The 221,826-nt window shown below is 65.1% G+C and carries 233 protein-coding genes, 3 pseudogenes and 1 riboswitch (1 of these 237 only partly in view); of the genes and pseudogenes, 111 read left to right on the top strand and 125 right to left on the bottom strand.

All coding sequences use genetic code 11. The features are described from left to right. The 7 genes from AC24YW_RS15310 to AC24YW_RS15280 form a co-directional block, all read left to right on the top strand. On the top strand, positions 1–701 hold the 3' portion of the coding sequence (locus AC24YW_RS15310) for an ABC transporter permease (RefSeq protein WP_487483521.1). The gene continues 241 nt to the left of window position 1, outside the view; the window shows 701 of its 942 coding nt (coding positions 242–942); its start codon lies beyond the left edge, outside the window; the stop codon is at positions 699–701. Positions 702–719: 18 nt separating this feature from the next. Beyond that, positions 720–1,607, top strand: coding sequence for an ABC transporter permease (locus AC24YW_RS15305; RefSeq protein ID WP_487483520.1), 888 nt, complete (start codon positions 720–722; stop codon positions 1,605–1,607). Positions 1,608–1,740: 133 nt separating this feature from the next. Then, positions 1,741–3,390, top strand: coding sequence for an ABC transporter ATP-binding protein (locus AC24YW_RS15300; RefSeq protein ID WP_487483519.1), 1,650 nt, complete (start codon positions 1,741–1,743; stop codon positions 3,388–3,390). Between the two features lie 209 nt (positions 3,391–3,599). Beyond that, positions 3,600–5,105, top strand: coding sequence for a M81 family metallopeptidase (locus AC24YW_RS15295; RefSeq protein ID WP_487483518.1), 1,506 nt, complete (start codon positions 3,600–3,602; stop codon positions 5,103–5,105). 11 nt (positions 5,106–5,116) lie between these two features. Then, positions 5,117–6,289 carry a M20 aminoacylase family protein gene (locus AC24YW_RS15290; RefSeq protein ID WP_487483517.1) on the top strand — a complete coding sequence of 391 codons (1,173 nt, stop codon included), beginning with the start codon at positions 5,117–5,119 and terminating at the stop codon, positions 6,287–6,289. Then, positions 6,282–7,703 (top strand): amidase, encoded by a 1,422-nt coding sequence (locus AC24YW_RS15285; RefSeq protein ID WP_487483516.1) that lies wholly within the window; start codon positions 6,282–6,284, stop codon positions 7,701–7,703. Before AC24YW_RS15290 ends, AC24YW_RS15285 begins: the two co-directional genes overlap by 8 nt. A 288-nt stretch (positions 7,704–7,991) precedes the next feature. After that, positions 7,992–8,882 (top strand): crotonase/enoyl-CoA hydratase family protein, encoded by an 891-nt coding sequence (locus tag AC24YW_RS15280; protein ID WP_487483515.1) that lies wholly within the window; start codon positions 7,992–7,994, stop codon positions 8,880–8,882. A gap of 97 nt (positions 8,883–8,979) precedes the next feature. On the opposite strand, the gene AC24YW_RS15275 is transcribed toward AC24YW_RS15280, so the two are convergent. Together AC24YW_RS15275 and AC24YW_RS15270 are read right to left on the bottom strand one after the other, a co-directional pair. Continuing rightward, entirely contained in the window at positions 8,980–9,957 is a 978-nt protein-coding gene (locus AC24YW_RS15275) for an NADPH:quinone oxidoreductase family protein (RefSeq protein ID WP_487483514.1), read from the bottom strand. Beyond that, the gene (locus AC24YW_RS15270) at positions 9,957–10,565 is read right to left on the bottom strand and encodes a DsbA family protein (RefSeq protein WP_487483513.1); all 609 of its coding nucleotides are present in this window, start codon (positions 10,563–10,565) and stop codon (positions 9,957–9,959) included. The genes AC24YW_RS15275 and AC24YW_RS15270 overlap by 1 nt, the downstream gene beginning before the upstream one ends. Positions 10,566–10,801: 236 nt before the next feature. Between AC24YW_RS15270 and AC24YW_RS15265 the strand changes: the two genes are divergently transcribed. Further along, a complete protein-coding gene (locus AC24YW_RS15265) occupies positions 10,802–11,824 on the top strand; it encodes a methionine synthase (RefSeq protein ID WP_487483512.1) in 1,023 nt (340 codons plus the stop codon). 20 nt (positions 11,825–11,844) lie between these two features. Here the strand turns inward: AC24YW_RS15265 and AC24YW_RS15260 are convergent, their stop codons facing one another. The 4 genes from AC24YW_RS15260 to AC24YW_RS15245 form a co-directional block, all read right to left on the bottom strand. Continuing rightward, positions 11,845–12,030, bottom strand: coding sequence for a hypothetical protein (locus AC24YW_RS15260; RefSeq protein WP_487483511.1), 186 nt, complete (start codon positions 12,028–12,030; stop codon positions 11,845–11,847). Positions 12,031–12,236: 206 nt separating this feature from the next. Next, positions 12,237–12,899, bottom strand: a complete 663-nt coding sequence (locus AC24YW_RS15255) for a hypothetical protein (RefSeq protein ID WP_487483510.1) — start codon at positions 12,897–12,899, stop codon at positions 12,237–12,239. 24 nt (positions 12,900–12,923) lie between these two features. Continuing rightward, on the bottom strand, positions 12,924–13,451 hold the full coding sequence (gene gpt, locus AC24YW_RS15250; RefSeq protein ID WP_487483509.1) for a xanthine phosphoribosyltransferase: 528 nt from the start codon (positions 13,449–13,451) through the stop codon (positions 12,924–12,926). A gap of 35 nt (positions 13,452–13,486) precedes the next feature. After that, positions 13,487–14,224, bottom strand: a complete 738-nt coding sequence (locus AC24YW_RS15245) for a competence/damage-inducible protein A (protein WP_487483508.1) — start codon at positions 14,222–14,224, stop codon at positions 13,487–13,489. Positions 14,225–14,502: 278 nt separating this feature from the next. Here AC24YW_RS15245 and AC24YW_RS15240 point away from each other — a divergent pair, with 278 nt between their 5' ends. From AC24YW_RS15240 to AC24YW_RS15215, 6 genes are all read left to right on the top strand, one after another. Then, complete coding sequence (locus AC24YW_RS15240; protein ID WP_487483507.1) at positions 14,503–15,921, top strand: circularly permuted type 2 ATP-grasp protein; 1,419 nt, start codon at positions 14,503–14,505, stop codon at positions 15,919–15,921. Positions 15,922–15,925: 4 nt separating this feature from the next. Next, positions 15,926–16,870, top strand: coding sequence for an alpha-E domain-containing protein (locus AC24YW_RS15235; protein WP_036015356.1), 945 nt, complete (start codon positions 15,926–15,928; stop codon positions 16,868–16,870). 123 nt (positions 16,871–16,993) lie between these two features. Then, positions 16,994–17,842: a transglutaminase family protein gene (locus AC24YW_RS15230; RefSeq protein WP_487483506.1), complete on the top strand. Its 849-nt coding sequence runs from the start codon at positions 16,994–16,996 to the stop codon at positions 17,840–17,842. A gap of 67 nt (positions 17,843–17,909) precedes the next feature. Then, the gene (locus AC24YW_RS15225; RefSeq protein ID WP_487483505.1) at positions 17,910–18,317 is read left to right on the top strand and encodes a carboxymuconolactone decarboxylase family protein; all 408 of its coding nucleotides are present in this window, start codon (positions 17,910–17,912) and stop codon (positions 18,315–18,317) included. A 134-nt stretch (positions 18,318–18,451) separates the two neighbouring features. Continuing rightward, on the top strand, positions 18,452–19,210 hold the full coding sequence (locus AC24YW_RS15220) for a proteasome-type protease (protein WP_487483504.1): 759 nt from the start codon (positions 18,452–18,454) through the stop codon (positions 19,208–19,210). 26 nt (positions 19,211–19,236) lie between these two features. After that, positions 19,237–19,995, top strand: a complete 759-nt coding sequence (locus AC24YW_RS15215; RefSeq protein ID WP_172783042.1) for an SDR family oxidoreductase — start codon at positions 19,237–19,239, stop codon at positions 19,993–19,995. A 240-nt stretch (positions 19,996–20,235) separates the two neighbouring features. Here the strand turns inward: AC24YW_RS15215 and AC24YW_RS15210 are convergent, their stop codons facing one another. Further along, positions 20,236–21,474, bottom strand: coding sequence for an MFS transporter (locus tag AC24YW_RS15210; RefSeq protein WP_487483503.1), 1,239 nt, complete (start codon positions 21,472–21,474; stop codon positions 20,236–20,238). A 157-nt stretch (positions 21,475–21,631) separates the two neighbouring features. Between AC24YW_RS15210 and AC24YW_RS15205 the strand changes: the two genes are divergently transcribed. Beyond that, the gene (locus tag AC24YW_RS15205) at positions 21,632–22,882 is read left to right on the top strand and encodes a NupC/NupG family nucleoside CNT transporter (protein ID WP_487483502.1); all 1,251 of its coding nucleotides are present in this window, start codon (positions 21,632–21,634) and stop codon (positions 22,880–22,882) included. Positions 22,883–23,044: 162 nt separating this feature from the next. Here AC24YW_RS15205 and AC24YW_RS15200 read toward each other — a convergent pair whose 3' ends face one another. Further along, positions 23,045–24,379 (bottom strand): rhomboid family intramembrane serine protease, encoded by a 1,335-nt coding sequence (locus AC24YW_RS15200; RefSeq protein ID WP_487483501.1) that lies wholly within the window; start codon positions 24,377–24,379, stop codon positions 23,045–23,047. Between the two features lie 21 nt (positions 24,380–24,400). Beyond that, positions 24,401–24,928: a cupin domain-containing protein gene (locus AC24YW_RS15195; protein ID WP_487483500.1), complete on the bottom strand. Its 528-nt coding sequence runs from the start codon at positions 24,926–24,928 to the stop codon at positions 24,401–24,403. A gap of 416 nt (positions 24,929–25,344) precedes the next feature. Between AC24YW_RS15195 and AC24YW_RS15190 the strand changes: the two genes are divergently transcribed. Continuing rightward, positions 25,345–27,480, top strand: a complete 2,136-nt coding sequence (locus AC24YW_RS15190) for an O-linked N-acetylglucosamine transferase, SPINDLY family protein (RefSeq protein WP_487483499.1) — start codon at positions 25,345–25,347, stop codon at positions 27,478–27,480. A gap of 115 nt (positions 27,481–27,595) precedes the next feature. Here AC24YW_RS15190 and AC24YW_RS15185 read toward each other — a convergent pair whose 3' ends face one another. Further along, complete coding sequence (locus AC24YW_RS15185) at positions 27,596–27,883, bottom strand: usg protein (protein WP_036046235.1); 288 nt, start codon at positions 27,881–27,883, stop codon at positions 27,596–27,598. Between the two features lie 378 nt (positions 27,884–28,261). On the opposite strand from AC24YW_RS15185, the gene AC24YW_RS15180 reads away from it, so the two are divergent. Both AC24YW_RS15180 and groL read left to right on the top strand, forming a co-directional pair. Next, entirely contained in the window at positions 28,262–28,576 is a 315-nt protein-coding gene (locus tag AC24YW_RS15180; RefSeq protein ID WP_025037205.1) for a co-chaperone GroES, read from the top strand. A gap of 46 nt (positions 28,577–28,622) precedes the next feature. Continuing rightward, positions 28,623–30,263: a chaperonin GroEL gene (gene groL / locus AC24YW_RS15175; RefSeq protein ID WP_057029537.1), complete on the top strand. Its 1,641-nt coding sequence runs from the start codon at positions 28,623–28,625 to the stop codon at positions 30,261–30,263. A gap of 118 nt (positions 30,264–30,381) precedes the next feature. On the opposite strand, the gene lepB is transcribed toward groL, so the two are convergent. From lepB to AC24YW_RS15135, 8 genes are all read right to left on the bottom strand, one after another. Continuing rightward, positions 30,382–31,128, bottom strand: a complete 747-nt coding sequence (gene lepB, locus AC24YW_RS15170) for a signal peptidase I (RefSeq protein ID WP_487483498.1) — start codon at positions 31,126–31,128, stop codon at positions 30,382–30,384. Positions 31,129–31,410: 282 nt separating this feature from the next. Further along, a complete protein-coding gene (locus AC24YW_RS15165; RefSeq protein WP_487483497.1) occupies positions 31,411–32,847 on the bottom strand; it encodes an NAD-dependent succinate-semialdehyde dehydrogenase in 1,437 nt (478 codons plus the stop codon). A gap of 32 nt (positions 32,848–32,879) precedes the next feature. Then, complete coding sequence (locus tag AC24YW_RS15160; protein ID WP_487483496.1) at positions 32,880–33,539, bottom strand: ATP-binding cassette domain-containing protein; 660 nt, start codon at positions 33,537–33,539, stop codon at positions 32,880–32,882. A gap of 1 nt (position 33,540) precedes the next feature. Beyond that, a complete protein-coding gene (locus tag AC24YW_RS15155) occupies positions 33,541–34,242 on the bottom strand; it encodes an ABC transporter ATP-binding protein (RefSeq protein WP_487483495.1) in 702 nt (233 codons plus the stop codon). Further along, on the bottom strand, positions 34,239–34,982 hold the full coding sequence (locus AC24YW_RS15150; protein WP_487483494.1) for an ABC transporter ATP-binding protein: 744 nt from the start codon (positions 34,980–34,982) through the stop codon (positions 34,239–34,241). The genes AC24YW_RS15155 and AC24YW_RS15150 overlap by 4 nt, the downstream gene beginning before the upstream one ends. Next, a complete protein-coding gene (locus AC24YW_RS15145; RefSeq protein ID WP_487483493.1) occupies positions 34,979–36,022 on the bottom strand; it encodes a branched-chain amino acid ABC transporter permease in 1,044 nt (347 codons plus the stop codon). The genes AC24YW_RS15150 and AC24YW_RS15145 overlap by 4 nt, the downstream gene beginning before the upstream one ends. Positions 36,023–36,025: 3 nt before the next feature. Beyond that, on the bottom strand, positions 36,026–36,946 hold the full coding sequence (locus tag AC24YW_RS15140) for a branched-chain amino acid ABC transporter permease (RefSeq protein ID WP_487483492.1): 921 nt from the start codon (positions 36,944–36,946) through the stop codon (positions 36,026–36,028). A 90-nt stretch (positions 36,947–37,036) separates the two neighbouring features. After that, a complete protein-coding gene (locus AC24YW_RS15135) occupies positions 37,037–38,281 on the bottom strand; it encodes an ABC transporter substrate-binding protein (protein WP_487483491.1) in 1,245 nt (414 codons plus the stop codon). Between the two features lie 185 nt (positions 38,282–38,466). Between AC24YW_RS15135 and AC24YW_RS15130 the strand changes: the two genes are divergently transcribed. Together AC24YW_RS15130 and AC24YW_RS15125 are read left to right on the top strand one after the other, a co-directional pair. Continuing rightward, on the top strand, positions 38,467–39,300 hold the full coding sequence (locus AC24YW_RS15130) for a MurR/RpiR family transcriptional regulator (RefSeq protein ID WP_487483490.1): 834 nt from the start codon (positions 38,467–38,469) through the stop codon (positions 39,298–39,300). Positions 39,301–39,321: 21 nt separating this feature from the next. Beyond that, positions 39,322–40,146: an SDR family NAD(P)-dependent oxidoreductase gene (locus AC24YW_RS15125; protein WP_487483489.1), complete on the top strand. Its 825-nt coding sequence runs from the start codon at positions 39,322–39,324 to the stop codon at positions 40,144–40,146. A 64-nt stretch (positions 40,147–40,210) separates the two neighbouring features. Here AC24YW_RS15125 and AC24YW_RS15120 read toward each other — a convergent pair whose 3' ends face one another. Further along, positions 40,211–41,290 (bottom strand): DUF2778 domain-containing protein, encoded by a 1,080-nt coding sequence (locus tag AC24YW_RS15120; protein WP_487483802.1) that lies wholly within the window; start codon positions 41,288–41,290, stop codon positions 40,211–40,213. A gap of 665 nt (positions 41,291–41,955) precedes the next feature. On the opposite strand from AC24YW_RS15120, the gene AC24YW_RS15115 reads away from it, so the two are divergent. Together AC24YW_RS15115 and AC24YW_RS15110 are read left to right on the top strand one after the other, a co-directional pair. After that, the gene (locus AC24YW_RS15115; protein WP_487483488.1) at positions 41,956–42,480 is read left to right on the top strand and encodes a FecR domain-containing protein; all 525 of its coding nucleotides are present in this window, start codon (positions 41,956–41,958) and stop codon (positions 42,478–42,480) included. Between the two features lie 56 nt (positions 42,481–42,536). Continuing rightward, on the top strand, positions 42,537–44,426 hold the full coding sequence (locus AC24YW_RS15110; RefSeq protein ID WP_487483487.1) for a CHASE2 domain-containing protein: 1,890 nt from the start codon (positions 42,537–42,539) through the stop codon (positions 44,424–44,426). 4 nt (positions 44,427–44,430) lie between these two features. Here the strand turns inward: AC24YW_RS15110 and AC24YW_RS15105 are convergent, their stop codons facing one another. The 4 genes from AC24YW_RS15105 to AC24YW_RS15090 form a co-directional block, all read right to left on the bottom strand. Continuing rightward, on the bottom strand, positions 44,431–45,930 hold the full coding sequence (locus AC24YW_RS15105; protein WP_487483486.1) for a glycosyltransferase family 39 protein: 1,500 nt from the start codon (positions 45,928–45,930) through the stop codon (positions 44,431–44,433). A gap of 6 nt (positions 45,931–45,936) precedes the next feature. Next, complete coding sequence (locus AC24YW_RS15100) at positions 45,937–47,064, bottom strand: glycosyltransferase family 2 protein (RefSeq protein WP_487483485.1); 1,128 nt, start codon at positions 47,062–47,064, stop codon at positions 45,937–45,939. 240 nt (positions 47,065–47,304) lie between these two features. Then, positions 47,305–47,508, bottom strand: coding sequence for a hypothetical protein (locus AC24YW_RS15095; RefSeq protein WP_036043631.1), 204 nt, complete (start codon positions 47,506–47,508; stop codon positions 47,305–47,307). A gap of 128 nt (positions 47,509–47,636) precedes the next feature. Next, positions 47,637–48,032, bottom strand: a complete 396-nt coding sequence (locus AC24YW_RS15090) for a hypothetical protein (protein ID WP_487483484.1) — start codon at positions 48,030–48,032, stop codon at positions 47,637–47,639. 98 nt (positions 48,033–48,130) lie between these two features. Between AC24YW_RS15090 and AC24YW_RS15085 the strand changes: the two genes are divergently transcribed. Together AC24YW_RS15085 and AC24YW_RS15080 are read left to right on the top strand one after the other, a co-directional pair. Further along, complete coding sequence (locus AC24YW_RS15085; RefSeq protein WP_487483483.1) at positions 48,131–48,967, top strand: DUF72 domain-containing protein; 837 nt, start codon at positions 48,131–48,133, stop codon at positions 48,965–48,967. Positions 48,968–48,974: 7 nt separating this feature from the next. Continuing rightward, on the top strand, positions 48,975–49,436 hold the full coding sequence (locus AC24YW_RS15080; RefSeq protein ID WP_487483482.1) for a DUF488 domain-containing protein: 462 nt from the start codon (positions 48,975–48,977) through the stop codon (positions 49,434–49,436). 116 nt (positions 49,437–49,552) lie between these two features. Here the strand turns inward: AC24YW_RS15080 and AC24YW_RS15075 are convergent, their stop codons facing one another. The 7 genes from AC24YW_RS15075 to AC24YW_RS15045 form a co-directional block, all read right to left on the bottom strand. Further along, positions 49,553–50,467, bottom strand: a complete 915-nt coding sequence (locus AC24YW_RS15075; RefSeq protein WP_487483481.1) for a PhzF family phenazine biosynthesis protein — start codon at positions 50,465–50,467, stop codon at positions 49,553–49,555. A 197-nt stretch (positions 50,468–50,664) separates the two neighbouring features. After that, a complete protein-coding gene (locus AC24YW_RS15070; protein WP_487483480.1) occupies positions 50,665–50,880 on the bottom strand; it encodes a hypothetical protein in 216 nt (71 codons plus the stop codon). A 145-nt stretch (positions 50,881–51,025) separates the two neighbouring features. Further along, positions 51,026–52,333, bottom strand: a complete 1,308-nt coding sequence (locus AC24YW_RS15065) for an adenylate/guanylate cyclase domain-containing protein (RefSeq protein ID WP_487483479.1) — start codon at positions 52,331–52,333, stop codon at positions 51,026–51,028. 129 nt (positions 52,334–52,462) lie between these two features. Beyond that, the gene (locus AC24YW_RS15060; RefSeq protein ID WP_487483478.1) at positions 52,463–53,626 is read right to left on the bottom strand and encodes an ABC transporter permease; all 1,164 of its coding nucleotides are present in this window, start codon (positions 53,624–53,626) and stop codon (positions 52,463–52,465) included. Continuing rightward, on the bottom strand, positions 53,623–54,555 hold the full coding sequence (locus AC24YW_RS15055) for an ABC transporter ATP-binding protein (protein WP_487483477.1): 933 nt from the start codon (positions 54,553–54,555) through the stop codon (positions 53,623–53,625). The genes AC24YW_RS15060 and AC24YW_RS15055 overlap by 4 nt, the downstream gene beginning before the upstream one ends. Beyond that, the gene (locus tag AC24YW_RS15050) at positions 54,552–55,340 is read right to left on the bottom strand and encodes an HlyD family secretion protein (protein ID WP_487483476.1); all 789 of its coding nucleotides are present in this window, start codon (positions 55,338–55,340) and stop codon (positions 54,552–54,554) included. Before AC24YW_RS15050 ends, AC24YW_RS15055 begins: the two co-directional genes overlap by 4 nt. Next, positions 55,337–56,032 carry a TetR/AcrR family transcriptional regulator gene (locus tag AC24YW_RS15045; protein ID WP_487483475.1) on the bottom strand — a complete coding sequence of 232 codons (696 nt, stop codon included), beginning with the start codon at positions 56,030–56,032 and terminating at the stop codon, positions 55,337–55,339. The genes AC24YW_RS15050 and AC24YW_RS15045 overlap by 4 nt, the downstream gene beginning before the upstream one ends. Before the next feature lie 98 nt (positions 56,033–56,130). Here AC24YW_RS15045 and AC24YW_RS15040 point away from each other — a divergent pair, with 98 nt between their 5' ends. The 3 genes from AC24YW_RS15040 to AC24YW_RS15030 are packed head-to-tail and all read left to right on the top strand — an operon-like array spanning position 56,131 to position 57,353. Beyond that, the gene (locus AC24YW_RS15040; RefSeq protein WP_487483474.1) at positions 56,131–56,466 is read left to right on the top strand and encodes an ArsR/SmtB family transcription factor; all 336 of its coding nucleotides are present in this window, start codon (positions 56,131–56,133) and stop codon (positions 56,464–56,466) included. Beyond that, entirely contained in the window at positions 56,463–56,924 is a 462-nt protein-coding gene (locus tag AC24YW_RS15035; RefSeq protein ID WP_487483473.1) for an SRPBCC family protein, read from the top strand. The genes AC24YW_RS15040 and AC24YW_RS15035 overlap by 4 nt, the downstream gene beginning before the upstream one ends. Before the next feature lie 15 nt (positions 56,925–56,939). After that, entirely contained in the window at positions 56,940–57,353 is a 414-nt protein-coding gene (locus AC24YW_RS15030) for a GFA family protein (RefSeq protein WP_487483472.1), read from the top strand. Between the two features lie 4 nt (positions 57,354–57,357). On the opposite strand, the gene adhP is transcribed toward AC24YW_RS15030, so the two are convergent. The 3 genes from adhP to AC24YW_RS15015 all read right to left on the bottom strand — a co-directional run bounded on the left by adhP (position 57,358) and on the right by AC24YW_RS15015 (position 59,391). Then, positions 57,358–58,383, bottom strand: coding sequence for an alcohol dehydrogenase AdhP (gene adhP, locus AC24YW_RS15025; protein ID WP_487483471.1), 1,026 nt, complete (start codon positions 58,381–58,383; stop codon positions 57,358–57,360). 141 nt (positions 58,384–58,524) lie between these two features. After that, complete coding sequence (locus AC24YW_RS15020) at positions 58,525–58,935, bottom strand: DUF2000 family protein (RefSeq protein WP_487483470.1); 411 nt, start codon at positions 58,933–58,935, stop codon at positions 58,525–58,527. Between the two features lie 66 nt (positions 58,936–59,001). Then, complete coding sequence (locus AC24YW_RS15015; RefSeq protein ID WP_487483469.1) at positions 59,002–59,391, bottom strand: DUF4189 domain-containing protein; 390 nt, start codon at positions 59,389–59,391, stop codon at positions 59,002–59,004. Positions 59,392–59,622: 231 nt separating this feature from the next. Here AC24YW_RS15015 and AC24YW_RS15010 point away from each other — a divergent pair, with 231 nt between their 5' ends. Beyond that, the gene (locus AC24YW_RS15010) at positions 59,623–60,066 is read left to right on the top strand and encodes an avidin/streptavidin family protein (protein WP_487483468.1); all 444 of its coding nucleotides are present in this window, start codon (positions 59,623–59,625) and stop codon (positions 60,064–60,066) included. Positions 60,067–60,115: 49 nt separating this feature from the next. Here AC24YW_RS15010 and AC24YW_RS15005 read toward each other — a convergent pair whose 3' ends face one another. The 8 genes from AC24YW_RS15005 to AC24YW_RS14970 form a co-directional block, all read right to left on the bottom strand. Next, a complete protein-coding gene (locus tag AC24YW_RS15005) occupies positions 60,116–61,720 on the bottom strand; it encodes an NTP transferase domain-containing protein (protein WP_487483467.1) in 1,605 nt (534 codons plus the stop codon). Further along, positions 61,717–62,418: an XdhC family protein gene (locus AC24YW_RS15000; protein ID WP_487483466.1), complete on the bottom strand. Its 702-nt coding sequence runs from the start codon at positions 62,416–62,418 to the stop codon at positions 61,717–61,719. The genes AC24YW_RS15005 and AC24YW_RS15000 overlap by 4 nt, the downstream gene beginning before the upstream one ends. A gap of 2 nt (positions 62,419–62,420) precedes the next feature. Continuing rightward, on the bottom strand, positions 62,421–62,744 hold the full coding sequence (locus AC24YW_RS14995; protein ID WP_487483465.1) for an XdhC family protein: 324 nt from the start codon (positions 62,742–62,744) through the stop codon (positions 62,421–62,423). 10 nt (positions 62,745–62,754) lie between these two features. Beyond that, positions 62,755–63,957 (bottom strand): vWA domain-containing protein, encoded by a 1,203-nt coding sequence (locus AC24YW_RS14990; protein ID WP_487483464.1) that lies wholly within the window; start codon positions 63,955–63,957, stop codon positions 62,755–62,757. Positions 63,958–64,102: 145 nt separating this feature from the next. Then, positions 64,103–65,026 (bottom strand): AAA family ATPase, encoded by a 924-nt coding sequence (locus AC24YW_RS14985; RefSeq protein WP_036027789.1) that lies wholly within the window; start codon positions 65,024–65,026, stop codon positions 64,103–64,105. Between the two features lie 62 nt (positions 65,027–65,088). After that, positions 65,089–65,895 carry an FAD binding domain-containing protein gene (locus AC24YW_RS14980; RefSeq protein WP_487483463.1) on the bottom strand — a complete coding sequence of 269 codons (807 nt, stop codon included), beginning with the start codon at positions 65,893–65,895 and terminating at the stop codon, positions 65,089–65,091. 27 nt (positions 65,896–65,922) lie between these two features. Next, positions 65,923–66,408, bottom strand: coding sequence for a (2Fe-2S)-binding protein (locus AC24YW_RS14975; RefSeq protein ID WP_014494194.1), 486 nt, complete (start codon positions 66,406–66,408; stop codon positions 65,923–65,925). Positions 66,409–66,557: 149 nt separating this feature from the next. Then, the gene (locus AC24YW_RS14970) at positions 66,558–67,004 is read right to left on the bottom strand and encodes an SRPBCC family protein (RefSeq protein WP_487483462.1); all 447 of its coding nucleotides are present in this window, start codon (positions 67,002–67,004) and stop codon (positions 66,558–66,560) included. A 171-nt stretch (positions 67,005–67,175) separates the two neighbouring features. Between AC24YW_RS14970 and AC24YW_RS14965 the strand changes: the two genes are divergently transcribed. The 3 genes from AC24YW_RS14965 (at position 67,176) to AC24YW_RS14955 (ending at position 69,908) form a co-directional block, all read left to right on the top strand. Next, positions 67,176–68,531 (top strand): 3-carboxy-cis,cis-muconate cycloisomerase, encoded by a 1,356-nt coding sequence (locus AC24YW_RS14965; RefSeq protein WP_487483461.1) that lies wholly within the window; start codon positions 67,176–67,178, stop codon positions 68,529–68,531. A gap of 97 nt (positions 68,532–68,628) precedes the next feature. After that, positions 68,629–69,411, top strand: coding sequence for a 3-oxoadipate enol-lactonase (pcaD, locus tag AC24YW_RS14960; protein ID WP_225124767.1), 783 nt, complete (start codon positions 68,629–68,631; stop codon positions 69,409–69,411). A 104-nt stretch (positions 69,412–69,515) separates the two neighbouring features. Further along, complete coding sequence (locus AC24YW_RS14955) at positions 69,516–69,908, top strand: carboxymuconolactone decarboxylase family protein (protein ID WP_026312440.1); 393 nt, start codon at positions 69,516–69,518, stop codon at positions 69,906–69,908. On the opposite strand, the gene AC24YW_RS14950 is transcribed toward AC24YW_RS14955, so the two are convergent. Further along, entirely contained in the window at positions 69,870–70,409 is a 540-nt protein-coding gene (locus AC24YW_RS14950; protein WP_487483460.1) for a hypothetical protein, read from the bottom strand. The genes AC24YW_RS14955 and AC24YW_RS14950 overlap by 39 nt on opposite strands. Before the next feature lie 311 nt (positions 70,410–70,720). Then, entirely contained in the window at positions 70,721–70,900 is a 180-nt protein-coding gene (locus AC24YW_RS14945) for a hypothetical protein (protein WP_487483459.1), read from the bottom strand. A gap of 260 nt (positions 70,901–71,160) precedes the next feature. Between AC24YW_RS14945 and AC24YW_RS14940 the strand changes: the two genes are divergently transcribed. The 5 genes from AC24YW_RS14940 (at position 71,161) to AC24YW_RS14920 (ending at position 76,245) form a co-directional block, all read left to right on the top strand. Continuing rightward, positions 71,161–72,078, top strand: coding sequence for an ABC transporter permease subunit (locus tag AC24YW_RS14940; RefSeq protein ID WP_487483458.1), 918 nt, complete (start codon positions 71,161–71,163; stop codon positions 72,076–72,078). Between the two features lie 12 nt (positions 72,079–72,090). Continuing rightward, positions 72,091–73,410 (top strand): high-affinity branched-chain amino acid ABC transporter permease LivM, encoded by a 1,320-nt coding sequence (gene livM, locus AC24YW_RS14935; protein WP_487483457.1) that lies wholly within the window; start codon positions 72,091–72,093, stop codon positions 73,408–73,410. Beyond that, positions 73,407–74,240 (top strand): ABC transporter ATP-binding protein, encoded by an 834-nt coding sequence (locus AC24YW_RS14930; protein ID WP_487483456.1) that lies wholly within the window; start codon positions 73,407–73,409, stop codon positions 74,238–74,240. Before livM ends, AC24YW_RS14930 begins: the two co-directional genes overlap by 4 nt. After that, complete coding sequence (locus AC24YW_RS14925) at positions 74,237–74,974, top strand: ABC transporter ATP-binding protein (protein WP_487483455.1); 738 nt, start codon at positions 74,237–74,239, stop codon at positions 74,972–74,974. Before AC24YW_RS14930 ends, AC24YW_RS14925 begins: the two co-directional genes overlap by 4 nt. Positions 74,975–75,126: 152 nt before the next feature. Continuing rightward, positions 75,127–76,245: a branched-chain amino acid ABC transporter substrate-binding protein gene (locus AC24YW_RS14920; protein WP_487483454.1), complete on the top strand. Its 1,119-nt coding sequence runs from the start codon at positions 75,127–75,129 to the stop codon at positions 76,243–76,245. A gap of 111 nt (positions 76,246–76,356) precedes the next feature. On the opposite strand, the gene AC24YW_RS14915 is transcribed toward AC24YW_RS14920, so the two are convergent. After that, positions 76,357–76,743, bottom strand: coding sequence for a response regulator (locus tag AC24YW_RS14915; protein ID WP_487483801.1), 387 nt, complete (start codon positions 76,741–76,743; stop codon positions 76,357–76,359). Between the two features lie 236 nt (positions 76,744–76,979). On the opposite strand from AC24YW_RS14915, the gene AC24YW_RS14910 reads away from it, so the two are divergent. The 3 genes from AC24YW_RS14910 to AC24YW_RS14900 all read left to right on the top strand — a co-directional run bounded on the left by AC24YW_RS14910 (position 76,980) and on the right by AC24YW_RS14900 (position 81,209). Continuing rightward, on the top strand, positions 76,980–79,793 hold the full coding sequence (locus AC24YW_RS14910) for a PAS domain S-box protein (RefSeq protein ID WP_487483453.1): 2,814 nt from the start codon (positions 76,980–76,982) through the stop codon (positions 79,791–79,793). Positions 79,794–79,848: 55 nt separating this feature from the next. Then, positions 79,849–80,847: a P1 family peptidase gene (locus tag AC24YW_RS14905; protein ID WP_487483452.1), complete on the top strand. Its 999-nt coding sequence runs from the start codon at positions 79,849–79,851 to the stop codon at positions 80,845–80,847. A 149-nt stretch (positions 80,848–80,996) separates the two neighbouring features. Next, entirely contained in the window at positions 80,997–81,209 is a 213-nt protein-coding gene (locus tag AC24YW_RS14900; protein WP_487483451.1) for a KTSC domain-containing protein, read from the top strand. A gap of 8 nt (positions 81,210–81,217) precedes the next feature. Here AC24YW_RS14900 and AC24YW_RS14895 read toward each other — a convergent pair whose 3' ends face one another. After that, positions 81,218–81,964: an EF-hand domain-containing protein gene (locus AC24YW_RS14895; RefSeq protein ID WP_487483450.1), complete on the bottom strand. Its 747-nt coding sequence runs from the start codon at positions 81,962–81,964 to the stop codon at positions 81,218–81,220. 256 nt (positions 81,965–82,220) lie between these two features. On the opposite strand from AC24YW_RS14895, the gene rpe reads away from it, so the two are divergent. The 5 genes from rpe to AC24YW_RS14870 all read left to right on the top strand — a co-directional run bounded on the left by rpe (position 82,221) and on the right by AC24YW_RS14870 (position 84,194). Beyond that, positions 82,221–82,922 (top strand): ribulose-phosphate 3-epimerase, encoded by a 702-nt coding sequence (rpe, locus tag AC24YW_RS14890; protein WP_487483449.1) that lies wholly within the window; start codon positions 82,221–82,223, stop codon positions 82,920–82,922. Between the two features lie 47 nt (positions 82,923–82,969). Next, entirely contained in the window at positions 82,970–83,569 is a 600-nt protein-coding gene (locus tag AC24YW_RS14885) for a hypothetical protein (protein WP_487483448.1), read from the top strand. A 90-nt stretch (positions 83,570–83,659) separates the two neighbouring features. Further along, entirely contained in the window at positions 83,660–83,800 is a 141-nt protein-coding gene (locus tag AC24YW_RS14880) for a hypothetical protein (RefSeq protein WP_487483447.1), read from the top strand. 4 nt (positions 83,801–83,804) lie between these two features. Next, positions 83,805–83,984 carry a hypothetical protein gene (locus tag AC24YW_RS14875; RefSeq protein ID WP_487483446.1) on the top strand — a complete coding sequence of 60 codons (180 nt, stop codon included), beginning with the start codon at positions 83,805–83,807 and terminating at the stop codon, positions 83,982–83,984. Between the two features lie 21 nt (positions 83,985–84,005). Beyond that, entirely contained in the window at positions 84,006–84,194 is a 189-nt protein-coding gene (locus AC24YW_RS14870) for a hypothetical protein (protein ID WP_036012880.1), read from the top strand. A 27-nt stretch (positions 84,195–84,221) separates the two neighbouring features. Here AC24YW_RS14870 and AC24YW_RS14865 read toward each other — a convergent pair whose 3' ends face one another. The 5 genes from AC24YW_RS14865 to AC24YW_RS14845 all read right to left on the bottom strand — a co-directional run bounded on the left by AC24YW_RS14865 (position 84,222) and on the right by AC24YW_RS14845 (position 88,571). Continuing rightward, a complete protein-coding gene (locus AC24YW_RS14865) occupies positions 84,222–85,655 on the bottom strand; it encodes a serine/threonine protein kinase (RefSeq protein WP_487483445.1) in 1,434 nt (477 codons plus the stop codon). Positions 85,656–85,661: 6 nt separating this feature from the next. Then, positions 85,662–86,402 carry a metallophosphoesterase family protein gene (locus AC24YW_RS14860; RefSeq protein ID WP_487483444.1) on the bottom strand — a complete coding sequence of 247 codons (741 nt, stop codon included), beginning with the start codon at positions 86,400–86,402 and terminating at the stop codon, positions 85,662–85,664. Between the two features lie 117 nt (positions 86,403–86,519). Continuing rightward, the gene (locus AC24YW_RS14855; protein WP_487483443.1) at positions 86,520–87,125 is read right to left on the bottom strand and encodes a hypothetical protein; all 606 of its coding nucleotides are present in this window, start codon (positions 87,123–87,125) and stop codon (positions 86,520–86,522) included. Next, positions 87,118–87,804, bottom strand: a complete 687-nt coding sequence (locus AC24YW_RS14850; protein WP_487483442.1) for a DUF2135 domain-containing protein — start codon at positions 87,802–87,804, stop codon at positions 87,118–87,120. Before AC24YW_RS14850 ends, AC24YW_RS14855 begins: the two co-directional genes overlap by 8 nt. After that, positions 87,801–88,571 carry a MotA/TolQ/ExbB proton channel family protein gene (locus tag AC24YW_RS14845; protein WP_487483441.1) on the bottom strand — a complete coding sequence of 257 codons (771 nt, stop codon included), beginning with the start codon at positions 88,569–88,571 and terminating at the stop codon, positions 87,801–87,803. The genes AC24YW_RS14850 and AC24YW_RS14845 overlap by 4 nt, the downstream gene beginning before the upstream one ends. A 199-nt stretch (positions 88,572–88,770) precedes the next feature. Between AC24YW_RS14845 and AC24YW_RS14840 the strand changes: the two genes are divergently transcribed. From AC24YW_RS14840 to AC24YW_RS14830, 3 genes are all read left to right on the top strand, one after another. Beyond that, the gene (locus tag AC24YW_RS14840; protein WP_487483440.1) at positions 88,771–90,141 is read left to right on the top strand and encodes a sensor histidine kinase; all 1,371 of its coding nucleotides are present in this window, start codon (positions 88,771–88,773) and stop codon (positions 90,139–90,141) included. 7 nt (positions 90,142–90,148) lie between these two features. Then, positions 90,149–90,802: a response regulator gene (locus AC24YW_RS14835; protein ID WP_487483439.1), complete on the top strand. Its 654-nt coding sequence runs from the start codon at positions 90,149–90,151 to the stop codon at positions 90,800–90,802. Positions 90,803–90,912: 110 nt separating this feature from the next. Next, positions 90,913–91,242 carry a hypothetical protein gene (locus AC24YW_RS14830; RefSeq protein WP_487483438.1) on the top strand — a complete coding sequence of 110 codons (330 nt, stop codon included), beginning with the start codon at positions 90,913–90,915 and terminating at the stop codon, positions 91,240–91,242. A gap of 34 nt (positions 91,243–91,276) precedes the next feature. Here the strand turns inward: AC24YW_RS14830 and AC24YW_RS14825 are convergent, their stop codons facing one another. Then, entirely contained in the window at positions 91,277–91,864 is a 588-nt protein-coding gene (locus tag AC24YW_RS14825; protein WP_487483437.1) for a TetR/AcrR family transcriptional regulator, read from the bottom strand. 560 nt (positions 91,865–92,424) lie between these two features. Between AC24YW_RS14825 and purB the strand changes: the two genes are divergently transcribed. Together purB and AC24YW_RS14815 are read left to right on the top strand one after the other, a co-directional pair. Next, on the top strand, positions 92,425–93,732 hold the full coding sequence (gene purB, locus AC24YW_RS14820) for an adenylosuccinate lyase (protein ID WP_487483436.1): 1,308 nt from the start codon (positions 92,425–92,427) through the stop codon (positions 93,730–93,732). 127 nt (positions 93,733–93,859) lie between these two features. Beyond that, a complete protein-coding gene (locus AC24YW_RS14815) occupies positions 93,860–95,029 on the top strand; it encodes a M20 aminoacylase family protein (RefSeq protein ID WP_487483435.1) in 1,170 nt (389 codons plus the stop codon). Between the two features lie 20 nt (positions 95,030–95,049). Here AC24YW_RS14815 and AC24YW_RS14810 read toward each other — a convergent pair whose 3' ends face one another. The 3 genes from AC24YW_RS14810 to AC24YW_RS14800 all read right to left on the bottom strand — a co-directional run bounded on the left by AC24YW_RS14810 (position 95,050) and on the right by AC24YW_RS14800 (position 98,288). Beyond that, a complete protein-coding gene (locus tag AC24YW_RS14810) occupies positions 95,050–96,957 on the bottom strand; it encodes an acyl-CoA synthetase (RefSeq protein WP_487483434.1) in 1,908 nt (635 codons plus the stop codon). Between the two features lie 169 nt (positions 96,958–97,126). Beyond that, a complete protein-coding gene (locus AC24YW_RS14805; RefSeq protein WP_487483433.1) occupies positions 97,127–97,948 on the bottom strand; it encodes a hypothetical protein in 822 nt (273 codons plus the stop codon). Between the two features lies 1 nt (position 97,949). Continuing rightward, entirely contained in the window at positions 97,950–98,288 is a 339-nt protein-coding gene (locus tag AC24YW_RS14800) for a hypothetical protein (protein WP_487483432.1), read from the bottom strand. A gap of 187 nt (positions 98,289–98,475) precedes the next feature. On the opposite strand from AC24YW_RS14800, the gene AC24YW_RS14795 reads away from it, so the two are divergent. Continuing rightward, positions 98,476–99,555: a SecDF P1 head subdomain-containing protein gene (locus tag AC24YW_RS14795; RefSeq protein ID WP_487483431.1), complete on the top strand. Its 1,080-nt coding sequence runs from the start codon at positions 98,476–98,478 to the stop codon at positions 99,553–99,555. Positions 99,556–99,783: 228 nt separating this feature from the next. After that, positions 99,784–100,590, top strand: a complete 807-nt coding sequence (locus AC24YW_RS14790; RefSeq protein ID WP_487483430.1) for a Crp/Fnr family transcriptional regulator — start codon at positions 99,784–99,786, stop codon at positions 100,588–100,590. A 10-nt stretch (positions 100,591–100,600) separates the two neighbouring features. On the opposite strand, the gene AC24YW_RS14785 is transcribed toward AC24YW_RS14790, so the two are convergent. Then, on the bottom strand, positions 100,601–101,242 hold the full coding sequence (locus AC24YW_RS14785) for a glutathione S-transferase family protein (RefSeq protein WP_487483429.1): 642 nt from the start codon (positions 101,240–101,242) through the stop codon (positions 100,601–100,603). 218 nt (positions 101,243–101,460) lie between these two features. Between AC24YW_RS14785 and murI the strand changes: the two genes are divergently transcribed. From murI to AC24YW_RS14750, 7 genes are all read left to right on the top strand, one after another. Continuing rightward, complete coding sequence (gene murI / locus AC24YW_RS14780; protein WP_487483428.1) at positions 101,461–102,258, top strand: glutamate racemase; 798 nt, start codon at positions 101,461–101,463, stop codon at positions 102,256–102,258. Positions 102,259–102,318: 60 nt separating this feature from the next. Continuing rightward, the gene (locus AC24YW_RS14775) at positions 102,319–103,092 is read left to right on the top strand and encodes an HpcH/HpaI aldolase family protein (RefSeq protein ID WP_487483427.1); all 774 of its coding nucleotides are present in this window, start codon (positions 102,319–102,321) and stop codon (positions 103,090–103,092) included. A gap of 220 nt (positions 103,093–103,312) precedes the next feature. Beyond that, the gene (locus AC24YW_RS14770) at positions 103,313–104,080 is read left to right on the top strand and encodes an acyltransferase (protein ID WP_487483426.1); all 768 of its coding nucleotides are present in this window, start codon (positions 103,313–103,315) and stop codon (positions 104,078–104,080) included. 223 nt (positions 104,081–104,303) lie between these two features. Continuing rightward, a complete protein-coding gene (gene rpsD, locus AC24YW_RS14765; protein WP_487483425.1) occupies positions 104,304–104,921 on the top strand; it encodes a 30S ribosomal protein S4 in 618 nt (205 codons plus the stop codon). Positions 104,922–104,991: 70 nt separating this feature from the next. Further along, positions 104,992–105,207, top strand: a complete 216-nt coding sequence (locus tag AC24YW_RS14760; protein ID WP_487483424.1) for a hypothetical protein — start codon at positions 104,992–104,994, stop codon at positions 105,205–105,207. Next, positions 105,185–105,496: a type II toxin-antitoxin system RelE/ParE family toxin gene (locus tag AC24YW_RS14755; RefSeq protein WP_487483423.1), complete on the top strand. Its 312-nt coding sequence runs from the start codon at positions 105,185–105,187 to the stop codon at positions 105,494–105,496. Before AC24YW_RS14760 ends, AC24YW_RS14755 begins: the two co-directional genes overlap by 23 nt. A 20-nt stretch (positions 105,497–105,516) precedes the next feature. Next, positions 105,517–106,584: a threonine aldolase family protein gene (locus tag AC24YW_RS14750; RefSeq protein ID WP_487483422.1), complete on the top strand. Its 1,068-nt coding sequence runs from the start codon at positions 105,517–105,519 to the stop codon at positions 106,582–106,584. Between the two features lie 63 nt (positions 106,585–106,647). Here the strand turns inward: AC24YW_RS14750 and AC24YW_RS14745 are convergent, their stop codons facing one another. The 4 genes and pseudogenes from AC24YW_RS14745 to grxD all read right to left on the bottom strand — a co-directional run bounded on the left by AC24YW_RS14745 (position 106,648) and on the right by grxD (position 110,122). Further along, complete coding sequence (locus AC24YW_RS14745; protein WP_487483421.1) at positions 106,648–107,928, bottom strand: serine hydrolase domain-containing protein; 1,281 nt, start codon at positions 107,926–107,928, stop codon at positions 106,648–106,650. Further along, positions 107,909–109,194, bottom strand: a pseudogene (locus AC24YW_RS14740) (serine hydrolase domain-containing protein). Before AC24YW_RS14740 ends, AC24YW_RS14745 begins: the two are co-directional and overlap by 20 nt. 43 nt (positions 109,195–109,237) lie before the next feature. Then, positions 109,238–109,792, bottom strand: a complete 555-nt coding sequence (locus AC24YW_RS14735) for an O-acetyl-ADP-ribose deacetylase (protein WP_487483420.1) — start codon at positions 109,790–109,792, stop codon at positions 109,238–109,240. 3 nt (positions 109,793–109,795) lie between these two features. Continuing rightward, positions 109,796–110,122 (bottom strand): Grx4 family monothiol glutaredoxin, encoded by a 327-nt coding sequence (grxD, locus tag AC24YW_RS14730; RefSeq protein WP_018647423.1) that lies wholly within the window; start codon positions 110,120–110,122, stop codon positions 109,796–109,798. Between the two features lie 239 nt (positions 110,123–110,361). Here grxD and egtB point away from each other — a divergent pair, with 239 nt between their 5' ends. Further along, positions 110,362–111,657, top strand: coding sequence for an ergothioneine biosynthesis protein EgtB (egtB, locus tag AC24YW_RS14725; RefSeq protein ID WP_487483419.1), 1,296 nt, complete (start codon positions 110,362–110,364; stop codon positions 111,655–111,657). A 48-nt stretch (positions 111,658–111,705) separates the two neighbouring features. Continuing rightward, positions 111,706–112,677, top strand: a complete 972-nt coding sequence (egtD, locus tag AC24YW_RS14720) for an L-histidine N(alpha)-methyltransferase (protein WP_487483418.1) — start codon at positions 111,706–111,708, stop codon at positions 112,675–112,677. A 9-nt stretch (positions 112,678–112,686) separates the two neighbouring features. Here egtD and AC24YW_RS14715 read toward each other — a convergent pair whose 3' ends face one another. Both AC24YW_RS14715 and AC24YW_RS14710 read right to left on the bottom strand, forming a co-directional pair. Continuing rightward, complete coding sequence (locus AC24YW_RS14715) at positions 112,687–113,880, bottom strand: low temperature requirement protein A (protein ID WP_487483417.1); 1,194 nt, start codon at positions 113,878–113,880, stop codon at positions 112,687–112,689. Positions 113,881–113,921: 41 nt separating this feature from the next. Beyond that, positions 113,922–114,158, bottom strand: a complete 237-nt coding sequence (locus tag AC24YW_RS14710) for a BolA family protein (protein ID WP_011088461.1) — start codon at positions 114,156–114,158, stop codon at positions 113,922–113,924. Positions 114,159–114,355: 197 nt separating this feature from the next. On the opposite strand from AC24YW_RS14710, the gene AC24YW_RS14705 reads away from it, so the two are divergent. Beyond that, complete coding sequence (locus AC24YW_RS14705; RefSeq protein WP_487483416.1) at positions 114,356–114,715, top strand: DUF427 domain-containing protein; 360 nt, start codon at positions 114,356–114,358, stop codon at positions 114,713–114,715. A gap of 95 nt (positions 114,716–114,810) precedes the next feature. On the opposite strand, the gene AC24YW_RS14700 is transcribed toward AC24YW_RS14705, so the two are convergent. Then, positions 114,811–114,984 carry a DUF1328 domain-containing protein gene (locus AC24YW_RS14700; protein WP_007612121.1) on the bottom strand — a complete coding sequence of 58 codons (174 nt, stop codon included), beginning with the start codon at positions 114,982–114,984 and terminating at the stop codon, positions 114,811–114,813. A 275-nt stretch (positions 114,985–115,259) separates the two neighbouring features. Between AC24YW_RS14700 and AC24YW_RS14695 the strand changes: the two genes are divergently transcribed. Beyond that, positions 115,260–116,447: an acyltransferase family protein gene (locus tag AC24YW_RS14695; protein ID WP_487483415.1), complete on the top strand. Its 1,188-nt coding sequence runs from the start codon at positions 115,260–115,262 to the stop codon at positions 116,445–116,447. 157 nt (positions 116,448–116,604) lie between these two features. Here the strand turns inward: AC24YW_RS14695 and purL are convergent, their stop codons facing one another. Then, positions 116,605–118,815 (bottom strand): phosphoribosylformylglycinamidine synthase subunit PurL, encoded by a 2,211-nt coding sequence (purL, locus tag AC24YW_RS14690; RefSeq protein WP_487483414.1) that lies wholly within the window; start codon positions 118,813–118,815, stop codon positions 116,605–116,607. Positions 118,816–119,002: 187 nt separating this feature from the next. Here purL and AC24YW_RS14685 point away from each other — a divergent pair, with 187 nt between their 5' ends. After that, positions 119,003–119,482 carry a PaaI family thioesterase gene (locus AC24YW_RS14685; RefSeq protein ID WP_487483413.1) on the top strand — a complete coding sequence of 160 codons (480 nt, stop codon included), beginning with the start codon at positions 119,003–119,005 and terminating at the stop codon, positions 119,480–119,482. Positions 119,483–119,558: 76 nt separating this feature from the next. Next, positions 119,559–120,524, top strand: a complete 966-nt coding sequence (locus AC24YW_RS14680; RefSeq protein WP_487483412.1) for a DMT family transporter — start codon at positions 119,559–119,561, stop codon at positions 120,522–120,524. A 13-nt stretch (positions 120,525–120,537) separates the two neighbouring features. Here AC24YW_RS14680 and AC24YW_RS14675 read toward each other — a convergent pair whose 3' ends face one another. The 3 genes from AC24YW_RS14675 to AC24YW_RS14665 form a co-directional block, all read right to left on the bottom strand. Continuing rightward, positions 120,538–120,963 (bottom strand): GFA family protein, encoded by a 426-nt coding sequence (locus tag AC24YW_RS14675; RefSeq protein WP_487483411.1) that lies wholly within the window; start codon positions 120,961–120,963, stop codon positions 120,538–120,540. A gap of 139 nt (positions 120,964–121,102) precedes the next feature. Then, positions 121,103–121,840, bottom strand: coding sequence for a tetratricopeptide repeat protein (locus AC24YW_RS14670; protein ID WP_487483410.1), 738 nt, complete (start codon positions 121,838–121,840; stop codon positions 121,103–121,105). A gap of 146 nt (positions 121,841–121,986) precedes the next feature. After that, complete coding sequence (locus AC24YW_RS14665; RefSeq protein ID WP_487483409.1) at positions 121,987–122,592, bottom strand: TetR/AcrR family transcriptional regulator; 606 nt, start codon at positions 122,590–122,592, stop codon at positions 121,987–121,989. 137 nt (positions 122,593–122,729) lie between these two features. Between AC24YW_RS14665 and AC24YW_RS14660 the strand changes: the two genes are divergently transcribed. Then, complete coding sequence (locus AC24YW_RS14660) at positions 122,730–123,128, top strand: RidA family protein (RefSeq protein WP_487483408.1); 399 nt, start codon at positions 122,730–122,732, stop codon at positions 123,126–123,128. 36 nt (positions 123,129–123,164) lie between these two features. Here the strand turns inward: AC24YW_RS14660 and AC24YW_RS14655 are convergent, their stop codons facing one another. Beyond that, the gene (locus tag AC24YW_RS14655; protein WP_487483800.1) at positions 123,165–124,151 is read right to left on the bottom strand and encodes a tripartite tricarboxylate transporter substrate binding protein BugD; all 987 of its coding nucleotides are present in this window, start codon (positions 124,149–124,151) and stop codon (positions 123,165–123,167) included. Further along, the gene (gene purQ, locus AC24YW_RS14650) at positions 124,151–124,852 is read right to left on the bottom strand and encodes a phosphoribosylformylglycinamidine synthase subunit PurQ (RefSeq protein ID WP_487483407.1); all 702 of its coding nucleotides are present in this window, start codon (positions 124,850–124,852) and stop codon (positions 124,151–124,153) included. The genes AC24YW_RS14655 and purQ overlap by 1 nt, the downstream gene beginning before the upstream one ends. A gap of 167 nt (positions 124,853–125,019) precedes the next feature. Here purQ and AC24YW_RS14645 point away from each other — a divergent pair, with 167 nt between their 5' ends. Then, positions 125,020–126,036, top strand: a complete 1,017-nt coding sequence (locus AC24YW_RS14645) for a magnesium and cobalt transport protein CorA (RefSeq protein WP_487483406.1) — start codon at positions 125,020–125,022, stop codon at positions 126,034–126,036. A 92-nt stretch (positions 126,037–126,128) separates the two neighbouring features. Here AC24YW_RS14645 and purS read toward each other — a convergent pair whose 3' ends face one another. Together purS and purC are read right to left on the bottom strand one after the other, a co-directional pair. Beyond that, complete coding sequence (gene purS, locus AC24YW_RS14640; RefSeq protein WP_014494125.1) at positions 126,129–126,368, bottom strand: phosphoribosylformylglycinamidine synthase subunit PurS; 240 nt, start codon at positions 126,366–126,368, stop codon at positions 126,129–126,131. Positions 126,369–126,383: 15 nt separating this feature from the next. Further along, positions 126,384–127,151: a phosphoribosylaminoimidazolesuccinocarboxamide synthase gene (gene purC / locus AC24YW_RS14635; RefSeq protein WP_172782948.1), complete on the bottom strand. Its 768-nt coding sequence runs from the start codon at positions 127,149–127,151 to the stop codon at positions 126,384–126,386. A gap of 320 nt (positions 127,152–127,471) precedes the next feature. Between purC and AC24YW_RS14630 the strand changes: the two genes are divergently transcribed. Continuing rightward, complete coding sequence (locus AC24YW_RS14630; protein WP_172782947.1) at positions 127,472–127,795, top strand: DUF1476 domain-containing protein; 324 nt, start codon at positions 127,472–127,474, stop codon at positions 127,793–127,795. A 119-nt stretch (positions 127,796–127,914) separates the two neighbouring features. On the opposite strand, the gene cynS is transcribed toward AC24YW_RS14630, so the two are convergent. From cynS to AC24YW_RS14610, 4 genes are all read right to left on the bottom strand, one after another. Next, positions 127,915–128,403, bottom strand: a complete 489-nt coding sequence (cynS, locus tag AC24YW_RS14625) for a cyanase (RefSeq protein WP_275514609.1) — start codon at positions 128,401–128,403, stop codon at positions 127,915–127,917. 15 nt (positions 128,404–128,418) lie between these two features. Beyond that, positions 128,419–129,342 (bottom strand): ABC transporter ATP-binding protein, encoded by a 924-nt coding sequence (locus AC24YW_RS14620; RefSeq protein WP_487483405.1) that lies wholly within the window; start codon positions 129,340–129,342, stop codon positions 128,419–128,421. 5 nt (positions 129,343–129,347) lie between these two features. After that, entirely contained in the window at positions 129,348–130,187 is an 840-nt protein-coding gene (gene ntrB / locus AC24YW_RS14615; protein WP_487483404.1) for a nitrate ABC transporter permease, read from the bottom strand. A 142-nt stretch (positions 130,188–130,329) separates the two neighbouring features. Beyond that, entirely contained in the window at positions 130,330–131,709 is a 1,380-nt protein-coding gene (locus AC24YW_RS14610; protein WP_487483403.1) for a CmpA/NrtA family ABC transporter substrate-binding protein, read from the bottom strand. 160 nt (positions 131,710–131,869) lie between these two features. Here AC24YW_RS14610 and AC24YW_RS14605 point away from each other — a divergent pair, with 160 nt between their 5' ends. Continuing rightward, positions 131,870–133,816: a sigma-54 interaction domain-containing protein gene (locus AC24YW_RS14605; protein WP_487483402.1), complete on the top strand. Its 1,947-nt coding sequence runs from the start codon at positions 131,870–131,872 to the stop codon at positions 133,814–133,816. A gap of 117 nt (positions 133,817–133,933) precedes the next feature. Here the strand turns inward: AC24YW_RS14605 and AC24YW_RS14600 are convergent, their stop codons facing one another. The 3 genes from AC24YW_RS14600 to AC24YW_RS14590 are packed head-to-tail and all read right to left on the bottom strand — an operon-like array spanning position 133,934 to position 136,543. Beyond that, complete coding sequence (locus tag AC24YW_RS14600; protein ID WP_487483401.1) at positions 133,934–134,812, bottom strand: sulfurtransferase; 879 nt, start codon at positions 134,810–134,812, stop codon at positions 133,934–133,936. Between the two features lie 41 nt (positions 134,813–134,853). After that, positions 134,854–135,966: an acyl-CoA dehydrogenase family protein gene (locus AC24YW_RS14595; protein WP_487483400.1), complete on the bottom strand. Its 1,113-nt coding sequence runs from the start codon at positions 135,964–135,966 to the stop codon at positions 134,854–134,856. Between the two features lie 34 nt (positions 135,967–136,000). Continuing rightward, a complete protein-coding gene (locus AC24YW_RS14590; protein ID WP_487483399.1) occupies positions 136,001–136,543 on the bottom strand; it encodes an OsmC family protein in 543 nt (180 codons plus the stop codon). Positions 136,544–136,790: 247 nt separating this feature from the next. On the opposite strand from AC24YW_RS14590, the gene AC24YW_RS14585 reads away from it, so the two are divergent. Next, positions 136,791–137,438, top strand: a complete 648-nt coding sequence (locus AC24YW_RS14585) for a TetR/AcrR family transcriptional regulator (RefSeq protein WP_487483398.1) — start codon at positions 136,791–136,793, stop codon at positions 137,436–137,438. Positions 137,439–137,634: 196 nt separating this feature from the next. On the opposite strand, the gene AC24YW_RS14580 is transcribed toward AC24YW_RS14585, so the two are convergent. After that, complete coding sequence (locus tag AC24YW_RS14580; RefSeq protein ID WP_487483397.1) at positions 137,635–139,074, bottom strand: DUF1254 domain-containing protein; 1,440 nt, start codon at positions 139,072–139,074, stop codon at positions 137,635–137,637. Positions 139,075–139,188: 114 nt separating this feature from the next. Then, positions 139,189–140,097, bottom strand: a complete 909-nt coding sequence (locus AC24YW_RS14575) for a LysR family transcriptional regulator (RefSeq protein ID WP_487483396.1) — start codon at positions 140,095–140,097, stop codon at positions 139,189–139,191. 101 nt (positions 140,098–140,198) lie between these two features. On the opposite strand from AC24YW_RS14575, the gene wrbA reads away from it, so the two are divergent. Next, complete coding sequence (wrbA, locus tag AC24YW_RS14570) at positions 140,199–140,825, top strand: NAD(P)H:quinone oxidoreductase (RefSeq protein ID WP_487483395.1); 627 nt, start codon at positions 140,199–140,201, stop codon at positions 140,823–140,825. After that, positions 140,825–142,024 carry an MFS transporter gene (locus AC24YW_RS14565; RefSeq protein ID WP_487483394.1) on the top strand — a complete coding sequence of 400 codons (1,200 nt, stop codon included), beginning with the start codon at positions 140,825–140,827 and terminating at the stop codon, positions 142,022–142,024. The genes wrbA and AC24YW_RS14565 overlap by 1 nt, the downstream gene beginning before the upstream one ends. Before the next feature lie 4 nt (positions 142,025–142,028). Here AC24YW_RS14565 and AC24YW_RS14560 read toward each other — a convergent pair whose 3' ends face one another. Next, entirely contained in the window at positions 142,029–143,222 is a 1,194-nt protein-coding gene (locus AC24YW_RS14560; RefSeq protein WP_487483393.1) for a TrmJ/YjtD family RNA methyltransferase, read from the bottom strand. Positions 143,223–143,562: 340 nt separating this feature from the next. Here AC24YW_RS14560 and AC24YW_RS14555 point away from each other — a divergent pair, with 340 nt between their 5' ends. Beyond that, positions 143,563–144,777 (top strand): NADP-dependent isocitrate dehydrogenase, encoded by a 1,215-nt coding sequence (locus tag AC24YW_RS14555; protein ID WP_260379893.1) that lies wholly within the window; start codon positions 143,563–143,565, stop codon positions 144,775–144,777. A gap of 98 nt (positions 144,778–144,875) precedes the next feature. Further along, positions 144,876–145,379 (top strand): DUF3455 domain-containing protein, encoded by a 504-nt coding sequence (locus AC24YW_RS14550; protein ID WP_487483392.1) that lies wholly within the window; start codon positions 144,876–144,878, stop codon positions 145,377–145,379. A gap of 4 nt (positions 145,380–145,383) precedes the next feature. Here the strand turns inward: AC24YW_RS14550 and AC24YW_RS14545 are convergent, their stop codons facing one another. Together AC24YW_RS14545 and alaS are read right to left on the bottom strand one after the other, a co-directional pair. Continuing rightward, a complete protein-coding gene (locus tag AC24YW_RS14545; protein WP_487483391.1) occupies positions 145,384–146,610 on the bottom strand; it encodes a cyclic nucleotide-gated ion channel in 1,227 nt (408 codons plus the stop codon). A gap of 7 nt (positions 146,611–146,617) precedes the next feature. Further along, positions 146,618–149,296 carry an alanine--tRNA ligase gene (gene alaS / locus AC24YW_RS14540; protein ID WP_487483390.1) on the bottom strand — a complete coding sequence of 893 codons (2,679 nt, stop codon included), beginning with the start codon at positions 149,294–149,296 and terminating at the stop codon, positions 146,618–146,620. Positions 149,297–149,606: 310 nt separating this feature from the next. Beyond that, positions 149,607–149,698, top strand: a riboswitch (glycine riboswitch). Positions 149,699–149,844: 146 nt separating this feature from the next. Here alaS and gcvT point away from each other — a divergent pair. The 3 genes from gcvT to gcvP all read left to right on the top strand — a co-directional run bounded on the left by gcvT (position 149,845) and on the right by gcvP (position 154,379). After that, a complete protein-coding gene (gene gcvT, locus AC24YW_RS14535; RefSeq protein WP_487483389.1) occupies positions 149,845–150,990 on the top strand; it encodes a glycine cleavage system aminomethyltransferase GcvT in 1,146 nt (381 codons plus the stop codon). A gap of 10 nt (positions 150,991–151,000) precedes the next feature. Continuing rightward, positions 151,001–151,369, top strand: coding sequence for a glycine cleavage system protein GcvH (gcvH, locus tag AC24YW_RS14530; protein WP_487483388.1), 369 nt, complete (start codon positions 151,001–151,003; stop codon positions 151,367–151,369). A gap of 142 nt (positions 151,370–151,511) precedes the next feature. Then, positions 151,512–154,379 carry an aminomethyl-transferring glycine dehydrogenase gene (gcvP, locus tag AC24YW_RS14525; RefSeq protein WP_487483799.1) on the top strand — a complete coding sequence of 956 codons (2,868 nt, stop codon included), beginning with the start codon at positions 151,512–151,514 and terminating at the stop codon, positions 154,377–154,379. Positions 154,380–154,512: 133 nt separating this feature from the next. Here gcvP and AC24YW_RS14520 read toward each other — a convergent pair whose 3' ends face one another. The 3 genes from AC24YW_RS14520 to recA all read right to left on the bottom strand — a co-directional run bounded on the left by AC24YW_RS14520 (position 154,513) and on the right by recA (position 156,697). After that, entirely contained in the window at positions 154,513–154,977 is a 465-nt protein-coding gene (locus tag AC24YW_RS14520) for a hypothetical protein (protein ID WP_487483387.1), read from the bottom strand. 51 nt (positions 154,978–155,028) lie between these two features. After that, positions 155,029–155,508: a hypothetical protein gene (locus AC24YW_RS14515; RefSeq protein ID WP_487483386.1), complete on the bottom strand. Its 480-nt coding sequence runs from the start codon at positions 155,506–155,508 to the stop codon at positions 155,029–155,031. 100 nt (positions 155,509–155,608) lie between these two features. Next, entirely contained in the window at positions 155,609–156,697 is a 1,089-nt protein-coding gene (gene recA, locus AC24YW_RS14510) for a recombinase RecA (RefSeq protein ID WP_487483385.1), read from the bottom strand. A 1,104-nt stretch (positions 156,698–157,801) separates the two neighbouring features. Between recA and AC24YW_RS14505 the strand changes: the two genes are divergently transcribed. Beyond that, complete coding sequence (locus tag AC24YW_RS14505) at positions 157,802–158,002, top strand: hypothetical protein (protein ID WP_487483384.1); 201 nt, start codon at positions 157,802–157,804, stop codon at positions 158,000–158,002. Between the two features lie 154 nt (positions 158,003–158,156). Next, positions 158,157–158,327 carry a hypothetical protein gene (locus AC24YW_RS14500; RefSeq protein WP_487483383.1) on the top strand — a complete coding sequence of 57 codons (171 nt, stop codon included), beginning with the start codon at positions 158,157–158,159 and terminating at the stop codon, positions 158,325–158,327. 580 nt (positions 158,328–158,907) lie between these two features. On the opposite strand, the gene AC24YW_RS14495 is transcribed toward AC24YW_RS14500, so the two are convergent. Beyond that, a complete protein-coding gene (locus AC24YW_RS14495) occupies positions 158,908–159,165 on the bottom strand; it encodes a DUF2798 domain-containing protein (protein WP_487483382.1) in 258 nt (85 codons plus the stop codon). A 239-nt stretch (positions 159,166–159,404) separates the two neighbouring features. Between AC24YW_RS14495 and AC24YW_RS14490 the strand changes: the two genes are divergently transcribed. Further along, positions 159,405–159,593 (top strand): hypothetical protein, encoded by a 189-nt coding sequence (locus tag AC24YW_RS14490; protein ID WP_487483381.1) that lies wholly within the window; start codon positions 159,405–159,407, stop codon positions 159,591–159,593. A 41-nt stretch (positions 159,594–159,634) separates the two neighbouring features. Here AC24YW_RS14490 and AC24YW_RS14485 read toward each other — a convergent pair whose 3' ends face one another. Together AC24YW_RS14485 and AC24YW_RS14480 are read right to left on the bottom strand one after the other, a co-directional pair. After that, positions 159,635–159,889, bottom strand: coding sequence for a hypothetical protein (locus AC24YW_RS14485; RefSeq protein ID WP_487483380.1), 255 nt, complete (start codon positions 159,887–159,889; stop codon positions 159,635–159,637). Between the two features lie 98 nt (positions 159,890–159,987). Beyond that, complete coding sequence (locus tag AC24YW_RS14480) at positions 159,988–160,284, bottom strand: hypothetical protein (protein WP_487483379.1); 297 nt, start codon at positions 160,282–160,284, stop codon at positions 159,988–159,990. Between the two features lie 364 nt (positions 160,285–160,648). On the opposite strand from AC24YW_RS14480, the gene AC24YW_RS14475 reads away from it, so the two are divergent. Beyond that, positions 160,649–161,113: a PaaI family thioesterase gene (locus AC24YW_RS14475; RefSeq protein WP_487483378.1), complete on the top strand. Its 465-nt coding sequence runs from the start codon at positions 160,649–160,651 to the stop codon at positions 161,111–161,113. 109 nt (positions 161,114–161,222) lie between these two features. On the opposite strand, the gene AC24YW_RS14470 is transcribed toward AC24YW_RS14475, so the two are convergent. Then, a complete protein-coding gene (locus AC24YW_RS14470) occupies positions 161,223–161,516 on the bottom strand; it encodes an HdeA family protein (RefSeq protein ID WP_487483377.1) in 294 nt (97 codons plus the stop codon). 184 nt (positions 161,517–161,700) lie between these two features. On the opposite strand from AC24YW_RS14470, the gene AC24YW_RS14465 reads away from it, so the two are divergent. The 3 genes from AC24YW_RS14465 to AC24YW_RS14455 all read left to right on the top strand — a co-directional run bounded on the left by AC24YW_RS14465 (position 161,701) and on the right by AC24YW_RS14455 (position 163,109). Beyond that, complete coding sequence (locus AC24YW_RS14465; protein WP_487483376.1) at positions 161,701–161,943, top strand: PilZ domain-containing protein; 243 nt, start codon at positions 161,701–161,703, stop codon at positions 161,941–161,943. Positions 161,944–162,276: 333 nt separating this feature from the next. Further along, positions 162,277–162,681, top strand: coding sequence for a hypothetical protein (locus AC24YW_RS14460; protein ID WP_487483375.1), 405 nt, complete (start codon positions 162,277–162,279; stop codon positions 162,679–162,681). A gap of 95 nt (positions 162,682–162,776) precedes the next feature. Then, a complete protein-coding gene (locus AC24YW_RS14455) occupies positions 162,777–163,109 on the top strand; it encodes a hypothetical protein (RefSeq protein WP_487483374.1) in 333 nt (110 codons plus the stop codon). Positions 163,110–163,164: 55 nt separating this feature from the next. On the opposite strand, the gene AC24YW_RS14450 is transcribed toward AC24YW_RS14455, so the two are convergent. After that, on the bottom strand, positions 163,165–163,632 hold the full coding sequence (locus AC24YW_RS14450) for a DUF6691 family protein (RefSeq protein WP_487483373.1): 468 nt from the start codon (positions 163,630–163,632) through the stop codon (positions 163,165–163,167). Between the two features lie 5 nt (positions 163,633–163,637). Continuing rightward, the gene (locus AC24YW_RS14445) at positions 163,638–164,066 is read right to left on the bottom strand and encodes a YeeE/YedE family protein (RefSeq protein ID WP_487483372.1); all 429 of its coding nucleotides are present in this window, start codon (positions 164,064–164,066) and stop codon (positions 163,638–163,640) included. A gap of 48 nt (positions 164,067–164,114) precedes the next feature. On the opposite strand from AC24YW_RS14445, the pseudogene AC24YW_RS14440 reads away from it, so the two are divergent. From AC24YW_RS14440 to AC24YW_RS14430, 3 genes and pseudogenes are all read left to right on the top strand, one after another. Beyond that, positions 164,115–164,303 (top strand): annotated as a pseudogene (locus tag AC24YW_RS14440) (ArsR/SmtB family transcription factor); the annotation flags it as partial. Next, positions 164,300–165,733: a cytochrome c oxidase accessory protein CcoG gene (gene ccoG, locus AC24YW_RS14435; RefSeq protein WP_487483371.1), complete on the top strand. Its 1,434-nt coding sequence runs from the start codon at positions 164,300–164,302 to the stop codon at positions 165,731–165,733. The pseudogene AC24YW_RS14440 and the gene ccoG, both read left to right, overlap by 4 nt. Positions 165,734–165,889: 156 nt before the next feature. Next, positions 165,890–167,059, top strand: a complete 1,170-nt coding sequence (locus AC24YW_RS14430; RefSeq protein WP_487483370.1) for a GNAT family N-acetyltransferase — start codon at positions 165,890–165,892, stop codon at positions 167,057–167,059. 2 nt (positions 167,060–167,061) lie between these two features. Here the strand turns inward: AC24YW_RS14430 and AC24YW_RS14425 are convergent, their stop codons facing one another. Genes AC24YW_RS14425 through AC24YW_RS14415 form a run of 3 tightly spaced genes read right to left on the bottom strand, consistent with a single transcriptional unit; the run spans position 167,062 to position 168,191 of the window. Beyond that, complete coding sequence (locus AC24YW_RS14425) at positions 167,062–167,334, bottom strand: type II toxin-antitoxin system HicA family toxin (RefSeq protein WP_487483369.1); 273 nt, start codon at positions 167,332–167,334, stop codon at positions 167,062–167,064. Beyond that, positions 167,265–167,468: a type II toxin-antitoxin system HicB family antitoxin gene (locus AC24YW_RS14420; protein ID WP_487483368.1), complete on the bottom strand. Its 204-nt coding sequence runs from the start codon at positions 167,466–167,468 to the stop codon at positions 167,265–167,267. Before AC24YW_RS14420 ends, AC24YW_RS14425 begins: the two co-directional genes overlap by 70 nt. Positions 167,469–167,525: 57 nt before the next feature. Beyond that, entirely contained in the window at positions 167,526–168,191 is a 666-nt protein-coding gene (locus AC24YW_RS14415; protein ID WP_487483367.1) for a DsbA family oxidoreductase, read from the bottom strand. Positions 168,192–168,360: 169 nt separating this feature from the next. On the opposite strand from AC24YW_RS14415, the gene AC24YW_RS14410 reads away from it, so the two are divergent. Beyond that, the gene (locus AC24YW_RS14410) at positions 168,361–169,161 is read left to right on the top strand and encodes a thioesterase family protein (RefSeq protein WP_487483366.1); all 801 of its coding nucleotides are present in this window, start codon (positions 168,361–168,363) and stop codon (positions 169,159–169,161) included. Here the strand turns inward: AC24YW_RS14410 and AC24YW_RS14405 are convergent. Then, on the bottom strand, positions 169,149–169,970 hold the full coding sequence (locus AC24YW_RS14405; RefSeq protein WP_487483365.1) for a helix-turn-helix domain-containing protein: 822 nt from the start codon (positions 169,968–169,970) through the stop codon (positions 169,149–169,151). The genes AC24YW_RS14410 and AC24YW_RS14405 overlap by 13 nt on opposite strands. Positions 169,971–170,010: 40 nt before the next feature. Further along, a complete protein-coding gene (locus tag AC24YW_RS14400) occupies positions 170,011–170,832 on the bottom strand; it encodes a helix-turn-helix domain-containing protein (RefSeq protein WP_487483364.1) in 822 nt (273 codons plus the stop codon). Positions 170,833–170,932: 100 nt separating this feature from the next. Here AC24YW_RS14400 and AC24YW_RS14395 point away from each other — a divergent pair, with 100 nt between their 5' ends. Next, on the top strand, positions 170,933–171,163 hold the full coding sequence (locus AC24YW_RS14395) for a hypothetical protein (RefSeq protein WP_487483363.1): 231 nt from the start codon (positions 170,933–170,935) through the stop codon (positions 171,161–171,163). A 33-nt stretch (positions 171,164–171,196) separates the two neighbouring features. After that, positions 171,197–171,595, top strand: a complete 399-nt coding sequence (locus tag AC24YW_RS14390; RefSeq protein ID WP_487483362.1) for a hypothetical protein — start codon at positions 171,197–171,199, stop codon at positions 171,593–171,595. A 955-nt stretch (positions 171,596–172,550) separates the two neighbouring features. Here the strand turns inward: AC24YW_RS14390 and AC24YW_RS14385 are convergent. Further along, positions 172,551–172,994, bottom strand: a complete 444-nt coding sequence (locus AC24YW_RS14385; RefSeq protein WP_487483361.1) for a hypothetical protein — start codon at positions 172,992–172,994, stop codon at positions 172,551–172,553. A gap of 505 nt (positions 172,995–173,499) precedes the next feature. Beyond that, positions 173,500–174,066, bottom strand: coding sequence for an SET domain-containing protein (locus AC24YW_RS14380; RefSeq protein WP_487483360.1), 567 nt, complete (start codon positions 174,064–174,066; stop codon positions 173,500–173,502). Between the two features lie 148 nt (positions 174,067–174,214). Here AC24YW_RS14380 and AC24YW_RS14375 point away from each other — a divergent pair, with 148 nt between their 5' ends. Further along, on the top strand, positions 174,215–174,820 hold the full coding sequence (locus AC24YW_RS14375) for a hypothetical protein (RefSeq protein WP_487483359.1): 606 nt from the start codon (positions 174,215–174,217) through the stop codon (positions 174,818–174,820). A gap of 10 nt (positions 174,821–174,830) precedes the next feature. On the opposite strand, the gene AC24YW_RS14370 is transcribed toward AC24YW_RS14375, so the two are convergent. After that, positions 174,831–175,562 (bottom strand): TetR/AcrR family transcriptional regulator, encoded by a 732-nt coding sequence (locus AC24YW_RS14370; RefSeq protein ID WP_487483358.1) that lies wholly within the window; start codon positions 175,560–175,562, stop codon positions 174,831–174,833. 105 nt (positions 175,563–175,667) lie between these two features. Here AC24YW_RS14370 and AC24YW_RS14365 point away from each other — a divergent pair, with 105 nt between their 5' ends. From AC24YW_RS14365 to AC24YW_RS14345, 5 genes are all read left to right on the top strand, one after another. Next, positions 175,668–177,065 (top strand): carotenoid oxygenase family protein, encoded by a 1,398-nt coding sequence (locus tag AC24YW_RS14365; RefSeq protein ID WP_487483357.1) that lies wholly within the window; start codon positions 175,668–175,670, stop codon positions 177,063–177,065. A 39-nt stretch (positions 177,066–177,104) separates the two neighbouring features. Next, positions 177,105–177,356: a hypothetical protein gene (locus tag AC24YW_RS14360; protein WP_487483356.1), complete on the top strand. Its 252-nt coding sequence runs from the start codon at positions 177,105–177,107 to the stop codon at positions 177,354–177,356. Between the two features lie 116 nt (positions 177,357–177,472). Continuing rightward, complete coding sequence (locus AC24YW_RS14355; RefSeq protein ID WP_487483355.1) at positions 177,473–178,027, top strand: inner membrane-spanning protein YciB; 555 nt, start codon at positions 177,473–177,475, stop codon at positions 178,025–178,027. A gap of 105 nt (positions 178,028–178,132) precedes the next feature. After that, on the top strand, positions 178,133–178,429 hold the full coding sequence (locus AC24YW_RS14350) for a hypothetical protein (RefSeq protein ID WP_036013050.1): 297 nt from the start codon (positions 178,133–178,135) through the stop codon (positions 178,427–178,429). A 13-nt stretch (positions 178,430–178,442) separates the two neighbouring features. Next, positions 178,443–179,363: an SH3 domain-containing protein gene (locus AC24YW_RS14345; RefSeq protein WP_487483354.1), complete on the top strand. Its 921-nt coding sequence runs from the start codon at positions 178,443–178,445 to the stop codon at positions 179,361–179,363. Positions 179,364–179,472: 109 nt separating this feature from the next. On the opposite strand, the gene AC24YW_RS14340 is transcribed toward AC24YW_RS14345, so the two are convergent. Then, positions 179,473–181,128, bottom strand: a complete 1,656-nt coding sequence (locus AC24YW_RS14340) for a fumarate hydratase (protein WP_487483353.1) — start codon at positions 181,126–181,128, stop codon at positions 179,473–179,475. Positions 181,129–181,324: 196 nt separating this feature from the next. Between AC24YW_RS14340 and AC24YW_RS14335 the strand changes: the two genes are divergently transcribed. The 4 genes and pseudogenes from AC24YW_RS14335 to AC24YW_RS14320 all read left to right on the top strand — a co-directional run bounded on the left by AC24YW_RS14335 (position 181,325) and on the right by AC24YW_RS14320 (position 183,557). Then, positions 181,325–181,636 (top strand): Kazal-type serine protease inhibitor family protein, encoded by a 312-nt coding sequence (locus AC24YW_RS14335; RefSeq protein WP_487483352.1) that lies wholly within the window; start codon positions 181,325–181,327, stop codon positions 181,634–181,636. A gap of 174 nt (positions 181,637–181,810) precedes the next feature. After that, positions 181,811–182,284, top strand: coding sequence for a hypothetical protein (locus tag AC24YW_RS14330; protein ID WP_487483351.1), 474 nt, complete (start codon positions 181,811–181,813; stop codon positions 182,282–182,284). 309 nt (positions 182,285–182,593) lie between these two features. After that, positions 182,594–182,767, top strand: a complete 174-nt coding sequence (locus AC24YW_RS14325; RefSeq protein WP_487483350.1) for a hypothetical protein — start codon at positions 182,594–182,596, stop codon at positions 182,765–182,767. Between the two features lie 116 nt (positions 182,768–182,883). Continuing rightward, positions 182,884–183,557 (top strand): annotated as a pseudogene (locus tag AC24YW_RS14320) (methyltransferase family protein). Between the two features lie 22 nt (positions 183,558–183,579). Here the strand turns inward: AC24YW_RS14320 and AC24YW_RS14315 are convergent. The 10 genes from AC24YW_RS14315 to flgB form a co-directional block, all read right to left on the bottom strand. Further along, positions 183,580–184,287: a glutathione S-transferase gene (locus AC24YW_RS14315; protein WP_487483349.1), complete on the bottom strand. Its 708-nt coding sequence runs from the start codon at positions 184,285–184,287 to the stop codon at positions 183,580–183,582. A gap of 189 nt (positions 184,288–184,476) precedes the next feature. Then, positions 184,477–185,157, bottom strand: coding sequence for a lectin (locus tag AC24YW_RS14310; RefSeq protein WP_487483348.1), 681 nt, complete (start codon positions 185,155–185,157; stop codon positions 184,477–184,479). A 143-nt stretch (positions 185,158–185,300) separates the two neighbouring features. Beyond that, the gene (locus AC24YW_RS14305) at positions 185,301–186,326 is read right to left on the bottom strand and encodes a Tim44 domain-containing protein (RefSeq protein ID WP_487483347.1); all 1,026 of its coding nucleotides are present in this window, start codon (positions 186,324–186,326) and stop codon (positions 185,301–185,303) included. 207 nt (positions 186,327–186,533) lie between these two features. Further along, positions 186,534–189,119 (bottom strand): cell cycle histidine kinase CckA, encoded by a 2,586-nt coding sequence (gene cckA / locus AC24YW_RS14300; RefSeq protein ID WP_487483346.1) that lies wholly within the window; start codon positions 189,117–189,119, stop codon positions 186,534–186,536. A gap of 155 nt (positions 189,120–189,274) precedes the next feature. Beyond that, positions 189,275–190,354, bottom strand: a complete 1,080-nt coding sequence (flhB, locus tag AC24YW_RS14295) for a flagellar biosynthesis protein FlhB (protein ID WP_487483345.1) — start codon at positions 190,352–190,354, stop codon at positions 189,275–189,277. 13 nt (positions 190,355–190,367) lie between these two features. Next, a complete protein-coding gene (gene fliR / locus AC24YW_RS14290; RefSeq protein WP_487483344.1) occupies positions 190,368–191,138 on the bottom strand; it encodes a flagellar biosynthetic protein FliR in 771 nt (256 codons plus the stop codon). A gap of 17 nt (positions 191,139–191,155) precedes the next feature. Continuing rightward, positions 191,156–191,419, bottom strand: a complete 264-nt coding sequence (fliQ, locus tag AC24YW_RS14285; RefSeq protein WP_025037372.1) for a flagellar biosynthesis protein FliQ — start codon at positions 191,417–191,419, stop codon at positions 191,156–191,158. Positions 191,420–191,595: 176 nt separating this feature from the next. Continuing rightward, entirely contained in the window at positions 191,596–191,910 is a 315-nt protein-coding gene (gene fliE, locus AC24YW_RS14280; protein WP_487483343.1) for a flagellar hook-basal body complex protein FliE, read from the bottom strand. A gap of 16 nt (positions 191,911–191,926) precedes the next feature. Then, complete coding sequence (flgC, locus tag AC24YW_RS14275; RefSeq protein WP_487483342.1) at positions 191,927–192,352, bottom strand: flagellar basal body rod protein FlgC; 426 nt, start codon at positions 192,350–192,352, stop codon at positions 191,927–191,929. Positions 192,353–192,371: 19 nt separating this feature from the next. Next, positions 192,372–192,776, bottom strand: a complete 405-nt coding sequence (gene flgB / locus AC24YW_RS14270; RefSeq protein ID WP_487483341.1) for a flagellar basal body rod protein FlgB — start codon at positions 192,774–192,776, stop codon at positions 192,372–192,374. 349 nt (positions 192,777–193,125) lie between these two features. On the opposite strand from flgB, the gene AC24YW_RS14265 reads away from it, so the two are divergent. Continuing rightward, the gene (locus AC24YW_RS14265; protein WP_487483340.1) at positions 193,126–194,100 is read left to right on the top strand and encodes a flagellar biosynthetic protein FliO; all 975 of its coding nucleotides are present in this window, start codon (positions 193,126–193,128) and stop codon (positions 194,098–194,100) included. Continuing rightward, a complete protein-coding gene (gene fliP / locus AC24YW_RS14260; RefSeq protein WP_487483339.1) occupies positions 194,097–194,855 on the top strand; it encodes a flagellar type III secretion system pore protein FliP in 759 nt (252 codons plus the stop codon). The genes AC24YW_RS14265 and fliP overlap by 4 nt, the downstream gene beginning before the upstream one ends. Before the next feature lie 213 nt (positions 194,856–195,068). On the opposite strand, the gene AC24YW_RS14255 is transcribed toward fliP, so the two are convergent. From AC24YW_RS14255 to fliL, 5 genes are all read right to left on the bottom strand, one after another. After that, positions 195,069–198,797 (bottom strand): tetratricopeptide repeat protein, encoded by a 3,729-nt coding sequence (locus AC24YW_RS14255; RefSeq protein ID WP_487483798.1) that lies wholly within the window; start codon positions 198,795–198,797, stop codon positions 195,069–195,071. A 102-nt stretch (positions 198,798–198,899) separates the two neighbouring features. After that, positions 198,900–199,658 (bottom strand): MotE family protein, encoded by a 759-nt coding sequence (locus AC24YW_RS14250; protein WP_487483338.1) that lies wholly within the window; start codon positions 199,656–199,658, stop codon positions 198,900–198,902. Between the two features lie 25 nt (positions 199,659–199,683). Beyond that, the gene (locus AC24YW_RS14245; protein WP_487483337.1) at positions 199,684–200,130 is read right to left on the bottom strand and encodes a DUF6468 domain-containing protein; all 447 of its coding nucleotides are present in this window, start codon (positions 200,128–200,130) and stop codon (positions 199,684–199,686) included. Then, on the bottom strand, positions 200,127–201,329 hold the full coding sequence (gene fliM, locus AC24YW_RS14240; protein WP_487483336.1) for a flagellar motor switch protein FliM: 1,203 nt from the start codon (positions 201,327–201,329) through the stop codon (positions 200,127–200,129). The genes AC24YW_RS14245 and fliM overlap by 4 nt, the downstream gene beginning before the upstream one ends. A gap of 20 nt (positions 201,330–201,349) precedes the next feature. Next, positions 201,350–201,847: a flagellar basal body-associated protein FliL gene (gene fliL / locus AC24YW_RS14235; RefSeq protein ID WP_487483335.1), complete on the bottom strand. Its 498-nt coding sequence runs from the start codon at positions 201,845–201,847 to the stop codon at positions 201,350–201,352. A gap of 383 nt (positions 201,848–202,230) precedes the next feature. On the opposite strand from fliL, the gene flgF reads away from it, so the two are divergent. Genes flgF through flgH form a run of 4 tightly spaced genes read left to right on the top strand, consistent with a single transcriptional unit; the run spans position 202,231 to position 205,707 of the window. After that, positions 202,231–202,992, top strand: coding sequence for a flagellar basal-body rod protein FlgF (flgF, locus tag AC24YW_RS14230; RefSeq protein ID WP_487483334.1), 762 nt, complete (start codon positions 202,231–202,233; stop codon positions 202,990–202,992). Between the two features lie 16 nt (positions 202,993–203,008). Then, the gene (flgG, locus tag AC24YW_RS14225) at positions 203,009–203,797 is read left to right on the top strand and encodes a flagellar basal-body rod protein FlgG (protein ID WP_291624068.1); all 789 of its coding nucleotides are present in this window, start codon (positions 203,009–203,011) and stop codon (positions 203,795–203,797) included. 10 nt (positions 203,798–203,807) lie between these two features. Beyond that, positions 203,808–204,938, top strand: coding sequence for a flagellar basal body P-ring formation chaperone FlgA (gene flgA, locus AC24YW_RS14220; RefSeq protein WP_487483333.1), 1,131 nt, complete (start codon positions 203,808–203,810; stop codon positions 204,936–204,938). A gap of 4 nt (positions 204,939–204,942) precedes the next feature. Continuing rightward, entirely contained in the window at positions 204,943–205,707 is a 765-nt protein-coding gene (gene flgH, locus AC24YW_RS14215; RefSeq protein ID WP_487483332.1) for a flagellar basal body L-ring protein FlgH, read from the top strand. 133 nt (positions 205,708–205,840) lie between these two features. Here the strand turns inward: flgH and AC24YW_RS14210 are convergent, their stop codons facing one another. From AC24YW_RS14210 to AC24YW_RS14200, 3 genes are all read right to left on the bottom strand, one after another. Further along, on the bottom strand, positions 205,841–207,007 hold the full coding sequence (locus AC24YW_RS14210; protein ID WP_487483331.1) for a PcfJ domain-containing protein: 1,167 nt from the start codon (positions 207,005–207,007) through the stop codon (positions 205,841–205,843). A gap of 352 nt (positions 207,008–207,359) precedes the next feature. Further along, positions 207,360–208,139, bottom strand: coding sequence for a 2-keto-4-pentenoate hydratase (locus tag AC24YW_RS14205; protein ID WP_487483330.1), 780 nt, complete (start codon positions 208,137–208,139; stop codon positions 207,360–207,362). A gap of 83 nt (positions 208,140–208,222) precedes the next feature. Further along, entirely contained in the window at positions 208,223–209,251 is a 1,029-nt protein-coding gene (locus AC24YW_RS14200; RefSeq protein ID WP_487483329.1) for an SDR family oxidoreductase, read from the bottom strand. 52 nt (positions 209,252–209,303) lie between these two features. Here AC24YW_RS14200 and AC24YW_RS14195 point away from each other — a divergent pair, with 52 nt between their 5' ends. Beyond that, on the top strand, positions 209,304–209,399 hold the full coding sequence (locus AC24YW_RS14195; protein ID WP_487483328.1) for a winged helix-turn-helix transcriptional regulator: 96 nt from the start codon (positions 209,304–209,306) through the stop codon (positions 209,397–209,399). A 338-nt stretch (positions 209,400–209,737) separates the two neighbouring features. Here AC24YW_RS14195 and dksA read toward each other — a convergent pair whose 3' ends face one another. Both dksA and AC24YW_RS14185 read right to left on the bottom strand, forming a co-directional pair. Continuing rightward, a complete protein-coding gene (gene dksA, locus AC24YW_RS14190; RefSeq protein WP_085966600.1) occupies positions 209,738–210,103 on the bottom strand; it encodes an RNA polymerase-binding protein DksA in 366 nt (121 codons plus the stop codon). Positions 210,104–210,320: 217 nt separating this feature from the next. Beyond that, the gene (locus AC24YW_RS14185) at positions 210,321–210,932 is read right to left on the bottom strand and encodes an NAD(P)-dependent oxidoreductase (protein WP_487483327.1); all 612 of its coding nucleotides are present in this window, start codon (positions 210,930–210,932) and stop codon (positions 210,321–210,323) included. Positions 210,933–211,096: 164 nt separating this feature from the next. Here AC24YW_RS14185 and AC24YW_RS14180 point away from each other — a divergent pair, with 164 nt between their 5' ends. Beyond that, positions 211,097–211,468 (top strand): winged helix-turn-helix transcriptional regulator, encoded by a 372-nt coding sequence (locus tag AC24YW_RS14180; protein WP_487483326.1) that lies wholly within the window; start codon positions 211,097–211,099, stop codon positions 211,466–211,468. A gap of 14 nt (positions 211,469–211,482) precedes the next feature. Here AC24YW_RS14180 and AC24YW_RS14175 read toward each other — a convergent pair whose 3' ends face one another. Then, positions 211,483–211,896 carry a flagellar assembly protein FliX gene (locus AC24YW_RS14175; RefSeq protein ID WP_197951311.1) on the bottom strand — a complete coding sequence of 138 codons (414 nt, stop codon included), beginning with the start codon at positions 211,894–211,896 and terminating at the stop codon, positions 211,483–211,485. A 285-nt stretch (positions 211,897–212,181) separates the two neighbouring features. On the opposite strand from AC24YW_RS14175, the gene AC24YW_RS14170 reads away from it, so the two are divergent. From AC24YW_RS14170 to AC24YW_RS14155, 4 genes are all read left to right on the top strand, one after another. After that, positions 212,182–213,306 (top strand): flagellar basal body P-ring protein FlgI, encoded by a 1,125-nt coding sequence (locus AC24YW_RS14170; protein ID WP_487483325.1) that lies wholly within the window; start codon positions 212,182–212,184, stop codon positions 213,304–213,306. Continuing rightward, positions 213,306–213,674, top strand: a complete 369-nt coding sequence (gene flgJ, locus AC24YW_RS14165) for a flagellar assembly peptidoglycan hydrolase FlgJ (protein WP_487483324.1) — start codon at positions 213,306–213,308, stop codon at positions 213,672–213,674. Before AC24YW_RS14170 ends, flgJ begins: the two co-directional genes overlap by 1 nt. An 11-nt stretch (positions 213,675–213,685) precedes the next feature. Continuing rightward, positions 213,686–214,183: a hypothetical protein gene (locus tag AC24YW_RS14160; RefSeq protein ID WP_487483323.1), complete on the top strand. Its 498-nt coding sequence runs from the start codon at positions 213,686–213,688 to the stop codon at positions 214,181–214,183. Positions 214,184–214,341: 158 nt separating this feature from the next. Then, entirely contained in the window at positions 214,342–214,701 is a 360-nt protein-coding gene (locus tag AC24YW_RS14155; RefSeq protein WP_487483322.1) for a hypothetical protein, read from the top strand. 158 nt (positions 214,702–214,859) lie between these two features. Here the strand turns inward: AC24YW_RS14155 and flaF are convergent, their stop codons facing one another. The 4 genes from flaF to AC24YW_RS14135 all read right to left on the bottom strand — a co-directional run. Then, a complete protein-coding gene (gene flaF / locus AC24YW_RS14150; RefSeq protein ID WP_018642830.1) occupies positions 214,860–215,228 on the bottom strand; it encodes a flagellar biosynthesis regulator FlaF in 369 nt (122 codons plus the stop codon). 294 nt (positions 215,229–215,522) lie between these two features. Next, the gene (locus AC24YW_RS14145; RefSeq protein ID WP_487483321.1) at positions 215,523–217,817 is read right to left on the bottom strand and encodes a DUF1522 domain-containing protein; all 2,295 of its coding nucleotides are present in this window, start codon (positions 217,815–217,817) and stop codon (positions 215,523–215,525) included. Between the two features lie 220 nt (positions 217,818–218,037). After that, positions 218,038–220,317, bottom strand: coding sequence for a DUF1522 domain-containing protein (locus AC24YW_RS14140; RefSeq protein ID WP_487483320.1), 2,280 nt, complete (start codon positions 220,315–220,317; stop codon positions 218,038–218,040). Positions 220,318–220,643: 326 nt separating this feature from the next. Beyond that, on the bottom strand, positions 220,644–221,826 hold a 1,183-nt coding region (locus AC24YW_RS14135), incomplete at its 5' end, for a DUF1522 domain-containing protein (RefSeq protein WP_487483319.1).

Genomic DNA, 221,826 nt, shown 5'->3' with positions numbered 1-221,826 from the left:
TGATCTCCAACCTGCCGGTGATGAAGATGATCGGCCAGCGCGTGGAGCCGTCGATCTCGATTGCGCTGTGCACCATCATCCTCGCCGTCATGGTCGCAGTTCCCTTGGGGGTGGTCGCGGCTTGGAAGCACGGCACCTGGATCGACCGTTTCGTGATGGGTCTGTCCGTGCTCGGCTTCTCGGTGCCGGTGTTCGTGGTCGGCTATGTCCTCATCCAGGTCTTCGCGATCGAGCTGCGCTGGGTGCCGGTGCAGGGCTTCCGCAGCATCTTCAACGGCTTCGGTCCGTTCTTCGAGCGCATGATCCTGCCGACCTGCGCGCTGTCCTTCATCTACATCGCACTGATCGCGCGCATGACGCGTGCGGCGATGCTCGACGTGCTCGGCGAAGACTACGTGCGAACGGCGCGGGCGAAGGGCATCAACGAGGTCGCGGTGATGATGCGCCATGCGCTGCGCAACGCCGCCGTGCCGGTGATCACCGTGATCGGCACCGGCTTTGCGCTCTTGATCTCCGGCGTCGTCGTCACCGAGAGCGTGTTCAACATCCCCGGCATCGGCCGCCTCACCGTCGATGCGGTGCTGGCGCGCGATTATCCGGTGATCCAGGCGATGATCCTGCTGACCTCGCTGATCTACGTCGTCGTCAATCTTCTCATCGACGTCGCCTACACCCTGCTCGATCCCCGGATCCGGTACTGAGGCAAGGACAAGAACAAAATGTCGGTTGATACCCTTCCCCAGTCCTCCATTCCGATCACGTCGCCGCTGCGGCCGCGCTTCGGATTCCTCACCTCGACGCCGATCATCGCCACCGCGACGTGCCTGCTCGCCTTGATCGTGGTGATCTCGATCCTCGCGCCGCTGATCGCGCCGCATGATCCGATCCAGCTCGCTCCGTCGCAGCGGCTCAAGCCGTCCTCCGCACAGTTCCTGCTCGGCACCGACGCCTACGGCCGCGACGTGTTGTCACGCGTGATCTATGGCGGCCGCATCTCGCTTCTGATAGGCATCGGCGCGGCGATCCTGTCGATCGTCATCGGCCTTTCGATCGGCCTCGTCTCCGGCTTCTTCAAGCTGGTCGATTCCGTGATGATGCGCGTCATGGACGGCCTGATGGCGATGCCGAGCATCCTGCTCGCGATCGCCGTGGTGTCGCTGTCAGGCGCCAGCCTCTGGACCGTGCTGATCGCGATCACGATCCCCGAGATTCCGCGCGTGGCACGCCTGGTCCGCTCGGTCGTGCTGTCGGCCCGCGAGGAGCCTTACGTCGAGGCCGCAATCTCGGTCGGCTCGAGCCTGCCGAAGATCATGTGGCGCCACCTGATGCCGAACACGATCGCGCCGCTGATCGTCCAGGGCACCTATATCTGCGCCAGCGCCATCCTCACCGAGGCGATCCTCTCCTTCCTCGGCGCCGGCATCTCGCCGGAGACGCCGACCTGGGGCAACATCATGGCCGAGGGCCGCCAGTACTTCCAGATCAAGCCGTCGCTGATCTTCTGGCCGGGCCTGTTGCTCTCCATCGCCATCCTCAGCATCAACCTGATCGGCGACGCCGCCCGCGACGCCCTCGATCCGCGCATGAAGCAGCGGGAGGGCAAGTGAAACCATCAACACGGTCATTCCGGGGCGCGCCTCTTGGCGCGAGCCCGGAATCTATTTCACCCCTCGTGCTGCGGCCCGATGGATTCCGGGTTCGCGCTACGCGCGCCCCGGAATGACGGCGGAGAGAATTGACGTGACCAACACTATCCTCGACATCAACAACCTCGTCGTCTCCATCGGCAAGCAGCCGAAAGGCGCCAACATCATCGACGGCATCTCGATCCAGGTGCGCGAGCGCGAGACGCTGTGCCTCGTCGGCGAGAGCGGCTCGGGCAAGTCGGTGACCTCGCTCACCACGATGGGCCTGCTGCCGAAGGGCACCCTGGTGCCGACCGGCGGCAGCGTGAAGCTGGTCGGCGAGGAGCTGCTCACCGCCACCGACCGCCGCCTGCGCCAGCTCCGCGCGACCAAGATGGCAATGATCTTCCAGGAGCCGATGACGGCGCTCAATCCGGTGGTGCCGGTCGGCCGCCAGATCGACGAGGTGCTCCGCGCCCATACCAGCCTCGACGCGAAGGCGCGCAAGCAACGCATCCTGGACATGATGGAGCAGGTGCGCCTGCCCCAGGTCGAGCGCATCTTCGCCTCCTACCCTCACCGCCTCTCCGGCGGCCAGCGCCAGCGCATCATGATCGCGATGGCGCTGGTGCTGGAGCCGAAGCTCCTCATCGCCGACGAGCCGACCACCGCGCTCGACGTCACCACGCAGAAGCAGATCCTGACCCTGATCCGTGACCTCCAGCGCGATCACGGCACGGCGGTGCTGTTCATCACCCACGACATGGGCGTGGTGGCCGAGATCGCCGACCGCGTCGCGGTGATGCGCCAGGGCCGCCTGGTCGAGACCGGCCCGCTCGAGACCGTGCTGCGCAATCCGACCATGGAATACACCCGCAACCTGCTCTCCTCGGTGCCGAGCCTGGTGCCGCGCCCGCCGCGCGAGGAAACCCGCGAGCCCGTGGTGCTGGAGGCCAACGAGCTCAGCAAGGTCTACAAGGAGCGCGCCTTCTTCGGCAAAGGCCGCGAGGTCGTCGCGGCTGACAAGGTCACGCTCACCTTGCGCAAGGGCCGCACGCTCGGCATCGTCGGTGAAAGCGGCTCGGGCAAGTCGACGGTTGCGCGCTGCATCGTGCGCCTGATCGATCCGACCTCGGGCGGCGTGCGCCTCGCCGGCCGCGAGATCGCCGACATCTCGCGCCGCCTGCTGCAACCGCACCGGCAGAAGATCCAGATCGTGTTCCAGGATCCCTATCGTTCGCTCAACCCGCGCATCACCGTCGGCGAGAGCATCGCCGAAGGCCCGGTCAATTACGGCGTGGCGCACACCGAGGCGATGAAGCGGGCGCGCGAGCTGCTCGAGCTGGTCGGCCTGCCGCCGGACGCCGTGACGCGCTATCCGCACCAATTCTCCGGCGGCCAGCGCCAGCGTATCGCGATCGCCCGGGCGCTCGCGCTCGATCCGGACGTGCTGGTCGCGGACGAAGCGGTCTCAGCGCTCGACGTCTCGGTACAGGCGCAGGTGCTGGAGCTGCTCGACGAGATCCAGAAGCGGCTCGGCATCGCCATCCTGTTCATCACCCACGATCTGCGCGTCGCCGCCCAGATCTGCGACGAGGTCGTGGTGATGCAGCACGGCCGCGTCGTGGAACAGGGCCCCGCCGGCGAGGTGCTGACGCATCCGAAGGAAGCCTACACCAAGGCGCTGCTGGATGCGGCGCCCGGGCGCAACTGGGATTTTGCGAACTTCCGGCCGGTGGCGGAAGGCGTGGGGGCGAGCGCTTAGTCTATCGGCTCGTCATTGCGAGCGTAGCGAAGCAATCCAGAATCCCTCCGCGGGAAGACTCTGGATTGCTTCGCTGCGCTCGCAATGACGGTGTGCGCGGCACACATTCCCAAAACGTCTTGACCCCATGCGTGGCACGATTGCTTCCTGCCTTGCTCTCCCAACAAGAGCAAGGCTAACGTCGCGCACTTCAATCGGGACTGAACTGAATGACACGCATCGCCGTCGGCGGCTTCCTGCACGAGACCAACACCTTCGCTCCGACCAAGGCGACCTTCGCCGACTTCCAGCACGGCGGCGGCTGGCCGGCGATGACGGAAGGTGCCGACGTCTTGAAGGTGATGCGGCGCATCAATGTCGGCCTCGCCGGTTTCGTCGACAGCGCCGAGGCGAACGGCTGGGAACTCGTTCCGACCATTGCCTGCGGCGCGAGCCCGTCGGCGCATGTCACCAAGGATGCATTCGAGCGCATCGTGAAGGTGATGGTCGACGGCATCGCAGCTACTGGGCCGATCGACGCCGTCTATCTCGACCTGCACGGTGCCATGGTGACCGAGCATCTCGACGACGGCGAAGGCGAGATCCTGGCACGCGTGCGCCGCGTCATCGGCAAGGACGTTCCGCTGGTCACCAGCCTCGATCTGCATGCCAACGTCACGCCCGGGATGATGGAGCATGCCGACGCGCTGATCGCCTATCGGACCTATCCCCATGTCGACATGGCCGAAACCGGCCGCGCCTGCGCGCGCCACCTCGCGCTGCTGCTGCAGACGAAGCAGCGCTTCGCAAAGGCGTTCCGGCAATTGCCGTTCCTGATCCCGATCAGCTGGCAATGCACCAACGATCAGCCGACCAAAGGTATCTACGAAAAGCTCGCGGCGCTGGAGAGCGATGCCGTTCCCACCCTCTCGTTTGCGCCCGGCTTCCCCGCCGCCGATTTCCGCGACTGCGGCCCCAGCGTGTTCGCCTACGGCAAGACGCAGGACGACGCCGATCGCGCGGCGGACGCGCTTCTGAAGCTGATCGAAAGCCACGAAGACGATTTCGACGGCAAGATCTGGTCGCCCGACGATGGCGTGCGCCACGCCATGGAACTTGCCAAGAGCGCGCGCAAGCCGATCATCATCGCCGACACCCAGGACAATCCCGGCGCCGGCGGCGATTCCGACACCACGGGCATGCTCCGCGCGCTGGTGCGCAACAAGGCGAGTGCGGCAACCGGCGCGATCTACGATCCGGAATCGGCCAGGGCCGCGCACGCGGCCGGTGTCGGCGCCACCGTGACGCTGGCGCTCGGCGGCAAGTCCGGCATTCCCGGCGACGAACCCTATCGCGAGACTTTCGTGGTCGAGCAGCTTTCCGACGGCCGCTTCATCGCGCCCGGTCCCTATTACGGCGGCCGCGAGATGGAGATGGGCCCGTCCGCAGCCTTGCGCATCGGCGATGTCCGCATTGTCGTCTCCTCGCACAAGGCCCAGCTCGCCGACCAGGCGATGTACCGCTATGTCGGCATCGAGCCGACCGAACAGAAGATTTTGGTCAACAAGAGCTCGGTGCATTTCCGCGCCGATTTCGAACCGATCGCCGAGAAGCTGATGATCTGTGCCGCACCCGGCGCGATGCCGGCCGATACCGCTTCGCTACCCTGGACGCGCCTGCGGCCCGGCATCCGCATCAAGCCGAACGGCCCCGTTTTCACGCCTCCCTCACGCTGACTGGAGAACACATGCCCACGATCGACCGCATCGACGGCTATGCCGACGAGCTCACTGCCATCAGGCGCGACCTCCACGCCCATCCCGAGATCGGCTTCGAGGAAGTGCGCACCTCCGGCATCGTCGCCGACAAGCTGAAGAGCTGGGGCATCGAGGTGCATCGCGGCCTCGGCGGCACCGGCGTGATCGGCGTCATCAAGGGCAAGGGTACGGGCAGCAAGCGCATCGGGCTTCGCGCCGACATGGACGCGCTGCCGATGGAAGAGAACACCAATCTGAAGTGGAGCTCGAAGATCCCCGGCCGCTTCCACGGCTGCGGCCATGACGGCCACACCACCATGCTGCTCGGCACCGCGCGCTATCTCGCCGAGACCCGGAACTTCGACGGCACCGTGCACCTGATCTTCCAGCCGGCCGAGGAAGGCCTCGGCGGCGCCCGCGCCATGATTAAGGACGGGCTGTTCGAGAAATTTCCCTGCGACGAACTCTACGGCCTCCACAACGCGCCCGATCTCAATCACGGCGAGATCGCGATCCTGCCGGGGCCTGCGATGGCCAGCGCCGATTTCTTCGACCTGCGCATCACCGGCTACGGCGCGCATGGCGCGATGCCCGAGCGCTCCAAGGACGCAGTCGTCATCGCGACCACACTGGCACAGGCGATCCAGACCATCGTCAGCCGCAACGTCGACCCGCTGCAGGCTGCGGTGGTGTCGATCACCCAGATTCACGCGGGCTCCGCTTACAACGTCATCCCGGGCGATGCGCATCTGTGCGGCACCATCCGCACCTTCTCGAAGGAGGTTCGCAGCCTGGTCAGCGAGCGCATCCGCACCATCTGCGCCGGTATCGCAAGCGCCTACCAATGCGTCATCGACGTCGACATCCGCGACACCTTCAACGTGCTGGTCAACCAGGTCGAGCAGTCCAAGGTGGTCGAGGAGGTCGCGCGCACCATCGTCGACCCCGCCAACGTGATCACCCGCACCCAGCCGAAGATGGGCAGCGAGGATTTTGCCGATATGCTGGAGACCATTCCCGGCGCCTATTTCTGGGTCGGTCATGACGGCTCGGTGCCCGTGCACAATCCCGGCTTCGTGCTCGACGACAAGATCCTGCCGATCGGCGCCAGCATGTTCGCCCGCATCGTCGAGACGCGCATGCCGGTGGGTGGCAATGCATAAGAAGAGCGTCGAGGAAGCGGTCACCTCGCTGCACGATCTGTCCGCGGTCGACCTGATCGCGGGCTATCGCGCCAAGCAGTTCTCGCCGAGCGAGGTGCTGGAGGACGTGCTCACGCATGTCGCGGCGTGGGAACCGCATCTGAAGGCGCTCTATGCGTTCGATCCCGACGGCGCGCGCGAGGCCGCAAAGGCCTCGACCGCGCGCTGGACCGGCGGCGAGCCCTCCGGCGCGCTCGACGGCGTGCCCGTGACGGTGAAGGACAACATCGCGACCAAGGGCGTGCCGGTGCCGCTCGGGGCAGCCAGCGTCAAGCTCGTGCCGGCCGAGAGGGATGCGCCGCCCGCCGCGCGTTTGCGTGAGGCCGGCAGCATCATCTTCGCCAAGACCACCATGCCCGATTACGGCATGTTGTCCTCCGGGCTCTCCTCGTTCCATGCGCTCGCGCGCAACCCGTGGGACCTCAGCAAGAACCCGGGCGGCTCCAGCGCCGGCGCAGGCGCCGCGGCCGCGGCCGGCTACGGGCCCTTGCATCTCGGCACCGATATCGGCGGCTCGGTTCGCCTGCCCGCCGGCTGGTGCGGCCTCGTCGGCCTGAAGCCGAGTTTTGGCCGCGTGCCGATCGACCCCACCTATGTCGGCCGTGTCGCAGGCCCGATGACCCGCACGGTCGACGATTGCGCGCTGATGATGAGCGCGATCGCAAAGCCCGACCGGCGCGACGGCATGAGCCTGCCGGCCGAGCTGCTGAACTGGAAGGGCCTGGAGAAATCTCCGCGCAAGCTGCGCATCGGGTTGATGCTCGATGCCGGCTGCGGCCTGGCGCTGGAGAAGCCGGTGCGCGAGGTCGCGGTGAAGGCCGCGAAGGCGTTCGAGTCCGCAGGCGCCGTGCTCACCGAGGTCGATGGCATCCTGACGCGCGAGATGCTCGATGGCCTCGACAATTTCTGGCGCGCGCGGATGTGGGACGATCTGTCCAAGCTGACGCCGGCCGAGCAGACCAAGGTGCTGCCCTATATCTTCCAGTGGGGCGAGTCCGGCGCGAAGCTCTCGGGCGTCGATGTCATCCGTGGCTTCAACCAGACCATGGCGATCCGCGCGGCCGCGGCGAAGCTCTTTTGCGAGCTCGACTATGTGATCTCGCCGACCGCGCCGAACGTGAACTATCCGGCGGAATGGGCTTCCCCCACCAACGATCCGATGAAGCCGTTCGAGCATATCGCCTATACCGTGCCGTGGAATATGTCGGAGAACCCGGCGATCTCCCTCAACGGCGGCTTCGACGCCAAAGGTTTTCCCATCGGCGTGCAGATCGTCGGCCGCCGTTTCGACGACATCGGCGTGCTCGGCATGGCCAAGGCGTTCGAAGGTCTGCGCGGCCCGCAGCGGCCCTGGCCAAAGCCACCGGCGAAGTAGACTTTCGTCATGCGGGGACAGCGCGCCCTTTAGGCGCAAGTCCGACTGATTTGGGACGGGCAACATAGAAAGACTCCTGCTTACCCTCCCCTGGAGGGGGAGGGTCGGTTCACATTGAGCGCAGCGAAATGTGAGCCGGGGTGGGGTGACGGTCTCTCGGCGTCCGACACTGCCCGAGTGGAGAGATCACCCCGCCCCGCTCGCGCTATGCGCGATCGACCCTCCCCCTCCAGGGAGGGTAAAAGGACAAACGTCTGCGCAGCGAAGGACAAAAGGAAGGAAACCACCATGGCGTATGAGACGATCAAGTACGAGGTCGCCGATCAGATCCTCACCATCACGCTGAACCGGCCCGACAAGCTCAACGCCTTCAACGCGCAGATGCAAGGCGAGCTGATCGACGCGTTCGACGCCGCCGACAAGGATGACAATGTCCGCGCCATCATCGTCACCGGCGCCGGCCGCGGCTTTTGCGCGGGCGCCGATCTCTCCTCCGGCGCCGACACGTTCGACCGCGATGCGCGGCGCGGGCCGGTCAAGCGCCTCGCCGACGGCAAGGTCGACTACAGCGACCTGCAGGTGCGTGACGGCGGCGGCCAGGTGACCTTGCGCATCTTCAAGTGCCTCAAGCCCGTGATCGCCGCGGTGAACGGTCCGGCCGTCGGCATCGGCGTCACCATGCAGCTCGCGATGGACATCCGCATCGCCTCGGAGGCCGCACGGTTCGGCTTCGTGTTCTCCCAGCGCGGCATCGTCCCGGAGGCGGCCTCGAGCTGGTTCTTGCCGCGCATCGTCGGCATCTCGCAGGCGCTGGAATGGTGTTATTCCGGCCGCGTCTTCCCGGCGCAGGAGGCGCTCGCCGGCCGCCTCGTCAGCAAGGTCGTGCCCCCCGATGATCTGCTGCCGACCGCCCGCGCGCTCGCCAAGGAGTTTGCGGCAAAGACCGCGCCGGTGTCGGTCGCGCTGATCCGCCAGATGATGTGGCGCATGATGGGCGCCGACGATCCCATGGAAGCCCACAAGGTCGACAGCCGCGGCATCTATGCCCGCGGCCGTTCGGAGGATGTGAAGGAAGGCGTGGTGTCGTTCCTGGAAAAACGGCCGGCGCAGTTCAAGAACAAGGTGTCCACGGACATGCCGGACTATTTCCCGTGGTGGACGGAGCGGGAGTATAAGTGACGCGAAGCGTCATCCCGGGGCGATGCGAAGCATCGAACCCGGGATCTCGAGATTCCGGGTTCGCCCTTCGGGCGCCCCGGAATGACGATGATAGAGGTCACTCCATCACCAACGCCACGCGCCCGATCGCCTTGCGGTCGATCAGCAGCCGCATCGCCTTGGCATAGTCTTCCAGCGGCAGGCGGTGCGAGACGTTGGGGCGCAACTTGCCCTCCTCCGCCCATTGCAGCAGCGCCTTCAGGCGGACTTCGCCGAGCGCGGGATTCCTGCGCACCGCCTCTCCAGCGCGCACGCCGAGCACGCTGGCGCCCTTGATCAGCAAGAGATTGGTCTTGGCCGAACCGATGCCGCCGGTGAAACCGATCACGAGCAGCCGCGCGCCCCAGGCGATGCACCGCATCGAATCCTCGAAGACCTGGCCACCGACGGGGTCGAACACGACGTCCGCGCCGCGACCGTCGGTGATGCGCTTGACGGCATCGCGAAACGGCTCGCGGTCGTAGCGGATGAGATGATCGGCGCCGCGCGATTGCGCAATGGCGAGCTTCTCGTCGCTGGAGGCAGTCGCAATCACGGTCGCGCCCAGCATCTTGCCGATCTCGACGGCGGCAAGGCCGACGCCGCCGCCGGCGCCATGCACCAGCAGCACCTCGCCCGGCGCGAGCCGGCCGCGGTCGATCAGCGCATGATAGGCCGTGCCGTGGCCGGCGAGATAGGTCGCAGCTTCCGCGTAGTCGAAGGTCGACGGCATCGGCGTGAGCTGTGACGGCATGACCACGGCTTCGTCCGTGAATGCGCCATGGCGCATCTTGACGATCACCTTGTCGCCGACGGCAACACCTCGCGCCTCGGGACCGATCTCGATGACGTCGCCGGCGGCTTCCATGCCCGGCGTGAACGGCAGCTCCGGCTTGAGCTGGTATTCGCCGGCGGCCATCAGCACATCAGGAAAATTCAACCCGGCTGCCCGGATCGCGACCCGCACCTCGCCGGGTTTCAGGGCTCGCTGCGGAAACTCTTCCAGCCGCAAGCTCTCGGGCTCGCCGAGCGTGCGGCAGACGACGGCGCGCACCATCAGGCCGCGCTCGCCTTGCTGCGCAACAGCGCCTCGCGGATCAGCGGCAGGCGGTCATTGCCGAAATACATGTCGGTCTTGTTCACGAAGATCGTCGGCGAGCCGAAGCCGCCGCGGGCGACCACCTCTTCTGTGTTGGCCTTGAGCTGGTCCTTGATACCCTGCTCGGCAATTCCGGCGAAGAACTTCGCCTCGTCGATGCCGACCTTCCTGCAGATCTCCGCGAGCACCGCGTCCTGCGAGATGTCCTTGTCCTCGCCCCAATAGGCCTCGAACACCGATGTCGCGAACGGCACCATGCCTTGACCGAGCCAGATGCAGCCGCGCATCGCCTTGACGCTGTTCACCGGAAACACCGTCGGCGGCATCTTGATCGCAAGGCCCGCCGAACGCGCCCAGTCGGCGAGGTCCTTCTTCATGTAGCGCGCCTTCAGCGGCACCGGCTTCTCGCGCTGCGCGTAGACGCTCGGATTGACGGTGTTGAAGATGCCGCCGACCAGGATCGGACGCCAGGTGATGTCTGTCCCGAGTTCCCTGGCAAGCGGCTGGATGTTGTGGAAGGCGAGATAGGTCCAGGGGCTGGAGCAGTCGAAGAAGAATTCGATCATGGCGTTTCCCGTCGTGTTATTCGCACTCTCCTCGTCATTGCGAGCGCAGCGAAACAATCCAGACTGCCTCCGCGGTGGGATTCTGGATTGCTTCGTCGCAAGGGCTCCTCGCAATGACGGGGAGAGAGCAGAGGCTGTTTCCTTCCCGCGCAAACCTGCGGGCGACTTTCGTTGTTCTGTACCTCGACGTTAGGACATGGCAGGAAGGGGCGCAACAACCTGCCGGGAGGGCCGCCATGCTGTTTCCAACCACGATCGCCGGCTCCTTGCCGAAGCCGGAATGGCTCGCCGAGCCCAACATGCTCTGGGCGCCCTGGAAGTCCGAAGGCGACGAGCTCGCCCGCGCTAAGCGCGATGCGACGCTGATCTGGCTGAAGCTCCAGGAGGACGCCGGCATCGACATCGTCACCGAGGGCGAGCAGGCCCGGCAGCATTTCGTGCACGGCTTCCTGGAGAAGATCGAAGGCATCGATTTCGCCCACAAGGTCGAGATGGGCATCCGGAAGGATCGCTACAAGGCGATGGTGCCGCAAGTGGTCGCCCCGCTCCGGCTGAAGGACCGCGTCCATGCCTTCGAGGCCCGCGTCGCGCGCACGCACACGAAGAAGCAGCTGAAATTCACCCTGCCCGGCCCGATGACCATCATCGACACCATTGCCGACCGCTATTATGGCGACAGGGTCAAGATGGCCTTTGCCTTCGCCGAGCTCTTGAACGAGGAAGCCAAGGCCTTGCAGGCCGATGGCGTCGATCTCGTGCAGTTCGACGAGCCCGCCTTCAACGTCTACATGGACGAGGTCGATGATTGGGGCATCAACGCGCTGGAGCGCGCCGCGCAAGGCCTCACCTGCGCCACCGCCGTCCACATCTGCTACGGCTACGGCATCAAGGCCAATACCGACTGGAAGGAGACGCTCGGCAGCCAATGGCGGCAATACGAACAGATCTTCCCTGTGATCGACGCGAGCCCGATCCAGCAGGTCGCGATCGAGTGCCGCAATTCGAAAGTCCCGCTCGACCTGCTTGCGCTGCTGAAGAACAAGATCGTGCAGGCCGGCGTGATCGACGTCGCCAGCGACACGGTGGAGACCGCCGAGGACGTCGTGAAGGTGATCGAGGCGGTGTCGCAATTCGTGCCGAAGAGCAACATCATCGCCACCACCAATTGCGGCATGGCGCCGATGCGGCGCGAGGTCGCCGAAGCCAAGCTGATGGCGCTCGGCGCAGGCGCCGCGCTGGCGCGCGAGCGGCTGGGGTGAGAAGCCGGGGAAGTCGGGAGTCACGCTGCTTTCGCAGCAGCAACGTCGCGGCGCCCGTCGTCGGCCGCGGTCGTTCTGCTGACGTCGTGCGGGCGATCGGCCTTGCAAGAATGCTCGTCATGCAGCTCCAGCCCGCGCAGAAAGCGGCCGTGCTCGTGCATGTTGTTGGTCAAGTATTGGTCTATGCGACTGAGAAAGTACAGCATTTGACTCTCCTCGATGTTGCACGAGAAGGTAAGCTGCCGGGCATAGCCGATCGATGGGACCGTCAGGACGATGTTATAAAGGCGATATAGCCATCGCCGGCACGACTTGCCCGCAAGAGCAATAAGATGTCGCCCGCGCCTCGACGGTTCGCAATATTATGAGGAATACCGGCGCCGCAGCACGGTAAGAATTCATAGTACACGTCCTAGCTGAGCGCCGTCGGATGCAGCCTGGACTGATAGCCCGCATTCAGAGCACGCAGTGTCGAGGGCGGCGTCAACAGCTTGACATCGTCGAGCCGACCCCGAGCGCCGGCATAGCCCGCCGGCGACCACAGCAGCGCCTGTCCCTGGATCACCAGAAAGCACTCTTCGCCCTGCTGCACCATCGCTCCATCGGGTAATTGCGCGAGCGGCATCGGCAATTGATGCAGCCGTTTCCTGCCGCGATCGAGACGCTCTCGATGCAGAACGGCATCCATCGCCTTGGCGCTGATGCCGCTCACACCATTGCCCTTCTCCCACGCCGCGCGAAACCGTTTGGCGTCGTCGCGCCGGCAAAAGAAGCAGGGCCGGTGCCCCGCCGCAAAAGCCGTCGCCTCGTCGAGGAAGAACAGCTCGGTCCAGCTCCGCCGCGCCATCACCGGTCGCCGCCAGCCGCGGAACTCGCACAGGCAGGTGATCCAGGCCGGTGTCGACCAGCGCTTCTTCAACAGCGTCTTGGTTGCGGGATCGTGGATGATGCCGCGATTACCCGTGAACAGGCCGCGATGTGGTGTGGCGATGATGGCGCCAGTCGGGGTGACGCGGTTTTGCAGCGGGCGAGTAGCGAATGGCGAATTGCGAATAGGGGATTCCTTACTCGCCATTGGCCACTCGCCATTCGCCTTTGATCACGCCGCCCCATCCCGCAGCGGCGGGTGATAGGACAGCGCCGTGTCCCAGGGGAAGAAGATCCAGGTGTCCTGCGAGACTTCGGTGATGAAAGTGTCGACCAGCGGGCGTCCCATCGGCTTGGCGTAGACGGTGGCGAAATGCGCATCGGGCAGCATCTCGCGCACCATCCTGCCGGTCTTGCCGGTGTCGACGAGGTCGTCGACGATCAACAGGCCCTTGCCGGTGCCGCCGCCGAGCGTCATGGTCGCCTCGGAAATGCCCTTGAGCACCTGCAGCTCGCCCTGCTTGTTGTGGTCGTAGCTGGCGATGCAGACCGTATCGATGACGCGCACCCCTAGCTCGCGCGCCACGATCGCGGCGGGCACCAGGCCGCCGCGGGTGATTGCGATCACCGCATGGAATGGGCCGACCTCGTTGAGCCGCCAGGTCAGCGCCCGGCAATCCCGGTGGAACTGGTCCCACGAGACCGGGAAGGCCTTGCCTGCCCGCTCCTGCGCACTCAGTTCCGGTGCTTCACCAGCCATCGCCTGTCTCCTGCAATCTCGTCCCGCCTTTCCTGCTAACGGCTGACGTTCAGTCCCGCCAGCATTTCCTTCACCGCCGCCATTGCCGCCGCGAGCTTCTCGGGATCGCGCGAGCGCACCACCAGGTTGGTGTTGGGCTTCTGCTCCTCGTCCATGAAGGGATAGCTGCCGATGATGGTGTCGGGATGGGCGGCTGCGATCGCCCGCAGCGGGCCGCCGATGTCGCCCTCGCGCGCATTGGCGCGAACCGACTCCGACAGCATGCGCACGCCCGACTTCAGCTTGGGCGCGACGATGTCCATCATCGCCTGCATGATCGATGGCACGCCGGCCATGACGATGACATTGCCGATCTTGAAGCCGGGAGCGAGGATGGTCGCGCTCTGGATCAGCTCGGCACCGTCCGGGATGCGGGCCATGCGCAGCCGAGCCTCGTTGAGGTCCTGCTCGCTCCAGCGCTCGCGAAAGCGGGCAACCACCTCCGGGTGATGGTCGATGCCGACGCCGAACGCCTTGGCGACGGCATCTGCGGTGATGTCATCATGGGTCGGCCCGATGCCGCCGGTGGTGAAGACGTAGGTGTAGCGGTGCCGCAGCGCATCCAGTGCTGCGATGATGTCGGGCTCGTCGTCGGAGACGACGCGGACCTCCTTCAGATCGATGCCGATATTGGTCAGGTATTCGGCGATGAAGCCGATATTCTTGTCCTTGGTCCGGCCGGACAGGATTTCGTCTCCAATGACCAGAATGCCCGCCGTGACGATCTCGCTCATGCCTTAAGTCCCTCACCTGTGACGCCGACTTTGCCGAGGTAACGCGTTGAAGTCACGCGGTTTTGCTTCTGAAATAAGCAGTCTTCAGCCATTTTTTCAGGCACGCCGCCGGCCGTCGGCGGCAAATGGCCCCTCTCCATGCTTATCGCGCTGGCCCGGCCCTTGCTACCACATGAAAGTCATGCACTGTTGACGCATGGCCACAGGACGTTGCGGTCTCATCAAGGCCGACGCGACCTGGCGCATGGCGCAACGCCTGGGGAGACAAGTCGGGATCTATGGCAGTCGCGTTTGACGAAATGAACATTCCCGGCGGGGACCTCCGCCCCGCCTATCAGGAGCTCGCGCGCTGGCTGAAGGAGACGCCTCCCGAGGCGCTCGAATATCGCCGCCAGGAGGCCGAGCTGCTGTTCCGCCGCATCGGCATCACTTTCGCGGTCTATGGCGAGGCCGAGTCCACCGAGCGACTGATCCCCTTCGACGTGATTCCGCGGATCATGTCCGGCAAGGAATGGACGGTCCTGGAGAAGGGCCTCAAGCAGCGCGTGCGCGCGCTCAACATGTTCCTGCGCGACATCTATCACGGCCGGGAGATCCTCCGCGCCGAAATCGTGCCCGACGATCTCATCTTCCAGAACCCGGTGTTTCGGCCCGAGATGAACGGCCAGCAGGTGCCGCACGACGTCTACGTGCACATCGCCGGCATCGACATCGTCCGGGTCGACGCCGACGACTTCATCGTGCTCGAGGACAACGCCCGCACGCCGTCCGGCGTGTCCTATATGCTGGAAAACCGCGAGATCATGATGCGGCTGTTTCCGGATCTGTTCGCCCGCCACAAGGTGGCGCCGGTCGAGCGCTATCCGGACGAGCTGCTCGCCGCGCTCCGCTCGGTCGCGCCGCAGAGTGCATCCGGCGAGCCGACCGTCGCCCTGCTCACGCCCGGCGTCTACAACTCCGCCTATTACGAGCATTCGTTCCTGGCCGACAAGCTCGGCATCGAGCTGGTCGAGGGCCGCGACCTCGTGGTCAAGAACAACGAAGTGTTCATGCGGACGACGGAAGGGCTGAAGCGGGTCGACGTGATCTACCGCCGCGTCGATGACGATTTCCTCGATCCCCTCACCTTCCGTCCCGATTCCGTGCTCGGCGTGCCCGGACTGATGTCGGCCTACGCGGCCGGCAACATCACGCTCGCCAACGCCGTCGGCACCGGCATCGCCGACGACAAGGCGATCTACTCCTACATGCCCGACATCGTGAAATTCTATCTCGGCGAGGAGCCGATCCTGAAGAACGTGCCGACCTGGCGCTGCCGCGAGCCGAAGGACCTCGCTTATGTGCTGGACAATTTGAGCGAGCTCGTCGTCAAGGAAGTGCACGGCTCCGGCGGCTACGGCATGCTGATCGGTCCCGCCGCGACCAAGGCGACGATCGAAGCGTTCCGCGACAAGCTCAAGCGCGAGCCGGAAGGTTTCATCGCCCAGCCGACGCTGGCGCTTTCGACCTGCCCGACCTGCACCGCATCCGGTCTCGCCCCACGTCACGTCGATCTTCGCCCCTTCGTGCTCACGGGCAGCAAGAGCACGACCATCGTGCCGGGTGGGCTCACCCGCGTCGCGCTCAAGGAAGGCTCGCTGGTGGTGAATTCGAGCCAAGGCGGCGGCACCAAGGACACCTGGATTCTGGACGAGTAGAGAGATGCTGTCGCGTACCGCCGAAAACCTCTACTGGCTCGCCCGCTACGTCGAACGGGCCGAATATCTCGCGCGCACCATCGATGCGACGCTGCGGGTCACCGCGCTTCCCGCCGCCTATATCGGCAAGACCAATGAATGGGATTCGGCGCTGCTCACCGCCGGCGTCGCCGCAAGCTTCTATCAGGCCTATGAGGAAGCCAACGAGCACAACGTCGTCGAATATCTCTCGTTCTCCCAGAACAACCCGTCCTCGATCCGAAACTGCATCGAAGCGGCGCGGCTGAACTCGCGCTCGGTGCGAACGGCGCTCACCAGCGAGATGTGGGACACCATCAACTCGGCCTGGATCGAGCTTCAGGCGGTGTGGAGCAAGGGCACCTCGACGCGCGAGGACCTCGCCAAATTCCTGCGCTTCGTGCAGGAGACCTCGCTGCGCTTCGACGGCTCGGCCTATCGGACCATGCTGCGCAACGACGCCTATTGGTTCTCGCGCATGGGCGTGCACCTCGAGCGCGCCGACAACACCGCGCGCATTCTCGACGTGAAGTACCATGTGCTGCTGCCCGAGGAGGAGCATGTCGGCGGCCCGCTCGACTTCTACCAGTGGAGCTCGATCCTCCGCTCGGTCTCGGCGCTGACGGCCTATCACTGGGTCTATCGCGAGACGCTGAAGCCCTGGCTGATCGCGGACCTGTTGATCCTCAACGACACGCTGCCGCGCTCGCTCGCCAGCTGCTACGGCAATCTCGTGCGCAACCTCGACCAGATCGGCGTCGCCTATGGCCGCCAGGGCCCGGCCCAGCGCCACGCCCGCGGCATCCGCAACCGGCTGGAACACAGCAACATGAACGATATTTTCCAGCATGGCGTGCATGAATTCATTCAGGAATTCATCGCGGACAATTCCAGGCTGGGCGAAATCATCACGAAGCAGTATTTGATCTGATCTATCGCTGTCGTTCCGGGATGGTCCGAAGGACCAGACCTGGAACCTCGAGATTCTCAGGTGCGCAATTGCGCCCCGGGTTCGGTCCTGCGGACCGCCCCGGAATGACGGAATGAAAACATCATGCGCCTGCGAATCCAGCACACCACGACCTATCGCTACGAGCCGCCGGCCACCAGCGTGATCCAGATCCTGCGCATGACGCCGGGCGGCCATGACGGGCAGTACGTCGCGGAATGGCAGATCGACGTCTCCACCGACACCAAGCTCGACATGCATGAAGACGCGTTCGGCAACGTCACCCACGTGCTGTCCTGCGGGCCTGTCGGCGACATCCGGATCATTGCCGAAGGGTTGATCGAGACTCACGATACCGGCGGCGTGCTGCGTGGCAGCGATGAGCGCTTTCCCCCCGGCATGTTCCTGCGCGTCACCGACCTCACCTCGGTCAATCCGGCGATGACGGCGGTCGCGCGCCAGTTGCGCAGCGAGGCAGAGAGCGACACGCTGGGCTTCCTGCACACGCTGATGTCGCAGGTGGCCGATCACATGACGTTCGACGAGGACCCGACCAACAGCGGCACATCCGCGGCGGAGGCGTTCACGCTCAAGCGCGGGGTCTGCCAGGATTACGCGCACATCTTCATCGCCTGCGCCCGCGCCGGCGGCGTGCCGGCGCGCTTCGTCTCCGGACATTTCCTGCGGGCGGACGACACCGTGCACCAGGACGCCGGCCATGCCTGGGCGGAGGCCTACGTGCCCGATCTCGGCTGGGTCGGCTTCGATCCCGCCAACAGCATCTGCGCCACCGACGCCCATGTCCGCCTCGCGATCGGGCTCGACTATCTCGGCGCGGCCCCGGTGCGCGGCACGCGCTACGGCGGCGGCACGGAGACGCTGACGGTGGCGGTGAAGGTCGAACAGGCCGGCCGCGGCGGGCAGTCGCAATCGCAGTTCCAACGGCAGAGCTAGGAGCCGCCGGCCGAGCACATTCGGCGTGCTACAAGTGCGGCGTCAGATCAGCCCCCGCGAGGTAGCCATGGCGACTGTGAAACTGCTTTCGGATGACGAACTCTCGACTGAAGCGCGCGCCGTCTTCGACGACATCCGCAAGGTGCGGAAATCGGACTTCGTCAACAATTTCTGGCGCGCGCTGGCGCATGATCCGAAGACGCTACGGCGAACCTGGGAGAGCATCAAGGAGGTGATGGCTCCCGGCACGCTCGATCCCAAGGTCAAGGAAATGCTCTACGTCGCGGTGTCGATCGCACACGGCTGCAGCTATTGCATCCACTCCCACACGGCCGCGGCGCGGGCCAGGGGCATGACCGAGGCCGAATATGGCGAGCTGCTCGCCATCGTCGGCATGGCCGCGGAGACGAACCGGCTGGTGACGGCGCTTGGCGTGCCGGTCGACGAGGCGTTTCTCGTCGATGCGGCGGACTGAGCGGCAAGGCTGGCGTCATTCCGGCCTCGCGCTCGCGCGCCCCGGAATGACAGCCTTCCCCCGCGGGAATCGGGGGTTTCATGCCTCCCTGAAATTGGCTAGTAATTCCGCGCAAACGCGTTCGGGGACTGGAAATGACCTATTGCTGCGGAATCCTGGTTCGGGACGGTCTGGTGATGATCGCCGATACCCGCACCAATGCCGGCCTCGACAACGTCTCGACCTTCCGCAAGCTGCACATCTTCTCCAAGCCCGGCGAGCGCATCATGGCGATCGCCAGTGCCGGCAACCTCGCCATCAGCCAGTCGGTGCTCTCCACCCTGACCGAAGGCCTGGAGGATCCCAACACGGGCGAGATCGAGACGCTGATGAACGCGCCGACCATGTTCCAGGCCGCCCAGCGCATCGGCCGGGCGATCCGGGCGGTGCATGCCACCGAAGGGCCTGCCTTGAAGTCCGAGGACGTCTCCTTCGACGTCTCCTTCCTGTTCGGCGGCCAGATCAAGGGCTCGCGCATGCGCCTGTTCATGGTCTACACCGCCGGCAATTTCATCGAGTGCACCACCGACACGCCCTACCTGCAGATCGGCGAGCACAAATACGGCAAGCCGGTGCTCGACCGCGCCATGCATTACGACGTCGAGCTCTACGAGGCGCTGAAGACCGGCCTGATCTCGATGGACTCGACCATGCGCTCGAACCTCGGCGTCGGCCTGCCGATCGACGTGCTGGTGGTGCGCACCGATGCCTGCGAAGCCGATCTCAACCATCGCATCGAGGCGGGCGAGCCCTATTTCCACGACCTTCGCTCACGCTGGTCGGCGGCCTTGCGCGCGGCTCACCAGAACATTCCGCGCCCGCCCTACAAGAACGACAAAGAACCCAAAACCTGACAGCAGAAGAGAAAAGGCAGGAAACGATGAGTGACGCGAAAAAGATCGCATTGGTGACGGGCGCCGGCACCGGCGTCGGGCGCGCGGCGTCGCTGGCGCTGATGAACACCGGCTTCACCGTGGTGCTCGCCGGCCGCCGGCTCGACATGCTCGAGGAGACGGCAAAGCTCGGTCCCGCCGGGAAAAGCCTCTGCGTCACCGCCGACATGACCAAGCCGGACTCCATCGCGGCGCTGTTCGACAAGGTGAAGGCGACCTATGGCCGGCTCGACGTGCTCTTCAACAATGCCGGCATGGGCGCGCCGGCGGTGAACTTCGAGGACCTCAGCCTCGAGCAATGGCAGGCCGTGGTGAACACCAACCTCACCGGCCCGTTCCTGTGCACCCAGCATGCCTTCCGCATCATGAAGGACCAGACCCCGCGCGGCGGCCGCATCATCAACAACGGCTCGATCTCGGCGCACGCACCGCGGCCGTTCTCGGCGGCCTATACCTCGACCAAGCACGCCATCACCGGCCTCACCAAGGCCTCCAATCTCGACGGCCGCATGTACGACATCGCCGTCGGCCAGGTCGACATCGGCAATGCCGCGACCCCGATGACCGACCGCATGGTCAACGGTCCCGGCGTGCTGCAGCCCGACGGCACCACCAAGCACGAGCCGCGCATGGACGCGAAAGCGGTCGGCGATGCCGTGGCCTACATGGCCAGCCTGCCGCTCGATGCCAACGTGCTGACCATGACGGTGATGGCGACCAAGATGCCGTTCGTGGGGCGGGGCTGAACAAAAGCGCGAAAACAACCCCATGCACAGTAGGCGTCAAGAGGCGCCTGCTGCTGCCGGGCCGCGGGTGCGACGCGAGTTAAGTCTCCACGCCATCTCAACAATCGTCATTGCGAGCGCAGCGAAGCGATCCAGGCTGCCAAATGCGGCGAGATTCTGGATTGCTTCGTCGCATCAGCGCAAAATTGCTTCGCAATTTTTGTCGCGAGCTCCTCGCAATGACGTGGAGAGAGCGGAGGCCTACTCCAAACTCTCCACCTTTCGCAGGCTCGGGAACAGCTTCATCCAGAACAGCGCCACTGCGACGGTGGCGACGCCGCCGAGCACGGCGGCGGGCACGGTGCCGAGCAGCGCGGCTGCCACCCCGCTCTCGAACTGGCCGAGCTGGTTCGAGGCGTTGATGAACAGGAAATTCACTGCGCCGACCCGGCCGCGCATCTCGTCGGGCGTGGAGAGCTGCACCAGCGAGAAGCGGATCACGACGCTGATCGTGTCGGCGGCACCCAAAACGGCGAGCGACAGCACCGACAGCCACATCCAGGACGACAGCGCGAACACGATGGTGGCGAGGCCGAACACGATCACGGCCTGGAACATGCGCAGGCCCATATGCCGGGAGATGGCGTGTCGCGCCAGCACCATGGTCATCAGCAAGGCGCCGACGGCGGGCGCGGCGCGCAGCACCCCGAGCCCGACCGGGCCGGTCTGGAGGATGTCGCGGGCATAGATCGGCAGCAGCGCCGTGACGCCGCCGAACAGCACGGCGAACAAATCGAGCGAGATGGTACCGAGGATTGCCGGATTGCTGCGGATGAAGCGGACGCCGGCGAAGATGTTGTCCGAATCCATCCCCTGCTTTGCGATCGCCTGCGGGCGCGGGCGGATGAAGCCGGTCAAGATCATCCCCAAAACCCAGAACAGGACCATTACGGCATAGGCAAGGTACGGCGCGACCGCATAGGCAAGGCCGCCGAGCGCAGGTCCCGTGATGGTCGCGACCTGCGCCGCCCCACTGGAGACGGCGGTGGCGCGCTGGAGCGAGCCCTGCGGCGCGATCAGCGGCAGCAGCGCCGCCGTGGTCGGGCTCTCGAACGCGCCGGCGATGCCGAGCAGGAAGGTCGCGATGAAGAGCTGCACCTCGCTGACCGCACCGAGATAGGTGATGGTCGCGAGATAGAGCGCGGTCGCGGCCTCCACGAGCTGGCAGAGCTGGACGACGCGCTTGCGCTCGTAGCGATCGGCGGCGTGGCCGGCGACGAACACCAGAAGCGCGGTAGGCAGGAACTGGACGAGGCCGACCATGCCGAGGTCGAAGGCCGAGCCGGTGAGATCGTAGATCTGCCAGCCGATCGCGACCGCCGCGATCTGGCTGGAAAAGCGCGACAGGCTGCGCGAGAGCACGAAGAACAGGAAGGCGCGGTGGGCGAGAAGCGCGCCGGCGCTGACCGGCCGATGTCCGGATATTGGCTGCTCTGGCATCACCTGTTGGGTCACCCTCGGACCGCTCTTTCCCTGTCGAAGAAGCTCCCGCGTGGCCGAGGTGGCCCCGCTTGTCAACACCGGGGCATTTCAGCCGCTCCCGGCATTGCCTTTGCAGCGCGCGAGCGGCCATAATCATCGAGGGGCTTGGGACATCATGCTGCGCCTGCAATCTGCACTCGGCATTTTCGCATTGCTGCTGATCGCCTTCGCGCTGGCGGAGAATCGGCGCGCCGTGTCGCTGCGCCAGGCGTCGATCGGCCTCGCCGCGACCTTCGTCACCGCCCTGGTGCTGTTGAAGCTGCCGGTCGTCGCTCATGCCTTCGGCGCCATCAACGACGCGGTCGGCGCGATCTCGGCGGCCTCGCGGGCCGGCTCCGCCTTCGTGTTCGGCTATATCGGCGGCGGACCCCTGCCCTTCGACCTGAAGGCGCCAGGCGCTGACTTCATCCTGGCGTTTCAGGCACTGCCGATCGTGCTGGTCATGAGCGTGCTCACGACGCTGTTGTTCTATTGGCGCGTGCTGCCGCCGGTCGTCCGCGGCATGGCCTGGCTCTTGGAGCGCACGCTCGGCGTCGGCGGCGCGGTGGGGCTCTCGACCGCCGCCAACATCTTCCTCGGCATGGTCGAGGCGCCGCTGTTCGTGCGGCCGTATCTGGCACAGATGACGCGCAGCGAGTTGTTCCTGGTCATGACCGGCGGCATGGCCGGCATCGCCGGCACCGTGCTGGTGCTCTATGCGACGCTGCTGGCGCCGCTCATTCCCGACGCCGCCGCGCATTTCGTCATCGCCTCCGTGCTCGGCGCGCCGGCGGCGATCCTGATCAGCCTGATCATGGTCCCTGAAACCTCCGACAAGCGCACCGGCGGCGCGCTGGAAGATCCCGACATGGAGATCGCCAGCACGATGGACGCGATCGTGAAAGGCACCAGCGCGGGCATCGAGCTCTTGATCAATATCGTCGCGATGCTGCTGGTGCTGGTGGCGCTGGTCTATCTGGTCAACGCAATCCTCGGCCTGCTCCCGCACGTCGGCGGGGCCGCGATCTCGCTGCAGCGGCTGCTCGGCCTCCTCATGGCGCCGGTGTGCTGGCTGATGGGGCTGCCGTGGGATCAGGCGATCACCGCCGGCAGCCTGATGGGCACCAAGACCGTGCTGAACGAATTGATCGCCTATGTCGACTTCTCGAAGCTACCGCCCGATACGCTCGAGCCGCGCTCGCGCCTGATCATGCTCTATGCGATGTGCGGCTTTGCCAATTTCGCCAGCCTCGGCATCATGATCGGCGGCTTGGGAGTGATGGCACCCGAGCGGCGCGAGGAGATCAACGCGCTGGGGCTGAAGTCGATCGTGTCGGGGACGCTGACGACGTGTCTGATGGGGGCGGTGGTGGGGGTGTTGGCGTAGGTCTCTCCGCACCGTCATTGCGAGCCACCGGGTCCGCGCGAAGCGCGGCCCGATGACAGGCTCCGCGAAGCAATCCAGAAATGTGTCCGCGGCAACAGTCTGGATTGCTTCGTCGCAAGAGCTCCTCGCAATGACGGCGGTGAGAGTCACGGCAGTGAGAGCTTATGTCCCACCGCACAATTTCGACTTCTGCAGGATGCGACGCACCTCGGGTATCTTGGCACGGCACGGCTCGGCCGCCATGGCCTTCGCCTCGCTGGTTCGCCCCTGCACCCACAGCAACACCGCCATCAAGCCCTGCGCCCCGGAGCGCACCGGCCCTCCCGCCACGTCCGAAGCGGCGAGCGACATGGCGGTTCGCGCTTCCGTCTCGGCGGCCCTGAAATTCGCTTTCTCGAGGAAGAAGACGGCACGGTAGACGTGAGCCCGCGCGTCCTTGGGGTAGCGGGTGACGAGATCGAGCGACCGGCTGACCATCTCCTCAGCCTTCGCCGGCACTTCCGACGCACGGATATAGTGCGCGGCATCGGCCATGTAGGCCGAGTAATGCGCGGCGGCGAACCCGGCACAAACCAGCGATCCGGCGAATCCCGCGAGCAACGTCATGCTCGCGCTCCGCGGCAGGCTGTCATAGGACCAGAAGGCGAGCCACGGCGTGACCGCGAGCGCGGCGCCGGCCACCGCACCGCCTGCATGGGCGTAATAGTTGACGTTGCCGGACGCGCCAAAGGCCATTGGCAGCAGTGCGGGAACACCGAAGAACAGCGACGTCTTCAGCCTCGATATGGTCTGATCGGCGTCCGCTTCGGGATCGAAGCTCGCGACGAACAGCGCAGCGATCAGCCCGGTGATGGCGCCGGACGCACCGACGCCGACCGTGCCGGGGCCGTTGCCCAGCAGCGAGCCGGCCTCTCCGGCTAATGCACTGGCAACGAAGATCAGCGCGAACCAGCCGCGGCCGATCAGCGACTCCAGCCTGACGCCGACGATGAACAGCGCGACGCAGTTGCTCAGGAGGTGCCATCCGCTGCCATGGAGAAGCGGCGCAAGACCGATCCGCCACCACTCCCCCCGTCCGACCACGAGATCGTAGCCGGACGCGCCTTGAGCGATCAGCGAGCGCACATCGAGGTCGCCGTCCCGCGCAATGTCGATGGCCAGGCTGCGTTGCAAGACGAAGATCAGGAGCAGACCGAAGATCAGGCCGATGGTCAGGAAGGGGATGTCGGCCAGAAGCTTGTTGTCGGCAAAGAGCGTCTCCTCGCTGGAGGAGGGCTCCTCTATGGCGACCGGCGCGGCGGCAGGTTGAAACGATGCTCTTGGAGCTGGCGCTACGGTGCCGCGTCGGCCAAAAGTGTTGGTCGCCATGAAAGCATCTCCCGCGTTGTCACAGCCTGGAGTTGACGCGAGAGGTATTTTCGACTGGTTAGCACCGTGCTGGCGGGGCGGCTGAATCATCCCGATTGCTGACCGCCCGGTTTCGCGGATCGACCGCATTTTAGCGATCGAGAATCGCGCCTACGCCTTCAGCTCCACCGTCTTGAACTCGGCGGGGAGGATCACCTCCAGCAGCTCCACATCGTCCGAATAGTCCAGGATCATGTGCCTGATCTTCGGCGGCTGGGTCCAGGCGCTGCCTTGCTTCATCAAGGTCTCGCCCTGCCCGTCCATATAGGTCTTCACCCAGCCCTTGAGCACGTAGACCATCTGGAATTCGACGTCGTGATAATGGAGCTTGGAGACCTCGGCCGGGTTGCAGGGGCCTTGCAGGCGGATCACATGCGCCTGCGCGAGGCCATGGGTCGCCTCGGCGATGCCAAGGTCGCGATACTTCGCGTAGGCGCGCAGGCCGTCGGCCTTGAAGTCTTCCTCGCGGTGATGGCTGACGGCGATGCGCTGTTTCGGACGTGCGGGCTTCTTCGGCGCGGCAGTGCGCGCCTTCGCCTTCACGGCCTTGCGTGCCGAGGATCGTGCCGCCGCCTTGGCGCCGCTCTGCTTCTTGACCGCGGTCTTCAATGCGAGCCTCGATGCCTTTTGCTTGGCCATTGTCTGCCTCCCTGTTGTGAGCCGCGCCGTCGCGCCGGTGTGGCCCGAAGGCCAACTTACCGAGTCTCGTGAGAGGCAGCAATTGCAGAGCTCGTTGGGTTCGAGTAGCGCCGCATCCGCGCTCGCACCCTCCCCTGGAGGGGGAGGGTCGGCTCACATTGAGCGCACCGAAATGTGAGACGGGGTGGGGTGACGGTCTCTCCACGTCGCATACTGCCCGTGTGGAGAGATCACCCCACCCCGCTCGCGCTTCGCGCGATCGACCCTCCCCCTCCAGGGGAGGGTATGAGGCTGAGGCCCTCACGCGATAACGTCGTCGATCGTAGCTTGTCCCAGGCTGGCGCGGCGAGCGGGGGTCGTCTCGTCTTCGTTCTCTCGCTGAACTAGTCTCGCCGGGAAATCCGGGGAATTGATTCATGGGCAGTAACGTCGGTCAGCGTGCATTTCAAAATGCCCGGCTTCAGAAGCGGCAAAAGGCCGACGTGCTGCCGTTGCTCGGGCAAGCGCTCGAATTGCACAAGCAGGGACGCCTGCTTGAGGCCGAGGCTGCCTATCGCCAGCTCCTGCAGATCGCGCCCAATCAATTCATCGCGCTGCATATGCTCGGCGCCTTGGAGTCCGATGCCGGAAACTATCAGCAGGCCGAAATCCTGTTGAGCCGGGCGGTTGCCGTGGATCCGCGATCGGCCAAAGCCCATGTGAGCCTCGGCGTCGCGCTGAACGGGCTGAAACGTCACACTGATGCCCGCGAGAGCTATCGCAAGGCGCTCGCCTTGCGGCCCAACTACGCCCTCGCCCTGTCCAACCTCGGGAACGCCAGCGCGGCCCTTGATTGCTACCAGGAAGCGCTCGAAAGCTACGATCGGGCGCTCGCCATCGACGCAAACCTTGCCGAAGCCCACAACGGCCGCGGCTCCGCGCTCTGCCGTCTGCGCAACTACGACGAGGCTCTCGCAAGCCTGAACCGCGCGCTCGCGATCAAGGCCGACTATGCGGCTGCGCTGGCGAACCGCGCCGTCGCCTTGCGGGAGCTGCAGCGATTCGACGAGGCCATGGCGGATTGCAACCGAGCCATCGCCCTCGCCCCTGGCGACGTGAACGGACGGCTCTGCCGCGCCAATATCCTGCTCCAGACCCGGCAGGTGGCCCAGTCACTATCCGATTGCGAGAAGGCGCTGGCGATCGCGCCCGATTCCGATCAAGCTCATCTGGTGCTGGGTCTTTGTCTTGCCGGACTCGGCCGGATCGACGAAGCCCTCGCCAGTTTCGACAGAGCCCTCGACATCAGGCCCGATCTCGAGAGCGCGATCTCCAGCAAGATCTTCACGCTCGATTTCCTGCCGGACGCCAGCGTCGGGCAGCATCAAGAGGCGCGACGCCTATGGTGGGAGCGGATCGGCGCGAAGATCGCTTCAGAAGCGGCGGCGCCGCACGACAACAGCCGCGATCCGGATCGTCGCCTGGTGCTCGGCTACGTCTCGTCGGACTTCAACGCGCATTCGGCCGCGTTCATCTTCAAGCCCGTGCTGCAACACCATGATCGGGCCCGGTTCGAGATCGTGTGCTATTCGTGCTCGTCGAAAGTGGACGCGACGACACGCGAGTTTCAAGGCATCACCGATCGCTGGCGCGACGCCTCGCAATGGAGCGACGATCGCCTCGCTGCCGAAATCCGCGCCGATGGCATCGATATCCTGATCGATCTGTCAGGCCACACAAGAGGACACCGCCTCGGCGTATTTGCGCGCAAGCCGGCACCGATCCAGGCGCACGGCTGGGGTCACGGCACCGGCACCGGGCTGCCGACGATCGACTATCTGTTCTCGGATCCGGTCGGGATTCCACACGACGTTCGGCATCTGTTTGCAGAGACCGTGGTCGACCTGCCGTGCTTCGTGACGCTGGCGCCGCTGCCATCAGGGATTGCGCAAGCCGCAACGCCGGCTCTCTCGAACGGCTTCGTCACCTTCGGTGTCTTCAACCGCATCAGCAAGATCTCGGACGAGGCGGCGGCCGTCTGGTCCAGGATTCTCGAGCGGGTGCCGGGCTCGCGCCTGCTGATCAAGGACGTGGCTCTCCACGATCCACTGGTCCGGGACAAGCTGCTGGCGCGGTTTGCGGCGTGCCGATTGCCGGCCGAACGCGTCGATCTGCTCGGGTCCACCTTGCGGGTCGAGCATCTGGCATCGTTCAATCGCATCGATATTGCCCTCGACCCGTTCCCGCAGAACGGCGGCGTCAGCACCTGGGAAGCCCTGCAGATGGGGGTGCCCGTGGTGGCGAAGCTCGGCAACAGCCTGCCCGGCCGCGCCGCCGGCGCCATCCTCACGGCACTTGGCCTGCCGGACTGGGTCGCCGACAGCGAGGAGGCCTATGTCGAGATCGCGGCCAGCCGCGCGGCCGAGATCGGCGAGCTCGACAAATTGCGCCGCGAACTGCCCGCAACGATCAACGCCGCGGCTGCGGGCAACCCCGTCTCATATGCGCAAGCGGTGGACGCGGCCTATCGCGCGATGTGGACGCGTTATTGCCGCGACGCTGTCGGTGCGTGATATCGTAGGGTGGGCAAAGCGCAGCGTGCCCACGACTTCTCTCAATCGGAAACAGACGGTGGGCACGGCGCGCGAAGAACGCGCCTTTGCCCACCCTACGAGACCGGTGCTCCGTTCAATGCAGGCGGAACACGCCGTCGACGGCGCGCAGCTCGGCCGGCTTGATCAGCTTGGAATGCGCCACCGTGACCGAATGGAGAGGGCCGTCGAGCTTCTCCTGCCAGAACGCCAGGAAATCCTTCAGGGCCGGAAATTTCGGAAACATGTCGTAGTTCTGCCAGACATAGGTCTGGAGCAGCGAGGGATGATCCGGCATCCGATAGAGAATTTGTGCCGTCGTCAGCCCGTAGCCCAGCATCTGTTTCCGGAATTCCTCGGAAACGCCCCCAACGCGCAGTCCCATGCCAAACCTCCTTTGCAGGAGCGCATTCGCGTGGTGGCCTGTCCGTGCCCCGGGGAGCCACCCGGAAACGATGCGCTCACATGACGAGAAATGTGACGCAAACTGACAACCCATCTCAAGCTCAAAAGTTTAACAAGCTGTTGAAATTCAATGCTTTAGCAGCAGAGACGGCTCCGTGCTAATACGGTCACGGCTGCCCGGTTAACGATGGCGGGGAGTTTCTGGCAGTCCGCGCTTTCGGCTGCTAATTTTTCTGCTACAAACCCTTGCCCCCGCAAAATTCCTGTCCTATTTCAGGCTCGCTCGTGCTAGCACTCACGGGCAACGATTGCTAACAATCTCAAAACCTCAACCCGAGCAATTGCTTAGGAGGACTGCATGAAATTCCGTCCGCTTCACGACCGCGTCGTGGTCAAGCGCATCGACGCCGAAGAGAAGACCGCTGGCGGCATCATCATTCCCGACACTGCCAAGGAAAAGCCCTCCCAGGGCGAAGTCGTCGCCGTTGGCCCCGGTGGCCGCGACGAAGCTGGCAAGCTGATCCCGATCGACCTGAAGGTCGGCGACCGCGTGCTGTTCGGCAAGTGGTCCGGCACCGAGGTCAAGATCGACGGCCAGGACCTGCTGATCATGAAGGAGAGCGACGTGATGGGCGTTCTCGAAGTCAGCGAGTCCAAGAAGAAGGCGGCTTAAGAGCCCCTCTCCTCCCTCCAGTCAAAACCCTTAAGGAAAAATCCAGATGGCAGCCAAAGAAGTCAAATTCTCGGTTGAAGCGCGCGACAAGATGCTGCGCGGCGTCGATGTTCTCGCCAACGCGGTGAAGGTCACGCTCGGTCCGAAGGGCCGCAACGTCGTGCTCGACAAGTCGTTCGGCGCTCCCCGCATCACCAAGGACGGCGTCACCGTCGCCAAGGAGATTGAGCTCGACGACAAGTTCGAGAACATGGGCGCGCAGATGGTGCGCGAAGTCGCCTCCAAGTCCGCTGACGCGGCCGGCGACGGCACCACCACCGCCACCGTGCTCGCCCAGGCGATCGTGAAGGAAGGCGCCAAGTCGGTCGCCGCCGGCATGAACCCGATGGACCTCAAGCGCGGCATCGACCTCGCGGTCGAAGCCGTCGTGGCCGACCTCGAGAAGAACTCGAAGAAGGTCACCTCCAACGACGAGATCGCCCAGGTCGGCACCATCTCGGCCAACGGCGATGCCGAGATCGGCAAGTTCCTCGCCGACGCCATGAAGAAAGTCGGCAACGAGGGCGTCATCACCGTCGAGGAAGCCAAATCGCTCGAGACCGAGCTCGACGTGGTCGAGGGCATGCAGTTCGACCGCGGCTACATCTCGCCCTACTTCGTCACCAACGCCGACAAGATGCGCGTCGAGATGGACGACGCCTACATCCTCATCAACGAGAAGAAGCTCTCCTCGCTGAACGAGCTGCTGCCGCTGCTCGAGGCCGTGGTGCAGACCGGCAAGCCGCTGGTCATCGTCGCCGAGGACGTCGAAGGCGAAGCGCTCGCGACCCTCGTCGTGAACCGCCTGCGCGGCGGCCTGAAGGTCGCGGCCGTCAAGGCTCCGGGCTTCGGCGATCGCCGCAAGGCCATGCTGCAGGACATCGCGATCCTGACCGGCGGCCAGGCGATCTCGGAAGACCTCGGCATCAAGCTCGAGAACGTCACGCTCAACATGCTCGGTCGCGCCAAGAAGGTGATGATCGACAAGGAGAACACCACGATCGTCAACGGCGCCGGCAAGAAGGCCGACATCGAAGCGCGCGTGGCCCAGATCAAGGCGCAGATCGAGGAGACCACCTCGGACTACGACCGTGAGAAGCTCCAGGAGCGTCTCGCCAAGCTCGCGGGCGGCGTCGCGGTGATCCGCGTCGGCGGCGCGACCGAGGTCGAGGTGAAGGAGCGCAAGGATCGCGTTGATGACGCGATGCATGCGACCCGCGCGGCCGTGGAAGAAGGCATCGTTCCGGGCGGCGGCGTCGCCCTGCTCCGTGCCTCCGAGCAGCTCAAGGGCCTGCGCACCAAGAACGACGACCAGAAGACCGGCGTCGAGATCGTGCGCAAGGCGCTGTCGGCCCCCGCTCGCCAGATCGCGATCAACGCCGGTGAAGACGGCTCGGTGATCGTCGGCAAGATCCTGGAGAACAAGGCCTACAATTACGGCTTCGACTCCCAGACCGGCGAATATGCCGACCTCGTCAAGAAGGGCATCATCGACCCGACCAAGGTGGTCCGTACCGCGATCCAGAACGCAGCCTCGGTGGCCGCGCTCCTGATCACCACGGAAGCCATGGTCGCCGAGCTGCCCAAGAAGGGCGGCGCCGGCCCCGCGATGCCTCCGGGCGGCGGCATGGGCGGCATGGACTTCTAAGTCCAACGACCTCTCAAGAACGACGAAACCCCGGCAGCGATGCCGGGGTTTTTGTTTGTAGTGAGCACGTCATTCCGGGGCTCGCGCTTCGCGCGCCCCGGAATGACGGGCCTGGACCTCACTCCACCTTCCCGAGCCGCTCGAAGCGGGGCTCGCCGTCTTCGTCGAGGGACCAGAAGATCCGCGTCACCTTGCCGATGAGATTGTCCATCGGCACGAAGCCGAAGGTCGACAGCATGCGGCTGTCGGTGGAATTGTCGCGGTTGTCGCCGAGCACGAAGAAGTGGTTCGGCGGCACCGTGAAAACGTTGGTGTTGTCGAGATAGCCGTTGTCGAGGCAGTCGTACGTCACATAGGACGCGCCGCTCGGCAGCGTCTCGCGCCAGCGCTTGACGGCCGCACCGCCGTCCACGCCGCAGGCCTCGCCGGCCGGTGCCGCCTCCAGGGCGACGCGGGTCACCGGTCGGTCGTTGAGGATGAGCCGGCCCTGCCGCATCTGGATGCGGTCTCCGGGCAGGCCGACGACGCGCTTGACGTAGTCGGTGGAAGCGTCCTTCGGCGACCGGAACACGACGATATCGCCGTATTCGGGATCGGCGGCGAGGATGCGCCCCGAGATCCAGGACGACGCGAACGGGAAAGAATAGCGGCCATACCCGTAAGTGTATTTCGCGGCGAAGACGTAGTCGCCGACCATCAGCGCCGGGGTCATCGAACCGGACGGAATGTTGAACGGCTGATACAGAACGAAGCGAAACAGGATCACCGGCGACCACAGCACCGGGATCATGAGGATCAGGACGACGATCGCCTTCCAGTCGCTGGATCGTGCCGCGGGGCGGATCGATTCCTGAAGAACGGTCATGTGCCTTCCCTGATCAAGACGTTGCGGCCCCAAGATGACGCAACCTGCGAGCGCGCTCAATCCCCGGCGAGCTCAAATTGGTCGCGCTTCGCGCCGACCGCGTTCATCGCAGACGGCAGCAACGTCGATGTGAAGGGCCGCCCATGGGCGGCCGGCGAGAATTATCCACGAGGCCGCCCTGGCCGAATCGTCGGACCGCTTCGCGATCATCGCGCAGAGCGACGCACTGACCTGAAGAGCTCTTTGCGATGCCGCAGCTCTATCTCTTTCCGATGGCGGCGTTCACACTCCGGTCTGACTGATAAACTTGATATTGAAATAGCCCTCCATCGCCTCGGTGCCGCCTTCCGAGCCATAGCCGGAATCCTTGATGCCGCCGAACGGCACTTCCGGCAGAGCGAGACCGAAACTGTTGATCGACATCATGCCGGCTTCCACTGCCGAACCGATCGCGGTTGCGGTCTTGCTCGAGCTGGTGAAGGCGTAGGAGGCGAGGCCAAACGGCAGGCGGTTGGCTTCCTCGACGACTTCGTCGAAAGTCGAGAAGCGCGAGATCAGGGCGAGCGGACCGAAGGGCTCTTCGTTCATGGCGCGCGCATCCTTCGGCACGTCGCTCACGACGGTCGGTTCAAAGAAGTACCCCTTGTTGCCGACGCGCTTGCCGCCGGTTTCGAGCTTGGCACCCCTGCCGACGGCGTCCTGCACCATGCCTTCGATCGCGGTCACGCGGCGCGGATTGGCGAGCGAACCCATCTTGGACTCGGGGTCGAGGCCGTTGCCGACCTTGAACGCCCTGGCACCATCCACGAACTTGTCGACGAACTCCTTGAAGACGTCGTCCTGCACCAGCATGCGGGTCGGCGAGATGCAGACCTGGCCCGCGTTGCGATACTTCGCCGCCGCCAGAATCCTGGCAGCCGAGGTGACGTCGGCATCCCCAAACACGATTGCCGGCGCGTGGCCGCCGAGCTCCATGGTGGCGCGCTTCATGTGCAGTCCGGCAAGCGCATTGAGCTGCTTTCCGACGGAAGTCGAGCCGGTGAAGGAGATTTTCCGGATGACCGGATGCGGGATGAGATATTCGGAGATTTCCGCCGGCACGCCGTAGACGAGATTGATGACGCCGTCCGGCACGCCTGCGTCAGCGAACGCGCGGATCAGCTGCGCCGGTGAGGCCGGGGTCTCCTCCGGCGCTTTGACGATGATCGAACAGCCGGCGGCAAGCGCGGCCGAGAGCTTGCGCACAACCTGGTTGATCGGGAAGTTCCAGGGCGTGAACGCCGCGACGGGGCCGACCGGCTCCTTGATCGCGAGCTGGTAGATGCCCGGCCCGCGCGCCGGGATCACACGGCCATAGGCGCGCTTGGCCTCTTCGGCGAACCACTCGATCACGTCGGCGGCTGCCATCGCTTCCATCCTGGCTTCGCCGAGCGTCTTGCCCTGCTCCATGGTGAGCAGCGGCGCGATCTCGTCGTTGCGCTCGCGCATGATCGCCGCGGCCTTGCGCATGATGCGGCAGCGCTCGAACGGAGCGACATTGCGCCAGACCTTGAAGCCGGCTGCGGCGGCAGCGAGTGCCTCGTCGAGGTCGGCCTTGCCGGCATGGGCGACGGTGCCGATCACCTCTTCGGTCGCGGGGTTGACGACCTCAATGACCTTGCCCGACTGGGCCGGACGCCATTTGCCGCCGATGAAAAGCTGGGTGTTCGAATAAGCCAACGGTCTCTCCCCTTGATCGCTTCTATGTTGGTTCAATGCGTGGACGGCCGGGCTGCCGTGACGATGGCGTCGGCGACCCGGGTCATCTCCGGTCCGAGATAAGAGCGGAAGCGGGGCTCGGCGACAAGGGAGTGGAAATCCGCCATGCGCCTCACCCCGCCGCCGGCCACGAACAGGAATTGCTCCGCGATCTCGGCCAGGATGTCCAGGTGCCAGCTCGCGGTCGGGTGCATGCAGAGGATGACCAGCCTGCCCTCGTCGCGCAGCTTGCGGAAGAAATCCAGCATGAAGCCGATATAGCCGTCCTGCAGGTTGAATTGCGGCTCGTCGAACAGATGCACCAGGGGCGTCCGGGTCGGCGACGGCGCCAGGAAGGTCGACGGCACCCGCTTGCGAAAGCGCCGGACCTGGTAGGATTGGTGATAATGGATCGCCAGCCGGTCGCGCTCGCGGTATTTGACGGCGTGGATATCGGTACCGGCGACCAGCACGCGGCCAGAGGTCGGGGCGTTGGAGCCGGTCATCATCTCGAACAGCGTGGTCTTGCCCGCCCCGTTCGGCCCGACCACGCCGACGATGCCGGGCTCGTCCAGCGACAGGTTTGCTTCGAGCGTGAAGGTCGGACGGCGCATGATCCGGCCCCGTGTGTAGACCTTGCGGATATCCTCGAGAACGAGCAGCGGTGCAGACACTCTATTGCACTCCCAGCAAGCGCCGACGAAGATCCCGATCATCGCGGAGCATGGCAGCCTCCCCCGTCCAGACGATCCGGCCCCGATCGATCACCGCGGCGTGATCGGCGACCGACAGCGCGATCTCGGCATTCTGCTCCACCAACAGCGAGGCGATGCCCTCGCTCTTCATGCGCAGAATCGTCGCCAGCACGTCGCCGACGATCTTGGGCGCCAGTCCCTGGCTCGGCTCGTCGAACAGCACCAGGCCGGGCGAGCCGACCAGCGCGCGCGCGATCGCCACCATCTGCATTTCGCCGCCCGACAGGTTCTCGCAGTCACGCTCCATCAAATATTCGAGCGGCGAGAAGATTGCGGCGGCCTCCTTGACGGACCAGTTACGGAAGCGCGTGCGCTTCTGCGCGATCGACAGATTGCGCGCCACCGACAAGGTCGGGCACAGCCGCCGGTCGTCGGGCACCCAGCCGATGCCGGCGCGCGCGATCTCGTGCGTCGGCTCGCGCGTGACGTCGTGGCCGTCGAAACGAACCGCGCCACGGCGCGGCCGTGTCAACCCGAGGATCGAGCGCAACATGGTGGTCTTGCCGGCGCCGTTGGGTCCGAGCAGCGCAAAGACCTTCGCCTGCTCGATGGCGAGCGAGGCGCCGAACAGCGCCTGGGTTTCGCCGTAGAAAGTATCGAGCCCGTCCACTTCGAGGATCATGCGAACTTCCCGAGATTGGAGCGCCGGACCCATTCGTTCTGCTGCAGTTCATGCGGCGTGCCGCGCGCCACCACTTGGCCCCAATGGATAACGGAGATGCGGTCGGCGAGCGAGAACAGGAACTCCATGTCGTGCTCGATCGCGACGATGGTGAGCTTGCCCTTCAACCGCGCGACGAGAGCCGCCAGCCGCTGCACGCCGTCTGAGCCGAGGCCGGAGGTCGGCTCGTCCAGGCACAGCACCCGCGGAGCCTGTGCCAGCGCGACCGCAATCTCCAGCGCGCGGCGGTCGCCGTAGGAGAGATCCCTGGCGCGGATATCGCCCTTGTCCGCAAGCCCGACGGCGGCGAGCGCTTCGCTCGCCTGATCGGTGAAGCTGCGATCACCGGCCGCAGCGCGCGCGATGTCGAGCCCCCGTGCGCGAAACGCCGGCAAGCCGACCATGACGTTGTCACGCGCGGAAAATTCGTCGAACAGCGTCATGATCTGGAACGAGCGGGCAATGCCCTTGGCCGCAATGCGATGCGGGCTAAGGCCCGTGACGTCCTCGCCGCCGAGCCGGATCGAGCCGCGACTCGGTTTCACCTGGCCGGTGAGGACGTTGAAGAACGTGGTCTTGCCGGCGCCGTTCGGCCCCATCACGCCGTGGAATTCGCCCTCCCCGACGGAGAGATCGACGCTCTCCAGCACCACGCGATCGCCGAAGCGGACATGCACGCCCGCGGCCTCGATCATGCTCATCGCCCGCCTCCGACCAGGAGCCGCATCGCGGACGTGCCTCGCCGCCTGAGAGCGTTGAGGGAATGCTGGCGCACGGCCGCCGAGAACGCACCCGCGATGCCTTCGGGCCGGAACAGCACGATCGCCATGAACAGAAGGCCGAAATAGAGCATCCAGGCATTGGTCAGCGCGCCGATCACATCGCGCGCGGTGAGGAAGAGGAACACGCCGATCACGGGGCCCCAGAAGCTGACAAGCCCGCCGCCGACCAGCGTCATCATCACGACGTAGCCGGATTGATGCAGGCTCATGACGTCGGGGAATGCGGCAAGCTGCGCCATCGCGAACAGGCCGCCTGCAAAGCCTGACAGCGCGGCGGACAGGGTGAAGACCGAGGCCTTGTAGAGCCACACATTGTAGCCGAGATGCGCGGCGCGAACTTCGCTTTGCCGGATCGCAGCAACGATACGGCCATAGGGCGAATGCACCAGGCGCCACATCACCGCGACGGCGACCGCGAACACCGCGAGCACGAAATAGTAGAATGCGACGTTATCGGTGAGATCGAACGACACCAGGCCAAGATCCGCCGGAAGCCGCTTGATCTTGAGCAGCCCGTCCTCACCGCCGGTGACCCGATGCGACTTGATGGCAAGCGTCCAGAAAATCTGGCCGAAGGCGATCGTCATGAAGGCGTAGTAGATGCCGCGCCGGTGCGAGATGAACAGCGCCACCAGCGCGCCGGCAAGGCCGGCCGCGAGCGTCGCCGCAGCAAGACAAACCCAGAGATTGGCGACGATATCGAACTGGCAGAGCCCGAAGGCATAGGCGCCGATGCCGAAATAGGCGCCGTGGCCGAACGACGGCAGCCCGGCCGTACCCAGCACCAGGTTGAAGGCCAGCGCATAGAGCGACCAGATCAGGATCTCGATCCCGAGATAGGGATAAAGACCGATACGCGTGATCCAGAGCGGCACCGTCGCCAGCACCAGCCAGAGCACCAGCATCGTCGGCGTGACCAGACGCGCAGCGTCGGATGAGGTCGTCGAGCCTACAATCATTCCCTAGACCTCGAGCACGCTCTTCTTGCCCCAGAGGCCCCGCGCGCGGAACGTCACGACGGCAACGAGCAGGATGTACATGGACAGCAGCGACCATTCGGACGCATAGGCCCCGGCGAGGCCGACGCAAAGCCCGACCAGGAGACCGGCGACGACAGCGCCCCAAAAGCTTCCGACGCCGCCGAGCACGATGACGAGGAAGGCGGGGATGACGGCGTCGACGCCCATATGCGGGCGAATGCCCCAGATCGGCGCGACGATGATGCCGGCGATCGCCGCCAGCATGGTGCCGAACACGAACACCAGCAGTCGCAGCCGCGACAGATTGATGCCGAGCGCGCGCACGATCTCGCTGTCATGCGCGCCCGCCTTCACGGTCGCACCGAACGAGGTCTTTTCGATCAGGACCCAGACCAGAGCGATGATCCCGGCCGCGATGCCTGCTGCGTAGAAGCGATAGCTCGACCAGATCAGGTCGCCAAACAGAAAGCCGCCATTGATGGCTGAAGGCACCTGCAGCACATAGTCGCGCGTGCCCCAGACCAGGCGGATCAGCTCCTCGATCACCATCGCCGCGCCGAAGGTCAACAACAGGCCGTAAAGCGGGTCCTTGCCGTAGGTCCGCCGCATGCAGAACTCGATCAGCATGCCGATAAGGCCGACGATGACGGGCGCGACGACGAGGGTGACTGCATAGCGCCAGCCGAGCGGCAGCGCGAGCCACGCTTTCGCAAGATCAGCCGGCAAGGGCGGGCGCGGCCCGGTGAGTTGCATGGCGACATAGGCGCCGAGGGCGAACAGCGAGCCGTGCGCCAGATTGATCTGCTCCATCAGCCCGACGATGAGCATGAAGCCGAGCGCGATCAGCGCGAACAACAGGCCGAGCGTCAGGCCGTTCACAAGATGCGGAAGGAGGTCGAACAAGGTTTTGGTCTCGCAACTGTCATTCCAAGACGGGCGCGGGTGACGCCGCACTGGTGGCGTCACCCCTTCCATCGATATGACGACCCTTCCTCAGGAATCGACGGTCGGCACCTGCTCATAGGGCGTCAGCTTGCACTTGGTCGGCGCGGCGTCATCGGCGGCCGATTTCGGTTCGGTCCAACTGATGATCTCGTAGAGATCGGTGTTGTCCGTCGGCTTGGCGTTGCGCCGAGCCAGATAGATCGTCTGCTGCATCTGATGCGTCACCGGATCCATGTAGGCATCGAAATGCTGCATGCGGTCGGTCGCCGAGACTTTCAGGTTCTCGAGCTCCTTGATGATCTTGACGTTGTTGGTCGACCCTGCCCGCTCGATCGCCCGGAGCAGCTCGCGCGTCGACATGTATCCGTTGTAGGAGACATTGCCGGGCACCGGGATCGGTCCGTCCCTGTTGGCGGCCTGCCACTTCTTGACGAACTCGGCGACACCGGGCAATTGCAGCTTGTGGTACCAGGTCGTGCCGAACACGCCGAACAGGCTGTCGGGCGCGCCCCAGACGTCGGGCCAGTCCTGCTGGTTGTTGATCCAGGCCGGCTTGCCGTCGAGCTTGAGCTGCGCCACCTGCTCGCGCAGCGCCTTGATGTCGTCACCGCCGATCGCGGTGGCGACCACGTCGGGTTTGGCTTGCTGGATCTTCAGCAGATACGCCGTGAAGTCGCGCGTATTCTGCGGCACCAGCAGATTGTCGATGATCTTGCCGCCGGCAGCCTCGACCTGGGTCTTGGTCGCGGCGGACGTCGTGTGGCCCCAGACATAGTCGTTGGTCAGCAGCATCCAGTTCTTGCCGATGGAATCGACCGCGTTCTTGACCGATGCCTTGGAGAAATTGGTGCCGTTGCCGTCCCAGACGAACTTGACGCGCGAGCAATTCTCGCCGGCTTCGCTCGGCGCCGAGGAGTTCGTGTTCAGATAGATCACGCCGTATTTGCTGGCGACCTGGGTGATGGCGTTGGCGACGCCGGAATGCAGCGCGCCGATCAGGATGGTGCAGTCCTCGCGGGTGATGAAGCGTTCGGCGACACGGCTGCCGGTGGCCGGCGTCGTTTCGGTGTCCGCGGTGATGAAACTGACCTGACGGCCGAGCACCCCGCCTTTGGCGTTGAACTCGTCGATCGCCATCTTGATGCCGCGGAAATCATCCTGGCCGCTGTTGCCGTATTGACCGCTGGCATCGCAGGTCAGGCCGAGCTTGATCGGCTTCGCGCCTTGCGCCCAGACGTGGTTCTCCCGCCATGGCCCGAAAAAGCTGCCGGAGCCGGCGAGCACACTGGCCATCAAGCTGCCCTTCAAAACGCTCCGCCGTGAGATCTGACGCACTCTCATCGCTTCCTCCCGTTTCGATGTTCTTGCTCTTCTTTATTCATTTAGAATATTCATTCCATGAGATAAGTAAAGTAGAATGTTTGATCCAAATCGTGAAATGCCGTTAAACAGGTTGGCCGATCCGGAGACCCGACTCGATGAACAAGGCCCAGGGCGTGATGAGTTACGACGAGCTGCGCGGCGCGATTGCGCAGCGGCACCGCGCCTTGTCGGGCCGGCTGCAGCAGATCGCGGAGTTCGTGCTCGATCATCCGACCGATGTCGCGCTCGGCACCGTGGCGGAGGTCGCGCAGCGCTCTGGCGTGCCGCCCTCGGCGATCGTGCGCTTTGCCCATGCGCTCGGATTCGGCGGCTTCACCGAGATGCAGCAGGTGTTCCGCTCCCGACTCGTTGCCGGCGTTGCTCCCAGCTACAAGGCGCGGCTCGCGCGCATGAAGAGCGAGGAGAAATCAGTGCTCGGCCGCCAGCCCGCCGCGGTGCTGTCGCGCTTCGTCTCGGAAGCGCAATCGGCGCTGATGACCCTCAGTCAGTCCGTGCACACGCGCGAGCTCGAGGCAGCGACAGCGATCCTCGCGAAAGCGCGCGACATCTATCTGCTGGGCCTCGGCGGCTCCTTTCCGGTCGCGATTCACCTCGCCTATGTCTTGCGCAAGCTCGGACGCCGCGTCGTGCTGCTGGACGGCGTCGGCGGCAGCATCCACGAGCAGTCGCACGCAGCCACCGCAGACGATGCGCTGGTCGCGATCAGCTTCCGGAACTACTACCCCGACACGGCCCGGCTGTTCCCCGACCTCATCGCGCGCGGCGTGCCCACCATATCGATCACCGACAGCCTGCTGAGCCCGATCGTCGAAGGCGCAAGCGTCGTGTTCGAGATCCAGGACATGCCCGAGCCGGCGCTGCGCACGCTGGTGGCGCCGATGTGCCTGGTGCAGGCACTGGCGATCGGCCTCGACCTCGCGGCAGACTGACAATTCATAACGGAGAAGATCATGGCGTCGCATGACGGAACGAGAATCCTGGCCGGCCAAGTCGCGCTGGTGACGGGCGCGGGACGCGGGCTCGGCCGCGCCTTTGCAGAGAAGCTTGCCGCGCTCGGCGCCGACGTCGCCATCCACGGCATGCGCGAGAACGGGCCGGCGGAATACGGCGAGGGTACCACGCTGACCGCGGTGGCCGCGGAGATCGGCGAGCAATATGGCGTACGCAGCAGGCCTGTGCTCGGCGATCTCACCAGGAGCGAAGACATCGCACGCGTGTTCGCCGAGACGGAGAGCGCGCTCGGTCCGGTCGATATCCTCGTGCACAATGCCGGTGGCGATATCGCGGCTGCCGGCGGCAAACCCGATCCGAACGATGCGGTTCATATCAAGGAAGCCGACATCCGTGCCGTGCTGGAGCGTAACCTGCTCTCGACCATCCTGACCTGCCAGGCGGCCGCAAAGGGCATGATGGAACGGCAGCGCGGACGCATCGTCACGCTCGGCTCGGTCGCCGCTTTCAAGGGGCGCACCAACGGCTCGATCTATGCGGTGGCGAAGGCCGGCGTGACGCATTACACACGCTGCCTCGCCGACCAGCTCCGCCCCTACGACATCGCGGTGAACTGCATCGCGCCGGGCGACACCCGCACCGGCCGCTTCCTCGGCACCCGTGCGGTCGATCCGAACCGGATGGTCGAGACCGGCACGCTTGATCGCATCGCGACTGTCGATGAGATCGCGCGGGTCGTCGAGTTCTTCGCAGGCCCCATGGGCGCCTTCGTCTCAGGCCAAGTGCTGCGGATCGACGGCGGCGGACAATGCTGGCCGGGCTGACAACCCAGAAAATGAAAAGGGCCGCTGCGAGCGGCCCTTTTGCGTCATCTCGAATTGCTGCGCCTCACTCCACCCGCGCCAGCACCGCGAGCTTGCGGATGCCCTTGTTGCGATAGGCGTCGAGGAACGCGTAATAATCCTTGAACGACACGCAGCCGTTGGAATCGCCGTTCGGCCCGAGCATGAAGGTGTGGGCGAGCAGGCCGTCGCGACCGTAGATCGAGCTCTCGCCGCCGATCGGGGTGAGGCGCAGCGCCGGCACGCCGTGGAACAGCGCCTCGCGCGGCTTCAGCGTATAGATGTGCGGCGGCGTCACGCCGCGCATGCGCAGGCGGCGCGAGTCCGGATCGTCGCGGTTGGCGCCAAGGCCGGAATGCGCCTCGAGCCTGGTGCCGTCGGGCAGATACACCATCTTGGCCGTGATGTCGTAGACCGCGGTGTCCCGCTCATAAGGCGGAGCGCCGCCGAACATCGGGTTCTGCTCCTTCGGGGCGATGGACGCAGTGATGCTGGCATCGGCCGAGGCGTAGGCGAGCAGCCCGCCGGACGCTTCGCGCTTGCCCCACAGCTTTTCCACCATCGCCTGGCGCGGAGCGGTGATCGACATCACCGCGGCTTTGGCACGGTCGGCGAAGGATTTTTGCTTGGGCTCGGGCGCCGGCACGATCTCGGCCGGGTCGGCCGAGGCGAGTTGCAGCTGGGCAGCCGGCGCGCGCTTGGTCTTGTCCGCGGTGTTGTCGGCGCCCTTGGCCGCCGGCTTCAGCGCTTCCGCGACCTTCGCGATCACGCCCTGCTTCGGGGCGTCTTTGGCCACCGCAACGACCTGCGTTGCGGGTGCGGCGCTTGCGGCATTCGACGGCACACCTTGCGTTGCGGCCGCGGCAAAGCGCTCGTTGAACATCTCGCGCGAGATCGGAGCTGCGACCTGGAGGCGGTCGGGCAGCAGTGCGAAGGTTTCCTTGATGGCCTCGCCGGCCTCGCGCAGCACCACCCTGGGCGCGCGCTTGATCACCGGCTCGTCGTAGCCGCTGCTGCCGACGGTCGGATAGACGCTCGCGCCGAAGATGTTGCTGTGGATAGTCCAGCCGGCGCCCATCACGGCGCAGCCGATCGCTGCGGCGCCAAGCCAATTGGTCGTGGTTATTTTCCGGGAAGATTTCCGCGAATTGTTCGTCGAGAAATTCTTGGACTTCCGTGCCGCGTTACTCTGCGCAGCGATACTCGTACTCATTCGCCTTGCGTCCAGGACGGTGTCACTCAGTCCCCCTTCGAAGTGCCGCTGGTCACGATCCGGGAACAGCATCTCGCAGAGGGTCGGAGCGTCATTAAGGCGACTTTTAGTTAAATGCGGATTAAGTTTTGGCGGATCTGCGGCAACACGTTAATGCTGTCCCGTTTTGAGAAAAAAGCCCGCAGAATTACGGACTTAGTCGGGTCTGTTAACTATAATTCCCGGCCGGTTCAGCACGCTTTGCCGACGTCTGCGGCCACATCCATGACGCACTCGAGAACGTCGTTTTCGTGGCCCTCGACTGCCCTGAACGTAACGCGCCAGCGTTGCGCGGGGCTGGTGAACGACGCGTCCGATTGGCCTCGTCCGCCGACCGCGCGGCCGGGGCGCATGCGCATGACGCGCCGCGCGACATCACGCGGCACGGCGCCGTGACTGAAAGTTGATCGCGTCGGTTCTGGACATCGCGGGCGCGAGAAAATAGCTCCCACTTCGGCACTTTTCAGCAGCCTCTGCGCGTGATACGGTACCGTATCATCCTGCCCTGAGCTGTGCCGAGCACGCAAACGGAGGCTGGCATGAGAGGGATCGCGCGCGCAGGGTTTTTCGCCCTGGCGGGGTCGTTTCTGTTGATCGGATCTGCGACTGCGCAGCCCGCGGCGAACGCCGGCTGCACGGCCTCGCCTTCGGCTGCCGGGACGCAGACCTGGCGTTGCGACAACGGCATCACCATCGTTGCGGAAAACGGCGCCAGATTTGAACTTAAGGACGCCAACCGCGACGGACATATAGACTCGGTCGAATTGAGCAGCAAAGCGTTGCTGGTCGAGGTGCCCAAGAAGCCGCGCGGCAATCCTTTCAAGGTGCTGACGCCGCAAGCGATTGCCGCGGTGCGCGGCACGAAATGGGCGGTCGATGTCGCTGACGCCAAGACTTCCGTGTTCGTCGCAGACGGCCGCGTCGGCGTGAGTCGCAGGGCTCGTGGACGCGCCGTCGTGCTCGGCCCCGGTGAAGGCGTCGATGTCGAGGCAACCGGCCCGTTGACCGTCAAGACCTGGGGCCAGCCGCGCGTCGACGCGCTCATGGCCAGACTCGGGCAATGAGCCCGGGCCGGCAAGGCCCGGCCCATGAGATTTGGATTATACGATTGCAAGAGAGCATGCGTAGCCGACGCGTTCAGATCCTGGTGGCCCTCGTCCTCACCGCGCTGTGGGGCGCGGCCATCTATGCGACACACGCCCAGGGCCATCTGCGCTTCCTGGACCGCCTCGAAGCCACGTTGACGGATTGGCGGACCCAGGCCCGCGGCGTGCGGCGTCCGCCGGATCTCGTCACCATCGTCGCGATCGACGACACCGTCGTGAAGCGCGGCGGAACCTATCCGCTGCCGCGCGCCGATCTTGCCCGCGTCGTCGACACCATCGTGCAGTTCAAGCCGAAGGTCGTGGCGATCGACCTGCTGCTGATCGACCGGAGCGCCGCGATCGGCGATGCGACGCTGGCCAACACGCTCGCCACCGGCCCCATGGTGCTCGCGGCCGCCGCCATCTTCCCCTCGGCCAGCGAAACCGTGGCGCCCAGCCGCGAAGGACCGCTGGCCGTGCTGCCGGAGGCCGAGCGATTCCTGCAGCCATTGTCCGCATTCGCCGAGCACGCCGAGGTCGGCATCGTCAATGTCGCGACAGGGCAATCAGGCTCGCCGCTCGCGGTGCCGATGCTGTTCCGGACACGCGACAAGGTCGAGCTGTCGTTCCCGTTGCGCGTCGCGGCCCGCGCGCTCGACGAGCCGCTGACCGTCGCGCCGGGCCATCTCATGCTCGGCGATCGCGTGGTGCCGACCGACGGCAATATGGCATTGCCGATCACCTATTACGGCCCGCGCCGCACCATCCGCACCGTCAGCGCACAGAGCATCTTCGACGGCACGCTCGATCGTGCGGCGATCGAGAATCGGATCGTCGTGATCGGCGCCTCCGTCGCCGGCGGCGGCGACTTCTATCCGACGCCGTTCGATTCCCTGATGCCCGGCGTCGAGGTGGTCTCGACCGCGATCACGCATCTCGTCGCCGGCGACGCCATGTTGCGTGACCATCGGGTCCGCATTGCCGACGCGCTCACGGCGATCCTGTTGCCAATGCTGCTGGTGGGCCTGCTCGCCTGGCGGCGCATCGCGCTCGGCACCATGGCGGCGGCCGCGGTGATGATCGCCTGGGCAGGGCTCAACCTGCTCGCGTTTACGCACGGCGTCTGGCTGAATGCTGCGACCACGCTCGCCGCGGCGGTGCCGCCGGTCGCCGTCTTTGCCGGCATACAGCTGTGGGCCGGAAGCCGCCGCACGCAATACTTCGCCGCCAAGAGCAGGTTGCTCGCGCAATTCCAGGCGCCGGCCGTGCAGGAGTGGCTGGCGCACGACCCGAACTTCCTGTCGAAGCCGGTGCGGCAGGATGCAGCCGTGGTGTTCGTCGATCTGTCCGGATTCACCGGCCTGAGTGAGCGGATCGATCCGGACGAGCTCACGGATGTTCTGAAGGCGTTTCATGCGCTGATCGACCGGACCGCGATCGATTGCGGCGGCATGATCACCGGCTTTCTCGGCGACGGCGCCATGATCCTGTTCGGGCTGCCGCGCGCGATGCCCGACGATTCGGCGCGCGCGCTGAAATGCGCGGTCGACCTGCACCGCGGCCTCGCACGCTGGATCGCATCGCTGCCGCCGGCGATCGCAGGTCAGCTCGGCTTCAAGATCGGCGCGCATTGCGGCCCCATCGTCGCCTCGCGGCTCGGCGAGAGCCATCAGCACATCACGGCGACGGGCGACACCGTCAACGTCGCAAGCCGGCTGATGGAGATTGCCGCGCAGAACGATGCGCGGCTCGCGCTGAGCGACACGCTGCTGGATGCGGCCGACTTCCAGGGCGCGCCCGACGGCGTCCTGTCCGGCCCCCTGCTCGCCCAGGTCCGCGGCCGCTCGGGCGTCGTGACGGTCTGGTTCTGGCGCGATCGCGATGGGCGCAAGCAGGGCGCGACCAAGGCCGAGGCGATCGACTAAGCCGCTACCGCGCTTCCGGCGGCGGCGAGCGGTCCAGCACCTCGCCTTTGGCGCCTTCCAGCAGGTCGATGCCGTAGGTCTCGATCACGAGCGGTCCGCGCTTGCGCTGCAACTGCGCCACCTGCGTCACCTTCGCAAAGAGAGCGTTGAGGGCGGGATGACCGTCGGCGCGCAGCTCGTCGACATAGAGCAGCTTGCCGGCGAGCAGCTTGGGATCGGGCTCGGCCATGTTGATCCAGCGGATGCGCTGACTTTGCTGCGCGACGCAGGTGCCGCGCGGCAGATAGAAAGCGAGCCAGCTCGTGGTGCCGTAATCCTGCGCGAGCACGCAAGCCGCGCCATGGCGCGCGCGCTCCGCTTCGATTCCCGCGGCGAGCTCGCGCCAGCCGACACCGACACTGCGCACGGTGGCATCGCGGCGATATCCGGACAACCAGCCGGTATTGGCCTGCACGATCAAGGCTGCGAACATGATGATGCCCACAGGCGCGGCCCAGCGCAGACAGAATTCGACGATGCGCCGCTGCCGCGGCTTCCATTGCGCGAGGTTGGCAGCGGCCGCGGCAATGACGAACGGCGGATACACCGGCGCGAACCAGTTGGCCTCGACGCGCGCATGCAGCGAATGCCAGACGAAATAGGCGACGATGGTCCAGAACATCGTCTCGATCAGCACGCGCGAGGCCAGCGCGCCGGCGCGCTGCCAGGTCAGCGCGTGGAGGCCCATCGCGCCGAGGATGAAGACCAGCGGCGTTGCGAACGCGATCTGGGTCGGGACCAGCTCGGCGATGAAGACGGGGCGGAAGTCCTCGATCCTGGCGCGGCCGAGCTGCTTTGCGAACGAGACCCATTGATGGTCCGCATTCCAGAGGATCACCGGCGAGAACAGCGCCAGCGCGACGAGGCCGCCGAGATAGGGCCAGGGCGAGAGAAACCAGCGTCGCAGTTTCGGTACGCACGCAAGCCAGATCAGGATCGCCGGCCCGAAGAACATCGCGGTATATTTCGACAGCAGCGCCGCGCCGACCGCCACGCCGACCGCGAGCCACCAGGCGCCCCGTCCCGTCTCCAGCACCTTGGCGAGGAAGAACAGCACGAAGCTCGAGGCGACCAGCAGCGGCGCATCGGGCGTGACGATCAGCGTGCCGACGGAGGCCAGCAGCGTCACGTTGAGCAGGATCGCGCTGGTCGCAGCCACACGTGCGCCGCCGAACAGGATCGCGGCGGAGCGATAGACCGCATAGCTCATCGGCAGCGCCAGCAGGATCGAGACGAGGCGGACGCCGAGCTCGGTGTCGCCCGCGATCATGGTGCCGGCGCGGATCACATAGGCGACCATGGGGGGGTGGTCGTAATAGCCTCCGGCGAGGCTCTTCGACCACATCCAGTAATAGGCTTCGTCGAACGTAATGGGCGTGAACGCGGCTGCGACGAGCCGCAATCCCACCAGCGCGACAATCAGCAGCGCGGTGTTGCGGACGATCCGCGCGTCAGCTCCGCCCATGTCGCGCTATTTCTTGCGCCAGACGAACAGTCCGGACATCGCGTAGTTCCACACCACGCCCATCAGCGCGCCCGCCAGGCCCGCCAGCCACCAGATCGGCTCCTGGTCGTAGACCGAGAAGGCGACCCCGACATTGGCGAGCAGGCCGACGCTGCACACGATGTAGAAGGCGATCAGGCCGCGGAGCAGCGCAAGACCCTTCAGCCGCTGGTCGCGATAGGTGAGGAAGTTGTTGAGGATGAAATTGCTGGTCATGGCGACGATGGCGCCGGCGGCCTGCGCCTCCGGGAACGGCGCGTTGAACAGGCGAAGCGCGATGAACAGCGTGGTCAGGTGCACCACGAGGCCGATGCCGCCGACCATCGCGAACAGGATGAAGCGCAGCGAGACGACGTCGTTGGTCAGCTTGGCGAAGACGAGACCGAGGAAGTCGAGCGCGACCATGGAATCGAGCTTGCTCTCGCCGTGCTGGCGGGCGCCGAAGGTGTAGGGAATCTCGACCGCCCGCAAGCTGCCGTGTGCCGTCGCGACGATGTCGAGCAGGATCTTGAAGCCGTGCACGGAGAGCTTCGGTGCGAGCTGCTCGAAACGATCGCGGCGGATCATGAAGAAGCCGCTCATGGGATCGGCAATCTCCACCCGCAACATCTTCTTGGCGACCTCGGTCGCGAGCGCGCTGGCGCCGGCACGCTGCCTGTTGAAGCCTTCGCTCTTGTAGCCCTCGATGTAGCGGCTGCCGACGACGAGATCGGCCTGATCGCTCGCGAGCAAGAGCAGCATCTTGGGCAGCTGCGTCTCGTCGTGCTGGAGGTCGGCATCGATCACGGCCACGAAAGGAGCGCTCGAGGCAAGGATGCCCTCGATGCAGGCGCCCGACAGGCCGCGGCGGCCGATGCGGCGGACACAGCGCACGCGGCTGTCGCGCTGCGCCAGCTCGCGCACGACATCCCAGGTGCCGTCGGGCGAATTGTCATCGACGAACACGACCTCCCAGGCGACGTTGGCGAGCGTCGCCTCGAGGCGCCGATACAGCACGGTGACGTTGTCGCGCTCGTTGAAAGTCGGGACGATGACCGATAGTTCCGGCCCCTCGTGGGCTTGGTTGTCGACGCCCGGTCTGATCGCTTCGTTCATGACGGCAGCGTATATCCGCCGCATCCTGCGCTGCCAAGCCGGGGTTCTGGGGAATGGCCGAAAAGGGGCCTAAAATGCCAACGACCCCGGAACGGCGGGCCGCGCGTACATCCGGCGCAAGCCTTAAGCTATTCCAAGGTCGTCCCAGCGACGGAGGTCTTTACGCTCAACGTCGCCGTTAGAAGCTAGATGGGAATGGCAAAAGCGTTCCGCAAGGGGCGGAAATCCGATTTTCAAACCCTATTGGTTGGGCACTTCCCGGATGACCGGCCCGCGCGGCGCGGGCGCGACCGGCGCTGCGGGCGCCGCCGCAGGAGCCGGCTCGGCCTTCGCCGGCTTGGGCGGCTTGCCGTACTGGCCGATCGGCCCGAACACGACGGCAACCGCAAGGACGACCGCCGCGACGATCGCCCCCAGAATGCCACCCACCGACTCAGACGACATGCAAGTTCCTGCTCCAGACAGGCTCACTGATACCATGGATGAGCGCGCGACTGGAAGGCCCAGGGCGAATCGCCAATGGCGAATGAGCCTGGCCTGCGTTGTCGTCCTATTCGCTATTCGCCACTCCCCTACTTCTGGGGCGGCCGGTGCTTGACGAAGGCCATCACGATGTCCTTCTGCGCCGCCTCCACCGCTCTGTTCGCGGTGGCGAGATGAGCGCCGGCATCGATATCAGGATATTGCGTGGTGAGATAGTCGAGCAGCGTGACCCGGTAATATTGCCGCTCCGACGGACAGGCGCCCGCAACCGAGCGGCCGAAATCCTGCTCCGACAGGCCCTGATTGGACTGCCGCGAATATTCCCGCGCCAAGCAATGCCAGTAGTCGTCGCGGCCCTGCTGGGCGAGCTTCTGCGCGCCCTTCGCGTCGTCGTCATCCGCCACGGCAGAACTTGTCACGGCAGAACTTGTCATGGCAGCAGATGTCATCATGACGAGCGCGGCTCCTACCACCAGCATCCGCATCTTGGTCTCCTTCTTCGCGGGCCCGTCGCGAGCTTAGACCGGACCGGCCAACTGGCCAATCACATCCGGTTTGATTAGGATGAGATCCCTCCCCGTCGATGCGAGATCCTCCCGTGGCCAAAGCAAAAACTGCGTCCAAAAAATCCGGCAACATCTACATCGGTATCGGCGGCTGGACCTTCGAGCCCTGGCGCGGCGTGTTCTATCCGGAGAAGCTCGCGCAGGCGAAGGAGCTGTCCTATGCCGCCTCGAAGCTGACCTCGATCGAAATCAACGGCACCTATTACGGCTCGCAGAAGCCGGAGAGCTTTCGCAAATGGGCGAGCGAGGTGCCCGACGGCTTCGTGTTCTCGGTGAAGGGACCGCGCTTTGCGACCAACCGCCGCGTGCTCGCGGAGGCCGGCGATTCCATCAAGCGCTTCTACGATTCCGGCGTGCTGGAACTCGGCGATCATCTCGGGCCGGTGCTGTGGCAGTTTGCGCCGACGAAGAAGTTCGACGGTGCCGATTTCGGCAAGTTCCTGGAGCTGTTGCCGCGCAAGCTCGAGGGGCGCGCGCTGCGCCATGTCGTGGAAGTGCGCCATGATAGCTTCTGCACGCCGGACTTCGTGGCGCTGATCCGCGAGTTCGAGACGCCCGTGGTTTTCGCCGAGCATGGCAAATATCCCGCCATCGCGGATGTCGCCGGCGATTTCGTCTATGCGCGGCTGCAGAAGGGCAATGACGAGATCAAGACCTGCTATCCGCCCAAGCAGCTCGATGCCTGGGCCGAGCGCTTCCAGGACTGGGCTTCGGGCGGTGAACCCGACGATCTCCCGAAGGTCGACAAGACGAAGCCGAAGAAGGAGCCGCGCGACGTGTTCGCCTATGTCATCCACGAGGGCAAGGTGCGCGCACCGCACGGCGCCATGGAACTGATCGCGCGAGTGAGCTGAGGATCAGATGGCAAAGGCGAAGAAGCTCTTCACGATCGGCTATGAGCAGACGCCGCCCAAGGCCGTGCTGGACGAGCTGGAACAGGCCGGCGTCAAGCTCGTGGTCGACGTGCGCGCGGTGACGTCGTCGCGCCGGCCGGGCTTTTCCAAGAAGCAGCTGTCGGCGGGCCTCGACGAGCGCGGCATCGGCTATGTCCATCTCGCCGCGCTCGGCACGCCGAAGGAGGGCCGCCTCGCCGCCCGCAGCGGCCAATACGACGTACTGGAGAAGATCTTCTCCAAGCACCTGAAAGCGCCCGAGGCGAAGGAGGCGATGGACGAGCTCTCGGCGCTGGTGAAAAAGGCCGGCCCGGTGTGCCTGCTGTGCTACGAGCGCGACCACACCCATTGCCACCGCCAGATGATCGCGGAAATCATCGAGGAGCGCGATGGGGTTGCGGTGAAGAATTTGGCGGGGCGGATCCTCTAGCTGTCTTCCGGGGCGCGCGTAGCGCGAACCCGGGATCCATCTATCCACCAACCCTGCTGCCCGATGGATTCCGGACTCAGCGCTTCGCGCTGCCCCGGAATGACGAGTTGAAGAGCTCAGCCCTCTCCCGCCAGCCGGAACGTCCCCTCCATCATCTGCACGCAAGCACCGCCGACGTGGGCGGACACGATCTTGCCGTCCTGCTTGCGCACGCGCGTCGAGAGGAGGCTCGGACGGCCCATGTCAAAGCCCTGGCCGAGTGTGAGCTTGAGCTCGCCGTCGCGCAGGGGATCGAGATCGGCGAACAGCGCGGCGGCGGCAACCGTGGCGCTACCGGTGGCGGGGTCTTCGATCAGGCCGCTTGCGCCGGGAAAGAACATCCGCGCCTGACGCTCGCAGGGTGCATCCGCTTCCGACACATCGCGCGTATAGAAGTAGACGGAGAAGGCGCCGTCGCGCGGCAGCATCCGACCGAATGCCGCGGCATCGGGCTTGGCGCGCCGCACGGCCTCGCGCGATCGCACCTCCGCGACCACGAACGGCGTTCCGACGCCGACGACTTGCGGCGCATGATGATCTGTCGTGATGTCATCCGCCGCCAGGGAAATACAGGCAGCGACGTCGGCTGCGGGAATCTGCGCGAGCCTTGTCAGCGGCTGCGGCGCGGTGAGCTCGGTGCTGACCACCCTGCCCTGCTCCCGCACGATGTCGACCGGGACCAGGCCGGCCTTCTCCTCGAACAGCAGCCGCGGCTTCGACTCTTGCGCGATCGTCGCCAGCACGAAGGCGGTGCCGACATTGGGATGGCCCGCGAAGGGAAGCTCCCGGACGGGAGTGAAGATGCGCACTTCGGCGTCGTTCGCCTTGTCGCGCGGTGGCAGCACGAAGGTGGTCTCGGAATAATTGAACTCGGTGGCGATCGCCTGCATCTGCTGCGTCGTCAGCCCGCCGGCATCGAGCACCACGGCGAGCTGGTTGCCGCCGAAGGCGCGGTCGGTGAACACGTCGACGGTGATGTAGCGGCGCTGCATCGTCACTTCCCCATGCAAGTCGCGGCCGCAACCGGCCGCACCACGCAGCACTCTACAGGCCGAAAATATCGCTCGTCATGCCCCAAAATTGAGTGCAATCGGAGCAATCGCGATGACGGGTTGAAAGACGCAGCCGCAACACATTCGCGGCGCCGGGCCGGCAAGCTATCGCCGCCCGGCGCCGTCTGCCGCGACCGTCAGTAGCCGTATGGGGTGCCGGTGTTCGGCAGGCACGGCGGCTGCGTATAGGGTGCCGTGGCATAGGCGCCCTCTGCCGGCGCCCTGATGCAGGTATCGGTCCTTGCCTGGGTTGCGGCGGCGTGAGTCGCGGTCATGTGGCGCGCAGATGCGGCCTGCGTCTGGGCGACGGCGGCAGCGATCAGAGCGGCTGCAACGAGGGTCATTCGAGTCATTGGCTTTCTCCGGATTACATGCGGAAGCCGAGACGTTTCGACCTCCACGATGCGGGACCCGAAAACTAGCCGAGATCATTCATCACGCGTGTTCAACGCCGCGCGACTCGGCTTCAACCAAATGCGACTCGCCGTTGAAGAGACGTTACCCCAGCTGAAACACCGGCACCTTCTGCTCGTAGCCGCGCACCTCGACCTCGCCGAGCGCGACGGCATCGCTGCCGTCGTCGCCGAGCGCCTCGCGTACGGACGCGGAGATCAGGAGCTGCGAGCCGAAATCCTTGTTCAGCGCCTCAAGCCGCGAGGCGAAGTTCACGGTATCGCCGATGACCGTGTATTCCTTGCGCCGGGGCGAGCCGATATTGCCGGCGACGACCTCGCCGAAATGGATGCCGATGCCGATCCGCAGCGGCCAGCTTGTCTGCGCATTGATGCGGTCCATCGCGGTCAGCATCTCGCGCCCGGCGGCAACCGCACGCTGCGCGGCGTCGGAGGCTTCCAGCGGCGCGCCGAACAGGGCGAGAAAGCCATCGCCCAGGAACTTGTTGACGATGCCGCCGTGCCTGTCGAGGATATCCACCAGCACGGCAAAGGCGCCGTCGAGCCGGTCGACCACCTCCTGCGGGCTGCGCGATTGCGCGCCGGCGGTGAAGCCGCGAAAATCGACGAACATCACCGCGACGCGGCGGACGTCACCGCCTCCGCCGGTGCCTGCCGTCATCAGCCGCTCCACCACCTGCGGGGAGACGTGCTGGCCGAACAGGTTCGTCACGCGGTCGCGTGCGGTCGCCGCCGCGATGCTCGCGGCGAACTGGCGGCGCAACTGAGCGCCGACGGCACCCGCCAGCACGCCACAGATCAGGATCACGATGCTGCGCACGGCGTGGAAATAGATCAGGGGATCGCCGGCTTCATCAGTCGCGTTGTAGTACAGCGCGACCGACAGAAGCCCGGCGGCAGCGACCAAGCCTGTGAAGGCCGAGAGCCAGAAGTCGAGCCGCAGGGTCGAGAGGATGACGAAGATGAAGTACATCAGCGGCACCGCAAAGCCGAGAGCCTGGCTCGGGCCCATGGTCCGGGTCTGCAGGATCAGGATCACCGTGGGCAGCGACGTCTCGATCAGGGTGCCGATATAGCGCCTGACCACCGGCAGATCGCGATCGAGCCGGAGGTTCTTTCTGATCTGGGTGTGGACCCAGACCTCGAACAGGATGAAGCCACCGAGGAGGCCGTAGACCTCGACAATCCCCTCCGTTCCGCGCCACACCCGGTTCACGACGCTGGGGTCGATCAGATAGATCGCGGTGAGCAGCAGCATCATGACGCAACCCGTCGCGATCAGCGCCCGCACCCGCAACAGCTCGGTGCGCATCACCTCCCGCGTCAGCTCGCGCTCGAAATCCTCCGACAAGACGGCATGCTGCCGCGCTTTCCTGCTCGCAAGCTTGGCCATCATCCCCCCCGGGTCGTTCCGGGGCGATGCGACAGCATCGAACCCGGAACCGCGAGATTCTATGGTACGCAATTGCGTACCATACTTCACGCTACGCGATCCCCGGAATGACATCGAGGACATCTTGCCTCAATCCAGCGTACGGCGGAAGCGCGTCACGGCGACGGTCATGGCGAGCAGCATCAGGGCCGCCAGCGCCAGCGCGTCGAAATGCAAATTCTGCATGGTCGCGCCCTTCAGCATGATGGCGCGGACGATTCGCAAATAATGGGTCAGCGGCAGGCATTCGCCGAGATATTGCGCCCAGGCCGGCATCCCTGCGAACGGGAACATGAAGCCCGAGAGCAGAATGCTCGGCAGGAAGAACATCATCGACATCTGCATGGCCTGGAGCTGGTTCTGCACCAGCGTCGAGATGGTGTAGCCGATCGCCAGATTGGTGGTAATGAACAGCGTCGACAGCAGCGCCAGCAGCACGAGATTGCCGAGCACGGGCACGCCGAACAGGCCGACGCCGATGCTGATGATCAGGAAGGCCTGGACGAAGCCGACCAGTACGTAGGGGATGATCTTGCCGAACATCACCTCGACCGGCCTGATCGGCATCGACAGCAGGCTCTCCATGGTGCCGCGCTCGACCTCGCGCGTGACCGAGAGCGCGGTGAAGATCAGCATGGTCATGGTGAGGATGGTGCCGACGAGGCCGGGCACGATGTTGAGGCTGGAATTCGCGGCCGGATTGTAGCGGGCATGGGCGCGGATCTCGAACGGCATCTCCGGGGGCTCGCCGATATAGAGATCATGCGCGAGCGCCGTCTGGACGACCATGCCGAGCGAGCCCAGCGCCGCGCTTGCGGCGACGGGGTCGGTGGCATCGGCCGCGACCAGCAGCGCCGGCCTGTCGCCGCGCCGTACCGCCCGCTCGAAGCCGCGCGGGATCTCGACCCCGAACAGCACCTTGCCGGATTTCAGGAGGTTGTCGAAATCGTCGACGTCGTGAACCTCGTAGAGGAAGCGGAAATACTTGGTGTTCTCCAGCGCCTTCAGCACCGAGCGGGCGAGATCGGAATCCTCCTGAAGCAGCACCGCGCTCGGCAGATGACGCGGCGTGGTGTTGATGGCATAGCCGAACAGCATCAACTGCATCACCGGCAGCATCACGATCATCGCGAACGAGACGCGGTCGCGCCTCAGCTGGATGAACTCCTTGACCAGCATCGCGTAGGAACGCCGCAGGAAGCCGAAGCGCTCGCGGATGTCGCGCCGTGGTGCAGGATGGTCGACTGCGCTCATTGGAAATTGTCCTTGGAGCGTCCCATCAGCTCGATGAACACGTCTTCGAGCGAGGGCTTGGACTTCTGCCAGTGCAGTCCGCCCTTGTCGCGCCAGGGCGCGATGCTGGCTTCGAGCGCCGGGACGTCGCGGCCGGAAACATGCAGCGAAGTGCCGAACGGCGCCACCATGTCTATGCCGGGCTTGCCCGTGAGCGCAGCGCCGAGCTCGTTCAGGTCTTCGCCCGTGACGGTATAGGTCGTCAGCGCGGATTTCGCGATCACCTCCTCCACGGTGCCGTGCGCCAGCAGGTAACCATAGGCGATATAGGCGATCTCGTGGCAGCGCTCGGCCTCGTCCATGTAATGGGTCGAGACCAGCACCGTGAGACCCTCGGCCGCGAGCGCATGGATCTCGTTCCAGAAATCGCGCCGTGCCTTGGGATCGACGCCGGCGGTCGGCTCGTCCAGCAGCAACAATTGTGGATTGGGCAGCGTGCAGGCTCCGAGCGCCAGCCGCTGCTTCCAGCCGCCGGACAGCTGGCCCGCCAGTTGCTCCTCGCGCCCGGAGAGCCCGAGCCGCTTGATCATATCGCGCGCGGCGCCGCGCGCGTCAGCGAGACCATAGAGCCGCGCCACGAATTCGAGGTTCTCGCGCACCGAGAGATCCTGGTACAGGCTGAAGCGCTGGGTCATGTAGCCGACCTGGCGCTTGATCTTCTCGGCGTCGCGGCGGATGTCGTAGCCGAGACAGGTGCCCTCGCCGCTGTCGGGCGTCAGCAGCCCGCACAGGATGCGGATGGTGGTGGTCTTGCCCGAGCCGTTGGGACCGAGGAAGCCGTAGATCGAGCCGCGCTTCACCTGCATCGACAGATCGTGCACGACCTCGCGGCCGCCGAACGACTTGGTCAGGCCTTTGACGTCGATCGCGATGCCGTTGCCGTTGCTCATCGCTTGTCCGCCACCGGTGTCTTCGGATGAAGGTAGACATCGATCGGCTGTCCGACCCGCAAGGCATCGGGCCGCGAGGGTCGCGCCTGGATCAGATAGACCAGCTTGTTGCGCTCTTCGAGGCTGTAGATGACGGGCGGCGTGTATTCGGCCGAGGTCGCGATGAAATAGATCTTGGCGGTGAGGTCGGCGGCGCAATTGTCGCAGGAGACACCCACCGTGTCGCCGATCGCGAGCTTCGGCAACTCGGTCTGCGGCACGAAGAAACGCAGCTTCATGTTGCCGGGCGGCATGATCGAGAGCACCGGCCGCTGCGCCGCCACCATCTCGCCTTCGCGGAAATAGATCTGCTGGATGGTGCCGGCGACCGGCGCAAAGCCCTTGCGCCGCGCCATCCGCGTCTCCGAGGTCGCCACCCGCGCCTCCGCGACGCGCAAGGCGGACACGGCGGAATCGAGATTGGCCTGCGTGCCAGAACCGGTCTTGTTCAGCGAGGCCGCACGGTCATAGGTCTGCTGCGCGTTCGCGAGCGTCGCCTTCTGCTGGTTGAGGTCGGCAAGCTGGAGATCGTCATCGACGGAATAGAGGTGATCGCCGACCTTGACCTCGTCGCCTTCACGGACGTTCAGCTTGGTGACGCGCCCGGCTTCATCCGGACTGACGAAGATCATGTCGGCCTCGACCCAGCCCTGGAAGCCGGGATCGCGCTTCTCCTTGCACCCGGCAAGCCCGGTTGCGAGCACAGCGAGCAATGCCAAGACAGAAATTGGTTGCGACGACCTCATGTCGTCCTCCGTTCGCCAAAAATCAAATCGAGATGAACGCGCAGCATCTCCTGCGCGTCGAGCGGCGCATGCCGCGCAAACAGGCTCTGCCAGATCACGGCGATCATCGCCGGCGCGACCAGGATCTGCGGATAGCGCGCGAGATCCTTCTGCCGGATCTCGCCGCGCGCGATGCCGAGCTCGATCAGCGCGCGCATGGCGGTGATCCCGCGCGAGACCACCTCGCGGTAGTAGAAGTCGGCGACCGACGGAAAGCGCGGCCCCTCCGCCACGATCAGGCGCACCAGATCGCCGCGCCTCGTTCCGATCACTTCCTTCAGGAAGTTGCCGGCAAACGTCTCGATGAGGTCGCGCACCGAGCCCGCCGGCGGGGGCAGCGTGGTCAGCCGTGCGACCACGGGAACGATGACGATGCGCACCAGCTCCTCGAACATCGATTCCTTGTCCTTGAAGTGCAGGTAGATGGTGCCCTTGGCGACGCCGGCGCGCTTGGCGATGTCGTCGAGCCTGGTGGCGGCAAAGCCGCGCGCGATGAACTCCTCCATCGCCGCCTCCACGATCGCCGCTCGCCGCTCTGCCGCGCGCGTGGCGCGGTTCGAGGCAGGCGCCGCGTCGGGGCCTGCAGCCGCAGGGCCGTTTGCGAGGGCGGGAGCCGCAGAGGGCGAGGCGATTTTGGTCGACTTCTTCGTCATTCGATATATATGACTGACTAGTCAGTCAAAGTCAAGAGCAATAAAGCGCCAAACGAATTAGTGTTGACTAATGCATTAGTACTTGCTAATTTGATCTCATGATTGAAGCCGCTCCAAATCCCGTCACCACCGTGATGCGCGCCCTTGCCGATCCGACCCGCCGCGCCGTGTTCGAGCGCGTGTTCGAGAGCAAGGAGATCAGCGTCGCCGAGCTGACGCGCGGCAGCGGCGTCACGCAGGGAGCCGTCTCGCAGCACCTGAAGTCGTTGAAGCAGGCGGGCCTCGTCGCCGAGCGCGCCGAGGGCCGCAACGTCTATTACCGCGCCGCGCCGCAGGGACTGGAGCCGCTGGTCAGCTGGATGGACCATTACGGCGTCTTCTGGCGCGAGCGTTTCCAGAACCTGCGTGACCTCTTGAAGGAGATCGACCCGTGAATGCTGCCGCGTTGAAAGCCGACACGAGAGACATCGTCATCGACGAGGTCTTCCCTCACACAGCGGAGACGATCTGGAAGGCGCTGACCAGCGCGCAGCTGATCGGGCGCTGGCTGATGCAGCCGACCGGCTTCGAAGCCGTCGAAGGCAAGGCCTTCACCTTCCAGACCAAACCGGGCGGCAACTGGGACGGCGTGATCCATTGCCGGGTTCTGGAGGTCGTGGCTTTCAGGCGCCTCGTCTACGCCTGGAAGGGCGGCGACGAGCGCAACACCGGCTATGGCGCCCCGCTCGACACCCTCGTGACCTGGTCCCTCACCCCGGTGGAAGCCGGCACGCGGATCCGCCTCGTCCATGCGGGCTTCGTCCTGCCCAGGAACGAGTCGGCCTACACGGTGATGAGCGGCGGCTGGAAGAAGGTCGTGCGCCAGCTCGATGAGATCAGCGGCGAAGGTTGAGCGGGAGATATCACGATGGAGAAGCCCTATACCGGCGGCTGCGCCTGCGGCGCGATCCGCTATTCGATTGAAGGGGAGCCCCTCTTCAGCAATCACTGCCAGTGCCGGGACTGCCAGCGGGAAAGCGGCAGCGGCCATGGCTCGTACGCCACCTTCGCGCGCGCCGGCGTCACGCTGACGGGCGATGCCAGGCACTGGGACATGGTCGCCGACAGCGGCAAGGTGAAGACGCGCGGCTTCTGTCCGCAATGCGGCGTGCCGATCTACCTCACCTTCGCCGCGATGCCGGACATCTTCACCATCCGCGCCGCAAGTCTTGACGAGCCTGCCCGCTACACGCCGCAAGCGGTCACCTATGCGGCGCGTGGGCATAGCTGGGATCACCTCGACCCCACCCTGCCGAAGTTCGAAGGCATGCCGCCGGGTTAGGGCTTTAGCTAAAATCCAGCACCATGCGGCCGTCGATCCTGCCGGCCTTCATCCGGTCGAAGACGTCGTTGATCCCTGCGAGCGGCACCTTGGTCACCTCGGCCTTGACCTTGCCGTCGGCGGCAAATGCGATGGCTTCGTCGAGGTCACGCCTCGTGCCGACGATGGAGCCGCGCACGGTGATACGCTTGAGCACGACGTCGAAGATCGGCGTCGGGAATTCGCCCGGCGGCAGGCCGACAAGGCTGACGGTGCCCTTGCGCCGCACCATCTTGAGCGCCTGCGCGAAGGCCGGCGTCGAGACCGCCGTCACCAGCACGCCGTGGGCGCCGCCGCCCGTCGCCGCCAGCACCTTGTCCACCGCATTGGCCGCAAGCGCGTTCACGGCGAGATCGGCGCCGGTCTCGCGAGCAAGCTGAAGCTTGTCTTCGGCGATGTCGATGCCGACAACCTTCAGCCCCATCGCCTTGGCGTACTGGATCGCGACATGGCCGAGCCCGCCGATGCCGGAGATCACGACCCACTCGCCGGGCTTGGCCTCGGTTTCCTTCAATCCCTTGTAGGTGGTGACCCCGGCGCAGAGGATCGGCGCGACGGCCGCGAAATCGATCGTCGCCGGCAGCTTGGCGGCGAAGGCGGCCGAGGCGATGACATATTCGGCAAAGCCGCCATTCACGCTGTAGCCGGTGTTGTGCTGGTGCTCGCACAGCGTCTCCCAGCCGGTCTCGCAATATTCGCACGACATGCAGGCGTCGTGCAGCCAGGCGACGCCGACGGCATCGCCGACTTTCAGATTCTTCACGCCGGGCCCGAGCGCGGCGACGATGCCGGCGGCTTCATGGCCGGGGATGAAAGGCGGCACCGGCTTCACCGGCCAATCGCCGGAGGCGGCATGCAGATCGGTGTGACAGACGCCGCAGGCCTTGACCTTGACCAGAACCTCGCCCGGACCGGGCTGCGGCACCGGCACGTCCTCGATCACCAGCGGCTTGCCGAATTGCTTGACGATTGCGGCTTTCATGGTCGGCATCGCTCTGCTCCTTTGCGATATGCTGGGCAGACTAGCGATGCCGGCGGCCTTGCTTTTGACGGGCGTCAAACAGCACAAAGTTTGCGCAAGGGGCAGGTCCATCATGACACTGCGATGACGCCGCGCGGCGCTCTCGACCTGTCAGCTATGGAACTTGAGGCCGTCGACGATCTTGTCGATCGCCTTGCGTTCGGCGCGCATCGCAATGCCGACGAGGTTGAGCTCGGTGCGCGCAACCGCCCTCACCACCTCGCGGTTGGCGGCATCATGCGTGGTCTTGAACATGTCCTCGGTATAGACCGCCGCCTTGACGTTGCGACTGAGCGCGCGGTCCAGCGCGCGCGACAGCGCCGGACCATCGGCGCCGTAGATCAGGATCGGCTGGCCGATCAGCGCGTGATACTTCGTACCCGAGGCGTCCTCATAGGCTTCGCCGATGCATTCCGGAAAGGCCGCGGCGATGCCGCTGGTGAGGAAGGAGGCGACGTTGAGCTTCTGCCAGGCTTGAAGATCGGTGCGGATCACGACCGCGATCTTGGTGTCGAACTGCATGTATGCCTTCCACTGTCATTGCCGAGGCGATGCTACGCAACGCCCCATTACGACAGCAAGAGGAAATCACCCCTTGGCGTCGCAGGCCCAGGCGCGGATCACGCATTCCTTGCCGCCGTATTTGTAGCATTCGCGCGTAGCGGCATTGAGCGAGGTCGAGATCTTCGGCTTGACGGCGTAGCCATAGGCACCGCAGGGATTGGCGAGATCGACCGACATCGCGGCGCAGGCGCGCTTCATCGTGACGGTGGTGCAATCGCCCTTGCATTGCTTCTGCGCCGCGGCGCGGGCCTCGTGCTCGTGGCCATAATCATAGGCCTGGCCATAAGCGCCGCACTTGCCGACCGCAAAGGCGCCGGCGGCGTGCGCATCCGTGATGTGGCGAGCGCCGGCGACGCAAACGGACAGCGCAAAGAAAAACATCGCGCAACGGCGCGCGACGACGTTCGAAGCCATGGAAAAACCCCTCCCCCCAAGGCAGGTGGCGGCAACTCTAAGCGGCGGTCGTTTCCAGATGGTGAACGGGGGGTTGAAAGCCGGATTGACGAATGAGCGACCATATACATCTTTTAGTTGTAATTTCAAACAGCGTCATTTAAGGTGGTTTCAGCTGGAAGCGCCAAGCAAAGCGCCGGAGGAACCGCCATGCATCGAATCAATGGAATGCTCTTTGGAATAATCGCATCGATGGGCCTGATCGGATCGGCGCATGCGCAATCGGTGAACTGGACGTGGAGCAATCAGTACGGCTCGACCCTGGCCATCACCAGCTTCAATTCGAACACCGGCGCGATCACGGGGACCTACACCAACAACGCCGCGAACAGCTGCGATGAGGGCAAGCCGCAGGGCGTGACGGGCTGGCTGGCCTACGGCAACACCGGCACTGCGATCAGCTTCTCGGTGAATTTCCTCAACTGCGGCTCGACCACTGTCTGGACCGGGCAGCTCAACAACTCATCCGGATTCCAGGGACTGTGGTATCTCTCCCTCGCTGAGGCCGTCGCATGGAACGGCATTAGTGCCGGCGCCGATACCTTTACGTTCAACAGCGGCGACAAGGCCCTGCTGACGAAGAGCGGCATCGACCTGAAGGCTGCCACGGAGAAGTTGTCGAACACGAAAAAGTAGGCGAGCGGCAAGGTGGTGCGCAGGATGGACAGCTCGCGGCTGCGCGAAGTCACCCCCGCCGTGCCGCCTCCAGCGCCTGCGGCGTGTCGATGTCGAGGAAGGCGCTCTCGCCGTCCACCGGCACCTCGGCGACGGCCTCGGTGTGCTTGGCGATGAGATGCCGCGCGCCGACGTCACCGTCGAGCGTCATCAGCTCCTTGAAGAAGCGGCGCGACCACAGCACGGGGTTGCCGCGGCGGCCCTCGCTGACGGGCACGACGATGAGATTGCCGCGGTCCGGTGCAAAACCGTCGATGAGCTTATCGATCAGGCCGGCGTCGATCAGCGGCATGTCGCCGAGACACACCACGGCGCCGTCGCAGGTCTCGGGCACGGCCGCGATGCCGGCCTTCACAGAACTGGCGATGCCGCCGGCGAAGTCCGGATTGCGGACGAATGTCACCTTCAGGCCTTGCAGCGCCTGCTCGACCAGCTCGGCCTGATGACCGGTGACGACGATCACCTCGGATGCCCTGGAGGCCAGCGCCTGCTCGGTGGCGAGACGCACCAGCTTCTTGCCGTCGAGCTCGGCGAGCAGCTTGTTCGGCCCGCCCATCCGGGTCGAGCGACCCGCCGCGAGCACGATGGCCGCGACCTGGCGGTTGCCGTCGGTCTCCGGCTTGGCGCGCGGCTGCGGCCGCGTCACGATCTCCATCAAGAGGCCGCCGACGCCCATGCCCATCAGCTCGGACCGCGTCACCTTGATGCCGGCGAGAAGCCGCATCAAGACCCAGTCGAAACCGTTCTCGACCGGCGAGCGCGCGCAGCCGGGCGCGCCCAGCACCGGTACCTCGCCGGCCCGCGCGATCAGCAGGAGATTGCCGGGGTCGACCGGCATGCCGAAATGCTCGATCTCGCCGCCGATCCCGGTCACCGCCGCCGGAATCACGTCGCGGCGATCGGCGATCGCGGAGGCACCGAACACGATCACGAGCTCGGCGCCGAGGCCGAGCAATTCCTTGATCGCGGCCGACAGCGCCTGCTCCTCGTGCGGGACCCGGCGCTCGGCAATGATGTTGGCGCCGGCCGGCGCCAGCCGTTCGGCGGTGACGCGCAGGGTCTTGTCGATCACCTTGGCGGACAGGCCCGGCAGCAGCGTCGAGACCACGCCGACGCGTTTGATCACGTAAGGCGCGACCTTCAACACGTCCTTGCCGGCCGCCTTCACCGCGGCATCGCGCAAGCTCGCCTCGACGCCGAACGGGATGATCTTGACGGTGCCGACCATCTCGCCCTCGACCACCGGCTTGTAGGCGGCGAGCGTCGCAAAGGTGATGGCTTCGTCGATGTTGTTGATGCGGTCGACCGCGGCGCGATCGATCACCAGCACGCCCGCTCGCGCGGCGAACAGATTGGCGCGGCCGGTGAACGCGCGCTCGACATGGATGCCCTCGCCGCCGATGGCGAGCGCGATGCTGGCGGCCGCAGCGTCCTCGGAGACGTCGCCCGCCTCCATCCGCACCACGACGATGTCCTTGATGCCGGCGCGCTCGAGCTGTTCGACCTCGGCAGGTCCGATCGTCGTGCCCTTCTTCAGCACCAGCGATCCCTGGCGCAGGGTGTGGACGGTCACCCCGCCGATCGCATCCCTCGGGCTCGCCGGGCCGAACTTCATGCCGCTTCTTCTTTTTCCTTGGGAGGCAGCCGAAGCACGGCGGTGATCTCGGCCATGATCGCCACCGCGATCTCGGAGGGCGAGACCGCGCCGATCGCCAGCCCAATGGGCGCGTGGATGCGCGCGATGTCGCTTTCCCTGGCGCCCTGCGCCCGCAACCGGTCGCCACGCTTGGCATGCGTCTTTCGCGAGCCGAGCGCGCCGATGTAGAAGCAATTGCGCTCGAAGGCGTGCAGCAGCGCGGGGTCGTCGATCTTGGGATCATGAGTCACCGCGACGAAGGCGGTGTAGGCATCGACATTGAGCGGCGGCAGCGCCGTGTCGGGCCATTCGGCGATCAGCGGAATGTCGGGAAAGCGCTCGGGGCTGGCAAAGGCCGTGCGCGGATCGACCACGGTGACGTCATAGCCGAGCGAGCGCGCCAGCGGCGCCAAGGCCTGGCTGATATGGACCGCGCCGATGATGACCAGCTTTGCCGTTGGGGCGTAGACGTTGAGAAACAGCTTCTTGCCGCCGGCCTCGACACTGGCGCTCTTGCCCATGCGAAGCTGCTTTTCCAGCTCGGCCCGCAGCGGATCCTTGGCGAAATCCTTCGCCTTCACCAGGCGCTGCTCGCCGCTCTCGGTGTCGGTCACCAGGATGACCGGGCGGCGCGCGGCGCGCTCGGCATTGAGTTCGTGCAGGATGTCGAGCTTCACGGCTAGCCGACCTTCTCGACAAAGACGCGGATGGTGCCGCCGCAGGACAGCCCGACGTTCCAGGCGGTCTCGTCGGCGACGCCGAACTCCAGCATCTTCGGCGTGCCGCTCTGGATCACATCCATGGCCTCCGTGACCACCGCGCCCTCGACGCAGCCGCCGGACACGGACCCCAGGAACGTGCCTTCGTCGTTGATGACGAGGCTGGAGCCCGCGGGGCGCGGCGCCGAGCCCCAGGTCTCGACAACCGTCGCCAGCGCGACACCACGGCCGGCCTTCTGCCAGTCCTCCGCCGCCTTCAGAATGTCCTCGTCGCGATCGAGCATGGCTGGCCTCTCAAGCTGCGGAGCGGATCAGGCTGCGGTGATGCGGCGGCAGCGGCTGGGAGAGCGTCGTGATCAGCTCCTGGATCGAACTCAAATTATGTACCGGGCGGAATTCGTCAACGTGGGGGAGCATCATTTTGATGCCCTGCGCCTTGGCCTCGAAGCCCCCGTACCGCAACAGCGGGTTCAGCCAGATCAGCCGCCGGCAGGACCGGTGCAGCCGGTCCATCTCGAAGGCGAGCTTGGAATCGGCCTCCCGTTCCAGCCCGTCGGAGATCAGGAGCACGATGGCGCCCTGGCTCAACACGCGGCGCGCCCACAATTTGTTGAAGTTATGCAGCGAGGCCGAGATGCGGGTGCCGCCGGCCCAGTCCTCGACCGAGGCCGAGCAGCTCGCCAGCGCCTCGTCCGGGTCGCGCTGGCGCAGCGCACGGCTGACATTGGTGAGGCGCGTGCCGAACAGGAACACCGAGACGCGCTTTCGGGCATCCGTGATGGCATGCAGGAAATGCAGGAACAAGCGGGTGTATTCGCTCATCGAGCCCGAGATGTCGAGCAGCGCCACGATCGGCGCCGGCTTCTCGATGCGCCCGAGGCGATGGATGTCGATGATGTCGCCGCCGGTGCGTAAAGATGCGCGCAGCGTCCGGCGGAGGTCGAGGCGCAGGCCGCGGGCATCGGGCCGGCGCCGGCGCGTCAAGAGCTCGGCCTGCGGCAACCTCATCCGCTCGATGGCACGGAGCGCCTCGGCGATCTCCGTCGCGCTCATCTGCGCAAAATCCTTCTTCTGCAGGATTTCCTTGTCGGAGACCGACAGGCGCAAATCCTGCTCCTGGTGCTGCGGCGTCTCGGTCATGCGCGGCTGCGACATCGCCTCCTGGACGCGGCGGGCGCCGGCCTGCGGCTTCTTCTTGGCCTCGTCCGGCAGCGGCACCGAATCCAGCATGTGCTTCCATTCTTCCGAAGCGCGGAAGAACAGGTTGAAAGCCTGGCTGAAGATCAGCGCATGCTCGTGACGCTTGACGAAGATCGCCTCCAGCGTAGTGAAGACGTCGGATCGGTTGCCGATGTCGATCACCTGCAGCGCGCTCATGGCATCGATCACCGCGCCCGGCCCGACCGGCAGGCCGGCGGCACGCAGGGCGCGGGCGAAGCCGACGATGTTGTCGGCGAATTGCTCGGTCTTTTCGGGGGCAAGGTGGTTGATGGCCATGGTCTATCCTTGCTCCGTCATTCCGGGGCGCGCCACTTGGCGCGAGCCCGGAATCCATCCATCCACCAACTCTGCGGCCCGATGGATTCCGGGCTCGCGCGGACGCGCGAGACGGAATGCGGGAGCAGCTATGATGCGCGCGAGATCAATTCTCGCTCGTCGCGTCCTTCAGCACCTTCTGCAGCGTGTCGCCCTGCATGCGGGTGATGTCATCCTGGTACTTGAGCAGCGCGCCCAGCGTGTCGCCGACCACTTGCGGGGTCAGCGAGCGGGCATCGAGCTCCGACAGCGCCGTAGCCCAGTCGATGGTCTCGGCAACGCCCGGCGACTTGTAGAAGTCCTGGTTGCGCAGCGCCTGCACGAAGCGCACGACCTGCTGCGACAGCTTGGCGGAGATGCCGGGCACGCGCGTCTTGACGATCGCGAGCTCGCGCTCGGCGGCGGGATAGTCGACCCAGTGATAGAGGCAGCGCCGCTTCAGCGCGTCGTGGATCTCGCGGGTGCGGTTGGAGGTGATGATGACGATCGGCGGGTGCGGCGCCTTCACGGTGCCGAATTCGGGGATGGTCACCTGGAAGTCACTGAGGATCTCGAGCAGGTAGGCTTCGAACGCCTCGTCGGCGCGGTCGAGCTCGTCGATCAGCAGCACCGGCGGTCCCGCGACATCAGGCTCCAGCGCCTGGAGCAGCGGCCGCTTGATCATGTAGCGGTCGGCGAAGATATCGCTCGAAAGCTGATCGCGATCAGTGTCGCCCGCGGCTTCCGCCATCCGGATCGCGATCATCTGCGACGCGCTGTTCCATTCATACACCGCGGAGGAGACGTCGAGGCCTTCATAGCACTGCAGGCGGATCAGCTTGCGCCCCAGGGCTGCCGACAGTACCTTGGCGATCTCGGTCTTGCCGACGCCCGCCTCGCCCTCCAGGAACAGCGGCCGGCCCATGCGCAGCGACAGGTACGTCACCGTCGCCAGCGAGCGCTCCGCGAGATAGCCGCGCGACGTCAGGAGTTCGAGCATCGCATCGACCGATGCCGGCAAAGCACCGGAAGAAGTGGCCGCTGAAGTCATGGAAAGCCAGTCTCGCTACGCCCTCACCGGGGACAGGTCTGGGACCGAGGAATGAGGTCGGCTCATTCCTTGGCATTGGCGGCATCGACGGCGCGCCGGGTCAGCACGCCGATGAGATGCGCGCGGTATTCGGCGCTGCCGTGGATGTCGCTGTTGAGGCCTTCCGCTGGCACCGTGATGCCCTCCAGCGCCTTCGAGGCGAAGCGCTTCTTCAGGGCCTCCTCGAATGCGGTGACGCGGAACACGCCTTCGGATCCCGCACCGGTCACGGCCACGCGCACGTCCGACGGACGCCGGGCCACGAACACGCCGACCAGCGCGTAGCGCGAAGCCTGATTGCGAAACTTGATGTAGGCAGCCTTCTTCGGCAGCGGGAACATCACCTTGGTGATGATCTCATCGGCTTCGAGCGCGGTCGTGAACAGGCCCTGGAAGAACTCTTCCGCCTTGAGGCGGCGCTTGTTGGTGACGATGGTGGCCCCGAGCGCGAGCACCGCGGCGGGATAATCGGCGGTCGGATCGTTGTTGGCGAGCGAGCCGCCGATCGTGCCCTTGTGGCGCACGGCGGGATCGCCGATCTGGCTCGCGAGATTCGCCAGCGCCGGAATGGCTTCACCGACGATGGCGGAGGTCGCGACCTCGGCATGCTTGGCGGTGGCGCCGATCACGAGCGAGCGGCCCTTCATCTCGATCGCATTGAGCCCCTCGATGTGGGAGAGGTCGACCAGATGCGGGGGGCTCGCAAGGCGCTGCTTCATGACGGGAATCAGCGTGTGGCCGCCGGCGATCACCTTGGCGTCCTCGTTCTTCACCAGGAGGTTGGCCGCCTGGCGAACGGTCCCAGGGCGATGATATTTGAATTCGTACATCTGTATGTCCTGATCGCGGGAGGCGCGTTACGCGAGGTCGGATTTGGCCATCGCCTTGGCGCCGGCGGAGATCGAGGCGACGATGTTCTGGTAGCCCGTGCAGCGGCAGAGATTGCCTTCGAGCTCCTCGCGAATGGTGTGGTCGTCCAGTTCGTGGCCCTTGCGGTGCACGATGTCGATCGCGGTCATGATCATGCCGGGCGTGCAGAAGCCGCACTGCAGGCCGTGATGCTCGCGGAAGGCCTCCTGCATCGGATGCAGCGGCGCGCCGTCGGCAGCCAGCCCCTCGATCGTCTTGACCTCGTGACCGTCGGCCATCACCGCAAGCGTGGTGCAGGACTTCACGGCCTTGCCGTCGAGATGCACGACACAGGCGCCGCACTGCGAGGTGTCGCAGCCGACATGGGTGCCGGTCAGCCGCAGATTCTCGCGCAGGAATTGCACCAGGAGCGTGCGGGGATCGACGTTGGCGGTCACTGGATTGCCGTTCACGATGAGGGAGATTTTTGCCATAAGCACTCTCTGTCAGCGCCCCGACGGGTCCCGTCGAAGCGGTTCTTATAGTTATTCCAACCCATCATATGGGCCAATATGCCCCGGGGCAACATCGCCCCGGACGCAAGGCGCCATGCCGAAGGCGCTACCCTAAAGGTACTGGACCTTCAGCTCTGTACGGCCTTGGCGAAGTTCGCGAAAAACTCGTCGGCCAGCTTCTTGGCGGCACCGTTGATGAGGCGCTGGCCGAGCTGCGCCAACTTGCCGCCGATCTGCGCCTCGACGTCGTAGGAGAGCAGCGTGCCGCCGTCCTTCTCGGTGAGCTTGACCGCCGCGCCGCCCTTGGCGAATCCGGCCACCCCGCCCTCGCCCTCACCGGAAATCTTGTAGCCGTTCGGGGGGTCGAGATCGGACAGCGTGACCTTGCCCTTGAAGCGTGCCGACACCGGGCCGACCTTCATTTTCGCCGTCGCGCGGAAGCCGCCGTCGTCGGTCCTCTCCAGCTCCTCGCAGCCGGGGATGCAGGCCTTCAGCACCTCGGGATCGTTGAGCTTGGCCCACACGGCCTCGCGCGGCGCCGCAAGCTGGACTTCGCCGTTCATCGTCATGGCCATGAGGGTGCCTCCCGGATCGCGCAACTATAGTGCTGATCAAGTAACGCAGCGAAGCGGCAAAGGAAAGACCGGCGCCCGGTCACGTGCAATGCATATTCGCAACTGCAAAATGACGCGTGCGGACGGCGGGGGTTGGCAGGGCCGGGCCATGATGATTAGGTCGCGCGCAACATGAGCACATCCATCTCCCCCCTGCTCGCACCGATGCTGTCGGGCGCCGCCATGCGCGTGGTCTGCGACGACCGGTCGACCTTGCAGAACATGCTCGATTTCGAGGCAGCCTTGGCACGCGCCGAGGCGGCCACCGCCGTGATTCCGGCATCCGCGGTCGGACCGATCGAGGCGGCCTGCAAGGCCGATGGCTTCGACCTGGCCGCACTGGCCGACGCCGCGATGCGATCGGGCAATCTCGCGATTCCCCTGGTCAAGATGCTGACCGCCCATGTCGGCAGGAACGACGCGGAGGCGGCGCGCTACGTGCATTGGGGCGCGACCAGCCAGGACGTCATCGACACCGCGACCATGCTGATGCTTCGCGCCGGCATCGCGGCGCTGGATGCCGACCTCAGCCGCGCCATCAAGGGCTTTGCCGCACTGGCGCGCAGCCATCGCAACACCGCGATTGTGGCGCGGACCTGGCTCCAGCACGCGCTGCCCATGCCGTTCGGGCTGAAGGCCGCCGGATACGCCTCGAGCCTTGCCCGCGCCCGCTGCCGCCTGCGGCGGCTCTCCCGCGAGGGCCTCGCGCTGCAATTCGGCGGCGCCGCCGGCACGCTCGCTGCGCTCGGCGACAAGGGGCTCGCGGTGGCCGAACGGCTGGCGCAGGAGCTCGATCTGCCGCTGCCCGAGGCGCCCTGGCATACCCATCGCGACCGCATCGCCGAGGCTGCATCGTGCTTCGCCATTCTCGCCGGCAGCTGCGGCAAGATCGCGCGCGACGTCTCGCTGCTGATGCAGACCGACGTCGCCGAAGCGTTCGAGCCGGCCGGCGAAGGCCGCGGCGGCTCCTCGACCATGCCGCACAAGCGCAACCCGGTCGCCGCCGCGAGCGCGCTGGGCGCTGCGACCATGGCCCCGCAGCTCGCCGCGACGATCTTCGCCGCACAGGTGCAGGACCACGAGCGCAGTGCCGGTCCCTGGCACGCGGAATGGCCGACGCTGCCGCAATTGATGCTGGTCACATCGGGCGCGCTGGCGGCCGTCGTCGACATCGCCGAGGGTCTGGAGGTCGACACGGCGCGCATGCGCAGCAATCTCGATGCGACGCACGGGCTGATCATGGCCGAGGCCGTCACCTTCGCGCTCGCCGAAGCCATCGGCAAGAGCGATGCACATCATCTCGTCGAAGCCGCGAGCAAGCGCGCGGTCGCCGAGAAGAAGCATCTGCGCGAGGTGCTGTCCGCCGATTCGCAAGTCACCGCGCACCTTTCGGCGGAAAAAATTACGGCATTGTTCGAGCCGATGGCCTATCAAGGGGCGTCACAGGCGCTGATCGACCGGCTACTGGATTCATTGGATCTCTCCTGATGTCATTGCCGGGCTTGACCCGGCAATCCATCACTTAGGGAAGATTCTTTTTTAGATGGATGCGCGGGTCAAGCCCGCGCATGACGAGGAGCATGCCATGCCCATGATCGATGCCGACGGATGCCTCCTCAACGTCTCCGTCGAAGGCCGCGACGGCGGGCCGACCCTGATGCTCTCCAACTCGCTCGGCTGCACGCTGCAGATGTGGGAGCCGCAGATGAAGGCGCTGACGCAGGTGTTCCGCGTCATCCGCTACGACCGCCGCGGCCATGGCAAGTCGAACGTCCCGCCCGGCCCCTACACGATGGAACGCTTCGGCCGCGACGTGCTCGCCATCCTCGACGATCTCAACATCGAGAAGGTGCATTGGTGCGGCCTGTCGATGGGCGGCATGGTCGGGCAATGGCTGGGCGCCAACGCGCCCGAACGGTTCGGCAAGCTGATCCTCGCCAACACGTCCTGCTACTACCCCGATCCAACTAACTGGCACAACCGCATCAAGGCGGTAAAGGAGGGCGGCATCGCGGCGGTCGCGGATGCCGTGATCGCGGGCTGGCTGACCCAGGATTTCCGCGAGCGCGAGCCTGCGATCACCGCGAAGATGAAATCGATGCTGCTCGCCTCGCCTGTTGAGGGCTATCTCGCTTGTTGCGAGGCGCTGTCGACGCTCGACCAGCGCGCGCTGCTGCCGAAGATCAAGAGCCCGACGCTGGTGATCGCCGGCCGCCACGACGTGGCGACGCCGATCTCGGCGGCCGAATTGATCCGCTCCAGCATTCCCGGCGCCAGCATGACCATCATCGACGCCGCGCACATTTCGAACGTCGAGCAGCCGCATGCGTTCACGGATGCGGTGGTGGGGTTCCTGACGCAGCGCTGATTTTACAACTCGTCATTGCGAGCGCAGCGAAGCAATCCAGACTGCCGCCGCGGAAATATCCTGGATTGCTTCGCTGCGCTCGGCAATGACGAAGGAGAAACACCATGGACGACCAGAAGCGCCGCGATGCCGGCATGAACGTGCGCCGCAAGGTGCTGGGCAATGCCTGGGTCGACAAGTCGATCGCGAACCGCAACGCCTTCAACACCGACTTCCAGGACCTGATCACCCGCTACGCCTGGGGCGAGATCTGGACGCGGCCGCATTTCGACGAGCGCACGCGGCGCGTGCTGGTGATCGGCACCATGGTCGCGCTCGGGCAATGGGACGAATTCCGCCTGCACGTGCGTGCGGCGCTGGCCGAGGGCGGCTTCACGCCCGATGACATCAAGGAGATCCTGCTGCAGCAGGCGATCTATTGCGGCGTGCCGGCGGCGAACCACGCCGTCAAGGAAGCCTCAGCGATTGTGCAGGAGCTCGGCCTGCTCAAGTCCTAGCGGCTCAAGGCTTGACGGCGCGGCGACCTCGACCGTCTTCGCCGCTGCGTCCGGCTTCTCGATCACGACCACGATGGCGGCACCGAGCAGCATCGGGAGCTCGGTGGCGTGCAGCCGAAGCGCGGCCATCTCGCCGACCTTCGAGGCCATCACCATGCTGGCAAAGGAGATCAGGCTGCCGATCGCGAGCGCAATACCGAGCGCCTCGTCGCTGCCGCCGCTCTTGCGGGTGCGGGGAATGCAGAGCAGCACGAGATAGATCGCGAAGAACGCCACCACGGTCAGCCGTCCGAGCGCCAGCAGCCAGGCGGCACGCACCGTGTCCATGCCCGCCATCTGCAGATGGTCGCTCAGGTACAGCGCCACCGCAACGCTCGGCCGCTCGTAGAGGCCGCGCACGGGCGCGACGATGATGCTGAAGGCGATGAGGCTCCAGACGGGAATGAAATAGGCCGCCAGCAGCGCGCCGTTGACCGAGCCGATCCGCCAATTCCTGAACATGCCGCTTCCCGCCTGGTTTGCCGGGCCTTCGATGGAAGGCGGCGGCCATGCCGAGCTAACTCGCATCAGACTGTGGCGGCAATTTAAACCCTTTGTTTACCTTAACTGCCCTCGTAACCGTCATTCCGGGGCTTGCAGAGCCGAACTATGGTGCGCATTGCGCACTTGAGAATTTCGAGATTCCGGGTCTGGTGCTGACGCACCATCCCGGAATGACGGGCAGATGATGCCCCAAGAAAGCAGATGATGCCCCAAGAAAAAGGCCCCGCCTTCCGGCGGGGCCTCTCCTCACTCCTAGGCTCCCAAACTCGCTATTCCTGGTCGCGCTGGCCGCCCTGCTGCTGGCCCGGGCGATCGCCCTGGCGCGGATCCTGCTGCTGCTGTCCGGGTTTCTGACCGCCGCCCTGCTGCTGCCCCGGCTGTTGGCTTGGGCGCTGCTGGCCGGGGTTCTGGCTCTGCTGACCCGGATTCTGGTTCTGCTGCTTCGTCATTCGGGGAAACTCCCTTGTTGGACGTCAGAGGCAAGACAACGGTCGGCATCCACTTTGGTTGCCGACGGAACCCGGTTCCTTCCGTTGCTGGAACCCCGCCCGGAAAATGATCTCTGTACAAGCCTTAAGGTGGAGACCGGGCCAGTTGCAGCCGCCAGTTCCCTCCTGTTACAAAACCCAAACGCTCAAGGGCTGCCGGGGCCCAAGAACTCTCTGCAAGAGCTCCCTTTGAGCCGCGTCAAGTTTGGGTACGGCAGCTTATGGATTATTTCGCCCAGCAGCTCATCAACGGCCTCGTGCTCGGCTCGATCTACGGCCTGATCGCGATCGGCTACACGATGGTCTACGGCATCGTCGGCATGATCAACTTCGCCCATGGCGACGTCTTCATGATCGGCGGCTTCATCGCCCTCATCACCTTCCTGATCCTGATCTCGTTCGGCCTCACGGCCGTTCCCGTGATCCTGCTCGTGGTGCTGCTGGTCTCGATGGCGATCACGGCGCTCTATGGCTGGACCATCGAGCGGATCGCCTACCGGCCGCTGCGCCATTCCTTCCGCCTCGCCCCGATGCTGTCGGCCATCGGCATGTCGTTCGTGCTGACGAACTATTCGCAAGTGGCGCAAGGCGCCCGCGTCAAGCCGATCCCGCCCGTCATCACCGGAGGCTATACGCTGCACGAAAGCGCGGACGGCTTCGTGATCCAGCTCTCCAACATCCAGATCATCGTGGTCATCACCACCATCGTGCTGCTGGCGATCTTCACCTGGCTGGTGTCGAGCACAAGGCTCGGGCGCGACATGCGCGCCTGCGAGCAGGATCAGACCATGGCAGCGCTGCTCGGCGTCAACGTCGACCGCACCATCTCCATGACCTTCGTGATCGGCGCCGCGCTCGCCGCCGTGGCGGGCCTGATGTACCTGCTCTATTACGGCCTGGTCGACTTCTTCATGGGCTTCGTCGCCGGGATCAAGGCCTTCACCGCCGCGGTGCTCGGCGGTATCGGCTCCCTGCCCGGCGCCATGCTCGGCGGGCTCTTGATCGGCCTCATCGAGACGCTCTGGTCGGCCTATTTCTCGGTCGAGTACAAGGACGTCGCGGCGTTCTCGATCCTGATCGTCGTGCTGATCTTCATGCCGACCGGCCTGCTCGGCCGTCCCGAAGTCGAAAAAGTCTGACGGACCGGCCGCGTGACAGCACCCTCGACCCACACGACCAAACCTGCAACGGGCATCGCCGCCCTCCTCAAGACCGCCTTCATCAACGCCCTCATCGCGCTGGTGCTGTTCTCGCTGATGGTCGGCGTCCGCACCGAGGCGGGCTCCGACGGCCAGCTCACCTACTGGACGCGTTTCGGCGAGCTCGCCTCCCTCGTCGCCGTGGTGTTCGGCGGCTCGATCGTGATCGAGCTGCTCAGGCAATGGATCGGCCCGGCCGGCACCGAGAAGCTGGTGCCGCCAGCGGTGCAGAAGGGCATGTCGCTGGTCGGCCGCTATCTTGCGCCCGCGCTACTGATCTTCACGCTGCTGGTGCCCGTAATCTTCTATGAGCAGCGCTACATCCTCGACCTCGCCATTCTCGTCCTCACCTATGTGATGCTGGGCTGGGGCCTCAACGTCGTGGTCGGGCTCGCCGGCCTGCTCGATCTCGGCTACGTCGCGTTCTATGCGGTCGGCGCCTACTCCTACGCGCTGCTCGCCACCAATTTCGGCTGGTCGTTCTGGATCTGCCTGCCGCTCGCCGGCATCCTCGCCGCATTCTGGGGCGTGCTGCTCGGCTTCCCCGTGCTGCGCCTGCGCGGCGACTATCTCGCCATCGTGACGCTCGCCTTCGGCGAGATCATCCGCCTCGTCCTGATCAACTGGCAGGATCTGACCGGCGGACCGAACGGCGTATCCGGTATTCCGCGTCCGACCCTGTTCGGCATTCCGCTCGACAGGAGCGACGATGGGCTGGCCGCCAAGCTCGGCATCGAGTTTTCACCGACCCATCGTATCGTCTTCCTGTTCTATCTGATCCTGGCGCTGGCGCTGCTCACCAATTGGGCGACGATCCGCCTGCGCCGGCTGCCGATCGGGCGCGCCTGGGAAGCCTTGCGCGAGGACGAGGTCGCCTGCCGCGCGCTCGGTATCAACACCACGACAACCAAGCTCACGGCGTTCGCGACCGGCGCCATGTTCGGCGGCTTCGCCGGCGCCTTCTTCGCCACCCGCCAGGGCTTCATCAGCCCGGAATCCTTCACCTTCCAGGAATCGGCGCTGGTGCTCGCCATCGTCGTGCTCGGCGGCATGGGCTCGCAGCTCGGCGTCGCGCTCGCGGCGCTGGCGATGATCGGCGGGTTCGAGCTGTTCCGCGGCCTCGAGACCTATCGCATGCTGGTGTTCGGCTGGGCCATGGTACTGATCATGATCTGGCGGCCACGCGGCCTGGTCGGCCATCGCGCGCCGACGGTCTACCTGAAGAAGTCGCAGGCCATCTCCTCCGACCTCGTCAAGGAAGGCCACGGATGAGCGGCAACACGATCCTCAGCGTCGACGGGCTGACCATGCGCTTCGGCGGCATCGTCGCCGTGCAAGATCTCTCGTTCGCCGCCGAGCGGAAGAAGATCACCGCGCTGATCGGGCCGAACGGTGCCGGCAAGACCACCGTCTTCAACTGCATCACCGGCTTCTACAAGCCGACCGGCGGATCGATTCGCCTGACCCACGACGACGGCAGGGAAATCGCGCTGGAGCGGCTCAACGATTTCCGCATCGCCAAGCAGGCCAAGGTCGCGCGCACGTTCCAGAACATCCGCCTGTTTCCCGGCATGACGGCGCTTGAGAACCTGATGGTGGCGCAGCACAACGCGTTGATGCACGCCTCGGGCTTCACCTTGCTCGGCCTTGTCGGCGCGCCCGCCTATCGCGAGGCCGAAAAGCGCGCGATCGATCTTGCCACCGACTGGCTGAAGCGGGTCAACCTGCTCGAGCGCGCCGACGATGCCGCCGGCAATTTCGCCTATGGCGACCAGCGACGGCTGGAAATCGCGCGCGCGATGTGCACCGAGCCCGCGCTGCTATGCCTGGACGAACCCGCCGCCGGCCTCAACGCGCGAGAGAGCGCAGCCCTGAACGAGCTCCTGCTTTCGATCCGCAATGACCTGGGGACGTCGATCCTCCTGATTGAGCATGACATGTCGGTGGTGATGGAGATCTCCGACCACATCGTGGTGATGGATCACGGCGTGAAGATCGCACAAGGCACGCCGCGCGAGGTGCGCGACGATCCCAAGGTGATCGCCGCCTATCTCGGCACCGACGAGGAAGAGGCCGTGGCCGTCATGGAGAGCGGGTCGTGACGGCGGCGCCCCCCCTGCTTGCGATCCGGGGCCTGCGCGCGGCCTACGGCAAGATCGAGGCCTTGAAGGGCGTCGACGTCGACATCAATTCCGGCGAGATCGTGGCTCTGATCGGCGCCAACGGCGCCGGCAAGTCGACGCTGATGATGACGATCTTCGGCAAGCCGCGCGCTCGCGCCGGGCAGATCCTGTACGAGGGCAAGGACATCACGGCCGTCCCGACCCACGAGATCGCCCATTTGCGCATCGCGCAGTCGCCCGAAGGCCGCCGCATCTTCCCGCGCATGAGCGTCGCCGAGAACCTCCAGATGGGGGCCGACGTCACCGAGAGCACGCCGGCGGAACGGGAGAGCACGCTCGAGCGCGTGTTCGCCCTGTTTCCCCGCCTGAAGGAGCGTTTCGCCCAGCGCGGCGGAACCCTGTCCGGCGGCGAGCAGCAGATGCTGGCGATCGGCCGCGCCTTGATGAGCCGCCCTCGCCTGCTCCTGCTCGATGAACCCTCGCTGGGGCTCGCCCCGCTCATCGCGCGGCAGATTTTCGACGCCATCCGCACACTGAACCGGCAGGACGGCCTGACCGTGCTGATCGTCGAGCAGAACGCCAACCACGCGCTCAAGCTCGCCCATCGCGGCTATGTCATGGTCAACGGCCTGATCACGCTGGCCGGCAGCGGCGCCGAATTGCTGCAGCGCCCGGAAATTCGCGCCGCTTATCTGGAAGGCGGCCGGCACTGACCGGCCCCGCCCTGCGCGAGAATGCGGCTAGATATCTTGGCGTATGCCCGTATTTTGCCGGTGACTTCTCCTCGAATTCATTCAAGAATGGCGCCGGTTTGAACCGGGCATGCCCCGGCAACTTCCACAGGCGACCACCCGCGAGGTATCTCATGAAATCACTGAAGCTCATCGGTCTGGCATTCGGCGCATCGCTCGCGCTGTCGAGCGCGGCATTCGCGCAGGATGTCACCGTCGCAGTCGCAGGCCCGATGACCGGCGGCGAGTCCGCCTTCGGCCGCCAGATGAAGAACGGCGCCGAGATGGCCGTCGCCGACATCAACGCCGCCGGTGGCGTCAACGGCAAGAAGCTTGCGCTCAACGCCGAGGACGACGCCTGCGATCCGAAACAGGCCCGCTCGGTGGCGGAAAAGATCGCCGGCGCCAAGATCCCGTTCGTCGCCGGCCATTTCTGCTCGTCGTCTTCTATTCCGGCCTCTGAAGCCTATGCGGACGGCAACGTCCTGCAAATCACCCCGGCTTCGACCAACCCGCTCTTCACCGAGCGCAAGCTGTGGAACGTGGCGCGGGTGTGCGGCCGCGACGACCAGCAGGGCCTGATCGCCGCGCAGTACATCGCCAAGAACTACAAGGGCAAGAACATCGCGATCCTCAACGACAAGACCACCTACGGCAAGGGTCTTGCCGACGAGACCAAGAAGGCGCTCAACAAGGCCGGCATCACCGAGAAGATGTACGAATCCTACAATAAGGGCGACAAGGACTTCAACGCGATCGTCTCGCGCCTGAAGAAGGACAATGTCGAGCTCGTCTATGTCGGCGGTTATCATCAGGAGGCCGGCCTCATCCTGCGCCAGATGCGCGATCAGGGCCTGAAGACGGTGCTGATGTCGGGCGACGCGCTCGCCGATAAGGAGTACGCCTCCATCACCGGTCCCGCGGGCGAAGGCACGCTGTTCACCTTCGGTCCCGACCCGCGTAACAAGCCGACCGCGAAGAAGATCGTCGAGGCGTTCAAGGCCAAGGGCATCGATCCGGAAGGCTATACGCTCTATACCTACGCTGCGCTGCAGGTCTGGACGCAGGCGGTCAAGAAGGCCGGCACCACCGACGCCAAGAAGGTCATGGAGACCATCAAGGCCGGCAAGTGGGACACGGTGCTCGGCCCGATCGAAATTGACGCCAAGGGCGACCTCAAGCAGATCGACTATGTCGTCTACAAGTGGGACGCCAAGGGCAATTACGCCGAGCTCGGCGCCAAGGGTTCCTGATCGAAAAGAGGTCCTGATCCAGGATGCTCTTCGGGAATCCCGATCAGCGATCCCCGAAGGCTCCTGCCATCGCTGCCACGCCCCGGCTCGCCGGGGCGTTCTTTTGCCCGGTCAGACCGCGGCCGAGATCTCGCCATCGGCCGCGGCCTGAGCCTTCCGCAGGGCCTGCAGCAGATCGTTCGGCCGAAATGGCTTTTGCAGGCCGACCACGTTGGCAAGATGGGGCGATTGGTCCATGAAATCGAGTGCCGTCATCCCGGATACCGCAATCACCGGCAGCGCCGGCGCGCGTTCGCGCAAGGCGGTGATGACATCGACGCCGCTGGTATCGCCGAGGAAGATGTCCACAATCGCCGCGTCAAAGGGGCCTTCCGCAAAGGCCTTCAGCCCCGCCGCGCCGCTTTCGGCCTCCACGACCTCGAAATGGTTGACCCGAAGCACGATCGCCACCATCGCACGGACGTCCTTCTGGTCGTCGATGATGAGAACGCGGGGCATGGGGCAAACTCCCGACCTCAAAATCAAAATCGCCTGTTTCAAGCCTGGAACCGGCCGCAGCAGCAGGGCATTATGACACCGCCCCGTAAAGCGCCCCTTACCAATCCCCTGTTCCGTGCTCTGACCGAAATTAGGTAAGCTGTAACCCTCGGTTGAGTCGTAAACCGGTTCCGTTGACCACCCACGTCCAGAACCCGCTACGATGAACGGACTGCCGCCGAATGAGACCAGCGGAGATGCTCAAGCCCACGGACTCGCGCGAAATGGACGTGCCTGCGCCGATCGACCGAAGCACATTTCTGTCGACCCTGCCGGCCACCTCGACCGACCGCACTGCAGCATTGACGGTCGTCGGTGTGTCCTCGCTGGTGTTCGCCGCCGCCGTGCCGTTCGCTGGTACCCCGCTCCTGCCTGTACCAGCCTTCGTTGCCAGCTATCAATCCGCGCTGGCCGTGAGCGACATCGTCACGGCAGTGCTGCTGCTGTCGCAATTTGCCATTCTGCGGACCCGCGCGCTGCTGTGGCTCGCGGGCGGCTATCTCTTCACCGCCGCGGCGGCGTTGCTTCATGCCCTCACCTTCCCAGGACTGTTCGCCCCGACGGGACTCCTGGGCGCGGGCCGGCAGACTACGGTGTGGCTGTACATGATCTGGCACGCCGGCTTTCCGCTCTGCGTGATGGCATATGCCTGGCTGAAGGAAAAGGACGGTGGGCCCCGGATTCGCGGCCCGGTAAGCAACGCGATTTATGCCTGCGGGCTCGGCGTCGTCGCCGCGATGGCGGTCTTCGCCTGGATCGTTACCGCGCAGCACGATCTGTTGCCGGTCCTGTTGAGCGACGGCCGCTACACCGCGACCATGATCGGCGTCGTGTCCTTCGTGTGGTCGCTGAGCTTTGCCGCGCTGGTCTCGCTCTGGTTCCGCAGGCCGCATACGGTGATCGACATCTGGCTCATGGTGGTCATGTGCGCCTGGCTGTTCGACATCGCCCTGTCGGCGATCGTCAACGTCGCGCGCTTCGATCTCGGATTCTATGCCGGCCGGCTCTACGGCCTCGCCGCGGCAACCTTCGTGCTCGCGGTGCTTCTGATCGAGAATGTCCGCCTCCAGGCGCGTACAGTGGGCCTCGTCGGAAAGCTGCGGCAGCAATCGGCCTCGGAACGCGACTATTTCGGCAAGCGCCTCGCGCTGTACGGCGCCGTGGTCGAATCCTCCAATGACGCGATCATCACCAAGTCGCTCGACGGCATCATCACCGGCTGGAACAAGGCCGCCGAAAATCTGTTCGGCTACTCCGCCGCCGAGGCCGTCGGCAAGCCGATCGACATCATCGTGCCGCCGGATCGCAGGGGCGAAGTCAGGGGCATCCTCAACCAGATCGCCAGCAATGAGACGATCGCCCAGCATGAGACGGTCCGAATCCGGAAAGACGGCCGCCCGCTCGACGTCATCCTGAACATCTCACCGCTGCGGACCGACGATGGCGCGATCATCGGCGCTTCCAAGATCGCCCATGACATCACGGAAGAAAAGCAGGCCAGAGAAAAGCTGCGCCGCGAGACCGAGGAACGCCAGCGCATCTTCGAGACCTCGCAGGACCTGATCCTGGTCACCGACGGCTACGGCAATTTCATCCAGGTCAGCCCGAGCGTAAAGAACATTCTCGGCTACAGCCCCGAGGACATGGTCGGGCACAGCGCGATCGAGTTCATCCATCCCGACGATCTCGAGAAGACGCGGAGCGAGATGCGCGCGGCCCGGCGCGGCGCGGTCAAGCGCAGCTTCGAGGCGCGCTACTACCATTACGACGGTCACGAGGTCACGCTGAACTGGATGGGCACGTGGTCGGAGCCGGTGAAACGCCACTTCTTCATCGGCCGCGACCTCACCGACAAGCAAGCCGCCGAAGCCCAGCTCCGCCAGGTCCAGAAAATGGACTCGATCGGCCAATTGACGGGCGGCGTCGCCCACGACTTCAACAACGTGCTGACCGTGATCACGGGCACGATCGGCATTCTCAGCGACGCGGTCGCCGACCGGCCCGAGCTTGCCGCGATCACCAAGCTGATCGACGACGCCGCCGAGCGCGGCGCGCAACTGACCAAGCACCTGCTCGCCTTCGCCCGCAAGCAGCCGCTGCAGCCGCGCGAGATCGACGTCAACGCACTGGCGCTCGAAGCCGCCAAGCTCCTGCATCCGACGCTCGGCGAGCAGATCACCATCATGCCGCAGCTCACCGAGGATGCCTGGCCGACGCTGGTCGACCCGGGCCAGCTCTCCACCGCGATCCTCAATCTCGCGCTGAACGCGCGCGACGCCATGCCCGAGGGCGGCACCCTGGTGCTGGAGACCCGCAACATCTTCCTCGACGACGGCTATGCCAGCATGAACCCCGACGTCGTCGCCGGCAATTACGTGATGATCGCGGTCAGCGACACCGGCACCGGAATTCCTGCCGAGCTGATCGACCGGGTGTTCGATCCCTTCTTCACGACCAAGGAGGTCGGCAAGGGCACTGGCCTCGGCCTCAGCATGGTGTTCGGCTTCGTCAAGCAGTCGGGCGGGCACATCAAGATCTATAGCGAGGAAGGCCACGGCACGAGCGTGAAGATCTATCTGCCGCGCTCGACCGGGGTGCAGGAGACCGAGTTCGAATCGCTCCAGAATGCGCCAATCACCGGCGGTAACGAGAAGATCTTGATCGTCGAGGACGATTCCTTGGTGCGTCAGTATGTCGTGACGCAGGTCAAGAGCCTCGGCTATACCGCGCTCGAGGCCGCCAACGGCGCCGAAGCGCTCAATATCATCGACAGCGACGAGACCATCGACCTGCTCTTCACCGACATCATCATGCCCGGCAACATGAACGGCCGCCAGCTGGCGGACGAAGCCCACAAGCGCCGCCCCGACCTGAAGACGCTGTTCACCTCGGGCTACACCGAGAACGCCATCGTCCATCACGGCCGGCTCGATTCCGGCGTGCTGCTGCTGGCCAAGCCCTACCGCAAGTCCGAGCTCGCCAAGATGCTGAGGACCGCGCTCGCCGGTTGAGCCTGCGGCATTGCTGCGCTATCGCAGATCGTGAATTCTCAACCACGAGGCCGCCTTGCTGAACCTTCTCACCGATATCGCCGGCGTCCGGGTCGGTCACGCCGAAGATCCGAAAGTCGGTTCCGGCGCGACCGCGATCGTCTTCGATTCTCCTGCGGTCGCCGCGATCGACGTGCGCGGCGGCGGCCCCGGCACGCGCGAGGATGCGCTGCTCGATCTCGCCAACACGGTCGAGCGCGTCGACGCCATCGCACTGTCGGGCGGCTCGGCCTTCGGCCTCGACACCGGCGGCGGAGTGCAGGCCTGGCTCGCCGAGCAGGGCCGCGGCCACCGGGTTCGCGAAGCGCTGATCCCGATCGTGCCGGGCGCGATCCTGTTCGACCTGCTCAATGGCGGCGACAAGGCCTGGGGACGCTTCTCGCCCTATCGCGACCTCGGCTATGCCGCGGCGACCGCCGCCACCAACGCGGATTTCGCGCTCGGCAGTGCCGGTGCCGGCTTCGGCGCCACCACCGCGACGTTCAAGGGCGGGCTCGGCTCGGCATCGGCCGTGACGCCGAGCGGAATCAAGGTCGCGGCGATCGTCGCCGTCAACGCGGTGGGCAGCGTCACCGTCGGCAATGGCCCGTGGTTCTGGGCGGCGCCGTTCGAGGTGGGCGGCGAATTCGGCGGGCGCGGCCTGCCGGACAAGTTCACCGAGGACATGCTGCGCATGCGCATCAAGGGCGGTCCTGCCGCGAGCGCGCGCGAGAACACCACCATCGGCGCCGTCGTGACCGACGCGGTGCTGACCAAGCCCCAGGCCAAGCGGCTGGCGATGATCGCGCATACCGGCTTCGCCCGCGCGATCTATCCGGTGCATGCGCCGACCGACGGCGACGTACTGTTCGCCGCCGCCACGTGCGAAAAGCCGATCGAGCCACTGATTGGCCTCACCGAGCTCGGCACGATCGCCGCCAACGTGGTCGCCCGCGCGATCGCTCGCGGCGTTTACAGTGCGACGGCCCTGCCGTTTCCGGGCGCGCAGCCGACTTGGAAGGACCGGTTCGGCTAGAGCATGATCCGGAAAAGTGCGTAGCGGTTTTCCGGATCATGCTCAAACAATAACCCAAAGCGCGATGATGATCATCCTGATTGCATCGCGCTTTGGACGAGAAACGAAACGGCTTCCAAAGCGTTACCCGGCGGACAAGGTGCGCGGCCATGCCCTCATCCGTGATCCGCTTCTTTCGCTATGCGCCCGAGAAACGCGAGCTGAAGGTGACGTTCGTCAGCGGGCGCCTCTATGTTTATGAGGATGTTCCGCCCGAGGTCGCTGCTGCGTTCGGGGATTCGCGTTCAAAAGGAATATTCTTCAATCGCGAGATCCGCGACCGCTATGCCTGTCGTGACATCACGCACGGACCTGCCGGTTAGGGATGTGCTCACACGCTGATCGACATCGATGACGCTGCTGATCCCGCGCTGGCCTGCGCCTGGCGCTGCATCATCTGCCCGAACCAGTCATAAGGCGAATTGCCGCCACCTTTCGCATTCGACGAGCTGGAGGCGCCCGGCACCGTGGTCGACATCTTGAAGCCGTCGGCATAAGTGACGGTGGTGGTGGTCGAGCCGTCGGCGTTGGCCGTCGTGGTCGACGTCGAGCCGCGGCTGGATTGCGACGAGGAATCCGAACCATCGCCCGCGCCTTCCGCGTGATGACGGCCGCCCCTCAGCGCCTTCGTCATCTCGCCGAGATTGACGCTGCCGTCCGCGTTCGCATCCATCTTCGCGAACACGTCGTCGGCCTGGGCCAGGTTGGTGCCGCCCGCACCGAGCGCGTCCTCGAACTCGGACTTGGTGATGCTGCCGTCGCCGTCGCCGTCGATCTGCGAGAACAGATCCTTCAGCGCAGCCTCACGGCTCTTCGACGTCGAGGATGTGCCGTCGGCCGACTGGCTCTGCGCCGCGAACAGCGCGTTCATCGTCTCCGCCGAGATCTGCGGATATTTGCCTGCATTGACCGACGAGGTCGCGCCGGTCGTGCTGTTGCTGCCGCTGTCGATCGCGAACGGATTGGTCGGTGCGCTCTGCGAGGAGCCGGTCTTGTGCGCCGCCGACGACGATTTCGCGTTCGTCAGCGACTGGATCGCGTCGAGCGCGCTCGATACCGCACCAAGGGCGAACAACATTGCACAACTCCAACGGGATGCGGCATGCCGCGACCAATGTTCTGCGGCTGAAGTCAGCAAGCGCCATGCCATCGCGAAAAGCTCAACGAAATCCGCATCCGCCCGGTCATGCCGGCCGCGGGAACATCGGCAATTCATGCCGCCGGGGGCAGAAATTTCCGCCCACAGGAAGCCCGCCCCTCCTGCATTGCCCGCCACAAAGGCCCATGTTAGGCGAGGCCATTCGTCGTCCGTCCGCCCCCCGGGAAAACGCGCCATGACCCAAGCTTTCGTCCCCCGCCCCCTGGCCATCGCGCCCTCGATTCTGGCCTCGGATTTCTCGAAGCTCGGCGAGGAGGTGCGCAGCGTCGACGCCGCCGGCGCCGACTGGATCCATCTCGACGTGATGGACGGCCATTTCGTCCCGAACATCTCCTACGGCCCTGACGTCATCAGGGCGATGCGCCCGCACACCAAGAAGATCTTCGATGCGCATCTGATGATCTCGCCCTGCGATCCCTATCTCGAGGCCTTCGCGAAGGCTGGCTGCGACCACATCACCGTGCACGCGGAGGCAGGTCCCCATTTGCACCGCTCGCTCCAGGCCATCCGCGCGCTTGGCAAGAAGGCCGGCGTCTCGCTCAATCCGGGGACGCCGATCAGCGCGCTCGAATATGTCCTCGACCTCGTCGACCTTGTTCTCGTGATGTCGGTCAATCCGGGCTTCGGCGGCCAGGCGTTCATCCCCTCCGCGATCGGCAAGATCCGGGACATCCGCGCGATGGTTGCGGGCCGTCCGATCGACATCGAGGTCGACGGCGGCGTCGGCCCCGATGTTGCCGGCGCGCTCGCCGCGGCCGGCGCCAACGCTTTCGTCGCCGGCACCTCGGTGTTCAAGGGCGGCACGCAGGACGCCTACAAGGCCAACATCGCCGCGATCCGCAACGCGGCACTTGGGGCACGCGGCGAGGCGATCTGAGACCCTCGCCATCCGAACCGGAGATGCGGCCGCCGCGACCAAGTGGGATGGATGCACTCCGCGCCACTCCGTTTTCTGCCGGCCTGCGTCGTCTGCTCGCCGAGTCCCTTCAGGATGGAGAGCAAGTGGTCTGGCAGGGGCAGCCCGACGGCATCGCAAGCGCGACAATGTGGCGATTTCTCTGGTGGATCGGGTTTCCCTGGTTGCTGCTGACCGTCATCGCCGCCAGGAACGATTGGATCGACCAGGCGATCCAACCCCTGGCGATGCTCGGAATCGGGATGGTTGCAGCTCCGTTCGTGATGCTGCTGCAAGACCTGCAGACGCTTTATGTGATCACCGACCGCCGCGCGCTGATCCTGCGCACGGCCTGGAGCAGACGCAGCGTGACCGCGACTTCGTTCGACACCATGGATGCAGCGTTCGAAATCCTCGACATCGGCGGCGGCGTCGGCCACCTCAACTTCGCATCGGGACGCTCGACCCGCTCGCCCGACACCGATTACACCGGGCGCTACGGGTTTCGCTGTGTTCGAGACGCACCGCGCATCCGGGATATTCTCGATCGTGCGCGCACCGGCAAGGTACGTCGGTCGCACGCGGGAAAAATTGCGGCTTCTACGGGCGCTGCTACGCGCAAAGCTTAAAATTGTAGCCGTGGTCCGTACTCATCCGGACTTCCCTGATTCGCGCAAATCACTGCAAGTGATTCCTGCCTGTTTTCGCGGGAGCACATCATGACGACGACCCTGGTTTGGACTGGCGTGGCGTTGTGGATCGGTTTCAGTGCGTTTGTGGTGTTCGGTCCGTCGGCCGGACCGGTCGAGGCCCCGGCACGTTCGGCCCGCAACATCCGTCGCGACCGCACCAGGGGCTGACGCCATGCAGATCGCACTCGTGAAGCGTCAGCCGAAGCGCCGGTGCCGGATTCCACGGCGTCCGCATCCGAGCCTCGATTATTTCTTCGGCCGCCTCGAGCGCGCCGATGGCACGCTGGACGACGATGCCGGGCTCGACAATTCGGACATCGACCGCTCGCTTGGCTCGCCGCGCCGACACTGAGACCTCTTTTCCGGACCGCCCATGAAACCGCATTGCCCGAACTGCCTGAAGGAAATGACGAAGGCATCCGCGTCGCGTAACCTGTTCAATTGCGAGCCCTGCCGCGAGATCATCCAGTATTTCGGCGGCAGCGCGGACCACGGCGAGCCGGGGCCGCAATTCTCCTGGCCGATCCGCCGCAAGCGCGCATTTGCCGTCCACGCGGCCTGATCCGGCCCGCAAATCGCCCCGGCCGGCTTAACCTTCGCCGGCCTCCGGCCCACCGCCGTCCCCAGCCATCCGCGGCGGCCGCACCACGGTGACGGTGCAGCTCGCCTCCGAGGCCACCTTGGCCGACACGCTGCCGAGCAGGGTGCGGCGGAACGAGCCCTGCCGCGCGCCGATGATGACGTGGTCGACCTGGTTGGCTTCGGCAAATTCCAGGATCGCGGCGGCGGGATCGACCGCCTCCAGCACATGCGCCGACAGCCGGCTCTCGTCCAGCTTGAGCGGCGTCGCCCAATGCCTGAGCGCGACCAAGCGATCGATATGCTTGTTGGAGCCCTGATCGTCCAATGTCCGGTCGATCGCAATCCGGTTCAGCTTGAGCACGTTGACGCAGGCAAGCCGCGCCGAGGGCAAGGTGGCGAGGATGCGCTCGGTGGTCACACGCAGCGCCTCGTTCAGCTCCGGAGCGCCCTCCGCCGTGTCGAGCGCAACGGCGAGGATCGGGCTCGATGCGATCTGGGCTGCGACATCGGATTTCGCGCGCGGCGCCATGGCGCCCTGGTTGAAGCGCCGGCGCCAGACGATGCCGAGGGAATCACGTTTCACCCGCTCCGCGCGCGCGGTGAGCTTGACCTGGTCCGGATGAGCGAGATCGAAGGCAAGCTGGGACGCGGTCGGATAGCGCCACACCGGCTCGATCTCGAGACAGCGCAACACCACCTCCTGCAGCCAGGGCGGATAATCCGGGCGAAGCTTCCGCGGCGGATGCGGATCACGCCACAGCCGGCGCCGCATCGCCCGCAGCGTCTCGCCCTCGCCGAACGGCCGCTCGCCGGTGGTGAAGAAATAGAGCAGCACGCCCAGCGAAAACAGATCGCTGCGCGGATCGTCGCGCACCCCGAGCAGCCGCTCGGGCGCCATATAGGGCGCGGTGCCGTAAGGCAGGCGGAATTCCTCCTGCAACAGGTCCGGCAGGTGGTTGTGATGCGACAGGCCGTAGTCGATCAGCACCGCCTCGCCGCTCTCGCGGACCATGATGCTGCTCGGCTTGATGTCGTGGTGGATCACGTTCTGCCGGTGCAGATCGGCAAGCGCCGTTGCGATCCTGGCGACGAGCTGGCGCGCCTCGTCGTACGGCAGCGGCAGGTCGGGGAGCCGCTTGTACAGCGTGGCACCTGGAATGCGCTCGATCACCACATAGGCCTGACGGGCGAAATCGCCGGTGCCGTAGCAGGCCGGCACGTGCGGCCCCGCGAGCCGCGGCAGGATCATCATCTCCATCTCGAAGGAGACGATCGCGGCGGGGTCCTCGCCCTCCGACACCCGCGGGATCTTCATCAGCAAGGGCACGTCGATGCCGGGATGGGTGACGGTCCACAGCGTCGCCATGCCGCCGGCATGAACGCATTCGCCGATCGTAAAGCCGTCGATCTCCGCGCCTGATTTGACCAGGGGTTTGGGCATCGGCCTCTAGCGCCCCTGCGAAAGCCGGTCGGCCAGCCAGGAGGGCAGCCCGTTGTCGCGGATCCTTCCTGCCGCGGTGGCGATGTCATAGGGCGCGCGGCAATAGGTGATCTGGCTCGACTCGGTGTCGAACAGCACGAAGGCCGCCGACGGATCGCCGTCGCGGGGCTGGCCGACCGAGCCGAGCACGGCGAGCCATTGCCGTCCGCGCAGCAGCTGTACCGGCACGTCAGTCTTTGGCACGAAGCTCGTCATCTTCGCCGTCACCGACATCGAATAGAGCGCCGGCCTGTGGATGTGGCCGCAAAAGGTGACGTGGGCCTTTGTCGCAATCAGGCTCTTGGCGGCGTCCACGGTCGAGCGGACATAGTGCCAGCGCTGCGGATGCGAGGCTTCCGCGTGCACGAACAGGCGGCCATCGTCCTCCACCTGCATCGGCAGCTCAGCCAGGAAGCGCCGCTGTGCGGCGTCGAGGCGGCCGCGGGTCCATTCGATCGCGATCTGCGCCTCGGCGTTCATGGTCTCGGCCGTGGAATTGACCGCCTGGTCGTGATTGCCGCGCACGGCGACGGCGCCCTGCGCGACCAGCTCCATCGCGGTGTCCACCACCCATTCCGGATCGGCGCCATAGCCGACGAAGTCGCCGAGCAGGACGAAGCGCTCCGCGCCCTTCGCACGCGCGATCTTCAGGCAGGCCTCGAACGCCTGCCTGTTGCCGTGGATATCCGAGAAGACAGCGAGAAGCACGTACCCTCCACCCTCAAATTCTTATTCGAGGCCGATGAGGCCAAATTGAGGGAGGTCAACAGGATGCGCCAGCACTGGGCCGTTTGCCAGCGCTGCTCTGCGGTGATGGTGAAGGGCCTATTGCTCGTCCTTTGGCGGCATCCGGGGCGGCGGCAGCGGGGTGAACACGGCGCCTTCCGCGCCGGCGGGCGGGGCAGTGAACTCGCCGGTCGAGGAATCGCCGCCGCTGGTCTCCAGGATGGTCTTCGGCGTCACATATTCCCGGACCAGGTCGATCAGGCTGCCATCGCCGCCGCCAAAATCCGCCGCGCGCCCTCCTTGCGGATGACCGGCCGCGATCTCGTTCTCCGCGGCGTGGGTCTTGTCGGCCAGCCGGTCATTGTACGGCACGCGAAAGGCGCGCGGGATGCCGCTCGGGCGATTGTCCTCGTCCAGCGCCTCGACCCAGAGGTAGATCGAGCCGGGATCGCCCTGAAGCGAATGCGGCTCGACGATGCGGGCCTTCAGGAGCTTGAACGTGGCCGGCAGCCGGTCCGTGCTGGCCCAGCCGAGCAGGCCGCGCATTTCGGTGAAGCTGACGATGTAGAAGGTGCTGGTCACGACCACGGCGACCGCCTTCAGCGACCAGTGCAGACGCGCATAGACCAGAACGACCAGCAGCAGCGCGCCGATGACGGCATAAGCGACCGACAGCGTCAGGATGACCGTTTGCAGGCTAGTCACGGCGGACCCTCGTCGCGTTCTTGCTCACGCCGGTTCTGGGGTCGAGATCGCCGCCGTTGCGCCAGCTGCTGCGGAACGTCTCCAGCAGCGATTTCGGCCGCTGATCGACATCGACGACCTTGCCTTCCACATCAATCCGGAATCGGACCGCAGTCTTCTCGTCGCCGGTGTGGTCGAGCGTGAACTTGTTGTCGAAGATCACCTGCGCGGTCGGATTGAGCTTCTGCACCTTCACATTTGCCGTCACAGGCTCGCCGGTGGTGGCGACGAAATGCGAGACGTTGACGGTGTACTCGCCGGCGAGGATGCCGCGCACGGTGACGATCTCCTCGCGGATCGGCGAGGCGATCTTCTGGCCGTTGACGATGATGAAATTGTTGGCCCCGCCGCGGTCGTCGCGGTCGAGCGTGAGGAAGCCGGCCTCGCGGTGGCGATACCAGGCGATGTTGCCGGCGGGATCCTGCACGAACAGGTCGAGATCGTCGGGGTGGTTGTCGGGCCAGTCCAGCGTAATCATGAACTCCGCCTTGGAGTCGATCTTGCCCTCCTTGGCGTCGGGGGAGACCGCGAGCAGCGCCAGGAAGAACAGGAACGCGATCACCTGGAGCGCCTTGAACAGCATCACGCCCAAGGGATCGAACGGCTCCTCGCGCGGATAGAGGCCGAAATCATCCATCATGACGGCGCACCTGAACCCTTGCGCTCCAGCACCGGCGTCACATAGGTCTCGGTCAGCACCACCGCATCCGAGAACACAAGCTGCGTCGCGGCGTCGAGCATGTAATACTGGATGCGGACCAGGATCGAGCCGACGAGGCCGGCCAGCGTCGTGTACATCGCGACCGCCATGCCGTCGCTCATCAAGCCCATCGAGGAGCGCATCGCGACCTTGTCGGCGGCGTCCAGCCCCGCGATCGGCGCCAGCATGATGATGAAGCCGATGATGGTGCCGAGCAGGCCGAGCTTCATCAGCGTATCCGAGACGAAGGCCCCGAACCCGTTGGAGCCGCGCAGGCGGTCGGCGAGCGTCCGCAGCAGCAGCGTCTGATCGACCGGGCGATAGTCCTGCGCGGCGGCCTTGGTCACCAGGCTTTCGATGTGGTCGCGCACCAGGCCGCGCGGCAGCGCCGCGGCGCCCGCATCCAGCGCCTTGCTGCCGCCGGCTGCCGACAGCACCGCGCGGCAGCGCCGCGCCGCCGCCCCCTCTCGCGCGATCGCCCGCGTCCGCAGGAAGCAATGGCCGCAGGTGACGACATAAAGCAATGCGATCACGCTCGAGATGTAGGTGCGGTCCGAGGTCAGCATCAGGTGGATCAGGCCGAAGCGCCACAGCAGCACCACGGCGAAGATCGAAAGTCCGGTGAAAATCATCCAGAACAGCAAGGCGCTGCGCTCGGATGGATCGGCAGCCTGGCTCGCGATTGGTCCAATCGTCATCGAACTCATGCTGCACCGCTCCTGGCTTGCAGGCACCGGCCTGCAAATTGTCCTCACCGATTAGATCAAAGCCGCCGTTTCAGGTCCAAAGACCCATGCCCAATCCGGCTTGGGAAATTTGCCCGAGCTGCAATCCCGGCCTTCCCTGCGATTGGCAAGGCGCGGCGGCGTTGTTAGGTTGACCTTAGCAAACGTCGGGGGTGATCGCATGCGCCTCGTGCTTCAGCTTGTAGCCCGCCTGCTCCTGATCGTCGCGCTGTGCCTGGGAGCCGCGACCGTATGGGCCACGTTCGACGCCTATCGCAGCGTCGACCGGGCGACGGCGGCCTCGGCGCAGCGGGTCGCGCAGGCGCTTCAGGCGCTGTATTGGCGCGAGCTGCTGTTGCGCAGCAGCAGGGCGCGCGAGCATCTCCTGCCGGTTCCGGACTGGCGCACGCTGGAGACGATGAAGCTGATCTCGCCCGGCGTCTGCGTCGAGTTCCAGCCCGCGGCGGCCTTCGAGAAGCCGCTCTGCGGCCAGAGCGAGGGGCTGGGCAAGACGCCGCCGCGCTGGTTCGCCGCCATCGTGCCGACCTTCCTCGGCAGCCACGCCGAGGTGGTACGGCCCGTCAGTCCCCGCGCTGCTGCCGCCGGCACCGTCGTTGCAACGCCCGACGCGACCGCCGCGATCGCGCTCGCCTGGGACTATATCCTCAACGTCATCGACGTCGCGCTGCTGATGGCGGCGGCGATCGCCCTGCTCGCTTCGCTCGCCATCGCGCACGCGCTGGCGCCGGCGCGCGCGATCGTCACCGCGCTTCAGCGCATGGCGCGGGGTCAGTACCGCACCAGGCTGCCGCGCTTCCGCTCGATGGAGCTGGCGATGATCGGCAGCGCCGTCGGCGAGCTCGGCGGCCGGCTGGAGGAAGCAACCGAGCAGCGCGCCGCGCTGACGCGCCGCCTGATCGAGATCCGCGACGACGAGCGCCGCGCGCTCGCCCGCGAGCTGCACGACGAGTTCGGGCAGAATCTGTCCGCCATTCTCGCCTTCGCCAACACGATCGAGACGGCGAGCACGAAGCAGCACAAGGATGATGGGATCGCGCAGGACGCGCGCATGATCTCGCAGGCGACGCACCATCTGATGGCCTCGCTGCGCGACGCGCTGAACCGGCTGCGCAATCCGCTGCCGGAGGAGCTCGGGCTTGAGGCGAGCCTCGTCAATCTCGTCGACAGCTGGCGCTCGCACAGCACGGCGCGGCCGGCGATCCAGCTCGATCTCAGGGGCGACCTCACCGACATCAGCGGCCCGGCCGCCACCACGGCCTATCGGGTGGCGCAGGAATGCCTGACCAACGCGCTGCGCCACAGTGCAGCGCGCGAGATCTCGCTCCGCGTCGAGCGGCGCGCCGGCGAGGACGATGCGCTGCTGATCCGCGTCGAGGACGATGGCGGCGGCGACGCCGAGCGCGTCGCGCAATCGGCCGGCTTCGGCCTCACCGGTATCCGCGAGCGCGTCACGGCGGCCGGCGGATCGCTGTCGATCCTGCCCGCCCGCGGCGGCCTCAGCGTTGCCGCGACCATCCCGCTCGCGGCGTGAGGCGGGCATGAGCGAGGTTGCGGCAACAGGCATCTCCGTGCTGCTGGTCGACGACCATCCGATCGTGCGGCAAGGCTATCGGCGCGTGCTGGAGAGCCAGGGCGATCTGCATGTGGTGGCGGAAGCCGACAACGCCGCCGACGCCTACGGCGCGTTCAAGGCGCATGACCCCGACGTGGTGGTACTCGATATCTCGATGCCCGGCGCGAGCGGGCTGGAGGCGATCCGCAACATTCGCGCCCGCAGCCCGCGAGCGCGCATTCTCGTCTTCACCATGCACAACGAGGCCGTGCTGGTGAAGTCGGCCTTCGGCGCCGGCGCCTCCGGCTTCGTCACCAAGAGCAGCGAGCCGTCCGCGGTCGTGAACGCCATCCGTAGCGTCGCCCGCGGCGAGCGCGCCATGAGTGACGACATCGCGCACGTGCTGGCGGAGGACAGCCTGTCGCCGACCGGCTCGGTGCTGGATCAGCTCGGTGAGCGCGAGATCGAGATTTTGCGCCAGTTCGCCGGCGGCGCCACCACCGAAGAGATCGCGGCGCGCCTCAATCTCAGCGTCAAGACCGTGCAGAACTATCACTACCTGATCAAGTCGAAGACGGGCGCGCGCACCGATGCGCAGCTGGTGCGGCTCGCCGCGACCTGCGGGCTGACGAGGATCTAGCAGCACAGCTGCCGCACGGCCTCATCCCTCGCGGTCCTCAATCTGCCGAACGAAATTGGAACGGTTCCGATCCGGCGCCGGTTAGTACGGCAGAGAAGGAGTAAAGGGTCATGAGTAAGGGTCACCCCAAGGCAAACCTTAAAGCAAACCCCAAGGCAGTCGACCATCCCCCGATCATCACCGTAGGCGAACTCATCGACGAACTTTGCCGCCTGCCCGACACCGCCATCGTCCATTTTCGCTGCCCGATGTTCGATCAGGAGCTGACATTCTATCGGCTTCGAAGGCGGTCGAAGGACGCCGTCGAAATCGCGGTCAACGCCTATCCGGATAGTCCGCCGGTCGTGCCATCGTCCGATCCCGCCTTGCACACGCGAAGACATTCGGCATCGGCGCCCTCGTCCCGCGACGGCGCCGCTCTCGAAAAAACGCGAGGTTGATTGACAGCACCGGGGCTGAAGGGGTTCTGCGGCCCTAAGCCGCCTTCAGCCCACGCAGCAGCAGCGCCAGCGTCGCATCGAGGCGCGCGGGGAGATCGGCGTCCTTCCATTCCTCGGCATGGGCCGGATGGTGAAAGCGGACGGTCGCATCGAAGATCGCGCGCGCGGTCACCTTGACGTCACCCACGGCGAACTCGCCCTGCTGCACGCCGTCGGTCAGGATCGCTGCGATCTGGTCGATCATGGTGTCCTTGTGGCATTTGACCGCCGCGCAGGCCTCGCGTGCCAAGGTCAGATAAGTCTCGAACATCTCGGGGTCGTCGAGCACGCGCGAACGCTTGGCCGCGAACAGCGTGCGCAGCCAGCGGTCGAGCCTGCCGGGCGCCGGCCCCTGCTCCCTGGCGATCGCCAGCAGCGGGGCGTCGATGCGGTCCAGCCAGCGCTTGGCAACGGCCTCGCGCAGCGAGGCCTTGCTGGGGAAATGGCGGTAGACGCTGCCGTGGCTCACATCGAGCGCGCGGGCAACGTCGACCACGGTGGCCTTGGCGAGTCCGTAACGCCTGAGCACGTCCTCGGTGACTTCGAGGATCCGCTCCGGCGTCAAGACAACTGCTTCATTCATGCCAGCACCATGTTCCCATTCAGGGCTCAGTTCACTCCGGCACCAGGGCTGCTTCCGAAGCGCCCTGGCCGGTCGTTTCGGAAAGCCTATGCCTTAATGCGGCAGTTTTGCAGCCTGCGCCGCGATCTGGCGCGCCACCAGCAAATTGAGCCAATGCCCAATCACGCCGGTCAAATTGAGGATTTCGGTCGTCATTGTCTAAGTCTCCATTCGTCCGCGGTCCCCTCTCTTCAATTTCGGCCCTCAATCCGCATTTGTTTCGGATATCGAGGCTCTCCGGGGGTAGCCGCGGGACGCCCAATCGGAGCGTCCGAGACGGATATACACGTCTCACTGACAGATTTCAATATCTGTCAGTCAATGATCCGTGAATGACAGTTAATATCTGCGGCCGGGTCCCGCCATTTCGGCCGGCAGTCCGGTGGAAAGCTCGGCGATCCCCCGCGTTCCGGGGCCTGGATCGTTTGTTTCGCCCTGCCCGCTCTGTTACATCACGGCGTAAAAAGCATTTGGCCGGCGCCGCCGTTGAGGGTCGCCCGCCCACCTTCCTGGAGCCGCCCATGATCCCCCGCTACACCCGCCCCGAAATGGCCTCGATCTGGGAGCCGCAGACCCGGTTCAAGATCTGGTTCGAGATCGAGGCGCATGCGGCGGACGCGCTTGCCGAGCTCGGAACCATCCCCAAGGAGGCTGCCCGGACGGTCTGGGCCAAGGCCAAGGACGCCGTCTTCGACGTCGCCCGCATCGACGAGATCGAGCGCGAGACCAAGCACGACGTCATCGCCTTCCTCACCCACCTCGCCGAGATCGTCGGCCCCGAGGCCCGCTTCGTGCACCAGGGCATGACCTCCTCGGACGTGCTCGATACCTGCCTCAACGTCCAGCTCACCCGCGCCGCCGACCTGCTGCTCGCCGACCTCGACAAGGTGCTGGCCGCGCTCAAGAAGCGCGCCTTCGAGCACAAGATGACGCCGACCATCGGACGCAGCCACGGCATCCATGCCGAGCCCGTGACCTTCGGCCTCAAGCTCGCTTACGCCTATGCCGAGTTCACGCGTGCCAAGGAACGTCTGATTGCGGCGCGCAAGGAGGTCGCGACCTGCGCCATCTCCGGCGCCGTCGGCACCTTCGCGCAGATCGACCCGCGCGTCGAAGAGCATGTCGCCAACGCCATGGGCCTCGTCCCCGAGCCGATCTCGACCCAGGTGATCCCGCGCGACCGCCACGCGATGTATTTCTCCACCCTCGGCGTGATCGCCTCCTCGATCGAGCGCATCGCCGTGGAAATCCGTCACATGCAGCGCACCGAGGTGCTGGAGGCCGAAGAGTTCTTCTCGGAGGGACAGAAGGGCTCCTCCGCGATGCCGCACAAGCGCAACCCGGTGCTGTCCGAGAATCTCACCGGCCTCTCCCGCATGGTGCGCGCCTATGTGACGCCGGCACTGGAGAACGTCGTGCTCTGGCACGAGCGCGACATCTCGCACTCCTCGGCCGAGCGCATGATGGGCCCGGACGCCACCGTGACGCTCGACTTCGCACTGGTGCGCCTCGCCGGCCTGATCGACAAGCTGCTGGTCTATCCCGCCAACATGCAGAAGAACCTCGACCGCCTCGGCGGCCTCGTGCATTCGCAGCGTGTGCTGCTGGCGCTGACCCAGAAGGGCGCCAGCCGCGAGGACGCCTACAAGCTCGTGCAGCGCAACGCCATGCCGGTCTGGCGCGGCGAAGGCGACTTCCTTCAACTGCTGAAGAAGGATGCCGAGGTGAAGACATATCTCACCGACGCCGAGATCGAGGAGCAGTTCGACCTCGGCTATCACCTCAAGCACGTCGACACGATCTTCAAGCGCGTGTTCGGGGAGAGCTGACTACTGGTGTCATTCCGGGGCGCGCGAAGCGTGAACCCGGAATCTCGCGCTACAATCTCCAGATTCCGGGTCCGATGCTGCGCACCGTCCCGGAATGACAAGAGCCCCACAAGAAACGGATCATCTCATGCCCATCGTCAACCGTGTCGCCGCCCTCTCCGACGAAATGGCCGCCTGGCGCCATGACTTCCACGAGAACCCCGAGCTGCAATACGACGTCCACCGCACCGCCGGCATCGTCGCCGACCGCTTGCGCGAGTTCGGCTGCGACGAGGTAGTGACGGGCATCGGCCGCACCGGCGTGGTCGGCGTGATCCGCGGCCGCAAGTCGGCCTCCGGCAAGACCATCGGCCTGCGCGCCGACATGGACGCGCTGCCGATTATGGAGACGTCGGGCGTGCCTTATGCCTCAAAGGTCCCGGGCAAGATGCACGCCTGCGGCCATGACGGCCACACCGCGATGCTGCTGGGCGCGGCCAAATATCTCGCCGAGACGCGCAATTTCGACGGCACGGCCGTGATGATATTCCAGCCCGCCGAGGAAGGCGGCGGCGGCGGCAAGGCCATGGTCGAGGACGGGCTGATGACGCGCTGGAACATCCAGGAGGTCTACGGCATGCACAACATGCCCAACCTGCCCGAGGGTCATTTCGCCACCACGCCGGGGCCGATGCTCGCCTCCTCCGACAACATCCAGATCACCGTCCGCGGCAAGGGTGGCCACGCCGGCGCCGGTCCGCACAAATCGGTTGACAGCGTGCTGATCGGTTCGCAGATCGTGAACGCGTTGCAATCGATCGTGGCGCGCAACGTCGATCCGCTGAAATCGGCGGTGATCTCGATCACGCAATTCCACTCCGGCACCGCCTTCAACATCATCCCGGAGGTCGCCGAGCTCGCCGGCACGGTGCGCACGCTCGACCCCGAAGTGCGCGATCTCGTCGAACGCCGCATCGGCGAAGTCGCCGACAGCATCGCCCGCGCCTATGGCGGCTCGGCCGAAACGAAATACACGCGGATGTATCCGGTGACGATGAACCATGCCCGCGAGGCCGGCCTTGCCGCCGACGTCGCCCGCGACATCGTCGGCGCCGATCGGGTCAACGACAAGTTCGTCCCGATGATGGGCGCCGAAGACTTCTCGTTCATGCTGGAGGCGCGTCCCGGCGCGATGGTGCTGGTCGGCATGGGCGACGGCAACGAATGCCACCACCCGGCCTACGTCTTCAACGACAACATTCTGGGCCACGGCGCCTCGTTCTGGGCGCGCCTGGTCGAAACGCGGATGCCGGCGTAAGAAACAAATCGCCGCCCGACTTACGCCTGCACGACCTCGTGGCGCATCACGAAGGGTGCAAGCAGTGCGTGCACCTCGCTCTCCACCGCTTCGCGCTGGTCCGCCGGCAGGCCCGTCAGCGTCACGGTCGCGATCGAGCCGTGGCTGCCGTGCGGACCGACCTTCACCTTGCAGTCGATGCCGCGCTCGACCAGCGGCGCCAGCACCTTGGTGAACACGCGCTGCGCCGCGTCCCAGCGCAGCTGCGGCTTGAACACCTTGCCGACGCCCGTCACCGGCATTGGATCGATCGGGATGACCTGCACCGGAACGGCGGCGCGCTCCGGCGTGCGCTCGCGCACCCAGGCTTCGAGCTCGCCCGGCTCGACCTTTGCGCCGGGCTTGAGCTGCACGTAGCCTACCGGCAGTTCGCCGGCGTAAGCGTCGGGCTGGCCGACCACCGCGGCGAAGCCGACGGCGGGATGGCGGAACATGATCTCCTCGATCGGCGCCGGATCGATGTTGTGGCCGCCGCGGATCACGAGATCCTTGGCGCGGCCGGTGATCCACAGATAACCGTCGGCATCGAGCCGGCCGAGATCGCCGGAATTGACCCAGACCCCGTCGATGAAGGCACCCTTGTTGTGCTCGTCGTTGAGATAGCCGCCGAACACGCCGGGCCCGGCCATAATGACGACACCGATCTCGTCCGGCTTGCAGTCGCGGATCAGACGGCCGTCGGCGTCGAGCTGCACGATGCGCACCCGCGCATAGGGCATGGGAAGGCCGACCGAGCCGAGCCGGATCGGCCGGCCCGGATAGGCGAGCGTGTGGACGCTGGAGGTCTCGGTCATGCCGTAGACCTCGACCACCGGCAGCTTCAACTTCTCCTGAATCGCCGAGCCGACCGCGACCGGAATCGCCGAGCCGCCGCCGGCCGCATATTTCAGGCTCGATATATCCGCATTCCCCGGCGGCACCCCGAGGGTCGCGGCGAGCACGGTCGGCACGCTCGACAGAGCTTCGGGCTTGAAGCGCTCGACCAGCTGCCAGATGTTCTTCACCGCGTTCGGGTTGCGCCAGCCGCTCGGCGACAGCACGACCAGCGAGCCTCCGCCCGACAGCGTCGTCAGCACCTGTGTCAGCGATCCACCGACATGAAACAGCGGCATGCCGAACAGCAGGTTGGCGCCGGGCTTGCCCTTCAACAAAAGATTGAGTGCCCAGGCCTGATAGACTTGGTTGGCATGGGTATGCCGCACCAGCTTGGGCGTACCCGTGGTGCCGCCGGTGTGGAAATAGGCGGCGATGTCGCTGCCGCGAATTTGGCGTCCGCTGACGAGCCGATCCGACGGCTGCTGCTTGATCAGGTCGCTGAAGGCGAAGATGCCATTGGGCGGATCGCCGCCGCCGAACACCTGCACGATGGCTTTCAGATGCTTCAGCTGCGGGCGGATCTGCTCGACCTTCTGCCAGATGTCGGTGCCCGGCATCGGCCCGAGCGCCACCAGGATCTTGGTGTTCGCGGCCTCCAGGATTTCGGCGATCTGGTGCGGCTCGAGCAGCGGATTGACGGGATTGGCGATGCCGGCGGCCTCGGCGCCGAACAGCGTGACGAACGCATCCGGCACCAAGGGCAGCATGAAGCTGATGACGTCGCCCTTCTCGGCGCCGAGCGCGTGAAACATGTTGGCGGCCTGGGTGACGCGCGCGATGAAATCGCGGTGCGTGACGACCAAAGGCGTGTCGGCGGGATCGGCATTTTGCAGGAACTGGAGCGCCGCCCCGTCCGGATTGCGCTCGGCACCAAGCCTGATGGCGCCATAGGTGCTCTCGGCCGCGACGCGGTCGGCGTAGGGGACCTGCTCGAAGGCCCGGACCTCCTCGTCCGTGAGCAATTCCGGATAGTCGTTGCCGATCAACCGATCGAGCGCGTGGATGCCCGCCATGAAAATTCCGTCCTCCCTCAGATGCATGTCCCCGCCGCCGTATCTTGTGACAGTTTGGTTCGGCGGAACCTCGGCCGATGGCCGGCCGCACATACAATGGTGGATGATTTGCCGTTCGTCCATGGCCGGAGAACCGGCTCGCGCGGAAAGACGTCAGCTAAGCACCGATCTAGGTACGGTCCCGCGACCAGCCGACCGCGTTGAAGTCAGCGGGAGCCGGCATCACCTCGGGCTCGGCAGTCGCCTGGCGCATGATTGCATCCGCACGATTTGAATCCGATATCTCGATCGGAAGGCCCGCTTTGTTGACGGCGAGCAGTCCCGTCAATGCGGGCGGTGCGCTCATTACGTAACTGTCCGCGGCTTCGATCAAACGAAGCGCCTCGTCGCGAATGAAGGCCGTCGTCCATTCAATCGGCAGCCCTTTCACGGCGGCAAACTCCTCAGCCGGAATCGACAACGCGTGCCTGCGGATTTCGTCAATGGTTCGCCGCGGCGAGAAATTGGGCGGCTTGCCGGCCGCTGCAAGCACGAGCGGTCCGAGCGGGCAATAGTCGCGTCCGATTGCGACGAGGTCGGCGATATCACGCGCCTTCGAGCGGCCCGCAGCCGCGAGCACCTTGTTGACGCCGAGGTCTGCCTGATGGAGCCGCGCCCCCCATTGCTCGTCCTTCACGAGAGGAAAGAACCGAAGCCGGGTCTCGGCAAACCATTGAACGATCGTCGTTTCGGAATCGCGCGAAATGGTCGCATCGACGCAGCCATAGATGATGAAGTCGCGATGCGTCTTGAAGCCGGCGGCATCGAGGATGGCAAGATCGGCCTTTGCGCTTTCGGTTACCTCTTCGTCGGTGTCGTGAAAGATGTCGATGTCGTCCGATCGTCGCTGCCAGTCCTTGTTGAGCATCAGGCCGCCGGCAAGATAGCTGCTGTCCGAGCGGTTTTTGGCGAGAAGTCTCAGAATGTCGCTCTGCAATCTGCTCAGGGCCATTTCAGCTCTCCGTCGCGCGGTCGAGGATCTTCCTGCCCATCGCAAAGGCCCGCGCATCGCCACGCTCGATCATGGCGCGCGCAGCGACGGCGGCACGGGACCGCAGATCGGGAAGCCGATCGAGATCGACATTGTCGAGAATGCGCGATCCGTAGAGACGAAGTGCATTGTCGAGCAGGGATTGCAGTTCTTTGGTCAGCCGATGCTCAGCGCGCATACGCGAGGCGAGCGCCAGCACGTCATCGCGTGCAGCCGGCGGAACTAGGACTTCGACACGTACGAGGTCGGCTGCGCCGCCTTGGCTGCGGTATTTCCTAACGCGTTTGCTCACAGGGCTCATCGGCTGTCTCTCTCGGCTAAGCGAGCTTAACATATGTATCCCGGTTACGCTATGTTGTATCCCGGTTACGCACATAAACCGTTTGAAAACAACAACTTTGATTTCCCCCGCGAGAGACAGTGAACCTCGCCCTACGACGCGCGAACCAAGGATGAGGCGCTTCCCTGCCATGGCACGCGAGAACGACATGACCACGTCGCTGCAGAATCGAACCAGACCGCTCGCTGTCGCGCTGGGCCTCGCCCTGGCGATCGCCCTGCCCGGTGCCGCGCTTGCCGACAGCCAGCTCGACAAGGCGCGCGTCAAGGTCGCGGCCTTCATTGCCGACAAGATGGAGAAGCTGGGCGGATCGCGGATCGTCTACAGGGTGGACACCGATGCCTTGCGGGAGGCGGTCGTCACGGATCTGCGCGACGACGTCTACAAGATCCTGCGCGAGGGCCGCATCGCGTTCTCCGGACTTGCGATCCGCGACGGCGGCGTCGAGGTGAAGATCGCTGACGCCAAGGGCCGCGAACAGCTCACGCGCAAGCTCGCCGCGGCGGCGGAGGGGTTGCCCACGCGCGCGCTCAACGTCACCGACGCCGGCGACGGGCTGCTCAGGCTCGCGCCGACCGATGCCGCATCCGCCGCGCGGCTGCGCGATCTCGTCGAAGATTCCATCGCCATGATCGAGCAGCGCCTCAAGGACGCCGGCATCAAACTCGCCAGCGTCCAGCCCGAGGGGATAGACCGCATCCGCATCTTCCTGCCCGGATTGATGGAGCCCGAGCAGATCACCGCGATCTTCGCCAGGAAGGTCAAGGTCGGCTTCCGCCTGATCGACCTCTCGATGTCCGCGGAGCAGGCGCAATCGGGCACGCCGCCGGCGGGCACGGAAGTCCTGCTCGGCTTCAAGGACAAGCTCCCTTATCTCGTCGCCAAGGACAGCGCGCTCGAGGGCGGCGACATCAGCTATGCCGGCCCGGGATTGATCGGCGACAGCAAGGAGCCGATCGCCTCGTTCCGCTTCAACGGCCGCGGCACGCGGCGCTTTGCCCATATCACGGCAGAGAACGTCGGAAAGCCCTTCGCCATCGTGCTCGACGACGAGGTGATCTCCGCTCCCGTGATCCGGGAGCCCATCACCGGCGGCTCCGGCCAGATTTCCGGCAACTTCACCCTGGAAGAGGCCAACAGCATCGCCATGCTGCTGCGCGCCGGCTCGCTGCCGGGGCGCCTTGGCCTCGTCGAGCAGCGGGTCGTGCAACCCGCCGCCAAGCCGTAAACGAAGGTCGCTTCGGCCCCTCCGCGACGCCCAAGCCCGCACGGCTGGCCCGAATCACGGCTGCCCGCGGCCAGACGCGCAACCAACGGGCAATTGCCGAAACGCTCGATCAGGCTAAAATTTGCCCCTTGCGGCACGATGGCCGGAAGCGTCATTCAAGCGGTCGTCATTCGATTTCGGCTATACGGGTGCCGACCAGGACTGAATGCCTTACGTGGGGTTAGTACCATGCCGTCCGGCAGCGCAGACATTTCGTCGATCCTCGACCGCATCCTCGAAGCGGCCACGGACAACCTCAGGATCGCGAAAATCCTGGTCCAGATGGGCCTCGATCCCGACAGCGTCACCTACGAGGCGATCTTCAACCGGCTCCTGGAGATCTTCGTCCACAATATCACGCTCGCCAATCTGTTCGCCGTGGTCGGGGCGGTCTTCTTCGTCGCCACCCTCTTGATGCGGACGATGGTCCCTCTGCGCGTCGCCAACATGATCGGCTGCGCGTTCTTCGCTCTCTTCGGCGCTCTCTCTGCCAACGTCGCCACGTTCCTGCTCTATCTCCTGATGCTTCCGATTAACGCCCTGCGCCTGCGGCAGATGCTCAAGCTGGTCAAGAAGGCGCGCCATGCGGCCGAAGGCGACATGTCGATCGAATGGCTCAAGCCGTTCATGACCGAGCGCAAATATCGGCGCGGCGACATCCTCTTCAAGATGCGCGACCCAGCCAACGAAATGTTCCTCACCGTCACCGGCAAGTTCCTGGTCAAGGAAATCAACGTCGAGATCCTGCCCGGAGCGCTGATGGGCGAGCTCGGCTTCCTCACGCCGGACAACCGGCGCACGGGAACGGTCGAATGCATCGAGGACGGCCAGGTGCTGACCATCACCTATGACCGGCTGCTCGAGATCTACTTCCAGGATCCGCAGTTCGGCTATTACTTCCTGGTGCTGACCAGCCAGCGCCTGCTGCAAAACATCGACCGCCTGCAGAAGCAGCTGGCAAGCGAGCGCGCGGCCACCACGAACAGGATCGCGTGAGCGCCCCCGCTCAGCTCAAGAGCAGCGCCATGCCCGGATCGCCCTTCTCCATCGCGCGACGGTATGCCGGACGGGCACCGATGCGGCTGAGATATTTCACCACGTTCTGGCAGCGCGCGAGATCATAGGGGTGGAAATAGCGCATCGTGGTCAGCGAGAACACCGTCATGATGTCGGCCGTGGTGAAGGCGCTGCCCGCCAGATATTCGGACTCGCGTAGCCGCGCGTCGAGAAGATCGTAGGCGCGGTCGAGGCGTCCCCTCATGGCGAGCAGGGTCGGGTTGTCCTTGGCGAGATCGAGCCGGCTCAGGATCATCATCCGCCCCATGCCGGGCTGCAACGTGCCGTTGGCGAAATGAAGCCAATACAGAAATTGCGCGAAGGCGGGATCATTGGGACCGAGCACGAGCCGGCCGTTGCCGTATTTTGCAACGATGTAGTCGACGACGGCACCGGATTCCGCAAGCACCACCTCGCCGTCGGTGATGACCGGCGCCGTGCCGGCCGGATGCAGCGCCTTGTACTCGGCCGGCGCCAGCATGGTCGTGGCATCGCGCGTGTAGCGCTTCATCTCATAAGGAATTTCGAGCTCCTCGCAGAGCCAGACAATGCGTTCGGATTGCGATTTGCCGAGATGGTGGACTGTGAGCATATTGCTTTTCCTGAGATCGCCTGACGGCGAAACGCCGCCTTGTTCCGCGGCTTGGGCGGGCTGTCAACCTGCGAGCGGACGCCTCCTTGCCGCTTCGGCCAACCCGACGGCGAATATCGCATAAGCCGGAAATTCGGCGTTCCGACTGCGATCCCAGCCCCACGCCGCAAAATCGCCCTAAAAACCGAATGGTAACCATGCCGGGCTAGGGTGGCGACGTGACCAATCCTCCGACGATCCTGGTATTCGATTCCGGCCTTGGCGGGCTCACGGTGCTCCGCGAGGTCGTGGCGGCGCGGCCCGACGCGCATTACGTCTACGTCGCCGACGATGCCTTCTTCCCCTATGGCCATCACAGCGAGGACGAGATCATCGCCCGCGTCGTGCCGCTGATGGGGGAACTGATCGGCCGGCACCATCCAGACCTCGTCGTCATCGCCTGCAACACGGCGTCCACCCTGGTGCTGTCTCACTTGCGCGCCGTCTATTCGGTCGCCTTCGTCGGTACGGTGCCGGCGATCAAGCCGGCCTGCGCGCAGTCCAGGACCCGCCGCGTCTCGGTGCTCGGCACCAAGGGCACGGTGAAGCGAGAGTACACCAAGGCGCTGATCCGCGATTTCGCGCAAGGTTGCGAGGTGACGCTGGTCGGCTCGCCCGAGCTCGCTTCACTGGCCGAAGCGGAGCTCAGCGGGGCTCCGATCAGCGACGAAGCCATCCTCGCCGAGCTCGCTCCCTGCTTCGTCGGCGACGCCTCGGATGCGAGCGCGCGCACCGACACCGTGGTGCTCGCCTGCACGCATTTTCCGCTGCTGCTCGACCGGATGAAGAAGCTCGCGCCCTGGCCAGTCGACTGGATCGATCCGGCGCCCGCGATCGCCCGCCGCGTCTCCGACCTGCTCGGCCCGCAGACCGGCGGCATCGCGCAGTCCGGCGCCAGGATGATTTTTACATCGAACCGCGTGCATGGCCTTTCGGCCACGCTGACGCCGTTCTTCGGCGGGCGCGCAGTCGCCTGAGCTTGCGCCCTGGCGGCGCGCTGCTAGGCTTCGCCGTCGCCATCGTCCCGCGGGTTTTCCATGTCGGTACCGTCCACGCCACTCAACCGCCTCCGTCAATTGTGGCGCGAGGGGCGCCCCGCCTTCGGTGCGATCGCGACCATCCCGAGCGTGCAGATGGTGCAGATCATGGCGCGCTCGCTGGACTGGATCATCGTCGATCTCGAACATGGACCGATCGGACTGACCGAAGCACACGCGATGATCGCCGCGACCACGGGCACGCCGTGCACGCCCCTGGTGCGGATCGCCGCGAACGAGCCGTGGCTCGCAAAGGCGCCGATGGACATCGGTGCCTTCGGCATCAACTTCCCGATGATCACGAGCCGCGCGGATGCCGAGAAAGCCGTCCGCAGCGTGCGCTACCCGCCGCGCGGCGATCGGCTCTGGGGTCCCTTCCACGCGCCGTTCCGCTGGGGCCAGTCGATGCCTGATTACATGGCCTCGGCCGACGACGAGATGATCTGCATGATCACGATCGAGCACGTCGATGCGGTCGATCGCATCGACGAGATCATGGCAACGCCCGGTATCGACGTCGCGGTGATCGGTCCCGGCGATCTCGCCACCTCCATCAACAAGCGCGGCCAGATGGACGATCCGCAATTGCTGGACCTGATCGCGCGCGCCGAGGCCGGCATCCTCAAGAGCGGCGTACCGATCGGCGGGGTGGCGCGCACCGCCGACCAAGCCAATGCGCTGATCGACCGCGGCTACCGCGCGATCGCGCTGGGCTTCGACTGGTCGCTGTTCCAGCGCGGCATCATGGCGGCCTACGAGGGGGTCAGGCGCTGAACAAGCCGATTGACGCGTTGCCGGACCGGCCGGGCACGATCGCCCATTCAAGATGTAAGTAATTGAAAATAGAATATTTTTTGGTCTAAAGGGGGTTCGTCTTTAGCGATGCCTCCTGCGGCGAACCGACTGGTCCCAAGCGGGTTGGTTCGTGCTAGAGCGAGCGGGCGGGCCCGCTCGCTGCACATTTTTTGATCTTTTGATTTGGAACCGGAGACAAATGCGCGGGACGCCCAAGACCATTTCGCTGCGGCGCCGACTGATCTGCGACCTCATGCACGCCTCGATGGGCGTACCTTTCGTTTCGCTGGCCCGTTCGCTCCATATCCGCCCCCTGCTGGAGGCCCGCGCGGACGCAATCGCACCCGCCGGCTGGGCCGCGATGTTCGTCAAGGCTTTTGCCCTGGTTGCAAAGGACGAGCCGATTCTGCGCACGGTTTACGTGAAATGGCCCTGGCCGGCCCTCTATGAGCTGCCCAAGAGCGTGGCGACGGTCGCGATCGCGCGGGTCGACGATGGCGAGGAATGCGTTCTGCCGCAGCGGATCGCAGGTCCCGAGGACCTTTCGCTGGCTGCCGTCGATGCGGAAATCCGACGCGGCAAGACGGCTCCGATCGAGGACGTCCCGATGTTCCGCAAAATCATGCGGGCGACTCGCTTGCCGCTGCCGTTGCGGCGCCTGTCCTGGGCTTTCGGCCTCAATTTCGGCCGTCAGCGCGGAAATTGGTTCGGCAGCTTCGGGGTGAGCTCGGTGGCTGCCTATGGCGGCGGCGAGCTCCACCCGATCACGCCGGGCCCCTTTGTCCTGAGCTATGGGCTGGTCGAGCCGGATCAGACCATTCATGTCGTGATCCGCTGGGACCACCGCGTCACCGACGCCGCCCCGATCGCGAGGGTCCTGACCCGGCTGGAACAAGTCCTGAACACTGAAATTGCTGCCGAATTGCGTGCGGCGGGGTCAAAACCGGTCCGGGCGGTCAGGACATGAGAATACCGTCGTCGCACGCCCCGGAATGACGGGCTAAAGAATTGACAGCCAACCCCAAACTCCCCTAAAAGCCGCCTGCTCGCGGGCCGGTTTCGGCCCGCGAAGCGTTTCGCGACCCGTGGTCCGCTCCCTCTGAGCTTTGGGGATCGGACCTGTCGGTGCCGGGATCATCCCGTCACACAGGAGGGCGCGTTTCCTCAAACCATGACCTGAAGAGGACGCGATGACTAAGCGCAGTGAGGCGAAGTACAAGATCGATCGCCGTATGGGCCAGAACATCTGGGGCCGCCCGAAGAGCCCCGTCAATCGCCGCGAGTACGGCCCCGGCCAGCACGGCCAGCGCCGCAAGGGCAAGCTCTCCGACTTCGGCGTGCAGCTGCGCGCCAAGCAGAAGCTGAAGGGCTATTACGCCAACATCAGCGAGCGCCAGTTCCACGGCATCTATGTCGAGGCGAGCCGCCTCAAGGGTGACACCGGCGAGAACCTGATCGGCCTGCTGGAGCGTCGTCTCGACGCGGTCGTGTACCGCGCCAAGTTCGTCTCCACGATCTTCGCCGCCCGCCAGTTCATCAACCACGGCCACGTCAAGGTGAACGGCCGCAAGGTCAACATCTCGAGCTATCAGCTCAAAGTCGGCGACGTGGTCGAGGTCAAGGAAGCCTCCAAGCAGCTCGCCCACGTGCTCGAAGCCAGCCAGCTTCCCGAGCGCGAGGTCCCGGACTATCTCGAAGTCGACCACGGCAAGATGACCGCGAAATACGCCCGCATCCCCAACCTCTCCGACGTGCCGTTCCCGGTGCAGATGGAGCCGCATCTGGTCGTCGAATTCTATTCGCGCTGATAAGTTTCGGCAGATCGACATTCAAAGGCCCCGGTTTCCGGGGCCTTTTTGTTGTGGTATGGTGCTCTCGATGTCCCAGACGACCGACCAGCTCGCCAATATCACCCCATCGGCAACGCCGTCCGAGGCGGAGCTTGAGGCATGGGCCAAGTTGCCCCGCGACGAGCAGATTCGCCGATATCAAGCTCTGTTCGCGCAACCCGATTGCAACAATTTCACCTCGGACTCGCCCGACGACATTCTCGCTTCCGCGCGTCAACGCGTTGCTCAACGCCGCCATGGCTGAGTACCGGCTGTCGGAGCGCACCCGAGCCGATCTGATCGACATCTACGACTTTACCGAGAGCAGGTTCGGCAAATATCAGGCTGAAGCCTACTACGCTGGTCTGATACGCTCCTTCGGACTTCTCGCCGACTTTCCGCTGATCGGCCAGCAGGTTGACGAGGTCGCAGCCGGCTACCGGCGTTTCCGCTTCCAATCCCATCTCATTTTCTACACGGTGCAACCCGACCACATCGAAATCCGTGCCATTCTTCACGGCGCGCAGGACATCAGACCGCAACTCTTCGACTAGCCGAAATGACGAGACCAGCCATGCTCTACACCCCTCCCCCGATCGATCCCAAGGCGCCGCCGGTGCGCATCAATCTGCTCTCGGACACGCAGACCAAGCCGACGGCAGGCATGCGCGAGGCGATGGCGCGGGCGGAGGTCGGCGACGAGCAGGTCGGCGACGATCCGACCGTGAACGCCCTGTGCGAACGCGTGGCCGATCTGCTCGGCAAGGAGGCTGCGGTCTACATGCCCTCCGGCACGATGTGCAACGTCACCGCGACGCTGGTGCATTGCCGCCCCGGCGACGAGATCCTCGCCCATGAGACCGCGCATATCATCGCGCGCGAAGGCGGTGCGCATGCCGCGATCGGCGGCTTCCAGGTCACCCAGCTCAAGGGACCCGATGGCCAGTTCACGCCGGAGACTCTTCGCAAGGCGCTGCATCCGCGCACGCGCTACCAGCCGCCGCAGACCGTCGTCAGTGTCGAGCAGACCGCCAATATTGGCGGCGGCACGATCTGGAAGAAGCCGGTGCTCGACGAGATCGTCGCGATCGCCAGGCAGCATGGCCTCGTCACCCATATGGACGGTGCGCGCCTGCTCAACGCCACCGTCGCGAGCGGTATCCCGCCGCGCGACATGACCGCAGGCTGGGATTCGGCCTGGATCGACTTCTCCAAGGGCCTGGGCGCACCGATCGGCGGCGTACTCGCAGGCTCGCGCGAATTCATCGACGCGGTCTGGCAGTGGAAGCAGCGGCTCGGCGGCTCGATGCGGCAGGCCGGCATCTGCGCCGCAGCCTGCATCTACGCGCTCGACCACCACGTCGAGCGCCTGGCCGACGACCATGCCCATGCGCGCGCGCTGGCCCGCGGCCTGTCGCAGATCTCGGGCATCGAGGTGCAGGAACCCGAGACCAATCTCGTGTTCTTCAAGCCCGACGGCGCCGGCATTCCCGGCGACAAGATGGTCTCAGCCCTCCGTCAACGCGGCGTGACGCTCGCGATGATGGACGGCCGCATCCGTGCCTGCACCCATCTGGACGTCAATGCGAGCCAGATCGAGGAGACCATCGGATACGTGCGCGAGATCGTCCGCAGCGCGTAATCAGAGCGTTTTCGAACGAAGTGGATACCGGTTCGCGTCGAGAAAACGCGTCAAAACGAGAGTCTACCGCCCCATCGCCTGATAGATCAGCGTCTTCAGCTCGCGCTGGATCCGGCCGCGCTGCGACGGCGTCTGCACCATGAAGATTCCGAACAGATCGTCTTCGGGATCGATGAAGAAGAAGGTGCCGCCGACGCCGTCCCAGCGATATTCGCCAAGCGGCCAGTTCGTGCCCGGCGGCACCGCGATGCGCACGGCGAAGCCGAGGCCGTAGCCGCTGGTCTCACCCGGATAGTAGTTCTTGTCGCGCTCGACGCCCGTTTCGGGACCGATATGATCCCTCGTCATCAAGGCGATGGTTTCCGGCTTCAAATAGCGTCGACCTTCAAGCGTGCCGCCGTTGAGCAGCATTTGCGAGAAGCGCGCATAGTCGCCGACCGTGCCGACGAGGCCGCCGCCGCCCGACTCCCATCGCAGCGGCTTCCTGATATCGCGAACCTGCGTCACCGGGCTGATCGCCCGATCCTGCGGCATCGGCTCGGCGATACGCGGCCATTTGGCGGGATCGGTGACGTCAAACGCCGTGTCCTTCATCCCGAGCGGGTCGAGCAGCCGCGTCTTCGCGAACTCGAACAGCGATGTCCCCGAGATCACCTCGATGATGCGACCCAGCACGTCGGTGGAGTGGCCGTAATCCCAGATCGTGCCGGGCTGTTCGGCGAGCGGCAGCGCGGTGATCTTGGCGACGAATTCGGCATTGGTCGAATTCCTGTCGAACAATCCGGCGTCGGCATAGAGCTTGTTCACCAGGTCCCCGCCATAATAGCCGTAAGGGATCCCGGCGGTATGCCGCATCAAATCCTCGATCGTCACCGGGCGTTTGAGCGGCTCCAGCTCCAGCGAGACCTTGTTGTCCTCGGCCTTCTTCTCGACGCCGACCCTCATGCCGGCAAAGGCCGGAATGTATTTCGAGACGGGATCGCCGAGCGCAAGCTTGCCCTCCTCGACCAGCATCATCGCCAGCACCGAGGTGATCGGCTTGGTCATCGAATAGAGGCGGAAGATCGTATCCGTGCTCATCGAAAGTTGGGTCGCGACGTCGCGGACGCCGAAATTCTCGCAGTAGACCGGCTTGCCGTGTTGCTGGAGCAGCAGAATCGCTCCCGGAAATTTGCCGGTCGCGATCTCGTTCCTGATGTAGTCGGAGACTCTTGCGAGGCCCTCGGGCGTGAAGCTGTGCGCGCGGCTCTCTGAGCCCGCCCACGCATTTACGGCGCCGAACAAAAGGACGACCGCCGCGAACAGCGCGCGGCGCCCGTTGATGTCACTTCTCCATGGCTTCATAAACCAGCTGCTTCAAAGTTCGCTGCACGCGCTGGCGCTCGCTCGGGGTCTGCTCCAGCAGCAGGAAGAACATGTCCTGCTTGCGATCAACCACCAAATAGCAACCGCTGGCGCCGTCCCATTTCAATTCCCCGAGATCGCCGGGCGGCGGAGGTTTGGCATTACCCGGATCGGTGCGCACGGCAAACCCAAGTCCCATGCCAAAACCGTCACCGGGAAAATAGAAGTAGTCCCGCTCAACGCCGGAGTCCTTGCCGGCATGGTCCGATGCCATCAGCTCAAACGTCTGCGGGCTGAGATAGGTCTTGCCCTCGAACGTTCCTCCATTGACCAGCATCTGCGCAAAGCGGGAAAAGTCCGCCATGGTCGAAACCATGCCGCCGCTGGCGGATTCCCACTTCTGGCGAACCTCGGTCCTGTACTCGCGGCCGACCCGGAAATTGCTGTCGTTCGGCAGTGGCTGGGCGAGCCGTTTCAGCCTCTCCGGTTCGGTGACGAAGAAGCCTGTATCGGTCATACCGAGCGGATCGAGCAGCTTCTCCTTCTCGAGTTCGAACAATGTTTTTCCGGACACGATTCCATGATCCGCGCCAGAATGTCAGTGGAATGGCCATACTGCCAGAGCGCGCCGGGTTGATTGTGCAGCGGCAGCTTGGCGATCCGCTCGGCGAACTCGGCGAGATCGAATTCGCCCGCGTAGATGTTAGCGTCGCGATAGGCCTTGCGAACCAGACTGTCGCCGTAGAAACCGTAGGTGATCCCGGAGGTATGGCGCATCAGATCGAGAATGGTAATGGGCCGGGCCAGTGGTACCAGCTCGAGCGACTTGGTGCCGTCCTCGGCCTTCTTCTCCTCACCGACCTTCACATTTGCAAAGGAGGGAATGTATTTCGAAACGGGATCGTCGAGCTTGATCTTTCCGTCCTGGATCAATTGCATCGCCACAACGGAGGTGATCACCTTGGTTAGCGAAGACAGGCGGAAGATGGTCTTGTCGGTGATCGGGGCCTTGCTGACCACGTCCTGCACGCCGAAGACTTCGTGGTAGACCGGCTTGCCATGCTGCTGGATCAGCACGTTTGCACCGGCGATCTTGCCGGTCGCGACCTCGTTCTTGAAGAACTCGGTGATCCTGCCGAGCTTCTCCTGGTTGAAATGCGCGCCGGCCGGAATCTCGTAGGTGCCCTGCGCGCGCGCCGGCGACGTCGCGGCAAGCGACAGCAGTGCGCCGCAGGCGAGCACACGCAGCCCAAATCGTGAAATCATATCCCCTCCCCGGAACATGGCGCCTCGGAGTGTACCGACCAGCTCAATCGGCACAAGGGCCGCCCTGTCGCGCAAGCGCCTCGGCATGAAGCCTGGCGCTCGGCTCGGAGAAGCAGCAGAACACGACGCGAGCGACGGTTGGCGCCAAAGCCAGCCCTTCGACCGTCGTGCGCATGGCGATATCGACGGCACGGTCGGCAGGAAAACGATAGACGCCGGTCGAAATCGCAGGAAAGGCCACCGAGGTCAGCTTGTGTTTCCCGCAAAGCTCCATGGACCGCCGATAGCAGGAGGCGAGCAGATCGTCCTCGCCGAGCGTGCCGCCATTCCACACCGGACCGACGGTGTGGATCACATGCGCGGCCTTGAGCCGATAGCCCCTGGTGATCTTCGCATCGCCCGTCTTGCAACCGTGGAGCATGCGGCATTCGGCGACGAGCTCGGGCCCGGCTGCCCGGTGGATCGCGCCATCCACGCCGCCCCCGCCAAGGAGCGACGTGTTCGCGGCGTTGACGATGGCGTCAACGCCGAGCGTGGTGATATCGGCGACGATGACCTCGAGCTCCGCGCCGTCAATCCGGCGCGTCAGAACGGTCACGCCTCAGGCCGCGACGACGACGCCCTTCTCGGAGAAGAGCTGCTGCAATTCGCCGGCCTGGAACATCTCGCGGACGATGTCGCAGCCGCCGATGAACTCGCCCTTCACGTAGAGCTGCGGAATGGTTGGCCAGTTCGAATATTCCTTGATGCCGTTGCGCAGCTCGGCGGATTCGAGAACGTTGAGGCCCTTATAGCCGACACCGATATGGTCGAGGATCTGGACGACCTGGCCGGAGAAACCGCACTGCGGAAATTGCGGCGTCCCCTTCATGAACAGAACCACGTCGTTCGACTTCACTTCATTGTCGATGAATTCCGCGATGCTCATATCCGTGTCCTTCTGGGGCAGAGCCCTCACCAATTGCCTCGGGCCGGCTCAGCCGATTTAACCCGATACCTGCCTATATATGTAGCCCAAACCGTTGTGCATCCAAAGTAAAATGGCGGCGACGGGTCCCCGGCGACCCGGTTGACCCCGGCCGGGTCCATAGGCTGATGACATCAATATCATCGCCGCAGAGGACTTTCATACCGTAACGGAGCCCCTATCTAGGACGAACCCTGTTTATGGAACCGGGTCGTGCGAACAACGTTCTCTTGTCCTGTCTGGAGAAAAACGTGACGAAACAAGCCTCAGCCACGGCCTCCCTGCGTTCGTCACCGTCCTCCCGCGAGGACGACCTCGCCCAGCGGCTGGAAGCGGCGTTCTCGACTGTCCGCAATGAGACCGAACGCCGGGCAGCACCGCTGGCGCCCGAGGACCAGCAGATCCAGTCCATGCCGGATGCCAGCCCGACCAAATGGCACCGGGCCCATACGACCTGGTTCTGGGAGCAATTCCTGCTCGGCGAGCACGCTCCCGGCTACCGGCCCTTCCACCCCGATTTCGCATTCCTGTTCAATTCCTATTACGTCAGCGCCGGCCCGCGACATGCCCGCAATCATCGCGGCGATATCACCCGTCCCAGCGCCGACGAGGTCGGCGCCTATCGCAAGTACGTCGATGCAGCCGTTGTCCAATTCTTCCGAGGGACCGACGAGGACAAGCTCCGGGCCCTGGCGCCGCTGGTCGAGGTCGGGCTCAATCACGAGCAGCAGCATCAGGAATTGATGTTCACCGACATCCTGCATGCCTTTGCGCAGAACCCGATCTATCCGGCGTATGATCCGGACTGGCGCTTCCCGACTGCGGCGCGCGGCGGCGATGAGTGGCTGGCGCTGAACGAAGGCATCCACACCGTCGGCCATGTCGACGACGGCTTCCATTTCGACAACGAGAGGCCGGCGCACCGCGCCCTGGTCGGCCCGGTCAGGATCGCCCGCAATCTGGTCACCAATGCCGAGTGGCTCGCCTTCATGCAGGATGGCGGCTACCGGACCGCAACCCTGTGGCTGATGGACGGCTTTGCTGCGGCCAGCAAGGAAGACTGGCAGGCTCCGGGCTATTGGCGCGAGGTCGACGGCGCTTGGCAGGTCATGACGCTCGCCGGCCTCAGGCCGGTCGATCCGGACGCGCCGGTCTGTCACGTCAGCTATTACGAAGCGGATGCGTTCGCGCGCTGGTCCGGCAAACACCTGCCGACCGAGATGGAATGGGAGGTTGCGGCGCGCACCGGCCAGCTCAACGACGCCTTCGGCCTCGTCTGGCAATGGACCCGCAGCTCCTATGCGCCCTACCCCGGCTATCGCGCGGTCGAGGGCGCGCTCGGCGAGTACAACGGCAAGTTCATGGTCAACCAGCTGGTGCTGCGCGGCTCGTCCCTTGCAACTCCGCAAGGCCACAGCCGTATCACCTATCGCAACTTCTTCTATCCGCACCACCGCTGGCAGTTCACCGGACTGCGGCTTGCCGATTACGACTAGAAATTCCGACGACAGATGCGCGCCGGACAGCGCGTTCAGGAGAGTATCATGAATGTGCACGCCAGCGCTTTGGCCGAAGCCCATCTTCCCGACGAGCAGACCACCGCTTTTGCCCGCGAGGCCATCGAGGACCTCTCGCAGCAGCCGAAAAAGCTGTCGCCGAAATATTTCTATGACGCGACCGGATCGGAGCTGTTCGAGGCGATCACGAAGCTGCCGGAATATTATCCGACGCGCACCGAGCTGGCGATCCTGAAGGAGCGCGGTAGCGAGATCGCAAACATCATCCCGGAGCACGCCGCGCTGGTCGAGTTCGGTGCCGGCGCGACCACGAAGGTGCGCCTGCTGCTCGATCATTGCAAATTCGCGGCCTACGTGCCCGTCGACATCTCCGGCGACTTCCTGAAGGCACAGGCGAGCGGCCTGAAGCGGGATTTCCCCTCGCTCGGCATCTATCCGGTCGCGGCCGACTTCACCACGCCGTTCGAGCTGCCCAAGGCGGTCGCCTCCATGCCCAAGGTCGGCTTCTTCCCGGGCTCGACCATCGGCAATTTCGAGCCGCAGGAGGCGCAGGCCTTCCTGAGGAGCGCGCGCCAGATCCTCGGCAAGGGCGCGCAGATGATCATCGGCGCCGATCTCGAGAAGGACGAGCGGATCCTCTTCGACGCCTATAACGATGCGGCCGGCGTCACCGCGCGCTTCAACCTCAATGTGCTGGTGCGCATCAACCGCGAGCTCGGCGGCAATTTCGATCTCTCCGCGTTCACCCATCGCGCGATCTACAACCGCGAGCGGCACCGCATCGAGATGCACCTGATCAGCAAGAAGAGCCAGACCGTGCGCCTGCTCGGCACCAGCTTCTCGTTCAAGCCCGGCGAGAGCATCCACACCGAGAACAGCTACAAATACAGCATCGAGCGCTTCGCGGCGCTGGCGCAAGGCGCGGGCTGGCGCGTGCGCGAGAGCTGGACGGATGCGGCGAAGATGTTCTCGGTGCACGCGCTGGAGGTCGCGGAGTAAGAGCCGGCTTCAATGCTCCCCGGCCTCCTCCACTTGCGATCCCAGGGACATCGACTCCCACACCGCCACCACGATCATGATCGCGCTCGTCGCCATCGACAGCCACAGCGGCGACAGTTCCGACGCGAACCACCACAGCACCAATAGCAGGATGATGCCGATACCGTGCGAGAGCTGAAGGAAGCCGCGGACCGAGTGCTTGAACAGGATGGTGCCGACCAGAAACAGCAGCGGGCCGCCGATCGTGCTCAAAACCGTCCGCATGTCGGAATGGCCGGTCGGATGCTTCAGCACCAATTCGTCCGACACCGCGGTCAGGATGACGCCGGCAACGATCGGCAGGTGCAGATAAGTGTAGGCGAGCCTTGCCAGGCGCCCGGATTCGGTCGACTTCGAGATCCACTCGGCGCCGGCTTCCGCGCCCTTGTGGAAATAGACCCACCACATTGCGATGGCACCGACCAGGGCCGAGACGAAGGCCATGATGTTGGCCGCGGTCCATTCCAGCGCGGCGAAGGTCGCGCCGTTGACGATGACGGCCTCGCCGAGCGCAATGATGACGAAGAGAGCGCAGCGCTCGGCCATGTGGCCGCCCTCGACGGCCCAGGCCTCGACAGAGGAGAAGCCGAGCCCGGCGACCCAGAAGCGGGCCGCGGGCGAGATGTATTCAATCGTCAGGGCGGCGATCCAGAACCACAACCGTGAATCGTCATGGGCGAGGCCGCCGAGGATCCAGAAGATCGCGGAGACGGAGAGCCAGACCAGGATGCGGATCGCGTTGTGCCGCACCAGGGTCCGGTGCGCCGGCGTTGCGAGCAGCCAGAACACGGTCCGTCCGACCTGCATGGCCGCATAGGCAATCGCGAACCACAGGCCACGCCCCTCGAAGGCGGTCGGGATCGTGGTCGACAGCACGAGGCCGCCCAGCATCATCGCAAACAGCAGGAGCCGGACCGGCGTCAGATCGGGATTGAGCCAGTTGGTGACCCAAGCGGTAAAGACCCAGACCCACCACACCGCGAGAAACAGCACCGCAACGTGCACCGCGCCGAGCAGCGTGAAATGGTGCAGCAGCGTGTGCGAGATCTGTGTGACGGCGAAGACGAAGACGAGGTCGAAGAACAGCTCAACATAGGTGACGCGGCTGTGCTGGTTCGGCGTGATAACGCGAAACATCGCGCCGTGCGCATTGTCCGCAGCCATCATCGTCCCCCGTGGCGCTGGTCAGGTCAGGTGCAGCTTCTTCAGGTACCTGGCACGCCGGTTTGCAGCGCCAGCGCATGCAGCACGCCGCCCATCTGGCCGCGCAGGGATTGGTAGACGATCTGGTGCTGCTGGACGCGCGACTTGCCACGGAAGGATTCCGAGATCACGGTCGCGGCATAGTGGTCGCCGTCGCCGGCGAGGTCACGGATGGTCACCTCGGCATCGGGGATCGCTGCCTTGATCATCGCCTCGATATCGTGGGCGTCCATGGGCATTCGGGTCTTGCTCCTTATCTCGGCTGCAAAGCAGCCTCATCATCGAATCGCTGCCGGGGGTCCCCTCGCCGGCAAGGTCAAACTTAGCGTGAACGGCCTTCTACGTCACGCTTTCCGGCACTATATCCGTGATCCCACCAGGATAAAGGCACGACAAAGTGCCGCGCGCGGCAGATTGATCGAAAAGGCGTGACATCATGAAGCTTCCCGGGCCCGACCACCCCATCACCATCACCCCAAACCCCCGGCGGGTCCGTGTCACCGCGGGCGACATCGTGATCGCCGAGACCAGCAAGGCGCTGACCTTGAAGGAAGCCAGATATCCGGCAGTGCAATATGTGCCGCGGGAGGACGCCAACATGGCCCTGTTGGAGCGCACCGACCGTATCACCCATTGCCCCTACAAGGGGGACGCGAACTATTACAGCGTCAAGGCCGACGGCAGGACGCTGGACAACGCGATCTGGACGTACGAGACGCCCTTCCCCGCGATGACGGAAATTTCAGGCCATCTCGCGTTCTATCCGGACAAGGTCAAGATCGAGGAAGTGGGGTAGTTTAGAGCCACGTCATTCCGGGATGGTCCGAAGGACCATCTCGAGATTCCGGGTTCGGTCCTTCGGACCGCCCCGGAATGACGAAAGGAAAACAGCTACGCCCTGAAGATCGTGAGTCCCAATATCAGCAGCACCAGGAAGATCACGACGAACACGTAGAACAGGAAGCGGGCGATGTCGGCCGAGGCGGCCGAGATGCCGGTGAAGCCGAGCACGCCGGCCACGATCGACACAAGCAGGAAGATCAGCGCCCATTTCAGGATTGTCATTGCCAGCTCCGAATTGCCCCGTCTCACGGCCTACGCTGTTTTCGGCGAACGCTAACATCGCTGCGAGGAACTGGTTCCTAGAGCATGATCCGGAAAAGTGCGTAGCGGTGTTCCGAAAAGATCATGCTCAACAATAACCTAAAGCACGATGACGATTCATCCTAACCGCATCGCGCTTTAGAAGTCCTCGGGGCGACCTGCGAGAACAAACTGCGCTTGCTGAATCGAGTTCCCGGCGGCACAGTCCAGCCGGAATCAGGATCGGGACGGCCACGATGACGATGTCACATTCAGCGACGATCGGCGCGGAGGTGCAGGCCGCGCCAAAGAGCAAGGTGCGCAATTTGGCGATTGATCGCGCCCGCACCTTCCTCACTTTGGTGGTGCTGCTGCATCACGCGGTGATTCCCTATACCTATTTCGGCCATACCGATCCGACCTATTTCTTCGGCTTCGACATGGTCGTGCTCGCCACCGACAGTTTCTTCATGGCGATGTTCTTCTTCCTGTCGGGACTGTTCGCCTGGTCCGGCATCGCCCGGAAGGGGGTCCGGAGTTATTTGGCAGATCGCCTGCTTCGGCTCGGCTTACCCTTCGCGATCTGCGCTCTTACCGTCATTCCGCTCGCCTATTACGCGATCTCCCTGCGGCAGCATCCCGAGATCGGCTTTGCGGAATTCTGGTGGAATATGGTCACGAAAGGTCCGTGGCCGAGCGGGCCGATCTGGTTCCTCTGGGTCTTGTTCGCCTTCGACCTGGTTGCCTGCCTTTTGTACCGGTTGTCACCCAATCTGCTCGATCCGATCAATCGCCTCTCGCTGCATGGTCGGCGCCGGCCCGCCGTGTTCTTCGCGGTCATGCTGGCCGTCACCGCGGCGTTCTACATTCCCGGGCTGGTCCACTACGGACACAGCAGCTGGTTCGAGTTCGGGCCGTTCTCGGTCCAGCACGGGCGCGTGATGCTGTACGCGACCTATTTCTTTTTCGGTGCGGGCATCGGCGTTGCGCAAATGGATCGTGGGCTGCTCGCTGTCGACGGCCGCATGGCAGGGGTCAGCTGGGACTGGATGGTGCTGGCGATCGTTCCGTATTGCCTGTTGTGGGCGCTGATCTTCATCAAGCGCGAAATCCTGGGCAACCCGTCGCCTCTGCCGGACTGGTATGAAGCGCTCTATGCGATCTGCTTCACGGTCTTCAGCGTGGCCGTCATGTTTCTGATCCTGGCCTTCTTTCAGAGGTTCAAGCAATCAGGCTCGGCCCGGCTGCTCGATCCAATGCAGGGCGACGCGTTCGGCATGTTCCTGGTGCACTATCCGATCGCACTGTGGCTGCAATACTGGCTGTTCGACTATGACCTGCCGGCGATCGTCAAGGCCGCGATCGGGTTTGTACTGACCGTCGCAGCGAGCTGGGCGCTGACGCGCGCCTTGCGGCAGATCCCGGGCGCGTCACGCGTGTTGTGACGCGCGGTCTCTCCACGCGTCATTGCGAGGAGCCCTTGCGACGAAGCAATCCAGAATCTTTCCGCGGAGAGACTCTGGATTGCTTCGCGGAGCCTGTCGTCGGGCCGCGCTTCGCGCGGACCCATTGGCTCGCAATGACGGAGTGTGTGGCGGAGGTTCAGGCCGCCTTCCCGCCCATGTACTCCGGCAGCCAGCGCTCGAACGAGGCCCGCAGCGTGTCGATCGCAACCGGCGCCTCGCCCGCGATCGCGATGGCATCGCCGCCGGTGGTGCCGATCCGCACGCAGGGCACCTCGCAGCCGCGCATCTTGGCGAGCACGCGGCCGGCTTCGGTTTCCGGCACGGTGACGAGATAGCGCGCCTGGTCCTCGCCGAACCAATAGGCCTGCGGCACCAGCGCGGTCGGCGCCGCCAGCAGCTTGGCGCCGATGCCGCCCGCCATCGCCATCTCGGCCAGCGCGATCAGGAGGCCGCCGTCGGAGAGGTCATGCACGGCGGTGGCGGTGCCCGCATGGATCATGCCGCGCACGCAATCGCCGTTGCGCTTCTCGGCGGCGAGATCGACCGGCGGCGGCGCCCCCTCCTCGCGGCCGCAGATGTCCCGCAGATAGACGGACTGGCCGAGCCAGCCATGGGTCTCGCCGATCAGGAGGATGGCCTCGCCCTCGGCCTTGAAGGCGAGCGACGCCGATTTGGTGAAATCGTCGAGCAGGCCGACACCGCCGATCGAGGGCGTCGGCAGGATCGCGCGGCCGTTGGTCTCGTTGTAGAGCGAGACGTTGCCGGAGACGACCGGGAAGTCGAGCGTGCGGCAGGCTTCCGAGATGCCCTTCAGGCAGCCGACGAACTGGCCCATGATCTCGGGCCGTTCAGGGTTGCCAAAATTGAGATTGTCGGTGATCGCGAGCGGCTTGCCGCCGACCGCGGTGATGTTGCGCCAGGCTTCCGCGACCGCCTGCATCCCGCCTTGATAAGGATCGGCCTCGCAATAGCGCGGCGTGACGTCGACGGTGAGCGCCAGGCCCTTCGGCCCGTCCTCAACGCGCACGACGGCGGCGTCGCCACCGGGACGCTGCATGGTGTTGCCGAGGATGACGTGGTCGTACTGCTCCCAGACCCAGCGCTTGGAGCACATGTCCGGCGTGCCGATCAGCTTCTCCAACGCAGCCCCGAGCCCCATCGGCGCCGGCACCTCGCGGGCGTGCACGACCGGCAGCGCGGCGGACGGGACGTGCGGGCGGTCATAGACCGGCGCCTCGTCGCCGAGCTCCTTGATCGGCAAATCGGCCATGACGTCGCCGCCATGCTTGACCACGAAACGCTTGCTCGGCGTGGTGTAGCCGACCACGGCGAAGTCGAGACCCCACTTCTTGAAGATCGCCTCGGCTTCTTTTTCCTTCTCGGGCTTGAGCACCATGAGCATGCGCTCCTGGCTCTCCGAGAGCATCATCTCGTAGGCGCTCATGCCGGTCTCGCGGGTCGGCACCGCATCGAGGTCGAGGTCGACGCCGAGATCGCCCTTGGCGCCCATCTCCACCGCCGAACAGGTCAGGCCGGCCGCGCCCATGTCCTGGATCGCGATGACACAGCCCTTGTCCATGATCTCGAGGCACGCCTCTAACAGCAGCTTCTCGGCGAAGGGATCCCCGACCTGAACGGTCGGGCGCTTCTCCTCGGACTTGTCGTCGAACTCGGCCGAGGCCATCGAGGCGCCGTGGATGCCGTCGCGGCCGGTCTTGGAGCCCAGATAAACAATCGGCATGTTCACGCCGGAGGCCGCCGCATAGAAGATCTTGTCGGCGTCGGCGAGGCCCACCGCCATCGCGTTGACAAGGATGTTGCCGTCGTAGCGGGTGTGGAAGCGCACCTGGCCACCCACCGTCGGCACGCCGAAGGAATTGCCGTAGCCGCCGACGCCCGCCACCACGCCGGAGACCAGATGCCGCGTCTTCGGGTGCTCGGGCGCGCCGAAGCTCAGCGCGTTGAGGCAGGCGATCGGCCGCGCGCCCATGGTGAAGACGTCGCGCAGGATGCCGCCGACGCCGGTGGTCGCGCCCTGGTAAGGCTCGATATAGCTCGGATGGTTGTGGCTCTCCATCTTGAAGACCACGGCCTGGCCGTCGCCGATGTCGATCACGCCGGCATTCTCGCCGGGGCCCTGGATCACCCAGGGTGCCTTGGTCGGCAGGCCGCGCAGATGGATGCGCGAGGATTTGTACGAGCAATGCTCGTTCCACATCGCCGAGAAGATGCCGAGCTCGGTGAAGGTCGGCTCCCGCCCGATCAGCTTCAGGATGCGCTCGTACTCGTCGGGCTTGAGCCCGTGGGCGGCAACCAGCTCGGGGGTGATCTTGGGTTCGTTCTTCATGGCTTCAGAGGCTTTCGGCGGCGGTTTGGCCGTTCTTAGGAACATCGGACGGCTTCGAAAAGCCCTTTATGGCGCATTTTCCCGCTGTCCCACGTTTTGCGCCGGCAGGGCCGGCGGGAACGGGAATTGCACGGCGCGGTCGGATCGGATTTAAGGTCTAGAGACCCGCAATTGAAGGCCTATTTCCTTGCACGAATTGACCAAAGCGCCCCCGCCCCGCCGCCCCGACCTCCACATCGCCACCGAGGGCGAATTTGTCGGCTGGCGGACCTGGATTCGCGACAGTTTCGAGTCCCATGTCGGCCCGTTCTGGCACCGGATCGAGGCGGACGGCAGCGTCCGCTGCGCCTTCCGGGTCGAGAAGAAGCACCTCAACGGCTCCGGGAACGTCCATGGCGGCTGCTACATGGCCTTCGCCGACTATTCGCTGTTCGCGATCGCCACCCATGTCCTGGACAGCCGGGCGGTGACGACCAATTTCGCCTGCGAATTCCTCGACGCGGCACGCGAGGGCGAACTGATCGAATGCACCGGCGAGGTGAGCCGCGCCGGCGGTTCGCTGATCTTCCTGCGCGGCAAGATGATGTCGGGCGATCGGCTGCTGCTCACCTTTTCCGGCACGATCAAGCGGATGAAGCGGAAGGCGCTCCCGCATCCAAACGCATAGCTCGACGCCTTCCCTTTTCGCGCGCCCTCGCCCAGACTTCCCGGCAAGCGCTTTGGCGCCGGGGAGCAACAACAAGGTGCCGCAGAGCACATCCGAGGCGGGTCGCGCGACGGCGGCCGCATCAACGCAATTGCCGTCCATGCCCGCCCAAGGTGCGCGCAGCTGGCGCGACTATGCGCTGCTCCTTGCGCTCGCCTGCTGCTGGAGCTCGACCTATCCGCTGACCAAGCTGGCGCTTCCCACGATCCCGCCCATCACCTTCATCTCGGCGCGCTCGCTGATCGCCGCCGCCTTCCTGTTCGCGATCCTGTGGATGCGCGGCACCAGGATCCCCACCGACGCAAAAGCCTGGAAGCTGTTCGCGACCCAGCAATTGATCAACTCGACCTTCCCGTTCCTGATCATCACCTGGTCGCAGCAATATGTGCCGGCCTCGAACACGGTGGTGCTGGCTTCGACCACGCCGATCTTTGCCTTCCTGATCACCTCGCTGATCACGCGGCACGAGCCGGCGACGCTGCTCAAGCTCGCTGGCGCGATTTTGGGACTCGCCGGCACCGTCGCCATTGTCGGCCTCGATGCGCTGCGCGGCTTCGGGAGCGAGATCATCGCCGAAATCGCCATCCTGCTCGCCACCATCTCCTTTGCCTGCGCAACGATCTTCGGCCTCCGCCTGTCCGAATACGATCCGATGGTGGTCGCGGCCGGCTCGCTGCTGTTCGGCGGCCTCGTGCTCTTGCCGCCCGCGCTGCTCATCGACCAGCCCTGGACGCTGCAGCCAACACCAACGGCGATCATCGCCACCATCGTCATGGGCATCGTCTCCAGCGCGTTAGGCCTGATGCTGTTCTACATATGCCTCGGCCGCCTCGGCACGCTGACGACCAACGCCCAAGGCTATTTGCGCATCCCGATCGGCGTCGGCTTATCCGTGCTGCTGCTCGGCGAGAGCGTGCCGTCGAATCTGGCGCTGGGGTTGTTGCTGGTCATGGCCGGCGTCGCGGCGATGACGGTGCCTGCGGAGCGGTTGAAGTGGCGCTAGCCGATGGCGATGCTCAGTCCGCCGGAACAAAACGGAGGGTACCCGCGCGGCGCGTCGGTTTGCCGGTGTCGTTGGTGTGATTGACACCGTCCATGACGGGCACCTCAGGAAAATCGAACGGACTTACCCCATCAAGGCAAGCCACGTTGACAGCATACAGATTCTGGTCCGATCGACGCTGATGATGCGTGTAGATTCCGCAGTGGGAACAGAAGAAATGCTGCGCTGATCCGGTATGGAAGCGGTAGCTCGTCAGTGCATCCTCGCCCTCCAGGAACTTGATGCCGCCCATCTCCGCCATGACGACGACCGCACCGCGCATCCGGCAGTAAGAGCAGGTGCAGCGGCGGATCGAATTGAAACCGTCGCTCAGCGACGCCTCGAAACGCACCGCCCCGCAATGGCACTGACCAGCCCGGACGTTTGTATCACTCACCATGTTGCATGCTTCCTGGCGTTGCTGCGAATGACGACGCCGCTTGGCGACGTCAACGGGCAGGAACGTTCTCTCAAATGTGGGCCGAACAATCAAAAGGAATCGCCCAAGGCATCAAAACAACTCGCGCGGGCCGGCCTCCTCACGCCGACAACTGCTTCTCCGCGATCGACAGCCACTCGGCCTGCGCCTTGCGCAGATATTTCGGCGCGCGGCGCATCTGGATCAGGAGCTCGTTGAAGACCATGCGCGCCTCTGCGGTGCGGCCGACCGTTTGCAGCAGCATGCCGTACCGCACCCGCGCCTCGGCGCCGGGGAAGTAACCGGCGAGCGCGTGATATTCCTCCAGCGCCTCGTCGAGACGTCCGACCTCGGCGAGCGCGCGGGCGTAGAGCAGATGCGCGTCGGCGGAATCGAAGTCGGGCCATTGCTTCTGCAGATCGTCGAGCGTCGCCAGCGCATCGGCCGGGCGGCTGGCGGCAAATTGCGCCTGCGCCCTGCGCAGCGCATAGGCGGGATCGTGGCCCATCGGCAGCTTCAGGATGTGATCATAATGCGCTTCAGCTTCGCCGAACCGGCCGATATTCGCACACTCTTCCGCCAGCGCCGCGCGGTTGGCGATGGTGTCGGTGCCGGCCAGCCGGTCGGTCAGCTCGCGATAGCGCTTCTCGGGATCGAGGCGATTGGCGACACGCTGGCGCGCCTGCCGGGCACCGGGGCTGGAAAACCATTCGGGAATGAGCTCGACCGCGATATAGGCAATCGCGCCCATCAGCGGCACCAGCAGGATGATGAAGGCCCAGGGCCGCAACCGTCCGGTTCGCGAGGCGTGATAGATCAGCGTGATATCGAGCAGCAGAACGACCAAAGCGACGGGCATGTGACATCCGGAAAGCACAACGACAGAGCCGGCCTCCTGATATCGCAATCGAACCGATGAAACAACTTTGAGTTGCCTCGACCGGCAAGAAGCAGCGAACCCGTATCTGCGCAGTGATGGTGACGAGGAGTCAGTCGCCGCAAAACCTATGCAGGTTCACGAGCCTCGCGTAGCAATCCACTCGCCAGCGCTCGAAACGCATCAACGGCCTTGCTCAGCACGCTCTTGGGATCGTCGGCGGCCGCGACCCACAAGGCGGCGCTGAGCGCGGCCCCGTTCAGCAACCGCCCCGCCGCTTCGACGTCGACCGGCTTCACGATTTCCTCCTCGATCAGCCCACGGATCGTTCGCATGGTGATCTCGAGACAAGCGTTCTCGCCGGGCCATTTGGAGGGATCGCCGAGCACGGCAGGCCCATCCAGAAGCATGATGCGTTGGATCTCGGGATCGAGCGCCATTTCGATATAGGCGCTTCCCTCCGCGAGCAGGCCCAGCCACGGGCTGGGCGCTTGCTCGCGGGCGATGCGGAGCCGCTCCGCCATTTCACCGTCGATCTGCTCGACGACGGCCCAGAGCAGCCCCTTCTTGTCTTCGAAGTTGTGATACAGCGCGCCCCGCGTCAGACCGACGGCGGCCGTAAGCTCGTCCATCGACGCGTCTGCATAACCCTGCGTGGCAAATGCTTCGCGCGCAGCGCGGATGAGCTTGGCCCGATTTTCCGCCATGGCCGCGGCGCGCTTTCCCTTTGCCATGCCCAGTTCCTATTGACATACGCCCCGTATGTGAACTACACCTCACATACGAACCGTATCTGAAATTGCCGTGACGCGCCACCCATGGAGCGCCCACGTTCCATCCATCCCCATCTACCGATTGAAAGGCTCCTGCCATGCCCCAGCGAGAGGCAATCTTCCCCGCAAACCGCCACGCGCTCTATCAAGTGCATCGGTACTCCGCGGCGATCCGCTCCGGCGACCTGCTGTTCGTGTCGGGGCAGGTCGGCAGCCGCGAGGACGGCTCACCCGAGCCGGTGTTCGACGACCAGGTCCGCCGCGCATTCGCCAATTTGCGTGCCGTGCTCGCCGCTGGTGGATGCACGTTGGACGATGTCGTCGACGTCACCACGTTCCACACCGATCCGGCGAGCCAGATCGAGACGGTGATGGCCGTTCGCGCCGAGGAGATCGGCGAGCCGCCCTATCCGAACTGGACGGCCGTCGGGGTGAATTGGCTTGCCGGCTTCGACTTCGAGATCAAGGTCATCGCCCGGATTCCTGTGCTTCAGTAAGCCTTCGGCGCGGCCATACGCCGGCCGCTGGCAAGGCTACTTGTTGGCGTCGTCCGCCAGCATCTTGCGGTACTTCTCGACGTCGCGCGTCACGAGCTTTTGCAGCACGTCGGGCGCGTGCTCGTCGGCATCAGGCGCGACGGTCGACAGGTCGGCGAAGCGCTTCTTCACCGCGTCCGTTCCCACCGCCGTTCGCGCAGCGGCGTTCAGCTTGGCGATGACGGCCTGCGGCGTGCCCTTGGGCGCGAACAGGCCGTTCCAGCCCTGCGCCTCGAATTCGGGCAGGCCCGCTTCGGCCGAGGTCGGCAGATCCGGCAGCGTGGCGAGCCGCACGGTCGAGCCGACCACGAGGCCTTTCACCAGCTTATCGTTGATCGCTTGGGAAACCGAGGCGGCCGCATCGCAGACGCCGTCGATCTGGCCGCCGATCGCGTCAGTCAGTGCCGGCGCGGCGCCGCGATAGCCGACCAGCGTCGCGTCGATCCCGGCAGCCGTGACGAAGCCTTTGCAGATCAGATAGTTGGAGGAGCCGACGCCGGCATGGCCGAGATTGATCTTGCCCGGATTGGCCTTGGCATAGGCGATGAACTCCTTGAGGTCCTTGGCCGGAAAGTCCTTGCGCAGCGCGATGATGCCGAACGTCTTCGCCACCATCGCGATCGGCACGAAGGAATCGGGCGTGAACGGCAGTTTTGGATAGATCGTGTAGGTCGCGGCATTGGTGCCGGCATTGCCGATCGCAATCGTATACCCATCGGGCTCGGCGCGGGCGGCCCGCGCCAGCGCGGTCGAGCCGCCGGCACCGGCAACGTTCTCGATCACAATGGTCTGGCCGAGCGCAATCCCCATCTGCTCGGCCACCGCGCGCGCGATCACGTCCGAGGTGCCGCCGGCCGCGAACGGCACGATCATGGTGATGGGACGCTTGGGATAGTCCTGTGCGGATGCGCAAGTCGCGGTCGAAAATGTCGCGAACGCCAGCGCCGCGACCGCGGCGAGAGCGCGCTTCACGACGAGCGACATCACGCGGCTTTTTCCAGGTGCTGGGCGAGACCGGCGAACAGGCCGCGGCCATCGGTGCAGCCCATGATGTCTTCGACGTGGTTTTCTGGATGCGGCATCATGCCAAGCACGTTGCCGCGGTCGTTGACGATGCCGGCGATCGAATGCGCCGCGCCGTTGATGTTGGCGGCCTCGTCGACCACGCCATCGGCGGAGCAGTAGCGATAGAGCACCCGGCCCTCACCTTCGAGCCGCTTGATGGTCTCTTCGTCCGCCTCGTAATTGCCCTCGCCATGGGCGACCGGCACGCGGATCACCTGGCCGGCATTGTAGCCGCGGGTGAACGGCGTGTCGGAGCGCTCGACGCGCAGATGCACGTCGCGGCAGATGAATTTCAACCGCGCATTGCGCATCAGCACGCCCGGCAACAGGCCGGACTCGCAGAGGATCTGAAACCCGTTGCAGACACCGAGCACGAGGCCGCCCTTGGCCGCATAGTCGCGCACCGCGTCCATCACCGGGGCGCGCGCCGCAATCGCGCCGCAGCGTAGATAATCGCCGTAGGAGAAGCCGCCGGGCACGACGACGAGATCGGTGCCCGATGGCAGCGAGGTCTCGGCATGCCAGACCATCGCAGGCTCGCTGCCGGAGATCAGCCTCAACGCGCGCGCCATGTCGCGCTCGCGGTTGATTCCGGGAAAGACGAGAATGGCGGCTTTCATGGCAGAGGTTCCGACGCGGCTTAAGAATTGAGGCTGGCCAAGGGGCCAATTCGTGAACAGACATAGCCATTTGACGGGGATTTTACCAGTGCTAGCCTTGCCGGACGGTCTTGTACACAGGCCATAGCCACGGCGTTTTCCCAACGCTTTTGCCCGGGATTGAAGCCATGAACGTCCCGTCGCTGCCCGCATCCCTCTCCGAACCGGTATCCGCCGAGGGCGTCGTCGCCGCCGGCGCCTATGTCGACGGCCGCCGAGTCGCCAATATCGCCATCAGCGAGGCCTCGAGCTGGCGAGCCAAGCCCGGCCATGTCGTGTGGATCGGACTGCACGAGCCCGACATGGCGCTGCTCGGCGCGGTGCAGAAGCAGTTCGACCTGCACGACCTCGCCATCGAGGACGCCAACCACGCCCATCAGCGGCCGAAGATCGAGCAATATGGCGAGGCCCTGTTCATCGTCGCGCGCACCGCGCAATTGATCGAGGGACGCATCGCCTTCGGCGAGACCCACATCTTCGTCGGCGAAGGCTATCTGGTCTCGGTGCGCCACGGCGCCTCGACCTCCTACACGCCGGTGCGCGAACGCTGCGAGAGCTGCCCGCGGGCGCTCGCGCGCGGCGAGGACTACATCCTCTATGCCATCCTCGATTTCATCGTCGACAATTACTCGCCCGTGCTGGAGAGCATCCACGACGAGATCGAAGGCATCGAGGACGACGTGCTCTCCAAGCAGATCAGCAAGGCGCAGATCGAGCGGCTCTACATGCTGCGCCGCGACCTCTTGCGGCTGAGGACTGCGATCGGCCCGCTGGTGGAGGTCTGCCGCCGGCTGGAGCATGACGACCTGTCGATGGTTCGGAAGTCCATGCAGCCGCTGTTCCGCGACGTCACCGACCACGTCAGGAACATCCAGGAGCGCATCGATTCCATGCGCGAGGTGCTGGCCTTCGCCTTCGAGGCGAGCCTGCTCGTCGGCCAGGCCCAGGAGACGGCGGTATCCAAGAAGCTCGCATCCTGGCTCGCCATCATCGCGGTCCCGACCGCGCTCGCCGGCATCTACGGCATGAACTTCAAGCACATGCCGGAGCTGGAATGGGAGTACGGCTACTTCATGCTGCTCGGCGTGATGCTGACGGCGTGCGGGTCGCTGTACTGGCGTTTCCGCAGCGTCGGGTGGCTGTGAGCAAAGCGTTTAGCCAACAGCAGCTCAACTAATAGACCCTCATGGTTCGAGACGCGCTTCGCGCTCCTCACCATGAGGGTCTACGAGACAGCCTAGACGATCTCGACCCGATAATTCTCGATCACGGTGTTCGCCAGTAGCTTGTCGGCAGCTTCCTTCAGTGCGGCTTCCGCCTTGGCCTTGTCGGCGCCGGCGAGCTCGATGTCGAACACCTTGCCCTGGCGGACGCTTGCGACGCCGTCGACGCCGAGCGACTTCAGCGCGCCTTCGATGGCCTTGCCCTGCGGATCGAGGATGCCCGTCTTCAGAGTAACGGTGACACGTGCCTTCACGTCAAAAGTCCTCTCTCAGCTCTTCACCAGCACCGGGCCGGTGCCCTGGGGACGCTCGTTCTCCATGAGGATGCCGAGGCGCTTTGCGACTTCGGTGTAGGCCTCGAGCAGGCCGCCGAGATCCCTGCGGAAACGATCCTTGTCGAGCTTCTCGTTCGACTTGATGTCCCAGAGACGGCAGCTGTCCGGCGAGATCTCGTCGGCGACGATGATGCGCATCATCTCGTTCTCGAACAGGCGCCCGCACTCCATCTTGAAGTCGACGAGGCGGATGCCGATGCCGAGGAAGAGACCGGTGAGGAAATCGTTGACGCGGATGGCGAGCGCCATGATGTCGTCGATCTCCTGCGGCGTCGCCCAGCCGAAGGCGGTGATGTGCTCTTCCGACACCATGGGGTCGTTGAGCTGGTCGTTCTTGTAGTAGAACTCGATGATCGAGCGCGGCAGCTGCGTGCCCTCCTCGATGCCGAGGCGCTGCGACAGCGAGCCGGCGGCAACGTTCCGCACCACCACCTCGAGCGGCACGATCTCGACCTCGCGAATCAGCTGCTCGCGCATGTTGAGGCGGCGGATGAAATGGGTCGGCACCCCGATGTCGTTGAGGTGCTGAAACAGGTACTCCGAGATCCGGTTGTTGAGGACGCCCTTGCCCTCGATCACCTGATGCTTCTTCGCATTGAACGCGGTGGCGTCGTCCTTGAAGTGCTGGATCAGGGTACCGGGCTCGGGGCCTTCGTAGAGAACCTTTGCCTTGCCTTCATAAATGCGACGCCGACGGCTCATGGGGATGTACCGTGTTTTGTTGAAATCCATGAATTTGGTGTGCTCCGGTTGACTAGGATTACGACCCACAGCGGAGCTGCCGTGAACGGCTGGGAACCCATCCATAACCCTTTGGAAACAGAACGGGAACCAAACCTTAGGCAACCTATCCGATTGGCTGTCCGAGCACAATCGATCCGGCCGTCCGGCACCAACTTATACCATCTTGCCTGCGGCTTAACGGCCCGTTGTTTTGCCGATTCGTGCTATCTATGTAGGCATGCAGCCGGGTCGCCGCAACGGAAGGCTCCCGCGCCATTCAGCAGGGATTTGGAACAGGTATGAGCGAGTTCGATAAGCGCCAGGAAGGCTTCGAGAAGAAGTACGCCCTCGACGAGGAGCAGAAGTTCAAGGCGGAGGCCCGCCGCAACCGGCTGCTCGGCCTGTGGGCAGCCGAGAAGCTCGGCATCACCGGTGATGCCGCCACCGCCTATGCCAAGGAGGTGGTCGCGGCCGATTTCGAGGAGGCCGGCGATGCCGACGTCCTGCGCAAGCTGACGGCCGATTTCGCCGCCAAGAACGTCGCCGTCACCGAGCAGGCGATTCGCGCCAAGATGAGCGAGCTGCTCGCGGTCGCCGCCGCCGAGGTGAAGGCGGGGAAGTGAGACAACGTGTCATTCCGGGGCGGTCCGTAGGACCGAACTACGGTGCGCCCTTGCGCACCTGAGAATCTCGGGATTCCGGATCGCCGCTGTCGCGGCGTCCGGAATGACGGAAAACCAAATCACCCCTCCTTGAAGCCATACTCCGGCACGTTGCCGCTGGCGCCGTAATATTTGTACGGCAGGAACTTGCCGCTCATCGTGATCTTGACGCGGTCGCCCTTGGGGTTGGCGACGCGCTCGATGCCCATGTCGAAGTCGATCGCCGACATGATGCCGTCGCCGAACTCCTCCTCGATCAGCGCCTTCCAGGCCGGACCGTTCACCATCACCATCTCGTAGAAGCGGTAGATCAGCGGGTCGGTCGGCGGCATCGGCGTGCCGGTGCCGCGCATCGGCACCTCGTTGAGCATCGCAACTTCCGCCTTCGACAGGCCGAACAGCTCGCCGGCATTGGCGGCCTGGGGCTTGGTCAGCTTCATCTGGCCCATGATCGCACCGACGATCAGCACCTCGGAATAGCCGCCGATCTTTTCGCAGATGTGCTTCCAGCTCCAGCCCTTCTCGCGCTTGATGTCGAGCAGTTTTTCGGTGAGGTCTTCGCGCTTCATGTTGGCGTCTCCTTGCTAGGCGCTCAATCCGGGGGTTGTCCCCGGCATCCAGGTCTGTCGCGGCTCTTCGCCGGTCGATGCGATCGAAAGGCCGGGCTTGCCGATCTGCACCGTCGGCACGTTGCGCGGATCGTGATCCGGCTTTTCGGTGGTGAAGGTCTTGCTGCGAGTCACCAGGAAATCGATGATGTGGTTGCGCAGCGCGTAGTACAGCGGATGCCGGTGCAGGTCGGTGCGGCCGCGATCCCGCGGCAGCGGGTTCTCGACCACCTCTGCCAGCACCGCGCCGGGACCGTTGGTCATCAGGAAGATCTTGTCGGCGAGATAGATCGCCTCGTCGACGTCGTGGGTGATCATGAACGCGGTCTGCCCGGTCTCCAGACAAATGCGCCGCACCTCGTCCTGCAGCGTGCCGCGCGTCAGCGCGTCCAGCGCCGAGAACGGCTCGTCCATCAGCATCATCTTCGGCGTGATCGACAGCGCCCGCGCGATGCCGACGCGCTGCTTCATGCCGCCCGACAGCTCCGAAGGACGCTTGTGCTCGGCGCCGGACAGGCCGACGAGATCAATGAACTTCTGCGCATGCGCCTTCACCTTGGCGCGGTCCCAGCTGCGCCATTTCGAGCTCACGGCATAGCTGACGTTGCCGAGCACCGTGCGCCAGGGCAAGAGCGCATGGCTCTGGAAGATCACGGCGCGATCGAGGCTGGTGCCCGAGATCGCCTGGCCGTCGACGATGACCGCGCCCTCGCTCGGCGCATCGAGCCCGGCAAGGATGTTGAGCACCGTGGTCTTGCCGCAGCCGGAATGGCCGATCACGCAAGCAAACTCGCCGCGCGCCATCGAGAGCCAGAGGTTCTCGAAGATCGTGGTCGTCGCGCCACCCGCGCCGGGATAGCGCTTGGCGATGCCTTCGATCGAGATGAACTTGTCGGTCATCGCCCCTATTCCGGAAACGTGACCATGCGCGTGAAGCGCGCGAGGATCTGGTCGAGCAGCATGCCGACGATCCCGATCAGGAGGATCGCGATGATGACGTTGGTGATCGACAGATTATTCCACTCGTTCCAGACGAAATAGCCGATGCCGGTGCCGCCGACGAGCATCTCGGCAGCGACGATCACGAGCCAGGCGATGCCGATCGAGATGCGCATGCCGGTCAGGATGGTCGGGGCCGCCGCGGGCAGGATCACGGTGAAGGCGCGCCTGACGGTGCCGACCTCGAGCGTCCGCGCGACGTTGATCCATTCCTTGCGGACGCTCGCGACGCCGAACACCGTGTTGAGCAGCATCGGCCAGATCGAGCAGATGAAGATGACGAAGATGGCCGAGACCGAGGAATCCTTGATGGTGTAGAGCGCGAGCGGCATCCAGGCCAGCGGCGAGATCGGCTTCAAGACCTGGATGAACGGATCGAGCGCCTTGCTCAGCAGCGGCGACATGCCGATCAGAAAGCCGAGCGGGATCGCCACCAGCACGGCCAGCAGATAGCCGGTGCCGACGCGCGCAATGGAATAGCCGAGCTGGATGCCGAGCCCCTTGTCGTTCGGCCCGTTGTCGTAGAACGGCCGCTTCAGATGCTCCCAGAGCTTTGCCCCGACATCGAGCGGCCCAGGCATCGCCGATTTGCCCTGCGTCGCCGTGAGCCCCATCAGCTTGGCGTATTCCGGGCTCATCGTCGTCACCGGCGCAGTGGAGCGCGTGGCAAGATGCCAGATGCCGAGAAAGGCGGCGAGCAGCACGATGGAGACGAGGCCCGCGCGCAGGCGAAGGGAGGTGGTCATCTCGCACTCCGCTGTGTCCCGGGCGCGGCGCAGCGCGAAGCGGTGCGACGCAGAACCGGGACCCATGCAGTTCGACTAGGTCCCGGCTCTGCGAGGCAGCACTGCGTGCTGCATCGCGTCCGGGACACGAGAGCGCGGCCCATCACGACGCCTTCCTGATCTTGAAGCTCGCGAGGTAGTCCTCCGGTTTCGCCGGATCGAAAGTCTTGCCCATCACCGCGAACGACTTGTAGGCGCTCGCGGGCGGCGACAGGCCCATCTCGGTCATCAGCTTCTTGGTATCGGTCGCCAGATACACCTGCTCGGCCACCGCCTTGTAGTCGACGTCGCCCTTGATCTGGCCCCAGCGCTTCATCTGCGTCAGCATCCACACCGCGAAGGACTGCCAGGGGAACGGATCGAAATCGACGCGCTTGGGATCGGTCTTCACCCCGCCGAGGCCGTCGGCATAGGTGCCGGTCAGGACCTGCTCCAGCACGGTAACAGGCGCGTTGATGTAGTTCGCAGGCGCGATGGCCTCGGCGATCTGCTTGCGGTTCTCGGCCTTCGAGGCGTAGGCGGTGGCATCGACGATGGCCCGCGTGAGCGCCGCAAAGCTGTTCGGCGCGGTCGTGATGAACTCGCGGCTTGCGGCGAAGCTGCAGCAGGGATGGCCGTCCCAGATCTCCTTGGAGAGCAGATGCATGAAGCCGACGCCGTCATAGATCGCGCGCTGGCAGATGTTGTCGGGCGCGAGGAAGCCGTCGATGTTGTCGGCACGCAAATTCGCGACCATCTCCGGCGGCGGCACCGAGCGCAACTGCACGTCGGTGTCGGGGTCGAGACCGTGCTCGGCGAGGTAATAGCGCAAGAGGTAATTGTGCATGGAATAGTCGAAGGGGATGGCGAATTTCAGCCCCTTCCAGTCCTTCGGATCGCGCTTGTCCTTGTGCTTGGAAGCCAGCACGATGCCCTGCCCGTTGATGTTCTCGATGGCAGGCACGGTAAAGGGAATCGCGTTCGCGCCAAGGCCGAGCGATATCGCGATCGGCATCGGAGCCAGCATGTGCGCAGCGTCGTATTCCTTGTTGATGGTCTTGTCGCGGATCACGGCCCAGCCGGCGGTCTTCACCACTTCGACGTTGAGGCCGTGCTTGGCATAGAAGCCCATCGGCGCCGCCATGATGATCGGCGTGGCGCAGGTGATCGGGATGAAGCCGACCTTGAGGTCCTTCTTCTCGGGCGCGCCGGATTGCGCGAACACCTCTGTCGCCGTCTTGATCGGAAAGAACTGCGATAGCGCGGCGAGCGCGGTCGAGGCGCCGACCGACTTCAGGAAGGCACGCCGCGCCACGTCCTGCGGAAACATCGCGCGCATCAATGCGGAGGCGACCACGCCCTCGTAACGCTTCTCTTCGCTTGCGACCGGCTCGCAGCGCAGCGCCGTGGCCTGCTCGTGCTCGGCTGCGGAGCGATGCTGGCCGCAAACACAGCCGGCTCGAAGGTTGCGATCGGGATCAAACGGATTGTCGAACGTGGACATCGGCCCTCCTGCGCGTCAATGCGAAGAGCAATTACGCAAGGAGCATGCCACCGGCCGATGAGCGGGCATTGCCTTGATGACGCAGCATTTTCACCCGCGCTTGGCCGCTACGAAAACTCGTGATAAACGAGATCTCGTAGTTCAATTACGAGATTTCGCAATGGCAACGACGCCAATGCCCGTCCACGACGATGTGGCCCCAATCATCGACCCGCGCATCGCGGCCTTCGAGTCGTCGGTCGAGGCAATGCTGCTGGTCGATCCCTATGGCGACCAGATCGTCGATGCCAATCCCGCCGCCTGTGCCCTGCTCGGCTACGACCGCGCCTTGCTGCGGCAGACCAGGGCCAGCACGCTCCACGCCGGCGAGCTTGCCGCTCTCACCGTCTTCACCCAGGCCGTGCTGCACAAGGGCGCCTACTGGACCACGGCACTCAATCCCCGCCACGCCACCGGGCAAGATCTCGAGCTCGAATATGCCGGCTGCCTGCTGCCGCATGACGGCCGCGCGCTGCTGCTGCTGACGCTGACCGATCTCGAAGCCCGCCGCCGGCGCAATGTCGATGCCGCCGCCGAGGACCATATGCGCGGCGGCATCTCGACCTGGCAGCGGGTCGAGCGCGTGTTCCAGGACATCGAGCGCGAGAACCAGCTGATCCTGCGCGCCGCCGGCGAAGGCATCTATGGCGTCAACGCCGAAGGCAAGACCACCTTCGTCAATCCCGCGGCCGAGCGGATGCTGGGCTGGACCGCCGAGGAGCTGGTCGGCAAGGAGATCCACCCCATCGTCCACCACACCCACCACGATGGCCGGCACTATCACAACCACGATTGCCCGATCTATGCGGCGTTCCGCGACGGCGCCGTGCACCAGGTCGACGGCGAGGTGTTTTGGCGCAAGGACGGCTCGCCCGCCTGGGTCGAATACACCTCGACCCCGATCCGCGACCGCGGCGTCGTGGTCGGCGCCGTCGTGGTGTTTCGCGACGTCAGCCAGCGCCGCGAGGCCGACGAGAAGCTGCATGCGGCCCTTGCCGAGGTCGACCGTCTGCGGGAGAGGCTCGAGCTGGAGAACGCCTATCTCCAGGAGGAAATCCGCATCGAGACCAATCCGCGCGGCATCATCGGGGGCAGTGAGGCGATCCAGAAGACGCTGCGCCAGGTCAAGCTGGTGGCGCCGACCACCGCGGCGGTGATGATCACCGGCGAATCCGGCACCGGCAAGGAGTTGATCGCGCGCGCCATCCACGAGGATTCCACCCGCAGCGACCGGCCGCTGATCCGCGTCAATTGCGCCGCGATCCCGCGCGAATTGTTCGAGAGCGAGTTCTTCGGCCATGTCCGCGGCGCCTTCACCGGCGCGACGCGCGACCGCATCGGCCGCTTCGAGCTCGCCGACGGCGGTACGCTGTTCCTGGACGAGGTCGGCGAGATTCCGCTCGAGCTGCAAGGCAAGCTGCTGCGCGTGCTGCAGGAAGGCCATTTCGAGCGCGTCGGCGAGGCGCGCACCCGGGCGGTCGACGTCCGCGTCATCGCCGCGACCAATCGCGATCTCAAGCAGGAGGTCCAGCGCGGCCGCTTTCGCGAGGACCTCTATTTCCGTCTCAACGTGTTTCCGATCGAGACCGTGCCCTTGCGCGAACGCCGCGAGGACATTCCCCTGCTGGCCCAGCATTTCCTCACGCGCGAGAGCAAGGCGCTGAAATCGAACCTGCGCCTGTCCGAGGGTGATGCGCGGCGGCTGACCCGCTACGACTGGCCCGGCAATGTCCGCGAACTGCAGAACGTGATCGAGCGCGCCGCGATCCTGTCGCAGAACGGCCGCCTGCGTATCGATCTGCCCGATGCCTCCGGCGCACAAGCGCCGAGCGGCGCCGCCCGCCAGAAGGCCGACGCGCGGCCTGCGATCATGACGTCGTCGGAAATGCGCGACCACGAGCGCGCCAACATCCTGGCCGCGCTCGAAGCCTGCGCCGGAAAAGTCTTCGGCCCCGGCGGCGCCGCCGAGATCCTCGACATCAAGCCGACCACGCTCGCCTCGCGGATCAAGGCGCTGGGAATCGCGCATCGTCCGCAAGGGGCCCATCCTTCGGGGCGCCCGCTTTAGGCGGGCTCCTCAGGATGGGGTCGGAGTGCGCGGCAACAGTATCAACAGACACCGGTGCCGCTTAGCCTCATCCTGAGGAGACCGCGAAGCGGTCGTCTCGAAGGACGAGGCGCGCGCTCAGGCTGCTTTGGTGGTGACGTCCGATGCAATCGGCAGGCCCTGCTCGATCGGCAGCGAGGGATCACGCGACCATTCGTTCCAGGAGCCGAAATACATCCGCACGTCCTTCACCCCGGCGTTTTTCAGCGCCAGGAAGGTGTTCGAGGCGCGTGCGCCCTTGAAGCAGTAGAGATAGACCGGTGTGGTCTGCGAGATGCCGACGGTGGCGCATTCGGCCAAAATCTCGTCCTTGGACTTGAAGCGCGGGCCTTCGGCGGTCGGCTTCATCATCCGGTACCATTCCAGCCACACGGCGCCCGGAATGCGGCCCTTGCGCGGGCAGAAATCCTTGCCATAGGGCGAAGAGCTGTCGCCGATCCACTCGTCGACATCGCGGACGTCGAGGATCGCGATGCCCGGCTTGCCGACAGCCGCGAGCATGGTCTTGGCGTCGATCAGGATCTCGCCCGCTTCAGGCACGATCGCGAAAGAGGCCTTCTCCGGTGTAGGAACATCCTTGGTCACCGGGAAGCCCGCGGCCGACCAGGCGTCGAAGCCGCCATGCAGCACCTTCACCTTGGGATAGCCGAGCATGGTGAGCAGGTAATAGCCGCGGCAGGACTGGCCGAAGCCGGAGTTCATCGACTGTTCGTAGATGACAGCGGTCTCCTTGCCCGACAGGCCGGCACCGCCGAACGCATCGGCGAATTTTGTCTTGAGCTCGGCCATGCCCTCCGGCGTCGAAGTCGCCAGGAATGTAAAGATCTCGTGCACGTTCACGGCGCCCGGCAGGTGCCCGGCGGCGTAAGCATCGGGATTGCGGGTGTCGATGACGACACACGGCTCTAGCTTCAAGAGATCGGCGAGTTCGACGGCAGTGATCAGAACGTCAGTCATGGCAGCCTCTCCGTTGAGGTGGTGGGGTGGACTCGTAGAACTCAGAAATCGGCGAGCATCTTGCGCAGCTGCTTGGTGGCCGGCGTGACGATCGCGACGAAATAGGCCTCGCGCAGGCGCCGCTGCGCGCGGTGGCTCTTGATGTAGCCGCGGGCACCACAATGCAGCATCGCCGCATGCGCCGCCGCGACACTGGCTTCGCCGGCGCGAAGCCGCAGCGCGATCACCTTGCGCCAGTAGGTCTCCTCCTCGTTGTAGGGATCGCGCGCGAGCGCCATGGTCTCGGCCTCGAGCTCGGCGGCGAGCTCGCGGAAATGCACCGGCTGCTGCGGCAGATAGCGGTTGATATGGCCGAGGGGATTGTCGACCTCGTCCATGATGTTGATGCAATCCTTGATCACCCCCAGCGCCATGCCGGCCTGCAGCAGGATGAAGCCGGCGCGGATCTTCTTGACGAAGGGCGCCGCGGGATCGGCGAGGATCAGCTCATCCGGCACGAAAGCGTCGCGGAACTGCACGCCATAGGTGCCGGTGCCGTCCATGGCGAGGAACGGCTTGCACGGCGTCAGCGTGATCGCCGGGTCGGAGCAATCGGCCAGGAACATCACGGTGGCGGGCTCGTCCTCGCGCTCGAAGATGGTGCCGAAGAAATGATCGGGCCCGAGGTTGGAGACCCAGGGCAGCGCACCGCGCACGATGTAGCCGCCCTCGACCTTGCGTCCCTTCAGCTTCAGCTTCTCGATGCCGAAAAAGCTCTTCATCGGATTCGAGAGACCGGTGCCACCGAGCACACGCCCCGTCGAGAATGCATCGCCGAAGCGCTTTGCGAGCTTCACATTGGTGGAATTCGCCGCGTACCAGACCAGCGTATTCTGGCACCAGGCCATGAAGGCCGTGGCACCGCAGACCTCGCCGATCGCCGCCATCGCCTGGATCGCGCAGCGCAGATCGGCGGGGCCTTCGTGCGGCACGTGGCTGCCCCACGCCCCGACCGCGCCGAACTTACGCAGCACCTCGGCCGGATAGACCGTGCCGTCGTCGATTGCAGCGGCGAGCGGCGCGAGCTCTTCGCGCGCGATCCGCGCCACCTCGCCCGCAATGGACGGTGCGGGCTGATCCAGAACGTCGGCCCGCGATAAAGCCAGTGAACCCATGATCGTCTCCCGCACCTGTCCTGATTGCCGTCTGCTAGATGCCGACCTCGAGATTGACCGGCCGGGTGAAGGTGTTGGCGACCGGCGACCATTTCTTCACATGGGCGACCAGTGCGTTGATCTCGTCCGGCGAGATGCCCTCGCATTCCATGTCGACCTTGACGCGGACATCGGTGAAGCCGACCGGCTTGTCGGAGGTGTCGCCGGTGCCCCAGACCGCGGTGATGTTGAGATCGCCTTCGAGCTCGAGCTCGAGCTTGTTGACGGTCCAGCCGCGGTGCACGGCGTTGGCGTGCAGGCCGACCGCAAGGCACGAGCCGAGCGCGGCCAGCGAGGCTTCCGACGGATTGGGCGCGGTGTCGTCGCCCAGAAGACCCGGTGGCTCGTCGACGATGTAGGGCGGCAGGTTGCGGATATAATTGGCGTGGCGGAACTTGCCTTCGGCAACCGTCTTGCACTTCAAGGTCTTGATGACCTTCGGATTTGCCTTGCCGTTGGCAATCAGTTGCTCGAGCCCATTCTTGTCGATGGGCGCGAGGCACCCCGTCAGCACTGTCTTCTGAACGACGGCAGTCATCAATCTTCTCCCTGGCAGAAGTGGAAATCGGCAGGATACCGAACGGTCTGTTTCCTTGCATGGAGCGTGCCAGAGCCCGCCGAAAACGAAATGCGAGGCATTGGAGCCGCTTAGCGATGGCCGCCTGTGGATTGATCAGCCGCCCGCTGCTCAAAGCCGATGCAGATGCGGCTTCCCCTGCGAATCTTTTCAGCGCCAAACAGATGCGGCTTGCTGATGCGGCACGGCTGCGGGTAAGTTCGAGTCCATGGCAAAGACGTCATCGAAGAAGAATTCGCCCCACGCCGCTGCCGGCGACGACGAATCCGCACGCGGTCGCCTCTTGAGCGCGGCGACGCATCTGTTCTGCAAGAACGGCATCAACGCCACCGGCATCGATGCGATCATCGAAGAGGCCGGCACGGCCAAGACCACGCTCTACAAATTGTTCGGCTCCAAGACCAACCTCGTCAACGCGGTGCTGGAGAGCGAAGGCAAGCAATGGCGCGAATGGTTCATCGGCGCCATGGAGCAAGGCGGCGGCGATGCGCAGGCGAAACTCACGCGCATCTTTCCCGCGCTGAAGAGCTGGTTCGCCGAAGAGCGCTTCTACGGCTGCCCCTTCATCAACGCCGTCGGCGAGCACGACAAGGACGCCAAGCAATTCCGCAACATCGCGCTGAAGCACAAGAAGATCGTGCTCGGCCATATCGAGAAGCTCGCCGGCGAGCTCGGCTCGGCCGAGCCCGCGGTGCTGGCGCACCAGCTCGGCCTCATCATCGACGGCGCCATCGTCGCCGCGATGATCTCGCGCGACCCGGGTGTCGCGGATACCGCGGCGCTTACGGCAGGCCCCCTGCTCGGCCAGGCCAAGACGAAGAAGAAGCGCGCGGCGGAGCAGCTGGAGACGGTGTGACGGCTCATCCGCAGCCCGCATGAGCGTAGCGACATGCGGGAACGCCGTCCCGGATATCGCTCCGCTCATCCAGGCTACGAAGATCTCGTAGCGCGCTAAATCGCGATGAGACTTGGATGAATCGTTATCGCGCTTTGGGTTGTTGTTTGAGCATGATCTTTCCGGAAAGCCGCTTCGCACGTTTCCGGATGATGCTTTAGCTGCTCGTCGCCTGCCGCACCGGAGGCGGCTTCCAGGTCCCGTTGATGATCGAGGGCGACTTCTCGTTCGGCCAGTACATCCGCAGCATCAGCACGAACTTGCCGGCCGGTGCGGGGAGCCAATTGCTCTCCTTGTCAGGACCGGGCTTGTCCTTCTGGATGTAGAGATCGACCGAACCGTCCGGATTGGCTTTCAGGTTCTGGCGCGCGCTGATGGACTGGCGGTTGATCGGATTGGCGACGAAGAAGTAGTTCTCGTCATACATCGTGAGTGACCAGAAGCCGGCGACCGGGGGAAGTTGCCCCTTCGGAAAACGCACAACGTACTTGTTGCTGCCGACATACTCCTTCCCGTCGGCATCCTTCTGTGATGTCGGATAGCACGCATCCTGAATTCGGTTGGCGCCGAGTCCGATGGCCGTGACCAAAGCGCGGTTGAAATAGTTGGTGCCGTAGACGCCGGCTTCGGCGTCGAAGGCCCAGCCGTTGATATTCCGGATCGCCTTGTTGACCTTGAACTGGAGCATGATGCGATCGAACGCCACCTGCGGGACCCGCTTGGCGAAGGCAGCGTCGAATTTGCTCGCATCGAAATCCTTGCCGGGGACAAGACCGATCTTCGCGAATTTGGCGACCTCAGGCGCATCCGCGGCGGCCGGGGGATTGCGCTTCATCAATTGCGCGAGAAGAGTGAAATAGGCGGCGGCGTCCATACGGTTGACCTGGTCGCGAACGGCCGTCTTCATGTCGATCGACGCATCGGCCTTGCCTGCCGGCGGCGTGTAGGACTTGCCGTACGCGCTGAGAGGGAAGAGCTTGAACTCGTCCTGTGCCGCATGCACGGCCGCATAGTCTTCCGGCGTGCCGGTGCAGTAGATGCGACCCAGAATCCACACCATGCTCGTGGGTGATTTGTATTCCTTGACGCCGGCGGGAAGCGTTCCCTTCCAGCCCGGGCCGGTGATCGCATAGGTCTGCGCCTTGGTGCCCGTGGTGCGCTTGCCGGGCACCTGGAAGACGTTGGTCCAGCCGTCCAGCATCGGAAACAGGAAATAACGGTCCTTCATATCCGGCATGCTCAGGACCCAGGGCTCGTCTCCCAGGTCGATCCAGGCGGTCGTGTAGAGCGTATCGGCATTGGGTGCGGTGACGTCCCTGAAGCTCGCATCGGGGTATTTGCGGAGCTTGACGAACTGCCCCATCGGCCCGCGCGTGCCTTCCACCGCCGCGACGTTGGTCATGACGCGGCGCGTCATTTCCATCGTCACAAGCGGGTAGCCGAAGATATAGGCGTCCTGGGCGAGCCAGAAATCTTCGCCGCCCTCCAGGGCCCTGACGATAGGACCGTCAAACTCGGCGCGCGCTACGCGGGACATCGCAAGCGTCGAGACGGCGGCGCCGAAGGCCGCAAGTGCTTGGCGACGGCTGATCGACATGTTGGACCCTCCTGCTGGCTCGAACGTAAGGAGCGGAGTTCCACCTTCCTTGACATGCATCAATGAAGTTGGGTGCCCTGCACGCGGAAATCCCGCGCCTCCAGCCACGTGCGCCTACGCCTCGGCCATCCCCATCAACGCCTCGCGAAAAGCCAGCGCGGCTGGTCCGAGCGGCTGGTCCAGCCGGTGCGCGAGATAGGCTTCTGCGGCAACCTGGCTGCGGCGTCCGAGGGCGGTGGTGGCAAGGCGCACGAGGCGCCTTTCCCTCAGGTCGCGCTCGACCTGCCAGAACGGCAGGCGGCCCCAGCCGAGGCCGGCGAGAATCATCGCATGCTTGGTGTCCTGGTTGGTGACCCGGCAGGTCTGGGGCGAAAGCACACCGAACATGCGCCCTTCGGTCAACGGTGTCGGATCGGACAGAACGATCTGCAGATGATCCGCCAGATCCTGAAGGCTGACCTTATTGCGCGATTGCCGCTTCGCCAATGGGTGCTCGACGGAAACGACGGCAACTTGCTCGACCGATGAGATCGCCTCGAGCGCGATCCGCGGGTCGCGGAAATCCTCGCCCACCACGATCGCGAGCGAACTGCGCTTGTCGATCAGCGAGGCGATCGGTCCGCCCAGCGGCTCGACTGCGAGCCTGATCGAAACCGAGGGATAGGCAGCGCGCATCTTCGTCAGTGCCGCACCGACCATGCCGATCGGAAACAATGTGTCGATCGTCAAGGAAAGCTCGAGCTCGACCCCCTCGCCAAGGCCCCGGGCTCTCGACCGCATCGCATCGACTCTGAGGAGAATGTCGCGCGCGTTTGCGAGCAGTGACTGCCCCTCGGGCGTCAGGACTGGCCGATGACCCGTGCGATCGAACAGCGCAACACCCAGCTCGGCCTCCAAATTGGCAATGGCATGGCTGATGGCGGACTGAACACGGGACAGCCGAGCGGCGGCCGACCGAAAGCTTCCGCATTCCGCCACCGTCACGAATGTTCGCAACTGATCAAGCGTCAGCACATCCAGCATGATCTATCCAATCGATCGAACTCATCGATCTTATCGCGCTAGCGCCGATCAAGCACAGATCTATTTTAGTTGCTGGCCCACCCGAGAGAGCGAGGAAGGAAATGACGAAGGTCCTGGTGCTGTACTACTCGTCCTACGGTCACATCGAGACGATGGCTGAAGAGATCGCCCGAGGTGCACGGGAGGCCGAAGCCGAAGTCGCCATCAAGCGCGTGCCGGAAATCGTTCCCGATCACGTCGCACAAAGGGCCGGATACAAGCTCGATCAACGCGCCGACACCGCTGCCGTGGCTGAATTGCCGGGCTACGACGCGATCATCTTTGGCACCCCGACGCGTTTCGGGAACATGGCCGCGCAGATGAAGAACTTCCTCGACCAGTGCGGCGGCCTTTGGTTCGAGAACAAGCTCGTGGGCAAGGTCGGCAGCGTCTTCACATCGACGGGGAGCCAGCATGGCGGCCAGGAAAGCACTATCCTGTCCGTGCACACCGTGTTGCTGCACCTTGGCATGGTCGTGGTCGGGCTGCCCTACACATTCAAGGGACAGATGCGCATGGACGAGGTCACCGGATGCTCGCCCTACGGCGCATCGACCCTCGCCGACGACGGCAGCGGCGGGGATCGTCGTCCCAGCGCCAACGAGCTGGCAGGGGCACGTTTTCAGGGACGGCATGTCGCCGAGATTGCTCGCGCCTTGGCCGCTGCACGCCTCAAGGAGGCGGCTTGATGGCGGCGGCAGCACCCGCCCCGTCCTTGCGAGATCGACACTGGCATGTGGTGAGCATCGTCGTGGGCTCCGGCGTCGTGGCCGCAATCCAGGTGGGGAAGGCCGCCATCGCCACGCCCATGCTGCAAAAGGACCTGGGCCTTGATCTCGCCGCTGCCGGCTGGCTGACCGGGATACTGGCCGTTCTCGGCCTGGTGGGCGGTATCCCCGCGGGCTCTCTCGTGGCTCGCGCCGGAGATCGGCGAAGTCTCATTGTCGGCCTCGGGCTGCTCATCCTCGGAGCCGTCATCGGCGCGCTCGCAACCGGCTACGCGGTGCTTCTCGCGTCGCGCATTTTGGAAGGGGCAGGATTTCTTCTGATCATTGTTGCGGGCCCGGCGATCCTGAACAGAGTAGTCCCATCCGGGCACCAAGACGTTCCGCTTGCCCTATGGAGCTGCTTCATGCCGGCCGGCATTGCGCTCGCGATGCTCGTCGGGACCTTCTTCGGCGACTGGCGCGCTCTGTGGTGGGGCAGCGCCGGTCTTGCGGCGATCGCCATCGCTGCCGCGTGGACGAGTATTCCGGCTGCCCCAAAGCGCATCTCGGCACCGTGGAGACGCACGATGTCGGATGCCATGCGCGTGGCGGCAAGGAAGGGCCCGCTTCTGCTGGCCGGATGTTTTGCCCTGTACAGCCTGATGTTCTTCGCGCTGTTCAGCTTCCTCCCAGTGCTGCTGATGGAGCGGATGAACATCCCCTACGGCACCGCCGGCATGCTCAGTGCTCTCGCCACCGCCAGCAACATCATCGGCAATGTCGCTGCCGGCTACCTGCTCGCGCGCGGTGCCCGGCGTTCAATGCTGCTCGTCGCGGCCTGTCTGGCGATGGGGTTTTCCGCTCCTGGGATCTTCCTGCAGATCCTCGGCGATACGCCCACGCTTCTGCTGTGCATCCTGTTCGCGGCGATCGGCGGCCTGATGCCGGCCGTCCTGATCGCATCGATCCCCTTGCTCGCGCCATCCGCGGCACTCATTCCTGTGGTCACCGGTCTGGTCATGCAAGGCAGCAATCTCGGCCAGGTGGCCGGACCTGTTGCGGTCGGAAGTGCGGTTGAGGCCTATGGGTGGACGGCCGCACTGGCCATCATCCTGATCGCCGCGCTGCTTGCCGCCATCCTCGCCGCATCCGCCCGCTTCGATGACGCCGCGGCCCGCTGAGATTCTACTGTCCCATCATCCCGGCAAGCCGCACCAGCTCAGCCTCCAGATCACGCTCGACATCCGCGGCCCGGATGTCGAGCACGCGATAGTCCCGCGCCTCGAGCCAGCTCCGCCGCGCCGCGCGATCTGCCGCAATCGCCTCCCCCTCGCCCGGGTTGACCAGCTCGATCGCGACCCGGTGCGGGAACGAGACGAAGTCCGGGATGTGGCGCCCCACCGGGGTCTGGCGCTTGAACTGGCCTGCAAAGCGGCGGTCGCGCGTCAGCGCTTGCCAGAGCAGGCGTTCGGCGTCGGTCGGATTGCGGCGGAGCAGGCGGGCAAGGCCGCGCACGGTCGAGCCGCTGTCAGGCACGCCGCCGCCCTGCCCGTGCTCGGCCAGCAGTGCGCGCAGGCGCGTGGCCTGCTCGCCGTCGAGCACGCCGCCCTTGGCCGGTCCCTTGCGCCCCTCGGCGATCGCCATGATCACCCCGTGCAGAGTGTGCATGTCCTGCTTGGTCGGCTCCATCCGGGTGAAGATGTTGCGCAGGTTCACCAGCATGGTGTCGCGCTTCTCGGCCGGGCGCAGGAATTCAACCTTGTCGAGCTCGCGCACGAGGTTGTCGAAGAAGGCCTGCATCTGGTGCTGCGAGGCGCGCTCGGATCTTTCAGGCATGGCGTGCGGCAACGCGCCCGACGTCGCACGCTTGAACCATTCATAGCCCACCAGCAGCACGGCCTGGGCGAGGTTGAGCGAGGCAAAGCCCGGGTTGACCGGGAAGGTGATGATGCGGTTGGAGAGCCCGACCTCCTCGTTGGTCAGGCCCCAGCGCTCGCGGCCGAACAGGATGCCGGCCCTGCCGCCGGTCGCGACGTGCCCGGCGATCTCGGCGGCTGCGGCCTCCGGCCCGACCACGGGCTTGGCCTGGTCGTGGGGCCGTGCGGTGGTGGCGAACAGCAGGTCGAGGTCGGCGACCGCCTCCTCCACCGTGGCGAACAATTCGACCTTTTCCAGGATGTGGTCGGCGCCGGCCGCGGCCCGCTGCGCCGCGATGTTGGGCCAGCCGTCCCGGGGATTGACGATGCGCAAGCGGCCGAGCGCGAAATTGCCCATGGCGCGCGCGGCCATGCCGATGTTCTCACCGAGCTGTGGCTCGACCAGGATCACGATGGGACCGTCGAGGGAAAGGCCGGCCTTGCTCTTGTCAGTCCCCGACATCTCGCTTTGCTTTCACACTGTCTCTCAAGGCCTTGGCGAGGCCGTTTTTGGAAATCGATTCAAGTCCGGCTACCGGCCGGCTCGGGGTGTCCGCCTGTCGTTTGCCTGTCCTGACAAAATTCTCAAGGGAAATAACGGGTTGGATTCGACTTTTAAGTCTCGCCTGGAAGGTGCCCCGAAGGCCTGGCCGAGGGCCGGCCGGGCGCTTCCCGCCTGCGCAAGCTGGATGAGCTAAAAGTGCATAATCCCTTGGCTTTCGCCCGCTGCTATCAGGTGCTAAGAGGCGGCGGATATTCCCGTGGCGCGCCGAAAGCGCCGTTCCCAAGAGGCTTCCCCGATCATGGCAAAAATCAAGGTATCCAATCCCGTCGTCGAGCTCGATGGCGACGAGATGACCCGGATCATCTGGCAGTACATCAAGGACAAGCTGATCAACCCGTTCCTGGATGTCGAGCTGCTCTATTTCGACCTGGGCATGGAATACCGCGACCACACCAACGATCAGGTCACGATCGACGCGGCCGAGGCGATCAAGAAGGTCGGCGTCGGCGTCAAATGCGCCACCATCACCCCGGATGAGGCCCGGGTGAAGGAGTTCAATCTCAAGCAGATGTGGAAGTCGCCGAACGGCACCATCCGCAACATCCTCGGCGGCGTGATCTTCCGCGAGCCGATCATCTGCAAGAACGTGCCGCGCCTGGTTCCCGGCTGGACCAAGCCGATCATCATCGGCCGCCACGCCTATGGCGACCAGTACCGCGCCACCGACATCAAGTTCCCGGGCAAGGGCACCCTCTCGCTGAAGTTCGTCGGCGAGGACGGCACCGTGATCGAGAAGGAAGTGTTCAAGGCGCCCGGCGCCGGCGTCGCCATGGAGATGTACAATCTCGACGATTCCATCATCGACTTCGCCCGCGCTTCGTTCAATTACGGCCTGCTGCGCAATTACCCGGTGTACCTGTCGACCAAGAACACGATCCTCAAGGTCTATGACGGGCGCTTCAAGGACATCTTCCAGGACATCTTCGACCGCGAGTTCAAGAAGGAGTTCGACGCCAAGGGCCTGACCTACGAGCACCGCCTGATCGACGACATGGTGGCCTCGGCGCTGAAATGGTCCGGCGGCTACGTCTGGGCCTGTAAGAACTACGATGGCGACGTGCAGTCCGACACGGTCGCGCAGGGCTACGGCTCGCTCGGCCTGATGACCTCGGTCCTGCTAACCCCCGACGGCAAGACCGTGGAAGCGGAAGCCGCCCACGGCACGGTGACCCGCCATTACCGCGAGCACCAGAAGGGCAAGGAGACCTCGACCAACTCGATCGCCTCGATCTTCGCGTGGACGCGTGGCCTTGCCCACCGCGCCAAGCTCGACAACAACCCCGAGCTCGCCAAGTTCGCGGCCACGCTGGAGAAGGTCTGCGTCGACACCGTCGAGGCCGGCTACATGACCAAGGACCTCGCGCTCCTGGTCGGCGCCGACCAGCGCTGGCTCTCGACCACCGGCTTCCTCGACAAGGTCGCCGAGAACCTGACGAAAGAGCTGGCGGCGTAAGCTGGCCGCAATTTCGCCCGACTGGGCCAGACATCATGAAGGGCCACGCCAAAGCGTGGTCCTTTTTATTTTTGTGGCCCTCGCGCGGACATGCGACCATGGCGATCAAGCCTGCCGTCCCCAGCCTGCTGTTTCTGGCCGCCATGGCCGGGCAAGCCAGAGCCGCTGATCCTCTCCCCGAGGCCATCGCGGCGCCGGGCGAGACCGTCGTGCTCAGCGTCCACGCCGAGGGCGCGCAGGTCTACGAGTGCAGGGCCGGCGGCGACGGCAGGCTCGCCTGGGCCTTCCGCGAGCCAATCGCGACGCTGCTGTCCGAGGGCAAGACGATCGGTCGGCACTATGCCGGCCCGAACTGGGAGCTCGCCGATGGCAGCGCGGTGGCCGGCAAGGCCGCCGGCAACGCCCCCGGCGCAACGGCCGCCGATATTCCCTGGCTGAAGCTGGAGGTCACCGCGCATCGCGGCAATGGTACGCTCACACCCGTCACCACCGTCCAGCGCATCAACACCCATGGCGGCAAGCTCGACGGCCCATGCGAGAAGGCCGGCGAGTTCAAAAGTGCGCCCTACTCCGCCGACTATGTTTTCCTGAAGAAACCCTAACCGCTCAGCCGCCCTCGCCTTCCTTCTCCGCCTGCGCGAGCTCGGCCAGCGCGAGATCGCCGGTATCGGCGAGGCGCGCCTTGGCGGTCTCGTGGACGTGGTCCGCGAGCGTCGGCATGCGCGCGATCAGCGCATGAAAATCCTGGGCATCGAGCACGAGCAGCCGGCTCTTGCGCGTCGCCGTCACCGTGCCGCTGCGCTTGGTCTTATGCAGCAGTGCGATCTCGCCGAAGAAGGTGCCGTCGGCGAGGCGCACATGCTGGTTCGGCAGCGCGATCTCGACCTCGCCGGCGGTGATGAAATACATCGACGAGGCGACATCGCCTCGCCGCACCAGGATCTCGCCCTGCTCGATGGTGCGCGCCCTGAGCAGGCGCATGATGTCGGCGATCTCCGCGGCTGAGAGGTGCGCGAACAGCGGCACCCGCGCCAGCATGCCCCAGGTGACGACGAAATCGCGCCGCTTCACCTCTTCGGCGAACGCCGAGGAGATGATCGCGACCGGCAGCGCGATCATGGCAAAGCCCGCGATGATCGCGAAGGTCGAGACGAACTTGCCGAGCGGCGTCACCGGCACGACGTCGCCATAGCCGACGGTGCCGAGCGTCACGATCGCCCACCACATCGCCTGCGGGATGGTGCCGAGCTTGTCCGGCTGCACGTCGCGCTCGATGGCGTAGAGCAGCGAGGCGAAGGTCAGCACCGCGCCGATCAGGATGACCACGCAGCCGATCAGCGCGCGCCGCTCGGCATGGACGGCGGCGAGCAGCGAGCGCATCGCCGGGGAATAGCGGATCAGCTTGAAGAACGGCAGCACGCCGAGCGCCGCCAGCGTCGCGTGCTCTCCGGTGGCGAGCACGATCGCCGCAGGCAGGAACGCCATGAGATCGATGATGCCCAGCGCCGAGACGGCATAGGAGAGCCGGTCGGACAGCGCCGATCCCTTGCGCTGGGTATGCCCCGCCACCGTCCACAGCCGCGCCGCATATTCCAGCGCGAACACGATCACGGACAGGATGGTGATGCCCGCGAATAGCGCGCCGAACCGCGCGTCGAGCTCCGGCACCGAGGCGAGGATCATCGCGGCGACGTTGAGCACGATGACGCCGATGATGAGCTGGATGAAGCGCGACCCGACCGAATAGGCCAGGGGATCGTGCTCCAGCAGGTCGTAGAGGCGATCCCGAAGATCGGGATCGCGAAGCCCACGTCCGCGCGGAACGGGGCGCATGGCGATTTTACGCGCTCGCCATGGCTTTTTCGATCGCGCTCAGAGCCTCGGACGCCTTGGCGCCATCGGGGCCGCCGGCCTGGGCCATGTCGGGCCGGCCGCCGCCGCCCTTGCCGCCGAGCGCCTCGGAGGCGATGCGGACCAGATTGACGGCGTTGAAGCGCGCGGTGAGGTCCTGGGTGACGCCGACCACGATTCCGGCCTTGCCGTCCTCGGTGACGCCGACGATGGCGACGACGCCCGAGCCGATCTGCTTCTTGCCGTCGTCGGCGAGGCTCTTGAGATCCTTCATCTCGATGCCTTCGACCGCACGCGCCATCAGCTTGACGCCGCCGGCCTCGCGCACGCTTGAGGCTGCGCCGTTGCCGGCGGAGGCACCGCCGCCCATCGCCAGCTTCTTGCGGGCGTCGGAGAGCTCGCGTTCGAGCTTCTTGCTCTGCTCCATCAGTGCGGCGATGCGCGCCGGGACGTCGTCGAGCGAGGTGCGCAGTTCGTTCGCTGCGGTTTTCGCCAGCGCCATGGTGTCGTTGGCATGTCTTCGGGCGTAGTTGCCCGTCAGCGCCTCGATGCGGCGCACGCCGGAGGCGACTGCGCTTTCGCTCGTGACCGTGATCAGGCCGATATCGCCGGTGCGCTTCACATGGGTGCCGCCGCAGAGCTCGACCGACCAGCCGAGCGCATTGGCGCCGCGCTCGCGCGCGGTCCTGCCCATCGAAACGACGCGGACCTCATCGCCATATTTCTCACCGAACAGCGCGCGCGCCCCGGCCTCGCGGGCCTCATCCACGCCCATGACGCGCGTGGTGACCTCGTCGTTCTCCAGCACCACGTCGTTGGCGATGTCCTCGACCCGGGCGAGCTCTTCCGGAGTGATCGGCTTCGGATGCACGAAGTCGAAGCGCAGCCGGTCCGGCGCGACCATCGAGCCGCGCTGGGCAATGTGATCGCCGAGCACCTGGCGCAGCGCCTCGTGGATGATGTGGGTCGCAGAGTGATGGGCGCGGATGGTCGAGCGGCGTGCGTGATCCACCTCGAGCTGCAGCGCGCTGCCGAGCTTGACTTCGCCGCTCTCGACCGTGCCGATGTGGACGAAGAGATCGCCGAGCTTCTTCTGCGTATCGGTGACGCGGACCTTGATGCCGCCCTCGCCCGAGAGCACGCCGGTGTCGCCGACCTGACCGCCGGACTCCGCATAGAACGGCGTCTGGTTCAGCAGAAGCGCGCCCGTCTCGCCGGCCTTGAGGCTGGTGACTTCAGTGCCGTCCTTGACCAGCGCCGAGACCACGCCTTCGGCGCTCTCGGTCTCGTAGCCCAGGAATTCGGTGGCGCCGAGCTTCTCGCGCAGCGGGAACCAGATCGCCTCGGACGCCGCCTCACCGGAGCCCTTCCAGGACTCGCGCGCCTTGGCCTTCTGACGCTCCATCGCGTCGGTGAACGCCGCCTGATCGACGCCGATGCCGCGCGACTTCAGCGCGTCCTGCGTCAGGTCGAGCGGGAAGCCGTAGGTATCATACAGCGTGAAGGCGACGTCGCCGTCGAACATGTCGCCTTTCTTCAGGCCCGCGCTCTTCTCGTCCAGGATCGCCAAGCCACGCGAAAGAGTCTTGCGGAAGCGGGTCTCCTCCAGCCGCAGCGTCTCCTCGATCAGCTTTTCCGCGCGCATCAATTCCGGATAGGCCTGACCCATCTCGCGCACCAGCGCCCAGACCAGCCGATGCATCAGCGGCTCTTTCGCCCCTAACAGCTGCGCATGGCGCATGGCGCGGCGCATGATCCGGCGCAGCACATAGCCGCGGCCCTCGTTCGAGGGCAGCACGCCGTCGGAGACCAAAAAGGCCGAGGAGCGCAAGTGATCGGCGATGACGCGGAATGAGGCGACGTTCTCCTCGTTCGGGCCGCTGCCGAGCGCGGACGCGGCCGCGTCGATCAGGTTCTTGAACAGGTCGGTCTCGAACACGCTCTCGACGCCCTGGAGGATGCAGGCCATGCGCTCCAGGCCCATGCCGGTGTCGATCGAGGGACGCGGCAGGCCGACGCGCTCCTCCTTCGTCACCTGCTCGTATTGCATGAACACGAGATTCCAGAATTCGAGGAAGCGGTCGCCGTCCTCTTCCGGCGAGCCGGGAGGACCGCCCCAGATGTGCTCGCCGCGGTCGATGAAGATCTCCGAGCACGGGCCGCACGGCCCGGTGTCGCCCATCGCCCAGAAATTGTCCGAGGTCGGGATGCGGATGATGCGGTCCTCGGAGAAGCCGGCGATCTTCTTCCACAGCCCCGCCGCCTCGTCGTCGGTGTGGTAGACGGTGACGAGCAGCTTGTCCTTCTTCAGCCCGAACTCGCTCGTGATCAGCTTCCAGGCGAGCTCGATCGCGCGCTCCTTGAAGTAATCGCCGAACGAGAAATTGCCGAGCATCTCGAAGAAGGTGAGATGGCGCGCGGTGTAGCCGACATTGTCGAGGTCGTTGTGCTTGCCGCCGGCGCGCACGCATTTCTGCGAGGTGGTGGCGCGCTGATAGGGCCGCTTCTCGACGCCGGTGAAGACGTTCTTGAACTGCACCATGCCGGCATTGGTGAACATCAACGTCGGATCGTTGCGCGGCACGAGTGGCGAAGACGGCACGATCTCGTGGCCGTTCTCGGCAAAGAAGTTCAGAAAGGTCGACCTGATCTCGTTGACGCCACTCATGTTCATCCAGTCGGGTGTGCTAGAGCATGATCCGGAAAAGTGCGAAGCGGTTTTCCGGAAAGATCATGCTCAAACAAAGAACTAAAGCGCGATGACGCATCGTGCTTTAGGGCCCGCTTTTCGCCGTCCAAACCGGACCGTTAAGGCTGATATCTGCGGGCCAAAGCGCTTTTAGACAAGGCCAGCTTCGCTGTCCAGAAACTGTGCAAGGAGATCAGAGGGTTGCCGCAGGCGCGCAATCCCGTTGGATAGGGCGCGCGGACGCGTTGACAGGCTTGGCTCCGCTGTGGTCTCTACCCATCTGTATCGTACGGCCACGTCGGGAGAGACCGGCTACCTGGTAGCCGGCGCCGAAGGAGCAACCGCCCCGGAAACTCTCAGGCAAAAGGACCGCGTGGCTTTGACAGCATCTGGAAAGAGGCGCCGACGGGTTTAAGACCCGGACAGCGTCCGCCGACGGGATAATACTCTCAGGCACAGCGACAGATGGGGCTTCGACTGGTGTCCATCGGGGAATCCTCCCCGGGGAACCGCCGAGGGCCCTCAAGATGCTAGCGCACGACCAAGACTCCCTGAAACGTACCCCCCTTTACGACCTCCATGTGTCCTTAGGGGGCAAGATGGTGCCGTTCGCGGGCTACGACATGCCCGTGCAGTACCCCGCGGGCGTGCTGAAAGAGCACCTTCATACCCGCACCAAGGCGGGCCTGTTCGACGTCTCCCACATGGGTCAGCTCGCGCTCCGGCCGAAATCCGGGACGGTCGAGGACGCCGCCCGCGCGCTGGAGCGGCTTGTGCCGCAGGACATCGTGGCGATCGCCGCGGGGCGGCAGCGCTATGCCCAGTTCACCAATGACGACGGCGGCATTCTCGACGACCTCATGGTCGCCAATTTCGGCGATCACCTGTTCCTGGTCGTCAACGCCGCCTGCAAGGCCGCGGACGAGGCGCATCTGCGCGCCAATTTGTCCGACGCCTGCGTGATCGACCAGCTTGCCGACCGCGCGCTGATCGCGCTGCAGGGTCCGAAGGCGGAAGCTGTGCTGGCGAAATTCTGTGCAGAGGCGCCTGGCATGAAGTTTATGGACGCCGGCCCGCATGAGGTCGCGGGCATCAAGTGCTTCGTCTCGCGCTCCGGCTACACCGGCGAGGACGGCTTCGAGATCTCGGTTCCGTCGGGCGATGCCGAACGGCTCGCAAAAATACTGCTGGCAGATCCCGACGTGCTCCCGATTGGCCTCGGGGCCCGCGACAGCCTGCGGCTGGAAGCCGGGCTCTGCCTGTACGGCCACGACATCGACACTGCGACCACGCCGGTCGAGGCCGCGCTGGAATGGTCGGTGCAGAAGAGCCGCCGTAGCGGCGGTGCACGCGCTGGCGGTTTCCCCGGCGCAAAGACGATCCTCGCTCATTTCGACCAAGGCGCATCCCGCCGCCGCGTCGGCCTACGCGCGCTGGGCCGCGCGCCGGTGCGCGAGGGCGCGCTGCTGTTTGCGAATGAGGCGGGCGGCGAGCCGATCGGACAAGTCACCTCGGGCGGTTTCGGCCCCAGCCTGAATGCGCCGGTTGCCATGGGCTACGTGCCCACCGCGTCGAGCGCGCTTGGCACAACACTCTTCGCCGAGGTGCGCGGCCAGCGACTGCCCTTGCAGGTCGCCGCCATGCCCTTCGTGAAAAACACCTACAAACGCTGAGGACGAGACAATGACCACGACGCTGTACACTTCCGACCATGAATGGCTCGCCATCGACGGCGATGTCGCGACCGTCGGCATTACCGATTACGCGCAGCAGCAGCTCGGTGACGTCGTGTTCGTCGAGCTGCCCAAGGTCGGCCGGAGCTTGAAGAAGGCCGAAGCCGCCGCCGTCGTCGAGTCGGTCAAGGCCGCCTCCGACGTCTACGCGCCCGTGACCGGCGAAGTGCTCGAGACCAACGCCGAGCTCGCGGCCGAGCCGGCGCTGGTGAACTCGGATGCGCAAGGCAAGGCCTGGTTCTTCAAGATCAGGATGACCGACAGAAGCGAGCTCGGCGGCCTCATGGATGAAGCCGCCTACAAGGCGCATACGGCGTGAGATGACACGCGATCTTTCCACGGTCGTCATGGCCGGGCTTGTCCCGGCCATCCACGGCCTTGTCACGGGACGAAGAACGTGGATGCCCGGGACAAGCCCGGGCATGACGGCGAAGATAGAAGCCTTTTAGCGAGGACCCATGATGACCGCGCACCGCAAGTCCAACGGCGACACCGCCACCTCTTTCGTCCGCCGCCACATCGGCCCCTCCCCGCGCGACGTTACCGCGATGCTGGAGGCGGTCGGCGCCAAGAGCGTCGACGCGCTGATGGCGGAGACGCTGCCGGCATCGATCCGGCAGGCCGCCCCGCTCGATCTCGGCAAGCCGCTCAGCGAGACCGAGGCGATCGCGCACATGGCCGAGCTTGCAGGCCAGAACCAGGTCTTCACCTCGCTGATCGGCCAAGGCTATTCCGGCACGATCCTGCCCGCGGTGATCCAGCGCAACATCCTGGAGAGCCCGGCCTGGTACACGGCCTATACGCCCTATCAGCCCGAGATCAGCCAGGGCCGGCTGGAGGCGCTGCTTAACTTCCAGACCATGATCTGCGACCTCACCGGGCTCGACGTTGCCAACGCCTCGCTGCTCGATGAAGCCACCGCGGCGGCCGAAGCCATGGCGCTGGCCGAGCGCCACTCGCAGGTCAAGGCCAAGGCCTTCTTCGTCGACAAGGACGTGCATCCGCAGACGCTTGCGGTGATGCGCACCCGCGCCGAGCCACTGGGCTGGACTCTCGTCGTCGGCGATCCCCTCACCGATCTCGACAAGGCCGACGTGCTCGGCGCGCTGCTGCAATACCCCGGTTCTTCCGGTGCGTTGCGCGACCTCAGGCCCGCGATCGCGGCGCTGAAGGCCAAGGGCGCGCTCGCGATTCTCGCCGCCGACCTGCTGGCGCTGACGCTGCTCGCCTCGCCCGGCGAGCTCGGCGCCGACATTGCCATCGGCTCGGCGCAGCGCTTCGGCGTGCCGATGGGCTATGGCGGCCCGCATGCCGCCTATATGGCCGTGCGCGATGCGCTGAAGCGCTCGCTGCCCGGCCGCATCGTCGGCCTCTCCGTGGATTCGCGCGGAATGCCGGCCTATCGCCTCGCGCTGCAGACCCGCGAGCAGCACATCCGCCGCGAGAAGGCGACCTCCAACATCTGCACCGCGCAGGTGCTGCTCGCCGTGATCGCCTCGATGTATGCGGTCTATCACGGCCCCGATGGCCTGACGCAGATCGCACGCAACGTGCATCGCCGTGCCGCCGTGCTCGCGGCCGGCTTGCGCAAGCTCGGCTTTGCGCTCGCCAGCGAAAACTTCTTCGACACGCTCAGCGTCGAGGCCGGCGGCAAGCGCGAGGAGATCGTCGCGCGCGCTTTGGCCGAGAAGATCAATCTCGGCATCGGTGATGCCGCGCTTCGCATCGCGCTCGACGAGACCACGACGCCGGCGACGGTCGAAGCGGTCTGGCGCGCCTTCGGCGGCACGCTCGCCTATGCCGAGATCGAGGCCGAGACGCGCGAGGCGCTGCCGGACGCATTGAAGCGCGCCACGGCGTTCCTGACCCATCCCGTGTTCCATGCGCATCGCTCGGAGACCGAGATGCTGCGCTACATGCGCAAGCTCAGTGACCGCGACCTCGCGCTCGACCGCGCCATGATCCCGCTGGGATCCTGCACCATGAAGCTGAACGCGACCACCGAGATGATGCCGCTGACCTGGCCGGAATTCGGCTCGCTGCACCCGTTCGCCCCGCGCGAGCAGGCACGCGGCTATCACGCGCTGTTCGCACGGCTGGAAAAATGGCTGTGCGACATCACCGGCTATGACGCGATCTCGCTGCAGCCGAACTCGGGCGCACAGGGCGAATACGCCGGGCTGCTCGCGATCCGGGGCTATCATGCGGCGCGCGGGCAAAGCCATCGCAGGATCTGCCTGATCCCCTCCTCCGCCCACGGCACCAATCCGGCCTCGGCTGCGATGGTCGGGATGGACGTCGTGGTGGTCGCTTGCGAGAAGAACGGCGACGTCGACGTCAATGACCTCCGCGCCAAGGCCGAGAAGCATGCGAACGACCTCGCCGCAATCATGATCACCTATCCCTCGACCCACGGCGTGTTCGAGGAGCACATTCGCGAGATCTGCGACATCGTCCACTCCCATGGCGGCCAGGTGTATCTGGACGGCGCCAACCTCAATGCCCAGGTCGGCCTCTCGCGCCCTGGCGATTACGGCGCCGATGTCAGCCATCTCAATTTGCACAAGACCTTCTGCATTCCGCATGGCGGCGGCGGCCCCGGCATGGGTCCGATCGGCGTCAAGGCGCATCTCGCGCCCTTCCTGCCCGGCCATCCCGCCACCAAGGCCGATGCTCCGGTCGGCCCGGTCTCGGCCGCGCCGTTCGGGTCGGCGTCGATCCTCACGATCTCCTACATCTACATCCTGATGATGGGCGGCGAAGGCCTGAAGCGCGCCACCGAGATCGCGATCCTCAACGCCAATTACATCGCAGCGCGCCTCGATCCGCATTTCCCCGTGCTCTACAAGAACGCGAAGGGCCGCGTCGCCCATGAGTGCATCGTCGATCCCCGTCCGCTGAAGACGACCAGCGGCGTCACCGTCGACGACATCGCAAAACGCCTGATCGATTACGGTTTCCACGCCCCGACCATGAGCTTCCCGGTGCCGGGCACGCTGATGATCGAGCCGACCGAGTCGGAGTCGAAAGCCGAGCTGGACCGTTTTTGCGATGCCATGATCGCGATCCGGAAGGAGATCGCGGAGGTCGAGGCCGGCCGCTTCAAGATCGAGGCTTCGCCCTTGCGCCACGCCCCGCACACCGTGCACGACATCGCCGACGACGATTGGAAGCGCGCCTACACCCGCAGCGAAGGCTGCTTCCCCGCCGGCGTCTCGCGCACCGACAAATACTGGAGCCCCGTGGGGCGCGTCGACAACGTCTACGGCGACCGCAACCTGGTGTGCTCCTGTCCGCCGGTGAGCGATTACGCGGAAGCTGCGGAGTAAAGACGCGACGGGACGTCTCGTAGCCTCGTAGGGTGGGCAAAGCGCAAGCGTGCCCACCACCTCTCGCGAAGTTGGAAGATGGTGGGCACGGCGCAAGTGCGCCTTTGCCCACCCTACAACACCGAATGCGCCGCTAGGGCGCAATCAACAACCGGCTTTCGCGATCCCACCGCCACAACCGGTCATAGGTGAGAAGCGTGCCGCCCCACCAACGTCGAATCGGATTGTGGCGACGGAAATCTTCGCGGCCTTCCAGAACCGCTTTGCCAAATTCAGTCAGCGACAACCGGCTCCGACGATAGGCGGCGCTGCGACCTCGCGCATCGTGCGGGGCGAGCGTCGCGAGTTTCGGATCGAGACCTGCGACCGCCGGCATCGGGCCCGACGCAAGCCCTTCGAGCAACGGACCCAGCTCCCACTGGTCGAACACGCGCGTTTCGAGCAGCCCGCCCGGCTGAAACAGTTCTTTTGTACGGTTGTGCCCCCTTGCAATCAGCTCGATAAGCCGCGCCTCCGTCGCGCCCAATCCAGTGATTGGCGACGGCAGTTCAGCTAGCAATGCTTCCAGAGCCGGCTTCAGGAAAGGTAGCCTGGGCAAATCCCTTGTCAGCAACCCAAAGCAAAGTTCAGGCGTCGGCGCCCGATACGCTTACCAGGCCATGTTGGCTATCTCGAAGTCGCACTCTGCGATCTCCGATTCCCGCACCGTACGATCGCGAAGTTGCGGGCCGTCCGCTTCGCGCAGATCGAAATTGACCCGTCGCAGTCTCAGACAATCGGTGATCGATGGATGGGACCGCAGATAGTCCAGGATCCAGATCAATTGCAATTGACTGTTAGGCTCAGGGTCGAACCACAGCTCGATGAGCTCGACGCCATAGGTCTCGCAAAACCGAACCAGGCCAGTCTCCTTGTGCGCGAGACCGGTCTGAGGCAACCGGCCAACAAGATCGGACCACCGCACCTCGGGATCGCCCCTGTAATAGCCTCCCGTAAGATAGTCCTCGAGGTGGTGCGACGTAGGCAACGGCCCGCAAACGAACCGAAAGATCAACGGGACGACCATGTCAGCACGACCGGCGTGGGCAAGACCGACGCCGGAGGAACTGGTCAGGATCACACGCTTCATCGTCGACGCACCCTCACGCAAAAACGAAACGGGCACCGAAGACGTCGGCAACTCAACGTCCTCAGTGCCCGCTCCTCGCGAAAACTTTCCGCGGAAAGGCTTACTCGTCCGCCGGCTCCTCGCCGTCGGCGTCGCGCTCGGGCGTGCCGGCGAGGATCTGCTCGGCGATCAGGCCGGAATTCTGGCGGATCGCGGTCTCGATCTTGGCGGTGATGTCGGGGTTGCCCTTCAGGAACGCCTTGGCGTTCTCGCGGCCCTGGCCGAGGCGCTGGCTGTCATAGGAGAACCAGGCGCCGGACTTCTCGACGATGCCGGCCTTGACGCCGAGATCGAGGATCTCGCCCATCTTGGAGACGCCCTCGCCATACATGATGTCGAACTCGACCTGCTTGAACGGCGGGGCCAGCTTGTTCTTGACCACCTTGACGCGCGTGGTGTTGCCGACCACCTCGTCGCGCTCCTTGATCGCGCCGATGCGGCGGATGTCGAGACGGACGGAGGCGTAGAATTTCAGCGCATTGCCGCCGGTGGTGGTCTCCGGCGAGCCGTACATCACGCCGATCTTCATGCGGATCTGGTTGATGAAGATCACCATGGTGTTGGACTTGTTGATGGAGGCGGTCAGCTTGCGCAGCGCCTGGCTCATCAACCGCGCTTGAAGTCCCGGCAGCGCATCGCCCATCTCGCCCTCGAGCTCGGCCTTCGGCACCAGCGCCGCGACCGAATCGATCACCATCACGTCGACCGCACCCGAACGCACCAGCGTGTCGCAGATTTCCAGCGCCTGCTCGCCGGTGTCGGGCTGCGAGATCAGCAGTTCGTCGATGTTGACGCCGAGCTTGCGGGCATAGACCGGATCGAGCGCGTGCTCGGCGTCGATGAAGGCGCAGATGCCGCCCTTCTTCTGCGCTTCCGCCACCGTATGCAGCGCCAGCGTGGTCTTGCCGGAGGATTCCGGCCCGTAGATCTCGACGATGCGTCCCTTGGGCAGGCCGCCGATGCCGAGCGCGATATCGAGCCCGAGCGAGCCGGAGGACACCGCCTCGATGTCCATGGAGCGGTCGTTCTTGCCGAGCTTCATCACCGAGCCCTTGCCGAACTGCCGCTCGATCTGGGAGAGCGCGGCGGCCAGAGCTTTACTCTTGTCCATGGAGGATCCTTCGACGATACGCAGGGCAGTTGCGGACATTGGGTCGTGCTCCTTATGGCGAGGATTCGCGTGAGGGACAAACGGTTGCGAGGCAGCTCGGCGATAAAAGCAATGTACTCTATTTGTTCTAGGTTCGCAATATGTTCTTTCGCGGATTTTGGTACTGTCCGTATTTGACCCCAAGTGTCCGAATTTGATTTTCGCCTTGTCCTAATTCGCTTTTGATATGGGAACTGATTGTCCACTTTGGTACTTAGGAACCTCGCGCCGCAACGAGGTGAGTCGTGTCCGAGACAAGGGAAGCTGAGCCATCGTCGCCCCGGCCCCCGCAGCCGGGACCACCATGTCCGAAGTGCAAAATGCCTTCGCGCTACACCACGTCCATCCTTGACATTAAGCAGGATCGATTGGTGCCGATCTATCGGTGCTACGAATGCCGCGAAGAGGTTTGGATGTAAGGCCGCCTCAGTTGGCGACCTCTCCGTCGGGTGGGGCGAGTCTCAGCCGCTCAATTTCGTCCGCGAGAAACAAGTCGGGCTGTGCAGGCGGGAAGGCTTGTCAAAATAGTGTCTCAAAGAACCTCCATTGCCCGTTCGGTGTGGCTCTTAGCAGGGTAGTGACTGCGGTACATGCGGATTACCCACGTCTTCCGTTAAGAATTGGAAGTGCTTCCGCTCTCGCCGCTTCGTTACTGGGTCCGTTGGATTCTTCGCAGGCGTCCTAATTAGGCCAGTACCCGGATTGTCTTTCCAATTTGGTCACGACACCCACGGACTGGCCCCGCCAACTTCATCGAACCATGGCGGAGCCTCCCCCGTTATCCGGCCATGCACCGCCTATGGTATTTCGTGGCCTTCCTCGCCGTCACCGTAACCTCGTTCGGTGCCTTGGTGGCTTTTGACAGGTTCCTGGGATGACCGGAGGTCGCCGGGATCGGTGGCCTCTGTGGTTGAAGTCGCCCCGGGGTCTGACAGACCAGCCATGCCGGATCGTCAGGCAGCCGCATCGCCCTGCGTGCACAACTGAACAGACGCGGATCCATTTCCGGATCCTAATGCATCGTCACCGCGCGGACCGTGACCCCCATCGGTGATGAGACCGCTCAGCTCGCGCTCCCGCCTCCTCGCACGGAAAAAGCGCGCCATGTTCAAGCGACGACGTTTCAAGCAGCAACTGACCCTTCAGGACCGGCTCTCGGCATGGGTGACGCAGGTCCGCGAGCAGGCCTCCAGGCTTCCGCCCGGGCCGGAGCGGGACGCGCTGCTGAAGAAGGCCCGTCAGGCCGACGTTGCCAATCATCTGAACGATTGGGCCAAATCGCCGGAGCTTCAGCCACCGAAATAACCGGGCCTGCCCCGATTCCTCGAAGCGAACATGACCACATCAACGACGCGCGGTCGGCGCGCCGTCATGTTTCCGTAATCCTGCTGCACCGAACCTTTTGGCGGTCTCGGGCCTTCTGTGGGGATGGGACCGCAACTTCTGGGGATCTCTGGTCATGACGAACAACGACACGCACCACGATACGCTGAGGCGAAAGCCGCTGCTGGAGGCCGCGCACGAGGAGATGGTGAAGTTCGAGCGCAAGGAGAACGAGTTCCGCAAGAAGGATCGCGAAGAGCGCGCCGCCGAGCTCCATCTGCCGCTGAACGAGATCAAGGTTCATTAGGCGCTGCGCGGACCGGCGCCGGAGCGGCGCCGCGCGACCGCGGATGCGCAAGGTATCTAAATACTACTACTAACCCGTTGGCGAAGCGAGGAAATTGCCAAGCCCCCTACTGTGCATGGGGTTGTTTTGCCACTTTTTGAAAGGCAGGTCGCGCCGGCGCCATCGTGGGACGACCCGGCACGCCAGGTTCTGTCTGCAGCAGCGCTCTTCTACAGCACGGCCAGCAGAACCAGGCCTATCACCAGCACGACGAAGCCAGCCGCCGTCGCGGCGGCGAATGACCGCTCTACGTTATCCATATGATGCCACCCCGTTTCCGGTGCGCCACGTTTCCCCCATGGCTGCGCCGAACGGATGAAAATCTTGCCGACGGGTGTGTCCGCAGTGGTGCGGACGGATGTCGAAATTGGGACCGGTACGGGGCCTGTCTGCGGCCTTTCGCTCGCGCGCCTGCCGGCGGTCCGCCCCGTCAGGCTGTCGTCAGCTCACGCAGCTATGGTCGCCCGGCTATGGTGTTGCAGCCCAGCACCCAGCCTCCAACAACTCTCACCCCGCCTGGCTCTGCCCCGGCGGGGTTTTTTCATGCCTGCCGGCCGGCCCGGGACTCCCGCTCCTCGCGGGTCAGGCGCAGCGAGACCGCGCGAATCGCGGGCGCCGCCAGCAGCACGACCGGCAGCATCGCGGCCCATGCGATCAGCCAGGACACCATCCAGTGCCGCACGAAGAGCATCGGGCTGCCGGCGGGAAAGCTCGCAACTCCCGCCGCGATCAGAGAGGTCAGCCCGGACTGGATGATGCCGAAGACGAAGTGCGAGTAGCGGCGGGGAATACCGAGCATGAAGCGCCCATCCTTGCTTGCCGGGATCAGCAAGCAAGGCACATGCCGTCAGGCTGAAGCGGAACCTGCGCGGGTTGGAACTGCGCTGTGGGACCGCTGGATGCACCCCGGCCGGAGCGCAGGAACTTTGTTCATGGTCGGAGAACCACGGAGGCCGCGGGCGACGTTTTTCTTGTCTGCGGAATATTGCGACGACCAGCTTGTTTGAAGGCACGAGGGGTGAATCGTGGGAGGTGACCATGAATCACAGGGGCGTCGAGTTCACCATCACCAAGACGGCGGTTCCCGGAATCTGGCACTGGCAGTTCCGCATCGGCGAGAAGATCAAGACCGGCCAGACCGAGACCAGGATCGACCTGCTGGCGATCCGGCGCGTGCAGCTGCGCATCGACCGCGAGCTGAAGGCGATCGAGCGCAAGACGGCCTGAACCGCTTCGCGCTCATGCGCCAAAGCGCGGCAAAGAACGCGTCAGTCCGCGCTGGGCAGCCGCCGCATGGTGAATTCGATATCGCCGCCGGGTAATTCGCGCCAGGTCTCGACCTCGCTCATATAGCCGGCCTTGGGATAGCGGGCGAAGAAGGCCTGCGCCCGTTCCCGCGCCGCCGCGCGCGGCAGCGTGAAGGTCTCGCGCAGATAGCCGTCGCCAGCGGGCTGGCCGGGCTTGCCGGCCGTCTTGCGCCGGCGCGCCATCCGCTCGGCGAGATCCCGCGGACGATCGGCCATGTCCTGCCTTCCTTGACGCACTACGCTACGGACAATGTAGGGCGCCGGCCGGACCAAGAGGAGTCCTTCCGAGGAGCGTTGTGGCTCCCCGGAACGGGTCAGTTGGCGGCCGTCCCGCTCTTGGTCTTCTTCGGCGCACTGGTTGCGGCCGACGCCTTCGGCGCCGCCGGCTGCTTCGGCTGTTCGGCGCGCATGCCCCCCCAGGGATCGCTGGATGCCTTGGAATCCGGAATCTTCTTCAGCGTTTCCTTGTAGGCCTTCTCGCGCTCGGCCTCGACGGCCTTCTCCTCCGGAGACTTGGCCGGGGCATCCTGCATCAAATTGATGTTGGGCATTTGCGCGTAGACAGGTCCCGCCAGCACGGCCAGTACCGCGGCCAAACGGAAAAGCTTCATCATCCACTCCTTAAGTCTTCCATGAGGCGCGGGATCGCCCCGCGCCGTGACATCCTCGTCAGCCCGGTCACGACCCGGTGGCCGCTAGGGCCGATCCGATCGGCAGGATTTGGGCGCCTGCAGCCAATCGTCCCAGATCGGACCGCATTTGGTGCACCCGCTCAGCGCGAAACCGAGCAGGCCCATGCAAAAGACGAGGACACAGCGACGCAACATCATCCACCCCTACCCAAGCGAGGCATCATATCGGGCCAAGTCAGGCATTTTCAAGCCGACGTGGCCGGCGCGAGACCGGGTGACTTTGCCTCGCCGATGCGCGCACAATGCGGTGAAACATCCGGCAACACAGGAGAGCGCGACAGCAATGCAAACGCAGCCAGAAGCCGAGTTCGGCCTTGCCGACGCCAGGCGTATCCTCGGCGAGGTCTTTGCGCCCTGGGTCCAGGATCTCAACCTCGCGGTCGAGCGCATCGAGCATGCACAGCCCGCGGACGCCCCGGATTGGCAGCCCGGGGCGCTGTTGCGCATGCCGTTCTCGGAGCGGCTGTGCCGCAATGGCGGCGTGGTCTGCGGCCAGGCGCTGATGGCGCTCGCCGATACCGCGATGGTGATCGCGATCCTCGCGGCCAACCGCGGCTACCGTCCCATGACCACGGTCGATCAGACCACGCATTTCATGCGCGCGGTCGCCGCGTCCGACGTGCTGGCGGATGCGCGCGTGGTGCGGCTCGGGCGCACCATGAGCTTTGGCCGCGTCACGCTGCTCTCGGCCGCGGACGGCAAGCCGGCCGCGATGGTGTCGAGCGCGTTCGCGATGCTGCCGGGGTGAAATGCGCTCTGAGACCAAGAGAGCCGCGCGAAGCGCAAGGCTCGACGCGGCTCTCGATGGAAATCGAGTCGGAAGCGCGCTCGCGCTTCCCGTCATTGCGCCCGCAATGTCACTTGCCGAGGATCTCGTCGGCCGCGGTGACGACGCTGACGGTCGGATTCTTTCCGCAATAGGCGCCGAACTTCTTGGCATTCGCGATGAAGACGTCGGTGTCGATGATCGCGTTGTCCTCGTCGCCCTTGTACCAGCCGTCCATCCAGGTCAGCACGACCGCGATGTTGTCCTCGCCGCTCTCGAGGAACTGCTTGCAGGACATGGTCGAGAGATCCCACTTGGCGGCGTGAGCGGGCAACGAGGCCAGCGAGAGCGCTGCCGCGAACAAAATCGAAAGCGAAGTCTTCATCAATATCTCCATCGGCGCGTCACGCCATAAAGGAAAAGGCTCTTTGGGGAGGCTCTTTGGAGGGGCTCGCCGCTCCAACGTCGTAAACAAAGTCTGAAACGCCGTGCAAGTAGCGCCAGTATTGAGTTTAGTTCAACGTAATTTCCATGCACTATCTTCGCAATCATCGACAGGACTGACTCGGATGATTGAGAAGCGCACATCGCAACGTCACCGTGTTTTCAAGGGCGGAAAGATCACCTTTGAAAACAGCGGCATTGCTTGCACGGTGCGCAACATGTCGGCGGGCGGCGCGGCGATCGACCTCGACACTCCCGTCATGTTGCCGCCATCGGTCACGCTCTCGATCGCGTGCGACGATTTCGTACGGCATTGTCGCACAGTTTGGCGCAGCGACAAGCGCGTCGGCCTCGCTTTCATGCGATAGCGGGCGCGATGTGAACGAAGGTTCGCATCGCGTGCACATCACGATCACGATTGGCTCGCAATCACGCAACGACCGCGAGCGATGATGAGACCGCAACCTCGATCGGCTCGGCGCCGGCCCTGCGCCTGCGCCGAGGCGGTCCTCAGCGCCGACACTGCGGCCGCAATGGCCAGAAGCCGCATGTCAGCAATCCCCCGCCTATGGGGTACAAACCAGCCCGCAATCGCGGAATAGCAATGTCGCTGGTTCCAGGACTTCAGCAAATCTTGATCGGCCGCGACTTCGTCGGATCGCAATCGTGCCTATCTGTTGGCCCGCAGGGGACCTTCACGGATGTTGCGGATCATTGCTCATGCGGCGCTGCTTTTCGCCGCGCTTGCGCTCGGTGCCTGCGGCTTTGCCGACAGCCGCGCACCGGTGCCCGAATTCATGCGCATGAAGGAGGCCGAGCAGCCGCCGCCGGAGGCGCCGCCCGACGTCAAGCACGTGGTGCGCGAGCAGATCGACGTGGTCTTTGTTGCAACCTCCTATCCGCGCGAGGTTCACGTCGCCCCGCCGCATCGTGAACTGCGAGGACCGGGCTGGACCGCGTGCGTCCGCGCGCAGCTCACCTCGGCGACCGGTACGTCGCTCGGCGCCCAGACCTACATCGTGACGATCAACGCCGGCAAGGTCGTGGACCGCCGGCGCGCCGACGCCGACGACATCTGCGGGACGGAGACCTACGAGCCGATCTAGGAAACCGCCTAGGTTCCGGGAAAAACCTGTAGATGACCCGGAACGATCCACCGCCTCCCCTTCTTGTTACCGCCGAGGGCAGTTTCGAGGAGGACATGATGAGGACGTTGACTATTGCGCTGGTGGCTGGCGTGGGTGCCTTGGCCGCCGCCTCGGGGGCCAAGGCTTCCGATATCTATATGACCAGCGAATACACCAATCCGGATCTCGTGCAGCAGGTGCGACTCGTCTGCGACGAAGACGGCCGCTGCTATCGCACGCGCGGCGGGTCGCGCGTGATCGTGCGCGATTCCTACAATTCCATGCCGCGCGACCGCTACTATGAGCGCCGGACCTATCATCGCCACTACGATGACGGCCCGCGCGCCGGCGTCGGCATTCGCGCGCCCGGCGTCAGCGTCGGCGTGGGCGTCGATGACCGCTGGTGAGCGATGAAGGCTTGATGGTCGGGACCGGACGAGATTGTTCGCCCGGCCCGTGACCTCAGGTTTCGAGTGGATCGGCCGGCGTGACGAAACGCGTCAATGACGGCAGGTGAGCGATGAAGCGGGCGAGCGCCATGCCGGCGCACATCGCCACGACGAAGATGACGGCCGAGAGCGAGCCAAATCCGAGCGCGGTCAGTGCCGGCCCCGGGCAAAAGCCCACCAATCCCCAGCCGATCCCGAAGATCGCCGGACCAGCGACGATCCTGGGATCGATGTCTCGCCGCGTCGGCAGATGGAATCGATCGGCGAAGAGCGGACGCGCGAGCTTCAGGACGCGGCTGAAGCCGACGAAGGTCACCGCCACCGCCCCCGCCATGACGAAGGCAAGGCTCGCATCCCATGTCCCTGCCGGAATGCCGCCGACGTCCAGGAAGTTCAGCACTTTCGCTGGGTCTGACATTCCGGAGACGATGAGGCCGAGGCCGAAGATCAGCCCGATCGCGAATTGAACCAGGATTGCCATCGCCATCAGCTCCAGTGCCGCATCACGAACACGGTCGCCATGCCGGCGGCCATGAAGGTGATGGTCGCAACCAGGGAGCGCCCCGACAGCCGCGACAGGCCGCAAACGCCGTGGCCGGAGGTGCAGCCGCTGCCCCACACCGAACCGAAACCGGTCAACAGCCCGCCGATGATCAGAAGCGCCGGCCCCGCCGCGATCGTCTGTGCCGGCAGGTCTCCCGTGGCGAGCCGCACTAGTATGGGCGCGGCGACGAGACCGGCGACGAAGGCGAGGCGCCCGGCGAATTCGCGGTCTTCATAGGGCGGAAACAGCCGCGCGGCGATGCCGCTGACGCCGGCGATCCGCCCCGTTGCCCACATCAGCAGAACGGCGGCAAGCCCGATCATCGCTCCGCCAGCGAGGGACGCGATCGGCGTAAAAGACGTCGTGACCATGGGCCTCTCCTGATCGAGAACGCCCTTGCGCAGGGCGCAAATACCATGGCCGCCCTATCCCAGCATCTCGGAAAGATGCGCGCATTGAGCCTGGTCAAACCGAGGCGGGGCGGCCGAACGATATACTACAGCATCGCGAGCCCGGAAGTCCGCGCAGTGCTGGAGAGTCTGTACCGTCCCTTCTGCGCCGGCAAGTCGGACTCTCGCCTTCGCAAGACGCGGGGAGCACTGCCATGACCGACGACACCTTCATCGAGGGACCTCTCTACGAGAAACGGAAGAAGGTCTATCCGCAGTCGGTCCATGGCCCTTTCCGCCGCATCAAATGGGCGATCCTGTGCGTCACGCTCGGAACCTATTACCTGCTGCCGTTCGTGCGCTGGAATCGCGGACCCGGCCTGCCCGACCAGGCCGTGCTGATCGACTTCCCGCATCGGCGCTTCTACTTCTTCTTCATCGAGCTGTGGCCGCAAGAGGTCTATTATTTCACCGGCCTCCTCATCATCGCGGCGATGATTCTGTTCCTGATGAACGCGGTCGCCGGACGGCTTTGGTGCGGCTACATGTGCCCGCAGACGGTGTGGACCGACCTGTTCTATGCGGTCGAGCGTTGGGTCGAGGGCGACCGGCGCGAGCGCATGCAGGGCGACAAGCGCTACTGGACGTTCGACCATCTTCGCAAGGTCGCGCTCAAGCACTTCCTCTGGATCATGATCGCCTGGTGGACCGGCGGCGCCTGGGTGCTCTATTTCTCCGACGCGCCGACGCTGGTGAAGGAGCTCGCCACCTTCCAGGCCCCGTTCATCGCCTATCTCTGGATCGGCATCCTCACCGCCACGACCTATGTCTTCGCCGGTCATGCCCGTGAACAGATGTGCATCTACATGTGCCCGTGGCCGCGCATCCAGGCGGCGCTGACCGACGAATGGGCGCTCAACGTCACCTATCGGCGTGACCGCGGCGAGCCGCGCATGTCGGTGAAGAAGGCAGATGCCGCCCGCGCCCATGGCGACCCCGCCGGCGATTGCCTCGACTGCCATCAGTGCATCAATGTCTGCCCGACCGGCGTCGACATCCGCCACGGCATCCAGCTCGGTTGCATCCAGTGCGGCCTGTGCATCGACGCCTGCGACAACGTCATGCGCGAGATCGGCCGGCCTCAGGGCCTGATCGGCTACGACACCGACATCAACATGCAGCGCCGGCGCGAGGGCAAGCCGCCGGTCTACCGCATCATCCGTCCGCGCACGCTGATCTATGCCGCGGCCATCGCCATGGTGGGCAGCATCATGCTCTACACCCTCGCCACCCGCGCGACGATGGACGTCAACGTGCTGCACGAGCGCAACCCCCTCTTCGTCAAGCTTTCGGACGGCGGCGTGCGCAACGATTACACCGTGCGCATCCTCAACAAGGGTGCACAGCGATCGTTTGCGCTCGACGTCTCCGGTCTGCCGGGCGCGACCATTCGCGTCGCTGGCATCGAGGCGGGCCCGGGCGGTAAGCCCATCATCGAGGTCGGGCAGGATCAAACCCGCGAGGTCAGGCTGTCGGTCCAGGCCGGGCCCAGCGACCTGCCGAAGACCTCCCGCGACGTCGAGATCACCATCACCGATACAGCCAGCGGCGGCCGCGCGAGCGCCCGCGATCATTTCGTGCCGGACTAGCCACGGTTCCACGAGGTCAAGCCGCGGTGAGATGCTGAATGGAATGTTAACACTACCGCTCGAATTGCAGCGGCGTGCCAACGGTATTTTCCAATCTTTGCGCTAAGCATGACCGGTGGCGCGGGCTCAGCTCGCGCGAACGGGGGACGACGGGACGTGGTCGACATCGCGCATCAGGCTGCGATCAATCCGGCATCGGCCAGTGATGTCGCGATGGCGCGCGCGCCTGTCCCGCTTGCCGCAATCGATACCTGCCAATGGCGCGCGCTGGCGCAGCGGGCGATCGAGCCCAACGGATACTACCTGCCCGCCTGGGAGCTCGCCGTCAGCGCAACGGCGCGCGGTCGCACGGATGCCTCGGCGCTGGCGGCATTTGACGATCCTTCGGCCCGCCTGATCGGCCTGATGCCGGTGGTCTCACTCTGGCGCGCCCTGAAGATTCCCCTGCCCGCTTTGGTGAGCGCGCATCCCTATGGCACGCTGTGCAGCCCGCTGCTCGACCGCGACGCTCCGCTCGAAGCCGCCGCGCTTCTATTGCAGCAGGCGCGCGAGGCCGGCGCGCATGCGCTCGTGCTGACCGACGTCGCGCTCGACGGCGGGGCCATGACATCACTCAAGCAGGTACTTGAGCGCGACCGCCTGAAGCCGAGAATCCTGAGCTCCTACATCCGCGCCAGCCTCGATGCAACGCAGGATGGAGAGACGCTGTTGCGCGAGGCGCTCGGCGCCAAGAAGCTCAAGGAGCTGCGGCGCCAGCGTCATCGTCTCGAGCAGCACGGCCCCGTCGTGTTCGAGGTCGCGCGCAGCGCCGACGAGATCGGGCGTGCGCTCGAAAGCTTCCTGCAGCTCGAGGCCAGCGGCTGGAAGGGCAAGCGCGGCACCGCGCTGGTTCAGCACGCGGGCGACGCGAGCTTCATCCGCCGCGCGGTTCCCGCGCTGGCGGAGACCGCGCAGTGCGAGATCGTCACGCTTCACGCCGGCACGACGCCGATTGCCGCCGGCATCGTGCTGCGCCATCAAGACCGCGCCTTCTTCTTCAAGCTCGGCATCGACGAGCGCTTTGCAAAATATTCGCCGGGCGTGCAGCTCACGCTGGACCTCACCCGCCATCTCTGCGCCGACCCCACCATCGCCAGCGCGGACTCGACGGCGAATGCCGATCACCCCATGATCAACCCGATCTGGCGCGGACGCCTCGCGATCGGCGATGTGCTGATCCCGCTGCGGCGGCACGATCCGGTCGTGGCGCTCATTCAGGGAGCGGTTGCAGCCCACGGCGCCGCATACGCGGCGGCGCGGCGCGCAGTTCATTTGATGAGGAAGTGAGACTATAGGTCCTCTTCCGATAGCTCCGCCATCTTGACGAGATGACGCAGGAGCCCCGTTCTTAGAGGCTTGTTGCCATGGATGGGAACGGAGAGCCGAACGATGCTGCCCGACTTGCCGTAGATGTGATGACTGCCGCTGACGCGAAGTAAGTTCCAGCCGTGTCGTTCGACAATTCGCGCGAACTCCCGACCAGAGAGCGACTTCACGTCGTCAATTCCAAAATCCGCTCGATGCCACCCGGCTCCGGCGGCGCTATTTCGACCGACAGACATCCTTCGATCGCATCGCGAAGATTCGCCATGAGCTCATCCATGGTATCGCCTTCCGTGGCGCAGCCAGGGATCGCTGGAACTTCGGCCCAGAAGCCTCCCTCTTCTGCCTCGTGTACGACGATCCTGATCTTCATAGTGCCCTCGCGTCCCGAATAGTCGCCCAAGCCGCCGACAATTTCAATCTCCGCTGCCTACTCCGCCGCCTGCGCGTTGATCTCCGCCGAGACCTGGCGGATGGCGCGGGCGAGCAGATTTGGATCCTGCGCGCCGGAGACAGCGTACTTCTGCGCAAAGACATAGGTCGGCACGCCGGAGATGCCCTTCTCGGCGGCTTCCTGCGCGTCGGCCGAGACGCGCGCGACGTCCTCGTCGGTGGCGAGGCGCTTGCGCACGTCGTCGGCGTCGAGGCCGATGTCGGCGGCCGCCTGCACCAGCACGTTCACATCGGTGAGATCGCCGCCATCGCGGAAGTACAGCTCCATCAGGCGCTGCTTCATCTCGGGCGCCTTGCCGATCGCGTCCGCCCACAGGATCAGGCGGTGGCAGTCGGTCGTGTTTGGCTGGCGCGCGACCAGCTCGGGCTTGTAGACGAGCCCCTCCTCGCTCGCGGCCGCGACGACGCGTCCCGCGATGCCCTTATAGGCTTCGACCGAGCCGAACTTCTGGGTGAGATAGGCCTCGCGGCTGATGCCCTCGCGCGGCACCCAGGGGTTGAGGAAGAAGGGACGGAAATTGAGCTTGACCGGAACGTCGGGCACCAGCGCCAGCGCGCTCTCGATGCGATGCTTGCCGATATAGCACCAGGGGCAGACCACGTCGGAGACGACGTCGATCTGGAGCGGTTTCAGCGTGCTCATGTCAGGCGCCTCCTTCGGGCACTTCGAGGGTCCGCCCGAACATAGGCCGAACCGAGGGCGGCGCAAGGCACCCGCCCTGCATGGCTCACGACTTCACCTCTGCGGTTATTGTGACCGGTCCTGTGCGCCCCGATACTTGCGGCCACGATCAAGCCCCCAGGAGAGTGCGATGACCGCCGTTTTCAAGCCGGAAGGCGATCTGTTCCGGGCCACCGAGCATGCCGGCGGGCCGTGGTCGCCGGACATGCTGCAGGGAAGCGCCACCACCGCGCTGATGGCCCGCGAGGTCGAGCGCCTCGCCGCCAGATCCGGCTTTGCTGTGCGGCGCCTGACCTTCGATCTCTGGCGGCCGGCGGGCCTGCGCCCGTTCAGGACGGTCACCGAGCTGCTGCGCGACGGTCGCAAGGCCAAGACGCTGCAGGTGCGGCTGATGGATGGCGAGACCGAGATCGGCCGCTGCACGGCGCTGCTGACGGCGCCGAGCGGCGAGACGCCCGTCGATCCGTTCGCGAGGCCTGTGACCGTCGACAAGGGGCCCGAGGCCGGCAGCCCGCCGCCCGCCTTTGCGCAGAAATGGAGCCGCTATTTCCAGAACGTGTCGGTGCGGCTCATCGAGGGCGCCCTGGAGAAGCCGGGCCCGGCGGCGGCCTGGATGCGGCTCGATGCGCCGCTGGTCGAGGGCGAGCCGAACACGCCGCTCCTCCAGGCGGTGCAGGCGGCGGATTTCTCCAGCGGCGTCGCGCAGATCGTCGACATGCGCCAATGGACCTTCATCAACCCGGAGATCAGCCTCTATTTCTTCCGTCCGCCCGAGGGTGAATGGATCCTGATCCGCGCCGCGACGCGCGTCGGCGCCCGTGGCGCGGGCCTTACCACGGCGACACTGAGTGATCGCAACGGTCCGTTCGCGGAGGTGATGCAGGCCATGAGCTTCGAACGGCGCGAGGCCGCGCAGGCTCAGACGTCCTGAGCAGCCAGCGCGACCAGGGCGGCCTCGGAGGCGGCATCAGCAGGCATGAACATCTCGACGCGAAGCTCCTGCAGCGTCACGTCCTGCGGCGTGCCGAGCGTCAGCACTGCACCGATCAATCCAATGCCGACATCGCCCTTGCGCAGCCGCACCTCGCAGAGCGGCCCCGGGGCGGCGTTGTCCTCGGTCGCCGCAGGCAGCTGCGGCAGCCGCATCAATTCGCGCCAGGTCGATTGCAGGGCCTCGTCGAGCGGCGCGGCCATGGCTTCGTGCCGCGCCCGCGCCAGCAGCGCGGCCGCAACGATCGGCCAGTTCTCGACGAACGGCTTGAGCTCGTCGGGAGCGAGGAACATGCGCATGTGGTTGAGCGGCCGCTGCATGCGTAGAGGGCCAAGCAGCATGGTCATCAGGCGCGAGGCGGCCCGATTGGCCTGCATTACGTTCCAGCGCCGGTCGGTGACGATCGCCGGGAACGGCTCGTGACGGAGAAGCAGAAGATCGATGGCACGCCGCGCCTCGGCAAGCTCCGGCGCCGACAGATCGCGCTCGCCATATTGCCGCGCGAAGCCGCCGGATTCGAGCAGCGCATTGCGATCGCGCAGCGACAGATCGAGCGCGGACGCGAGCTGCAGCAGGATGTCCCGGCTGGCCGCCGCCTTCCCGGTCTCGACATAGCTCAGATGCTTGATCGAGATGCCGGCCTCGAACGCCAGCTCCGCCTGGCTCAATGCACGGCGACTGCGCCAGCCGCGCAGGAGGTCGCCGACGGGATTGGCCGGCCGCAATCGCCGGAACGCGCGTGTGTCCATCCGCCGATTATGCGAGCGCTGCTCCGTCCTGTAAACGCCGCTATCGGAGCTCGGCCGCCATCTGCTTCAGCCGCTCGGCAGTGCGTTCGTCCGCCGGAAAGAACGTCTCCAGCGCCAGCTCCGACAGGGTGATGTCGACCGGCGTGCCGAACACCATGGTGGTGGAGAAGAAGCTGAGGATCTCTCCGCCGAGCCGCAGCTTGAACGGGATCGCGACGTTGTCGGGTGGCAGCGGCGCCGCGCGCGCCGGAATCGGATAGCTCTTCAGATCGTTGTAGAGCTTGATCAGCTCCGGATCGGCCGTCGCCTCGCACTGCCGATGCAGCCGCTCCAGGAGATGCCCGCACCATTCGGCGAGATTGACCGTGCGCGGCGCCAGCGCCTCGGGATGGAAGGCGAGCCTGAGCACGTTGACGGGCTGGCCGAGCAGATGCTGCGGGATGCCATCGAGCAACGGCGCCACCATGCGGTTGGCGGAGACCAGGTTCCAGTGCCGGTCCACCGCGAGCGCCGGATTGGGCTCATGCGCTTTCAAGACGAGGTCGATCGCCTGACGGGCTGATTTCAAGGCGGGATCCTCCAGCGGGCGCTGCGGAAAGGCCGGCGCGAAACCGGCTGCGACCAGCAGCACGTTGCGTTCGCGCAAGGGCACGTCGAGCCGCTCGGCGAGCCTGAGCACCATGTCGCGCGACGGCGCGGCGCGGCCGGTCTCGACGAAGCTCAAATGCCGCGCCGAGATTTCGGCTTCGCCGGCGAGATCGAGCTGGCTCATGCGGCGGCGCTGCCGCCATTCGCGCAAATGGTCGCCGATATGGACCGGCTGGCTGCGTTCGGTGCGTGCGGTGGAAGCGTGTGCGTTCATGGTCAAAAGCTAGCACGCGGATTTAGGCGCTTCCATTACCAGCGAGGTAATCGAAATGAGGGGCGAGCACGCGCATCTTGGGTCGTAACAGGAGATGACCATGATCGCGCTGCTGCTCTACCGGACCTTCGCAGACCACGTCTTGCCCTGGGCGATGGCGTTCGCAACGCGGATGCTGGCGCGCAGCCTGAACATGCCGGAGCCGCTGGTGCATTCGGCCGGCGGCTATGTGGTCGCGCAGGTCATCGCCTTCGAGCACGGGGTCGGCAGGAACCTCTGCCCGTTCCGTCTCGCCCGCCTCGTCCGCGCCTGGTGGCGCGGGCTGCTTTGAGTTCCACCCCCAGCTCAACCATGGAGACCTGAGATGATCGATGCATCCACCTTCCTGCGCCGCGCCCTGTTCGCCGACGCCATCTTCAGCGGCGTCGCCGCGCTCGGCTTCACCTTCGGCGCCAGCGCGTTCGCAGGGCTGTTCAACCTGCCCGAAGCGCTGCTGTTCGAAGCCGGCTTGTTCCTGATCGCCTACACCGCCCTGGTCGGCTGGATCGCCTCGCGGACAACGCTGGCGAAGCCGCTCGTGCTGCTGGTCGTGATCGGCAATGCGGCCTGGACCGTCGGCAGCATCGCGCTGCTGCTCTCGGGCGCGGTGTCGCCGAACCTCGCCGGCCAGCTCATGGTCGTCGCGCAGGCCATCGCCACCGGCGTGTTTGCGGAGCTGCAATATGTGGGGTTGCGGCGAAGCAGCGCCGTTGCGGTCGCGTAACCCTCTCGTGTCCCGGACGCGCTGCAGCGCTCTTGCGCTGCTGCGCAGAGCCGGGACCCACCCGCACGGATCGCTCGCGGATAGATGGGCCCCGGCTCAGCAGCGCAGCGCTGAAGGAGCGCTGCGCTGCGTCCGGGGCACGAGAGCGCCGCATGTCGTTGCTGCGCCCGCCATGATGACCGAATCTGCATGGGCATCGCCTCTCCGTTGAAATTCAAACCGCAGACGCGCCCTTCCGTTCTCGCAGCGGATTTCGCCCGAGCTTTGCTTCGTTGCTTGCGCCCCATATTGCCAAAGGGCGCAGGGAAGGCCGGGCGCCGGCGGCACCCGAGTCCGTGTACAAGGAAAATGCACACGGGGTGGACTACAGGTGTTGCCGGTCGCCCGGCCTTCCCTGCGCGGATGGTTTTAACGGTGTCCTTCGTGCTCTCCTCGGGGAGCGTTGCACTATTGCCCCCGTCGCCTTGCGGCTTCTCTGATGCGCGGACCCGGTCGGTCCGCCGCATCACCGCAAGCCTTGACGCCAGAACCCCGGGCGTCGGGACCACACGACTTCTCCGTCCGCGGACGGCTCTGCCTCAGCGCCCGGGGCTTAGTGTGCGCGCCCCAGACCATCGACCCAACCGCTGTGACCGCGCCGTGTCGTATGCGCATCGCGCCAGGACTCACGGTCGCCCGCCCTGTCCCTCCGCAATCGCGCCGGCGCTACCGCGTCCACCGCACCCCAACCCGCATCTCGTGACGATCGCGAAGCGCCCCTCTGGCAGGGCCGGGATGGCGGACGTATGCCATAAATCCGAAATTCGGAAAAGCGATATGTTTTTGCGAGATGGGATTGACAGATTTTGGGTGTTTTGCCCGACGCCTCGCCGGTATGGGTTGAGCCCTTGCGTAACCATCCTACCGGGCTGCAACATTCATTGTCGCGTGGGGCGCAACTGGAACGTCAGAAAGACTAGAGGCATTCTCCCTCCGTTGGATCCACGGATCTTTCAAGCCGTTCGCGGAACGTTGCTTCTCTCCGCAAGAGTTCCGGCAACATCACCTTCAAACCGAGGTACTCTGGCAGCTTACAAAAGCCCCTCGCGACTTCCTCTCGTGCACGCAGGCTCCGAACTCGATCATAGTCGGCGGCGATTTTGTCTTTATCCAATTTTGCGTTTTCGTTGATGAACCTTTTCAAGGTCGCGCGGAATTCCTGATAAGTATGCTCACTCTTGCGATCGAGCGTGCCTTCACAAAGAACCATGGCCTCTCGGGCGGACGTCATAATCTCATAAATACACGTCAAACTCAGTTCGCCGCCAATTGCCCCCGACGGCCATAGTATGGTCATCGACAGAAATAGAAATACAACTCCTGCGCAGACCTCGCGAGATAAGATGCCAAAGGTTCGCATCGTCGTCTCATGGGTATGGTCGGGTACGGTAACACTAAATCCCCGGTGCTCCAAAATTCCAACCAAAAGTCGGTGGGATTATTTTGGTTGTTTCGCTTAACTGTGCCCGAAATGGTTGGTCAATCGAGGCCGGCAACGCTTACGGCGAGCAGCGCAATCGCATTTGAATTTTGCAGAGGTCGTCATGCCCGGGCTTGTCCCGGGCATCCACGTTCTTTGTGCTTGGTGGAAAGGCGTGGATGGCCGGGACAAGCCCGGCCATTACGTTGTGGAGACAGTCGGCGCCCATAGCCACATCTCAAATGCGATAGCCCTGCGGCGAGGAGCGGCGCAATCCAGAGTCTTTCCGCGGTGGGATTCTGGATTGCTTCCGCCTTCGCCAAGGCTTCGGCGGACAAGTCGCTTTCGCTCGCAATGACGGTGCGTGGAAACTCCGCTGCATTTCAGCCGGCAGCCTGAGGATCAATCAGGGGGACTCGTGAAAGCCGGTAGGTGCTGCGCGAGGCTACGCCTTCGCGCGGCCGACCTTGCCGGCGAAGTGCTTGCCGTTCAGCTTCTTCTTTTTCGCGGCGGTGGTTTTCGCGCCCGCCTTCTGGGCCTTGCGCTCGGCCCGTGCCTTCACCTTGGCGCGTTCGGCCCGCGCCTCGGCGCGCAGCTTCTTGCGCTTCTTCTCGCAGGAATCGCACTTGCAGCCGATCGGCTTCAGATAGGCTTTGAAATAGTCGGTGCCGTAATCGTAGTTGATCTCGTCGCCCGGCTCGATGTTCTTGATGGCGCGGATATAGACCTTGCGCTCGCGCGGCCGGACGTCCGATTCCGCGTTGGGGCGGCAGGAATGGTTGATGTAGCGCGCGAGATTCTTGCGCACCGAGCCATCGATGGTCCAGCGGCCGTTGAGCTCGAACAGATATTTGTTCTCGATCTCGTCGTGCGCCGGGATCCGCGAGTCCAGGATCGGTCCGAAATAGCGGATGATCCGAGTGCCCTTCTTGATCGGCTTGGTGGCGAAGAGGCCGAGTCCGGTCTTGGAGCGGCCGACACGGTAGGATTTGCTGGAAGCGATGGCTGGCATGATCAAGAGAAATGAGAACGCGAGGCCGGATGCCTCAGGCGAAGCCGCTCTTCTAGAACGATTCCGCGCCGCTGTCAGGCCAGTTTGAACCTTGCCCACAATCAAGACGTCTGAGAGTGAGGAGTTCCCGCGACATCAAGGCGTCATCATGATCCGCATCACCACCCCTTGCCTGGCTGTGCTGCTGTCGCTCGCCGGTCTCGATGGCGCCGCCGCCCAAACCGTGGGCAGCACCTACACCTCGACCGCGCCGAAGGATTGCCGCCAGATCGGTAAAGCCAGCGAGCTCGACGGCAGCACCACGCGGGCCTGTCCGGGCAAGGATGGCCTGATGGTGCTGACTGCCGAGGACGATCTGCGGGAAATCGTCTCGGTCGGCCGCAATCGCAAGCAAGCGGCCGAGGAGCCGGCGGCCAAGGTCTGGTTCGGCCCGTTCAATTCATCGGAGCCCACGATCGAATGGCGCGCCATGGGCGCAACGCCGTTCGCGATCATCCAGCGCTGGCACATCGCCGACAATTCCGATCCGGACAAGCAGGGGCGGCCGAACACCAAGGCCATGCTGGTGGTGACCCGGCTGCCGCCGGGTCCGGTCTGCCACGTTGCTTATATCGACGCCATCGCCAACCCGAACGCCAACGAGCTCGCGCGCAAGGCCGCGGACGATCTCGCCCGCGGCTTCACCTGCGGCAAGGATGAGGTCAAGATCGTCGGCACGCGCGGCCGCGCCGTCGAGCTCGCCACGATGCGGTAGCTTTCGCGGTTCAACAGCCGGGAAGCTTCGGCGTCACTGGCGCCGTCAGCATCGCCTCCAGCAGCCGCTCGGCGGTCGTTCCCTCCGGCAGCCGCGCGAGAATGTCCTTCAGCCGTCCGTCGAGCAGCAGCATCGTAAAGCCGTGCACCAGCGACCAGGCGCGCGCGATCGCCGCGCCCTGGTTCAGCGTCAGCGCGTCGCCGCTGATCTGCTCCTGTCGCATCATGCCGATGGCATTGGCAAGTCCGGCGAAAGACGCCTCGGCGGCCTCGTGCAGCGACGGCCTCGAATAGTCCAGCCGCTCGCTGCGGAACATGATGCCGTACATGCCCGGATGGGCCTGCGCATAGGCGATGTAGGCTTTCGGCCGCGCCAGCGCGGCTTCGAGCGGCGTGGTGGCGGCATCGCACGACGCGGCCATCACCGCGTTGAACTGGCGGAAGCCGACGGCCGCGAGCTCGCTGAGCAGGCCCGTCAGGTCGCCGAAATGATGGGTCGGTGCGGCATGCGAGACGCCGGCCTCGCGCGCCACCGCGCGCAAGGTCAGTCCGGCGAGCCCGTCGCGCTCCAGCACCCGTTCGGCGGCCTGGAGCAGCGCTTCGCGGAGCGCGCCGTGATGATACGGCGTCTCGGTCTTGGCGCTTCTCGCGCGCCGCACGGTGCGCGATGCCGCGGTCGAGGCGGTTTTTCTCGGGGCACGCGGGCTTCGCGCCGCTTCGCCCTTGGTGTCGGTCTTGGCCATTTGCAAGCTATATGACGCAATATTGACAGTGTAAAGATTTCACTTGACCAAAGCCGCGATCGGGTCTATTCAATCTTTACGATGTAAAGATTGGGAGGATTCGCCGTGCAGCACGACGCAATGGCCGAGCGCCGCAACAATATCGCGCCGATCCCGTTCGAGGCCGACGCGCCCTTCCTGAAGATCGTCGGTGAATTGCCGCGCGAGCTGAACGGCACGCTCTACCGCAACGGCCCCAATCCGCAGTTCGATGCGCCCGGCGCGCACTGGTTCGTCGGCGACGGCATGCTGCACGCCTTTCATCTCGAGAACGGCCGCGCCAGCTACCGCAACCGCTGGGTCCGCACGCCGAAATGGCTCGCCGAGCATGACGCCGGCCGCGCGCTGTTCGGCGGCTTCGGCCGCAAGCTGCCGGATGCGCCGGCGAACCTGACCGACGGAGGCGTCGCCAACACCAACATCATCTTCCACGCCGGCAAGCTGCTGGCGCTGGAAGAAGCGCATCTGCCGACGGAGATCGAGCCGGGCACGCTGGCGACGCGCGGCTACCACAACTACCAGGGCCGCGTCGCCGGCAGTTTCACCGCGCATCCCAAGATCGACCCCGTCACCGGCGAACTCGTGTTCTTCGGCTACAACGCCGCAGGTCCCTTGACCCCCGCCCTCTCCTACGGATCGATCGACGCAACAGGCAAGGCGACGCGCTTCGAGCGGTTCGAGTCGCCCTGTGCCAGCATGGTGCACGACTTCATCGTCACCGCGAACCATGTGCTGTTTCCGATCCTGCCGATCACCGGCAGCATGGAGCGCGCGATGAGCGGACGGCCGCCCTATGCCTGGGAGCCGGACAAGGGCTCCTATGTCGGCGTCATGAAGCGCAGCGGCACCGCCAAGGACATCGTCTGGTTTCGTGCGGAAGCCTGCTACGTCTTCCACGTCATGAATGCGTGGGAAGATGGCGACCGCATCATTGCCGACGTCATGCAGTTCGAGGAAGCGCCGCTGTTTCCGCATCCGGACGGCCGTCCCACCGATCCCGAGAAATCGCGCGCCCGCCATTGCCGCTGGACCTTCGATCTCGCAGGCAATACCGACCGCTTCCAGCAGACGTATCTCGACGATCTCACCGGGGAATTCCCGCGCATCGACGATCGCCGCGCCGGGCTGAAGAGCCGCCACGGCTGGTACGCCTGCGCCAATCCGAAATTGCCGATGTTCGGCGCGCTGTCGGGCATCGTCCATGTCGACGGCAACGGCAGGCGGCTCGGCCAATACCTGCTGCCGGCCGGCGACACCATCTCCGAGCCTGTTTTCGTCGAGCGATCCAAGGATGCCGCCGAAGGCGACGGCTGGCTGCTCGCGGTGGTCTGGCACGCACGCGAGAACCGCAGCGATCTCGCCGTGTTCAATGCCACCGACATCGAGGCCGGCCCCGCTGCGCTGGTGCAGCTCGGCCACCGCGTGCCCGACGGCTTCCACGGCAATTGGGTCGGCGCGGCGTAACAAGGCGAAATGACACAAGCGAATGCAGAGACGTCTCTCATGGATATGCCCTCGATCACCGCTGGCTGCCTCGTCCTCCTCGCCTTGATCGTCGCTGCCCTCGCATTCCATGCGACCCGGCCGCGGCGGAGCCCTACGGTCTTCGACGCCGGCATCCTGCTCAGCCTCGGTCTGCTGAGCGCCGCCGCCTTGCCGCTCCTGCCCTGGACGGAATTGATCGACGACGCCTTGACACAAACCGTTGCGGTCCTTCGTTTTCTGGAGATCACCTACGTCGGTTTGACGCTGTAGAAGTTCCAGGTGACCTGTAGCAGCACGGTTTGCAGCACAAAGGGGTATCCAGAGCATCGCCAAGACAGGTATGCTGCGCTAGTGCAGATTGCCCAGGCCCGCGGAACAGGATCACGATGAAGGACGTATTTGCCCGTCTGGGCTCCGACCTTTTTTCCGCCATTCTCTTCCTGGCCATCTACCTCATCACCGACAATGTCGTCGTGGCCACGTCGGTTGCGATCGCCGGCGCGGCGGCGCAGGTGATCTATGCCCGCCTCAAGGGGCAGCAACTCAACTACATGACGTATGCGAGCCTTGCCCTCGTCGTTGGGCTGGGTGGCATCACGCTGCTGACCAACGATCCACGCTTCATGTTGGCCAAGCCCGCCATCGCGCATTTCGCGATCGGCCTCATCATGCTCAAGCGCGGCTGGATGCTGCGCTACATGCCTCCGATCGTCACCGAAACGGTTCCTGAATACGTGACGGCCGCGGGCTATGCCTGGGCGGCGCTGATGTTCGTGATCGGCGGCGGGATGATCGTGGTCGCCTCCACGGGCGATCTGAAGCTGTGGGCGTTCTATCTCACGGTGGTCGCCGGCGGCGGCAAGATCCTGGCCTTTGCCGTGCAATACCTCGTTCTACGCCTCATCGTCACCAGCCGCCGGCGTGCCGCCGCCCGCGCCTGATTGGCCGATCGCAGGGTTAGGCAGGACCTGCGAGTTGGGTTATAGGGCTCGCTCAGGACGGCCGCGGATCGTCGCGGACCGCCGCAATCTGCTCGGGAGACGGGAATGGCCGTAGACGGCAACTGGAATCTGACCATGACGACGCCGATGGGCGAGCGCCAGGCGACGCTGAGCCTGAAGGCTGCGGGCGGCACGCTCACGGGGACGCAGGGCGCGGAAGGCAATACCACCGAGATCTTCGACGGCACGGTCTCGGGCGACAACGTCTCCTGGAAGGTTTCGATCGACAAGCCGATGCCGCTCACGCTCGAATTCACCGGCACGGTCTCCGGCGACAGCATCAGCGGCGAGATGGGTATCGGCCCAATGGGCAGCTTCCCATTCACGGGCGCGCGGGCGTAAAGCCTCTGCACCGATGCGTGCGCTCCTCCTCATCGCGGCGGCAGTCCTGTCCGTCGCAACACAGGCAGCGCGCGCAGGTGACAGCGAACCGGCGTGGCGCGCAAGCGCGCTCGCCCTGGTGCCGGCAGGCTATGTTGCCGGCACCGCTTTTCGAACCGAGGGTTCGACCGGTTATCTCGCGGTCTATCCCGCGACAGCGAACGATCCGAAGACGCCGGCAAGCGTCTTTGCGGCGCGCCAGGTTCTGGTCGTCACGCTGACTGCGGATGCTGCGCGGGCGACGTCAGCGGAGCTGAAGCCGCGCACCGGGCCGGATCCTGACAACGACGACAATGATTTCGCCAGGCTGCACGCGGAACTCGCCGCCAAGCGCGCAACGCTGCCTGCTGGCACCGAGCCCTGCGATCTCGGCGCCTGGTCGATCGACAAGGACCCGTGCGGACTCAACGTGCGCGCCGAGCCATCGGTCAAGGCGCGCGTGCTCGGCACCTTGCCGCCGCCCTACCGGCTCAGGCTCCGCGGCGCCGAGAACACGCCCGAGGGCGGCTGGCTCACCGAATTCCGCATCATCGGGTTCAAGGACGGCTGGTTCCTGATCGAAGGCGCAAAGCCGCCCGGCAAGGACTACGAGGACGAGACGCGATATCCGCGCAGCGCGCCAAAACCCTATGCCGGACGCGGCTGGGTCGCCTCGAACAAGGTCGGCGCGGCCTATGCCAATGGCGGCACGCGCGCCGGCGGCCTGTTCCAGGCGCCCTTCACCGATGCCAAATGGATGCCGGCCCAGCGCGAGCTCGGCGGCCCGATCGACGGCGACGGCGGACCGAAGCGGCTTCTTGCCTGCAGCGGGTATTGGGGCCTCGTCGAGAGCCACGACGGCGTCCGCGGCTGGTGGCGCGCGCTGTGCTCCAACCAGGTCACGAATTGCAGCTGACGCGCATCGACTTCGCCGCCAACTCAAATCGTCATACGCGGGCTTGACCCGCGTATCCATCTTCTCTGAAGGGCGATGGATGGCCGGGTCAAGCCCGGCCATGACGGTCTCAGCCCAAATTCAACTCCTTGAAGAAGTCGTTGCCCTTGTCGTCGATGATGATGAACGCCGGGAAATCGACGACTTCGATGCGCCAGATCGCTTCCATGCCGAGCTCGGGATATTCGAGCACCTCGACCTTCTTGATGCAGTGCTCGGCGAGGTTCGCCGCGGCGCCGCCGATCGAGCCGAGATAGAAGCCACCGTATTTCTTGCAGGCCTCGCGCACGGCCGGCGCGCGGTTGCCCTTGGCCACCATCACCATCGAGCCGCCGGCGGCCTGGAACTGGTCGACGAAGGAATCCATGCGGCCCGCGGTGGTCGGACCAAACGCGCCGGAGGCGTAGCCTTCGGGCGTCTTGGCGGGACCGGCGTAATAGACCGGATGGTTCTTGAAATAGTCCGGCAGCGGCTCGCCCTTCTCCAGCCGCTCGCGCAGCTTGGCATGGGCGCTATCGCGCGCCACGATCATGGTGCCGGTCATCGAGACCCGCGTCTTGATCGGATATTTCGAGAACGTCGCCAGGATGTCCTTCATCGGCTGGTTGAGGTCGATCTTGACGACCTCGCCGCCGAGCGACTCTTCGACCTGCGGCAGGTATTGCGCCGGGTTGTGCTCGAGCTCCTCGAGATAGACGCCGTCTTTGGTGATCTTGCCGAGCACCTGGCGGTCGGCCGAGCAGGACACGCCGAGCCCGATCGGGAGCGAGGCGCCGTGCCTGGGCATGCGGATCACGCGCACGTCGTGGCAGAAATACTTGCCGCCGAACTGCGCGCCAACTCCCAGGCTCTGCGTCATCTTGTGGATTTCCTTCTCCATCTCGACGTCGCGGAAGGCGTTGCCGTCGGGCGAGCCGTGCGTCGGCAGCGCATCGAGATAGCGCGCGGAGGCTAGCTTCACCGTCTTCATGCACAGCTCGGCCGAGGTGCCGCCGATCACGATGGCGAGGTGATAGGGCGGGCACGCCGCGGTGCCGAGCGTCAGGATCTTTTCCTTCAGGAACGCGAGCAGCCGGTCCTTGGTCAGCACCGATGGCGTGGCCTGGAACAGAAAGCTCTTGTTGGCGGAGCCGCCGCCCTTGGCCATGAACATGAACTTGTAGGCGTCATCACCCTCGGCGTAGATCTCGCACTGCGCCGGCATGTTGTTGGCGGTGTTCTTCTCTTCATACATCGAGAGCGGCGCGACCTGCGAATAGCGCAGATTGCGGCGCAGGTAGGCGTCGCGCGCGCCTTCGGACAGCGCCGCCTCGTCGTCGCCGTCGGTGATGACGTTGCAGCCCTTCTTGCCCATGATGATCGCGGTGCCGGTGTCCTGGCACATCGGCAGCACGCCGCCGGCCGCGATGTTGGCGTTCTTGAGGAAGTCCAGGGCGACGAACTTGTCGTTCGGGCTCGCCTCGCCGTCCTCCAGGATCGCGCGGAGCTGCTTCAGATGGCCCGGCCGCAGGTAATGGTTGATGTCGCCGAAGGCCGCCTCCGACAGCGCCCGCAGCGCCTCGCGCGACACCACCAGCATGTCCTTGCCGAGCACCTTCTCGACCCTGACGCCCTCGGACGAAATCTTCTTGTAGGGCGTCTCGTCCTTGCCCAGCGGGAACAGCGGGGTGTGCTTGTAGGGCGGAACGGGCTTGGACTGGTCAGGGAAGGCGGTGGGAGCGTTCATGGGCGCGTCTCAGGGTGTGGGGGGTCGGGTCTAACCCGGCATTAGAGCCCTTCTAAGCATTTTTGGCACAAAGGAAAGGGAAGCAAGTCGCAAGCGGAGACCCCAATATCGGCAATTATTGCGATTTATCTTGCTTGATGTAATCTTAAGTTGTTTCATCGGCGACATTTTTGACGAACGAACAAGGGAGGCAATCATGAGCATGCGGCTACTCGTTTGCGCGATGACGGCGTTGATGATCGCGATACCCACCGGCGCGCACGCGGTCGGCCCAGGCAAGCAATGTGGCACCATTGCCGGCATTCAATGTGACGCCGGTCTGTTCTGCCAGTTCAAGCCCGGGACCTGCGGTGCCTTCGATCTCGAAGGCGTTTGCACGAAGAAGCCGAGGTTCTGCACCAGGGAATTCCGCCCTGTCTGCGGCTGCGACGGCAAGACCTATGGCAACGATTGCGAGCGCCGGGCTGCGGGTGTCTCGCTGCGAAGCACGGGGAAATGCGCCTACTGAGTTCAGCGCCTGACGCCGGAGGCCGACCAAGGACGCCTCCGGCGGCGACCTACAAGCATCCTGACCGAGCAGCCGCGCCCCACGTCTTCGAGCTGCCTTTGCCACGAATGACGCTTCGCCCTTGCGCTTCGCGTTCGCCGACGCTTGAATGCGCGCGCTAAGGGGCTTTTGATCATGACATTGAACTTGAACGTCCGCGGCGCGATCCTGGTCGCCGCCGCCATCACCGGCCTTGTGGCTCTCGCTTCGCCTGCCCGCGCCGATCGCTGCGACGACAGCGCCAAGGAGCTGGCGAACCAGGTCGATCGCCTCAAGGTGAATTTCCGCGCCGCCAACGTCGTCTATCTCACGCACCCCGCGGCCAAGGAGCTGTCGGTCGGCTGCCGCGGCGACAAATATTCCATCGAGCTCTATGCCAAGGGCGATCGCAAGCCGAAGCCCGAGTTCTATGCGCTGGTCGGATCGATGGCGGCGATCGTCTTCACCGTGACCAAGGACGACACCACGACGGGCGCGACGCGCTGCCTGAAGCGGATGGGTCTGTTGCGCGGCGACAAGGTAACCATGCGCTATCGCCGGCTCAACATGGAGTGCACGCGCACCAAGACGGAGGCGTCCATCGCGATTACGCGCGGCAAGGACGAATAGGGCGGAGCTCCTTCGTTTCGCTGCGGGTACGGTGCACGCGTGGCGCGACGCAGCTCGCCACGTCCTCAGTCATTGCGAGCGTAGCGAAGCAATCCAGAAATGTGTCCGCGGGGACAGTCTGGATTGCTTCGTCGCAAGGGCTCCTCGCAATGACGGGGAGAGGCCTCGTCGTCTCGGTTTGCACCGCGCGGATGCCACGCGTGCACGGCCTTCACCACACCAATTCCCTCGCATTTTAACGATTGGCTTGAAGGAAATTTCGCTCCTCGCAGGGCAGGCTTGATTGTTTCCATGTGTGAGGATTTGCGGATGAAGGTTTCCACCGTTGCGCCCCCGCCGATCGCGATCGTGGTTCCGAACTACGACACGACCAAGCCGCAGGACGATCAGGCCAAGGTCAAGGACGAGAATCCGACCTTCAAGCCGCAGCCGCCGGCGCCACTGCCGCCCGGTCAGGGCACGCGGATCGATCAGCTCGCCTGATCAGGCCTGCCAAGGCCGAAGCGCCCGATCCGGTCGATCGGGCTTTTGGCGTGTCCGGCCGCATCTTTGCCGGATAGCTGAACCAGGATCGTGCGCCGTTCACCCGGGACCGGCGCATGATCGCACGGCTATTGTTGCGGAACACGATGTTCGTCATCGGCATGGGCGCGCTGCTGTTCGCGTGCGCCGGGACGCTGCATTGGCCGTCGGCCTGGGCGTTCCTCGCGATCTCCGCCCTGCTCGGCCCACTCTGCGGCTGGTGGCTCTACCGGACCGATCGGCGCTGCTCGCCGAACGCCTGCGGCCGGTGCTGCAGAAGGATCAGCCCGCCGCCGACAAGATGTTCATGGCGCTGTTCATCGTCGCGATACTGGCCTGGCTTGCCGTAATGGGTCTCGACCGCCGCGTTCGATCCTCCGACATGTCGGCGGCGTTGCAGGTGCTCGGCCTCGCGCTGTTCCTGGCCTCGACACTGTTCACCATGTGGGTGTTCCGTGAGAACTCGTTCGCCGCGCCCGTGGTGAAGCTGCAAGCCGAGCGCGCGCAGCACGTGATCTCGACCGGTCCCTACGCCTATGTCCGCCACCCCATGTACAGCGGCATGATCCTGTTCTTCACCGGCGTGCCGTTGCTGCTGGGTTCGTGGTGGGGACTGGCGATGATGCCGCTCCTCCTCGGCTTGCTCGCGATCCGCATCCCGATCGAGGAGCGCACGCTGCGCGAGGGCCTGCCCGGCTACACCGATTACGCCGCGCGGGTGCGCTATCGCCTCATCCCCGGCGTCTGGTGAACGCGCCAACTGCCCGAGGCCGCTATCGATCCAGCTCGCGATAGCGGCGGAAGATGCCCTGCTCGTTGAAGGGAATGCGGCGCTCGCTTGCGAGATAGGCCTTGACGTTGGGCCGCGCGGCGATGCGGTCGTGCAGGCCGACGAGGCCCGGGACATCCTTCTCGAACGCCTTCATGCGTCTGGGAAAGGCATAACGCAGCCCGTCGACGATCTGGAATAGCGAGAGATCGACATAGGTCGGGCGGCGACCGGTGACATAGGTGCCGCCGCTCTCGTCGAGAAGCCGCTCGAAATAGCCGAGATATTTCGGCACGCGCTCGTCCCAGAAGTCGGCCGTGCGCTTTTTCGCCGGTGCCTTCTGGTCCTCATAATAGAGCGAGGGTCCGAGCGGATGATGGGTGTCGTGGATCTCGACGACGAAGTCCGTGATCGTGAGCTGAAGCTGGTGCACCCAGAGCCTGCCGGCTTCCGACTTTGGCGCGAGCCCATGGCGGGCGCCGAGATAGAGCAGGATGTTGGCGGTCTGGCCGATGACGAGCTTGCCTGCTTTCAGGAACGGCGGCGCAAAAGGCGGCGTGCCCTCGTGCGCATCCATCATCTTCATCATCGCGGCAGTCCCGCGCGGACCGCGCGCGACATCGACGTAGGCGGCGCCCGCCTCCTCCAGCGCCAGCCGCACATATTCGCCGCGGCCCTGGATCTCGGGCCAGTAGTAGAGCTCGTATTTCATGGGAAAGGTCCGTAAGCGTGGAGGCGATCGGACCAATGTAGCATGTGGCTGAAGGTTCCGTCAGCGTGAGGCGGAACGGCGGTTCACCATACGCCGTCATTGCGAGCGCAAGCGAAGCAATCCAGAAATGCCTCCGCGGAGACACTCTGGATTGCTTCGTCGCAAGAGCGGTGGAGAGAACTCAGCGCCTCAATTCGCAGCGAAGCAGTACAGCAGCCCGTCGCCGCCGGTGGTCTTCAGATCGGCCTGCGAGCAGCCGCCGTCGGGACCGCGCGAGGGGTGAGAGCTGTTCCAGGATTTCGAGGGCTCGTCGTCGCGCAGACCCCGGCGATCGAAATGGCCGACCATCGCAGCGCCTTGCGTGCTCGACGTCCAGTTCTTGCAGGTGCGATCGTCCGGCCCGGCAAACGCGGTGCCGTCGGCCTGCGATCCCGTGAGGATATCGTGCCGGTTCGGCTGGTCGCCGGCACCATTGATGACCTCACCCTTTTCACTGAGCGCGGTCTGCTTGGTGAGATTATTGGTCGCGCCGTGCAGCTCGGCGACGTCCTTGGCGATCACCGTGCCCTTGGCGTTCTGCCACGGCCCCTTGCCGATGCGGTCCCGGGCGTTGACGGCCGGCTTGCCGTCGGCGGTCTGCGTCGAGAGATAGGCGCGCCAGGTCTTGGTGCCGGCGCCGGCGGCTTGTGCAAGCTTCTGGCATTGCGCGTCGGCTCCTTCGAGACCGCCGAGATCGGCGCCCTTGCCGGGCCCGTTCGAGGTCACGAAGAAAGTCATGTCGGCCGACTGCGCTTGCGCCGCAGGCGCCGCCAGCAAGGCCATGGCGAGCGCAAGGCCCGAAATCGTCACGCTTCTCTCGATGCGGATCATGCTGTCCTCCCGTTGTGCTTTGTTAACCGCCCCATGTCAACCCGACACGCGGCCGCTTATTCCGATGCGGCGGGGCGAGACACTCAAAGAAAAAGGGCGCCGTGCGGAAAGCACGACGCCCTGGTTTCTGACGTGACGGGCGATCAGTTGGTCTGCTGGATCGCCGACAATTCCCAGCCTGTGCCCGGCCGGCGGGCGAAGGTCCAGATCTCGGTCGCCTCGCCCGGCTGCTCGCTGCCGGCGACGATTGCGCCGGTGTTGCGATCCACCGTCTTGTCGGTGAGCGCGAAGCGCAGCGCCACCGTGGCGTAGTCGGTCTCGCCTTCGCGCCAGGCTTCCGCGAGGTCGCCCTGCAACAGTTTCACATTCGTGACCTTGTTGACCACGTTGCGGGCGCGGTTCTGGGCGAGGTCCTGCTCGAAATAGGAGACCATTTCGGGCGTCGCGAGCGTGTGCAGCTTGGCCACGTCCTCGTTCGACCAGGCGGCCTGGACGTCGCCGAGCAGGCGCTCGAACGCCTCATAGTCGTCCGGCTTGATCTCAAGCGGAGCGTTGTTGGCACCGAAGCCGAAGCCGCCGAGTCCACCGCCAAGTCCACCGCCAAGCCCACCACCGAGACCGCTGCGATAGTTTGTCTGCGGTCCGGGCGCAGCACCGGCCTCAGCATTGGCGTAAGCCTCCCGCGGAGCGTGACGGCGCTGCCACCAGGACATCGCTAGCCGGACCACGAGCACCACCAGCGCGATCTGGATGATCAGGCCGATGATCGAGGACAGGCCGCCGAGGCCGCCGAACAGGCCGCCACCGAACAGCATGCCGAGCAGGCCGGCACCGAGGAAGCCGGCCGCAAGGCCGCCCATGAAGCCGCCGGCGCGGCCGAACAGGCCGCCGCGCGCGGGCGCGGCAGCAGCCGAGTTCATGCCTGCACCCGGCTGGGTGTAGGTCCGGTTGAACTGCGAGGCCGAGCCCGGCGCGGTCGTGGTCGACGGCGGCGCCGAATAGGAGCGCGTACCACGCGAACCCGACGACATGCCGCCACCCGCGCGGGCGTCGGCCGACGAGATCGTCAGCGCGGTCGGCAGCGCAAGCGCAAGCACGACGGCGATCGTGTTGAAGAGTTTCCGGGAGCGAAGCGAGAAAGTCATGTGCGTTTCCCAAATCCCCGGCATGGGGACGTGCCCCTAAGATGGGCAGACTTCCCGAAAAGTGAAGCCGGTTTCGGAACTTGTGGCTGCGGCCCTCAGTCGCGGGGATGTGGCAAAAGCCCATATTTGGCGGGGGTTTGGACGGGGGTGCAGGGGGAACCGTGGTCTCGGGCTACCGCTGGCTATATAACCGAATTTCCACTTTTTCCTCTTTGCTGCGAAGCGCGGGTCTCACCCCTGCTTCGTCATCGTCTCCTTCACCGCCGCCACCAGCTGGCTGAGCGTGAAGGGCTTTGGCAGGAAGTCGAACTGCTGGCCTTCGGGCAGGCTCTTCTCGAAGGCATCCTCGGCGTAGCCGGAGACGAAGATGAACTTGATGTCGGGATTCTTCTCGCGCATGGCCTTGAGCAGCGTCGGGCCGTCCATCTCCGGCATCACGACGTCGGAGACGACGAGATCGATCGCGCCGCTCTGCTCCTCCAGCACCTCCATGGCCTCGACGCCGTTCTCGGCCTCGACCACGGTGTAGCCGCGCGAGCGCAGGCCGCGGGCATTGAGTGCGCGCAGGCCCTCCTCGTCCTCGACCAGCAGGATGGTGCCCTGCCCCGTGAGGTCGGTGCGCGGCTTCGCCTCTGCCGCCGCGGCGGCCGCGGCTTCCTTCGCGGCGCCGCTGGTGGCGCTGGCCACAGTTGGCTGCTCGACCTGCACCTCCGGTTCGGCGACGTGGCGCGGCAGGAAGATGTGGAACGAGGTGCCCTGTCCCGGCTCGGAATCGACGTAGATGAAGCCGCCGGTCTGCTTGACGATGCCGTAGACGGTGGAGAGCCCGAGGCCCGTGCCCTTGCCGACCTCTTTGGTCGAGAAGAACGGCTCGAAGATCTTGTCGCGGATGTCGGCGGGGATGCCGGTGCCCGTGTCGGCGACCTCGATCCGCACATAGTCCGCCGCCGGCATGCCCTTGTAGGCGAGCTTGGCCGCTTCTTCTGCGGTGACGTTGGCGGTTCGGATGATCAGCTTGCCGCCATCCGGCATGGCGTCGCGCGCGTTGACCGCGAGATTGACGATCACCTGCTCGAACTGGGAAACGTCGACCTTGACCGGCCAGAGATCGCGGCCGTGGATGGTCTCGTGCTTGACCTTTTCGCCGATCAGCCTGCGCAGCAGCATGGCGAGGTCGGAGAGCGCATCGCCCAGGTCGAGCACCTGCGGACGCAGCGTCTGCCGCCGCGAGAACGCCAGCAGCTGTCGCACCAGCGTGGCGGCGCGCGTCGCGTTCTGCTTGATCTGCATGATGTCCTGGAACGACGGGTCGGTCGGCTTGTGCGCGTTCAGCAGGAAGTCGTTCGCCATCATGATGGCGGACAGCACGTTGTTGAAGTCGTGGGCGATGCCGCCGGCGAGCTGGCCGACCGTCTCCATCTTCTGGGACTGGTTGATCTGGTTCTCCAGCGCGCGCCGCTCGGTGGTCTCGAGCATGTGCACGATGGCGGCTTCCGCCTCGGTCTCGGCCGAATCGACCGGCGTCACGAAGAACTGGCCCCAGCGTTCCTTGGCCCCTTCCAGCGCCACCTCGACCGGCGCGATGTCGGCCTTGCCTTCGGCGGCCTGGTTGATGGCCGCGATCAGGAGGTGCCGGTCGCGCGAATTGACCGCGCGGAAGATCGACTTCGAGGAGGTGTCGAGCCCCAGCGCCTGACTGAGCTTGGCGTAGCGCGCATTGGCGCGCACCACGTTCCCGGCGCGATCGACGGTCGCGATCGCCATCGGCGTGTGGTCGAAGAAGCGCATGAACCGCACTTCGGCGGCACGGTCGGGGTCGCTGCGCTCGTCGCGGGCGCGGCTGATCACGAGCGTGCGCGAGGGCCCCGGCGCGCCGTCGGCGCCGAAGGCGAGCTTGTGATAGAGCCGCACCGGCATGGTCTTGCCGGTGCGCATGCGCAGGTCGATGTCGAACACCTCGGTCTTCACCTCGCCCGGAACCGCCACGATCGAGGTCAAGAGCGAAGCGCCGTCGCCGGAGACGATGTCGGTGAGCTTCAGGCCGCCGGAGCCGATCTCGGCGAGGTCGTAGTCGAGCCAGTTCGCCAGCGTCGCGTTGACGTAGGCGAGCTCGCCGGCCGGGTTGACCGAGAAGAAGCCGCACGGGGCGTGATCGAGATATTCGATCGCGTGCTGGAGCTCCTGGAACACGTCCTCCTGGCGCTCGCGGTCGCGCGTGATGTCGGCGATCGACCACACCGCGTATTTCGCCTCGCGCTTGCCGGTGCCGAGCGGGCGCACGCGCATGCGCAGCCAGCGGCCCTGGTTGCCGTCATGGCCGGAGATGCGGACCTCTTCCTGCTGCCGCTTGCCCTCGCGGGCGGCCTTGAGCAGCCGGAACACGGCTTCCGAGACGTCGGGGTTGCCGATGAAGACGCGTTCGACCGGGCGCACGTCCTGCGGGCCGCTGGCGCCGGTCAGCGTCAGATAGGCGGCATTGGAGTAGACCACGTGTCCGCGCGCGTCGGTGACCGCGAGGCCGTCGAAGGCGTGATCGGAGATGCGGCCGATGATGGGATCGTCGAGATTGCGGTCGGCGAAGCGGATGATGCCGGCGGCGAAGGCGAACAGGTTGAACAGGCCGACCATCGCCAGCACCGCGAGGATGCCGAGGATATAGGGCTGCGCCTGCGCGCGCCCGAGCGTCATCAGCCCGACGGCCACGGCGACCAGGCCGGCGGCCACCAGCAGCACCAGCGCAATGCTGCCCGAGCGCGGCGACGGCTCGTGCGCCGCAACGGGCTCGCGTGTGAGGTCGTGGTCGGTCTCGGCGGTCATTCTCGAGCTGGCGCAGCCTGTCGGCAGAGAATCAACGCGCTACGGGGCGCGTGGGGTCCTCCCTGCCTGAATCGGACCCTGAGGTGCAAGGGCAGCAGCGGCGAAAGGTACCCTGATTCCCAGATTACGGCCATTTCCGGTACTTTTCGGGCATCTTATCCCCGCCCGGCGCCAAATCCGCGCTTCAGGCGCATGACGTAGCCGATGACTTCGGCGACGGCATGGTAGTGCTCGGTCGGGATTTCCTGGTCGATGTCCACGGTGGCGTAGAGCGCGCGGGCCAACGGCACGTTCTCCACGATCGGGATGTCGTGCTCGCGGGCGATCTCCCGGATCTTGAAGGCGAGATTGTCAACGCCCTTGGCGACGCAGATCGGCGCGGTCATGCCGCGCTCGTAGGACAGCGCCACCGAATAGTGGGTCGGGTTGGTGATGATCACCGAGGCCTTGGGAACCGCCGCCATCATGCGCTTCTTGGCGCGCTGCTGCCGCAACTGCCGGATCTTGCCCTTGATGTGGGGATCGCCTTCGGACTGCTTGTACTCTTCCTTGATCTCCTGGAGCGACATCTTCTGCCGCTGGAACCAGCTGCGGTACTGGAAGAAATAGTCGGCGATGGCGACGATCGCGAGCGCGGCGACCACCGCGCCGAGCAGATGGATGGTCATGCTGGTGCTGGCGCCGAGCATGGCGGCCGGATCGAGCCTGACCATCGCCTCCATGCGGTGCCGCTCCGGCCACAGGATCATGGTCATGACCACGCCGAGGGCAACCAGCTTACCGATGCCCTTGAGGAAATTGGCGGCCGCCTGCTTGCCAAAGATGCGCTTGAAACCGGCGCCGGGCGAGATCTTGTTGAACTTGGGCTTCAGGGACTCCGCCGACCAGACCAGGCGGTGCTGCAGCATGTTGCCGGCGATGGCCGCCAGCACCAGCATCAACAGGGGCACGCCGACCGCGGCAAGCACGGCGAGCTCGATCTGCTGCATCAGCGCCAGCAGGGCCTTGCCGTCGGTCTTGATCGTCCAGGAATTGGCAAGCAGGTTGCGCATCGGCGTCAGCAGCCCGCTGCCGACCGAGTCCGAGAAGGTTGAGACGACGAGCGTGCCGCCCGCCATCATGAACCAGGTGTTGATCTCCTGGCTCTTGGCGACGTCGCCGCGTTCGAGCGCGTCGTCGAGGCGCTTTTGCGTCGGGTCTTCTGTTTGACTTTCGGGATCGTTGTCTTCCGCCACCGATCGATCCCTCTCACTTCAGCGGCATCATCTGGTGCATGACACCGAAGAAATAGTCGAGAAAGGTGCCCATCATCGCGGTGAGCACCACGGCGAGCACCAGGAAGCCTGCGAAGATCGACAGCGGCACGCCGACGAAATAAACCTGCATCTGCGGCATCAGCCGCGCCAGGATCCCGAGCCCGATGTTGAAGACGAGGCCGAACACCAGGAACGGCCCGGAGAGCTGCAAGCCGAGGCGGAACGCGGCGGCGAAGGCGCGCGTCGCAAGCGAGGCGACGTCGCCGCTCGACACGGTCTCGCCCGGCGAGAAGATCGTGTAGCTGTCGTTCAGCGCCGCGATGACCAGATGGTGGCTGTCGGTGGCGAACAGCAGCGTCACGCCCAGCATGGTCAGGAAATTGCCGACCAGCACGCCCTGCTGGCCCTGCGTCGGATCGACCGAGGTGACGAAACCGAGCCCCATCTGCTGCGCGATCACCGATCCCGCGACCTGGAGCGCCGACAACGTCACGCGCGCGGTCGCGCCCAGGACGATGCCGATCGCGATCTCATGCAGCATCAGCACCAATAGCGGCGCCAGCGAGCCCATGTCGACCTGATAGGCGTTGCGATGCAGCGGCAGGATGATGAGCGTGAGCAGCAGCGCGATCGACAGCTTGATCCGCGTCGGGATGTTGGTCTCGCCGAGGCCGGGCAGCAGCATCACCATCGCGCCGACCCGGGCGAAGGCGAGCATGAAGGAGGCGGCGAGCGCCGGCAGCAGCGAGACGTCGATGCGCATAATTCACGCATTGTGCCTCAGCCGCCTATGATTCGCGACGATATCCGCAGCATGTGGGCGTGCATCGAATCGGCCATGAACGGCAGCGCCAACAGCATCGTGGCAAAGATGGCGAGGATCTTGGGCACGTAGATCAGCGTCTGCTCCTGGATCTGCGTCAGCGCCTGGAACAGCGACACGATGACGCCGACCACGAGGCCGACCACCATCAGCGGCGACGACACGATCACGATGGTCCAGATGGCATCGCGCGCGACGTCGAGGGTCTCGGGTCCGGTCATTGGCAGAATTCCTTGTTCAACTTCATCCCCAACCACTCTGGCGAGGAACACCCGGCCCCTCCCCGTCATTGCGAGGAGCCCTTGCGACGAAGCAATCCAGGCTGCCGCGGCGGAAGGAATCTGGATTGCTTCGCTGCGCTCGCAATGACGTTCGGGCGAGCGCCGGCGCCGAAAACTCAGATCGGCATCTTCATGATGTCTTCATAGGCCGCGATCACGCGGTCGCGGACCGAGACCAGCGTGGACACCGCGACATCGGTGTCTGCGACCGCCGTCACCACGTCCATCACGTTGGCCTTGCCGGAGGCCATGGCCACCGTCTGCGCGTCGGACTTGCGGCCGGATTCCATGACGCTGCCGACGGCGTCCTTCAGCAGCGCGGCGAAGGATTGCCCGTTCGGTTCGCTGCCCTTGCCGGCGCCGGTGCCGGTGTTCTCCAGCACGCGGGCGAGGCTGGCGTAAGCATTGGCGGCGATTGTCGGTGATGCCATGGCTCAGATGTCCTGTTCAGCTCTTGAGGATGTCGAGCGTGCGCTGGATCATCCGGCGCGTCGCACTGATGATGTTGAGGTTTGCCTCGTAGGACCGCTGCGCGTCGCGCATGTCGGTCATCTCGACCACCGAGTTCACGTTGGGATATTTGACGTTGCCGCTGGCATCCGCAGCCGGATTGTTCGGCTCGTATCTGACGCGGAAGGCGGATTGGTCGGGCTTAATTCTGCCGAGGGTGACGACCTGCGCGTCGAGCGTGCGATCGAGCGCGGATGAGAAGGTCGGCACCTTGCGCCGGTAGGGATCGCCGCCGGCGGCCTGCGCCGTCGAATCCGCATTCGCGATGTTCTCCGAGATCACCCGCATGCGGCCGGCCTGCGCGCGCAGGCCCGAGGTCGCGATTGCCATGGAGCGGGCGAAGTCGCTGCTGTCATTTGCCATGATCCGCCTCCTTTAGGGCCTAACCTTTGCCGATCGCGGTCTTGAGCAGGCGCAGGCTCTTCGAATAGAGCGAGGTCACCGCGGCGTAGTCCATCTGGTTGCTGGCGGCCTTCATCATCTCCTCCTCGAGATTGACGGCATTGCCCGCGGGGCGGGTCTCGAAGCCGGCATTCTTGTTCTGGTCGAACGCGGAAGGGGCCCCCGAAGGCGTCAAATGCGAGGCGCTGGTCCGGGCCATAACCAAGGGTCCCATGGGCCCCGTGACGGCACCGGCCTTGTCGAACTTGGGCTCGACCAGGTCGCGCGGCCGGAATTTCGGCGTGTCGGAATTGGAGACGTTCTCGGACAGGACGCGCTGGCGCTCCTGATGCCACTGCATCTTGGTGCGAAGCACCGACAGTTCCGGGATATCGTTGATGGACATCGTCGCGGCTCCTTCCGCCGCTACGGACCCAAGGTCCGAAGCTAGGCAGAATTTGCCGCGTGTATGGTTAACAGCTGGTTAAGGACCGCTCGCGATACCTGCCCCGGCCGAAACTGTTTCTTGCACCCCGCGATTCGACGCCGCGAAAAGTGGCATTAACCCAGCCGCTTGGCGAGACGTGCACAGGGCAAGAAGTCGTTTTGGATCGGGCGATTCATGGGTTATTAAGAGTTGGGGACGGCAAAACTTGCCGTGGGACGTTAAGAAATCGCAGTTTGGGGCATCGTCCGCCGGTGGTCGATTCGACTGACCATGGGCACGAGAAAAGCGCCATTTGTCGGGGACAAGTATGCAAGGCAGCCCTATCACCTTCATCGTCGCGTTCATCGTCGTTCTGGCGTTGATCGGCGTCGCTGCATGGCTGGTTCGCCGATTCGCCGGTAGCCGCATCGGCGCCAACACCCAGCGCGGCCGCATGCCCCGCCTCGCCGTGATCGACGCCGCCGCCGTCGACGGCCGGCGCCGGCTGGTGCTGGTCCGGCGCGACAATGTCGAGCACCTGCTGATGATCGGCGGCCCGACCGACATCGTCGTCGAGCCCAACATCGTTCGCGCCGCGCCCAGCCGCGACCAGATCCCGCAACGTCCGAGTGCCGCCGAGCCGCCGCGCCTTGCCCCTCTGCCCGAGGCCGGCGGCTGGGCCGACGACGCACCGCGGCCCGAGCTGCTCGATCACCCCGAGCCGCAAATGCCGGAGCCGCCACCGCGGCCCGCGCGGCCATCCTTCGCCGACGAGGTGCGCCGGCCAGCGCCTGCGCTGGCCGAACGCCGCGGCGAGCCGGCGCTGGGCGGCTTTACGCCGGAGCCGATCGCGCCACGTCCCGAGCGCGAACCGCGGCCCGAGCCGCTGCCGCCGCGCATCGCTCGCGGCGAGCCGCCGCCGATGCCGCGTCCGCCGCGCGGCAGTGAGCCGATGAAGATGCCGCCGGTGCGGGCCGAGCGCGCCGCTGCTCCACCGCCTCCTCCGCCCGTGCCGCAGGCTGCGCCCGTTCCGCCGCCGGCACCGGCTGCCGCGCCGTCGAGTGCGGAGCAGAATCTCGCCGAAATGGCGCAGCGGCTCGAGGCTGCCCTGCGCCGCCCGGCCGGCGAAACGGTCGCGCCTCCGGTTGCGCCGGAGCCGCCGCCCGCTCCGGTGCGCGCCGCCCGCAACGAGCCGCCGGCACCGCCCGCCGCGCCGGCGAAGCCGGCTGCGGAAAAGACCAGCTTTGAAAATCTCGAAGACGAGATGGCCTCCCTGCTCGGCCGTCCGAAGCCGTCTTCGTGAGGTCGCCGGCCCTCCCGCGTAGAGTTCTTTTCCTTTCTGTCCTGGTCGGCGCGGCTTCGCTCGCGATGCCGTCGCATGCCCAGGACATCAGCATCAATCTCGGCGGCGGCGCCGGTGGCGGCGGCGTCACCGAGCGCGCGATTCAGCTGATCGCGCTGCTCACGGTGCTCTCGATCGCGCCGTCGATCCTGATCATGATGACGTCGTTCACGCGCATCGTGGTGGTGCTGTCGCTGCTGCGCACCGCGATGGGCACCGCGACCGCCCCGCCGAACTCGGTGATCATCGCGCTCGCGATGTTCCTCACCTTCTTCGTGATGGGCCCGGTGCTGCAGAAGTCCTACGACGAGGGCATCCGCCCGCTCGTCGCCAACCAGATCGGCGTCGAGGATGCGTTCCAGCGCGCCTCCGTGCCCCTGCGCGGCTTCATGCAGAAGAACGTGCGGGAAAAGGACCTGAAGCTGTTCCTGGATCTCTCCGGCGAGCCGCCGCCGGCCACGCCCGACGATCTCGCCCTGCGCATTCTCGTCCCCGCCTTCATGATCTCCGAGCTGAAGCGCGCCTTCGAGATCGGCTTCCTGTTGTTCCTGCCCTTCCTGATCATCGACCTCGTCGTCGCCTCCGTGCTGATGTCGATGGGCATGATGATGCTGCCGCCCGCGACGATCTCGCTGCCGTTCAAGCTGATCTTCTTCGTGCTGGTCGACGGCTGGTCGCTGGTGGCGGGGAGCCTGGTGCAGAGTTACGGGGGGTGAGGTCGGGCTCGGAAAGGCTGCATCCCTTCCGCGATTGCCGATCGCCTCCGCTCCCTCCCCGTCATTGCGAGGAGCTCTTCCGATGAAGCAATCCAGAGCGCCGCCGCGGAGAGATTCTGGATTGCTCCCGCCTTCACCAGGGCTTCGGCGGACAAGTCGCTGCGCTCGCAATGGCGAGTTTGTGGCGCGGTCACGGGCCGCGCGGCAACAGCTCTACCGCGTCATCTTGATCTGCCGCACGACCGGGATCGTGGGCAGCGAGCCGGTGTGGTCGCTCGTGTCATTGGCCTGCGGCGCGCCGGGTGCGCGCGCGGTGGCGTCGGGGAAGCGCTGCTTCATCTCGCGCAGGAAGCCGTCGAGCGTGTCGACGCTGGCAGCGAGCTTGGCGATCTCGGCGAATTCGGCGCTCGAGGCTGCGGCCGGCTTGCTCGCAATGTCGAAGGCGAGACGGTCGGCGCTCTCGCTCATCAGCGGGGCGTATTTCTCGCGGAAGCGCGACAGGCCGATCGAGTCGTCGGCGAGCGCGTAGCCGACGGCGGCGCGGATGATGTCGCTCTTCTCGACCGCATTGAGCGGCTTGAAGTCGCGGAAGCGGTCTCCGTAATAGAGCTCGATCTGCTCGGCGGACTCGCGCCAGCGCCGCGCCGCCCAGAAGATGTCGGAGCGCAGCCGGAGCACTTCCCGCCCGGCGACGTTGGAGACGATGTCGAGCGCGAGATCGTGACGGCCGACGTCGCTCTGCGCACGCGCCTCCAGCAGCAGGCGCTGCTGCCGGAGCTCCCCGGAGAGATCGCTGATGCGGCTTGCGCGCAGTGCGGTGATGGCCAGGTCGGGCTTGCGGTTGGCGAGATAGATCATGGCGAGGCGCGCGGCGACCTGGGCGCGCGCGGCGCCTTCGAGGCGATGATCGACCTGGTATTGCAGGAGCTCGGCGGCCTGGTCGAGCAGATCGATCGAGGCGAGACGGTCGGCGAGCCGGCGGATCAGCTCGTCGCCGCGGCGGCCGATCGGCGTCAGCTCGCGGAACTCGTAGAACATTCCGAGCGACTCGACCGGCGGCAGCTCGTCGCCCTTCGGCCCGAGGAAGAGCTGCGTGAACAGGTCGGAGGCGAGATCCTGCGCCTGACGCGAGGCTTCGGCGTTCGGCTGCAGCCTCGTCGCGGTGCGCGCGGCGGTGAGCGCATCGCGGTAGCGCCCGTTCTCGGCATAGAGGCGCGACAGCATCTGCAGCGTCTTGACCTCGACCGCATCGCCGCGCCAGGTCATCGACAGCGTCTCCAGCTCGCGCAGCGCCTCTTCCTTGCCGATCTCGTCGCGCTTCTGACGCAGCGCGATTTCGAGCTGCTTGGCCTCGGCCGCAGCCGGGCGGTCGTTGGAGGCGACCGCGAGCTTGTAATCGTCGAGCGCATCCTTGTCGTGGCCGAGCGCCTCGGCGAGCCGGCCGCGCAGCACGGCGAAGGCCGGCGCAGCCTCGGGCGGGACACCGACCACCTCGAGCTCGCTGCGGCGCTTGGAGGCGCCGGCATAGTCCTTCACCTCGAGGGATGCGCGCATCGCGTCCATCGTCACGATGCGCTGGATGTCGAGCGGCAGCGAAGCGATGGCGAATTCGACGTTCTTGAACTTCTCGCGCGCATCGGCCCATTTGCCCTGCCGCGCATAGGCGAGTGCCTTCCAAAGCTGGGAATCGTGGCTGTTGCCGATCGCAGGATTGGCGAGATCCTTCAGGCCCTGCGCAGGCCGGCCGATCAGGATGTTGGCGATCGCATGCATGATCAGCGCGCCGCTCTCCTCCTTGTTGAGCGGATCGCTCAGCATCACGTCGGTGACGGCCTTGGCCTCGTGATACATGGCGCGCGACATGTAGAATTGCGCAAGATCGAGCCGCGGCAGCGAACGCAGCGCCGGCTCGACCGCCGAGATCGCCGTCATCAGCTCGCTCTGGCGCGCCACGAAGTTCTCCGACTGGCCCTTGCGCCAGCCTTCGGGACTGAAGATCGGGCGCACGGCGGTCGGCGCCCGCTCGGCCGAGATATCGACCGGCGACAGTGTCAAGCCGCCCTTCTTGCCAAGAATCACCTTGTCGGAGCCGACCTCGACGCCGACGTCGTCGGAGTTCGGCCGGATCGCGATGCCGTGGGCGGATTCCAGCAGCGAGAGATCGACGAGGTCCTGCCGCTTGATGAAGCCGCGCACCGGCCGCTGCGCGGTGACGACATAGAGCGTGTCGCCGGCATCGGGATCGGTGAGCTTGTGCAGCTGGCCCGGATTGGCGAAGGGGATGGCGATGTTGGCGAGCGCGGGATCGGTGATGTTGCGCGACATCATCAGCGGCAGCGGCGTCGCCTGAATCTTGTCGGCGAGCGTCAACATCCAGTTGGTCTCCTTGCCGACTTCCTCGCTCGTCAGCGAATAGACCAGCGGACGGGTGAGACGAATGCGTACCGCCTGCCCCTTGTCGAGCGGGATGCGGCCGACCTCGCCGATCATCGCGCCGCCCCTGGTGCGGATCGCCTCGACATCGACGGGCTTCGGCGTATCGAACACCAGCCACACGGTGTCGCCGCGGCGGAACGCCGCCGCGGGCGTTGCGACCTGAAGCGGGAACGTCACGCGCAAGCCGTCGCTGTCGCGGCGCGCATCGACGCTGGCAATCGCGGGCGCGACCGGCGCCTCGGCCGGCGCAGCCTTGACGGCGTCCTTGACGGCGTCCTTGGCGGCCTCCTTCACCGGTTCCTTTGCCATCTCCTTTGGCGCTTCGACAGAAGCCGCCGCCGGGGCAGGCGGAGCTGGCTTCGCAGCTTCCTTGGGCGCCTCCAAAGGTTGCGCCGCTTCGACCGCGGGAGGCGCTGCCGGTTTCGGCGCTCCGGCGGGCGGCAGCGCGGCGGGCGCTTCCACCTTCACCTCGGGCTTGATGTCGACCTTCGCCTCGCGCGCGATCGTCTCGGAGGTCGGCGGCGCGATCTCGCGATTGGCGTCCCTCTTTTCGGCGGCGGGCTTTTCCGGTGCGGGCGCAGAGCTAGCTGCCGGCCCGCGACCGGCCGGCTTCATCTGCGCGATCGTCGCCTCGGGCGTTGCCGCCGACTTGCCCTTGTCGGGCTGGAAGGAGACGTCGACGACGTAGTTCTTCTCGTCGCGGAACGAATGCACGTCGGAATCGCCGATCAGCGCGATCTCGACATTGGTCTGGTCGATATCGGACTTCTGCTTGATCGAGGCGACGTTCGGCGGCGCGGCGAGGACGGCGTCCGCCAGGTCGAAATTGAGATTGGCGTTGAAGACGAGCGTCAGCTTCTGCTCGTTGAGCACGGAGGAGACGCCGACCCCGTCGGGCATCTCGAATACGAAGCGCACGAAGGTCGGCTGCACCGAGGCGCGCACGCGGATCGGCGGACGCTTCCTGGACTCCGCGGCGGCACGCTGGGCGCGCAGCGCACGCTCGGCCGCGCGTGCCCGCTCGGCAAGCTCCTTGACCACGTCCATGGGCAGGCTCGGCGGCGGCCCCTTCCAGCCCTCGGGCAGCAGATCGATGAAGGTGCGCTCGCCGGCGTTCATGGTGTTGACGGTGACGCGCCGCGCCAGGGACAGGCGGATGGCACCGCCGTCGGGGTCGCGGCGGGCGGAGTTGACGTAGTCGGGCGCGCCTTCCGGAACGCGTTCGACCGGAACGTCGACGGGCCGGTCGAAGCGGATGACGAGGATCGAGCCCGCGGTGGTCACCTCAGAGGGAACGTCTTCACCAAGCTTGATGACGAGACGGGCAAAGCCGCCAGCAGCTGAAAACGTCGCCTCGCCCCTGATCGGATCGGCCGCCCGAGCCGGCACACCGGCGCCAATCAGGACACAGGCCGCCAGCAAGGCCGCCGCGCGGGCATGACGCGACAAGCCCCGCGCCGTTGCGCGGGCTCGCGACACAAATCCAGCGGCAGCCTCTCGCGCCATTGGCGGCATTTCTTCCGGTTCGGCGGTGATGCCGGCACTGGCGCCGGCCCGTGCCGTCAACTCTAAGGTTTTGCCAATTAAGGACTTCTTAAGTATGAGCCCTCAATTCGGCTTTTGCGTCGGCTTGCCGTCGATCTTGGGCAATTCGCCGGCCGAAGCGGACTGATCGCCGCCGCCATTGGCGCGGCGGGCCATCTCGACGGTCAGCCGCTCGGCGGCTTCCGACGACATCAGGCCCAGGATGTCCGACATCTTGCGCGGCGCGATCGCCGAGGCGATCTCGATCAGCACGCCCATTTCGAGCCGGTCGAACACCCGCGCGGCGTCCTTGGGCTTCATGCCCTCGTACATGGTCACGAGGCCCTTCATGCGCTGGGCTTCGGCGGCCTTCTGCTCGGCCTGGGTCGCGGAGATGCGGGTTTCCACCGCCTTCATCTCCTCGACCTTGTTCTCGATGCGCTTCTCGGCGGACTTGAGCAGGCTTTCGCGAATGTCGATCTCGCGCTGGCGCGCCTCGATCTCCTGCCGCCGCGCCTGCAGCCGTTCCAGGACCGCGCGCTCCGAGGCCGAGATCTGCGGCTGGGTCTCGTCGATCTTGACCGGGGTGCCGCCCTCCATCTTGGTCTCGGGTGCGGCCGGCTTCGGTGGTTCCTTCGGCGCGCTCGATCCCGTGATGTCGAGATCGTCGCGGCCGGTCGGGAAATTCAGGTTCTCTTCCGCCCAGGATTTCTTGCCCAGGTTCGGCTTGTAGTCGAACACATAGCCGCCGTTGATCGCTAGGCCCGCCACCTTCAGCGTGGCGAGGCCGGCGACGGCGACCAGGACGACCGGAATGACGCGGATGTTACGAAAGGACTTCATACCCTGACTTCATGCGGCAAGGACTTCATGCGGCAAGCCCGTTGGATCGTCGGCGCTCTGAGAAGGCTTCGGCGGCGGCCGCCACCGCCTTCGCGCTCGACGGCTTGGCCGCGGGCGCGGCGACAGTCTCCGGATTGGTGACGGGGCGCGCGGCGATCGCGATCTTGGACAGGCGCCGCACCACGTTGTCGGCCTCGCCGAGCTGCTTGTAGAGTTGATCCGACATCTGCGTCGCGGCGGCGAGCTGGCTGCCGAGGTTCTCGTTGACGTCGCGCACGGCGAGCTTCAGCCCGCCGATCGCGCGCTCGGCGATCTCGGTCGCGGTGATCAGCTCGGCGATGACCGCCTTCAGCGAATGCTCGTCCGCCTTCAGCCGCGTCAGGCGCTTGTTGAGCATGACGCAGTAGACGATCGTCAGCATCAGCAGGATAGCCACCAGCGTCTCGATCGCCATTCCCAGGGAGTGGTTCATGGGGCCTCCATCATCTTGTTCTGCTCGTCCACCTTCTCGAACATCGCAAGTGTCGTACTTGGCTTGCGCAAGGGTTTCGTCACACGGATCGCGACGCGGTCGCCGACCCGGCCCATCCGCCCCTCGGTCAGCGTGACGTCGCCGCAACGCACGGTGACGTTGGCGTCGGCGCGCATGTCGAGCGGCAGCGTGTCGCCGACCTTGAGCCGCATCAGCTGCTTGAGCGGAATGTCGGCCTCGTAGAGCACGGCGTCCACGGCGATCTCGGCCTGCACGATCTCGGTGGCGAAATGGCCCTCCCAGACCGGATCGCGGCCGAACTTTTCGCCCATGAACATCTGGAGCAGGACGCCCCGGATCGGCTCGATGGTCGCGTAAGGCAGCAGCAGCTCGATATTGCCGCCGCGGTCTTCCATGTCGATGCGCAGGCGCACCAGGATCGCGGCGTTGGCGGGACGGCTGATCGCGGCGAAACGCGGATTGGTCTCGAGCCGGTCGATCGTGAAGGTCACCGGCGACAGCGGCCGGAACGCCTGCTCGGCATCGGTCAGCACCACCTCGACCAGACGCTTGACCAGCTCGGTCTCGATCGTGGTGTAGGGCCGGCCCTCGATGCGCAGCTGGCTGGTGCCGCGGCGGCCGCCGAGCAGCACGTCGATCATCGAATAGATCAGGTTGGAATCGACCGTCGCCATGCCGAAGTTCTCCCACTCCTCGGCCTTGAAGACGGTGAGGACGGCGGGCAGCGGGATCGAGTTCATGTAGTCGCCGAAGCGCACCGAGGTGATGCGGTCGAGCGAGACTTCGACGTTGTCGGAGGTGAAGTTGCGCAAGGAGGTCGTCATCAGCCGCACCAGGCGGTCGAAGACGATTTCGAGCATCGGCAGACGCTCGTAGGAGACCATCGCCGAATCGATGATCGCGCGGATGCCGGAATGGTCGTCGAGCGTGACGTCGCCGACGGTGAAGCCGAGGAGATTGTCGATCTCCTCCTGGGACAGCACCCGCTCCCCGGAGTTCTTGCCAGTGCCGAGATCGCGGCTGCCGTCCTCGACCATGGCGGCCCATTGCAGGGCCATGGTCTCCGACAGCTCGTTCTCGGCGGCAGCCTTTGCCGCCTCGGCGGGATCCTCGCTATCGAGCGAGGCCTCCCACTGGGCGGCAATTGCATCCTGGTCGACTTGGTCGTTGCCCGCCATGATCCCCTAGCCCGTCATGCTCACTGGACCACGACTTCCTTGAACAGCACGGCGCTGACCTGGATCGGGGCGACCGCCGCGTTGACGCGCTTGGTCAGTTCCTCCTTGAGGCGGAAGATGCCGGCCGAACCGTTGAGGTCGGACGGGCGCAGCTCGCGCACATAGGTCTGGAAGATGTCGGTGACGCGCGGCATCGTCGGCTTGATCGCCTCGACCTGCTTCTCTTCCTTCAGCTCCAGCACGATCTTCAGCCGCAGATATTGCACGCGCTCGCCGGGCGAACCGGCGAGATTGACCATGAGGTCGGGAACGTCGACGAAAGCCGGCGGCTTCGGCGGCGGCGCGGCCTCGGCATGATGCTCATCGCCGCCATGACGGAAGAAGAAGAACCAGGTCGCGGCGCCGCCGCCGAGCACGGCAAGCACGCCGACGACCATGATGATGAGCTTGAGCTTGTTCTTCGGCGGAGCGGCTTCCGCGCCCTCGGCGGCTGCGCCGCCTTCCTCATTCTCTGCCATGGTTGCCGCGCCCGTTCATCTCTCAAAGGGGTCGAAAGAGCGAAGCCTCCTGGCAGACAACGACGCGATACGAATGCCCCAGCGCAATGCGCTCCTCTGATACACAAACGCTACGGTAATAATGGTTAACGGAATCTTTCGATTGGGCCTCTGCTAGGAAAAATCTGCCGGGCAAACATGGCTAACAGAACCTTTCTGCCGCCCGCTCGCACAGGTCAAGAATAGACAAAATGTTGAAAACAAACATCTTTTCTGGTTGGCACAGCTTTCGCTGAGAGAGGGGCGAGACCTCACGGTTTGGGAGAACCCGACGGTCTCGGTCACGGGGTCCGCCACGGCGCTTGGGAGAGCGAAATGGCAGATCTACTCAGGGGAGATTTCCGATGCAGAACGCGCGTCTGATCGGCTTGTCACGGCAGATGACGTTGGAGCGGCAGATGGATGTCATCGCCAACAACGTCGCCAATGCCAACACCAACGGCTTCAAGTCCGATCATTCGCTGTTCGAGGAGTATCTGAACTCGAACGCGCGTGAGGACAATTTCATCGGCCGCGACCGCCAGGTCTCCTATGTTCAGGACCGCGGCACCTTCCGCAACGTCAGCCAAGGGCCGATGGAGCCGACCAACAATCCGCTCGACATGGCGATCAACGGCGGCGCCTATTTCGCGGTGCAGACCAATGGTGGCGAGTTCTATACCCGCGACGGCAAGTTCTCGCTCAACAGCACCGGCCAGCTCGTCACCGCCGACGGCAATCTCGTGCTCGGCAATGCCGGCCCGATCACCTTCCAGCCCACCGACCACGACATCAACGTCGCACCCGACGGCACCGTCACCGTGCTCGAGGGCACGGCGCGCACCGACTCGATCCGCGGCAAGATCCGCATGGTGTCGTTCGACGACCCGACCAAGCTGACCAAGCTCGGCGCCAATCTTTACGCCGCCGGCGCGGCGAACCAGCAGCCCGACACCAAGTCCACCCTGCAGCAGGGCTATGTCGAGAAGTCGAACGTGAATGCAGTCGGCGAGATGACCCGCATGGTCGAGGTGATGCGCAGCTACGCCGCGGTCGCCAACCTGCTGCAGCAGCAGAGCGACCTCCACAAATCGGCGATCGAGAAGCTCGCCGACGTTCCGGCCTGATTGAAGGAGAACTGAGATGCAGGCGCTTCACACCGCAGCGACCGGAATGGCGGCACAGGAACTCAACGTTCAGGTGATCTCCAACAACATCGCCAACCTGCGCACCACCGGCTTCAAGAAGCAGACGGCGGCGTTCCAGGACCTGATCTACGAACACGTCCGCCGCGTCGGCGCCCAGTCGTCGGACCAGGGCACCATCCTGCCTGTCGGCGTCGACATCGGCGGCGGCGTCAAGACCGTCGGCACGCCGCGTAGCATGACGCAAGGCACGCTGTCGCAGACCGGCAACGACCTCGATCTCGCGATCTCGGGCGAGGGCTTCTTCAAGATCCTGATGCCCGACGGCACCTTCCAGTACACCCGCGACGGCACCTTCCAGATGGACAATCAGGGCCGCGTCGTCACCGCGCAGGGCAACCCGGTGCAGCCCACCATCACCATCCCCAACAACGCCTCCGGCATCGCCGTGAGCGAGCAGGGCCAGGTCTCGGTGACGCTGCCGGGCTCAACGACCTCCTCGATCGTCGGCCAGATCGGCGTGACCCGCTTCATCAACAAGGCGGGCCTGCAGCCGGTCGGCAACAACCAGTTCACCGAGACGCCCTCGTCCGGCGCGCCGCAGGACGGCACCGCGAACACCGAGGGTTACGGCAAGCTCACGCAAGGAAGCCTCGAGCAGGCCAATGTCGACGTCGTCTCGGAGATGAGCGACCTGATCGCCGCCCAGCGCGCCTACGAGATGAACGCCAAGGTGATCAGCGCCGCCGACCAGATGATGCAATCGACCACGGCGCTGTTCCGCTGAGGTGATGACGATGATCCGCGCCACCCTCGCCGCCATCTCCACCCTTCTCGCGCTGGCCTTGCCGGCAGCGGCTGCCGACGATTTCATCGCCGCGCCGACGCTGCGCGCAAGCGTCACCGTGACCTCGGACGTGGTGCGGATCGGCGATCTCATCGACAACGCCGGATCGGCCGCGCTGATCCCGGTCTACCGCTCGCCCGATCTCGGCACCACCGGCACGCTGACGGCCGGCCAGGTGTTGTCGGTGCTGCGGGCCAAACAGGTGATCGGCGTCATGACCGGCGACATCAAGGAGGTCCAGGTCACCCGCCTCGCGCGCACGCTCGCGAGCAAGGATATCGAGAACGCGGTCGCCGCGGCTCTCGAGCGCCGCTTCGGCCTCGGAGACGCCGCCAACCTCACCATCACGTTCGACCGCAGCGTCGCCGAGATGCGGCTGGACGCCTCCAACAGCGGCGCGCTGCAGCCGGTCGCAACCCGCTATGATGCCCGCAGCGGCCGTTTCGACATCGCCTTCGAGATCGCCAACGACGGCAACGCCGCGCCGACCAAGCTGCGCTTCACCGGCACCGCGATCGAGACGGTGGAGGTGGCCGTGCTGACCCGCGACATCGACCGCGCCGAGCTCCTGAAATCCTCCGACATGTCGTTGGAGCGCCGGCCGAAGGCCGAGGTCGCCGGCGAGCCTGCCTCGCGCGACCGCAGCATCGGCATGCAGCTGCGCCGAGGAATGCGCGCGGGCACGCCGATCCGCGCCGCCGACCTCGTCAAGCCCGACTTCGTGGTGCGCGATCAGGCCGTCACCATCATCTACCAGGTGCCGGGCCTCTATCTCACCACGCGCGGCAAGGCGGTCGAGAGCGGCGCCGAGGGCGACACCGTCAGCGTGCTCAATCTGCAGTCCAAGCGCACGCTGACCGGCACCGTCACCGGCCGCGGCCAGGTGACCGTCCAGGGCGCCAGCCAGTCCGCGCCGATGGCACCGGCGGTCGAGCAGACCTCATCGGTCAAGCGCGACGCCGTGCCGGCGGCCGCTGCCCTGGCGCAGAGCCTGGTCCAGGCGCCCGCGTCCGCCGCCGAGATCGCCCAAGCCCAGATTCCGCAAGTTCGCCTCTCGCAAGCTCCAGCCAAGTCAGAGTAGATTCATGTCCACGTTCAGTTCGGCCTCCCGCCTTCGTCGCATCGCGACCTCCGCCCTACTGCTGGCGACTTGCGCCTTGGCGAGCGGCTGCTCCTCGATCGACCGCCTGTCGCAGATCGGCGAGCAGCCGAAGCTGTCGGCGATCGACAATCCGACCGCGCAGCCCGGCTACAAGCCGGTGCAGATGCCGATGCCCAAGCCCGAGGTCGCCTCCTACAATCCGAACTCGCTGTGGCGCAACGGCAGCCGCGCCTTCTTCAAGGACCAGCGCGCACGCCAGGTCGGCGATCTCCTGACCGTGACCGTGAACATCACTGACAAGGCCAACATCGAGAACGACACCTCGCGCAGCCGCTCCAACAAGGAAGATTCGGGAATCACCAACTTCATCGGCGCCAGCACCATTACCCAGGCCAACAAGATCCTGCCCGGCCGCGTCCTGACCGCCGACTCGACCTCGTCGAGCGAGGGCAAGGGCAGCGTCGACCGCAAGGAAGCCCTGCAGACCAACGTCGCCGCCGTGGTGACCCAGGTGCTGCCGAACGGCAACCTCGTCGTCGAAGGCAAGCAGGAGATCCGCGTCAATTTCGAAATTCGCGAGCTGATCGTCGCCGGCATCGTCCGCCCCGAGGACATCCAGAGCGACAACACGATCGATTCCACCAAGATCGCCCAGGCCCGCATCGCCTATGGCGGCCGCGGCCAGATCACCGACGTGCAGCAGCCGCGCTACGGCCAGCAGGTCATGGACGTGCTGCTGCCCTTCTAAACTTCTCCCGAGCTCCCACATCGTGCTCGCGAACTAAAGGCGCGAACGACGATGTACTACGCGGCCCTCGCTAGCTCCCCTGGCGAGGGCCGCATGTATTCTGCCTGCGCCGCCGACGCGGCGCAGGCTTCGCTCACAGCAGCATGATCCCGCGCGCTTGCGCCCACCGCTGGAGGATCTTGCTCTCCTCGGCAAACGGCGGGCGGTTCGCAAACCCGCGAACCTGAACCGCCCGGGAACGGGTATCAAGCTCGATAGTCAGCAGCCGCTGGACGTCACCCGAGGCACGGCGACGGAGCGACCAGATCGAGGCATGCCCGGCAATGCACTTTGTCGCGTAAGTGGCGACGCAGTGACGCATGCCCCGCGTCTCAGCCACGAGATCGGCTGCGGTCCGCAACTGGACCACAACATATTCTTCGCGCTTGGCCCGGTCCTTGGACGACTTGGTCCATGACCAGTCCGCGATCGCTGCACCGGGCCAACGGTCCTCGCTCTGCTCGGGGCCTGCTGCCAGCCCCCGCGCACGGTTTCGCGCCGCCTCGGCGCGACGGCGTGCGGCCTCGATACGAGCAATCGCATCGAGATCGCGATGCCATTCGCGCATCTGCCGCCCAAGCGAAACCAGTGAGCGCCCCTTGAGGGTGTACGCGGGATCGCGCCGGTGGCAATCGGCGAGGTAGTCATGGAAGTCGTCCATGTCCTCGACCGTGGTGGGATGCGCGCAGAAGAAGCGCACCACCTCGCGCCAGAAGCGATGCTGAGCACGCTGCGTCAGCGTGATCCTGGTGCGCGCGATCCGCATCGCAACAGCGGGATCGGCCGCATAGGAACGCGCAATCGCCTGCCAGATCGCGGCCTCGAAGCCGACCTTCCCCAGGGGATTGAGGAACGCATGGACCTCCTTGCGAGACAGCCATTCGGCCGCACCGACAGCGTAGAGCGAACCGCCGCCGGCCGCCGCGATGTACCAGCGCTTGCGCAAACGGATCTCGTCGCCGTCCAGTCCCGCGCCATCGATCCAGACCTGCTCCAAATGTTCTGCGACGGGATAGCGTGCAAAGAGATAGCGAGCCGCGGCAAGACGAAGACGCGCCGCATCGCGGGTCTTCATTCGCGGCTGCCAAGCCTCGGCATCGCGCACGATGTCTGCCTCGAAACCACGCCTGGCTTCGTAGATCGCGGTCTCGAAATCGGCTGGAGGACGCGTCCGCTGCGACACATGTCGCAGCGACAGCTCGTAGGCTTCAACCCGCGCGCGCTCGGCCTCCCGCCGGCGCTGAATCAATGACTGGGCCATTGTCGTTCAACATGATTGGATGACTGTCAGCCGGACGCACTGAGAGCGTCGGCACGGAATGTGTCGATCGCCACAAAGGACTCACGGCTGGTCTCCTCATTGTTAAACGCGCAGGTTGAATGGGACGGGGCTCATAGACCCGTTTGCCGGCGGGCGCAAGATGCGTCCCGTCTAAAATTCGGAAACTGCGCACAGCGAGAGAGCTCGCGACATTTTAGCAACGCTGTTGCCCAAACTCAGTCATTGCGAGCGCAGCGAAGCAATCCAGTCTGTCTCCGCAACAGGATTCTGGATTGCTTCGTCGCAAGAGCTCCTCGCAATGACGGAGAGTGCCGATGTGCCCCCTGCCCCCTCACGTAAATTCCGCCTCCACCACGCCGAGCCCGTCCAGCTCCATCCGCACCTTGTCGCCGGCTTTCAGCCACAGCGTCTTGACCAGGCTGCCGGTGAGCACGAGCTGCCCGGCGTGCAGCCCCTTGCCCTCGGCGGCGAGATGGTTGGCGAGCCAGGCGAGCGCATTGTGGGGATGGCCAAGCACGTCGGCGCCGGTGCCGTGGCTGACCTCCTCGCCGTTGAGAATCGCGCGGCCCTTGACCGCCTTGAGGTCCGGCACCGACGAGCGCGGGACCAAGGGACCCAGCACGCAGCCGGCGGCGAAGAAATCGTCGGCAATCAGGGTCGGCGCGCCCATCGTCTCCCATTTCACGTAGCGGTCATCGACGATCTCGATCGCGGGATGATAGGCCTCGACCGCCTCGCCGACCCATTCGGCCGTGAAAGGCGCCTCGCCGGCGGCAAGGTCGCGCTTCAGCCGCACCGCGATCTCGCATTCGACGCCGACCCGGACATAATTGGAGGCGGCGAGCTTCGCGCCGCTGTCATGGACGCCCTTCTGGAACACGCCGCCGCCGCAAGGGTGCGGGATGCCGATATAGTCCTGCATCACCTGGCTGGTGCAGCCGATCTTGTAGCCGACGAGCGGACCGACATGCGGCAGCAGCAGATCGTGCAGGGTGCGCTGGACCTGATAGCCCTCGGCTTCGTCCGCAGGGGGCCGCTCCAGCGCCGCGAGCGGGGCGTGGTTGCGGCGCGCCAGCGCGATCGCCTTTGCGGCTTCGAGAATCTTGTCCATCGGCGCCGCCTCCCACGCTACGCAGTCGAAGGGCGGCACTTCAGCATCCCCGCTCCGGCCTGACAAGCGCGGGTGGCGTGCCCTCACCCCTTGACGAGGCCGAGCCGGATCAGGCTCTCGGCGGTCGCAAGGATCGCCTCCTCATTGGAGCGCGCCTGCCAGCCGAGCAGCGACTTGGCCTTGGCGCTGGTGGAATGTCTCACCTTTCCGAGCATCGGCACGACTGCACGCAGCAGCGCAATCCGGCGCGCGGCCAGCCGCACCAGCCAGTCCGGCGCCTCGAGCCGCGGAACCCGGCGCGCCCGCGGCCCGAGTTCCCGCCGCAGCACGCGGGCGATGTCGAGGATCGACATCGTCTCGCCGGAGACAGCGATGAAACGCTCGCCTTTCGCCTCCGGCGCGGTCATCGCCCGCAGGTGCAACTCGGCGACGTCGCGGACGTCGACTACGCCGAAATAGACCCGCGGCACGGCCGGCATGGCACCGTCGAGCAGCGATTTGACGATCTCGATCGAGCCGGAGAAATCCGGCCCCAGCACCGGACCGAAGACAGCGGCAGGGTTGATCACCGACAGCTCCAGCCCATCCGCCTCGCGCGCGACGAAATCCCAGGCCGCCCGCTCGGCCAGCGTCTTGGACTTGATGTAGGGTTGGCCTTCGACACCGGCGAGATTGGTCCATTCGGTCTCGTCGAACGGCTTGTCGCGCGGCGGATGGCCGTAGCCGATCGCGCCCAGCGACGAGGTGATGACGACCCTTTTGACGCCGGCCGCGCGCGCGGCCCGGAGCACCCGGAGCGTTCCGTCGCGGGCGGGGATGATCATCTCGCTCTCGTCCGTCGGGACGGTGGTCGAGAGCGGGGACGCCACATGGAGCACGTAGTCGCAGCCCGCGACCGCCGCCTGCCAGCCGTCGTCCCGGGTCAGATCGGCGGTGACGAAGGCCACGCCCTCGGGCATCGCCGCCCCGCCCTCGCGCAACATGGCGATCACATCGGCCTGACGCTCCGGCCGGCGCACCGTCGTCCGCACGGCATGGCCGGCGGCCAGAAGTTGCAGGACGACATGGATGCCGACGAAGCCAGACCCGCCGGTGACCAGAACAGTGCTCATGACCCACATTCCCTCAAGCTGGAGGTCCTATTTGCGCCGATGAACGGCGCGGTTGGTTTTCGGCGCCTTGCGGCGCTCGATCGGCGGCATCATCCAGCACATGCTGACGACGCAGCTGCGCGAGCTCGAGCGTTTAAGGAAATATTGAGCTGGTCCAGGCTTTATGGGGAGGCCCGTCTTGAGACGTCGCAGCAGGCCTGATTGCAGCGATGCTTGATGCAGCTGGATCAGCGTCTCAACATCAGAGTCGATCTCGTTGATGCGACTCGCAAAATCTCCCGCACCTGAAGTGAAGGCTGTTTCTCATCCGAACTCACGTGAGCTCGGAGCAATCCAGTCTAGCCCGTTGATCGCGATTCACTTTTCGCGATCGCGCAATCGCCATGGTGGGTGCGACGGCAAGCCACGGGCAATATGCCGAGCATGGCGCGAAATGGCGCGCCTTGCGTCCAAAAACAAAGAGCCGCATCTCTGCGGCTCGGGACCTTATTCGTCGCGATAAACCTTCTCGCGTTTCTCGTGGCGCTCCTGCGCTTCCACCGAAAGCGTCGCGATGGGCCGGGCCTCGAGCCGCTTCAACGAGATCGGCTCGCCGGTTTCCTCGCAATAGCCGTAGGTGTTGTCCTCGATACGCTGGAGCGCGGCGTCGATCTTGGCGATCAATTTGCGCTGGCGGTCGCGGGCGCGGAGCTCGATGGCACGGTCGGTTTCGGACGAGGCCCGATCGGCGAGATCGGGGTGGTTCACGTTCTCCTCCTGCAGGGCTTGCAGGGTGAGCTTGGACTCTTTGAGGATCTCATCCTTCCAGGCGAGGAGCTTCAAACGGAAGTACTCCTTCTGCCGGTCGTTCATGAAAGGCTCTTTGTCGGTCGGTCGGTAGTTTTTCAACTTTTCCAAGGGAGGCCTATCTTCTTAAGCAACGACTCGCGGACGGACCGGGGTCCGTTGAGCCGGGCCTTATATAGTGGCCTCCCGTGACAGACAATATTTCCCTCACCGCCAGGTCCTCGCCCCCAAGCCCTTGCACAGGAAGGTTTATCCTTGAGGGCTCGGGGGCGGCTTGCGGACCTTAATAGCCGACCGTGAAGCGCTGCTTCAGGTGGGCTGGCTTTTCGATCTCGTCGGCAAGCGCAATGGCGTAGTCGGCGAAGGTGATCCAGCTCTTGCCGTTCGCATCTGCGAGAAGCTGGTCAGTCCCGAGCCGGAACTTGGCCGTGCGTTCTCCCTCCACGAACAGCGCCGAGGGTGAGATGAAGGTCCAGTTCAAGTCCTTTTCCTGCCGCAGCAGGTCCAGGAAGGCCGAGCCCGCCTCCGCTTCAGCCTTGTATTGGGCCGGAAAATTGGGAGTCGTGACCAGCTTCACGCCGGGTGCAACCTCAAGGCTCCCGGCGCCGCCCACCACGAGGTAGCGACCGACCTTGGAGTCCTTCGCCGCGCCGATCAGCTTGAGCGGATCACTGGCCAAGAAGTGCACGGAACTCACGGCGACGTCGTGACCGGCCCACAGCTTGGCGAGGCCCGCCTGGTCGAGCACGTCCCCCTTGGTCGGCGTGACGTTCGGCAGGGCCGCGATCTTGTCCGGGTTCCGGGCGATTGCCGTGACCGTGTGGCCGCGGCGGGACAGTTCCTTGGTGATCTCCGACCCCGCCCGGCCCGAGGCGCCGGCGACTGCGATTTTCATGGAAGGCTCCTTTGCTTCTGTGGTAACTGACGGTTACTAGATATCGCAAGGAGCGCTGGTGTTAAGAGAGCACTTTGTGCTTACCTAATTACGCCGAGGTAACTGAATCGCATACAACCGACGCGTGCACCCCAGGCAACGGTATGGATTTCCGAGGACCGACGATGAAACCCGACGTCTACGCAGCGAACTGCCCCACCCGCCAAATTCTCGATCGCGTCGGCGACAAATGGGCGGTGCTGATCCTCTTGCTCCTGCGCGAGGAGCCGATGCGCTTCAATCAGCTGCGCCGCACGATTGAAGGCATCTCGCAGAAGATGCTGAGCCAGGTGCTCAAGTCGCTCGAACGCGACGGCCTGATCAGGCGCCGTGCCATCGCGACCGTGCCCGTGACGGTGGAATATTCGATCACCCAGCTCGGGCTGACGCTCGCGGCGGCGGTGGATCCCTTGCGCGATTGGGCCGAGCAGAATCTGACAGACGTGCTCGCCGCCCAGCGGCGCTATGATGCGCAGCTGAAGGAGGAAGCGGCGTAAGACAGCCTGCGCGATTACGCCTGTCCGGCCTTGGCCAGCTCGACCTCGACCCGCAGCTCGATCTCGGAGAGCACCGCATCGAGACCGGCATCGCCTGAGGACGATTTCAGGTTGGCCGCCGCATCACGCAGCCGCATCACGGTCGAGGCGTCGAGATTGCCCGACAGCAGCCCCATTTTGAGATCGTCGAGCACGTCGAGCGCAGTCCTGCCGCGTGCGACCGAGCGCTTGCGGCGCTCGACCGGATCCTCTTCGACACCCTGCAACGCCAGCAGCGCATCGATGTTGGCCGCCGCCTTCGGTGCGGCAGCGCTGCGCGTCTCCTGCGCCGATGAGGTGTCGGGCAGCACGAAGCTGCCGGAGCCCGTCCGCCTGGCCTGGCTGGCGGGCGTGCCAAGCGTGGTGCCGTTCGGTCCGTAGATGCGCATCGGCAAGAATCCGGGTGATCGATGCCTCACCTTCGCTGTCTTATGGTTAACGGTGCGTAAACGGCCCGGCAAAATCTGCCGACAGGCGGCAGTTTCGCTCCTCACGGCGAACCAGTGCTGACAGCGGTCGAAACAGATTTATTCAACCTATTCAGCGACCTACCCTCGCCGCCCCACGTTGGCACAGCGCTCGCAAGGAAAGCGCCGGACCAGCTCGTCATGGGAGTGTCGTGCACGTCCTGTCCGATTTGAGGGGCCTTTTCTGAGAGGCCTTGGGGAGCAGAGATGCCAGGCGTTCGTTGGGTGAGGATTGTTGGGTTGGCCTGCGCCGCGCTGTCGGCGCTGGCGCTGTCGGTCACCTCGGCGGCGGCGACATCGCGCATCAAGGATCTCGCCAATATCGAGGGCGTGCGGCAGAACCAGCTCATCGGCTACGGCCTCGTCGTCGGCCTCAACGGCACCGGCGACACGCTCAACAACATCCCCTTCACCAAGCAGTCGCTGCAGGCGATGCTCGAGCGCATGGGCGTCAACATCCGCGGCGCCACCATCCGCACCGGCAACGTCGCCGCCGTCATGGTCACGGGCAACCTGCCGGCCTTCGCCACCCAGGGCACGCGCATGGACGTCACCGTGTCCGCGCTCGGCGATGCCAAGAATCTCCAGGGCGGCACCCTGCTGGTCACCCCCCTGCTCGGCGCCGACGGCAACGTCTATGCGGTGGCGCAGGGCTCGCTCGCGATCTCCGGCTTCCAGGCCGAGGGCGAGGCCGCCAAGATCGTGCGCGGCGTCCCGACGGTGGGGCGCATCGCCAACGGCGCCATCATCGAGCGCGAGATCGAGTTCGCGCTCAACCGGCTGCCGAACGTCCGCCTGGCGCTGCGCAACCCCGACTTCACCACCGCCAAGCGCATCGCGGCCGCGGTCAACGACTATCTCGGCGTCAAGACCGCCGAGCCGATCGATCCCTCGACGGTGCAGCTGTCGATCCCGCCCGAGTTCAAGGGCAACGTCGTCGCTTTCCTCACCGAGATCGAGCAGCTGCAGGTCGACCCTGATCTCGCCGCCAAGATCGTCATCGACGAGCGCAGCGGCATCATCGTGATGGGCCGCGACGTCCGCGTCGCCACCGTCGCGGTGGCGCAGGGCAACCTCACGGTCACGATCTCCGAGAGCCCGCAGGTGAGCCAGCCCAATCCGCTGTCGCGCGGCCGTACCGTCGTCGCGCCGCGCAGCAGCGTCACCGTCACCGAGGACGGCAAGAAGCTGGCGCTCGTCAAGGACGGCGTCTCGCTGCAGCAGCTCGTCGACGGCCTCAACGGCCTCGGCATCGGCCCCCGCGACATGATCAGCATCCTCCAGGCGATCAAGGCCGCCGGCGCCATCGAAGCCGACATCGAGGTGATGTGATGCAGACCAGCGCGATCAACACCCCTCGCCTCGCCACCGCTTCGGCCTTCTCGGTCGAGAGCCGCAACGGCCGGCCGGACTTCGAGCTCGCCGCCGCACTGCAAAAGGTCTCGCCGCAGCAACAGGCAAAGGCGCAGAAGACCGCCACCGACTTCGAGGCGATGTTCCTCAACAGCATGTTCGCGCAGATGACCTCGGGCCTGAAGGGCGAAGGCCCGTTCGGCGACACGCCCGGCACCGGCGTGTGGCGCTCGATGCTGACCGAGCAATATTCCCAGAACTTCGCCAAGGCGGGCGGCGTCGGCGTCGCCAGCGACGTCTACCGTACCCTGATCCTGCAGCAGGCGAAAACGATCCGCACGGCATAAGGTCAAACGAGATGAACCATTTCAACGCGTCACGTCAGCCGATGCAGGCCCAGCGTCCGGGCAGCGCGCCCGTCAGCAGCGAGGCGCGCAAGCTCGCCGAAGATCTGATGGACGCAATGAGCGCCCTGCTCGGATTGATCGAGCGCGAGACCGAGCTCGTCCGCGCCGGCAAGGTCCGCGAGGCGATGACGCTCGAGGGCAAGAAGCAGGAATTGTCGCGCAGCTACGTCAGCGCAGTCGGCCAGCTGAAGGCAAACCAGGGCCAGCTCGCGAAGTCCGCGCCGGAGCTGCTCTCGACGCTGCATCGCCACCACGATGCGTTCCGCGCGATGCTTCAGGTCAATCTCACCGTGCTCGCGACCGCGCACGCGGTTTCCGAAAGCGTCGTGCGCGGCGTCAACGCCGAGATTCAGAAGCGCAACGTGCCGAACACCTATACGGCCGCCGGACGCAGCGCAGCGCCAGGTCCGCGCCATATCACGCCGCTGGCGGTCAGCCGCTCGCTCTGAGCAGCAAAAGAACAACCGACAATTTTAAGAAAAACCGCGCGGCGATGGCGTCGCGAGGTTAGGCACGTTTCCTTACCGGGTGTTCAGTCCTGGTGTTCCATGCTTGCGTGATTAGAGGGGTTGGGATTTGACTCACGTAAGGCAACCAGGAGGCTGCCATGAGTACAGATTTCAGCATCAGGCCGGTGGGGATCCCGGCCCCCGTGCAGATCGTACCGACGTCGAATTCGGCGGCGAACGAGGCTGTGCAAACTGATCTGCCGGTGAGGCAAACGGTCGCCGCAAGCGATACGAGCGCGCCGGTGCGCAATGATTTGCCGAACCAAGAGAACATCTCGCGCCAGGTCGTGTTCGACCAGGCGGCTGCATCGTTCGTTTTCCAGGTCGTCAACGAGAAGACCGAGGCTGTGGTCAATCAGTTCCCCGACGAAGCGATGCTGCGCCGGCGGGCCTATTTCCATGCCCTGGATAGGCAATCCGAACCCTCGCGTCCGCTCAGCACCGACCGCAGCGCCTGACGATTACGCGATCGATGCCGGAGCTTCTGCTCTGCGTCTGACCGTCACCGGTCAGCGCGGAGTTCGCATGCCGAGGCAAGACCACCAGCCGTGATCAGCTCCTGCCGACATCGCGAGTTTCGCCGATGTGCTTGTGATGGCGACCATCACGAATCCGGTCACGGCCGTCCGGACAGGCCTGCCGCGATATTGCGGTTGATCTCGATCAGCGGACGGAAGTGATCGAACTGCGGGCTCATCTGCAGCGCGGCGGTCTGGCTCAGCACGAACACGCTGATGTTGGCGATCTTCTGCCGGACGTCGATCGGCTGCGGATTGCTGTCGCGCATCGCCTCGCTCAGGAAGATGGTCCAGAGCTTGCGGTTGAACATCAGGGCCTGCATGGTCTGCTCGCTGAGCGGATCGGCGTTGTTCACCGCGTCCTGGAGCTTGTTGGCGGCCTTCAGCAGGGTCTGCGCCTCGATGTCGCGAGGAGATGCGGTGGTGGTTGCAACACGCGCATAAGCCGAGGCAGCGGAATTCGACATCAATCACACCCTGGAGGTTACCTAGCGCGTTGTACGCGCTTAAGGATTTCTTTCCCAACCCTAGGCAGCACCGCTTAAGATTTGCTTACGTACCGTGCTTGGAAGTACTCCGCAGAATTACGGGGCGCGGAGTCCTTCGTCGGCGCAACGCTAGATTCACGCACGCACGATGTAAACTCGTTCGGCGTCATGCGCGTCGATCTCGGCTAATCTCGTCTTAGCGATCTTGCTCAAAAGAACGGCGGAGCATCAGCTCCGCCGCGAAATCTCGAATAGCGAAGTTGCGCTGCGGAATTAGCGGAGCAGCTGCAGCACGCTCTGCTGCGACTGGTTGGCCAGCGACAGCGCGGAGACCGCGATCGACTGTCGCGTCGACAGCGCCTGGCTGTTGGCCGCTTCCTCGTTGGTGTCGGCGAGCGTCAGGTTGGACGAGCCGGTCTGCAGCACGTTGATCAGGTTCTTGGAGAAGTCCTGACGCACCTGCACGATCGACAGGTTCGAACCAAGCGTGGAGCCCTGCGAGCGCAGCGTGCTCGAGGCCGCGTTCAGGCTGGCCAGCACCCTGTTGGTGGCACCGTTGTCGATGAAATCGACGCCGTTGACGAGATTGCTGAGACCGAGGCCCGCCGCATTGAACACCACGCCGTTGATGCTGAGCGTCGAGCTGCCGGTCTCGTTGAAGACCAGCTTCAGCGTGTCGCCATTGAGCAGGTTGACGCCGTTGAAGGAGGAGTCCTGCGAGGTCGTGTCGATCTGGGCCAGAATGTTGTTGAACTGGTTGACCAGGTTGGAGCGCGCGGTCTGCGCCACGGGATCCTGGACCGGCGGCTGCGCGGTGGTGAAGGCGAGAACGCCGGTGATCGTGCCGCCGACCGCGCCGCCCGCGATCGTCGAGCCGAGCGTCGAAGAAGCGTATTCGTTGACCGTGGTCACCGTGAGCACGCCGTTCGCGTCGATCGTCGCGGTCAGGTGGTTGGCCTGAAGCTGGGCGTTGAGCTGATCCAGCGTCTTGACCGTGCCGTTGGTGCCGTCGCCGAAGGTGACGTTGACAGGCGTGCCGCCGTTGAAGGAGGTGAAGGTCAGGGTCTTGCCGCTGATGCCGCCGACGCCGGAGGTGCGGGCCGCGGTGAAGGCGGTCGCCGTTCCCGTGTTGCCGCTGAGACCGAACGCGCTGAGCGCATTGCCGGTGCCGGTAATGGAGAGATCGGCATTGATGCCGGTCGAGAGCGCAAGCTGACCGCTGCTGTTGACCGACGACGGGATCTGGCCCGCGGTGGTCGAGATGGTTGCCGCGCCATTGAAGATGCTGGCGGTCTTGACGCCGGTGGCGAGGTCGACCGCGTTGAGCAGATCGGTCAGCGTCGCGCTCTGGATGTAGACCGTCGAGTTACCGTTGCCGTCGGTGACGACGTTGCCGCTGACGCCATAGCCGGTGGCCACGCTCGCTGTCGATTGCGGCGTCTGCGCGTTCTTGAAGGTGATGGTCTTGCCGCCGATGTTCAGCGTCGAGCCGTCCTGGACCAGGGTGCCGAGCGAACCCGCGGTCGTCGAGCGGTTCGCGGTCACGTTCGCGTTGCCCGCGCCGGTCGCGGAGGTCAGGCCGAGTGCTTTGAGGAAGTCGGCCTTGCCCGTCACGCTGAGATCGGCGCCGGTCGAGCTCTTCAACGTCACCGCGCCGCCGCCCGATATGGACGATGCCACCTGGAGCGTGCCGACGGGACCCGCCGAACCGCTGACCGCGAATGTGGCCGCGCCTGCGCTGATGGTTGCGGTCTTGACGCCGCTGGCAAGGTCAATGGCGGTGAGGACGTCGTTGACGGTCGCTAGGGGCGCGGCCGCCGTTCCCTGATAAATGATCGAATTGCCGTTGCCGTCGGTGGCGATGTGCCCGGAGGCATCGAGGCCCCAACCGGTCGGCTGGGTGCTCGGAGCAGTGCCCGTGCGGAAGGTGATGGTCTTGCCGTTCACCGTGATGGTGTCGCCATCCGCGGGCGGCGTGCTGAACGTGGTCGATGCCGTGGTGCCGACCAGCGTCGCCGTGCCGGACAGTGCGGTGGTGCCGTCGGCGGCGAGCGCGGCCGTGCCGGTAAAGGTGCCGGCGGTCGAGCCGAGCGAGGCGCCGAGTGCGGCAGTTCCCGTGACCGGGGTCACGCCGCCGGCAGCGCCAGTATAGAGCACGTTGCTCTTGGCGGTCGCGCTCGCATACGAGGTCGTGCCGCGCAGGTCGGCGGGCGTCGCGCCGGGAATCGTGGTGGAGACGTTCGACTTGGTGGAATAGCCGACCGTGGTCTGCAGCGCCTGGTTGGCGATCGATTTGGCGCTGTCGATCAGCTTCTGCAGCGAGGTGATGCCGGTGTTGGCCGCCTGCAGCACCTGGACACCGTTATTGATGCCGTCGAGCAGGTTGCTGATGTCGCTCGCCCGGTTGTCCAGCCCCTGCGCCGTGAAGAAGTTGGTGGGATTGTCGAGCGCCGTGTTGACCTTCTTGCCGGTCGACAGCCGCTCCTGCGTCGTGGCCAGCAAGTCGGCCGTCGACTGCAGCGACAACAGGTTCTGGCGAACTGACGCCGAGAGAACGATGTTGGACATTGGCGAGTCTTCCTCTTGAACCGGATACGAATCGGCCGCGCGGACTTGAAAGCCGGCCTTTTGTCCAGTTTTAGGAGGTGTCCTTTAAAGTATGGTTAACGGCGGTTTAAGAGATAGGGTTAACCGCGGATGAACGTCCCTACCCGCGCTCAGACGCAAGAAAAAGCGGCGGGGCAACAGGCCCCGCCGCTCGATTTTATCCAGTGATTTCAGCTGCTTGTTAGCGGAGCAGCTGGAGCACGCTCTGCTGCGAGGTGTTGGCCAGCGACAGCGCGGAGACCGCGATCGACTGGCGGGTCGACAGCGCCTGGCTGTTCGCCGCCTCGACGTTGGTGTCGGCCAGGGTCAGGTTGGACGAGCCCGTCTGCAGCACGTTGATCAGGTTCTTGTTGAAGTCCTGACGGATCTGCACCACCGAGAGGTTCGAGCCCAGGCTCGAGGCCTGCGAGCGCAGCGTGCTCGAGGCGGCGTTGAGGTTGGTCAGCACCCGGTTGGCGGCGGCGTTGTCGATGAAGTCGACGCCGACGGTCAACGAGGCGAGGCCGAGACCCTTGGAATTATAGGTCACGCCCGTGATGTTCAGGCTCGACTTCGCGGTCTCGTCGAACACCAGCTTGAGCTGATCGCCGTTCAAGAGGTTGACGCCGTTGAACGAGGAGTCCTGCGCGGTGGTGTCGATCTGGTTGAGGATATTGTTGAACTGAGACACCAGATTGGCACGCGCCGTCTGGGCAACGCCATCCTGGACGGGCGTGGACGCCGTCGAGAAGGTCAGGGCCGAGGTGAGCGTGCCGCCGATCGCACCGCCGGCTGCCGTCGAGCCCAGCGTCGAGGACGCATAGTCGTTGGATGCCGTGATGGTCAACAGGCCGTTGGCATCGATCGTCGCAGCCAGGTTGTTGGCCTGCAGCTTGGTGTTGAGCTGATCGAGCGTCTTGACCGTGCCGTTAGTGCCGTCGCCGAAGGTGACGTTGACCGCCGTGCCGCCATTGAAGGAGGTGAAGGTCAAGGTCTTGCCAGCGATGCCGCCGATGCCGGAGGTGCGCGCCGCGGTGAAGGCGGTCGCAGTTCCGGTGTTGCCGGCGAGGCCGAGCACGTTCAGCACATTGCCGGTGCCGGTGATCGCCAGGTCGGCGTTGATACCGGTCGAGAGCTTGAGCTGACCGGACGTATTGATCGTCGAGTTCGACTGGCCGGTCGCGGTCGCGAGCGTCGCAACGCCGCTGGCGCTGATCGTCGCAGTCTGCACGCCAGTGGCAAGGTCGATCGCCTTCAGCACGTCGTTGACCGTGCCGCCCTGCAAATAGACCGTCGAGTTGCCGTTGCCGTCGGTGACGACCGCACCATTCGCACCATATCCGCTCGGAACGCTCGGCGCACCGGTCGAGCCCGGGATCGGCGCGTTCTTGAAGGTGATGACGTGGCCGTTGACGTTCAGCGTCGAACCGTCGGTGATCGTCGCACCGAGTGAGGCCGAGGTCGTGGTCCGGTTGACGTTGACGGTAGCATTGCCGCCGCCGACCGATGCGCTCAGGCCGAGAGCCTTGAGCAGGTCGGCCCTGCCGGTGACGCTGAGATCCGCACCCGTCGAGCTTCTCAGCGTGACGGCACCGCCGCCAACGCTCGAAGCGGTCTGGTTGTTGCTCGTGGCAATCGTCGCAGCACCGGCGCTGATGGCGACCGTCTTGACGCCGCTGGCGAGATCGACCGCGGTCAACAGGTCGTCGACCGTCGCAGTCGGGGCGCCGGCAGTGCCGAGATAAACGGTGGTGTTGCCGTTGCCGTCGGTGACGAGGCGGCCGCTGACACCCGAGCCGGCCGGAACGGCGGCCGCCGCCGGAGCGGTACCGCTGCGGAAGGTGATGGTCTTGCCGTTGACGGTCAGCGTGTCGCCGTCGGCGGGCTGGGCGTTGCCGAGCAGGCCGGTTGCGGTCGTGCCGTTGGTGGCGATCAGGGTGATGGTGCCGGTCAGGGCCGTGGTGCCGTCGCCGGCCGTCGCCGCCGTGCCCGTGAACGCGCCGATGGTGGCGCCGAGCGTCGTGGTGCCGGTCGCCGCCGTGGTGCCGCCAGCCGTGCCGTTATACAGCACGTTGCTGCTCGCCGTCGCGCTGGCGAACGAAGTCGTGCCGCGCAGGTCGGCCGCGGTCGCACCTGCAATGGTGGTGGAGACGTTCGACTTGGTGGAATAGCCGACCGTGGTCTGCAGCGCCTGGTTGGCGATCGACTTGGCAGAGTCGATCAGCTTCTGCAGCGAGGTCAGGCCGGTGTTGGCGGCCTGCAGCACCTGCACGCCGTTGGCGATGCCGTCGAGCAGATTGTTGATGTCGCTGGCGCGGTTGTCGAGCGACTGTGCGGTGAAGAAGTTGGTGGGATTGTCCAGGGCCGAGTTGACGCTCTTGCCGGTCGACAGACGGTTCTGTGTGGTGGCGAGAAGATCGGCGGTGGACTGGAGAGAGAGCAGGTTCTGACGAACCGACGCAGAGAGAACAATACCGGACATGACTCTTACCCTTCTGGCTTACGCGTCTTCGTTCGATCGCTTCCGGATCGAGTGACTGGGCCAGCGTGCCGTGACATGGCTAACAAAGGGTGAAACGCACGCGGTCGGGATAAGCGCCGGTTCACCATAAGCAAGCCAACGGCACGAGCACGGCCGGCAATCTGACTGAAAACACTGGCGATTCCTGGCGCTTACGCTCCATTAACCATAACCGCTGGTTACTATTCGCGCCTCGCCTGCTCCTTCCATCTGCGAGCAACAAGCAAAAAGAAAGCGGCGGGGCCGAAGCCCCGCCGCCGTGATCGTCTTGCGATGTCGTCCGCGATTTAGCGGAGCAGCTGCAGCACGCTCTGCTGCGACTGGTTGGCCAGCGACAGCGCGGAGACCGCGATCGACTGGCGGGTCGACAGCGCCTGGCTGTTGGCGGCCTCGACGTTGGTGTCGGCGAGCGTCAGGTTGGACGAGCCGGTCTGCAGCACGTTGATCAGGTTCTTGTTGAAGTCCTGACGAACCTGCACAATCGTCAGGTTCGAGCCGAGGCTCGAGGCCTGCGAGCGCAACGTGCTCGAGGCGGCGTTGAGGTTGGTCAGCACCTTGTTGGTGGCAGCGTTGTCGATGAAGTCGACACCGCTGGTCAGCGCAGCGAGGCCCAGACCCTTGGAGTTGTAGGTCACGCCGGTGATGCTGAGGCTCGACTTGGCAGTTTCGTCGAACACCAGCTTGAGCTGGTCGCCGTTCAAGAGGTTGACGCCGTTGAACGAGGAGTCCTGCGCAGTCGAGTCGATCTGCTGGAGGATGTTGTTGAACTGATTGACCAGATTGGCACGCGAGGTCTGGGCAACCGTATCCTGGACGGGGGTGGAAGCCGTCGAGAACGTCAGCGACGTCGTCAGCGTGCCGCCGATCGCACCGCCAGCGGTGGCCGATCCGATGGTCGAGGACGCGTAGTCGTTGGTGGTCGAGACCGTCAGCAGGCCATTGGCGTCGATCGTCGCCGTCAGGTTGTTGGCCTGCAGCTTGGTGTTGAGCTGATCGAGCGTCTTGACCGTGCCGTTGGTGCCGTCGCCGAAGGTGACGTTGACCGCCGTGCCGCCATTGAAGGAGGTGAAGGTCAAGGTCTTGCCGCTGATGCCGCCGATCCCGGAGGTGCGCGCCGCGGTGAAGGCGGTCGCAGTTCCGGTGTTGCCGGCGAGGCCGAGCGCATTCAGCGCATTGCCGGTGCCGGTGATCGACAGGTCGGCATTGACGCCGGTCGAGAGCTTCAGCTGGCCCGAGGCGTTGACCGACGAGTTGGTCTGGCCGGAGGCCGTCGCCAGCGTCGCGGCGCCGTTGGCGCCGATCGTCGCGGTCTGCACGCCGGTGGCGAGGTCGATCGCCTTCAGCACGTCGTTGACCGTGCCGCCCTGCAGGTAGACCGTCGAGTTGCCGCTGCCGTCGGTGAGGATGTTACCGCTCGCACCAAAACCGGTCGGAACGCTCGGCGCACCGGTCGAGCCCGGGATCGGCGCG

This window comes from Bradyrhizobium sp. USDA3516 (genome assembly GCF_057651995.1).
This window is presented reverse-complemented; position numbering and strand designations above follow the sequence as displayed.

Coding starts and splice junctions, on each gene's coding strand:
- egtB (WP_487483419.1), top strand. CDS start 110,362: ATGGAACCGGGTCGTGCGAACAACGTTCTCTTGTCCTGTCTGGAGAAA.
- AC24YW_RS15240 (WP_487483507.1), top strand. CDS start 14,503: ATGGCAGTCGCGTTTGACGAAATGAACATTCCCGGCGGGGACCTCCGC.
- flgC (WP_487483342.1), bottom strand. CDS start 192,352: ATGGCAAATGACAGCAGCGACTTCGCCCGCTCCATGGCAATCGCGACC.
- flgA (WP_487483333.1), top strand. CDS start 203,808: ATGATCCGCGCCACCCTCGCCGCCATCTCCACCCTTCTCGCGCTGGCC.
- AC24YW_RS14990 (WP_487483464.1), bottom strand. CDS start 63,957: ATGGCCATCAACCACCTTGCCCCCGAAAAGACCGAGCAATTCGCCGAC.
- AC24YW_RS15305 (WP_487483520.1), top strand. CDS start 720: ATGTCGGTTGATACCCTTCCCCAGTCCTCCATTCCGATCACGTCGCCG.
- AC24YW_RS14505 (WP_487483384.1), top strand. CDS start 157,802: ATGTTCAAGCGACGACGTTTCAAGCAGCAACTGACCCTTCAGGACCGG.
- AC24YW_RS15215 (WP_172783042.1), top strand. CDS start 19,237: ATGAGTGACGCGAAAAAGATCGCATTGGTGACGGGCGCCGGCACCGGC.
- AC24YW_RS14865 (WP_487483445.1), bottom strand. CDS start 85,655: ATGCCCAAACCCCTGGTCAAATCAGGCGCGGAGATCGACGGCTTTACG.
- AC24YW_RS14200 (WP_487483329.1), bottom strand. CDS start 209,251: ATGAGCACTGTTCTGGTCACCGGCGGGTCTGGCTTCGTCGGCATCCAT.
- AC24YW_RS15105 (WP_487483486.1), bottom strand. CDS start 45,930: ATGGGCGGAGCTGACGCGCGGATCGTCCGCAACACCGCGCTGCTGATT.
- AC24YW_RS14400 (WP_487483364.1), bottom strand. CDS start 170,832: ATGAACGCACACGCTTCCACCGCACGCACCGAACGCAGCCAGCCGGTC.
- AC24YW_RS15040 (WP_487483474.1), top strand. CDS start 56,131: ATGATTGAAGCCGCTCCAAATCCCGTCACCACCGTGATGCGCGCCCTT.
- fliL (WP_487483335.1), bottom strand. CDS start 201,847: ATGGCAGAGAATGAGGAAGGCGGCGCAGCCGCCGAGGGCGCGGAAGCC.
- AC24YW_RS14980 (WP_487483463.1), bottom strand. CDS start 65,895: ATGTACGAATTCAAATATCATCGCCCTGGGACCGTTCGCCAGGCGGCC.
- AC24YW_RS14185 (WP_487483327.1), bottom strand. CDS start 210,932: ATGAAAATCGCAGTCGCCGGCGCCTCGGGCCGGGCGGGGTCGGAGATC.
- AC24YW_RS14660 (WP_487483408.1), top strand. CDS start 122,730: ATGCCCCAGCGAGAGGCAATCTTCCCCGCAAACCGCCACGCGCTCTAT.
- AC24YW_RS14600 (WP_487483401.1), bottom strand. CDS start 134,812: ATGACTGACGTTCTGATCACTGCCGTCGAACTCGCCGATCTCTTGAAG.
- rpe (WP_487483449.1), top strand. CDS start 82,221: ATGACCCAAGCTTTCGTCCCCCGCCCCCTGGCCATCGCGCCCTCGATT.
- AC24YW_RS14205 (WP_487483330.1), bottom strand. CDS start 208,139: ATGGACAAGATTCTCGAAGCCGCAAAGGCGATCGCGCTGGCGCGCCGC.
- AC24YW_RS14880 (WP_487483447.1), top strand. CDS start 83,660: ATGACGACGACCCTGGTTTGGACTGGCGTGGCGTTGTGGATCGGTTTC.
- AC24YW_RS15075 (WP_487483481.1), bottom strand. CDS start 50,467: ATGCAGCGCCGCTACATCACCGTCGACGTGTTCACCGACCGCGCCTTC.
- AC24YW_RS14605 (WP_487483402.1), top strand. CDS start 131,870: ATGGCAACGACGCCAATGCCCGTCCACGACGATGTGGCCCCAATCATC.
- AC24YW_RS15015 (WP_487483469.1), bottom strand. CDS start 59,391: ATGGCTTCGAACGTCGTCGCGCGCCGTTGCGCGATGTTTTTCTTTGCG.
- AC24YW_RS15180 (WP_025037205.1), top strand. CDS start 28,262: ATGAAATTCCGTCCGCTTCACGACCGCGTCGTGGTCAAGCGCATCGAC.
- AC24YW_RS14485 (WP_487483380.1), bottom strand. CDS start 159,889: ATGGCCGATCGTCCGCGGGATCTCGCCGAGCGGATGGCGCGCCGGCGC.
- AC24YW_RS15190 (WP_487483499.1), top strand. CDS start 25,345: ATGGGCAGTAACGTCGGTCAGCGTGCATTTCAAAATGCCCGGCTTCAG.
- AC24YW_RS14770 (WP_487483426.1), top strand. CDS start 103,313: ATGCGCGGGACGCCCAAGACCATTTCGCTGCGGCGCCGACTGATCTGC.
- AC24YW_RS14560 (WP_487483393.1), bottom strand. CDS start 143,222: ATGTCGGGGACTGACAAGAGCAAGGCCGGCCTTTCCCTCGACGGTCCC.
- AC24YW_RS15050 (WP_487483476.1), bottom strand. CDS start 55,340: ATGAGGTCGTCGCAACCAATTTCTGTCTTGGCATTGCTCGCTGTGCTC.
- flgJ (WP_487483324.1), top strand. CDS start 213,306: ATGCAGACCAGCGCGATCAACACCCCTCGCCTCGCCACCGCTTCGGCC.
- AC24YW_RS14850 (WP_487483442.1), bottom strand. CDS start 87,804: ATGATGGATGATTTCGGCCTCTATCCGCGCGAGGAGCCGTTCGATCCC.
- groL (WP_057029537.1), top strand. CDS start 28,623: ATGGCAGCCAAAGAAGTCAAATTCTCGGTTGAAGCGCGCGACAAGATG.
- AC24YW_RS14375 (WP_487483359.1), top strand. CDS start 174,215: ATGATCCGCATCACCACCCCTTGCCTGGCTGTGCTGCTGTCGCTCGCC.
- AC24YW_RS15065 (WP_487483479.1), bottom strand. CDS start 52,333: ATGGCCAAGCTTGCGAGCAGGAAAGCGCGGCAGCATGCCGTCTTGTCG.
- AC24YW_RS14710 (WP_011088461.1), bottom strand. CDS start 114,158: ATGCCCATGGACGCCCACGATATCGAGGCGATGATCAAGGCAGCGATC.
- AC24YW_RS14930 (WP_487483456.1), top strand. CDS start 73,407: ATGAGCGGCAACACGATCCTCAGCGTCGACGGGCTGACCATGCGCTTC.
- AC24YW_RS14330 (WP_487483351.1), top strand. CDS start 181,811: ATGACATTGAACTTGAACGTCCGCGGCGCGATCCTGGTCGCCGCCGCC.
- lepB (WP_487483498.1), bottom strand. CDS start 31,128: ATGACCGTTCTTCAGGAATCGATCCGCCCCGCGGCACGATCCAGCGAC.
- AC24YW_RS15255 (WP_487483510.1), bottom strand. CDS start 12,899: ATGGCGAGTAAGGAATCCCCTATTCGCAATTCGCCATTCGCTACTCGC.
- purL (WP_487483414.1), bottom strand. CDS start 118,815: ATGAAGAACGAACCCAAGATCACCCCCGAGCTGGTTGCCGCCCACGGG.
- AC24YW_RS14415 (WP_487483367.1), bottom strand. CDS start 168,191: ATGAGCACGCTGAAACCGCTCCAGATCGACGTCGTCTCCGACGTGGTC.
- AC24YW_RS14790 (WP_487483430.1), top strand. CDS start 99,784: ATGCCGTCCGGCAGCGCAGACATTTCGTCGATCCTCGACCGCATCCTC.
- adhP (WP_487483471.1), bottom strand. CDS start 58,383: ATGCCGACCATGAAAGCCGCAATCGTCAAGCAATTCGGCAAGCCGCTG.
- AC24YW_RS14970 (WP_487483462.1), bottom strand. CDS start 67,004: ATGGCCATGACGATGAACGGCGAAGTCCAGCTTGCGGCGCCGCGCGAG.
- AC24YW_RS15130 (WP_487483490.1), top strand. CDS start 38,467: ATGAACAAGGCCCAGGGCGTGATGAGTTACGACGAGCTGCGCGGCGCG.
- AC24YW_RS15010 (WP_487483468.1), top strand. CDS start 59,623: ATGGGCCTGATCGGATCGGCGCATGCGCAATCGGTGAACTGGACGTGG.
- AC24YW_RS15135 (WP_487483491.1), bottom strand. CDS start 38,281: ATGGCCAGTGTGCTCGCCGGCTCCGGCAGCTTTTTCGGGCCATGGCGG.
- AC24YW_RS14845 (WP_487483441.1), bottom strand. CDS start 88,571: ATGAGTTCGATGACGATTGGACCAATCGCGAGCCAGGCTGCCGATCCA.
- dksA (WP_085966600.1), bottom strand. CDS start 210,103: ATGAACGACCGGCAGAAGGAGTACTTCCGTTTGAAGCTCCTCGCCTGG.
- AC24YW_RS14575 (WP_487483396.1), bottom strand. CDS start 140,097: ATGCTGGATGTGCTGACGCTTGATCAGTTGCGAACATTCGTGACGGTG.
- fliM (WP_487483336.1), bottom strand. CDS start 201,329: ATGGCGGGCAACGACCAAGTCGACCAGGATGCAATTGCCGCCCAGTGG.
- ntrB (WP_487483404.1), bottom strand. CDS start 130,187: ATGACCACCTCCCTTCGCCTGCGCGCGGGCCTCGTCTCCATCGTGCTG.
- AC24YW_RS14760 (WP_487483424.1), top strand. CDS start 104,992: ATGTCCCAGACGACCGACCAGCTCGCCAATATCACCCCATCGGCAACG.
- AC24YW_RS14170 (WP_487483325.1), top strand. CDS start 212,182: ATGCCAGGCGTTCGTTGGGTGAGGATTGTTGGGTTGGCCTGCGCCGCG.
- AC24YW_RS15270 (WP_487483513.1), bottom strand. CDS start 10,565: ATGATCGAATTCTTCTTCGACTGCTCCAGCCCCTGGACCTATCTCGCC.
- AC24YW_RS14830 (WP_487483438.1), top strand. CDS start 90,913: ATGAGTAAGGGTCACCCCAAGGCAAACCTTAAAGCAAACCCCAAGGCA.
- AC24YW_RS14460 (WP_487483375.1), top strand. CDS start 162,277: ATGTTGCGGATCATTGCTCATGCGGCGCTGCTTTTCGCCGCGCTTGCG.
- wrbA (WP_487483395.1), top strand. CDS start 140,199: ATGACGAAGGTCCTGGTGCTGTACTACTCGTCCTACGGTCACATCGAG.
- AC24YW_RS14305 (WP_487483347.1), bottom strand. CDS start 186,326: ATGCCGGGGATTTGGGAAACGCACATGACTTTCTCGCTTCGCTCCCGG.
- AC24YW_RS15210 (WP_487483503.1), bottom strand. CDS start 21,474: ATGCCAGAGCAGCCAATATCCGGACATCGGCCGGTCAGCGCCGGCGCG.
- AC24YW_RS15245 (WP_487483508.1), bottom strand. CDS start 14,224: ATGAGCGAGATCGTCACGGCGGGCATTCTGGTCATTGGAGACGAAATC.
- AC24YW_RS15225 (WP_487483505.1), top strand. CDS start 17,910: ATGGCGACTGTGAAACTGCTTTCGGATGACGAACTCTCGACTGAAGCG.
- AC24YW_RS14465 (WP_487483376.1), top strand. CDS start 161,701: ATGATTGAGAAGCGCACATCGCAACGTCACCGTGTTTTCAAGGGCGGA.
- flgF (WP_487483334.1), top strand. CDS start 202,231: ATGCAGAACGCGCGTCTGATCGGCTTGTCACGGCAGATGACGTTGGAG.
- AC24YW_RS14425 (WP_487483369.1), bottom strand. CDS start 167,334: ATGTCTGTCGGTCGAAATAGCGCCGCCGGAGCCGGGTGGCATCGAGCG.
- AC24YW_RS14445 (WP_487483372.1), bottom strand. CDS start 164,066: ATGGTCACGACGTCTTTTACGCCGATCGCGTCCCTCGCTGGCGGAGCG.
- AC24YW_RS14255 (WP_487483798.1), bottom strand. CDS start 198,797: ATGGCGCGAGAGGCTGCCGCTGGATTTGTGTCGCGAGCCCGCGCAACG.
- flgH (WP_487483332.1), top strand. CDS start 204,943: ATGTCCACGTTCAGTTCGGCCTCCCGCCTTCGTCGCATCGCGACCTCC.
- flgB (WP_487483341.1), bottom strand. CDS start 192,776: ATGTCCATCAACGATATCCCGGAACTGTCGGTGCTTCGCACCAAGATG.
- AC24YW_RS14700 (WP_007612121.1), bottom strand. CDS start 114,984: ATGACAATCCTGAAATGGGCGCTGATCTTCCTGCTTGTGTCGATCGTG.
- AC24YW_RS15235 (WP_036015356.1), top strand. CDS start 15,926: ATGCTGTCGCGTACCGCCGAAAACCTCTACTGGCTCGCCCGCTACGTC.
- AC24YW_RS14500 (WP_487483383.1), top strand. CDS start 158,157: ATGACGAACAACGACACGCACCACGATACGCTGAGGCGAAAGCCGCTG.
- AC24YW_RS14975 (WP_014494194.1), bottom strand. CDS start 66,408: ATGGCAAAAATCTCCCTCATCGTGAACGGCAATCCAGTGACCGCCAAC.
- gpt (WP_487483509.1), bottom strand. CDS start 13,451: ATGGCTGGTGAAGCACCGGAACTGAGTGCGCAGGAGCGGGCAGGCAAG.
- AC24YW_RS14410 (WP_487483366.1), top strand. CDS start 168,361: ATGACCGCCGTTTTCAAGCCGGAAGGCGATCTGTTCCGGGCCACCGAG.
- AC24YW_RS15145 (WP_487483493.1), bottom strand. CDS start 36,022: ATGATTGTAGGCTCGACGACCTCATCCGACGCTGCGCGTCTGGTCACG.
- AC24YW_RS14895 (WP_487483450.1), bottom strand. CDS start 81,964: ATGTTGTTCGCCCTTGGTGCGGTATCGAGCGCGCTCGACGCGATCCAG.
- AC24YW_RS15055 (WP_487483477.1), bottom strand. CDS start 54,555: ATGAGCAACGGCAACGGCATCGCGATCGACGTCAAAGGCCTGACCAAG.
- AC24YW_RS15085 (WP_487483483.1), top strand. CDS start 48,131: ATGCGAGATCCTCCCGTGGCCAAAGCAAAAACTGCGTCCAAAAAATCC.
- AC24YW_RS14920 (WP_487483454.1), top strand. CDS start 75,127: ATGAAATCACTGAAGCTCATCGGTCTGGCATTCGGCGCATCGCTCGCG.
- AC24YW_RS14350 (WP_036013050.1), top strand. CDS start 178,133: ATGGCCGTAGACGGCAACTGGAATCTGACCATGACGACGCCGATGGGC.
- AC24YW_RS14245 (WP_487483337.1), bottom strand. CDS start 200,130: ATGAACCACTCCCTGGGAATGGCGATCGAGACGCTGGTGGCTATCCTG.
- AC24YW_RS14800 (WP_487483432.1), bottom strand. CDS start 98,288: ATGAGCCCTGTGAGCAAACGCGTTAGGAAATACCGCAGCCAAGGCGGC.
- AC24YW_RS14985 (WP_036027789.1), bottom strand. CDS start 65,026: ATGACTTCAGCGGCCACTTCTTCCGGTGCTTTGCCGGCATCGGTCGAT.
- AC24YW_RS14515 (WP_487483386.1), bottom strand. CDS start 155,508: ATGAAGCGTGTGATCCTGACCAGTTCCTCCGGCGTCGGTCTTGCCCAC.
- AC24YW_RS15230 (WP_487483506.1), top strand. CDS start 16,994: ATGCGCCTGCGAATCCAGCACACCACGACCTATCGCTACGAGCCGCCG.
- AC24YW_RS14565 (WP_487483394.1), top strand. CDS start 140,825: ATGGCGGCGGCAGCACCCGCCCCGTCCTTGCGAGATCGACACTGGCAT.
- AC24YW_RS14380 (WP_487483360.1), bottom strand. CDS start 174,066: ATGCCAGCCATCGCTTCCAGCAAATCCTACCGTGTCGGCCGCTCCAAG.
- AC24YW_RS14405 (WP_487483365.1), bottom strand. CDS start 169,970: ATGGACACACGCGCGTTCCGGCGATTGCGGCCGGCCAATCCCGTCGGC.
- AC24YW_RS14715 (WP_487483417.1), bottom strand. CDS start 113,880: ATGGCTGCGGACAATGCGCACGGCGCGATGTTTCGCGTTATCACGCCG.
- AC24YW_RS15090 (WP_487483484.1), bottom strand. CDS start 48,032: ATGCGGATGCTGGTGGTAGGAGCCGCGCTCGTCATGATGACATCTGCT.
- alaS (WP_487483390.1), bottom strand. CDS start 149,296: ATGAGTGGCGTCAACGAGATCAGGTCGACCTTTCTGAACTTCTTTGCC.
- AC24YW_RS14670 (WP_487483410.1), bottom strand. CDS start 121,840: ATGCCCGTCGCTTTGGTCGTTCTGCTGCTCGATATCACGCTGATCTAT.
- AC24YW_RS14810 (WP_487483434.1), bottom strand. CDS start 96,957: ATGGCGGGCATCCACGCGCTCGATCGGTTGATCGGCAACGACTATCCG.
- AC24YW_RS15125 (WP_487483489.1), top strand. CDS start 39,322: ATGGCGTCGCATGACGGAACGAGAATCCTGGCCGGCCAAGTCGCGCTG.
- AC24YW_RS14665 (WP_487483409.1), bottom strand. CDS start 122,592: ATGGCAAAGGGAAAGCGCGCCGCGGCCATGGCGGAAAATCGGGCCAAG.
- AC24YW_RS14950 (WP_487483460.1), bottom strand. CDS start 70,409: ATGTTCAGGAATTGGCGGATCGGCTCGGTCAACGGCGCGCTGCTGGCG.
- AC24YW_RS14805 (WP_487483433.1), bottom strand. CDS start 97,948: ATGGCCCTGAGCAGATTGCAGAGCGACATTCTGAGACTTCTCGCCAAA.
- AC24YW_RS15275 (WP_487483514.1), bottom strand. CDS start 9,957: ATGGTGCGCGCCGTCGTCTGCCGCACGCTCGGCGAGCCCGAGAGCTTG.
- fliE (WP_487483343.1), bottom strand. CDS start 191,910: ATGGCATCACCGACAATCGCCGCCAATGCTTACGCCAGCCTCGCCCGC.
- AC24YW_RS14550 (WP_487483392.1), top strand. CDS start 144,876: ATGGCGATCAAGCCTGCCGTCCCCAGCCTGCTGTTTCTGGCCGCCATG.
- AC24YW_RS14345 (WP_487483354.1), top strand. CDS start 178,443: ATGCGTGCGCTCCTCCTCATCGCGGCGGCAGTCCTGTCCGTCGCAACA.
- AC24YW_RS15290 (WP_487483517.1), top strand. CDS start 5,117: ATGCCCACGATCGACCGCATCGACGGCTATGCCGACGAGCTCACTGCC.
- AC24YW_RS15150 (WP_487483494.1), bottom strand. CDS start 34,982: ATGAGCATGATCGAGGCCGCGGGCGTGCATGTCCGCTTCGGCGATCGC.
- AC24YW_RS15280 (WP_487483515.1), top strand. CDS start 7,992: ATGGCGTATGAGACGATCAAGTACGAGGTCGCCGATCAGATCCTCACC.
- AC24YW_RS14360 (WP_487483356.1), top strand. CDS start 177,105: ATGGATATGCCCTCGATCACCGCTGGCTGCCTCGTCCTCCTCGCCTTG.
- AC24YW_RS15115 (WP_487483488.1), top strand. CDS start 41,956: ATGAGAGGGATCGCGCGCGCAGGGTTTTTCGCCCTGGCGGGGTCGTTT.
- AC24YW_RS14420 (WP_487483368.1), bottom strand. CDS start 167,468: ATGAAGATCAGGATCGTCGTACACGAGGCAGAAGAGGGAGGCTTCTGG.
- AC24YW_RS14910 (WP_487483453.1), top strand. CDS start 76,980: ATGCTCAAGCCCACGGACTCGCGCGAAATGGACGTGCCTGCGCCGATC.
- rpsD (WP_487483425.1), top strand. CDS start 104,304: ATGACTAAGCGCAGTGAGGCGAAGTACAAGATCGATCGCCGTATGGGC.
- AC24YW_RS14750 (WP_487483422.1), top strand. CDS start 105,517: ATGCTCTACACCCCTCCCCCGATCGATCCCAAGGCGCCGCCGGTGCGC.
- AC24YW_RS15220 (WP_487483504.1), top strand. CDS start 18,452: ATGACCTATTGCTGCGGAATCCTGGTTCGGGACGGTCTGGTGATGATC.
- AC24YW_RS14940 (WP_487483458.1), top strand. CDS start 71,161: ATGGATTATTTCGCCCAGCAGCTCATCAACGGCCTCGTGCTCGGCTCG.
- fliR (WP_487483344.1), bottom strand. CDS start 191,138: ATGCGCATCGACGTCTCGCTGCTGCCGGCGCTCGCCGCCTCCTTCATG.
- AC24YW_RS14140 (WP_487483320.1), bottom strand. CDS start 220,317: ATGTCCGGTATTGTTCTCTCTGCGTCGGTTCGTCAGAACCTGCTCTCT.
- gcvT (WP_487483389.1), top strand. CDS start 149,845: ATGCTAGCGCACGACCAAGACTCCCTGAAACGTACCCCCCTTTACGAC.
- AC24YW_RS14825 (WP_487483437.1), bottom strand. CDS start 91,864: ATGAATGAAGCAGTTGTCTTGACGCCGGAGCGGATCCTCGAAGTCACC.
- AC24YW_RS14490 (WP_487483381.1), top strand. CDS start 159,405: ATGAATCACAGGGGCGTCGAGTTCACCATCACCAAGACGGCGGTTCCC.
- AC24YW_RS14210 (WP_487483331.1), bottom strand. CDS start 207,007: ATGGCCCAGTCATTGATTCAGCGCCGGCGGGAGGCCGAGCGCGCGCGG.
- AC24YW_RS14645 (WP_487483406.1), top strand. CDS start 125,020: ATGAACGTCCCGTCGCTGCCCGCATCCCTCTCCGAACCGGTATCCGCC.
- grxD (WP_018647423.1), bottom strand. CDS start 110,122: ATGAGCATCGCGGAATTCATCGACAATGAAGTGAAGTCGAACGACGTG.
- AC24YW_RS15205 (WP_487483502.1), top strand. CDS start 21,632: ATGCTGCGCCTGCAATCTGCACTCGGCATTTTCGCATTGCTGCTGATC.
- AC24YW_RS14590 (WP_487483399.1), bottom strand. CDS start 136,543: ATGACTGCCGTCGTTCAGAAGACAGTGCTGACGGGGTGCCTCGCGCCC.
- AC24YW_RS14915 (WP_487483801.1), bottom strand. CDS start 76,743: ATGCCCCGCGTTCTCATCATCGACGACCAGAAGGACGTCCGTGCGATG.
- AC24YW_RS14620 (WP_487483405.1), bottom strand. CDS start 129,342: ATGACCGACAAGTTCATCTCGATCGAAGGCATCGCCAAGCGCTATCCC.
- purQ (WP_487483407.1), bottom strand. CDS start 124,852: ATGAAAGCCGCCATTCTCGTCTTTCCCGGAATCAACCGCGAGCGCGAC.
- AC24YW_RS15265 (WP_487483512.1), top strand. CDS start 10,802: ATGCTGTTTCCAACCACGATCGCCGGCTCCTTGCCGAAGCCGGAATGG.
- AC24YW_RS14315 (WP_487483349.1), bottom strand. CDS start 184,287: ATGAAATACGAGCTCTACTACTGGCCCGAGATCCAGGGCCGCGGCGAA.
- AC24YW_RS15195 (WP_487483500.1), bottom strand. CDS start 24,928: ATGGCCAAGCAAAAGGCATCGAGGCTCGCATTGAAGACCGCGGTCAAG.
- AC24YW_RS14495 (WP_487483382.1), bottom strand. CDS start 159,165: ATGCTCGGTATTCCCCGCCGCTACTCGCACTTCGTCTTCGGCATCATC.
- AC24YW_RS15030 (WP_487483472.1), top strand. CDS start 56,940: ATGGAGAAGCCCTATACCGGCGGCTGCGCCTGCGGCGCGATCCGCTAT.
- AC24YW_RS14900 (WP_487483451.1), top strand. CDS start 80,997: ATGCCCTCATCCGTGATCCGCTTCTTTCGCTATGCGCCCGAGAAACGC.
- AC24YW_RS14875 (WP_487483446.1), top strand. CDS start 83,805: ATGCAGATCGCACTCGTGAAGCGTCAGCCGAAGCGCCGGTGCCGGATT.
- AC24YW_RS14175 (WP_197951311.1), bottom strand. CDS start 211,896: ATGCGCATCTACGGACCGAACGGCACCACGCTTGGCACGCCCGCCAGC.
- AC24YW_RS14955 (WP_026312440.1), top strand. CDS start 69,516: ATGGACGACCAGAAGCGCCGCGATGCCGGCATGAACGTGCGCCGCAAG.
- AC24YW_RS14450 (WP_487483373.1), bottom strand. CDS start 163,632: ATGGCAATCCTGGTTCAATTCGCGATCGGGCTGATCTTCGGCCTCGGC.
- AC24YW_RS14745 (WP_487483421.1), bottom strand. CDS start 107,928: ATGAAGCCATGGAGAAGTGACATCAACGGGCGCCGCGCGCTGTTCGCG.
- AC24YW_RS15100 (WP_487483485.1), bottom strand. CDS start 47,064: ATGAACGAAGCGATCAGACCGGGCGTCGACAACCAAGCCCACGAGGGG.
- AC24YW_RS15005 (WP_487483467.1), bottom strand. CDS start 61,720: ATGAAGTTCGGCCCGGCGAGCCCGAGGGATGCGATCGGCGGGGTGACC.
- AC24YW_RS15295 (WP_487483518.1), top strand. CDS start 3,600: ATGACACGCATCGCCGTCGGCGGCTTCCTGCACGAGACCAACACCTTC.
- pcaD (WP_225124767.1), top strand. CDS start 68,629: ATGCCCATGATCGATGCCGACGGATGCCTCCTCAACGTCTCCGTCGAA.
- AC24YW_RS14340 (WP_487483353.1), bottom strand. CDS start 181,128: ATGAACGCTCCCACCGCCTTCCCTGACCAGTCCAAGCCCGTTCCGCCC.
- AC24YW_RS14455 (WP_487483374.1), top strand. CDS start 162,777: ATGATGAGGACGTTGACTATTGCGCTGGTGGCTGGCGTGGGTGCCTTG.
- AC24YW_RS14355 (WP_487483355.1), top strand. CDS start 177,473: ATGAAGGACGTATTTGCCCGTCTGGGCTCCGACCTTTTTTCCGCCATT.
- AC24YW_RS14265 (WP_487483340.1), top strand. CDS start 193,126: ATGCAAGGCAGCCCTATCACCTTCATCGTCGCGTTCATCGTCGTTCTG.
- AC24YW_RS14180 (WP_487483326.1), top strand. CDS start 211,097: ATGAAACCCGACGTCTACGCAGCGAACTGCCCCACCCGCCAAATTCTC.
- AC24YW_RS14160 (WP_487483323.1), top strand. CDS start 213,686: ATGAACCATTTCAACGCGTCACGTCAGCCGATGCAGGCCCAGCGTCCG.
- AC24YW_RS14475 (WP_487483378.1), top strand. CDS start 160,649: ATGCAAACGCAGCCAGAAGCCGAGTTCGGCCTTGCCGACGCCAGGCGT.
- AC24YW_RS15080 (WP_487483482.1), top strand. CDS start 48,975: ATGGCAAAGGCGAAGAAGCTCTTCACGATCGGCTATGAGCAGACGCCG.
- AC24YW_RS15285 (WP_487483516.1), top strand. CDS start 6,282: ATGCATAAGAAGAGCGTCGAGGAAGCGGTCACCTCGCTGCACGATCTG.
- AC24YW_RS14705 (WP_487483416.1), top strand. CDS start 114,356: ATGAAGCTTCCCGGGCCCGACCACCCCATCACCATCACCCCAAACCCC.
- AC24YW_RS14545 (WP_487483391.1), bottom strand. CDS start 146,610: ATGCGCCCCGTTCCGCGCGGACGTGGGCTTCGCGATCCCGATCTTCGG.
- AC24YW_RS14610 (WP_487483403.1), bottom strand. CDS start 131,709: ATGTCCACGTTCGACAATCCGTTTGATCCCGATCGCAACCTTCGAGCC.
- AC24YW_RS14470 (WP_487483377.1), bottom strand. CDS start 161,516: ATGAAGACTTCGCTTTCGATTTTGTTCGCGGCAGCGCTCTCGCTGGCC.
- AC24YW_RS14385 (WP_487483361.1), bottom strand. CDS start 172,994: ATGCGAACCTTTGGCATCTTATCTCGCGAGGTCTGCGCAGGAGTTGTA.
- AC24YW_RS14775 (WP_487483427.1), top strand. CDS start 102,319: ATGTCGGTACCGTCCACGCCACTCAACCGCCTCCGTCAATTGTGGCGC.
- AC24YW_RS14655 (WP_487483800.1), bottom strand. CDS start 124,151: ATGTCGCTCGTCGTGAAGCGCGCTCTCGCCGCGGTCGCGGCGCTGGCG.
- AC24YW_RS14870 (WP_036012880.1), top strand. CDS start 84,006: ATGAAACCGCATTGCCCGAACTGCCTGAAGGAAATGACGAAGGCATCC.
- AC24YW_RS14555 (WP_260379893.1), top strand. CDS start 143,563: ATGGCAAAAATCAAGGTATCCAATCCCGTCGTCGAGCTCGATGGCGAC.
- AC24YW_RS15060 (WP_487483478.1), bottom strand. CDS start 53,626: ATGAGCGCAGTCGACCATCCTGCACCACGGCGCGACATCCGCGAGCGC.
- AC24YW_RS15200 (WP_487483501.1), bottom strand. CDS start 24,379: ATGCGGTCGATCCGCGAAACCGGGCGGTCAGCAATCGGGATGATTCAG.
- AC24YW_RS15045 (WP_487483475.1), bottom strand. CDS start 56,032: ATGACGAAGAAGTCGACCAAAATCGCCTCGCCCTCTGCGGCTCCCGCC.
- cynS (WP_275514609.1), bottom strand. CDS start 128,403: ATGAAGCGCGAAGACCTCACCGAAAAACTGCTCGACATCAAGCGCGAG.
- purC (WP_172782948.1), bottom strand. CDS start 127,151: ATGAGCCGTCGGCGTCGCATTTATGAAGGCAAGGCAAAGGTTCTCTAC.
- AC24YW_RS15185 (WP_036046235.1), bottom strand. CDS start 27,883: ATGGGACTGCGCGTTGGGGGCGTTTCCGAGGAATTCCGGAAACAGATG.
- fliQ (WP_025037372.1), bottom strand. CDS start 191,419: ATGACCGGACCCGAGACCCTCGACGTCGCGCGCGATGCCATCTGGACC.
- AC24YW_RS14630 (WP_172782947.1), top strand. CDS start 127,472: ATGAGCGAGTTCGATAAGCGCCAGGAAGGCTTCGAGAAGAAGTACGCC.
- gcvP (WP_487483799.1), top strand. CDS start 151,512: ATGACCGCGCACCGCAAGTCCAACGGCGACACCGCCACCTCTTTCGTC.
- ccoG (WP_487483371.1), top strand. CDS start 164,300: ATGACCGACGACACCTTCATCGAGGGACCTCTCTACGAGAAACGGAAG.
- purB (WP_487483436.1), top strand. CDS start 92,425: ATGATCCCCCGCTACACCCGCCCCGAAATGGCCTCGATCTGGGAGCCG.
- AC24YW_RS15260 (WP_487483511.1), bottom strand. CDS start 12,030: ATGCTGTACTTTCTCAGTCGCATAGACCAATACTTGACCAACAACATG.
- AC24YW_RS15070 (WP_487483480.1), bottom strand. CDS start 50,880: ATGACTCGAATGACCCTCGTTGCAGCCGCTCTGATCGCTGCCGCCGTC.
- AC24YW_RS14885 (WP_487483448.1), top strand. CDS start 82,970: ATGGATGCACTCCGCGCCACTCCGTTTTCTGCCGGCCTGCGTCGTCTG.
- AC24YW_RS14785 (WP_487483429.1), bottom strand. CDS start 101,242: ATGCTCACAGTCCACCATCTCGGCAAATCGCAATCCGAACGCATTGTC.
- AC24YW_RS14795 (WP_487483431.1), top strand. CDS start 98,476: ATGACCACGTCGCTGCAGAATCGAACCAGACCGCTCGCTGTCGCGCTG.
- AC24YW_RS14395 (WP_487483363.1), top strand. CDS start 170,933: ATGATCGCGCTGCTGCTCTACCGGACCTTCGCAGACCACGTCTTGCCC.
- gcvH (WP_487483388.1), top strand. CDS start 151,001: ATGACCACGACGCTGTACACTTCCGACCATGAATGGCTCGCCATCGAC.
- AC24YW_RS14335 (WP_487483352.1), top strand. CDS start 181,325: ATGAGCATGCGGCTACTCGTTTGCGCGATGACGGCGTTGATGATCGCG.
- AC24YW_RS14145 (WP_487483321.1), bottom strand. CDS start 217,817: ATGTCCAACATCGTTCTCTCGGCGTCAGTTCGCCAGAACCTGTTGTCG.
- flgG (WP_291624068.1), top strand. CDS start 203,009: ATGCAGGCGCTTCACACCGCAGCGACCGGAATGGCGGCACAGGAACTC.
- AC24YW_RS14695 (WP_487483415.1), top strand. CDS start 115,260: ATGACGATGTCACATTCAGCGACGATCGGCGCGGAGGTGCAGGCCGCG.
- cckA (WP_487483346.1), bottom strand. CDS start 189,119: ATGACCGCCGAGACCGACCACGACCTCACACGCGAGCCCGTTGCGGCG.
- AC24YW_RS14945 (WP_487483459.1), bottom strand. CDS start 70,900: ATGACGAAGCAGCAGAACCAGAATCCGGGTCAGCAGAGCCAGAACCCC.
- AC24YW_RS14675 (WP_487483411.1), bottom strand. CDS start 120,963: ATGGTGAGTGATACAAACGTCCGGGCTGGTCAGTGCCATTGCGGGGCG.
- AC24YW_RS14585 (WP_487483398.1), top strand. CDS start 136,791: ATGGCAAAGACGTCATCGAAGAAGAATTCGCCCCACGCCGCTGCCGGC.
- AC24YW_RS14580 (WP_487483397.1), bottom strand. CDS start 139,074: ATGTCGATCAGCCGTCGCCAAGCACTTGCGGCCTTCGGCGCCGCCGTC.
- AC24YW_RS14370 (WP_487483358.1), bottom strand. CDS start 175,562: ATGGCCAAGACCGACACCAAGGGCGAAGCGGCGCGAAGCCCGCGTGCC.
- AC24YW_RS14155 (WP_487483322.1), top strand. CDS start 214,342: ATGAGTACAGATTTCAGCATCAGGCCGGTGGGGATCCCGGCCCCCGTG.
- AC24YW_RS14965 (WP_487483461.1), top strand. CDS start 67,176: ATGAGCACATCCATCTCCCCCCTGCTCGCACCGATGCTGTCGGGCGCC.
- AC24YW_RS14840 (WP_487483440.1), top strand. CDS start 88,771: ATGCGCCTCGTGCTTCAGCTTGTAGCCCGCCTGCTCCTGATCGTCGCG.
- AC24YW_RS14390 (WP_487483362.1), top strand. CDS start 171,197: ATGATCGATGCATCCACCTTCCTGCGCCGCGCCCTGTTCGCCGACGCC.
- AC24YW_RS15110 (WP_487483487.1), top strand. CDS start 42,537: ATGCGTAGCCGACGCGTTCAGATCCTGGTGGCCCTCGTCCTCACCGCG.
- AC24YW_RS15020 (WP_487483470.1), bottom strand. CDS start 58,935: ATGCAGTTCGACACCAAGATCGCGGTCGTGATCCGCACCGATCTTCAA.
- AC24YW_RS14995 (WP_487483465.1), bottom strand. CDS start 62,744: ATGCTCGATCGCGACGAGGACATTCTGAAGGCGGCGGAGGACTGGCAG.
- AC24YW_RS14310 (WP_487483348.1), bottom strand. CDS start 185,157: ATGATCCGCATCGAGAGAAGCGTGACGATTTCGGGCCTTGCGCTCGCC.
- AC24YW_RS14595 (WP_487483400.1), bottom strand. CDS start 135,966: ATGGGTTCACTGGCTTTATCGCGGGCCGACGTTCTGGATCAGCCCGCA.
- egtD (WP_487483418.1), top strand. CDS start 111,706: ATGAATGTGCACGCCAGCGCTTTGGCCGAAGCCCATCTTCCCGACGAG.
- flaF (WP_018642830.1), bottom strand. CDS start 215,228: ATGTCGAATTCCGCTGCCTCGGCTTATGCGCGTGTTGCAACCACCACC.
- AC24YW_RS14325 (WP_487483350.1), top strand. CDS start 182,594: ATGAAGGTTTCCACCGTTGCGCCCCCGCCGATCGCGATCGTGGTTCCG.
- recA (WP_487483385.1), bottom strand. CDS start 156,697: ATGTCCGCAACTGCCCTGCGTATCGTCGAAGGATCCTCCATGGACAAG.
- AC24YW_RS14815 (WP_487483435.1), top strand. CDS start 93,860: ATGCCCATCGTCAACCGTGTCGCCGCCCTCTCCGACGAAATGGCCGCC.
- AC24YW_RS15155 (WP_487483495.1), bottom strand. CDS start 34,242: ATGATCCTCGAAGTGGACGGGCTCGATACTTTCTACGGCGAAACCCAG.
- AC24YW_RS14835 (WP_487483439.1), top strand. CDS start 90,149: ATGAGCGAGGTTGCGGCAACAGGCATCTCCGTGCTGCTGGTCGACGAC.
- AC24YW_RS14250 (WP_487483338.1), bottom strand. CDS start 199,658: ATGAAGTCCTTTCGTAACATCCGCGTCATTCCGGTCGTCCTGGTCGCC.
- AC24YW_RS15095 (WP_036043631.1), bottom strand. CDS start 47,508: ATGTCGTCTGAGTCGGTGGGTGGCATTCTGGGGGCGATCGTCGCGGCG.
- AC24YW_RS14480 (WP_487483379.1), bottom strand. CDS start 160,284: ATGAAGCTTTTCCGTTTGGCCGCGGTACTGGCCGTGCTGGCGGGACCT.